The organism is Alteromonas sp. CI.11.F.A3 (genome assembly GCF_032925565.1).
In the GTDB taxonomy this organism is placed as follows: domain Bacteria; phylum Pseudomonadota; class Gammaproteobacteria; order Enterobacterales; family Alteromonadaceae; genus Alteromonas.
Window position 1 is genome coordinate 517773 of record NZ_CP136708.1, and the last position, 230686, is coordinate 748458.

The 230686-nt window shown below is 43.9% G+C and carries 207 protein-coding genes and 1 tRNA gene (2 of these 208 only partly in view); 135 read left to right on the forward strand and 73 right to left on the reverse strand.

The features are described 5' to 3' along the window. Nucleotides 1–645: the 3' portion of an efflux RND transporter periplasmic adaptor subunit gene (locus R1T43_RS02240; protein ID WP_317352455.1), read on the forward strand. Its footprint begins 432 nt before the window's first position; the window shows 645 of its 1077 coding nt (coding positions 433–1077); the start codon falls outside the window, past its left edge; it ends in the stop codon at nt 643–645. Here R1T43_RS02240 and R1T43_RS02245 read toward each other — a convergent pair. Next, nucleotides 642–1283: an MOSC domain-containing protein gene (locus tag R1T43_RS02245; RefSeq protein ID WP_317352458.1), complete on the reverse strand. Its 642-nt coding sequence runs from the start codon at nt 1281–1283 to the stop codon at nt 642–644. The genes R1T43_RS02240 and R1T43_RS02245 overlap by 4 nt on opposite strands. Before the next feature lie 130 nt (nt 1284–1413). Here R1T43_RS02245 and R1T43_RS02250 point away from each other — a divergent pair, with 130 nt between their 5' ends. The 5 genes from R1T43_RS02250 to dnaB all read left to right on the forward strand — a co-directional run bounded on the left by R1T43_RS02250 (nt 1414) and on the right by dnaB (nt 5781). Continuing rightward, nucleotides 1414–1989, forward strand: a complete 576-nt coding sequence (locus R1T43_RS02250; protein WP_057796542.1) for an RNA polymerase sigma factor — start codon at nt 1414–1416, stop codon at nt 1987–1989. Next, complete coding sequence (locus R1T43_RS02255) at nt 1982–2542, forward strand: hypothetical protein (RefSeq protein ID WP_317352463.1); 561 nt, start codon at nt 1982–1984, stop codon at nt 2540–2542. The genes R1T43_RS02250 and R1T43_RS02255 overlap by 8 nt, the downstream gene beginning before the upstream one ends. A gap of 11 nt (nt 2543–2553) precedes the next feature. Next, nucleotides 2554–3534, forward strand: a complete 981-nt coding sequence (locus R1T43_RS02260) for a hypothetical protein (protein ID WP_317352465.1) — start codon at nt 2554–2556, stop codon at nt 3532–3534. Between the two features lie 292 nt (nt 3535–3826). Beyond that, nucleotides 3827–4297: a hypothetical protein gene (locus tag R1T43_RS02265; protein ID WP_317352466.1), complete on the forward strand. Its 471-nt coding sequence runs from the start codon at nt 3827–3829 to the stop codon at nt 4295–4297. Nucleotides 4298–4395: 98 nt separating this feature from the next. Continuing rightward, nucleotides 4396–5781 carry a replicative DNA helicase gene (gene dnaB / locus R1T43_RS02270; protein WP_013786388.1) on the forward strand — a complete coding sequence of 462 codons (1386 nt, stop codon included), beginning with the start codon at nt 4396–4398 and terminating at the stop codon, nt 5779–5781. A gap of 114 nt (nt 5782–5895) precedes the next feature. Here the strand turns inward: dnaB and R1T43_RS02275 are convergent, their stop codons facing one another. From R1T43_RS02275 to rsd, 5 genes are all read right to left on the reverse strand, one after another. Continuing rightward, on the reverse strand, nt 5896–7077 hold the full coding sequence (locus tag R1T43_RS02275) for an OmpA family protein (RefSeq protein ID WP_211070094.1): 1182 nt from the start codon (nt 7075–7077) through the stop codon (nt 5896–5898). 90 nt (nt 7078–7167) lie between these two features. After that, entirely contained in the window at nt 7168–7614 is a 447-nt protein-coding gene (locus R1T43_RS02280) for a secondary thiamine-phosphate synthase enzyme YjbQ (RefSeq protein ID WP_211070093.1), read from the reverse strand. Then, nucleotides 7604–8068: a chemotaxis protein CheX gene (locus R1T43_RS02285; RefSeq protein ID WP_211070092.1), complete on the reverse strand. Its 465-nt coding sequence runs from the start codon at nt 8066–8068 to the stop codon at nt 7604–7606. Before R1T43_RS02285 ends, R1T43_RS02280 begins: the two co-directional genes overlap by 11 nt. Next, entirely contained in the window at nt 8058–8531 is a 474-nt protein-coding gene (locus R1T43_RS02290; protein ID WP_057795573.1) for a transcriptional repressor, read from the reverse strand. Before R1T43_RS02290 ends, R1T43_RS02285 begins: the two co-directional genes overlap by 11 nt. 74 nt (nt 8532–8605) lie before the next feature. Further along, the gene (rsd, locus tag R1T43_RS02295; RefSeq protein WP_057795575.1) at nt 8606–9052 is read right to left on the reverse strand and encodes a sigma D regulator; all 447 of its coding nucleotides are present in this window, start codon (nt 9050–9052) and stop codon (nt 8606–8608) included. Between the two features lie 171 nt (nt 9053–9223). Between rsd and nudC the strand changes: the two genes are divergently transcribed. The 3 genes from nudC to R1T43_RS02310 all read left to right on the forward strand — a co-directional run bounded on the left by nudC (nt 9224) and on the right by R1T43_RS02310 (nt 11979). Then, nucleotides 9224–10057 (forward strand): NAD(+) diphosphatase, encoded by an 834-nt coding sequence (gene nudC, locus R1T43_RS02300; protein WP_317352474.1) that lies wholly within the window; start codon nt 9224–9226, stop codon nt 10055–10057. Nucleotides 10058–10300: 243 nt separating this feature from the next. After that, nucleotides 10301–11392: a uroporphyrinogen decarboxylase gene (gene hemE / locus R1T43_RS02305; protein WP_013786381.1), complete on the forward strand. Its 1092-nt coding sequence runs from the start codon at nt 10301–10303 to the stop codon at nt 11390–11392. A gap of 56 nt (nt 11393–11448) precedes the next feature. After that, entirely contained in the window at nt 11449–11979 is a 531-nt protein-coding gene (locus tag R1T43_RS02310; RefSeq protein ID WP_211070090.1) for a hypothetical protein, read from the forward strand. Nucleotides 11980–12017: 38 nt separating this feature from the next. Here the strand turns inward: R1T43_RS02310 and queG are convergent, their stop codons facing one another. Further along, a complete protein-coding gene (gene queG, locus R1T43_RS02315) occupies nt 12018–13169 on the reverse strand; it encodes a tRNA epoxyqueuosine(34) reductase QueG (protein ID WP_317352476.1) in 1152 nt (383 codons plus the stop codon). 6 nt (nt 13170–13175) lie between these two features. Between queG and R1T43_RS02320 the strand changes: the two genes are divergently transcribed. The 14 genes from R1T43_RS02320 (at nt 13176) to R1T43_RS02385 (ending at nt 29985) form a co-directional block, all read left to right on the forward strand. Continuing rightward, on the forward strand, nt 13176–14675 hold the full coding sequence (locus R1T43_RS02320) for an NAD(P)H-hydrate dehydratase (protein ID WP_317352479.1): 1500 nt from the start codon (nt 13176–13178) through the stop codon (nt 14673–14675). 74 nt (nt 14676–14749) lie between these two features. Beyond that, nucleotides 14750–15232 (forward strand): tRNA (adenosine(37)-N6)-threonylcarbamoyltransferase complex ATPase subunit type 1 TsaE, encoded by a 483-nt coding sequence (gene tsaE / locus R1T43_RS02325; protein ID WP_317352482.1) that lies wholly within the window; start codon nt 14750–14752, stop codon nt 15230–15232. 81 nt (nt 15233–15313) lie between these two features. Beyond that, nucleotides 15314–16684, forward strand: a complete 1371-nt coding sequence (locus tag R1T43_RS02330; protein WP_317352484.1) for an N-acetylmuramoyl-L-alanine amidase — start codon at nt 15314–15316, stop codon at nt 16682–16684. 35 nt (nt 16685–16719) lie between these two features. After that, nucleotides 16720–18477 (forward strand): DNA mismatch repair endonuclease MutL, encoded by a 1758-nt coding sequence (gene mutL / locus R1T43_RS02335; protein WP_317352487.1) that lies wholly within the window; start codon nt 16720–16722, stop codon nt 18475–18477. 82 nt (nt 18478–18559) lie between these two features. Further along, nucleotides 18560–19453 carry a tRNA (adenosine(37)-N6)-dimethylallyltransferase MiaA gene (gene miaA, locus R1T43_RS02340; protein WP_247670651.1) on the forward strand — a complete coding sequence of 298 codons (894 nt, stop codon included), beginning with the start codon at nt 18560–18562 and terminating at the stop codon, nt 19451–19453. Between the two features lie 77 nt (nt 19454–19530). Beyond that, the gene (gene hfq / locus R1T43_RS02345; RefSeq protein ID WP_013786373.1) at nt 19531–19782 is read left to right on the forward strand and encodes an RNA chaperone Hfq; all 252 of its coding nucleotides are present in this window, start codon (nt 19531–19533) and stop codon (nt 19780–19782) included. 17 nt (nt 19783–19799) lie between these two features. Beyond that, nucleotides 19800–21089 (forward strand): ribosome rescue GTPase HflX, encoded by a 1290-nt coding sequence (gene hflX / locus R1T43_RS02350; protein ID WP_057795589.1) that lies wholly within the window; start codon nt 19800–19802, stop codon nt 21087–21089. Nucleotides 21090–21160: 71 nt separating this feature from the next. Then, entirely contained in the window at nt 21161–22312 is a 1152-nt protein-coding gene (hflK, locus tag R1T43_RS02355; protein ID WP_211070084.1) for an FtsH protease activity modulator HflK, read from the forward strand. Between the two features lie 5 nt (nt 22313–22317). Beyond that, nucleotides 22318–23199, forward strand: a complete 882-nt coding sequence (gene hflC / locus R1T43_RS02360; protein WP_211070373.1) for a protease modulator HflC — start codon at nt 22318–22320, stop codon at nt 23197–23199. Between the two features lie 286 nt (nt 23200–23485). Then, nucleotides 23486–25087, forward strand: coding sequence for an AbgT family transporter (locus R1T43_RS02365; RefSeq protein WP_247670631.1), 1602 nt, complete (start codon nt 23486–23488; stop codon nt 25085–25087). A gap of 157 nt (nt 25088–25244) precedes the next feature. Continuing rightward, complete coding sequence (hemH, locus tag R1T43_RS02370) at nt 25245–26324, forward strand: ferrochelatase (protein ID WP_317352494.1); 1080 nt, start codon at nt 25245–25247, stop codon at nt 26322–26324. Between the two features lie 36 nt (nt 26325–26360). Beyond that, entirely contained in the window at nt 26361–26774 is a 414-nt protein-coding gene (locus R1T43_RS02375; RefSeq protein ID WP_211070082.1) for a DUF4112 domain-containing protein, read from the forward strand. A gap of 130 nt (nt 26775–26904) precedes the next feature. Beyond that, nucleotides 26905–28545, forward strand: a complete 1641-nt coding sequence (locus R1T43_RS02380) for an acetolactate synthase large subunit (protein WP_317352497.1) — start codon at nt 26905–26907, stop codon at nt 28543–28545. A 9-nt stretch (nt 28546–28554) separates the two neighbouring features. Continuing rightward, a complete protein-coding gene (locus R1T43_RS02385) occupies nt 28555–29985 on the forward strand; it encodes an aldehyde dehydrogenase family protein (RefSeq protein ID WP_211070080.1) in 1431 nt (476 codons plus the stop codon). 116 nt (nt 29986–30101) lie between these two features. Here the strand turns inward: R1T43_RS02385 and R1T43_RS02390 are convergent, their stop codons facing one another. Then, nucleotides 30102–30461, reverse strand: coding sequence for a DUF2237 family protein (locus R1T43_RS02390; protein ID WP_062088469.1), 360 nt, complete (start codon nt 30459–30461; stop codon nt 30102–30104). A 168-nt stretch (nt 30462–30629) separates the two neighbouring features. On the opposite strand from R1T43_RS02390, the gene ubiG reads away from it, so the two are divergent. From ubiG to R1T43_RS02415, 5 genes are all read left to right on the forward strand, one after another. Beyond that, a complete protein-coding gene (gene ubiG / locus R1T43_RS02395) occupies nt 30630–31439 on the forward strand; it encodes a bifunctional 2-polyprenyl-6-hydroxyphenol methylase/3-demethylubiquinol 3-O-methyltransferase UbiG (RefSeq protein ID WP_317352502.1) in 810 nt (269 codons plus the stop codon). 346 nt (nt 31440–31785) lie between these two features. Continuing rightward, the gene (locus R1T43_RS02400; protein WP_317355625.1) at nt 31786–32697 is read left to right on the forward strand and encodes a triacylglycerol lipase; all 912 of its coding nucleotides are present in this window, start codon (nt 31786–31788) and stop codon (nt 32695–32697) included. Continuing rightward, nucleotides 32697–33701: a lipase secretion chaperone gene (locus R1T43_RS02405; protein WP_317352504.1), complete on the forward strand. Its 1005-nt coding sequence runs from the start codon at nt 32697–32699 to the stop codon at nt 33699–33701. The genes R1T43_RS02400 and R1T43_RS02405 overlap by 1 nt, the downstream gene beginning before the upstream one ends. 113 nt (nt 33702–33814) lie before the next feature. Then, nucleotides 33815–34432 carry a glutathione S-transferase family protein gene (locus tag R1T43_RS02410; protein ID WP_211070077.1) on the forward strand — a complete coding sequence of 206 codons (618 nt, stop codon included), beginning with the start codon at nt 33815–33817 and terminating at the stop codon, nt 34430–34432. After that, a complete protein-coding gene (locus R1T43_RS02415; protein ID WP_211070076.1) occupies nt 34432–35091 on the forward strand; it encodes a glutathione S-transferase family protein in 660 nt (219 codons plus the stop codon). Before R1T43_RS02410 ends, R1T43_RS02415 begins: the two co-directional genes overlap by 1 nt. Nucleotides 35092–35110: 19 nt before the next feature. Here the strand turns inward: R1T43_RS02415 and R1T43_RS02420 are convergent, their stop codons facing one another. Then, nucleotides 35111–36037, reverse strand: coding sequence for a homocysteine S-methyltransferase family protein (locus R1T43_RS02420; RefSeq protein WP_317352507.1), 927 nt, complete (start codon nt 36035–36037; stop codon nt 35111–35113). A gap of 32 nt (nt 36038–36069) precedes the next feature. Then, nucleotides 36070–37293, reverse strand: coding sequence for an ROK family transcriptional regulator (locus tag R1T43_RS02425; RefSeq protein WP_317352509.1), 1224 nt, complete (start codon nt 37291–37293; stop codon nt 36070–36072). Nucleotides 37294–37633: 340 nt separating this feature from the next. Between R1T43_RS02425 and R1T43_RS02430 the strand changes: the two genes are divergently transcribed. Further along, complete coding sequence (locus tag R1T43_RS02430) at nt 37634–38599, forward strand: carbohydrate kinase (protein ID WP_317352513.1); 966 nt, start codon at nt 37634–37636, stop codon at nt 38597–38599. Nucleotides 38600–38763: 164 nt separating this feature from the next. Here the strand turns inward: R1T43_RS02430 and R1T43_RS02435 are convergent, their stop codons facing one another. The 3 genes from R1T43_RS02435 to R1T43_RS02445 form a co-directional block, all read right to left on the reverse strand. Beyond that, the gene (locus R1T43_RS02435) at nt 38764–39549 is read right to left on the reverse strand and encodes a hypothetical protein (RefSeq protein WP_317352515.1); all 786 of its coding nucleotides are present in this window, start codon (nt 39547–39549) and stop codon (nt 38764–38766) included. A 155-nt stretch (nt 39550–39704) separates the two neighbouring features. Next, nucleotides 39705–41321, reverse strand: a complete 1617-nt coding sequence (locus R1T43_RS02440) for a cisplatin damage response ATP-dependent DNA ligase (RefSeq protein ID WP_317352517.1) — start codon at nt 41319–41321, stop codon at nt 39705–39707. 2 nt (nt 41322–41323) lie between these two features. Further along, nucleotides 41324–42406: a ligase-associated DNA damage response exonuclease gene (locus tag R1T43_RS02445; protein ID WP_247670629.1), complete on the reverse strand. Its 1083-nt coding sequence runs from the start codon at nt 42404–42406 to the stop codon at nt 41324–41326. Nucleotides 42407–42636: 230 nt separating this feature from the next. Between R1T43_RS02445 and R1T43_RS02450 the strand changes: the two genes are divergently transcribed. Together R1T43_RS02450 and R1T43_RS02455 are read left to right on the forward strand one after the other, a co-directional pair. Beyond that, nucleotides 42637–45120 (forward strand): ligase-associated DNA damage response DEXH box helicase, encoded by a 2484-nt coding sequence (locus tag R1T43_RS02450; protein ID WP_317352520.1) that lies wholly within the window; start codon nt 42637–42639, stop codon nt 45118–45120. 427 nt (nt 45121–45547) lie between these two features. Beyond that, the gene (locus R1T43_RS02455) at nt 45548–46339 is read left to right on the forward strand and encodes a ligase-associated DNA damage response endonuclease PdeM (RefSeq protein WP_317352521.1); all 792 of its coding nucleotides are present in this window, start codon (nt 45548–45550) and stop codon (nt 46337–46339) included. Nucleotides 46340–46424: 85 nt separating this feature from the next. Here R1T43_RS02455 and R1T43_RS02460 read toward each other — a convergent pair whose 3' ends face one another. After that, nucleotides 46425–47318 (reverse strand): carbon-nitrogen hydrolase, encoded by an 894-nt coding sequence (locus R1T43_RS02460; RefSeq protein ID WP_317352524.1) that lies wholly within the window; start codon nt 47316–47318, stop codon nt 46425–46427. Continuing rightward, nucleotides 47305–48369, reverse strand: a complete 1065-nt coding sequence (locus R1T43_RS02465; protein WP_317352527.1) for an agmatine deiminase family protein — start codon at nt 48367–48369, stop codon at nt 47305–47307. Before R1T43_RS02465 ends, R1T43_RS02460 begins: the two co-directional genes overlap by 14 nt. Nucleotides 48370–48735: 366 nt before the next feature. Here R1T43_RS02465 and R1T43_RS02470 point away from each other — a divergent pair, with 366 nt between their 5' ends. The 4 genes from R1T43_RS02470 (at nt 48736) to folE (ending at nt 51577) form a co-directional block, all read left to right on the forward strand. Then, on the forward strand, nt 48736–49416 hold the full coding sequence (locus R1T43_RS02470) for a CsgG/HfaB family protein (protein WP_317352530.1): 681 nt from the start codon (nt 48736–48738) through the stop codon (nt 49414–49416). A gap of 28 nt (nt 49417–49444) precedes the next feature. Beyond that, nucleotides 49445–49795 carry a DUF4810 domain-containing protein gene (locus R1T43_RS02475; protein ID WP_317352532.1) on the forward strand — a complete coding sequence of 117 codons (351 nt, stop codon included), beginning with the start codon at nt 49445–49447 and terminating at the stop codon, nt 49793–49795. Between the two features lie 4 nt (nt 49796–49799). Beyond that, a complete protein-coding gene (locus tag R1T43_RS02480) occupies nt 49800–50477 on the forward strand; it encodes a DUF799 domain-containing protein (RefSeq protein ID WP_317352534.1) in 678 nt (225 codons plus the stop codon). 416 nt (nt 50478–50893) lie between these two features. Beyond that, nucleotides 50894–51577, forward strand: coding sequence for a GTP cyclohydrolase I FolE (gene folE, locus R1T43_RS02485; protein ID WP_057795639.1), 684 nt, complete (start codon nt 50894–50896; stop codon nt 51575–51577). 60 nt (nt 51578–51637) lie between these two features. Here folE and R1T43_RS02490 read toward each other — a convergent pair whose 3' ends face one another. The 4 genes from R1T43_RS02490 to R1T43_RS02505 all read right to left on the reverse strand — a co-directional run bounded on the left by R1T43_RS02490 (nt 51638) and on the right by R1T43_RS02505 (nt 55779). Continuing rightward, entirely contained in the window at nt 51638–51847 is a 210-nt protein-coding gene (locus R1T43_RS02490; RefSeq protein WP_317352536.1) for a hypothetical protein, read from the reverse strand. 250 nt (nt 51848–52097) lie between these two features. Further along, entirely contained in the window at nt 52098–54047 is a 1950-nt protein-coding gene (locus R1T43_RS02495) for an amylosucrase (protein ID WP_317355627.1), read from the reverse strand. Between the two features lie 348 nt (nt 54048–54395). Next, nucleotides 54396–54779 (reverse strand): VOC family protein, encoded by a 384-nt coding sequence (locus R1T43_RS02500; RefSeq protein WP_317352538.1) that lies wholly within the window; start codon nt 54777–54779, stop codon nt 54396–54398. A gap of 49 nt (nt 54780–54828) precedes the next feature. Further along, nucleotides 54829–55779, reverse strand: coding sequence for an aldo/keto reductase (locus R1T43_RS02505; RefSeq protein WP_317352540.1), 951 nt, complete (start codon nt 55777–55779; stop codon nt 54829–54831). 179 nt (nt 55780–55958) lie between these two features. Between R1T43_RS02505 and R1T43_RS02510 the strand changes: the two genes are divergently transcribed. From R1T43_RS02510 to R1T43_RS02530, 5 genes are all read left to right on the forward strand, one after another. After that, the gene (locus R1T43_RS02510) at nt 55959–56456 is read left to right on the forward strand and encodes a lipocalin family protein (protein ID WP_211070365.1); all 498 of its coding nucleotides are present in this window, start codon (nt 55959–55961) and stop codon (nt 56454–56456) included. A gap of 84 nt (nt 56457–56540) precedes the next feature. Continuing rightward, nucleotides 56541–57098, forward strand: a complete 558-nt coding sequence (locus tag R1T43_RS02515) for a PhnA domain-containing protein (RefSeq protein ID WP_317352543.1) — start codon at nt 56541–56543, stop codon at nt 57096–57098. Nucleotides 57099–57126: 28 nt separating this feature from the next. After that, nucleotides 57127–58185: a dihydroorotase gene (gene pyrC, locus R1T43_RS02520; RefSeq protein WP_317352545.1), complete on the forward strand. Its 1059-nt coding sequence runs from the start codon at nt 57127–57129 to the stop codon at nt 58183–58185. 33 nt (nt 58186–58218) lie between these two features. Then, nucleotides 58219–59601, forward strand: coding sequence for an ATP-dependent RNA helicase DbpA (gene dbpA, locus R1T43_RS02525; RefSeq protein ID WP_317352547.1), 1383 nt, complete (start codon nt 58219–58221; stop codon nt 59599–59601). A 90-nt stretch (nt 59602–59691) separates the two neighbouring features. Next, on the forward strand, nt 59692–60090 hold the full coding sequence (locus R1T43_RS02530; RefSeq protein WP_317352550.1) for an ACT domain-containing protein: 399 nt from the start codon (nt 59692–59694) through the stop codon (nt 60088–60090). A gap of 182 nt (nt 60091–60272) precedes the next feature. Here R1T43_RS02530 and R1T43_RS02535 read toward each other — a convergent pair whose 3' ends face one another. Continuing rightward, nucleotides 60273–62333 carry a M13 family metallopeptidase gene (locus R1T43_RS02535; RefSeq protein ID WP_317352553.1) on the reverse strand — a complete coding sequence of 687 codons (2061 nt, stop codon included), beginning with the start codon at nt 62331–62333 and terminating at the stop codon, nt 60273–60275. 348 nt (nt 62334–62681) lie between these two features. On the opposite strand from R1T43_RS02535, the gene R1T43_RS02540 reads away from it, so the two are divergent. The 5 genes from R1T43_RS02540 to nusG all read left to right on the forward strand — a co-directional run bounded on the left by R1T43_RS02540 (nt 62682) and on the right by nusG (nt 66503). Beyond that, a complete protein-coding gene (locus tag R1T43_RS02540; RefSeq protein ID WP_317352555.1) occupies nt 62682–63296 on the forward strand; it encodes an RraA family protein in 615 nt (204 codons plus the stop codon). Between the two features lie 88 nt (nt 63297–63384). After that, nucleotides 63385–65226: an ABC transporter ATP-binding protein gene (locus R1T43_RS02545; protein ID WP_317352558.1), complete on the forward strand. Its 1842-nt coding sequence runs from the start codon at nt 63385–63387 to the stop codon at nt 65224–65226. 210 nt (nt 65227–65436) lie between these two features. Continuing rightward, nucleotides 65437–65513: transfer RNA gene (locus tag R1T43_RS02550), tRNA-Trp, on the forward strand. Between the two features lie 58 nt (nt 65514–65571). Then, nucleotides 65572–65943 carry a preprotein translocase subunit SecE gene (secE, locus tag R1T43_RS02555; protein ID WP_211070060.1) on the forward strand — a complete coding sequence of 124 codons (372 nt, stop codon included), beginning with the start codon at nt 65572–65574 and terminating at the stop codon, nt 65941–65943. Nucleotides 65944–65954: 11 nt separating this feature from the next. After that, entirely contained in the window at nt 65955–66503 is a 549-nt protein-coding gene (nusG, locus tag R1T43_RS02560) for a transcription termination/antitermination protein NusG (protein ID WP_013786334.1), read from the forward strand. A 350-nt stretch (nt 66504–66853) separates the two neighbouring features. Here nusG and R1T43_RS02565 read toward each other — a convergent pair whose 3' ends face one another. Beyond that, the gene (locus tag R1T43_RS02565; protein WP_317352563.1) at nt 66854–67156 is read right to left on the reverse strand and encodes a hypothetical protein; all 303 of its coding nucleotides are present in this window, start codon (nt 67154–67156) and stop codon (nt 66854–66856) included. Nucleotides 67157–67403: 247 nt separating this feature from the next. Here R1T43_RS02565 and rplK point away from each other — a divergent pair, with 247 nt between their 5' ends. From rplK to tuf, 10 genes are all read left to right on the forward strand, one after another. Next, complete coding sequence (gene rplK / locus R1T43_RS02570) at nt 67404–67832, forward strand: 50S ribosomal protein L11 (protein WP_013786332.1); 429 nt, start codon at nt 67404–67406, stop codon at nt 67830–67832. 4 nt (nt 67833–67836) lie between these two features. Beyond that, nucleotides 67837–68532, forward strand: coding sequence for a 50S ribosomal protein L1 (gene rplA / locus R1T43_RS02575; protein ID WP_317352568.1), 696 nt, complete (start codon nt 67837–67839; stop codon nt 68530–68532). 302 nt (nt 68533–68834) lie between these two features. Continuing rightward, entirely contained in the window at nt 68835–69353 is a 519-nt protein-coding gene (gene rplJ, locus R1T43_RS02580) for a 50S ribosomal protein L10 (RefSeq protein WP_013786330.1), read from the forward strand. Between the two features lie 59 nt (nt 69354–69412). Continuing rightward, a complete protein-coding gene (gene rplL, locus R1T43_RS02585) occupies nt 69413–69787 on the forward strand; it encodes a 50S ribosomal protein L7/L12 (RefSeq protein ID WP_013786329.1) in 375 nt (124 codons plus the stop codon). Between the two features lie 322 nt (nt 69788–70109). Beyond that, nucleotides 70110–74138: a DNA-directed RNA polymerase subunit beta gene (gene rpoB / locus R1T43_RS02590; protein WP_211070054.1), complete on the forward strand. Its 4029-nt coding sequence runs from the start codon at nt 70110–70112 to the stop codon at nt 74136–74138. An 81-nt stretch (nt 74139–74219) separates the two neighbouring features. After that, entirely contained in the window at nt 74220–78386 is a 4167-nt protein-coding gene (rpoC, locus tag R1T43_RS02595; RefSeq protein ID WP_013786327.1) for a DNA-directed RNA polymerase subunit beta', read from the forward strand. 307 nt (nt 78387–78693) lie between these two features. Then, entirely contained in the window at nt 78694–79068 is a 375-nt protein-coding gene (gene rpsL / locus R1T43_RS02600; RefSeq protein ID WP_013786326.1) for a 30S ribosomal protein S12, read from the forward strand. Between the two features lie 74 nt (nt 79069–79142). Then, entirely contained in the window at nt 79143–79613 is a 471-nt protein-coding gene (gene rpsG, locus R1T43_RS02605) for a 30S ribosomal protein S7 (RefSeq protein WP_013786325.1), read from the forward strand. A gap of 27 nt (nt 79614–79640) precedes the next feature. Further along, on the forward strand, nt 79641–81746 hold the full coding sequence (gene fusA / locus R1T43_RS02610; protein WP_317352575.1) for an elongation factor G: 2106 nt from the start codon (nt 79641–79643) through the stop codon (nt 81744–81746). A 63-nt stretch (nt 81747–81809) separates the two neighbouring features. Beyond that, nucleotides 81810–82991 (forward strand): elongation factor Tu, encoded by a 1182-nt coding sequence (tuf, locus tag R1T43_RS02615; RefSeq protein ID WP_013782545.1) that lies wholly within the window; start codon nt 81810–81812, stop codon nt 82989–82991. A 200-nt stretch (nt 82992–83191) separates the two neighbouring features. On the opposite strand, the gene R1T43_RS02620 is transcribed toward tuf, so the two are convergent. Beyond that, nucleotides 83192–83314: a hypothetical protein gene (locus R1T43_RS02620; RefSeq protein ID WP_317352579.1), complete on the reverse strand. Its 123-nt coding sequence runs from the start codon at nt 83312–83314 to the stop codon at nt 83192–83194. Nucleotides 83315–83472: 158 nt separating this feature from the next. Between R1T43_RS02620 and R1T43_RS02625 the strand changes: the two genes are divergently transcribed. From R1T43_RS02625 to R1T43_RS02650, 6 genes are all read left to right on the forward strand, one after another. Beyond that, nucleotides 83473–84072, forward strand: coding sequence for a PepSY-associated TM helix domain-containing protein (locus R1T43_RS02625; RefSeq protein WP_317352581.1), 600 nt, complete (start codon nt 83473–83475; stop codon nt 84070–84072). Between the two features lie 36 nt (nt 84073–84108). Beyond that, complete coding sequence (locus tag R1T43_RS02630) at nt 84109–84639, forward strand: DUF2271 domain-containing protein (protein ID WP_317352584.1); 531 nt, start codon at nt 84109–84111, stop codon at nt 84637–84639. 19 nt (nt 84640–84658) lie between these two features. Then, the gene (locus R1T43_RS02635; RefSeq protein WP_317352586.1) at nt 84659–85492 is read left to right on the forward strand and encodes a DUF4198 domain-containing protein; all 834 of its coding nucleotides are present in this window, start codon (nt 84659–84661) and stop codon (nt 85490–85492) included. A gap of 39 nt (nt 85493–85531) precedes the next feature. Next, a complete protein-coding gene (locus R1T43_RS02640; RefSeq protein WP_317352589.1) occupies nt 85532–87115 on the forward strand; it encodes an NADPH cytochrome P450 oxidoreductase family protein in 1584 nt (527 codons plus the stop codon). 303 nt (nt 87116–87418) lie between these two features. Continuing rightward, complete coding sequence (locus R1T43_RS02645) at nt 87419–88618, forward strand: hydroxymethylglutaryl-CoA reductase (protein ID WP_317352591.1); 1200 nt, start codon at nt 87419–87421, stop codon at nt 88616–88618. A gap of 160 nt (nt 88619–88778) precedes the next feature. Then, nucleotides 88779–89834 carry an alpha/beta hydrolase gene (locus tag R1T43_RS02650; RefSeq protein WP_317352593.1) on the forward strand — a complete coding sequence of 352 codons (1056 nt, stop codon included), beginning with the start codon at nt 88779–88781 and terminating at the stop codon, nt 89832–89834. Between the two features lie 28 nt (nt 89835–89862). On the opposite strand, the gene R1T43_RS02655 is transcribed toward R1T43_RS02650, so the two are convergent. Then, nucleotides 89863–91428, reverse strand: coding sequence for a sodium:solute symporter family transporter (locus tag R1T43_RS02655; protein ID WP_317352594.1), 1566 nt, complete (start codon nt 91426–91428; stop codon nt 89863–89865). Nucleotides 91429–91681: 253 nt separating this feature from the next. Beyond that, nucleotides 91682–92200: a hypothetical protein gene (locus R1T43_RS02660; protein WP_317352596.1), complete on the reverse strand. Its 519-nt coding sequence runs from the start codon at nt 92198–92200 to the stop codon at nt 91682–91684. A gap of 337 nt (nt 92201–92537) precedes the next feature. Between R1T43_RS02660 and R1T43_RS02665 the strand changes: the two genes are divergently transcribed. The 3 genes from R1T43_RS02665 to R1T43_RS02675 all read left to right on the forward strand — a co-directional run bounded on the left by R1T43_RS02665 (nt 92538) and on the right by R1T43_RS02675 (nt 96938). Continuing rightward, entirely contained in the window at nt 92538–94226 is a 1689-nt protein-coding gene (locus R1T43_RS02665) for a carbon starvation protein A (RefSeq protein WP_317352598.1), read from the forward strand. Between the two features lie 260 nt (nt 94227–94486). Continuing rightward, entirely contained in the window at nt 94487–95689 is a 1203-nt protein-coding gene (locus R1T43_RS02670) for an SO_0444 family Cu/Zn efflux transporter (RefSeq protein WP_317352600.1), read from the forward strand. A 157-nt stretch (nt 95690–95846) separates the two neighbouring features. After that, nucleotides 95847–96938, forward strand: a complete 1092-nt coding sequence (locus R1T43_RS02675) for a CNNM domain-containing protein (RefSeq protein ID WP_211072181.1) — start codon at nt 95847–95849, stop codon at nt 96936–96938. Nucleotides 96939–96944: 6 nt separating this feature from the next. Here R1T43_RS02675 and R1T43_RS02680 read toward each other — a convergent pair whose 3' ends face one another. The 6 genes from R1T43_RS02680 to pdsR form a co-directional block, all read right to left on the reverse strand. Next, nucleotides 96945–98165, reverse strand: coding sequence for a hypothetical protein (locus R1T43_RS02680; RefSeq protein WP_317352602.1), 1221 nt, complete (start codon nt 98163–98165; stop codon nt 96945–96947). Further along, complete coding sequence (locus R1T43_RS02685; RefSeq protein WP_317352605.1) at nt 98165–98899, reverse strand: methylamine utilization protein; 735 nt, start codon at nt 98897–98899, stop codon at nt 98165–98167. Before R1T43_RS02685 ends, R1T43_RS02680 begins: the two co-directional genes overlap by 1 nt. A 270-nt stretch (nt 98900–99169) precedes the next feature. Next, on the reverse strand, nt 99170–99850 hold the full coding sequence (locus R1T43_RS02690; RefSeq protein ID WP_317352608.1) for a Fe2+-dependent dioxygenase: 681 nt from the start codon (nt 99848–99850) through the stop codon (nt 99170–99172). A 26-nt stretch (nt 99851–99876) separates the two neighbouring features. Continuing rightward, the gene (locus R1T43_RS02695; protein WP_211072185.1) at nt 99877–102171 is read right to left on the reverse strand and encodes a TonB-dependent receptor; all 2295 of its coding nucleotides are present in this window, start codon (nt 102169–102171) and stop codon (nt 99877–99879) included. A 383-nt stretch (nt 102172–102554) separates the two neighbouring features. Further along, nucleotides 102555–104882: a proteobacterial dedicated sortase system histidine kinase gene (pdsS, locus tag R1T43_RS02700; RefSeq protein WP_317352612.1), complete on the reverse strand. Its 2328-nt coding sequence runs from the start codon at nt 104880–104882 to the stop codon at nt 102555–102557. 12 nt (nt 104883–104894) lie between these two features. Next, on the reverse strand, nt 104895–105584 hold the full coding sequence (pdsR, locus tag R1T43_RS02705; protein WP_211072187.1) for a proteobacterial dedicated sortase system response regulator: 690 nt from the start codon (nt 105582–105584) through the stop codon (nt 104895–104897). Nucleotides 105585–106400: 816 nt separating this feature from the next. On the opposite strand from pdsR, the gene R1T43_RS02710 reads away from it, so the two are divergent. Genes R1T43_RS02710 through trmB form a run of 3 tightly spaced genes read left to right on the forward strand, consistent with a single transcriptional unit; the run spans nt 106401 to nt 108816 of the window. After that, nucleotides 106401–107321 (forward strand): ABC transporter ATP-binding protein, encoded by a 921-nt coding sequence (locus tag R1T43_RS02710; protein ID WP_317355631.1) that lies wholly within the window; start codon nt 106401–106403, stop codon nt 107319–107321. Nucleotides 107322–107323: 2 nt separating this feature from the next. After that, nucleotides 107324–108136, forward strand: a complete 813-nt coding sequence (locus R1T43_RS02715) for an ABC transporter permease (protein WP_317352615.1) — start codon at nt 107324–107326, stop codon at nt 108134–108136. Next, a complete protein-coding gene (gene trmB, locus R1T43_RS02720) occupies nt 108136–108816 on the forward strand; it encodes a tRNA (guanine(46)-N(7))-methyltransferase TrmB (RefSeq protein WP_317352618.1) in 681 nt (226 codons plus the stop codon). Before R1T43_RS02715 ends, trmB begins: the two co-directional genes overlap by 1 nt. 27 nt (nt 108817–108843) lie before the next feature. On the opposite strand, the gene R1T43_RS02725 is transcribed toward trmB, so the two are convergent. Then, the gene (locus R1T43_RS02725) at nt 108844–109563 is read right to left on the reverse strand and encodes an EAL domain-containing protein (protein ID WP_317352620.1); all 720 of its coding nucleotides are present in this window, start codon (nt 109561–109563) and stop codon (nt 108844–108846) included. A gap of 276 nt (nt 109564–109839) precedes the next feature. On the opposite strand from R1T43_RS02725, the gene panP reads away from it, so the two are divergent. Beyond that, a complete protein-coding gene (panP, locus tag R1T43_RS02730) occupies nt 109840–111468 on the forward strand; it encodes a pyridoxal-dependent aspartate 1-decarboxylase PanP (protein WP_211072191.1) in 1629 nt (542 codons plus the stop codon). A gap of 93 nt (nt 111469–111561) precedes the next feature. Here the strand turns inward: panP and panC are convergent, their stop codons facing one another. From panC to sfsA, 7 genes are all read right to left on the reverse strand, one after another. Beyond that, nucleotides 111562–112410, reverse strand: a complete 849-nt coding sequence (panC, locus tag R1T43_RS02735; RefSeq protein ID WP_211072192.1) for a pantoate--beta-alanine ligase — start codon at nt 112408–112410, stop codon at nt 111562–111564. 12 nt (nt 112411–112422) lie between these two features. After that, nucleotides 112423–113217 carry a 3-methyl-2-oxobutanoate hydroxymethyltransferase gene (gene panB / locus R1T43_RS02740; protein ID WP_061997979.1) on the reverse strand — a complete coding sequence of 265 codons (795 nt, stop codon included), beginning with the start codon at nt 113215–113217 and terminating at the stop codon, nt 112423–112425. Nucleotides 113218–113267: 50 nt separating this feature from the next. After that, nucleotides 113268–113765, reverse strand: coding sequence for a 2-amino-4-hydroxy-6-hydroxymethyldihydropteridine diphosphokinase (gene folK / locus R1T43_RS02745; protein ID WP_211072193.1), 498 nt, complete (start codon nt 113763–113765; stop codon nt 113268–113270). After that, a complete protein-coding gene (gene pcnB, locus R1T43_RS02750; protein WP_317352626.1) occupies nt 113758–115074 on the reverse strand; it encodes a polynucleotide adenylyltransferase PcnB in 1317 nt (438 codons plus the stop codon). Before pcnB ends, folK begins: the two co-directional genes overlap by 8 nt. Before the next feature lie 98 nt (nt 115075–115172). Further along, nucleotides 115173–116264, reverse strand: a complete 1092-nt coding sequence (gene gluQRS / locus R1T43_RS02755) for a tRNA glutamyl-Q(34) synthetase GluQRS (protein ID WP_317352628.1) — start codon at nt 116262–116264, stop codon at nt 115173–115175. Between the two features lie 68 nt (nt 116265–116332). Next, nucleotides 116333–116782: an RNA polymerase-binding protein DksA gene (dksA, locus tag R1T43_RS02760; RefSeq protein ID WP_013786299.1), complete on the reverse strand. Its 450-nt coding sequence runs from the start codon at nt 116780–116782 to the stop codon at nt 116333–116335. Between the two features lie 217 nt (nt 116783–116999). Then, entirely contained in the window at nt 117000–117701 is a 702-nt protein-coding gene (gene sfsA, locus R1T43_RS02765) for a DNA/RNA nuclease SfsA (protein ID WP_317352631.1), read from the reverse strand. 102 nt (nt 117702–117803) lie between these two features. Here sfsA and pepB point away from each other — a divergent pair, with 102 nt between their 5' ends. After that, a complete protein-coding gene (gene pepB / locus R1T43_RS02770; RefSeq protein WP_317352633.1) occupies nt 117804–119096 on the forward strand; it encodes an aminopeptidase PepB in 1293 nt (430 codons plus the stop codon). Between the two features lie 80 nt (nt 119097–119176). Here pepB and R1T43_RS02775 read toward each other — a convergent pair whose 3' ends face one another. Continuing rightward, the gene (locus R1T43_RS02775) at nt 119177–119359 is read right to left on the reverse strand and encodes a MerR family transcriptional regulator (protein WP_013786295.1); all 183 of its coding nucleotides are present in this window, start codon (nt 119357–119359) and stop codon (nt 119177–119179) included. A 321-nt stretch (nt 119360–119680) separates the two neighbouring features. On the opposite strand from R1T43_RS02775, the gene R1T43_RS02780 reads away from it, so the two are divergent. After that, a complete protein-coding gene (locus tag R1T43_RS02780; protein WP_211071920.1) occupies nt 119681–120283 on the forward strand; it encodes a YhgN family NAAT transporter in 603 nt (200 codons plus the stop codon). Beyond that, nucleotides 120283–120864 carry a YjaG family protein gene (locus R1T43_RS02785; RefSeq protein ID WP_211071921.1) on the forward strand — a complete coding sequence of 194 codons (582 nt, stop codon included), beginning with the start codon at nt 120283–120285 and terminating at the stop codon, nt 120862–120864. Before R1T43_RS02780 ends, R1T43_RS02785 begins: the two co-directional genes overlap by 1 nt. Before the next feature lie 49 nt (nt 120865–120913). Here R1T43_RS02785 and rsmD read toward each other — a convergent pair whose 3' ends face one another. Beyond that, on the reverse strand, nt 120914–121570 hold the full coding sequence (gene rsmD / locus R1T43_RS02790; protein WP_211071922.1) for a 16S rRNA (guanine(966)-N(2))-methyltransferase RsmD: 657 nt from the start codon (nt 121568–121570) through the stop codon (nt 120914–120916). Between the two features lie 66 nt (nt 121571–121636). Here rsmD and ftsY point away from each other — a divergent pair, with 66 nt between their 5' ends. From ftsY to ftsX, 3 genes are read left to right on the forward strand one after another with little or no spacing between them, the layout of a single operon-like run. Next, complete coding sequence (gene ftsY, locus R1T43_RS02795; protein WP_317352639.1) at nt 121637–123313, forward strand: signal recognition particle-docking protein FtsY; 1677 nt, start codon at nt 121637–121639, stop codon at nt 123311–123313. Nucleotides 123314–123359: 46 nt separating this feature from the next. Then, nucleotides 123360–124049: a cell division ATP-binding protein FtsE gene (gene ftsE, locus R1T43_RS02800; RefSeq protein WP_013786290.1), complete on the forward strand. Its 690-nt coding sequence runs from the start codon at nt 123360–123362 to the stop codon at nt 124047–124049. Further along, on the forward strand, nt 124046–125026 hold the full coding sequence (ftsX, locus tag R1T43_RS02805; RefSeq protein WP_211071924.1) for a permease-like cell division protein FtsX: 981 nt from the start codon (nt 124046–124048) through the stop codon (nt 125024–125026). The genes ftsE and ftsX overlap by 4 nt, the downstream gene beginning before the upstream one ends. A gap of 30 nt (nt 125027–125056) precedes the next feature. Here the strand turns inward: ftsX and R1T43_RS02810 are convergent, their stop codons facing one another. Both R1T43_RS02810 and R1T43_RS02815 read right to left on the reverse strand, forming a co-directional pair. Next, a complete protein-coding gene (locus tag R1T43_RS02810) occupies nt 125057–126298 on the reverse strand; it encodes an EAL and HDOD domain-containing protein (RefSeq protein WP_211071925.1) in 1242 nt (413 codons plus the stop codon). A 139-nt stretch (nt 126299–126437) separates the two neighbouring features. Beyond that, nucleotides 126438–127667 carry an EAL and HDOD domain-containing protein gene (locus tag R1T43_RS02815; protein WP_317352646.1) on the reverse strand — a complete coding sequence of 410 codons (1230 nt, stop codon included), beginning with the start codon at nt 127665–127667 and terminating at the stop codon, nt 126438–126440. 599 nt (nt 127668–128266) lie between these two features. Between R1T43_RS02815 and rpoH the strand changes: the two genes are divergently transcribed. After that, nucleotides 128267–129121, forward strand: a complete 855-nt coding sequence (gene rpoH / locus R1T43_RS02820; protein WP_013786286.1) for an RNA polymerase sigma factor RpoH — start codon at nt 128267–128269, stop codon at nt 129119–129121. Nucleotides 129122–129236: 115 nt separating this feature from the next. Here rpoH and R1T43_RS02825 read toward each other — a convergent pair whose 3' ends face one another. From R1T43_RS02825 to pip, 3 genes are all read right to left on the reverse strand, one after another. Beyond that, entirely contained in the window at nt 129237–130145 is a 909-nt protein-coding gene (locus R1T43_RS02825) for a bifunctional GNAT family N-acetyltransferase/thioesterase (protein WP_317352649.1), read from the reverse strand. Nucleotides 130146–130228: 83 nt separating this feature from the next. Continuing rightward, nucleotides 130229–130666, reverse strand: coding sequence for a D-aminoacyl-tRNA deacylase (dtd, locus tag R1T43_RS02830; protein WP_317352651.1), 438 nt, complete (start codon nt 130664–130666; stop codon nt 130229–130231). Next, nucleotides 130666–131640 carry a prolyl aminopeptidase gene (pip, locus tag R1T43_RS02835; RefSeq protein ID WP_211071928.1) on the reverse strand — a complete coding sequence of 325 codons (975 nt, stop codon included), beginning with the start codon at nt 131638–131640 and terminating at the stop codon, nt 130666–130668. Before pip ends, dtd begins: the two co-directional genes overlap by 1 nt. Before the next feature lie 98 nt (nt 131641–131738). On the opposite strand from pip, the gene R1T43_RS02840 reads away from it, so the two are divergent. Continuing rightward, entirely contained in the window at nt 131739–131981 is a 243-nt protein-coding gene (locus R1T43_RS02840; RefSeq protein ID WP_317352654.1) for a hypothetical protein, read from the forward strand. Beyond that, nucleotides 131978–132616 (forward strand): DUF2959 domain-containing protein, encoded by a 639-nt coding sequence (locus R1T43_RS02845; RefSeq protein WP_317352657.1) that lies wholly within the window; start codon nt 131978–131980, stop codon nt 132614–132616. The genes R1T43_RS02840 and R1T43_RS02845 overlap by 4 nt, the downstream gene beginning before the upstream one ends. 81 nt (nt 132617–132697) lie before the next feature. Here R1T43_RS02845 and R1T43_RS02850 read toward each other — a convergent pair whose 3' ends face one another. Continuing rightward, the gene (locus tag R1T43_RS02850) at nt 132698–133582 is read right to left on the reverse strand and encodes a virulence factor BrkB family protein (RefSeq protein ID WP_317352660.1); all 885 of its coding nucleotides are present in this window, start codon (nt 133580–133582) and stop codon (nt 132698–132700) included. 159 nt (nt 133583–133741) lie between these two features. Then, nucleotides 133742–134626 (reverse strand): methylenetetrahydrofolate reductase, encoded by an 885-nt coding sequence (metF, locus tag R1T43_RS02855; protein ID WP_129740232.1) that lies wholly within the window; start codon nt 134624–134626, stop codon nt 133742–133744. 151 nt (nt 134627–134777) lie between these two features. On the opposite strand from metF, the gene metJ reads away from it, so the two are divergent. Further along, entirely contained in the window at nt 134778–135104 is a 327-nt protein-coding gene (metJ, locus tag R1T43_RS02860; RefSeq protein WP_013786278.1) for a met regulon transcriptional regulator MetJ, read from the forward strand. A gap of 79 nt (nt 135105–135183) precedes the next feature. Here metJ and R1T43_RS02865 read toward each other — a convergent pair whose 3' ends face one another. Beyond that, nucleotides 135184–136425, reverse strand: coding sequence for a malic enzyme-like NAD(P)-binding protein (locus R1T43_RS02865; protein ID WP_317352669.1), 1242 nt, complete (start codon nt 136423–136425; stop codon nt 135184–135186). Nucleotides 136426–136807: 382 nt separating this feature from the next. Between R1T43_RS02865 and R1T43_RS02870 the strand changes: the two genes are divergently transcribed. Further along, a complete protein-coding gene (locus tag R1T43_RS02870; protein ID WP_211071931.1) occupies nt 136808–137122 on the forward strand; it encodes a hypothetical protein in 315 nt (104 codons plus the stop codon). A 162-nt stretch (nt 137123–137284) separates the two neighbouring features. On the opposite strand, the gene rpmE is transcribed toward R1T43_RS02870, so the two are convergent. Then, entirely contained in the window at nt 137285–137497 is a 213-nt protein-coding gene (gene rpmE, locus R1T43_RS02875) for a 50S ribosomal protein L31 (protein ID WP_013786275.1), read from the reverse strand. Nucleotides 137498–137808: 311 nt separating this feature from the next. Between rpmE and priA the strand changes: the two genes are divergently transcribed. The 4 genes from priA (at nt 137809) to hslU (ending at nt 142899) form a co-directional block, all read left to right on the forward strand. Next, nucleotides 137809–140013, forward strand: coding sequence for a primosomal protein N' (gene priA, locus R1T43_RS02880; RefSeq protein ID WP_317355634.1), 2205 nt, complete (start codon nt 137809–137811; stop codon nt 140011–140013). Nucleotides 140014–140142: 129 nt separating this feature from the next. Further along, entirely contained in the window at nt 140143–140712 is a 570-nt protein-coding gene (locus tag R1T43_RS02885; RefSeq protein ID WP_211071932.1) for an SPOR domain-containing protein, read from the forward strand. 254 nt (nt 140713–140966) lie between these two features. Further along, on the forward strand, nt 140967–141491 hold the full coding sequence (gene hslV / locus R1T43_RS02890) for an ATP-dependent protease subunit HslV (RefSeq protein ID WP_013786271.1): 525 nt from the start codon (nt 140967–140969) through the stop codon (nt 141489–141491). Between the two features lie 79 nt (nt 141492–141570). Further along, nucleotides 141571–142899: an HslU--HslV peptidase ATPase subunit gene (gene hslU / locus R1T43_RS02895; protein WP_317352679.1), complete on the forward strand. Its 1329-nt coding sequence runs from the start codon at nt 141571–141573 to the stop codon at nt 142897–142899. A 55-nt stretch (nt 142900–142954) separates the two neighbouring features. On the opposite strand, the gene R1T43_RS02900 is transcribed toward hslU, so the two are convergent. From R1T43_RS02900 to R1T43_RS02920, 5 genes are read right to left on the reverse strand one after another with little or no spacing between them, the layout of a single operon-like run. Continuing rightward, entirely contained in the window at nt 142955–143872 is a 918-nt protein-coding gene (locus R1T43_RS02900) for a RimK family alpha-L-glutamate ligase (RefSeq protein WP_211071934.1), read from the reverse strand. Nucleotides 143873–143924: 52 nt separating this feature from the next. Next, nucleotides 143925–144149: a hypothetical protein gene (locus R1T43_RS02905; protein ID WP_317352683.1), complete on the reverse strand. Its 225-nt coding sequence runs from the start codon at nt 144147–144149 to the stop codon at nt 143925–143927. A 48-nt stretch (nt 144150–144197) separates the two neighbouring features. Continuing rightward, on the reverse strand, nt 144198–144509 hold the full coding sequence (locus tag R1T43_RS02910) for a helix-turn-helix domain-containing protein (protein ID WP_057795759.1): 312 nt from the start codon (nt 144507–144509) through the stop codon (nt 144198–144200). Continuing rightward, entirely contained in the window at nt 144509–146734 is a 2226-nt protein-coding gene (locus R1T43_RS02915; RefSeq protein WP_317352689.1) for a peptidase domain-containing ABC transporter, read from the reverse strand. The genes R1T43_RS02910 and R1T43_RS02915 overlap by 1 nt, the downstream gene beginning before the upstream one ends. 2 nt (nt 146735–146736) lie before the next feature. Beyond that, nucleotides 146737–147987, reverse strand: a complete 1251-nt coding sequence (locus R1T43_RS02920) for an HlyD family secretion protein (RefSeq protein ID WP_317352691.1) — start codon at nt 147985–147987, stop codon at nt 146737–146739. Nucleotides 147988–148369: 382 nt separating this feature from the next. Between R1T43_RS02920 and R1T43_RS02925 the strand changes: the two genes are divergently transcribed. Next, on the forward strand, nt 148370–149914 hold the full coding sequence (locus tag R1T43_RS02925; protein WP_317352694.1) for a hydroxymethylglutaryl-CoA reductase: 1545 nt from the start codon (nt 148370–148372) through the stop codon (nt 149912–149914). 681 nt (nt 149915–150595) lie between these two features. Here the strand turns inward: R1T43_RS02925 and R1T43_RS02930 are convergent. After that, nucleotides 150596–153931, reverse strand: a complete 3336-nt coding sequence (locus tag R1T43_RS02930) for an amidohydrolase family protein (RefSeq protein WP_317352697.1) — start codon at nt 153929–153931, stop codon at nt 150596–150598. Nucleotides 153932–154204: 273 nt separating this feature from the next. On the opposite strand from R1T43_RS02930, the gene R1T43_RS02935 reads away from it, so the two are divergent. Beyond that, the gene (locus tag R1T43_RS02935; RefSeq protein ID WP_317352701.1) at nt 154205–156445 is read left to right on the forward strand and encodes a molybdopterin oxidoreductase family protein; all 2241 of its coding nucleotides are present in this window, start codon (nt 154205–154207) and stop codon (nt 156443–156445) included. Nucleotides 156446–156546: 101 nt separating this feature from the next. On the opposite strand, the gene gorA is transcribed toward R1T43_RS02935, so the two are convergent. From gorA to R1T43_RS02960, 5 genes are all read right to left on the reverse strand, one after another. Then, nucleotides 156547–157896 carry a glutathione-disulfide reductase gene (gorA, locus tag R1T43_RS02940; RefSeq protein ID WP_317352703.1) on the reverse strand — a complete coding sequence of 450 codons (1350 nt, stop codon included), beginning with the start codon at nt 157894–157896 and terminating at the stop codon, nt 156547–156549. A 213-nt stretch (nt 157897–158109) separates the two neighbouring features. After that, nucleotides 158110–159438 carry a response regulator gene (locus R1T43_RS02945; protein ID WP_317352706.1) on the reverse strand — a complete coding sequence of 443 codons (1329 nt, stop codon included), beginning with the start codon at nt 159436–159438 and terminating at the stop codon, nt 158110–158112. Next, nucleotides 159435–161135: an ATP-binding protein gene (locus R1T43_RS02950; protein ID WP_317352709.1), complete on the reverse strand. Its 1701-nt coding sequence runs from the start codon at nt 161133–161135 to the stop codon at nt 159435–159437. The genes R1T43_RS02945 and R1T43_RS02950 overlap by 4 nt, the downstream gene beginning before the upstream one ends. Further along, nucleotides 161132–161971 carry a phosphate/phosphite/phosphonate ABC transporter substrate-binding protein gene (locus tag R1T43_RS02955; RefSeq protein ID WP_317352711.1) on the reverse strand — a complete coding sequence of 280 codons (840 nt, stop codon included), beginning with the start codon at nt 161969–161971 and terminating at the stop codon, nt 161132–161134. Before R1T43_RS02955 ends, R1T43_RS02950 begins: the two co-directional genes overlap by 4 nt. 95 nt (nt 161972–162066) lie before the next feature. Continuing rightward, complete coding sequence (locus R1T43_RS02960) at nt 162067–162627, reverse strand: response regulator (RefSeq protein ID WP_057795773.1); 561 nt, start codon at nt 162625–162627, stop codon at nt 162067–162069. A gap of 319 nt (nt 162628–162946) precedes the next feature. Here R1T43_RS02960 and prlC point away from each other — a divergent pair, with 319 nt between their 5' ends. The 7 genes from prlC (at nt 162947) to R1T43_RS02995 (ending at nt 170235) form a co-directional block, all read left to right on the forward strand. Then, nucleotides 162947–164983 (forward strand): oligopeptidase A, encoded by a 2037-nt coding sequence (gene prlC / locus R1T43_RS02965; RefSeq protein ID WP_317352716.1) that lies wholly within the window; start codon nt 162947–162949, stop codon nt 164981–164983. 31 nt (nt 164984–165014) lie between these two features. Next, nucleotides 165015–165707, forward strand: coding sequence for a DNA-3-methyladenine glycosylase I (locus R1T43_RS02970; protein ID WP_211071945.1), 693 nt, complete (start codon nt 165015–165017; stop codon nt 165705–165707). A gap of 74 nt (nt 165708–165781) precedes the next feature. After that, nucleotides 165782–166567, forward strand: a complete 786-nt coding sequence (gene ubiE, locus R1T43_RS02975; RefSeq protein ID WP_013786255.1) for a bifunctional demethylmenaquinone methyltransferase/2-methoxy-6-polyprenyl-1,4-benzoquinol methylase UbiE — start codon at nt 165782–165784, stop codon at nt 166565–166567. Then, nucleotides 166567–167202, forward strand: coding sequence for an SCP2 domain-containing protein (locus R1T43_RS02980; RefSeq protein ID WP_317352721.1), 636 nt, complete (start codon nt 166567–166569; stop codon nt 167200–167202). The genes ubiE and R1T43_RS02980 overlap by 1 nt, the downstream gene beginning before the upstream one ends. Before the next feature lie 9 nt (nt 167203–167211). After that, nucleotides 167212–168840: a ubiquinone biosynthesis regulatory protein kinase UbiB gene (gene ubiB / locus R1T43_RS02985; RefSeq protein ID WP_317352724.1), complete on the forward strand. Its 1629-nt coding sequence runs from the start codon at nt 167212–167214 to the stop codon at nt 168838–168840. A gap of 281 nt (nt 168841–169121) precedes the next feature. Further along, complete coding sequence (locus R1T43_RS02990) at nt 169122–169331, forward strand: cold-shock protein (protein WP_013786252.1); 210 nt, start codon at nt 169122–169124, stop codon at nt 169329–169331. A gap of 136 nt (nt 169332–169467) precedes the next feature. After that, nucleotides 169468–170235, forward strand: coding sequence for a hypothetical protein (locus R1T43_RS02995; protein WP_317352726.1), 768 nt, complete (start codon nt 169468–169470; stop codon nt 170233–170235). Between the two features lie 92 nt (nt 170236–170327). Here R1T43_RS02995 and cysK read toward each other — a convergent pair whose 3' ends face one another. Continuing rightward, nucleotides 170328–171284 (reverse strand): cysteine synthase A, encoded by a 957-nt coding sequence (gene cysK, locus R1T43_RS03000; protein WP_317352728.1) that lies wholly within the window; start codon nt 171282–171284, stop codon nt 170328–170330. Between the two features lie 108 nt (nt 171285–171392). Between cysK and R1T43_RS03005 the strand changes: the two genes are divergently transcribed. Then, the gene (locus R1T43_RS03005; protein WP_211071950.1) at nt 171393–171878 is read left to right on the forward strand and encodes an Lrp/AsnC family transcriptional regulator; all 486 of its coding nucleotides are present in this window, start codon (nt 171393–171395) and stop codon (nt 171876–171878) included. Between the two features lie 175 nt (nt 171879–172053). After that, on the forward strand, nt 172054–173649 hold the full coding sequence (locus R1T43_RS03010; protein WP_317352730.1) for a methyl-accepting chemotaxis protein: 1596 nt from the start codon (nt 172054–172056) through the stop codon (nt 173647–173649). 492 nt (nt 173650–174141) lie between these two features. On the opposite strand, the gene R1T43_RS03015 is transcribed toward R1T43_RS03010, so the two are convergent. Genes R1T43_RS03015 through R1T43_RS03025 form a run of 3 tightly spaced genes read right to left on the reverse strand, consistent with a single transcriptional unit; the run spans nt 174142 to nt 177092 of the window. Continuing rightward, complete coding sequence (locus R1T43_RS03015) at nt 174142–175152, reverse strand: cytochrome d ubiquinol oxidase subunit II (protein WP_057795788.1); 1011 nt, start codon at nt 175150–175152, stop codon at nt 174142–174144. A gap of 9 nt (nt 175153–175161) precedes the next feature. Beyond that, a complete protein-coding gene (locus tag R1T43_RS03020) occupies nt 175162–176523 on the reverse strand; it encodes a cytochrome ubiquinol oxidase subunit I (protein ID WP_317352736.1) in 1362 nt (453 codons plus the stop codon). Between the two features lie 11 nt (nt 176524–176534). Then, on the reverse strand, nt 176535–177092 hold the full coding sequence (locus R1T43_RS03025) for a GbsR/MarR family transcriptional regulator (protein WP_013786244.1): 558 nt from the start codon (nt 177090–177092) through the stop codon (nt 176535–176537). A 368-nt stretch (nt 177093–177460) separates the two neighbouring features. Between R1T43_RS03025 and R1T43_RS03030 the strand changes: the two genes are divergently transcribed. After that, complete coding sequence (locus R1T43_RS03030) at nt 177461–178489, forward strand: energy transducer TonB (RefSeq protein WP_317352740.1); 1029 nt, start codon at nt 177461–177463, stop codon at nt 178487–178489. Between the two features lie 161 nt (nt 178490–178650). On the opposite strand, the gene R1T43_RS03035 is transcribed toward R1T43_RS03030, so the two are convergent. The 5 genes from R1T43_RS03035 to ubiD all read right to left on the reverse strand — a co-directional run bounded on the left by R1T43_RS03035 (nt 178651) and on the right by ubiD (nt 185039). Continuing rightward, a complete protein-coding gene (locus tag R1T43_RS03035) occupies nt 178651–179625 on the reverse strand; it encodes a transporter substrate-binding domain-containing protein (RefSeq protein ID WP_317352742.1) in 975 nt (324 codons plus the stop codon). Nucleotides 179626–179692: 67 nt separating this feature from the next. Beyond that, on the reverse strand, nt 179693–181075 hold the full coding sequence (locus R1T43_RS03040) for a M28 family metallopeptidase (RefSeq protein ID WP_317352744.1): 1383 nt from the start codon (nt 181073–181075) through the stop codon (nt 179693–179695). Nucleotides 181076–181228: 153 nt separating this feature from the next. After that, the gene (locus R1T43_RS03045) at nt 181229–182587 is read right to left on the reverse strand and encodes a hypothetical protein (RefSeq protein WP_317352746.1); all 1359 of its coding nucleotides are present in this window, start codon (nt 182585–182587) and stop codon (nt 181229–181231) included. Nucleotides 182588–182832: 245 nt separating this feature from the next. Then, nucleotides 182833–183528: an NAD(P)H-flavin reductase gene (gene fre / locus R1T43_RS03050; RefSeq protein WP_317352748.1), complete on the reverse strand. Its 696-nt coding sequence runs from the start codon at nt 183526–183528 to the stop codon at nt 182833–182835. A 23-nt stretch (nt 183529–183551) separates the two neighbouring features. Then, nucleotides 183552–185039, reverse strand: coding sequence for a 4-hydroxy-3-polyprenylbenzoate decarboxylase (gene ubiD, locus R1T43_RS03055; protein ID WP_211071958.1), 1488 nt, complete (start codon nt 185037–185039; stop codon nt 183552–183554). A gap of 247 nt (nt 185040–185286) precedes the next feature. On the opposite strand from ubiD, the gene R1T43_RS03060 reads away from it, so the two are divergent. The 3 genes from R1T43_RS03060 to R1T43_RS03070 all read left to right on the forward strand — a co-directional run bounded on the left by R1T43_RS03060 (nt 185287) and on the right by R1T43_RS03070 (nt 189277). After that, entirely contained in the window at nt 185287–185538 is a 252-nt protein-coding gene (locus R1T43_RS03060; protein ID WP_126871752.1) for a TIGR02647 family protein, read from the forward strand. Between the two features lie 263 nt (nt 185539–185801). Continuing rightward, nucleotides 185802–186446, forward strand: a complete 645-nt coding sequence (locus R1T43_RS03065) for a tetratricopeptide repeat protein (RefSeq protein ID WP_317352754.1) — start codon at nt 185802–185804, stop codon at nt 186444–186446. 497 nt (nt 186447–186943) lie between these two features. Further along, nucleotides 186944–189277 carry a TonB-dependent receptor gene (locus R1T43_RS03070; protein ID WP_317352756.1) on the forward strand — a complete coding sequence of 778 codons (2334 nt, stop codon included), beginning with the start codon at nt 186944–186946 and terminating at the stop codon, nt 189275–189277. Nucleotides 189278–189289: 12 nt separating this feature from the next. Here the strand turns inward: R1T43_RS03070 and R1T43_RS03075 are convergent, their stop codons facing one another. Beyond that, on the reverse strand, nt 189290–189556 hold the full coding sequence (locus R1T43_RS03075) for a PhoD-like phosphatase N-terminal domain-containing protein (RefSeq protein ID WP_317352758.1): 267 nt from the start codon (nt 189554–189556) through the stop codon (nt 189290–189292). Between the two features lie 212 nt (nt 189557–189768). Between R1T43_RS03075 and rnr the strand changes: the two genes are divergently transcribed. From rnr to R1T43_RS03195, 24 genes are all read left to right on the forward strand, one after another. Next, entirely contained in the window at nt 189769–192081 is a 2313-nt protein-coding gene (gene rnr / locus R1T43_RS03080; protein ID WP_317355637.1) for a ribonuclease R, read from the forward strand. Next, nucleotides 192081–192818, forward strand: coding sequence for a 23S rRNA (guanosine(2251)-2'-O)-methyltransferase RlmB (gene rlmB / locus R1T43_RS03085; RefSeq protein ID WP_013786232.1), 738 nt, complete (start codon nt 192081–192083; stop codon nt 192816–192818). The genes rnr and rlmB overlap by 1 nt, the downstream gene beginning before the upstream one ends. A gap of 532 nt (nt 192819–193350) precedes the next feature. Next, nucleotides 193351–195039, forward strand: coding sequence for a S8 family serine peptidase (locus R1T43_RS03090; RefSeq protein ID WP_317355640.1), 1689 nt, complete (start codon nt 193351–193353; stop codon nt 195037–195039). A gap of 233 nt (nt 195040–195272) precedes the next feature. Next, nucleotides 195273–196649, forward strand: a complete 1377-nt coding sequence (locus tag R1T43_RS03095) for a DUF4397 domain-containing protein (protein WP_317352762.1) — start codon at nt 195273–195275, stop codon at nt 196647–196649. Between the two features lie 142 nt (nt 196650–196791). Beyond that, on the forward strand, nt 196792–198879 hold the full coding sequence (locus R1T43_RS03100) for an ATP-binding protein (RefSeq protein ID WP_317352765.1): 2088 nt from the start codon (nt 196792–196794) through the stop codon (nt 198877–198879). 346 nt (nt 198880–199225) lie between these two features. Further along, entirely contained in the window at nt 199226–199594 is a 369-nt protein-coding gene (gene rplN, locus R1T43_RS03105) for a 50S ribosomal protein L14 (protein WP_013786228.1), read from the forward strand. 12 nt (nt 199595–199606) lie between these two features. Beyond that, nucleotides 199607–199921 (forward strand): 50S ribosomal protein L24, encoded by a 315-nt coding sequence (gene rplX / locus R1T43_RS03110; RefSeq protein ID WP_013786227.1) that lies wholly within the window; start codon nt 199607–199609, stop codon nt 199919–199921. A 17-nt stretch (nt 199922–199938) separates the two neighbouring features. After that, nucleotides 199939–200478 (forward strand): 50S ribosomal protein L5, encoded by a 540-nt coding sequence (gene rplE, locus R1T43_RS03115; protein WP_013786226.1) that lies wholly within the window; start codon nt 199939–199941, stop codon nt 200476–200478. Nucleotides 200479–200489: 11 nt separating this feature from the next. Next, nucleotides 200490–200795 carry a 30S ribosomal protein S14 gene (rpsN, locus tag R1T43_RS03120; protein ID WP_013786225.1) on the forward strand — a complete coding sequence of 102 codons (306 nt, stop codon included), beginning with the start codon at nt 200490–200492 and terminating at the stop codon, nt 200793–200795. 13 nt (nt 200796–200808) lie between these two features. Beyond that, nucleotides 200809–201201 (forward strand): 30S ribosomal protein S8, encoded by a 393-nt coding sequence (rpsH, locus tag R1T43_RS03125; RefSeq protein ID WP_013786224.1) that lies wholly within the window; start codon nt 200809–200811, stop codon nt 201199–201201. A 13-nt stretch (nt 201202–201214) separates the two neighbouring features. Further along, nucleotides 201215–201748 (forward strand): 50S ribosomal protein L6, encoded by a 534-nt coding sequence (rplF, locus tag R1T43_RS03130; RefSeq protein ID WP_057795824.1) that lies wholly within the window; start codon nt 201215–201217, stop codon nt 201746–201748. A gap of 12 nt (nt 201749–201760) precedes the next feature. Beyond that, on the forward strand, nt 201761–202114 hold the full coding sequence (rplR, locus tag R1T43_RS03135; protein WP_041453128.1) for a 50S ribosomal protein L18: 354 nt from the start codon (nt 201761–201763) through the stop codon (nt 202112–202114). 9 nt (nt 202115–202123) lie between these two features. Next, nucleotides 202124–202624 (forward strand): 30S ribosomal protein S5, encoded by a 501-nt coding sequence (gene rpsE / locus R1T43_RS03140; RefSeq protein ID WP_013786221.1) that lies wholly within the window; start codon nt 202124–202126, stop codon nt 202622–202624. A 6-nt stretch (nt 202625–202630) separates the two neighbouring features. Then, the gene (gene rpmD / locus R1T43_RS03145; RefSeq protein ID WP_013786220.1) at nt 202631–202810 is read left to right on the forward strand and encodes a 50S ribosomal protein L30; all 180 of its coding nucleotides are present in this window, start codon (nt 202631–202633) and stop codon (nt 202808–202810) included. A gap of 3 nt (nt 202811–202813) precedes the next feature. Next, nucleotides 202814–203248, forward strand: coding sequence for a 50S ribosomal protein L15 (gene rplO / locus R1T43_RS03150; protein ID WP_013786219.1), 435 nt, complete (start codon nt 202814–202816; stop codon nt 203246–203248). A 5-nt stretch (nt 203249–203253) separates the two neighbouring features. Beyond that, complete coding sequence (gene secY / locus R1T43_RS03155; RefSeq protein ID WP_013786218.1) at nt 203254–204573, forward strand: preprotein translocase subunit SecY; 1320 nt, start codon at nt 203254–203256, stop codon at nt 204571–204573. Nucleotides 204574–204610: 37 nt separating this feature from the next. Then, nucleotides 204611–204724, forward strand: a complete 114-nt coding sequence (gene rpmJ, locus R1T43_RS03160) for a 50S ribosomal protein L36 (protein WP_013786217.1) — start codon at nt 204611–204613, stop codon at nt 204722–204724. Nucleotides 204725–204898: 174 nt separating this feature from the next. Then, nucleotides 204899–205255, forward strand: a complete 357-nt coding sequence (gene rpsM, locus R1T43_RS03165; protein WP_013786216.1) for a 30S ribosomal protein S13 — start codon at nt 204899–204901, stop codon at nt 205253–205255. A gap of 14 nt (nt 205256–205269) precedes the next feature. After that, complete coding sequence (rpsK, locus tag R1T43_RS03170; RefSeq protein WP_013786215.1) at nt 205270–205662, forward strand: 30S ribosomal protein S11; 393 nt, start codon at nt 205270–205272, stop codon at nt 205660–205662. A gap of 24 nt (nt 205663–205686) precedes the next feature. Continuing rightward, nucleotides 205687–206307, forward strand: a complete 621-nt coding sequence (rpsD, locus tag R1T43_RS03175; RefSeq protein ID WP_013786214.1) for a 30S ribosomal protein S4 — start codon at nt 205687–205689, stop codon at nt 206305–206307. A 19-nt stretch (nt 206308–206326) separates the two neighbouring features. Next, nucleotides 206327–207316 carry a DNA-directed RNA polymerase subunit alpha gene (locus tag R1T43_RS03180; RefSeq protein ID WP_041452624.1) on the forward strand — a complete coding sequence of 330 codons (990 nt, stop codon included), beginning with the start codon at nt 206327–206329 and terminating at the stop codon, nt 207314–207316. Nucleotides 207317–207357: 41 nt separating this feature from the next. Further along, nucleotides 207358–207759 carry a 50S ribosomal protein L17 gene (gene rplQ, locus R1T43_RS03185; protein ID WP_013786212.1) on the forward strand — a complete coding sequence of 134 codons (402 nt, stop codon included), beginning with the start codon at nt 207358–207360 and terminating at the stop codon, nt 207757–207759. Between the two features lie 215 nt (nt 207760–207974). Beyond that, a complete protein-coding gene (locus R1T43_RS03190; protein ID WP_317352790.1) occupies nt 207975–209381 on the forward strand; it encodes a mannose-1-phosphate guanylyltransferase/mannose-6-phosphate isomerase in 1407 nt (468 codons plus the stop codon). A 182-nt stretch (nt 209382–209563) separates the two neighbouring features. Further along, nucleotides 209564–211420, forward strand: coding sequence for a hypothetical protein (locus tag R1T43_RS03195; RefSeq protein ID WP_317352793.1), 1857 nt, complete (start codon nt 209564–209566; stop codon nt 211418–211420). 66 nt (nt 211421–211486) lie between these two features. Here R1T43_RS03195 and R1T43_RS03200 read toward each other — a convergent pair whose 3' ends face one another. The 3 genes from R1T43_RS03200 to R1T43_RS03210 all read right to left on the reverse strand — a co-directional run bounded on the left by R1T43_RS03200 (nt 211487) and on the right by R1T43_RS03210 (nt 213940). Beyond that, a complete protein-coding gene (locus R1T43_RS03200) occupies nt 211487–211984 on the reverse strand; it encodes a CatB-related O-acetyltransferase (RefSeq protein ID WP_269465666.1) in 498 nt (165 codons plus the stop codon). A gap of 280 nt (nt 211985–212264) precedes the next feature. Further along, complete coding sequence (locus tag R1T43_RS03205; RefSeq protein ID WP_317352796.1) at nt 212265–213617, reverse strand: hypothetical protein; 1353 nt, start codon at nt 213615–213617, stop codon at nt 212265–212267. 26 nt (nt 213618–213643) lie between these two features. Then, the gene (locus R1T43_RS03210) at nt 213644–213940 is read right to left on the reverse strand and encodes a hypothetical protein (RefSeq protein WP_197483386.1); all 297 of its coding nucleotides are present in this window, start codon (nt 213938–213940) and stop codon (nt 213644–213646) included. Nucleotides 213941–214487: 547 nt separating this feature from the next. Here R1T43_RS03210 and R1T43_RS03215 point away from each other — a divergent pair. From R1T43_RS03215 to R1T43_RS03275, 13 genes are all read left to right on the forward strand, one after another. Next, nucleotides 214488–217259, forward strand: a complete 2772-nt coding sequence (locus tag R1T43_RS03215) for a glycosyltransferase (protein ID WP_317352801.1) — start codon at nt 214488–214490, stop codon at nt 217257–217259. 102 nt (nt 217260–217361) lie between these two features. Then, on the forward strand, nt 217362–218816 hold the full coding sequence (locus R1T43_RS03220) for a hypothetical protein (protein WP_317352803.1): 1455 nt from the start codon (nt 217362–217364) through the stop codon (nt 218814–218816). 12 nt (nt 218817–218828) lie between these two features. Then, on the forward strand, nt 218829–220187 hold the full coding sequence (locus R1T43_RS03225; RefSeq protein ID WP_317352806.1) for a hypothetical protein: 1359 nt from the start codon (nt 218829–218831) through the stop codon (nt 220185–220187). 2 nt (nt 220188–220189) lie between these two features. After that, nucleotides 220190–221473 carry an FkbM family methyltransferase gene (locus R1T43_RS03230; RefSeq protein ID WP_317352808.1) on the forward strand — a complete coding sequence of 428 codons (1284 nt, stop codon included), beginning with the start codon at nt 220190–220192 and terminating at the stop codon, nt 221471–221473. Between the two features lie 11 nt (nt 221474–221484). Next, nucleotides 221485–223881 carry a galactosyltransferase-related protein gene (locus R1T43_RS03235; RefSeq protein ID WP_317352811.1) on the forward strand — a complete coding sequence of 799 codons (2397 nt, stop codon included), beginning with the start codon at nt 221485–221487 and terminating at the stop codon, nt 223879–223881. Further along, nucleotides 223882–224619, forward strand: coding sequence for a glycosyltransferase family 29 protein (locus R1T43_RS03240; RefSeq protein WP_317352814.1), 738 nt, complete (start codon nt 223882–223884; stop codon nt 224617–224619). Between the two features lie 5 nt (nt 224620–224624). Further along, nucleotides 224625–226223, forward strand: coding sequence for an aldolase catalytic domain-containing protein (locus R1T43_RS03245; RefSeq protein ID WP_063457848.1), 1599 nt, complete (start codon nt 224625–224627; stop codon nt 226221–226223). 2 nt (nt 226224–226225) lie between these two features. Continuing rightward, a complete protein-coding gene (locus tag R1T43_RS03250; protein WP_231882127.1) occupies nt 226226–226918 on the forward strand; it encodes a cytidylyltransferase domain-containing protein in 693 nt (230 codons plus the stop codon). Beyond that, complete coding sequence (locus tag R1T43_RS03255; RefSeq protein ID WP_063457847.1) at nt 226915–227571, forward strand: HAD family hydrolase; 657 nt, start codon at nt 226915–226917, stop codon at nt 227569–227571. The genes R1T43_RS03250 and R1T43_RS03255 overlap by 4 nt, the downstream gene beginning before the upstream one ends. A gap of 97 nt (nt 227572–227668) precedes the next feature. Further along, a complete protein-coding gene (gmd, locus tag R1T43_RS03260) occupies nt 227669–228790 on the forward strand; it encodes a GDP-mannose 4,6-dehydratase (RefSeq protein WP_197483385.1) in 1122 nt (373 codons plus the stop codon). A 48-nt stretch (nt 228791–228838) separates the two neighbouring features. Then, nucleotides 228839–229798, forward strand: coding sequence for a GDP-L-fucose synthase (locus R1T43_RS03265; RefSeq protein ID WP_317352823.1), 960 nt, complete (start codon nt 228839–228841; stop codon nt 229796–229798). A 16-nt stretch (nt 229799–229814) separates the two neighbouring features. Then, complete coding sequence (locus tag R1T43_RS03270) at nt 229815–230267, forward strand: GDP-mannose mannosyl hydrolase (protein ID WP_063457844.1); 453 nt, start codon at nt 229815–229817, stop codon at nt 230265–230267. A 16-nt stretch (nt 230268–230283) separates the two neighbouring features. Beyond that, on the forward strand, nt 230284–230686 hold the beginning of the coding sequence (locus tag R1T43_RS03275; RefSeq protein WP_317352827.1) for a hypothetical protein. It continues 494 nt past the right edge of the window; 403 of the gene's 897 nt are visible here — the first part of the coding sequence; its start codon is at nt 230284–230286; the stop codon falls past the right edge of the window.

The following is a 230686-nucleotide window of genomic DNA, read 5'->3' on the forward strand; positions in this document are numbered from 1 at the left end:
GCGCGTCAGGAGCTAGAGCAAGCCACGTTGGCAAAAAATTTAACCGAATATCACATTCGCCAAAGTAGTGTAAAAGCACCCTTTACCGCCTTAGTGGTCGACCGCATACAAGCTCCTGGAGAATACACCAGTATTGGTCAAACCCTGATTAGAGTAGTTAACCCTAATAATATAGAGGTGCAGGTGAAGGCGCCGCTTTCCGTATTGCCTTTCATTGAAAGTGGAATGCAAGTTAATGTGCTAAGTAAAACCCACGGGGTAATGGAGTCGGTGCGGGCTATTGTTCCTGTGGGTAATCAAAACTCTCGCATGATGGAAATGCGTATTGCCCTTAAACCCGGAGATTTCCCTATTGGAAGTGCAGTAAGGGTGGCTGTGCCTAGCAGTGAAGAGCATGGTGGTGTAACCATTCCTAGAGATGCGCTAGTTTTACGAAAATCCGGTACCTATATTTATCAACTCAATCAAGATAATGAGGCCCAGCAAGTTAAAGTAGAAACCGGGGTAGGTATGGGGAGTAGAATTGAAGTCTTTGGTGAAGTAGACCCCACGCAACTGGTTGTTATTCGTGGGGCCGAGCGTTTAAAACAAGGTCAAAAGGTGCGTCATGAGTGGGAAGGCGATAGCCTGACAGCGCGCAACTAGCCTTTTCGGCTTATGCGCGCGCACTTATCCCGCCATTCATCATCAATAATGGCTAAGTTTGCCAGTTTGGTCGCTAATTCGACATCGGTTTTAGTGTGTGCACAGCGCATAAGTGTTTGTACATTAACGGTGTCGCCTTCTCTGCTAACCAGGGTTACCGAGTCGCCTACGTTAATTACACCGGTCTTAATCACGCGATAGTACCAACCCGTTATCCCTCGCTCACCAACAAATCTGTCTAGGTTTTGAATATTGAAACGCTGGGATATTTTACTGCATGGTGCTCTAGGTGCACTGACTTGCAGTACAACCTCACCGAACTTCCATACGTCGCCGATATAAACCGTGGCATCGTCCATACCATCCACGCTGATATTTTCCCCAATACTACCAGGCTCGAACTCACCGTCTGGAAAATGCTTACGTAACGTGAAGTAATGAAGGGGGCTAAATTGATGCAAAACCTTTTCAGGTCCGCCATGAAGCTTCTTGTTTGATTGTTGATCTTCGTCGGTACAATCAAGATGGACGGTTAGCTGCGACACGGCACTTTTTACAATACTGCTTGGGGCACCTCGCGGGCCAAGTGGTTGAGGCTGACCGGCGAATAAAGCATCCACTTTCAAGGGTGAGGACATACAAACTCCAAAAATAAGTTTTGCTAATTTAAACCTTTATCGCATAGGGTACGACTAACCTTTTAAGAATAACAAGATGGTAAGCCAAAAATGTCGAAAAAATCGGTTTACGAAAAAAAATGAGATTGTCATGGAGCGCACTTTAGCAAAGGTTACCAACCTGACTAGTGACGATGAAAGCCAGCGCGAAGCCGCGGTTATTCTCGCGGCTAAACAGGGTGATAAAGTGGCCTACAAAACCTTGTACCATAATCATGTCGGGCGAGTGTACGCACTGTGTTTTCGTTTAACCGGCGACCGTGGTCTCGCCGAAGACGCCACACAAGAAGTGTTTATTCAGTTATGGTCAAAGTTAGACAGATTCGATGGACAAAGCCAGTTTTCAACTTGGCTACATAGTGTATCAGCCAATGTGACCGTGTCGTATTTACGTAAGCAGCGCAATTGGGTGCAACGTATGTTTAATATTGAAACCAGTCCAGCGATGGAAATGCCAGCAGAGGCAGACAGTAGCCAAGTCGATTTAGAAGCATTAGTGGTTAGATTGCCACAAAGAGCACGAATGGTATTCGTACTGCACGCCATTGAAGGCTATCGGCATGAAGATATTGCACAAATGTTAGATATGGCAGTTGGAACCAGCAAAGCCCAGTTTCATCGCGCTAAACAACTGCTAAAAACCTGGATGGGGTGTGAAGATGAATAAGTTTGATAAAGCCTTAGATGCTGAGATTCAACGCCTACCGAAAACCCGTGAGCCTGAAAGAGATTTATGGCGTGGTATTGAATTGTCACTACACAGCCAAGAAAGTAGCGGTGCCGATAATAATGAGCTACATAACGCGCCCCTGGGGCAAGAGAAGCCTAGTACCGTTACTCGCTTATCTACCAAACCATGGTTGGCTATGGCGGCAAGTGCCATGCTGGTCAGTGTTATTTGGTTTTTCTCACCTGCTTTTACTAGTGGTGAAACGAGCGATGAGCAACCTAAGCTTTCAGGTTATGCGTTAGTTGATGCACTAAGTGAGCAGCAGGATGATCAGATGAGCACATTGCTAGCAAGTTACGACAGTGCGCCAGAACTAAGTGAAAACTGGCAGGCGCAATTAAAAGAGTTAGACGATGCTGCTGGCGTGATAAAAGCAGCATTAAAAGATGATCCAAACAATCGAGCACTATTAAAGATGTTGAAACATGTATATCAACAGCAAATCACATTGATTGAGCGAGTGCACGCGCCCAAATGGCAACAAATTTAAGGAGTTTTATTATGACTATCATTCGCAAAACCTTAGCTAGTGTACTTTTTCATGGTGTGCTTTTAAGTAGCACAATGTTGGCGTTGACTGCGCATGCAGGTGAGAAAATAGACCGCGTACTTGATGCCCCCAATAATGTGAAAATCGATATAGAGCACGTTAACGGTGACGCTGAAATTAGAGGCTGGGATAAACCGCAAGTACACGTTACTGGGGAACTGGGTGACAACACAGATGAATTTATCTTTGAGCAACGTGGCAATGTTATTGTTATTCATGTTGAAGTGGAGCGTAGCGGCAAGCACTGGTGGAAAAACAAAGATGAAGGTGATGACCTCGTTATTTTTGTGCCTAAATCTAGCGACGTTAACTACACCGCGGTTAATGCCGATGTGCAAATAAACGACATAGTCCAAAGTGTTAATGTTGAAGTGGTAAACGGAGATGTTGAATTAACCGATATTGGAAAGCGCGTTAAAGTAGAATCGGTAAACGGTGACATTACGTTGAACAATGTTAAAGGAAAACTGGATATTGAAACGGTGAATGGCGATGTGGAAGCCGTTCATTCCGGCAAGGAAAATGTGACGTTTCTTGCCGTTAATGGTGACTTAAGGTTAAGTACCACCAGCCCTGACGTAGCCGTGGAAACCGTCAATGGAGGCATTGATTTAACCTTAGAGAAAATAGATTCTCTTAGTGTGACCACTGTGAATGGCACCACGAATGCGCGCTTGCACTTAAACGAAAATGGGCGACTGAAAGCCAGTTCGGTAGGCGGGGAATTACGTTTTAACCTTCAACCTGAAGTATCGGCACAATTTGATATTGAGACGCATGCAGGTGGCAAGATTATTAATAACGTAAGTAGTGATGCAGTTAAAAAACCAAAATACGGCCCTAGCAGTTGGCTACGATTTATTAATAATGGTGGTTCTGCAAACGTTGATATCTCAACAGTAAACGGGCGTATCACCTTGGATACGCAGTAGCGGCAAGGGTCGAGGTAATGAAAACATAGGCGTTTTTGCTTGAAAAAAGCACTAACGCCCCCATACATAGATTAAGTTAGGGCAGATTGCTATCAGGTTGCTATTCAGTTAGCGCTCGATTGCGACATGGTGCTACACCATATTTCGCATAATTCACACGCAATTAATCTGTCCGCCGCAGTTTTGTGTCTATTTACCCCACGCTAGTGAACGTAACCTTTCTCCCCACGTCAAAATAGCAAAGTCGATATCCGCAAATAGCGCTAAATAATCAATAATTAGGGAAAGAGCTTTGAATATTCTTAGCCATTTAAAACGCTTTTGGCGCTTTCACGGCCTTATAGCCGGCGCGATAAGCATCAGCGTATTAACATTAGGATGCGCAGTACAAGATCCTGCTTTTTTTGAAGGTACATGGGTGGTAACCCAAGCTTACCAGCCAGGTATCTCAGCACACAGCGCTACAGAAGCTAACGATGTGTTAGGCAGTTCGTTAGTTTACCATGCAGATGGCGCACAACTGAATCAGCAGGCATGTGAGTCTCCTACGTATACTGAGGAAAAAATTGATTCCGACCAAATAGCCACTAATTTTAAAATAGAGGGCAACGCGTTAGGTTTCGATGATGGTAAAATTACGCAGGTCGAGCTTTCGTGTGCTAATGGCCCACAGGCGTTAGGTTCAGTGCTGTTGTTTCAAGAGCACAATGTTGCTTATACCGTTTTTGATGGCACTTTTTTCCGCATTGAAAAAACGATCTAAATTAACCTTCATTTATGGTCCTCTTCTTTATTGTTCAACGATGCGCAAAAGCGCATAATAGTCGGCCGTGCTTCAAGTAAACAGAATAGGTAGTGTAAGTGGTATCCCCTCCAAAAGGCGATAATAATGTAGAGAAGTTGAAAGTTCCTCCTCATAGTATTGAGGCCGAACAGTCTGTTCTTGGCAGTATGCTTATAGATCCAGAAAGTTGGGACAAAGTAGCGGAACTCGTTACTGATACCGACTTTTATAACCGCTCGCATCAAACCATTTATAGCGCCATTACTCGTTTGTTAAATAGAAGCGCGCCAGTCGACCTTATTACCGTATCGGAAGAGCTTGAAAAGCACGATGAACTTGAAAATGCAGGTGGCTTTGCTTATCTCGGTGAACTCGCTAAAAATACACCAAGTTCTGCGAACGTGGTGTCATATGCACAAATTATCAGTGAACGTGCAATTACACGTGAGCTTATTGGTGTGGCTCATGAAATCGCGGAAGTCGGATATAACCCCGAAGGTCGAGACAGCGCTGACATTCTCGACTTAGCCGAAAGCAAAGTATTTGAAATTGCAGAGCGCCGCACCGGTGAAAATGAAGGTCCTCGCGATGTAGAAGCGGTACTGGGTAAAACCATCGACCGTCTTGAAGTGTTGGTTAAGACCAATAAAGAAGTGACGGGTGTCACTACCGGCTTCACCGACTTAGATAAAAAGACCAGTGGTTTGCAGCCTTCAGACTTAATTATTGTTGCTGCTCGTCCTTCAATGGGTAAAACCACCTTTGCGATGAACTTGGTTGAAAATGCCATGATGTCTGAGGAAAAGCCGGTATTAGTGTTTAGTTTAGAGATGCCTTCTGAACAAATCATGATGCGTATGCTGGCATCACTTAGCCGAGTGGATCAAACCAAAATTCGTACCGCTCAGTTGGATGACGAAGATTGGGCACGCATTTCTAACACCATGGCGATGTTGAAAGACAAAGACAGATTATTTGTTGATGATTCATCTGGCCTTACCCCCATGGATGTTAGAAGCCGAGCGCGTAAACTCGCTCGTGAACGTGGTGGAATAAGCTTGATCATGATTGATTACCTTCAACTTATGCGCGTACCTTCATTAAGTGATAACAGAACCTTAGAAATTGCTGAAATTTCCCGCTCACTTAAAGCATTAGCAAAAGAGTTGGAAGTGCCAGTGGTAGCCCTATCGCAGCTTAACCGAAGCCTAGAGCAACGGGCCGATAAACGGCCAGTAAACTCAGACTTGCGTGAATCGGGCTCTATCGAGCAGGATGCCGACCTTATTATGTTTATCTACCGTGATGAGGTTTATCACGAGAACAGTGAAGAGAAGGGCGTAGCAGAGATTATTATTGGTAAACAACGTAATGGTCCTATTGGAACCAGCCGTCTTACCTTCCAAGGCCAGTTCTCTCGTTTTGACAATTATGCTGGTCCAGCAATGCCTGACGAATATTAACCTAGTAGAAACGTTTGCTATCGATGCATAGCGATAAGGTTAATTGTTGGAATGAGCAGAAATGAGTAATAAAAAAGGCGCCAATTAGGCGCCTTTTTTGTGTCTGAGGGAAGCTTACTTCTCTTCAGGAACCTTAACAGTATCTTTAACAGTCACAGAGATGCGACGGTTAACACGATGTGCTTCGGCATTTTTAGCTGTATCTAGTAAACGAGTCTCACCGTAACCAACAGTTTCTAAACGGCTAGCGTCGATATCGTACATGTCTACCATTACTTCTTTGAAAGATGCAGCACGGTCTTCTGAAAGATCCATGTTGTATGCTTCAGAACCTGGTGCAGAAGTGTGACCTTCAATTACCGCAGTAGTGTTAGTGTACTGTTTCATGAACTCAGCAAATTCAGAGATTTCTGGGTCACGAGGTGCTTTAACAACAGAGCTTTCATTGTCGAAAAGAACGCGTAGTGTAATTTCTACTGTTTCTTCGTCAAATACTGTACAACCTTTAGCGTCAACTTTAACGCCAGCAGCTGTGTCTGGGCACATGTCTTTTGAATCTACAACGCCATCGTTGTCAGCATCTTTAAGTGCACAACCTTTAGCATCAACAACAGTACCTGCTGGAGTGTTAGGACACTGGTCTACACTGTTAAGCACGCCATCGTTGTCGTTATCAACGCTACAACCAGTTGCATCAACACGAACACCAGCTGGAGTCATAGGACACTGGTCACGGCTGTCGATTACGCCATCGTTGTCAGCATCTTTAGGCGCAGACGGAGTAGATTTACCGAAAGGAATCGCTAAACCAACTTTTACGCTGTAATCGTTATAGTCTTCACCAAAGTCATGGTAAGTAGCAATCTCTGTAACAATCTTAACAGACTCAGAGATATCCCAGTGTTTACCAATACCGATGTTACCTAGTGTGGTTGATTCGCCTACTGATTGACGTTTAACACCACCGAATAAGTACCATGCATCGTTAGGCATGAAGTAAAGTGCATCAACACCTACCATTTCGCCATCATCGCTAGAACCACCAACGTAGTCTAGTTCTAGAGCAGTAAATTCAACACGTGCTGCCCAGCTTTGAGTGAAGCGGAAACCGTACTCGAATGATACGCCTTGGCCGTCATCTAGTACTTCAGTAGTAGGACGTTCAACGTCAGTGTTGTAATAAAGGCCAGAAATACCAAACCAGTTTTTATACTCTGGCTCAGAAGAATCTTGTGCAAAGGTAGTTGATGAAAGTACGGCAAGCGAAAGTGCCGCTAATTTAAAGTGTTTTTTCATAGTCACATCCTGTTAAACGTTGAGTGATTATCGATTTATGATAATTCTAGCTTGTGCTTAGTTGTTCTAAGCAATTAATATGCCATTTTGTTATATAGGCGATGTCGCTAGCCCTTGTAATGTGGCAATAATCGTTCGTTGGCCGCCAATATCTCGGTGCTCGCCTAGCATGATGCCCTGCCAAGTACCAAGTTGTAGCCTCCCTTTCTCCACCGGTATTGAAACCTGACACCCCAGCAGACTTGATTTCAAGTGAGCCGGCATATCATCACTACCTTCGTAAGTATGCCGGAAAAAGGGCAAGTTTTCTTTTACACTATAGTTAAAGAAGGCCTCCATATCCGACCTAACCGTCGGATCTGCATTTTCATTTATTGTAAGGCTAGCACTGGTGTGTTGGAGCCATAAATGAAGAAGACCTACCTCAATATTTTGCAGCATGGGTAAAGCGCTAATTATATACTCTGTTACTATATGAAAGCCACGAGGAAATTCAGGTAGTGTAATTTTTTCAGAGTACCAGGAATTATTTGTCAAAGCAGATCTCTAAATGCGCCAATCCTTCATCACACATAAACGGAAGAATGATTTTCGCGCCGCTGACCTGATGGCTGATGGTATGCTGCTTACCAGACACAACAATAGGTGTCGCCATTCCAAATTCAAACCCACGCTCTGCAAGGTCGCGTTTTGCCGCTCCGCATATCATATTAGTGACTTCGCCAACCATATCCCCAACTTCCGCATCAAGTTTTTCAGGGCGCTCTCCAACCATGCGTTCCATAATGGTAAGGGCAAGTGATTCTTCAAAGGTAATCGACATAGAGCCGCGTACACTTGGGCCAACCATACCGATTAACCCAGACACATCGCCTTTAGCTACATCGCCTTGCTTGCGTTTGGGTTTACCCGGAGTAAGTTTGGTTTGCGCCATGGTCTCTAATACATTAAGTAAACCAGAGATAAACGGATTAACGAATTCAGCATTCATGGGAGTGCTCCTTTGCAACGGTATTTTCCGTTTGTTGACAATCAGCACAAAGACCATGCGCTTCTATTGTTTGTTTAGACACTTTGAAGCCGTTGGCCTCTGCCTGACTATCTAATGTTTCTTTCAAACCTTCAGACTGTATCTCTGCAACGTCACCACAACTGTCGCAAATAAGGAACTGAACAGGGTGGTTGCAACCAAAATGATAACAGGCTACGAATGCATTGGTCGACTCAAGACGATGAATAAAACCGAAATCGAGTAAAAAATCGAGGGCTCGGTAAACGGTGGCAGGTTTTGCACCGGACTCAGTCTCTTTTAGCGCATCTAGCAAATCGTAGGCCCCCATTGGACCGTGCTTTGCGACTAATATTTCGTACACTTTCTCTCTAAGAGGGGTAAATCTAGCGCCTCTTTGTTCGCAGTATGCGCGAGCCTTGTGGATAAGCGTGGCTTTATTCATTTATTGCTACCGTGGCTATTTTACTAATTATATTGGTAATGGCGTCATTAATGACAGATGTTTACCCGCTTTATTTACTCTACGCTGGCGTACATATGTGCAATTAATTGGTCCTCTAAAGCAAAGCGCTCTTCAAGAGTTTCACCAATATTCGCAAGTTCACTGTCAAAAACAGCCGCTTGTTCAATAGTAAGTGCCTCTGCGAATTTATCATTAAATTGTAGGGCTGAGTCAGTGGTTTGCGTAAGTTTTGGGTAAAGACGCTGTTTTAACGCTTTTCCTTCTGCTTCATCGTCAACCAACATATCAAAGACTTCAAAGTGCCCAGCGGAAAGGTAATCCATTAGGTTTTCACAAAAATTAGCGATGTCATTTGCTTCAGGCAATGACTCGCCTTGCTGGTCTAAACCGGCTAAATGGCAATAGGACACCAGCAGTGACTGTCTGGCTAACAGCCAATTATCGACAGTGTCACTTTTGCCGCCCCATTTTACTTTTACCTTCTCTAACTGCTGTAACATTTCATGATCCTTTCAATCAGCGCTTTTTATTAATTCAGCACCTGCTATTTACCAGCATTTTAACCTAGTATAACACTCAGCCTATACGACACAAATTGAACCCACTTCGTTGTCGCAATTAAATATATGTTATCTTACCTTGTATATCTTTAATGGTTGGATGACAGTTTTATGATGATAAAGCGCAGCGATAGTGAAATCGAGACTGAGATTGGGCAATGGATCATTTTTTCCAAGGGTCGCATTGTCATTCGTAAAGGCGAAATAAACGTTCCTTTAGCGCATATCAATGAATTTACCTTTCTTGAAAACTATCGCGAAGAGATTCATCAACTCCCTCCATTACATGAGTCAGCTCATAAAAATGAACCTGTCTTTGTTGTCGACCTTGGTGCTGAAACCATAGAAGACGAACAATGGGAGTCGGTGTCATTACGACAATTATTGTTTGAGCAACAAGATATCGGTTTTTCAGTCATAGGTCGGGCGTGGCAGTATGTCCATTTTTTAAGAACGCATCAGTTTTGTGGTCAATGTGGTTCACATACCGAAAGAGTGAATTGGGAAATGGCCGTGCATTGCCATCGCTGCCATCACAGAAGTTACCCTCGTGTATCACCATGCATCATTGTTTCAATACACAATAATGAAAAATTGCTATTGGCAAAAGGCGTTAGGCACAAAGAAGCGAATATGTATTCAACCCTTGCTGGTTTTGTAGAAAGCGGCGAAAGTTTAGAAGAAGCCGTTCACAGGGAAGTATTCGAAGAGGTGGGGGTAAAAGTTAAGAACTTACGCTACATCGATAGCCAGCCATGGCCATTCCCGCATTCTATAATGGTTGGATTTATTGCTGAGTATGAGAGTGGTGAAATTCGGTGTCAGGAAAATGAAATTGATGATGCACAGTGGTTTAGTGTTGATGCATTGCCAACCATTCCACCGCCATTCTCTATTGCAGGCCAACTCATTGCCAAAACACTGTCGCAATTAGAAGACAAATAAAAAACCCTGCCGAAGCAGGGTTTCAATGAGTTTAGCACGGTCCCTTTGCGGGCTTCTTTGTCGTTGCTGTATCTATTAGTAGCAAACACTTACTATTAGTGCAAGCCCCTTTTTCAAGTATTGTTCGTCGCATTATTATGGGCAAGTATCGCAAGTTGCCAAATTAAGACAGCTTTTTAGCACAAAATGAAATGAATGCTGGTATAATTTCGCCGTTTTGTTTTTCTAATTTCAGGTGAATATATGTCGCAAAAAGCTACCAGTGCTGCTAAACCCGCTTTAAAGAATGATCGTTACCTACGGGCTTTATCAAAGCAACCTGTCGATGTCACCCCTGTATGGATGATGCGACAAGCTGGCCGCTATTTACCTGAATATAAAGCAACGCGAGCAGTCGCCGGCGACTTTATGTCGTTATGCAAAAATGCGGAGCTTGCCTGTGAGGTGACTTTACAGCCTCTTCGTCGTTTTCCACTAGATGCCGCTATTTTATTTTCAGACATTCTAACGATTCCTGATGCGATGGGCTTAGAGCTTTATTTCGAAACTGGCGAAGGCCCGCGTTTTAAAAAGCCAATTACCTGTAAAGCCGATGTCGATAAAATTGGTTTGCCGGACCCAGAAGGTGAACTGCAGTATGTAATGAATGCAGTGCGCACCATCCGCCGTGAACTAAATGGCGACGTGCCTTTAATTGGTTTTTCTGGCAGTCCTTGGACGCTTGCTACTTATATGGTGGAAGGTGGCTCAAGTAAGGCCTTCACTAAAATCAAAAAAATGGCGTTTGCTGAACCGGCTATCTTACATGCCTTACTAGAGAAGCTGGCTGATTCCGTAACGGAATACCTCAATGCTCAAATTGCAGCAGGTGCACAATCAGTCATGATATTCGATACGTGGGGCGGTGTGTTGTCACCACGTGATTATAAAGACTTTTCATTGCAATATATGGCGCGTATTGTTGATGGACTTACCCGTGAAGCCGATGGAAGAAAAGTACCGGTTACTTTGTTTACCAAAAACGGCGGCATGTGGTTAGAGTCAATTGCTGCTACAGGTTGTGATGCGGTAGGCCTTGATTGGACGATTGATATTGCTGAAGCACGTGCACGTATTGGTGACAAGGTAGCACTACAAGGCAATATGGACCCTTCCATGCTTTATGCTTCGCCGGAAAGAATTCGTGAAGAAGTTGGCACTATTCTATCGGGTTATGGTGAAGGCTCTGGCCATGTATTCAATCTAGGTCACGGTATTCACTTAGATGTGCCACCAGAAAATGCAGGTGTGTTTGTGAATTCAGTTCACGAACTCAGCGCGCCTTATCATAAGTAGTTATATTCGTAGCTAAATGTTTAGCTACGACTCGCCAACAAGTTGGTAAGGAAATCATGAAACCCTGGGTTGTTATTGTACTCATTCTCTTTATTGCCGTGACAGGTTATCAGTTCGGCTTTTACCACGGTAAGTTGGCTAATTCCAACGTGGAAAAAGAGCGTTTGAATACTGTGCTGGAGCGTTCGCGCACCACCGCAAGTAGCAATCTTAGGGTGATTAAAGCTACCCCTCAAATGTCTGGCGAAGCATACGCCCAGCCCCCGACGAGCGCGCATATACTCGCTACCAATGAAGATCTTTCTGAATTTCAGGTTCAAAACGAAATAACGGAATTTTTAGCGTTTCACCCCAGTGGTCAAAAACTTACACTGAATACGTTTCAATGCACGCAATCAGAATGTGAGTTTACGGGGGAATACTCTGGCAGCCATGCAGGGTTCGAGCGCATGCTTGATGACTTGAAATCCCAGTCGTGGTGGCAATTCGGTGAAATGCTTGAAGTGAGCAATATTGAAGAGGGAAACCCCCGAATTGGTGTTAAGTTTTCATCAAAGCCCGTGCTTATCAGTGATGCAACTACTTAGTCAGGTGATAGGCTAACCAGCTTTGTGTACGCGTTTTATTACGCGTCTCTGGGCAAGCCTTTCTCAACTGCTCTGGTTAGTCTTTTTTGTTGTCTATTCGCCTTTTCTTCTAACGCTAATCCTGTTTTTTTATTTTCCTGTTGCGCTAATGCCCATAAAATGTGCCGGTCGACTTTATCACTCACCTTCCCAAGGTTTGCCTGAAGGGTGTTAACTGTCTGTTCGCTATATTTGGCATTTCCCAATGCGACGGCAATATTACGTTGCCATTTTTCAAACCCAATTCGGCGAATGGGCGAACCTTCGGTATTAACTAAAAAGGTAGCTTCATCCCATGAAAATAGGGTTGTCAGGCTTTGCCCGTGCAATACTTTTCTGGGGTGAAAGTCTTCTTCTTCAGTGATATCAGCATAACGATTCCACGGGCAGATAAGTTGACAGTCATCACAGCCATAAATTCGATTACCCATTAAAGGGCGAAGTTCCTCGGGAATGTCTTTGTCTGATTCAATAGTCAGGTAGGAAATACAACGCCTAGCGTCTACTTTATAAGGCGCTACTATTGCGTTAGTAGGGCAGATAGTTAGGCATGCCGTACACGTGCCACAGCCTTCTTCTATTGGTGAATCGATAGGTAAGGGCAAGTTAATAAAAAGCTCACCTAAAAAGAACCAAGAACCTGCTTCTTTATTAATGGTTAAGCTGTGTTTTCCCGTCCAGCCTATTCCCGCTTTTTCTGCAATAGCGTGTTCCAATACCGGCGCTGAATCTACAAACGGACGGTACTGGGTGTCACTCAGCGCGGTGGTAATTTTCTCACCCAGTTGCTTCAAACGCTTACGTAATACCTTGTGATAATCGCGGCCAAGTGCATAACGACTGATATACCCTGTATCTGGTTGGCTTAAATGTTTTGCGAACGAGGCATCGGGTGGAAGGTAGTTCATTCTCACACTAATAACCCGCAGCGTGCCTGGCACAAGTTCGTCGGGCCGGGCCCGCTTCATTCCATGGTTAGCCATAAAGGCCATGTCGCCGTGATAGCCGTTCTCTAACCACTTAGTTAAATGGGCTTCATGCTGATGTAAATCAATGTCGCTAATACCAACTTGCTGAAAGCCTAGCGCGCGGCCCCAAGCCTTGATATCTTGGGTCAATTGAATTAGGTCGATAGAATTTATAGTGGACATGTACTTATGCTAGATACTCAACTCACCTCAAGTTTATCATACAAACTGTTTCGGGCCGATCAGGTCAGAGAAAATGAAGCCGAAGCGGCTGCTCAGTCTGGCTGTGATATGTTCACGTTAATGCAACGCGCCGGCGGTGCTGTATTTGAACAGTGCCAAAGTTTATTTGCTAATTCTGATGTGTATTTAATTTTACTAGGCCAAGGTAACAATGCTGGCGATGGTTACATCACCGCAATAAATGCGAAAAAAGCGGGTAAAAAAGTGCATGTTTGCGCAATTGAACCTGACCGCGTGTTAGAAGGTGATGCCGGTACTGCACAAAAACAGTGGCTAGATGCTGGCGGCAGTATTAAACCTTTCGATGTTGGCCTGATTGAAAAAGCAGACGTAGTCATCGATGCATTATTAGGTACAGGAATTAACAGCTACATTCGCAATGAATTCGCCGATGTTATCGACGCTATCAACGATTCATCAACCCCAGTGGTCAGTATTGATGTACCTTCAGGATTAGATGCGAACACAGGCCAAAGTTTAGGGCGCTGCGTTCAAGCCGATGTCACCGTTACCTTTGTAGGCATCAAACCTGGGTTAGTCACAGGGGCAGGTAAGCAGTCTTGCGGAAAGCTGGTGTACGCTGATTTAGAAATAGGTAAAGCGTTTCAGACCTTAGCAAAAGACAGCGCCACCTTATTAAATATTGAGCACTTCAAAGGCATGGGGCCTCGGGATGTTCACAGCCACAAAGGCACCTATGGCAGGTTGCTGTGTGTGGGCGGAAATCGTGGAACGGCCGGCGCTATTAGGCTTGCTGGGGAAGCGGCCCTTCGAAGTGGTGCCGGTATGGTGCGGGTTTATACCCACGAGGCGTCTACTATTCAGGTTAGTGCAGGTCGACCTGAGCTGATGGTGACATCAAGCCACTTAGATGATGCCTTAGCATGGGCGTCATGCGTAGTCATTGGTCCAGGACTTGGTCAAGATGAATGGTCACAAAGTGTGTTCACTAGCGTACTCAAACACTGTCAAAGTGAGAATAAACCTATTGTCATCGATGCTGACGCGCTTAATCTTTTATGCAAACAGTCAACCGCATACACACTAGAACACTGCGTACTTACTCCTCATGCGGGAGAGGCTGGTCGACTGCTAGGAGTGTCGGTTGAAGATGTAGAAAGCGACCGATTCAATTACGCCAGACAATGTTCGCAGCGCTACCATGCAGTATGTGTTTTAAAAGGGGCCGGTACGCTTATCGATAACGAAAAGAAAACGTGGGTTTGTCGCCATGGTAACCCTGGTATGGCAACCGCGGGAAGCGGTGATGTACTAAGCGGTATATTAGGCGCGCTTATGGCGCAAGGGCTTAGCGTTGATATTGCCGCTAAGTACGGCGTGGTGTTGCATGCTAAAGCGGGCGATGATATTGCCCAGCTTTACGGACAACGTGGTATGATAGCCAGTGATCTATTTGATGCCGTACGTGCGTTAATTAATCAGTAAATCTATTGGCATGGGCTGTGTAGGCTTAATGCCAATATCAGCCTTTTAGTTTAGTCATGTGGAACGTTAAAAAGATGTCTTACCCGCACTCTTCATTTTTTGCTGCAACACCTGAAGATACGTCAGCAATGGCAAAGGATCTGGCTAATGCCGTAGCGGCGCAGCAGCCAATAGATGCCGTGATATTTTTAAACGGTGACTTGGGCGCAGGAAAGACCACCTTCAGCCGGTACTTCATTCAAGCATTAGGGCATGATGGGAATGTAAAAAGCCCGACCTATACCTTAGTGGAACCTTACGAGCTAGAAAATGTCTCAATTTATCATTTCGACTTGTATCGTTTAGCCGACCCAGAAGAACTTGAGTTCATGGGAATTCGAGATTATTTCGGTACCGGAAACATTGCCCTTATAGAATGGTCAGAAAATGGCGCTGAATACTTGGCATCACCAGACATAGTGATTAGTATAAATATTGTGCCAACTGGTCGTCAGTTCAATGTAGAAGCGACAAGCGTAAAAGGCGCAAAAATATTGCAAGGTTGTAAAACGCTATAAGTTGTAAAGCGCAAAACTAATGAGCTTTGATAAACAATAACGACTATAAGCTTGTGGCAACAAGCAAAATAAAGGCGAAGCATGGTACGTAAAATTTTATCGGTTATGTGCATTTGGGTTGTAGTGCAAACTGTCCATGCTGCACAAAATCAAATTGATGGGCTAAGAATTTGGCCCTCGCCAGATAATACGCGAATTGTGCTCGATATGTCGTCTGCGCCCGAATTCACCTACTTTCCCCTTAAAAATCCACATCGCTTGGTTATCGACTTATCGAATACGAGTGATAGCAAGGCATTATCTCTTCAATCTGAGTCAGGCGATTTAGTGCGAAAGGTACGCTATTCCACACCTAAAAATAAACAATCAGCCCGAGTGGTTATTGAGTTAAACCGTGCAGCTTCACCTTCTTTATTTGCAATGACGCCGACTAAACCCTATGGGCATCGGTTAGTAGTTGATTTAAAAGATAGCGCAGCCCCAGCTGCTGGTAGTAATAATTCAGCATCAAGTACTCCACCGTCAAATGCTTCATCGTCTTCAGTTGTAATGGATGGCTCGAGCAGCCACAGAAACCGAGATATTATTGTTGCCATAGATGCAGGTCACGGTGGCGAAGACCCTGGTTCCATTGGGCCAGCTGGTACGTATGAAAAGCACATTACATTAAGCATTGCCAAAAAACTTGAAGCCATGATTAATGGTGAACGTGGTATGCGGGCCATTATGACGCGCAGTGGTGATTACTATGTATCGCCAAACAAACGCCCAGAACTGGCTCGCAAGCAAAAAGCGGACTTATTAATATCGATTCACGCTGATGCGTTTAGCCAACCACAGCCCAAAGGGGGATCTGTGTGGGTACTGTCGATGCGCCGTGCCGATACAGAACTAGGTCGCTGGCTAGAAAAATCAGAACGGCACTCTGAATTACTTGGTGGTGCGGCAGAAGTGATCAGCGATAAATCGAGTGAGCGTTATTTAGCGGAAACCATTCTTGGTTTATCGATGGACCACAGTATGGCCACCAGTCATGACTTGGGCAACAAAGTGATTGAAGAAATGAAGCAAGTGACTTCCTTGCACAAACGCGCGCCTCAAGCAGCCAGCTTTGCTGTACTCACTGCGCCGGATATTCCATCCATTTTGGTTGAAGTAGGGTTCATTTCTAACCCGCAAGAAGAGAAAAACCTTAACTGGGGTAAACATAGAGAAAAACTGGCGAAAGCCATGTTTACCGCAGCAAAACGCTATTTTAAGCAAGTCCCCCCAGATGGTACATTATGGGCACTTGAACGTGCAGATAGTCGAACCCATACTGTAAGAAGTGGCGAGTCGCTATCGCTACTTGCGCAGCGCTACAATGTGAACGTCAGCCGCTTAAAAGCTGCCAATAACTTAAATAGTGATGTGGTGAGAATAGGGCAAGTACTTACTATTCCAAGAACCTAACATCACGTTAATCAATTTCTACCTACGAGTTTCTTTTGTCTATACAATTATTATCGCCACAATTGGCCAACCAGATTGCCGCAGGGGAAGTGGTTGAACGCCCTGCGTCTGTGGTTAAAGAGTTACTAGAAAATAGCCTAGATGCAGGCGCCGATAGAATAGAAATAGATATTGAGAAAGGCGGCCATAAACGCATTCGTTTAAAAGATAACGGCGCAGGCATTGCTAAAGATGAATTACAGCTTGCCCTGAGTCGTCACGCCACCAGTAAAATTTCAACATTAGATGATTTAGAGCGAATCTTATCGTTAGGCTTTCGTGGGGAAGCGCTCGCCAGTATCAGTTCGGTTAGCCGTTTAACGTTAACCTCTAAAACCGAAGCGCAAAGCGAAGCCTGGCAGGCCTACTGCGAAGGTCGGGAAATGGCAGTTAATATTCAGCCAGCTGCACACCCCAAAGGGACCACGATTGATGTGGCAGACCTTTTTTACAATACGCCGGCGAGGCGCAAGTTTCTGCGTGCCGAAAAAACAGAGTTTCAACACATTGAAGATGTGGTGAAACGCATTGCCCTTAGTTACCCCCATGCTAGTTTTATTCTGAAACATAACGGCAAGACGACAAAGCGCTATATTGCCGATAAACACGGATCACTTGCCCCTCGTATCGCCGCTGTAGTAGGGCAAAAGTTTATTGATAACGCTGTACATATCAATGTGGAATACGAAGGGATTACCATGAATGCATGGCTAGGTAGCGAAGTAATGCTGCGTAGCAGTAACGATTGCCAGTTTAGCTTTGTAAACGGGCGCGGCATGCGAGATAAGTTAATTATGCATGCTATCAGGCAAGCATACGAAAGTGTATGGGGTGTATTAGAACAGCCTTCATTTGTGGTTTACCTTACGTTAGACCCTAAAGATGTGGATGTGAACGTCCACCCGGCAAAGCATGAAGTTCGCTTTCAGCAAGGGCGCTTAGTACATGATTTTATTTGTAAGACAGTGTGTGATGCACTGCACTCAATTACCAATGAGAGTGAAACTCACCAACATGGCGAAGCTGAGAGCTATGATGAACCAGTGAGTTTTAATCCACCGCAGCAAAGTCATGATTATATACGTCCTTTAAGTCATTCTCCGGCTTCGTCATCTCAATCAGGTTTAGGCGGTTCAGGTGGCGCGTCTTTATCTGGGCATAGACAATCGAAAGCGCCAACCGCGGCTTACCAATCTAATTTTAATCGTTTAATGACGCCAAATAGCGACACGCCATCATCAGAGCGTGAGCAAAGTCAGCATGTTGCACTAAACTCATATTGTAGAATTTACGTACACAATGAAAATGTTTACCTACTGGATGTGAAATCTTTCGCAAATATGTACTTACAAGAGGTATTTGAGGCGGCCGAGCATTCACAACCTTTGTTGATGCCAGTGGCGCTTGAAGTTGCTCATGTTGAGCCTAATAAAATTGCGGCACTTAACGCGCTTAACTTTGAAATTAACCAAGTGGCGGGCAAGTATAGATTGCAGCAAGTACCCGCGGGCACAAGGCACTTCCCTTGGATACGTTGGTTTGAAAGGCTGTTAGAGAGCGACGTTGCAAATGATGATAAGCGCTTTCAAATAGTGTTCACTGACGACCAAGATTTAGATGAAATATTATGCGAACAATTGTGGCACTGGTTGGATGAGAAAAACGACGTGAAACAATGGGAATATATAGAGCGATTTGGTAAAGTGCGCTCGTTAGATGGCCTGCTTTCAACATGGGGAAATAACCATGGTTGATGGCATAAAATCTGCATTGAATACATCGAATACACCGAATACATCAGACAAGTATCAGTCTCAATTACCTGTTATTTCCATTATGGGCCCAACGGCATCAGGTAAGACAGGTTTGTCACTGTCGCTAGCTGAAACAATGGACTGTGAAATTATCAGCGTTGATTCAGCTTTGGTCTACACTAATATGGATATAGGTACGGCGAAACCTACGGCTGCTGAGAAATCGTTAGTTCCTCATCATCTTATTGATATTATTGACCCAGCAGAAAGTTACTCTGTTTCACAGTTTTGTAACGATGCAATTAGGCTTATAGAAGAGATTCATAGCCGAAATAGGGTACCAATATTGGCTGGGGGTACAATGATGTACTTTAATGCCTTGATAAATGGGATTTCGCCACTACCTAAGTCAGATGAAAAGATACGCAGCGAAATAGCCAGTGAAGCAGAAGCTTCCGGTTGGCAAAAATTGCACGACGAGCTTTGCCGAGTGGATCCTATTAGCGGTGACAGAATTCACCCTAACGACCCTCAAAGATTGACTAGAGCATTAGAAGTATTTCGTGGAACGGGCAAAACGCTAACAGACTGGCAAAACGAGAAAGGCAGTCCTTGCCCCTACGATATTAGCCAATTTGCTATTGCTCCAAAAGATAGAACCGTCTTACATGAGCGAATTGCCCAGCGATTCGACATGATGCTAGATGATGGATTTGAACAAGAAGTTAAGCGACTGTTTGAACGGGGCGATCTTCACGAAGATTTACCGTCAATTCGCTCGGTTGGCTATAGACAAATGTGGCAATACTTAGAAGGCCAATTGTCCTACGAGCAAATGCGCGAAAGGGGCATTATCGCAACTAGGCAACTCGCTAAGCGACAGCTTACGTGGCTTAGGGGTTGGGAAAACCTCACTTGGCTAGACACATTTTGTAAAGATAATTTGACTAAAATTACAGCGAAAGTCACACTCTAATAAGTTGAGTGTGGTATACATTAGACGTGCAGTGGCCGAGAGTAAGGGCTACGAATAATAAAAACTAAGGATATCAAATGGCTAAAGGGCAATCTTTACAAGACCCATTCTTAAATGCATTACGCAAGGAGCGTATTCCAGTATCTATTTATCTGGTAAACGGCATTAAATTACAGGGACAAGTTGAATCATTTGATCAGTTCGTGATTCTACTTAAAAATACAGTAAGCCAAATGGTGTATAAGCACGCTATTTCCACCGTTGTTCCAGCTCGCGCTATTACTATGCCGAGTGCTACAGGAGAATCTGAAAATACTAAAGCTGAATAAATTAAAAGGTAACGCGCTTGTTTGACCGTTATGAAGCCGGTGAACAGGCTGTACTAGTTCATGTTAATTTTACTGATGAAAACAGCAAAGAAGATTTAGCCGAGCTCGAATTGCTTGTGTCTTCTGCGGGTGTAAACGCGGTAGAAGTTATCACAACTTCGCGAAGTGCACCCCAAGCTAAATTCTTTGTGGGTTCGGGTAAAGCGGAAGAAATCGCAGCAGCAGTTAAAGCGCACGACGCTAATGTCGTTATCTTTAACCATAGTTTGTCGCCCTCTCAAGAGCGAAACTTAGAAGCGGTTTGTCAATGTAGAGTGCTAGATAGAACCGGGCTTATCCTCGATATATTTGCGCAAAGAGCAAGAACGCATGAAGGTAAGCTTCAGGTTGAACTCGCTCAATTGCGTCACATCTCTACGCGTCTTATTCGAGGTTGGACTCACTTAGAGCGCCAAAAAGGGGGTATAGGTTTGCGTGGGCCGGGTGAAACTCAGCTCGAAACTGACCGCCGATTACTTCGTGGGCGCATAAAAGCTATTCTTCGCCGTTTAGAAAAAGTACAAAAGCAGCGCGAGCAAGGACGTAGGTCTAGAAAACGTGCTGAAATTCCCACAGTATCCTTAGTGGGCTATACCAATGCTGGTAAGTCTACCCTTTTCAATACTATTACCGACGCGCACGTGTATGCGGCAGACCAATTGTTTGCTACGTTAGACCCTACGCTTAGAAAAATAGATTTGAAAGACGTAGGGCCTGCCATCTTAGCCGATACGGTAGGCTTTATAAGGCACCTACCACACGACCTAGTGGCGGCATTTAAAGCCACGCTTCAAGAAACCCAAGAAGCTGATCTCTTGCTTCATGTGGTGGATATTGCAGACGCGAAATATCGTGAAACTATTGATGAAGTGAACGCTGTGTTGGAAGAAATAGACGCCAGCGAGATTCAACAATTACTAATATGTAATAAGATTGATAAACTAGATGACATAAACCCTCGTATTGAAAGAAACGAGGAAGGTGTTCCAACCCGAGTTTGGCTATCAGCTCAAACCGGTGAAGGCACCGAACTGCTTGGGCAAGCGTTAACCGAGTGCTTAAGTAAAAGTATGGTTAACTACACGCTTAAAATACCCCCAGCGCAAAGTAGTCTTCGTGGTGTACTATTTGAATTGAATTGTATATCCAGTGAAGAATACGACAATCAAGGTGATTGGGTGGTAGATGTTCGAATGCCAATGGCAGATTGGAACAGACTTGAAAAGCGTTTAGAAAACGGAATATCAGAGTATGTTGTGCGACATTAACCGCTGCTAATTTTTAGCACGGCAATGCATGCGAATTTCAAAAATAAAACTGTAATCTATGGAGTATCAGCATGGCTTGGAATGAGCCGGGTGGCAATAATAACGACCCGTGGAAAAATCGCGGCGGACGTGATCAAGGTCCCCCCGATTTAGATGATGTATTCAAGAACTTATTCGGTAAGTTCGGAAAGTCTGGCGGCGGTAGCGGTGGCTCAGGTAAGAGCTTGGGCGGTATCGGTGCTGGTATTTTAATTGGCTTGGTTGTGATCATTTGGGCAGTAAGCGGTTTTTACACCATTCGTGAAGCTGAGCGAGGCGTAGTATTACGTTTCGGTGAGTATGCTAAGCAAGTTGAACCTGGATTACGTTGGGCACCAACGTTTATCGACAGAGTTATTCCTGTGGATGTGCAATCTATACGCGACCAATCTTCGTCAGGCTCTATGCTAACGGAAGACGAGAACGTGGTTAGCGTACAGATGGAAATGCAATTCCGTGTTGTAGACCCATATCGCTGGACGTTTGCTGTTGAAAGCCCAGAAACGAGCTTAAGCCAGTCTTTAGACAGTGCAATCCGCTATGTAGTAGGTCATTCAACCATGGATGATGTACTTACTGATGGGCGTGAAGTGGCTCGCCAACGCGTTTGGGAAGAGCTTCAAGCTATTATTGAACCGTACAACATGGGAGTGTCGATTATCGACATGAACTTCCGTGATGCACGCCCACCTGAGCAAGTGAAAGATGCATTTGATGATGCAATTTCAGCCCAGGAAGATGAACAGCGTTTTATTCGAGAAGCCGAAGCCTATGCACGTGAGATTGAACCTCGTGCCCGTGGTCAAGTTAATCGTATGAACGAAGAAGCACAGGCTTATAAAGAGCGTGTAACCCTTGAAGCGCAAGGTGAAGTTGCTCGCTTTGAAGAGTTGCTACCTCAATACGAGAGAGCACCTGTAGTAACACGCGAACGTATTTACATCGAAACAATGGAAGAGGTATTAGGCAATACCAGTAAAATCCTTGTGGACAGTAAAGGTGGAAATAACATGATGTATCTTCCTTTAGATAAAATCATGGAGCGCCAACAAGGCAGTTCAACACCTCGCTCACGCAGTACGTTAGAAGGGTTACAAATGCCAGTGGCTGACGAAGGCCAAAACAGCCGCAATTCATCATCCACCTCAGGTGTGCGTGGTGACAGCTACAGAGAGGGGAGATAATCATGATGAAGAATTTAGCTATTGCAGTATTAGTACTTCTTGCGGTTCTTGCCTCAGGCTCTCTATTTGTAGTGACTGAAGGCGAACGTGCCATCGTTATTCAATTTGGTAAGGTTCAACGAGATGATGCCACAGGCGATACAAAAGTATTCGAACCTGGTCTTCACTTCAAATTGCCGTTCATTGATTCCGTTCGTCACCTAGACGCACGTGTACAAACGTTGGATGATACACCTGACCGTTTCGTTACCAGTGAAAAGAAAGACTTAATTGTTGATTCATACGTAAAATGGCGCATTGACGACTTCGCTCGTTATTACCTTTCAACCGGTGGTAACAAGCTACAAGCCGAAGCGCTATTGAAGCAAAAAGTGAATAACGGATTACGTTCTGAATTTGGTACTCGTACTATTGCACAGATTGTATCTGGTGAGCGTTCAGCATTAATGAACCAAGCAATGGAGCAGGCTTCAACGTCTTCTGATGAGCTTGGTATCGAAATTGTTGATGTACGTGTTAAGCAAATCAACCTTCCTACGGAAGTGAGTAACTCAATCTTCCAACGTATGCGTGCTGAGCGTGCTGCAGTAGCAAGAGAACACCGTTCAGAAGGTCAAGAGCAGGCTGAGGTTATCCGCGCTGATATAGACGCAAAGGTAACGGTAATGCTCGCTGATGCTGAACGTAATGCTCGTCAGCTTAAAGGTGAAGGTGATGCCTTAGCAGCAGAAATCTATGCAGATGTTTATTCTAAAAATGCTGATTTTTATAGCTTCCTAAGAAGTATGGATGCGTATAAAGCTAGCTTCAATAATAAGCAAGATGTGATGGTGATTGCGCCAGATAGCGACTTTTTCCGCTACATGAACGCATCTAAAGGTAATTAATACCTAACATCGGTTCTTGTTAAAAAGCCAGTCTTTAGACTGGCTTTTTTGTGCCTGCTGTAAACCACCTAATTAGCTGAAAGTGAAAAGCTTTACTGAATATTTGCTGCGTTTTGCGAACACTTTAAATTGTCCAATTTGCCCACCTACTGCCCAAATTGCTCAAAATACGTTAAAATAGACGAGCATTTATTATTATAAAACGCAGCATTATTAAACTGCACGGCAGATATCCCTGCTACTTAGTTGGTAATGACTGGGTAATAAAAACGACAGAGGGAATGTTTTGATTCCGGAAAATACAAAAAATAAATCTGCCCAAAATCAGGGCGGACAGGGTGGTTTATTCTCCCGATTCCTCGCTACTGTGGAATTTCTTGGGAACTTACTGCCACACCCCGTTACTTTATTCGCCATGCTGGCCTGCTTTATTGTGGTGTTAAGCGGTATTCTTGGCTATTTCGATTTAGCCGTAGTCGACCCTCGTCCTGAAGGTGCGAAAGGTCGCGAAGCTGATGGCATGATAGAAGTCATTTCATTAATGAGTGCGGAAGGCTTACAGCGCATTGTTACTGGCCTGGTCACTAACTTTACCGGCTTTGCTCCTTTAGGTACTGTATTGGTTGCATTGCTTGGTGTATCAGTTGCTGAGCACTCTGGCTTGTTGTCGGCCACGATGCGCTCATTAGTGATGAATGCTTCAAAGCGTACGGTTACTTTTGCCGTCGTGTTTGCAGGTATTATCTCAAATACCGCCTCAGAGCTTGGCTATGTAGTGTTAATACCACTAGCCGCTATGATATTTCATTCGTTAGGTCGCCACCCTCTCGCGGGTCTCGCAGCCGCCTTTGCCGGTGTATCAGCAGGCTACAGTGCAAACTTGTTGCTTGGTACGGTAGACCCTTTGCTTTCAGGCATTACCGAAGCAGCGGCTCACATGATTGACCCTGATTATGTGGTAGGCCCAGAAGTTAACTGGTATTTCATGTTTATCAGTACCTTTGTAGTAGCCACTATGGGTGCCCTGGTGACTGAGAAGGTGGTAGAGCCTCGACTAGGCAAATTTGACGAATCAGAAGCTTCTGTAGATTTAAGTAAGCAATCAATGGATGCGCCTTCGGATATTGAAAAGAAAGGACTTCGTTGGGCTGGCATCGCTTTTGTCGTGGTATGCGGTATTTTAGCGCTCACCATTGTGCCTGAAAACGGTATTTTGCGTCACCCAGAGACCGGTGCGGTAGCGGGTTCGCCTTTCCTAAAAGGAATTGTTGCCTTTATCTTTGTTTCTTTTGCTGTACCTGGTTTTGTTTATGGCCGTATTACAGGGTCGATGAAAAATGACCGTGACGTGATTGATGCTATGGCAAAAAGCATGGGCGCAATGGGGCTTTATATTACATTGGTCTTCTTTGCTGCACAGTTTGTGGCTTTCTTTAAATGGACGAATTTAGGCACAGTATTAGCCGTTAAAGGCGCTGCGCTTTTACAAGCGGCTGGCCTAGATGGCCCGTCGGTGTTTATCTTATTCATCTTAATGTGTGGTGTGGTTAACTTATCGTTAGGCAGTGCCTCGGCGCAGTGGGCGGTAACCGCGCCTATTTTTGTGCCTATGCTAATGTTGATTGGTTATTCACCTGAGGTTATTCAGGCGGCATATCGTATTGGAGATTCAGTCACCAATGTTATTGCGCCCATGATGAGCTACTTCGGTCTTATTTTAGCGATGGCTGCACGGTACAAAAAAGATCTCGGTATGGGCACCTTGATTGCAATGATGCTGCCCTATTCCATGGTATTTATCGTGGGTTGGACCATACTGTTTTATCTCTGGGTCTTTGTATTAGGCATGCCTGTAGGGCCAGGTGCAGCAACCTACTATCAGCCTTAACTGGTTGAAAATATTAAGACTAAAAAGGTGGCTAAGGCCGCCTTTTTTAATCGCTAAATTTAATTGCATCAATCGTGGTAAATTTGTGGTCTATTCACCCAAAATTGCCGTAAATTCAGTATACTAGTTATATTGTTTTTTCAGTGCGGAATATTTGATGAAGTTCAAAAGCAATCAGGGTTTTACTCACAGTCAGTCAGACAAAATAGGCGTGTTGGTTACCAATTTAGGTACACCCGAAAGCCCAACCGCGGCGGCCCTACGCCCCTATCTAAAAGAGTTTCTTTCAGACCCGCGGGTAGTAGAAATACCTCGTGCGCTTTGGTGGTTCATTTTAAACCTCATTATATTAAATACTCGTCCTAAGCGTTCGGCTGAAGCATATAAAACCGTTTGGACAGAAGAAGGCTCACCGTTGCTTACTATTACCAAAGCCCAAGCAACAGCAATAGCGGCACGCTGTAAAGCAGAGTACGGCGACGATGTTGTGGTTGATTTTGCTATGCGTTACGGTAACCCTGCTATTAGCGACACTATTGAACGTATGTTGTCGCAAGGCGTAAGAAAGTTAGTGGTATTGCCTTTGTATCCGCAATATAGCGCCTCTACTACGGCGTCTACCTTTGATGCCATTGCGAAAGACTTTACCAAACGCCGCTGGTTACCGGAACTTCGCTTCGTGAACCATTACAACGACAGGGCTGATTACATTAAGGCGCTGGCGAATAAAGTACGGGCATACTGGGAAGAACACGGTAAAGCCGATAAGCTTATTCTTTCTTATCATGGTATTCCTAAGCGCTACTTATTAAATGGCGACCCGTATCACTGTGAATGTCATAAAACATCGCGTTTGTTGGCCGAAGAACTCGGGCTAACTCATGAGGAGTACATGACCACCTTCCAGTCTCGTTTTGGTAAAGCGGAGTGGTTAAAGCCTTACACCGACGCAACGATGAAATCGTTGCCGGGTCAAGGGGTGAAATCAATACAAGTTATGTGCCCCGGTTTTTCTGCCGACTGCCTAGAAACTATCGAAGAGATTGGCGAAGAAAACCGTGAATACTTCATGGAAGCGGGTGGTGAAAAGTACGAATACATTCCTGCATTAAACAGCGACGAAGAACACATTGATATGTTGTTTGATTTAGTTAAAGAGAATTTGCACGGTTGGACTGTGACTAAAGATACTGCACTACGAGCTGGCTTAGCTCGCGCGTTAGGCGCTGACAAATAGCCAGTAATTGTTTTTACGTTAATAAGGTAGCTAAACATGGATAGTAAAGCCCCAAAGGCACTGTTAAAAGCACAAAAGTTAGCAAATTTACTTGATACCGCTGTTAAGTTACCGATTATTCCCATTCGGATAGGTCTCGACTCAATTGTTGGCCTTATTCCGGGGGCGGGTGATGCGCTAATGCTGCTCGTTTCTCTACGTATCGTGTGGTTGGGGAAATCATTGGGAATGCCCAGTGCGTTGGTAGCTCAAATGGTAAAGAACTCCGCTATCGATTTTGGCTTAGGCTTTGTTCCCTTCATTGGCGACATCGTTGATGTATTTTATAAAGCGAACCAAAAGAACGTACGCTTAATGGAAAAGTGGTGGATCAGCGAAAATAAAGCCGATGTAGATGCCGAAACTCAGAAAAAGCTAGCAGAATGGGAAGAGAAACTAGAGCGCCAGTAAGCGTTCACATTTAGGTGTTTTGGATAGTTTCACAAAACCACATTAATCGTAATCTATACTCTTTGCGTAGCAACCTTTACTGATACGCGGTTGCCGCGTAAAAATTAATGGAAAATGGAGTGTAGGATTAATGAAAGCGTCTGACCTTTTCGTAAAAGCGTTGGAAGCTGAAGGTGTAGAATACATCTTTGGCATTCCTGGCGAAGAAAACCTCGACTTGCTTGAGTCGTTAAGAACCTCCTCAATTAAACTCGTACTTACCCGCCATGAACAAGGCGCGGGTTTCATGGCCGCGACTTACGGTAGATTAACCGGTAAAGTTGGCGTGTGCTTATCTACCCTCGGTCCAGGTGCGACCAATCTTGTTACCCCAGCGGCGTATGCGCAACTAGGTGCTATGCCCATGTTGATGATCACAGGGCAAAAGCCCATTAAAACCAGTAAACAAGGCCGGTTTCAGGTTATCGATATTGTCGATATGATGCGCCCCATTACTAAATTTACCACGCAAGTGGTGAGCGGCGATCGCATTCCCTCTGTCGTTCGCGAAGCATTTCGATTAGCCTCTGAAGAACGCCCCGGTGCTGTGCACATAGAGCTTCCTGAAGATATTGCCGATGAGCATACGTCTGTACCCTTATTAACCCCTAGTACGTCAAGGCGACCTATTGCTGAATACAAAGCTATATCAGCGGCTATTTCGATGATAGAAGAAGCTACCTCCCCATTATTGTTAATAGGAGCAGGTGCAAATCGTAAGCTAACCGCCAAAATGCTGCGGGAATTTGTGGATAAAACTTGTATACCCTTTGTGACCACACAAATGGGTAAAGGGGTGCTAAACGAAAGCGATCCGCGGTTTGCGGGCAATACTGCATTATCAGATAACGACTTTGTGCACAGGGCGATAGAAAGAGCCGATCTTATTATTAATGTTGGGCACGATGTCGTAGAGAAGCCGCCGTTCTTTATGCATAACGACGGTAAGAAAGTCATTCATATGAACTTTGAGTCAGCCGCTGTCGACCCAGTGTATTTTCCACAGCTTGAGGTGGTGGGGGACATTGCCAATAGTATCTGGCAAATAAAAGAAGGCATTACGCCGCAAGATGGTTGGAAACTCGATTTCTATAAAGACGTACACGATGCTTATGAAACACACAGAGCGGAAGCAGAAAACGATAATCGATTCCCCATTCTGCCTGAACGCTTTGTGCGTGACATCAGGAAGGTCATGCCAGATGATGGCATAGTGACCTTAGATAATGGTGTATACAAAATTTGGTTCGCTCGTAATTACCCCGCTTACCATCCTAATACCTTGTTGCTAGATAATGCGTTAGCATCAATGGGCGCAGGGTTACCCTCGGCGATAGCCGCAAAACTCGTGAAGCCAGATGTGCCGGTAATGAGCGTATGTGGCGATGGTGGCTTTATGATGAACAGCCAAGAAATTGAAACTGCGGTTCGTCTGAAACTCGACCTTATTGTGATCATACTGCGGGATGACGCGTACGGAATGATTAAGTGGAAACAAGCCAATATGCAGTTTGATGAGTTCGGTTTGGATTACGGTAATCCGGATTTTGTGAAATACGCAAAAAGCTACGGTGCCCATGGCTGGCGCGTAGACAGTACCGAGTTGCTAATTCCTATGGTGGAAAGCTGTTTAAACACACCGGGGGTGCATGTGATTGATTGCCCCGTTGACTACAGCATGAATGACAAAACACTGAACCATACGATTGCCGAATTAAGCGCGAAATTATAAGGAGTGATCATGTTAAAAGACAGCTATCCCTATTACCTTGCAAGCGAACCTTGTTTTGCTAATACCGATTTAGACGTTACCAATAAATACACAGGCGAAGTGGCAACAAAAGTGGCGCTAGCCGACGCTGAAGTGATTGATAAAGCCATAGCCGCTGCCGAAAAAGCACAGCCTGCGATGACTGCGCTGGCTCCGTACGAGCGCCAAGCAATTCTAGAGCATTGCGTTAAGCGCTTTACTGAACGCGAGGAAGAACTAGGTAAAGCCCTTTGTATTGAAGCGGGTAAGCCTATTAAAGATGCCAAAGGCGAAGTAGGCCGGTTAATCGACACCTTCAAAATTGCGGCTGAAGAATCGGTAAGAATTAATGGTGAAGTGGTTAATTTAGAAATCTCCGCCCGTGCCAAAGGTTATCAGGGCATGACGAAGAAAGTGCCTATCGGCCCTTGCTCGTTTATCTCTCCGTTCAACTTTCCGTTAAACCTAGCCGCGCACAAAGTTGCGCCAGCTATCGCGGCAGGATGTACTTTTGTGCTTAAGCCTGCTTCTCGTACACCTATTGGTGCGTTGATTATTGGCGAAGTGTTAGCGGAATGTGAGTTGATGCCCAAAGGCGCATTTTCAATTCTTCCTTGTAGTCGCGACGGCGCCGATTTATTTACCACCGACGAGCGATTAAAGCTACTTAGCTTTACCGGTTCACCTGATGTGGGCTGGGCGCTAAAAGCTAAAGCGGGTAAAAAGCCTGTGGTATTAGAGCTTGGCGGTAATGCCGCTTGTGTGGTGGATGAAGATGCCGATATTAGTGATGCCATCGACCGTATTATTGTCGGCGCGTATTATCAGTCGGGCCAAAGCTGTATTTCAGTGCAGCGCTTATTAGTGCACTCGTCAATTTATGATGATTTCAAATCTCGCTATGTAGAGCGGGTCGAAGCTTTGGTGTCTGGCGATCCTAGCGATGAAGATACTTTCATTGGCCCTATGATTTCTAAGGGCGAGGCTAAGCGTTTAGAAGGCTGGATTAAAAACGCTAAAGAAGCTGGCGCTAGCGTGCTATGCGGCGGTGAAAGAGATGGTGCCATGCTACAGGCTACCGTAATGGAAAACGTGCCGAAAGATTGTGACGCTAGCGCCGAAGAAGCTTTCGGGCCGTTATCTATATTGCAGCCGTTTGACGATTACGATAGTGCGTTAGATGAGGTAAACAACAGTCGCTATGGGCTACAGGCGGGTATCTTTACGCGTGATATCTACAAAGCACACAAAGCATGGAATGTGCTTGAGGTGGGCGGAGTAGTCATAGGTGATGTACCCAGCTGGCGTGTAGATAATATGCCTTATGGCGGTGTAAAAGACTCAGGACTTGGCCGCGAAGGTATTCGCTATGCCATAGAAGATATGACAGAAACACGGCTTATGGTTATTCGAACGCCCTAGGAAGTAGAGTAACTAAAACGCGTATAAGGTAACGAAGGTGAAAAAGCCTTAAAAGCCTAACGAACCAAAATCAACCGTAATAAAGCGGGTGCTTCTAACAGAAGTCACCCGCTTTTTTAATCTGCTGCAAAAGCTTCAAGGGTAGCCAAGGGAATAATATCAAGGGCTCGTTCATGAGTAGCTTCTAATCGCACTTTTGGCGCAACACCTGCTTCGTAAGCCTGTAACCATCTGGCGGCGCACAAGCACCATCTATCACCGGCAAGTAAACCAGCAAAGTCCATACTGGGCCAGGGCGTGATCAAGTCATTACCTTGGCGTAAGGAAAATTGTAGAAACTCATCGGAGACTACTGCACACACACTGTGGTTACCCACATCTGCATCGGGCACATAGCAAAAGCCTTCTCGGGTGTAGCCAGTGTTACCACAACACAGTTGAAGTGGTCTTCCATAGACATTTTTAGCATTAGCCAAAACGAATACCTCTTTTTGCGCGTATAAGCATTGATTGTATACCTATTTCTCATAAAACTCAGGCATCTGCTAGCCGTTGGCTACACAATATCCTAGGTGTTTTAATTACGGGGACCTAGCGTAGATAGATTTGAATAAATTACCTATTTTTTAAACTGGTGTTAGTGCATGTTAGATAAAAGCCGAAAATCAGCGCCCATTAATTTTTCTCAGCAGGAAATTGACCGCTTTGATGCGCTAGCAGAAAGCTGGTGGGATCCCAATGGCAATTATAAAACCGCGTTAGATTTTAATCGTGCACGGCTATCTGTGATTGAGTCTCAAATAACCAGTCACTTTTTGAAAAGTGAGCAAACCCAGGGCTTTCCTCAAAATGCGTCTACGGCAAATTCCCTAACGAATGCCACTGATAAAACCAAGCCTTTTACGGGGCTTTCAATTGTAGATATCGGTTGTGGTGGTGGGCTTATTAGTGAGCCGCTTGCGTTGAAGGGGGCGGATGTTACAGGTATAGATGCAAGTGCCATGAGTATTGAGGTGGCGAAGCGGCATGCGAATCAAAGCAATGTGAAGGTTAACTACATTCACGGCCTTTCATCTGACTTGGTAAGCCAAGGCCGTCAATTTGACATCGTCATTAATGCAGAAGTTGTTGAGCACGTACCTGATCAAGTGCAGTTAATAAAGGAGTGTGCAAGCTTAGTGAAGCCAGGTGGTTTATTGGTGCTAGCCACGCTAAATAGAACCATTAAAAGTTTTATTATTGCGATTGTAGGCGCTGAATATGTCATGCGATATTTACCCGTTGGTACTCACGATTGGCAAAAATTTGTTAAACCCACTGAGCTAAATCAATGGGTAGGTGAAGGGTTTACGCTTGATTATGAGACTGGCATGGCACTAAATCCATTCACTAAGGTATGGAAGCTTACACCCAGCTTAAGCGTAAATTACCTTCAGGTTTACCATCGTGCGTGATAAAGCCACATAGTCAGTGCATATTACTTTCGTTCGCTAACAGTAGTTAACATTTACCCGGGCTATAAACTCTCGCTATTTTCTTTATTCGCCTATTAAATAGTATGAGGGTTTATACCCAGTTTTTACGCTAGTCTTCTGAATATAAAGCATTTTACGTTTTCTTATCCTTCATAACCGTATTTTTAGCTATTACCTCTAGTCAATTTTATAAAAGACCACTCTCTTATTTATCTTGTTATTTACATCGAATTAACATAAAAGTAACTCAGGTCTGGCCTCAGACCACTAATGTTGATAATTCAAGGAACATGCAATGAAACTAAGAACGAAAATAACAACGCTCATGCTGTTTTTGCTTGTCGCAGTATTACCTTCTCAATCGTGGGCTGGTAACTACGCTAAAACACAATACCCAATTGTACTGGTTCACGGTCTCTTTGGTTTTGATGACATTTTGTTTGTAGATTACTTTTACAAAGTGCCTCAAAAACTATCTCGAAACGGCGCGGTGGTTTATATCGCAGAAGTGTCCCCTTCTAATTCTACCGAAGTGAGAGGAGAGCAGTTACTTAACTATATTGATGAGGTACTTGCACTTTCTGGCGCCGAAAAAGTTAATCTTATTGGCCATAGCCATGGCGGACCAACGGCAAGGTATGCCGCAAGTGTAGCGCCCAGTAAAGTGGCTTCGGTTACCTCCGTAGCCGGAGTTAACTGGGGGAGCGCTGTGGCAGATGTACTCAAAAGTGGTCTTACTGAAGGGTCTGTGCAAGAAGGTACGGTAGGTTTGATCACCGACGCTTTTGCTAATCTAATCGAACTAGCATCGGGTTCAGATCCCCGAGATAAACCCACAGATTCTGTGGCGGCACTAACCTCGCTATCCACCTCTGGTTCAGTGGCCTTCAACGCTCGTTACCCTGAAGGCATGCCCTCTGCCTACTGCCGCAATGACGGAAAACAGGTAGGCGAGAATGGCGTGTACTACTATTCCTGGAGTGGTGGCAGAACTTATACAAACGCGCTGGACGTGGTCGACCCTTTTCTTGCCATTACAGGCTTGGCATTTGGTGAAACCAATGATGGGTTAGTGTCTTCATGTAGTTCTCATTTAGGTAAAGTACTAAAAGATAACTATAAGATGAATCACCTTGATGAAGTCAACCAAAGCTTTGGTATCACCCATTGGTTTGAAACCAACCCAGTAGATGTCTTTGTCGACCAAGCAAACCGCTTAAAAAGCCTAGGTTTATAATGAGCCGGTGGGTATTAATAGGAGGGGGCGCTGCCCTCTTTTTTGTCGTTGTTATTTTAATTAGCAAGCGTCATCACATCGACGATGAAGAGGCACATAAAAATCGTCAAGCTACAACGGCAGTATTAACCCGTAAAGACTTAAAAGCAGCTGAACTTAAAAAAGCGATTCAGCCAGTAAAGCGGGTAAACCCTCACGGGTCAGACCTACCAATATTTACCTTATATTTTGGTATAAAGGACAATTTCGATCGCTTTATTTTTGCTAATGAAGGCGCTTCAGATAGCGAAGTGACGGCACTATTTAGTATGAATGCTAAAAGTATGTATGAGGCTAAGTCGGCCATGTACGCCGCTGATGTATTCACCCGATATGTTGAATATAAAGTGGCATTGGCAGATACCGATGCCGAAATCGACAAGGTGCTGACAGTATCTAGCGAGAGCACCATGACTGATGTTACCTATGCTGGCATTTCATTAAGTGACGTTGAACAAAAACTAGCAACGAGAGATACGCTGCGTCTTAACTACTTTTCCCAACAAGAATATGAGTACTTGTTTTCTGCTGATGCGGCCATTGACGCAAGAGCACTTGCTCGCCTTGCTATTGCTCAAGATCGCGACCTCTCAAGGGAGCAAAAACGCAATGAGATATTTGGTCAATTAAATGCACTAAATGAGCAGGAAAAAGCGGCGTTTCAACCTACCCTAAATATGGAAAAAATTAACCAAATTAAACAAAAATATGCAGATTTCGAGTCTCGATACCACGCTATTGCCGCTGAATTTGGCCATCAGGTAGCCGAGCGATTCTCTGCATTATGGGAGACGCAAGCACGATGGCAACAACGAGTTGATGCCTACCGAGACTATCAAGAATACGTGAGCGCTAGTGCAATGAAAGCGCAAGCACAGCAAGACGCCTTAACGACTTACAGGCAAACCCACTTTTCAAATACCGAACAAAAGCGCCTGAGAGTATTAGTAGATGTAAATCTGTGAACAGGTATAACCATTCAACCTTTTAATAGTTGTACCCCAACGGAATATGATTTGAACCCATGGGCAAGCAGCACTAGTCTGACTGTTAACATTCCAACGATACGATATTACCTATGAAAATTTACGAGACCAAAACAGCGCCTAATCCTCGCCGTGTTCGCATGTTCCTTGCTGAAAAGGGGATAGATAAATCACAAGTAGAGTATGTACAAGTAGACATTCAAAAGGGTGAAAATTTAAGCGCTGAAATGCGCGCTAAAAACCCGCTAGGTAAAATTCCTATTTTGGAGTTGGATGACGGTACCTGTATTGCTGAAACCGACGCTATTTGTACTTACTTTGAAGCCATTCATCCTGAGCCTTCATTGCTAGGCTCTACGCCTATTGAGAAAGCCACCATCGCTATGTGGCAGAGACAAGTAGAAATGGCGTTGATGTTACAAGTAGGCATGTGTTTCCAACACACCACCGGGTACTTTAAAGACAGAATGGTGCCTGTGCCGGAATACGGTAAAGAAGCCGGTATCAATGCATCAAAATATTTTAATATTCTCGAACGCCGACTTGAATTACATGAGTTTATAGCGGGAGATACCTTCTCTATTGCGGATATTACTGCTCTATGTGCCATTGATTTTGCACGGGTGGTGGATATTCGAATTAAAGACGAACAAACCAACCTTCAGCGTTGGTACGACAACGTTAGTAGCAGAGCGAGTGCAAAAGCCTAATGATAGATTTATACACCGCAGCAACACCCAATGGCTGGAAAGCGTCAGTCGCATTAGAAGAAATGGAACTCGACTATACCGTGCACGCGGTAAACTTAATGAAAGGAGAGCAAAAAACTGCTGAGTTCCTCGCCATGAACCCGAATGGCAGAATTCCCGTTATTGTGGACAAAAGCGAAGGCGACCATGTGGTTTTCGAATCTGGCGCCATCATGCTTTATTTAGCTGAAAAGACAGGTAAGTTTTTACCCACAGACGCCAAAGGCAGAAGCCAAGTGATGCAATGGGTTATGTTTCAAATGGGGGGTATTGGGCCAATGATGGGGCAGGCGAATGTGTTCCATCGCTATTTAGAAGAAAAAATCCCCATTGCTATCGACCGTTATCAAAATGAAGTACGCCGATTGTTTACGGTGCTAGATGGACGATTAGAAGACAACGAATACTTAGCTGGTGATTACAGTATTGCCGACATGGCAAACTGGTGCTGGGTGCGTACCTATGAATGGTCAGGTGTTAGCATTGAAGGGCTAGATAATTTAACTCGCTGGAAAAACAGTATCGAGGCACGCCCTGCGGCGCGCCGTGGTGTTGAAGTACCCAATAAAATCGATAAAGAAGCGTTAATAAAAGGCGCTAAAAACGTGGTTACTCGATAATACGTCACCCGATAACACGTTACTCTAATGCGTTAACGAATCCCTGCGCCAATGCTTTTATGTGCGCAGGGCCTATACCGCAACACCCGCCTACAATTGAAGCGCCAGCGTTCACCCACGTTTTCGCGTACGCTAAGTATTTTTCAGGGGTGACATCTTCACGCAACGTAGAGAGCATTTCATTAGCATCATGCTTTCTAACATGCTCTGAAAAACTATTCGCATAAACGCCAATAGGAATATGGGCATTGTGGCAGTGTGTAAACGCAATGGCTGATTCCATCTCTTCAGGCTGCGAGCAGTTAAACAACACGGCATCTAGGTTATCTAGCGTGGGCAATATTGCATTCAGTGGCTCACTAGAACGCAAGGTCACAGGGGTTGCAAAGTCATGACGATTACTGAGCGAGTAAGAAAGCCAAATTGGTTTAGATGAGTGCTGTTTTATTAAAGATGTTACTGCAATAGCTTCTTCTATCGAAGATACGGTTTCTACAAGCCAAAAGTCGATGTAGGGCGCTTGTGCTTCAATCAATGGCAGTAAAATTGAAGAGAGTTGCTCGGCACAAAATAGTTCAGGTTTGTAAGAGCCAAACGCCGGAGGAATGCAGCCTGCAACTGACACATCACTCTTTTTTGCCACAGTACTGGCAATACTGCCCGCGCGTTCGGCAAGCAAGAATGCTTGCTCATCAAACTGTTTTTGTCCTATATGAAAAGGCACCAATGCGTAGGTGTTTGTGGTAATGATTTTTGCACCTGCATCCACAAAGTTTTGGTGTACTTGAGCTACTAATTCAGGGGCTTCCATTAATGAAAGAGCAGACCATTCAGGTTGCCTAAAGGGAGCCCCGACGCTTTCTAATTCTCGGCCTAACCCCCCATCAAGAATTAGCACATTTGACGAAATGTTTGTGACCTTTTCTGTGCGTGAAGTTGTAACCACGTTACCCCTGTTTTTCGTTTAACGTATATAAGCTAATAGTAGTTCGCGATAAGCGACAAGTTTGCACTGCCAATAGACTGCGCTTTACTCCCTACGTTACCTGCACTAATACTACCTTGAGAAACGCCTCGAAGATCAGCATCTTTTAACGCGCTTTGCACGCAGGTAACCAATTCTTGTTTTATATTCTGTGGCATGGCCCCATCGATGATAATGCCATCGAGGTCGAGCATGCTAAATGCGCAGTGTGTGGCAAAGGCAATCCCCTGGGCTGCCTGTTCCATCCACACTTGAACGATGCGCATAAATTCTGGATTGGTTTTTAAGCCAGACCAATGTTCCGGTGCCTCATACAATTTATTGCCATCAAGCCCCGCTTCATTTAATTGTTTTTCTAACAAGTATAGCGATGATTGGGTGATGAGTTGTTGCTGTTGGCTTTGGGCGTTAGATAAAAAAGGTAAGGAGCCAATTGCGCCGGCGTTACCCGATTTTCCTGTAAATAACTGATTGTTAATAACCAAGCCACCGCCAAGAAAAGTGCCTACAAAAACATAGAGAAAATGGTTGAATCGATGGGGGTTACCGAAGGCCATTTCTGCACTACACGCCGCTGTTGCATCGTTACTCACGTAAATGGGTAAGTCTAGAAGTTCAAATAGCGCAGCCTGAATATCAAGGCTTTTCCATGCCTCTAACGCGTCACTAGGTGCGCCGGCTTCTTCTGCCCAGCTCCAAATTTCAAATGGCATAGCAATGCCTAATCCGCGAATGCGCGTTCGTTGTTCGTTACTGAGTTGTTGCGTTAGAACCGATACGCCGCGCTGGGTAAATGACAATAAATGGTCGACGGTGGGGTAGGCTATTTTTTCGTGAAGCGAAGCTTTCACATTGCCAGCCAAATCTAGCAAGGTCATATCAAAACTACGGCGACCAATTTTCAACCCCAACCCAAAGGCACCCTCTGCATTTAATCCAAAAGGTACTTTAGGTTGCCCCACCCCCCCGCGAACTGGTGGTAGCCGCTTAACAAGGGCGTCTGACTCTAGTTTTTTGATAATAACCGTTGCCGACTGAGCAGATAAGCCCGTGCGTTGAGCGATGTCTGCTTTTGGAATAGCCCCTTCATGACGAATGAGGGTGAGTATATCCCGTTCATTTTGAGTACGGTTGTCTAGTGGGTCAGTTGCACGGTGGTGCATATCTCTTTCTAATGCGCTTTCTGATGAACCCGTGTGCTCATGGGATTTTGTCATTTACAGTGTACCTGAATCATTATGAATTGAATGTTATAACAAACTGCATCAATAAGTCATGGATAGATATTAATTCAATATCGATAACATAATTCACCGAAGCGAGTTTTTCTCTACCAATCAAGCCGATAGATTACGCATTCATCACAGGTAATGTCAAAGTGATAAAATAATAAATCAACAAGGTTGATTTATATTTGAAGCTAGATAATACTATGCCCCAATTAATTAACTATAATTTAACGTGCCCGTTGGAATGCCCTTCGGCTACGCTTATTATCCATGACTACAGCGGTATAAAGGTTAACGTCATCGCTGTTAGCTTCAGCCAGAGGTGTTTATGAAAATTTTATGTTTAGGCGAAGTACTTATCGATATGTTAAGTGCGGGTGCAGCGGACCAAAGCGAAATGCCAGCAATGAATTCATTCCAGCCTTATGCTGGTGGCGCGCCCGCTAACGTCGCGGTAGCGGTTGCCAAGCTTGGTGGGCAAGGTGCTATGGTGTCTAAAGTGGGTGACGATACCTTTGGCCGCTTTCTTCAAGACATGCTTAGCTATCACAACGTAAACACTGATTATGTTTGGAGTACGAAAGAAGCGAATACAGCATTGGCTTTTGTTAATCTAGATAAAGACGGTGAACGTTCTTTCGATTTCTATGTAGATAATGCGGCACATAAGCACATTGGTGAAGACGACTTGGCCACGGTTGCATGCGACGATACTAGCGTGCTGCACTTTTGTTCTGGCTCAATTTCAGGCCCCGAATTGCTTCCCGGCACCGACTATATCCTAAACAAAGCTAAGCAAGAAAATATGCTGGTATGTTTAGATATTAACTATCGCCCAGCGTTTTGGGACGACACTGCTAATGCGCCAGGCCGAATTGATGAAGTAGCTAAGAAAGTAAGCATCTTGAAAGCAAGTCGCGAAGAGCTGGCTGAGCTTTACGGTGAAGAAAATGCGCAGACTCACGTGCAGCAGTGGCTAGATAGCGGCGTTAAAGTGGTATTAGTGACTGATGGCGGCGAACCTATTCAATATATCACCAAAGAATTTAGTGGCACCTTGGCCTCGCCCAAAATGGATGTAAAAGATACGACAGCTGCTGGCGATTCATTCATTGGTGGTTTCCTGTATTTCTTATCTACCAAAGTGGCTAATAGCGCAGAATTTGACGAGTGGGCAAGTAGCTTTGAAAACGTTAGCGAAGCCACAGAGTTTGCTATTCGCTGCGGTGCATACACGGTAACGCAATATGGTGCGTTTAGTGCTTTACCTACTATGGAAAATATTGCGAAATAAGCAATATATTGGTGCTCGACGTCTTTTGATATGAGCGTGGGTACATAATTTAAAAAGCAAGGCGATGCCTTGCTTTTTTATTGCCTGTTTAGCTGCTAGGTGCCAGCCTAGTGTGAAGCAGTATTTGCCGTGGACACAGAACTAAAAACGCTAGGCAAACATATCTATGCAAACATCATGCGACCACTTAAACGAGCTTCGCTTCGTTTAGATTTATATTTAACGGCAAAAACAATACAAATCGAAAGTAGCAAAACTCCTAATGAACTGGGCTCGGAAACAAAGTAGTTATCGACACCCCTGTCGGCAACTAGCGTTAAAGCAGCAACGCCCGAATTAACTTGTGCCCACTCTAAAAAAGCATCGAAGTGATCTATTTGAGGTGAGGTTAGATTCTGGCCCATTATACTATCAGCGCGAATAAGTTCAGTTACTGGGTCAAGAGCGCCGCCTGTATATTCATCGAATAGCCCTATCATGTGGCCAAATTCGTGAGCTGCTATTACCCCTTGACGACTATACGAATAGCCTGATGGCCTACCCGTATACCATCGAGTCAAATTCACATTCCCATTACCTTTAATCACAGTAACAGTATGGTCAGCGCCCACATTCGTGCTTAACCAATCTACATTAAACACAGTGTCGTAAAAATAAGTGCCGTCAGATAAGTCAAAGGCATTAGTCCAAATGGATTCAATACCATCTTCCCAAATGTCTCGAAGTGCACTGCCGGGTTCATAACCAGTTAGATAAACGTCAACATCAATCAGTAAATCTTGATTAACAAAGCCAATATCATAGCTAGCATTCCATCCGAAGATCCCTGTCGAAATAGGGTATGAAATGGTTTCGGACGCAATATTAGTAATTAGGCCAGCGTGACTCGCTGTGGAAAAAAGGAGAAAGAAACCAATAAGGCAATGTTTGAACGATCGCGAAAACAACATTTTTTTGTCCTTGGCGCTGCATTAATTCATGCAGGCGCACATAAAAATTTTTCTGTAATTTATTTTCTAACAGTAGGTTAGCTGGAACAGAAAAAGCTAATATACTTTAAGTGTAAGCTAAAATCAGGGTTTGTAAAAAAAATGTTTCATTAAGATTATGACTCGATAAGTGCTTTCACGTTGATAAGTGTATCTGCCTCGTTAGCAGGCTTATCCCAGCGGATACGGTGTATGCGAGGGAATCGTAGTGCCACGCCTGATTTATGCCGGTTGGAGGGATGAACCGCATCGAAAGCGACTTCCAGTACCAGCTCCTTTTTAACCTCTCGCACTGGCCCAAAACGGCCTATGGCGTTTCGTCGTACCCAGTTATCTAGTTTCTTAAGCTCTTCATCAGTAAATCCAGAGTAGGCTTTGCCGATAGGCAGCAATTGCTCATCTTGCCATGCGCCAAAGGTGTAATCGGAATAAAAGCTAGAGCGCTTACCGTGACCACGCTGGGCATACATCATCACCGCATCTACCACCAGCGGGTCGCGTTTCCACTTGTACCACTGGCCTTTAGGTCTGCCTGGTACATAGTGGCTACTTGAACGCTTTATCATAAGCCCTTCTACCGCGCGGTTTTCACATACCCTTTTATGTAGCGCTTGAAGATCTGTTGGTGAATCGGCAGATAAGCACTCAGATAAATGCAGTCGTGATTTATTGTCGTTTTCCTGAATCCCATTTTTGTAAAACCATGCTTCTAGTGCTTTGCGCCGGGTGATAAGAGGTGAGTCGGTTAATTGCTTACCGTCTAATACCAGTGCATCATAAACTATAAGCCCTGCGGGGTTGGTTTTCATTAACGCAGAGGTGGGCTTTTTCTTATTGAGCCGCTGCTGCAGAGCATTAAATGTATCGACTTCGTTGTTATGCATCACCAACAGTTCGCCATCTAGCACCATGTTATCTACAACCATGTTGCCACTAACACTATCGAGTAGGTCGGGGAATGCATGACTGATGTCATCACCGGTACGGGAAAATAGCGCCTTTTCTGGTTCTTCTTTGGTGGTATTACACACTAGCTGCACCCGAATGCCGTCAAACTTGTGTTCTATTTGCCACTGCTCGGGGATAAAGTCATCGATATCACTTTGCGCAATGGGGTGAGATAGCATGACAGGGTGAAACGTAACTGCGTTGCTAATATCCGGTTTAGGGCCGTTACCTTCAAGCCATGCGAGCAGGTCGGTATAAGGCGGTGTGACGCCATGCCACAGTTTTTCTATTTCAGTGATATCTTGATTGCCGTATTCCGCTAAAATTTGTTTGATAGAGCGAGCCGATACGCCAATTCTCAGCCCCCGTGTACCAAGCTTTAATAGTGCCCAGCGCTGTGATGGAGTCATTATGGTGAGATAATTCGCTAACGTTGAAGCGACTTTTTGTTTGCTGACATTCGCAAATGTATCTACCACTTCAGACAAACTAGGCAGCGCTTGATCTGGCGTTAGTTCGGGCCATAAATGGGCTACCGTTTCGCTAACTTCGCCCACATAATCGTAGCTCATAGCAAATAGCTCTGGGTCTACTCGCTCTGTAATCAGTTTTTTTACCGTGTTACGTTTGAAGAAATCAAATCGAAGCGTACCTGCCATCGCGGCAATAGCCCAGCCGCGATCGGGGTCTGGCGTAGTAGCAAGGTAATGCAGAATAAGCTGGGCTTTCGCTTTGGTTCCGGCGGTATAGTAAAGCTGTTCAAGTAAGTCGCTGAATGCTTGCATTGCTATTCTTCCTGCGCCGCTTCATCGTAACCTACCAGCGATAACGCTCGCGCTTTAAAGCCCATCTTCTGTGCCTGATACATTAGTGCGTCTTCTCGGCCGTGGGTCACCCATACCTCGCTAGGGTTCACTTCGGTGAGGGTTTGCAATAACTCGGGCCAATCGCAGTGATCTGAAATAATAAGTGGTAGCTCAGCGTTGCGCTGCTTAGCTCGCGCGCGAATTTGCATCCAACCAGACGCCAACACAGCGCGAACATGTGGCAAGCTTCTCGACCACCTGTCGGCTAATGCAGAAGGGGGAGCCAAAACGATTTCACCGGCGAGTAACGCTTTGTCTTCTACCTCGCTAACCGGAATAATATCGCCTAACGCAATGCCTTCTCGTTCATATAAATCACACAGCTTCAGTAATGCACCGTGCAAATAGATAGGCTTGGTGTAACCCGCTTCTCGAAGCGCCAAAATAACCCGCTGGCATTTGCCTAATGCGTAAGTTCCTACTAAATGACAACGTGTAGGAAACACATCAAGGGAATGAAGAAGCTTTTGGATTTCTTGTTCGATTGGCGGGTGGGCAAATACCGGTAAACCGAAAGTGGCTTCGGTAATAAGTACATCGCAAGGTACTACTTCAAACGGCGGACAAGTGGGATCGTGTCTACGTTTGTAATCGCCAGATATCACTAGCCGATAACCCGCATACTCAATAAGTAATTGTGACGAACCTAGTATATGGCCAGCAGGGTAAAAAGTGACTTTTATCTTGCGTCGCCCCTGTTCAGTTGAGGCACTGTGACTATCAGTAGTGATTACCTCATCAAACTCTACGCTCTCGCGATAGGGCACCGGTATTTGTACTTCAGCCATATCGTCACCATAGCGAGTGGTCATAATTGCCATGGTTTGTGGGTGGGCGAATACTCGCTTGTGGCCCGCTCTAGCATGGTCAGCATGACCGTGGGTAACAAGCGCAGTATCCACAGGCTGCATAGGGTCTATATAAAAATCACCTGGCACACAATACAAACCTGCATCGTCAGTTTTCATCCACTTCGAAGGGTGTATTGTATTTTCAGCCATCATATAAAAACCACATGCTCTTAGTTAGCGTTTCATATGACTACGGTGGTTTTGCGCAATTGGTTGAGCGTAGTGGAAAATTAAACCCTTCTGCCGCATTAACGTATATCTACTATTGCTTACCATCGAAACAGCAGAGTAACGAAAAATCATGATGCAGGAGAAGTTCGGGCAGGGGCCTAGGGTTGTATGTAGCTTTTATTTCAAAAGCTTCGAAAGATATGCCAGCAAATATGCCTAAAACCAAAGCACCACTTAAGAAACCAAACGAAACCGGCAGCGACATTTTGCCACCGGCGTTTAGCCAATGGTTCAAAAATAAAGGCTGGGCGCTTCGTGATTACCAACGGCAGATGTTGGCGCAAGACACCCACAACACTACGTTATTGATTGCCCCAACCGGGGCAGGAAAAACCCTATCAGGCTTTCTACCTAGCTTAGTCGAGTTAGCGCAATCGCCACAGCTAGGCTTACATACCTTATATATTTCCCCGCTTAAAGCGTTAACCCAAGATATTCATCGCAACTTATTACAACCTATTGAAGAGATGGAATTGCCAATAACGGCAGAAACTCGTACTGGCGATACACCTTCGCATAAACGGCAGCGCCAACGGAAAAAGCCGCCAAACCTGCTGCTTACTACCCCAGAATCTTTAATGTTGATGCTGAGCTATGCCGATGCTGACAAGCTATTTGGCAAACTAAAGCGAGTCATTATTGATGAAACCCATAGCTTGGTAGCAAACAAGCGAGGGGACTTTTTATCTTTAGCGCTAGCACGACTTTCAGTATTGTCACCTAAAATGAAGCGGGTAGGCCTATCGGCTACAGTGGCTTACCCTGAAACCTTAGGGGCGTGGCTAGCCGGTACAGAAGGTATTGCTAATATCATCAGCGTGAAAGCGGGTGAAAAACCAAAAGTAGATATGCTGCAATCTGAAAATCGCATGCCCTTCGGTGGCTTTATGGCGCGTTATGCCATAACCGATATCTACAAAGCCATTGAAGGGGCGAAAACGACCTTGGTGTTCGTTAATACCCGGGCGCAATCTGAACTGATTTTTCAAATGCTGTGGGAACACAACACCGCTGCGCTACCGATAGCCTTATACCACGGCAGTTTGAGTAAAGAACAACGGCGCAAAACAGAAGCGATGATGTCTAGCGGGTTATTGCGGGCAGTAGTGTGTACTTCGGCGCTAGAGCTAGGTATTGATTGGGGCGATGTCGATAAGGTCATTCAGGTAGGTGCCCCCAAAGGTGTTAGCCGGTTGCTGCAACGTATTGGGCGAGCAAACCATCGGTTAGATGAGCCCAGCGAAGCGTTACTTGTACCCGCTAACCGATTTGAAGCCCTTGAATGCCAAGCGGCTATTAATGCAATTAATAAAGGCGAACTAGATGGCGATGCGCCGCAGCCTGGGGCATTGGATATCATCCCCCAGTTTATCGTGAATTGCCTATGCAGCAATGCTGACAGCCCAGATACCCTTTACGAGCAAATCCTTATGGCATCGCCTTATCAAGGGCTTGATAAACAAGATTTTGAAAAATTATGGCAGTTTGCGTTAGATGGCGGTAGTGCGCTTAATGCATACGAGCGATATCAGCGCCTAACGCCAAATGACGATGGCACTTTTTCACCCGCTAACAGGCGGGTTATTCAGCGTCATCGTCAGAATATAGGTACTATTGTTGAGGCGGGTAGATTAAAAGTAAAACGCATTCGCCGTGGTAACCAGGGCAAAATTATTGGTGAGGTAGAAGAGTACTTTGCCCAGCAACTTACCCCAGGTGACACCTTCTATTTTGCCGGTGAAGTGCTTAAATACGAAGCCATTCGGGATATGCAATTGCATGCACGCCCTGCTAAAGCCAAAGAGCCTAAAATCCCCAGTTATTCCGGTGGCCAAATGCCACTGTCGACATACTTGGCTGATGGGGTTAGAGCCATACTCGCAAATCCCAAAAGTTGGCGCAATTTACCTGCACAAGTACAAGAGTGGTTAAAGTTGCAACAGCAGTTTTCACAACTTCTTGAACCTGAAAAGGTGTTGGTAGAGCAGTTTCCTTTTCGTAACGTGAACCATACGCTGTATTACACATTCGAAGGTAGGAAAGCGAACCAAACCTTGGGCATGCTGGTTACCCGTAGAATGGAAAAAATGGGGATTAAGCCGCTTAGCTTTAGTGTGACTGATTATGGGCTTTCGATAAGTGCAGTGAAACAGATTACCGACAATCAGCTGCAACAGTTGTTTCAGCCAGATATATTGGGCGACGAGCTAGAAGATTGGATGTTACAGGCCCCCATGTTAAAGCGCTCTTTCAGGCAGGTGGCGGTAGTAAGCGGCTTAACCGAACAGCGTTATCATGCTAGCCAAAAAACCATGAAACAAGTCACGTTTTCTACTGATTTAATTTACGACACGCTGCGTGAGCACGACCCTGATCATATTCTTTTAGCGGTTGCGCGGGCTGATGCTGAACGGGAGTTGTTAGATTTACAGCGTTTAGCCAATTTGCTTATTCGCTTTGTCGATAAAACCACGTTAGTTAATTTAGAAAAAGTATCGCCCATGGCCATACCGATTGTGCTGAATATGCGCAGTGAGCAAATAAAAGGGGCTGGTGCTCAGGCGATTATCGAGCAAGCTGATTTGTATGCAGAAGCGGAAAATATGTTAGACGAAGTACGGGCTTTATTGTCCTAAAAGCTAAAAGCGGTGTATTGGGGTTGGGTCTGGAACTCGCCGTGAATACATCCATGTAGGCTCTTATGCAGCATCCATGCTGCATAAGGTTCCATACCCAACCCCACTGCACCGCTATAGTTCGGGCGTGGATTTGTATTCAAGTTCGAATGTTGAGTGTTGTAGAGAGAAGCACGCCGTAAATAAATCTATGTAGGCTCTGCCGCAGCATCCATGCTGCGGAAAGTTTCTAGCGCTAATACTGCTCACCCAGTTTAATTTTATTGGTGTTAAAGTGAGTGAATATGAATTGGATACATCCATGTAGGCTCTGATGCAGCATCCATGCTGCATCAGGTTCCATACCCAACTCCACTCAATCACTATAGTTCGGACATGGGCTTAGAAGTGGTGGAAAAGTGTTAAACATTATAAAAGAGGGCAGTAAGTGGCAATAAATGAGCAGTGGCTATCGGCACAGGTGGCGTTGCGTAGTATTAGTATTGTGAAATTTGCAAAGATGCTTTGGTTGTTAGATGCCAGAGGTGTGGCGTATTTGCCTGCGCTTGATTGGCTGGTGGTATCCGATTTACACCTTGAAAAAGGCAGTTACTTGCGTAGTTATGGTAATCCGCTGCCAAGTGTCGATTCCGTCGCTACGCTTAAGCGTTTGCAACAGATTATTCGCGATTACAACCCTGCTAGGGTGATTAGCTTGGGTGACAGTTTCCATGATAAACACAGTATGTCTCGTATGACTGCTGAAGACAGAAACCTCTTATGCGATATCATAAATAGCGTTCCCAAATGGGATTGGGTAGAGGGAAATCATGACCCCGACTTACCTGAAGGTATTCCCGGCAACCCTTGCCATGAAATAGTGCATAGTAATGTGGTATTTCGCCATGAGCCAGAAATCTATGAGCCAGAGCCATGTGAAACAGAGCCGCATGAAAAAGAGTCACATGAGAAAGAACCAAGTACGAAGGATGGGGTTCAAGCTAAGCCCCAAGCTAAGCATCAAATTATTGGCCATTACCACCCTAAAATACGCAAGACTATTTCCCGTCGTCGATTTTCCGGTAAATGTTTCGTTGTCACAGAAGACCTATTTATCATGCCAGCTTTTGGGCAATTTACGGGAGGCTTAGATGTGGATGAAGAGGTAATGCTAGTGTTAGCATCTAAAAAATCCCGCGCCTGTTATATGTTGTATGACGGTACAATTTTCAAAGCTTAAGCGGCAAATTATTAACATGCTGCGCGCAATAAAAAACGGGTAACCAAGTTGCCCGTTTTATAAGAGAGTGCAGTATTAGACTAGTCTAATCGCGCCAGCGTTTGGTTAAGTCTTCGTAAGCATCAATGCGACGGTCACGGAAATAAGGCCAAATGCGTTTTACTTTTTCAGTGCGAGTTAAATCTAGTTCAACCGATAGTGTGGTTTCACCCTCGGCTTCGGCTTTCGCCAGAATTTCACCTTGTGGGCCAGTTATAAAGCTTTGTCCCCAAAACTGTATGCCGGGGTCGCCCGCCACTGGCGATGCTTCAAACCCTGTGCGGTTTGCTACAACAACCGGCACTGAGTTTGCGACTGCATGTGAGCGCTGAATAGTTTCCCACGCGCCATGTTGTCGACTACGTTCTTCTTCAGTATCAGTACTATCCCAACCAATTGCCGTTGGGTAAAATAATAAGTCAGCGCCAGCCATCGCCATTAAGCGTGCGGCTTCTGGATACCATTGATCCCAACAAACTAATACACCCAATTTACCCACGCTGGTGTCTATTGGCGTAAAGCCCATGTCTCCTGGTGTGAAGTAAAACTTCTCGTAAAAGCCTGGGTCGTCAGGAATATGCATTTTGCGGTATTTACCGGCAATCTCTTTGCTTCTATCAAATACCACAGCGGTATTGTGATACAAGCCAGAACCGCGTTTTTCAAATAAAGAGGTTACTAATACAATATTGTGTTTTTCAGCAAGCGCACCAAAGAAATCTGTTGCAGCACCTGGAATAGGTTCGGCTAAATCAAAGGCGTCTGTATCTTCCTGCTGGCAAAAGTAAAGGGTGCTATGAAGTTCTTGTAGCAAAATACACTCACAGCCTTCTGCGGCGAGCTTTGCAACTTGCTCAGCACTTTTGTTCCAGTTTGTCGCTTTGTCGTTATCAGCAACAGACTGTTGTACCAAGCCTATCTTTAGCTTAGTTCGTTGCATGTACAGACACTCCTTTTGAGAAGGTGGAAATAACAGATTCTTTCAACGTATTTGTGGGTACCTGCATGGAAATACAATGCAAACTACCAAATTGCTTTACCAACACCGAGCAATCTATAGGCTCGATAATATGGTCGGGATAAGCCAGTTGCATTTGGCTAATGGCCGCTTCATCTTCAGGTTGCCCGTAAATAGGTAAGAGCACCGCGCGATTACAGATCAAAAAATTGGCATACGATGCAGGTAAACGCTCGCCTTCGCTATTCACAATATGTGGCAGTGGCAATCGATATTGTTCATGCTCAGGCATTGCACTGGCGCACTCTTCACACAGCGCACTTAACCCTGCATAGTGACTGTCATCTTTTCGGTTATCAGCTGCTTGAATGACTAGGCCTTTATTGGGCGTGAAACGCACAAGCGTATCAATATGCCCGTCAGTGTCGTCACCTTCAAGGTGACCATGTTCTAACACCGTAAACGTGTTGCAACCTAACATGTCATTAAAGGTTTCAGCGTAATCTTCGATGGTCATATCACCATTGCGCTTCGGGTTTAATAAACACTGAGAAGTACTCAGCAAGTGGCCAAAATCGTCAATTTCTAACGCGCCGCCTTCAGCAACTACTGGGCTACTTCGTAGGGGTAATTTACATAATGAGGCAAGGTAGCGTTGGTTAGCCATATTGTCTTCGCTGGCATCAAACTTTTCGCCCCAACCATTGAAGCGAAACTCTACTGGCGCGCCAGAACCTTCGGTATCTCGACAGGTTAAAAAGCCGTAGTCACGTACCCAAGTGTCGTTATAAGACGCAGGCATGATGAGCACACGCGCATGATCGCCTAAGCGTGATTTCACATCATCAACATCGTCAGGGGCGCATAGCAATATCACACCTGCATGATAACGGTTGACCGCAGCAATGACGTTCAAGTATGTTTCACGGGCTTCTTCTAGCCATGGCGACCAGTCGGTTTCTGCATGCGGCCACGCCAGCATCACAGCATCAACGGTTTCCCATTCAGGAACCAGTTTACGACTACCTTGCATGTTTATTCTCGATAGAAATAAATAGAGCGGCGATTATAACTATCCTACTCTCGCCAACCAATAGCAAACTTGATGAAATTATTTGGCTGCCACGATTAGAACAACGACTTGTTCTAACGACACATTTTGTGACAATTCTTTTACTGCCCTTTTCTAGCTTAGCTTTCTGATATTTAAGAGGTGAGCTTCTTAGTATTCCTAGCCTGTATTTCGATGGTAAGGCTTTCGACTTTAAAGCGTGAAGAGTTCGGTCTTTTATTTTAATTGGCACCTTTATCAGAGGCTGATATAAATGCGCAATAATGCGTTTAGTCTTCAGGACATGTAAATTTCACCTGGGTGAATTTAATAATAAAAGGATGTGATATGCAATTTCAAAAAATAATAAGTATTAAGGCTCTTACCTTTGCCGTTGTCGCTGTTACCGCAGTTTCTGGTTGCGCTAGTACCTCTTCAAAAGTGGTTGAAACCCCAAAAGTGGAAAGCTTCAACTCTCAGTATACAGGAACAAAAAGTAAGCTAGTCGTGGGACAATTTGTAAACCGCTCTAGCTTTCAAAATGGCATTTTTTCAAATGGCCAAGACCGGTTAGGTAACCAAGCAAAAACTACCTTGATGGGACATTTACAGCAGACAAATCGCTTTAGTATTCTCGATCGCGACAACATGGATTTGCTTGCCACTGAAGCTTCTCGCTCAGGTACTACTCAAACGATAGCTGGCGCACGGTTTGTAGTAACCGGTGATGTTACCGAATTTGGACGTAAAGCCATCGGTGATAAGCAATTATTTGGTCTTCTAGGTAAAGGGAAATCTCAAATTGCTTATGCAAAAGTCACTCTTAATATAGTAGATGTCACTACATCTGAAGTGGTTTATTCAGTAGCAGGAGCTGGCGAATATAGTTTGTCTGAGCGTGAAGTTATTGGGTTTGGTAGTACCGCTAGCTACGACGCAACACTTAATGGAAAAGTGCTTGATTTAGCCATTCGTGAAGTAGTGAACAATTTAGTTGATGGCTTAGAGTCTGGTGCTTGGGCAATTTAAAACAATAAAAAAGTCGTGAGTAAAAATAATGAAAAAAATAATACTAACAACCTTGCTTGCTCTAGGGATCGTCGGTTGTAAAACCACCGAGCCGCTTTATTACTATGGCGAATATAATAGTGCAGTGTATAGCTACTTTAAATCTGAAGATGTTTCGTTAGAAGCGCAGATTACTGTTCTTCAACAAGCTATAGAACAGGCGGCTGCGCAAGATAAAGACATTGCTCCAGGTATTCATGCACACTTAGGCATGTTGTATTTCGAAAGCGGTAATGGTGATAGAGGAACACTGCATTTTGAACAAGAAAAGGCGTTATTTCCAGAGTCTGCGCAATATATCGACTTTTTATTAAACGCATCTAACGCTAAAGGAGTCTAGTAAAATGAATGTATTTAAATTAGCGGCTTCATTGATGGCGATTGGTTTATTAACAGCCTGTGTCAGTGCTCCACCCGTATACGATTACACGGCATTTAAAAATGCGTCGCCTGCGTCAGTGGTGGTATTGCCTCCAATTAATAACACGCCAGAAGTCATTGCGCCTTACAGTGTGATGTCTCAACTTGCTCGGCCCATTGCTGAATCAGGCTTTTATGTTTTTCCTGTGGCTGTAGTAGACCAGACGTTTAAAAACAATGGGCTTACGGTCGCAGAAGATATTCATGCAGTCCCGACAACGAAATTGCATGAAATATTTGGTGCTGATACAGCGCTTTACGTCACGATCACGGACTATGGCACAAGCTACGTGGTTATCTCGAGCGAAACGAGAGTGACAGTGTCTGCGTCGTTAATGGATTTGAAAGGTAATACAGTGCTGTGGGAAGGTATGGCAACTGCCTCATCAGCTGAAACACAGAACGCCAACTCAGGTGGCCTTGTGGGTATGTTAGTTCAAGCTGCAGTTAGTCAGATATTCGAGACTGTAACTGATAGAGGTTTTGATATTGCAGCATTAACGTCTAACCGTTTGCTGTCGGCAGAAAGTCACAACGGTTTATTGTACGGTCCCCGCTCACCGAAATATGGCCAACCTACTCCCAGTGAAAGCGCTAAATAAGTTTGCTTGAATTTCAATCTATTTTCATGGCGCTTCGTTTTCGCAAACCGAAGCGCTATTTGAGTGGGTGGTGTTGCTATAGTATTCCCCGATTCTTTTTAGTCGTTTATTTTTTGATCTCATTGCTCCTAATAGACGTTTTATCTCAATATCGATAAAACACGCCTCTAATAGCATTTTCAGATTAGGCTAATCTCAGCATTTGCTCGATCAATAGCCGCTAGAATGCTAAAATATGACCGTTAGAAGTCGCCAAACCTTTGCCAAAGCGTGGTTATATGCCTTGGCCGTAATCATGCTATTCAATAGTCTTGCGTTGGCTTTCAGGCGGTATTGTCATTTGCATCTTGGTATCAAGTTAGCCTTAATCGTGTTGATTACGTTTAAGGGTAAAGAAGTATTTACGGATAGGGTTAATGTTAGCAAAAGAAGCGGTAATTGTGCGTGATGCACTAGAGCCATCAATTTCTGAATCGGCACAACGTGTTAGAGCAGCGCTTGAAGAAAAAGGGCTGGAAACACCTATGGTGGCGAATGGTTTGTCTGACGAGCAAAAACGTCAGAAGATTGAAATCGCAATGCGTGACGTGATGAATACGCTTGGGCTCGATCTTACCGATGACAGTTTGCACGACACACCAACCCGTATTGCAAAGATGTACGTGAACGAAGTGTTCGGTGGTTTAGATTACCGAAACTTCCCTAAAATAACCCAAATTGAAAATAAGATGCGTCTTGATCAGCCTGTTCAAGTGTCTGATATAAGTTTAACGAGCACATGTGAACACCACTTTGTAACTATTGATGGGCTCGCTACCGTATCTTACATTCCCAAAGACACTATTATCGGGTTATCGAAATTAAATCGATTAGTCAGCTTCTTTGCACAGCGCCCTCAAGTGCAAGAGCGATTAACACAGCAAGTGCTTGTCGCCATCCAGACGCTAGCCTCTACTGATGACGTTGCAGTAAGCATTAATGCTACCCATTATTGTGTGAAGGCCAGAGGTATACGCGATACTAATTCGTATACCAAAACATCTGCGTTAGGGGGCAAATTTTTGTCCGATGTAGAATTACGAAGAGCATTTTTTAGCTAATTGCTTTTAAAATGTCTAGTGGCTTTGGCCAACACTGAAAACCGCTTTTAAAGCGGTTTTTTATTTTGAATGGAATTCGGTTTCTAACTCGCTGATGACAAGGTTAATACGACCTTCGACACCATTTGCTGCGGTAAGGCTTAAATTCTTTTTGCAACATCCGCAAGTTTCAACCTGCTCTTGATACATATCGCGAATGGTGTGTTCAGAAAATTCGTTGAAAGCGCCGCAATAGGGGCACATGTATTCTAAGGGTGTTTCGGTCTTCATGGATTGTCCTTTTAAGCTTCACCCATATCCATATGGTGACTGCATACTTTAAGCTTTGGTGTTGAATAACAGCGTCTATTCGCAGAGTAATACGAGGGACTTAACCAAATCGATTACTCTGACTGAAGTATAGTTGCAAATTAATAGATTGCCTGTGGAATACGCCAAATTCTCGCTAAGTTGCGGCGAAGTAACAGAAAATAGACTTTCCGTTACTGACTGCCAATAAGAATAGGGGCTGAAAGAGCGCTTATTGCTTTAGCCAAAGCTGTTGAAACGGGGCAAGCGAGATTATTGGCTCGTCGCCGTTAAGTGTATTGCCGGTCAGTAAGTCGGTAGAATTTGTGTTCCCAAGAATACCGATTAAGTCACTGCTTGTTTGCTGAGTTTCTTCGCTGAAATTGCAAATAGCCAACAGCTTTTCACCCGAATCGTTTTCTCTAACATAAGCGAAGCAATGTTGATTGTCGGTATCTAAAATGGTGGTACGTGATGCTCCAAAGATAGGGTTATTACGTCTTATCGCTAACATATTTTGCAAGCCTCGAAATACTTGCAGGCTAGCATCTTGTTCAGCCGTTAGCTGACTGCTTGGCTCAGAAAGCGCAAGTTCAGTATCTTCTTGGGTAACAGCAATCCTATTAACCCATCTGTCATCGTGGCGCTTGGATGGGTCATTCAAGTAATCATAGTCATTTAACTTGGCCAGCTCGTCACTCGAATACAGCAAAGGAATACCGCCAATACTAAAGGTAATACCGTACATAAGCAGCATGCGGTTAATAGCATCTTCAATGCCTTGTTGGTCATTGGTATCAAGTGCACCTTCTAAGCCGCAAAGTGAAGCCAGTGAGCCACATACACGGCAATCACCATTCGATGGGTTTTCAGCAAATGGCACACCGTTAGCAAAGCTACCTTCAAATCTGCCAGTAAAAAATTGATTTAAAAAGTAACGGTGGTCGTGGGGGTTTATCCCAAGCTCGTTCGCAACATTATCGTCAAACGTCCACCCAATATCGTCATGACAACGCACATAGTTAACCCAAGTGCACTCATCGCTAATTGAAAAGCTTTTTTGCATTGAGCGCGTTAACAGACGTGTTTTACGGGTAGCCAAACTGTTCCACAACAATGCCATTAATAACGGGTTATAGGAAAGCTGGCATTCGTTTTTACCAATGTATTTAACCACTTCATCGGGGTGCACAATAGCTTCAGACTTAAACACCACCGCTGGTGCAACAATTTGCAAACAAGTGTTAAAGGCTTGAATGAGCAGGTGGGCTTTCTCTTGGTTCTCACAGTCAGTTCCCATTTCTTTCCAAATGAAAGCAAGGGCATCAAGTCTCAGTGCCGCACAGCCAATATTAGCAAGAAACAGCATTTCACCGGTAATGGCATTAAATACCTCGGGATTACTGTAATTTAAATCCCATTGAAAGCTATTGAATGTTGTCCATACCCACTTTTGCATGTGTTCATTAAAAGTAAAGCTTCCGCGCCTAACCTGAGGAAATATTTCTCTAAGCGTATGCTCGAACTGATCTGGTACCGTGCGGTCATTGAATAAGTAGTAGTAATTTTGAAACTGTTTGTTTCCCGCTAATGCTTCTTTTGCCCACTGATGCTCGTCTGACGTATGGTTAAACACAAAATCGAGAACGAGATTTATGCCCTCTTTTTGTAGTGCGGTCGCTAACGATTCAAGCTCTGACATGGTACCAAGACTAGGGTTAACTTTATGATAATCAGAAACAGCATAACCGCCATCGCTGTCTCCTTTAGGAGAATCATAAAGCGGCATTAAGTGCAGATAGGTTATACCCAGCGCTTTGTAATAGGGAATACGCGTGTGCAAATCTTTGAGGGTAGGGCCAGCAAGGTCTACGTACAGCGCCATGCCTACTTGGCTTTCATCTTTATACCAGTTAGGAGATTGAAGGCGAAGGCTATCTAATTTTTTCAGCGCCGGTTTGCGGTTTTTAACACCGTCGCGCAGCACACTAATAAGCTGTTGAAGGTGGAAATAACAGTCGAACTGGTGGCCATAAATAGTGGTGTATTTATCGAATAAGTCGCCAAAATGTGCGTTAACTCGGCGAGTAAACAGAGCTGCATCTTTTTTAGTTAGCATAGATAAATCAGTGCTTGCCATAATACGATCTAGGCAAACGTTACTATCAGCGGCATAGTTCATAGCTTGTTCCATTTTATTACCTTTAGACTACCTTACAAAAAGCGCGGCAAAGTAAGCTCTGTTTAGTTTTTGTGTTTGACGAGTTTAGCGTAAATATTAACCTAAACTACAATACAGCTTAATCGATTAAGTTGTATTGTAGTTTAGGTTTGTAAATGAATCTACTTATCTGTTTAGTACCGCACCCTTCATTGCATAATGTGCAGCGAAAATCGTTAAATATTAGTGGCATAAAGTCGAAAAAAAAGCAGGCTAAGCCTGCTTTCTAAGTGGTGTAACGGTACTTTTTACGTAACTATTTTAATAAATGTGTTCATACGGGCAAATGATTCGCCCTGTTCATAAAAACTACATTTCATAGAGTTCAAGTGGTAAACCATCGGGGTCGGCGAAAAAAGTAAACCGTTTACCCGTGTATTCATCTACACGAATGGGTTCGCACTCCACCTTATTTGCAGTTAAATGCGCAATCACTTCATCAATATCGTCTACTCTAAATGCCAAATGACGCAACCCTTGAGCTTCTGGTCTTGAAGGTCTGACTGGTGCACTAGGAAACGAAAATAGCTCGAGTTGCCCGCCATCAGGTAATGCTAAATCGCACTTATACGATTTTCTCGCTTCGCGATAATTTTCTGCAATAACGCTAAGGCCAAGAATCTCAGTATAAAAGCGTTTAGACACAGGATAGTCGCTACAAATTAGTGCGACGTGGTGAATTCCTTTTAGCATAAATAAGCTCCGTTAGAACATGAACCGAGGGTGTTGCACACACCCTACTTTATGGCATTTCCTGGCCACGAGCAGTTTCTAATAATAAGTACCAATGTTCGCGAGTCAGTTGTACATCCATCGATTTATGGCAGGCTTTTATCCGCTCAATATTGGTTGTACCAAGTACTGGTTGGATATTGGCAGGGTGGCGCATTAACCACGCTAATACGATAGCTTCAGGGCTAGTTTCGTATTCAGCGGCTAGCGTGTTTACCAACGCAGCCGTGGCGGCATCAGTATTGTTCTGAGTACTCGCACCCGTGTATTTACCTTGGGCCAGGCTGCCCCACGCCTGAAGTTGTATCTTGTTCATCATACAATATTCAAGGGTGCCTGGCGCATAGCCAGAGTCACGGTTTGCTGGGCTATTAGTGGTAACGCCGTCTTCTAGCCAGTCTCGAAACGCTAAGCTCATTTCCAATTGGTTCGCCACAATTGGGCTTGAAAGCGCCGATTGTAAGTACGCCATTTGATGCCCATGCATGTTTGATACGCCAACGTGCTTTATCTTTCCTTGCTGCTGTAAGGAAGAGAGCGTGGTAGCAACTTCATCCAATTCCATCAATGGGTCGGGGCGATGAAGCAGTAAAATATCAAGTTGCTCTATGTTCAAACGCTGCAAAATTCCTTCTACCGAAGATTCAATCCATTTTGCTGAGAAATCGTAGCGCTTTGGTCCTAAATCATCTTCGAACCGTATCGCACATTTAGACTGCAGAATCATACGTTCTTTTAACGAAGGGTTTTCTTTTAGAACCTTACCGAACACAGTTTCAGCTTTGCCGAAGGTATAGATGTCTGCATGATCGAACACATTAATATTAAGAGCTAATGCTTGTTCTATTACTTGGTGAGCTTGTAACACATGTTCTTTTGTTGCTGGTTCGTTGTTCCAGCCACCACCAAGGCCCATGCAGCCATAAACAAGTCTGCTTGCGTCTGGGAAATAGTTTTGCATCTTATACTCCAAATAAATGTGCAATTGCGCTAGCAGCTACAATAACCTGCTATTTTGCTAAAGTAAGCCATATATAGATGAAGCTAGGGGATTAGTCGATGTTTAACACATTGAATACGTATGAAGGTATTTTTCGCCGATTGTTTAGCCAGCATAGTAAAAAATGGTTCAGTGTAACCATGTTATTTACCTTAGTGGGATGTACATCAGTGCCAGACGGCGTTGCGCCGGTGGATGGGTTTGAGCTAGATCGCTATTTAGGTCAGTGGTACGAAATTGCGCGCTACGATCACAGTTTTGAAGAGGGGCTATCCAATGTAACGGCAACCTACTCTACGCGTGATGATGGGGGCGTAAAGGTTATTAACCGAGGTTATTCGCAAGAAGAAGCAAAGTGGGATGAAGCCGAAGGGAAAGCCTATTTTGTATCGAGTGCCGATATTGCGCATTTGAAAGTATCATTCTTTGGGCCTTTCTATGCCAGTTATGTTGTGATGGCGTTAGACAAAGAAGACTATCAATATGCCATGATTACAGGGCCTGATAGAGAGTACCTGTGGATATTAGCCAGAGAAAAAACCTTACCGCAAGACACTATCGATGTCCTTTTGGCCCAAGCTACACAGAACGGCTACGATACTAGTAAATTGATTTGGGTCTCTCACGACACGCCTTAATAGTGATGAGAAGGCGTTTTAGCCAGCCCCTATTTTGCCGAATTGTGGTATACTTTGCGGCAAAATATTGTAGGGACATTTGCTGTGCTTCAAGAAGCTGTTTTCAATCGAGCGGATAACGCTTGCGAGATGTGTAAGAACACCGAAAATTTAGACGTTTACATGGTACCCGAATCGCCAGATGAAACTGCTGGCTGCGCGGTACTTACCTGCCAAACCTGCCGCATGCAACTTAATAGTGAAGCCGATATAGACACTAATCACTGGCGTTGCCTTAATGACGCCATGTGGTCACCTACGCCCGCTGTTCAAGTGGTTGCTTATCGTATGCTTAATAAAATAAGCGGCGAAAGCTGGGCTCAAGATTTGTTAGACATGGCTTATTTAGAAGACGATGTTAAACAATGGGCAGAAGCTGGACTTATCGAGCAAGAAGCGACGCTTGATTGCAACGGGACTGCGTTGCAAGCTGGCGATAATGTGCACCTTGTTAAAGACCTTACCGTTAAGGGAGCTAACTTTACGGCTAAACGCGGTACGCCGGTAAGAGGCATTAGCCTAAGCGATAATCCTTTGCATATTGAAGGTAAAGTTAACGGCACCCGCATTGTCATTATTGCGGCTTATACAAAAAAATCTTAATTGGTCTTAAAGAAGAGAGCTCTCGGTTATGCAAACGCTAACGATTAGAACCCCCGATGATTGGCACTTACATTTTCGTGACAACGAAATGCTAGCAGAAACGGTCCCCGCTACAGCTCGTTGTTTCCAGCGTGCCATCGTTATGCCTAACTTGGTTCCACCAGTGGTTAATGCAACTATGGCGGTTGCTTACAAACAACGTATAGAAGCGGCTCGCCCTACCGGCAGCAATTTTGAACCGTTAATGACTCTCTTTTTGACGAACACAACATCAGTACAAGATATCGCTGATGCGAAAGCCGCTGGCGTCACGGCGTGTAAGCTATACCCAGCTGGCGCCACCACCAACTCAGATGCTGCAGTAAAAGGCATAGAAGCGCTATATCCTGTTTTTGAAGCCATGGAGGCTCACGGGTTATTGCTACTTATTCATGGTGAAGTCACCGAAACGCACATTGATATCTTTGACCGTGAAAAAGTATTCATCGATACGCATTTAGCACCAATTGTGGCGGCTTTCCCGAACTTGAAAGTGGTGTTTGAACATATTACTACCGCAGACGCTGCGGCCTTTGTCGTTGATGCTAGTGCCAACGTAGGTGCCACAATTACGCCACAACATTTATTGTTAAATCGCAATGACCTGCTGGTTGGTGGTGTTCGTCCACACAACTACTGTTTGCCCGTTTTAAAACGAAATACCCATCAAAAAGCACTGCAAGATGTGGTAGCCAGCGGTAACAGCAAATTCTTCTTAGGGACTGATTCAGCCCCTCATGCAAAACATAAAAAAGAGAATGCGTGTGGTTGTGCAGGTTGCTACAGCGCATGGTCTGCCATCGAGCTTTATGCTGAAGTGTTCGAGCAGTTGGGCGCATTAGATAAGCTAGAAGGGTTCGCCAGTAACTACGGTGCTGACTTCTACGGATTACCTAGAAACAACACAACAATGACGTTAGTAAAAGAAGCGTGGACAGTACCTGAACAGGTCACGTTAGCTGATGGTACCGATATGGTCCCTTTCTATGCAGGGCAGACGCTTCAGTGGAAACTACAAGATACTTTCCAAACACGCTCGGCTGACTAACGCTACGTATATGCATCTTTGGAAAAAACAGAAATGACAATTGAAACTGTAAAGCAGTTGGAAATAAATCCAGCTATCACAAAAGCGTTAGATGCACAGGGTATTTTTGCCTTATCGCCCATTCAAGCACAGTCTTTACCTCATGCATTAGCAGGTAGCGACATTATTGGACAAGCGCAAACAGGCAGTGGTAAAACACTTTGCTTCGTAATACCGGCCCTTGAAAAGATTGACCCTACCTTATTTGCAACGCAAGTATTGGTATTGTGCCCAACGCGAGAGTTGGCAGACCAAGTCGCCGTACAATATAGAAATGCCGCAAAGCAAATTGGCAATATAAAGGTGATGACTATTTGTGGCGGCCAACCTATGGGCCCTCAAATTCAGTCGCTTAAGCACGGCGCTCATGTTGTAGTCGGCACGCCTGGTCGCGTGATGGAGCATGTAGAGAAACGCAGGTTAATGCTAAAAAATGTGCGTTTACGCGTGCTTGATGAAGCCGACCGCATGCTAGATATGGGCTTTGAAGATGACTTAAAAGTCATCTTTTCGCCAATGAAGAAAGGTGTGCAAACTTTACTGTTTTCTGCGACTTATACGGAAGAAATAGAACGTATTGCCGATCAGTATTTAACTGAGCCTGTAATTTGTAAGGTTGAAAGTGATGAGTCGAGCAAACCGTCGATTACTCAAATTGGCTACAACGTACTTCCTCACACTCGAATACAAACGCTCAAAGCCATTCTGACCGATTCCCAGCCTAAAACTGCTATCGTGTTTTGTAATCGTCGAGTACAAGTGACCGAAGTGGTCGCATCATTACTGGAAGATGGCTTCAGCGCAGCAGGTTTGCAAGGCGAAATGGAGCAGTATGAGCGTACCGCGGTACTTAATCAGTTTGCCAGTGATGCACTACAAGTGCTGGTTGCTACTGATGTAGCCGCACGTGGGCTTGATATTGATGATATTCCTTGTGTGATCAACTACACAGTAAGCGAAGAGCCTGAAACGCATATTCACCGTATTGGCCGTACCGCTCGTGCTGGCGCTGAAGGCACTGCAATAACGTTAGTGGGCGACGAGGAAGAGCATTTTTTGCGTAAAATTGAAGTGCTTCAAGGCACTGATATTCCTTTAAAAGGCGCACAAGGCTTACGTTTCCATAAAAACCGCATCATCGAACCTGAATTTAGCTGTATTTCATTAAGTGCTGGTAAAAAGCAAAAGCTTCGTCCTGGTGACTTAGTAGGTGCGCTTACTAAAGATGCAGGCATACCAGGTGATGATGTAGGCAAAATTGCAGTGCAAAATAGCCAAAGCTTTATTGCGGTTAAGTTGCGAAGCGTAAAGCGCGCTATGAATCACTTCCGCGAAGGTAAAATTAAAGGCAAGCGCATAAGAGCGCGTAAGCTGTAAGTGATTTAGCATCGAACAGCCTAAGCGTATGGAGCACGGCTTGGGCAAAATATATTCAATGAGTTGGACAGGCAAAACAGGGGCGGTGTGATGTCAGGCGAAACAGATTTAAATACATTGCTAAAAACACTTCAGCCGGTTCTAAGCGCTGAGGCGTTCGTATTTGTGAGTGTGCCTTACGCGGTTTCGCCAACTCAATTGGCCAATGCCTTAATGGTGTATAAAGAAGATGAAGGTACAACCCTTATTCTTGAATCATCTTTTGCAAGCAACGAAGGCTTTGCTGTGGATAGCACCTACAAGCGCATTACCTGTAATGTCCATTCAAGTTTAGACGCGGTGGGTATGACCGCAGCTATGTCGGCTGCGCTTACCCGGGCGGAAATTAGCGCTAATGTGGTAGCTGGCTATTATCACGACCATATTTTCGTTCCCGCTGGCCGAGCCGATGAAGCCATTGCAGTATTGCTTAATTTAGCCAATCCTTAATAAGCCATAAGCCATAAGCCATAAGCCTAGCCCATTTTTTCTAAGGAACATAACAGGGCAACGTGGCTAGCGAATTGTGGCTATTGTTCTTTTACGATTTAGCCACGATCCACAAATTTAATGCAGATATAAAAAAGGCGACAATGAATTGCCGCCTTGTTAATGATATTAATTAATGCCTATTACCAAATTTTTACGCGCTCTTCTGGCGGTAAATACAAATCATTTTCCTCGGTCACATCAAACGCCTCGTAAAATTCAGGCACGTTGCGCAACGCGCCGTTAGTACGGAATTTCGTTGGTGAGTGAGTGTCGGTTTGAATTTGGCTGCGTAGGGCTTCGTCACGGTACTTGCTTGCCCATACTTGACCATAACCAATAAATACGCGCTGGTCACCGGTATAACCGTCAATAACAGGGGCTTCTTCACCCTCTAAGGTTAAATGATAGGCTTTAAGCGCAATACTAATACCGCCCAAGTCGCCGATGTTTTCCCCAAGAGTGTATTCACCGTTGACGAATAGCTCCGGCAGGGCTTCGAATTCGTTGAATTGCTCGACAAGTTTAGCCGTTCTTGCTTCAAATTCTTGACGGTCAGTATCAGTCCACCAGTTTCGTAGAGCGCCATCGCCATCAAACGTTGAACCTGCATCATCAAAGCCGTGACCAATTTCATGCCCGATAACCGCTCCAATACCGCCGTAGTTTACCGCGTCTTCCGCATTCATATCGAAAAAGGGCGGTTGCAGTATGGCCGCTGGGAAAACAATTTCATTTGCCGTTGGGTTGTAGTAAGCATTAACGGTTTGAGGTGTCATGCCCCACTCATGCTTCCATACTGGGCCGCCTTGTTTCTTAAGCATTTCTTCGTAGGCAACATCGGACGAACGCTTTAAGTTGCCAAATAAATCGCTGCCTTTCACTACTAGCTGAGAATAGTCTTTCCACGTATCGGGGTAGCCAATTTTAACAGTAAATTTAGAGAGCTTATCTAACGCCTGCTCACGTGTTTCATCTGTCATCCAATCAAGCTTTTCAATACTGTCTTTGTAGGCTAATAATAGATTGCTCACCATTTCGGTCATGCGCTCTTTTGCTTCAGGTGGGAAGTATTGTTTCACGTATACTTTACCGATAACTTCGCCCACATGAGCATTAGAAAGGCTAACAGCTCTACGCCAGCGCGGCTCAGGCTCTTCAACCCCACGGAGAGTTTTGCTGTAAAAGTTGAAATTAGCGGTGTCGAAATCTTCACTTAAACGACTGGCTGAGGCATTAAGTAAGCCCCATTTTAAAAATACCTTCCAATCTTCCAGAGAGGTTTCAGTGATGAACGTATCCATTTGCTTCATGAAATCAGTTTGCAGGAATACAATGCTATCTAAATCGTCTAATTCCATTTCTTTAAGGAATAATTCCCACGGGAAGTTGGGCATATGCGTGCTTAGTTCTGATACCGGTACTTTGTTATAGTTAGCCGCCCAATTACGCAATTTTTCTTTCTTCATATGCATTTCTGCAATACGGCTTTCCATATCAAATAACATTTGAGCGCTATCTGACGGCGCGTCAAATTCCGCAAGCGTAAACATGGTTTCAATATGTTTAACATAAGCATCGCGAATTTCTTGTGATTTGGTGTCGTCTTTAAAGTAGTAATCGCGCTCAGGCAGACCAAGGCCAGACTGCCATGTATAAATCATATAAGAATCAGGTGATTTAAAATCTGCATTTTGACCAACGTTGAAGGGGCTTGCATAGCCGTAACGGGTGGCATAGGCAAAGTATGCAGCTAGTTCATCGTAATTGGTAATGCCTTCAATCTTTTCAATATCGGCATTAATTGGGCTTATACCCAATTCATTAAGTGTATCCGTATCCATGTAAGCACGGTAGAAGTCACCCACTTTTTGCTCGTCGGTGCCATCTGCAAAGTCGCCTTCGGCGGAACTTTTGATTATTTTCATTACATGGTCTTGAGATTCGTCACGCAAAATCGTGAAAGCGCCATAACTTGATTTGTCGGCTGGGATCTCAAGGTTATCAACCCACGTGCCATTCACGTATTGGAAGAAGTCGTTACCAGGATCGGCAGTTAAATCCATGTTTTCTTTATTCACGCCGGACTTTAATTCTTGCTGTTGCGTTACAGCGGTTGGCGCTTGGTTTTCTGGTTGTGTATTTTGCGGACTACATGCACTAAGTGCTAATGCAACGCTTAAGCTAATTACGCTTTTCAACATGGATTGTTATTCCTATTTTTATAAGCTTGTTTTTGAACCAAGTCGTTATTAATTTATGTCGTTAAGTTCATATCTCGTTGGCCGAATACTGACTCATCGCCTCTATCGCCGTTTTGTGATGCACTAGCGAGTGCAGGCGAGTGTAAGCTCTCTAAAACAAGGCCTTTAAAACAAAGCACGAAAGACAGTATTCTCTTACCGTAATATTTATCACGCTCCTTCCATTAGAAAAAGCACTTATAGTGAAAATACATAGCTTGTAACAACTTCTGTATATAATTTCGATATATTGGTCACATTGGGATAGCAACACGCCTTTGCACTTCATTTAACGCTGAAGGAATTAATATGAAGCAATACGATACAGTATCACCATGTGAATACGCCGATACACTGCCACGAGAGCAGTTTATGGATTATAGAATCAAGCCGTTGTGGCAACCTATACCACGTATTGCTGGGCCAGCCTTCACAGTGAAATGCGAGGCGGGCGATCACCTTATGCTTCACGCAGCGATTTATCGCGCAAAAGCAGGCGATATTATCGTGGTTGAGGCTGATGATAAATTCGCAGTGGCTGGTGGTAACGTGTGTGCAATTGCACAGTCTAGAGGCATCAAAGGGTTTGTTATCGACGGTGTCATTAGAGATTTGGCAGAAACCAGAGAAAATCAGTTCCCGGTCTTTGCCCTTGGTGTAGTGCCTAAGCCAGGTGCCAAAAAGTGTATATCGCCTCTTAATCAGCCTATTCAATGTGGCGGAGTGACGGTGAATGCGGGTGACATTATTGTGGCTGACGAAGAAGGTATTGCGGTAATACCGCAGGCGCAAGCACAAGAAGCCTTTGTTATAGCCTTCGCTCGCGGTGAAAAAGATGCAATGATGAATCTTCAGCAGTGGCAAGCGCAGCATAGCGAAAAGGTAGAGAGCATTTTGACAAACTTAGGCTATAAAGATGAGTAAGCTGATGTTTTAAACCCGAGTATTGAACATATCGTGTAGAATGACGTAATTAAACGAAGTTGATGTAGAACGACACGAGTTTTGTTGCATGTTTTCATTTTTTGAACGATTAACACAGCCTTTCCCTAAAGCCCCGCCAGGGCAGCCCCCAACAGGTATCGTTGCCTTTTGTAAGTACTACACGCAAGGTATGTGGGGCGTTATCGCGACCGTCTCTATTTTAAGTGCCATTGTGGCGGTGCTTGAAGTCGCGTTGTTCGGTTTCTTGGGGCAATTAGTAGATTGGTTTTCAGAACAAAATCGAGAGACCTTTCTAGCTGAACAAAAATGGACCTTAATTGGCATGGCGGTTACCGTACTGGTGCTGATTCCAGGCTTTATATTGTTGCGTTCATTATTTTCACGCCAGTCGCTGATGGGGAATTTCCCTATGCGTATTCGCTGGCAAGCCCACCGCTATTTATTAGGCCAAAGCTTAACCTTTTTTCACGATGAATTTGCGGGTCGCGTGGCCACAAAAGTAATGCAAACCGCGCTATCGGTACGTGAAACCGTAACAAAAGTGCTCGATTTACTGGTATACATCAGCGTCTACTTTATCTCAATGGTGGTACTGGTGTTCAGTACCGATTGGCGCTTAGCTGTGCCGCTTGTGGTGTGGTTCTTTGTGTACATGTTCATCTTGCGCATGCTGGTACCTAAACTTAAAGAGGTATCGCAAAAACAAGCTGACGCTAGGTCTATGATGACGGGGCGAATAGTTGATAGTTACACCAATATCACAACGGTAAAGTTATTTTCCCACAGCCGCCGAGAAGCTGACTACGCTAGAGAAAGCATGGATGGATTTTTAAAAACCGTTTATCCCCAAATGCGTTTAGTAACGGTATTAGAATTTTGCGTAGAGATGTCGAATGCCATTTTGGTCTTTACGATTGGCGCATTGTCTGTTTATTTATGGATGGAAAACTTAGCATCACCTGGCGATATTGCTATTGCGATTAGTTTATCTCTTCGCCTAAATGGGATGTCCCATTGGATCATGTGGGAAGTATCCGGCTTGTTTGAAAATCTAGGTACGGTGCAAGACGGCATGAATACCTTAGCGCAACCTATCGCAGTAAAAGATAAGCCTAAAGCGACAGCGCTTAGCGTACAGGGTGGCGGGATTAAATTTGATAACGTAGACTTTGCCTACGCAGGTGCCGATAACCAACCCATTGATGTATTTTCTAACCTAGAACTTGCTATTCACCCAGGGGAAAAAGTAGGTTTGGTAGGGCGCTCAGGTTCCGGCAAATCCACATTAGTTAATTTGCTGATGCGATTTTATGATACCCAATCGGGGCGCATTGTTATTGATGGGCAAGATATCACGCAAGTAGGCCAAGAAACCTTGCGGGCTAAAATTAGCATGGTGACCCAAGATACCTCGCTAATGCATAGGTCAGTGCGTGACAATATTCTTTATGGGCGTACCAACGCCAGCGAAGAAGAAATGATAAACGCAGCCAAGTTATCCGAAGCTCATGAATTTATACTTACCCTTACCGACAGCCAAGGTAGGACAGGCTATGACGCCCATGTGGGCGAACGTGGTGTGAAACTATCCGGTGGCCAACGTCAACGTATTGCTATCGCCCGTGTGCTATTGAAAGACGCACCTGTATTAATCTTAGATGAAGCCACTTCTGCGTTAGACTCAGAAGCTGAAGCCGCTATTCAAGCAAGCCTAGATAAGGTTATGGAAGGAAAAACTGTATTGGCCATTGCACATAGGCTCTCAACGATTGCGCAAATGGACCGATTGTTAGTGTTAGAAAAAGGACAGATAGTAGAGCAGGGGACACATGCCGAATTAATTGCACATAATGGTATCTACGCCAAGTTATGGGCACATCAAACAGGCGGCTTTATTGGCGTGGAATAGTTTTTCACTGAGATAACGAGTTAAACGGCACAGTAAGTTGCAGAACAACTTGCACTGAGGGTATTACCACCAACATGGTTAACAAAAACCTTGTGCCGTTTGTTATCTTGAGTATAATACGCGTCCCTCCCTTGCGATACCGCACTTTCCATTGAAATGACGCTGAATTCCCAAGGGTAGTGTAAGTAAAATTTGTGAGTTAAACACCACAGGGGTGTAGTTCGAATTGGTAGAACAGCGGTCTCCAAAACCGATGGTTGGGGGTTCGAGTCCCTCCACCCCTGCCAAATTACAAGTTCGCGTGTTAGCGCGAGCAAAACGACGCTGTAGTGCTAGGATCGTGACATGAGCGAAAAGACGGAAAATCAGTCCAATGCATTGGACATGTTTAAATGGGTAGTGGTATTTGCCCTACTTGCTGGATTGGTTACGGCCAACACAGTGTTCGGTGAAATTTCAGTATTATATCGTGCAGTTACTGCAGTAGTGGTAGTGGTTATTGCTGGCTTTATTGCAGCATCAACGGTTAAAGGCAGCACTTTCCTTAGCTTTGCTAAAGAGTCGCGTACTGAAGTTCGCAAAGTAGTATGGCCGACCCGTCAAGAAGCAAACCAAACTACTATCATCGTACTTGCGGCAACGTTGGTAATGGCATTAATCCTTTGGGGATTAGACGGCATTATCGTTCGTGTTGTAGGCTTTATCACTGGAATATAGGAGCATAACGTATGTCCGAAGAAGAAATTAAAAAAAGATGGTACGTAGTACAAGCATATTCTCAGTACGAAGGTCGCGTTCAAAAAACGTTACTTGAATATATTAAGATGCACGGCATGGAAGAGCACTTTGGTCAGATTTTAGTTCCGACTGAAGAAGTTGTTGAAATGCGCGCTGGCCAAAAGCGCAAATCTGAGCGTAAGTTTTACCCAGGTTACGTTTTGGTAGAAATGGCAATGAACGAAGAATCTTGGCACTTAGTGAAAAGCGTTCCTCGTGTACTTGGTTTCATCGGTGGTACTTCTGATCGCCCAATGCCAATTACCCAAAAAGAAGCAGACGCCATTCTTAACCGTCTTGAAGAGTCAGTTGATAAGCCTAAGCCGAAGACATTGTTCGAGCCAGGCGAAGTGGTTCGCGTTACAGATGGTCCATTTGCCGACTTCAATGGTGTGGTAGAAGAAGTAGACTACGAAAAGAGCCGCGTAAAAGTGTCGGTACTTATCTTCGGTCGTTCTACACCGGTAGATTTAGAATTCGGTCAGGTAGAGAAAGGCTAAGCCTTTTTATCTACTTATCTACAATTTTATGTGAAAAAGCCCCTTTATAGGGGCTTTTTTGTGCAAGAAGCTTTTATGGGAATCTGAGAATAGTGCGTGAAACATCATTACTTCTTTGTTTGAATTGTAAAAAATAGATTGTCAATTCACCCACACGAACACGCTTAAAAAAGCAAAAAATGAAAATAAAAATTGCAGTATTAAGCTCGTGTTTTTAGAAATTTTTTTGCTACTACTAAAAGAATCCCAAAACCCAATATTTAAAGCGCGCTTTAAAATGAAGTTGACTATGATGAGACAAATCATCCAGATTAGAAATTTAGTGAAATAGTCCATTTTTTACTTAGTTTTTATTCATCTGTTGATGTTGCATCTTCGGCGTCTGAAAGTACGTTGACAATTGCACCTGAAGCCACACCCCCACCTACAGATGTAGCAAGTGATCGAAAACCGGATACTGGACTGAATGCACCTACGCCCATTCCGGCAATTGTTCCTTTCGCAATGCTGCTAAAAGTAGCATTTCTACCACCACCAATAATGGACCCATAGAAACCTCCTATGCCACCGGCAATTGCTCCCAACGCATTTCCCCACAATGCTCCAGAAACCTGAGACACTTCTTCTTTGTTTAATTCGATTAGTTTTTTCATAGCATTAAATAATCCTTATTTGTTAAAATCAAGGCTTGGTGAAACTCACACAAAAGCCGAGTTAATTTTGACAAGCCTGAATATTTAATAAAACTGACCATGAGATCGTTTTCTAGTCACATTTATACTTGCATACCATTTGAACACCTTATATAATGCGCGCCCTTTTAAACGGAAACGGGAAGCCGATTGAGCAGGTAATCTCTGTACTTGCAAGGCGCTATACCCAAACAAGAGAGCATTTAAAATGGCTAAAAAAGTAAGCGGTATTATTAAGCTTCAGGTTGCAGCAGGCGCTGCTAACCCAAGTCCACCAGTTGGTCCTGCACTAGGTCAACACGGTGTGAACATCATGGAATTCTGTAAAGCGTTCAACGCAAAAACAGATAGCCTTGAGAAAGGTGCTCCGGTACCTGTAGAAATTACGGTTTATGAAGATCGTTCTTTCACATTCGAAACTAAGACTCCTCCTGCGTCTTACCTGCTTAAGAAAGCAGCGGGCATCAAGAGCGGTTCTGGCCGTCCTAACACTGAAAAAGTGGGTACTGTTACTCGCGCTCAGTTGGAAGAAATTGCCAAAACTAAAGAACCAGACTTAACTGCAGCTGACCTAGATGCAGCGGTTCGCACTATCGCGGGTTCTGCTCGCTCAATGGGCTTGAACGTAGAGGACTAATCGAATGGCTAAATTATCTAAACGCGCTCGCATTATCCGCGAAAAAACAGACGCGACTAAAGAATACGAAATCAACGAAGCAGTTGCTTTGCTTAAAGAATTAGCGACAGCTAAATTCGCTGAAAGCGTTGACGTTGCAGTAAACCTTGGTATTGACGCTAAGAAATCTGACCAAAACGTTCGTGGTGCAACTGTACTACCTAACGGAACTGGTAAAGACGTTCGCGTTGCAGTATTTACTCAAGGCGCAAACGCTGAAGCAGCTAAAGAAGCTGGTGCTGACATCGTTGGTATGGAAGACCTTGCTGAGCAAGTGAAGAAAGGCGAAATGAACTTTGACGTTGTTGTTGCCAGCCCAGATGCTATGCGTGTTGTTGGTCAACTAGGTCAAATCTTAGGTCCACGTGGCCTAATGCCTAACCCTAAAACGGGTACAGTAACGCCAGACGTTGCAACTGCTGTTAAGAACGCTAAAGCTGGTCAGGTTCGCTACCGTAATGATAAGAACGGTATCATCCATGCTAGCATTGGTAAGATTGCGTTCGAAACAAACCAAATTCAAGAGAACCTTGAAGCACTACTAGAAGCATTGAAGAAAGCTAAGCCTTCTTCTGCTAAAGGTACTTATATCCAGAAGATCAGCCTAAGCACCACTATGGGCGCTGGCGTATCTGTAGATAAAGCTTCAGTAGGTCTTTAATACCCTGCCGGGGCAACTCGGCTTCTCTGTAAAGGTAATGGGTTGGAGTCGTCAATACAGCAGTGCTGATTGGCAACTCCCGTCCAAGACCGCAGGTGCGATGTGGTGATAGAGGTAAGAGAACTATCACATTAAACATATCGCTTAATAAAACAACCTGCGCAGACGGTGGTTTGACTCAGACTCTCTGGGGTAACAAACACCGTAGAGCGGTATCATCAATTATGTTGATATCAATCTGTGAACCCTGATGGCGTAAACAGGTAACTGTATACAAAGTCAGATACAAAGAGGTGAACTCAGTGGCACTAGGTTTAGCAGCAAAAAAAGAGATCGTAGCAGAAGTTTCTGAAGTTGCGTCTCGCGCTCTATCCGTTGCCGTCGCTGAATACCGTGGGATGGAAGTTGCAGAACTGACTGACCTTCGCGTAAAAGCTCGTGAGCAAGGCGTATACCTTAAGGTTATACGTAACACTCTAGCTAAGCGTGCATTGGCAGACAGTAAATTTGCAGACTTAGATAGCGCCCTTACTGGTCCTCTTATCTACGGCTTCTCAGTTGAGGCACCTGGTGGTGCAGCACGTCTTTTCAAAGACTTTGCGAAGCAAAACGATAAGTTGAACGTAACAGCTCTGTCTATTGGTAGTGGTCTTCTTGGTCCAGATAAATTGGACGCAGTTGCTTCACTTCCTACTCGCGACGAAGCGCTTGCAAAACTTCTTGCAACCTTCAAAGCACCGGTTGGGAAATTCGTTCGAACTATCAACGAAGTACCTACCAAGTTTGTGCGCGTATTGGCGGCAATCAAAGACGAGAAGTAATTCCCGTTTTTGGCATATTGATTTTTTTAACATTTTAAAAACCCAGGAGTTTAGACCACATGGCTCTAACTAAAGAAGATATCTTAAACGCGATTGCTGAAATGCCAGTTATGGAATTGGTTGAGCTAATCGAAGCAGCTGAAGAAAAATTCGGTGTTGACGCATCTGCAGCAGTAGCTGTAGCTGGTCCAGCAGCGGGCGAAGCAGCAGCAGTTGAAGAAAAGACTGAGTTTGACGTTGTAATGACTTCATTCGGCGCAAACAAAGTTGCAGTAATCAAAGCAGTTCGCGCAGCGACTGGCCTAGGTCTTAAAGAAGCTAAAGAAGTAGTTGAATCTGCTCCTAAAGCTATCAAAGAAGGCGTAAGCAAAGAAGAAGCTGAAGAACTTAAAGCACAGCTAACTGAAGCTGGCGCTGAAGTTGAAGTTAAGTAATCTATTTGTTTAGATTATTTGCCTGAGACGGCAAGGCTGGTGGTTTTTTAAACCACCAGCCTTTTTGCGCTGTACAGTGTGTAGATTCTAACCCTTGACTACACTACTAAATGCGCACCTCGGAAATTTCACATAAAAGCATAAAACCAACAAGTTAACTAATAATTGGTTAAATTTTGTTGTATGCTGTGATATTGCCCCGAAAAAGGGTTGTGGAAGTTTGTTGCTTATGCGCAATTCAACACGAAGCTCATAGCTTGAAGCACTCGTCGCGATGCATAATGCAGCAGGTTGGGTCATAAATCAGCAGGCTGAGGAACCCATGGTTTACTCTTATAGCGAAAAGAAACGTATCCGTAAGGATTTTGGCAAACGCCCACAGGTATTGGAAATTCCATACCTTCTTTCAATTCAGCTTGATTCTTTCAAAAAGTTTATTGAGATCGACGCCGATGCTCAATACGGCTTGGAAGCAGCATTTCGTTCCGTTTTTCCGATAAAAAGCTACTCAGGTAACTCGGAGCTTCAATATGTTAGCTACCGTTTGGGAGAGCCAGTATTCGACGTTAAAGAATGTCAAATTCGTGGCGTCACATTCTCTGCTCCATTAAGAGTAAAACTACGGTTAGTATTGTTTGATAAAGACGCTGCGCCAGGTACCGTAAAAGACATTAAAGAACAAGAAGTGTACATGGGCGAAATCCCATTGATGACTCAGAACGGTACGTTCGTTATCAATGGTACAGAGCGTGTTATCGTGTCACAACTACACCGTTCACCTGGTGTGTTCTTCGATCACGATAAAGGCAAAACTCACTCGTCAGGAAAAGTGCTTTATAATGCACGTGTAATTCCTTACCGTGGTTCTTGGCTTGATTTCGAGTTCGATCCAAAAGATAACCTGTTTGTTCGTATTGACCGTCGTCGTAAGTTGCCAGCAACAATCATCTTACGCGCGCTTGAAATGACATCAGAAGAAATCTTGGATACGTTCTTCGAGAAAGTCAGTGTACGTATCGATAAAGACAAGTTAATGATGGAAGTGGTGCCAGATCGTCTTCGTGGCGAAACAGCGGCATTTGATATCATTGATGGTGAAGGTAATGTTGTTGTTGAAACCGGTCGTCGTGTATCTGCACGTCACACCCGTGCGCTTGAAAAAGCGGGTTTAACTGAACTTGAAGTTCCAGCAGATTATCTAATCGGTCGCGTATTCGCGGCAACGTACGTAAATGAAGATACTGGCGAAGTTATCGTTAGCGCTAACGAAGAGTTAACGCTTGAGAACTTAGCGGCACTTAGCCAAGCTGGTATTAAAGAGTTCGAAACACTGTACATTAATGAATTGGACCACGGTTCATACATTTCTGACACATTGCGTATCGACTCTTCAACAAACCGCCTAGAAGCGCTTGTTGAAATTTACCGCATGATGCGTCCTGGTGAGCCACCAACAAAAGACGCAGCAGAAACCTTATTCCAAAACCTTTTCTTCTCTGATGAGCGTTATGATCTATCTTCTGTAGGTCGTATGAAGTTCAACCGCCGTTTAGGCCGTGAAGAATTGATTGGTTCAGGCACCCTAGATAAAGACGATATTGTTTCAGTAATGAAGCAACTTATCGAGATTCGTGACGGTAAAGACGAAGTGGACGATATCGACCACTTGGGTAACCGCCGTATCCGTTCTGTGGGTGAAATGGCTGAAAACCAATTCCGTGTTGGTTTAGTACGTGTTGAGCGTGCTGTTAAAGAGCGTCTAAGCTTAGGCGACCTTGATAGCATTATGCCGCAAGACCTAATTAACGCTAAGCCTATCTCGGCTGCGGTTAAAGAGTTCTTCGGTTCATCACAGCTTTCTCAGTTCATGGACCAAAACAACCCGTTATCAGAAGTAACGCATAAGCGTCGTATTTCTGCATTAGGCCCGGGTGGTCTTACGCGTGAGCGTGCAGGCTTCGAAGTACGTGACGTACACCCTACGCACTACGGTCGTCTGTGTCCTATCGAGACTCCTGAAGGTCCAAACATCGGTTTGATCAACTCATTGGCGAGTTTCGCACGCACCAATGACTTTGGTTTCCTTGAAACGCCGTTCCGTCGCATTGTTGATGGTGTGGTAAGTGAAGAAATCGATTACTTGTCTGCGATTGAAGAAGGTCAATTCGCAATTGCACAGGCAAACATTGTTTTAACCGCAAACGGTGAGCTAGTAGACGACCTTATTCCATGTCGTCACCGTGGTGAAACCACCTTGATGCCGAAAGAAGACATCAAGTACATGGACGTTTCTCCACAGCAAATCGTTTCAATCGCTGCGAGTATCATTCCGTTCCTAGAACACGATGATGCTAACCGCGCATTGATGGGTGCGAACATGCAACGTCAGGCTGTACCTACATTACGTGCTGATAAGCCGCTTGTTGGTACCGGTATGGAAAGAACCATTGCTGTTGACTCAGGTGTTACTGTAGTTGCTAAGCGTGGTGGTAGAGTTGACTATGTTGACGCTAGCCGTATCGTTATTAAAGTAGAAGAAGATGAAATGCTTCCTGGTGAAGCAGGTATCGACATCTACAACTTGACTAAATACACACGTTCTAACCAGAACACCTGTATCAATCAGCGTCCTACTTGTAGCGTAGGCGACCCGATTGTTGCGGGCGATGTATTGGCTGACGGTCCATCTACTGACTTGGGCGACCTTGCTCTTGGTCAGAACATGCGTATCGCGTTCATGCCTTGGAACGGTTATAACTTCGAGGATTCAATCCTTATCTCTGAGCGTGTAGCTCAAGAAGACCGTTTCACCACTATCCACATTCAAGAACTAAGCTGTATTGCTCGTGATACTAAGCTTGGGCCAGAAGAGATTTCTTCTGATATTCCGAATGTTGGCGAATCTGCACTAAGCAAACTTGATGAATCAGGTGTTGTTTACATTGGTGCAGAAGTGAAAGGCGGCGACATTCTGGTAGGTAAAGTAACACCTAAAGGTGAAACTCAACTTACACCAGAAGAAAAACTATTAAGAGCAATCTTCGGTGAAAAAGCGTCTGACGTAAAAGATACGTCACTACGTGTGCCTAACTCTGTTCACGGTACGGTTATCGACGTTCAAGTCTTTACCCGTGACGGCGTAGAGAAAGACAAACGTGCACTTGAAATTGAAGACATGCAGCTTCGTCAGGTTAAGAAAGACCTTACTGACGAATTTGAAATTCTTGCAGACGGTATCTTTGCTCGTGCACAAAACGCATTACTACGCTCTGGTGTTGATCAAGCTAAGCTTGACAGCCTACCGCGTGAGAAGTGGTTTGAAATTGCATTAAACGACGAAGACGTTCAGCTTGAGATCGACCAAATTGCTGATCAGCACGCAGAAATCAAAGAAGACTTCGATAAGAAGTTTGAAACTAAGCGTCGCAAGATCACACAAGGCGATGACCTAGCACCTGGTGTCCTTAAAATTGTTAAGGTTTACCTAGCTGTTAAACGTCATATCCAGCCTGGTGATAAGATGGCTGGTCGTCACGGTAACAAAGGTGTAATTTCAACGATTCAGCCTGTGGAAGATATGCCATATGATGCTAACGGTACGCCGGTAGACATCGTATTGAACCCACTAGGTGTACCATCGCGGATGAACATCGGTCAGATCCTAGAAACGCATATGGGTATGGCTGCTCACGGTCTTGGTGTGAAAATCGACCGCATGCTCAAAGAGCATGAAGAGATGCAGAAGCTTCGTAACTTCTTAAAAGAAATTTATGAGCTTGGCGAAAATCACCAAGAAGTGGACATCGATAACTTCACCGACCACGAAATTACACGTCTTGCAAACAACCTACGTAAGGGTGTTCCAATTGCAACACCTGTATTCGACGGTGCACGTGAATCTGAAATTAAGGAAATGTTGAAGTTAGCTGACATTCCTGAAAGCGGTCAGATTTCGTTGTTCGACGGTCGTACTGGTCGCGAGTTTGAGCGTCCGGTTACGGTTGGTTACATGTACATGCTGAAACTAAACCACTTGGTTGACGACAAAATGCACGCTCGTTCAACTGGTTCGTACAGCCTTGTTACACAACAGCCGCTGGGTGGTAAAGCTCAGTTCGGTGGTCAGCGCTTCGGAGAGATGGAAGTGTGGGCCCTTGAAGCTTACGGTGCAGCATATACCCTTCAGGAAATGCTTACTGTTAAGTCGGATGATGTTAACGGCCGTACTAAGATGTACAAGAACATCGTCGATGGTGACCACAGAATGGAACCTGGCATGCCAGAATCATTCAACGTATTACTTAAAGAAATCCGCTCGTTGGGTATTAACATCGAGTTGGAAGAGAAGTAACACGGCAATCGCCACGTTATGACAAGAGATGGCCCGGCGCTTGCGCCGGGTTCTAGAGACTGACTCCGCTGGGAGAGTAATGTGAAAGACTTATTAAAGTTTCTAAAGCAACAAAATAAGACCGAAGAATTCGATAATATTCGAATCGGTCTTGCTTCACCTGACATGATTCGTTCATGGTCTTTTGGTGAAGTTAAGAAGCCAGAAACAATTAACTACCGTACGTTCAAACCAGAACGTGACGGCCTGTTTTGTGCGCGTATTTTCGGACCAGTTAAAGACTACGAATGTCTTTGTGGTAAGTATAAGCGTCTGAAGCACCGTGGTGTTATCTGTGAAAAATGTGGTGTTGAAGTAACCCTAACTAAAGTACGTCGTGAGCGTATGGGTCACATTGAACTGGCAAGCCCAGTTGCACACATCTGGTTCCTTAAATCACTTCCGTCTCGTATCGGCTTAATGCTTGATATGACACTTCGTGATATTGAACGTGTACTATATTTTGAATCTTACGTAGTAACCGAGCCGGGTATGACTACCCTTGAGCGCAGCCAACTTCTTAACGAAGAAGATTACTTGGATGCACTTGAAGAGCACGGTGACGAGTTTGACGCAAAAATGGGTGCTGAAGCCGTATTTGACCTTTTAAAAGTGTTAGATGTAGATGCTGACGTAGCTTCTATGCGTGAAGAGTTGCCTTCAATCAACTCTGAAACTAAGCGTAAGAAAATCACTAAGCGTCTTAAGTTGCTTGAATCATTCCAACAGTCTGGCAACAAGCCAGAGTGGATGATCTTGACTGTACTTCCAGTACTTCCGCCGGATCTTCGTCCGTTGGTACCACTGGACGGTGGTCGATTTGCAACATCTGACCTGAACGATTTATACCGTCGTGTTATCAACCGTAACAACCGTCTTAAGCGTCTTCTAGACCTTGCGGCGCCTGACATTATCGTACGTAACGAAAAGCGTATGCTTCAGGAAGCGGTAGATGCACTTCTAGATAACGGTCGTCGTGGCCGCGCTATCACAGGTTCTAACAAACGTCCTCTTAAATCACTTGCCGATATGATTAAAGGTAAGCAAGGTCGTTTCCGTCAGAACTTACTTGGTAAGCGTGTTGACTACTCTGGTCGTTCTGTAATTACCGTTGGTCCTACATTACGTCTTCATCAATGTGGTCTTCCTAAGAAAATGGCACTTGAGTTATTCAAGCCGTTTATCTACGGAAAACTTGAAGGTCGTGGTTTAGCAACAACTATCAAAGCAGCGAAGAAGCTGGTTGAACGTGAAGCTCCAGAGGTATGGGACGTACTAGATGACGTTATCCGTGAACACCCTGTTATGCTTAACCGTGCACCAACACTTCACCGTTTGGGTATCCAGGCATTTGAACCAACCCTAATCGAAGGTAAAGCGATTCAGCTTCACCCACTAGTATGTGCGGCTTACAACGCCGATTTCGATGGTGACCAAATGGCTGTACACGTGCCGCTGACTATTGAAGCTCAGCTTGAAGCACGTGCGTTGATGATGTCGACCAACAACATTCTGTCACCTGCAAATGGTGAGCCTATCATCGTTCCTTCACAGGACGTTGTATTGGGTCTTTATTACCTAACCCGTGACAAAGTGAACGGCTTAGGCGAGGCAATGGTATTTACCAGCCCGAATGAAGCAGAAAAAGCATACCGCACAGGTAACGCAGAACTTCACTCACGCGTTAAAGTACGTATCACCGAATACGACATTGACGAAGATGGTGTGAAGACTGAGAAAGTAACGCTAACAGATACTACTGTTGGTCGTGCGATTTTCTCACTTATGCTACCTAAAGGTTTGCCGTTTGAAATTATCAACCAGGCAATGGGCAAAAAGCAGATTTCACGTTTGCTAAACGCTTGTTACCGTACACTGGGTCTTAAAGACACAGTAATCGCTGCTGACCAAATCATGTATACCGGTTTCCACTACGCAATGATTGCGGGTGCATCTGTTGGTATCGATGACATGGTAATCCCAGCTGCGAAGAAAGATATTATCGACGCTGCAGAAGCGGAAGTTATCGAGATCCAGGAACAGTTCCAAAATGGTCTTGTAACAGCCGGTGAGCGCTACAACAAAGTTATCGATATCTGGTCAAATGCCAACGAAAAAGTTGCTAAGGCCATGATGGATAACCTTAAGACTGACATCGTAATTAACCGCGATGGCGAAGAAGAAGAGCAAACCTCATTTAACTCTGTTTATATGATGGCCGACTCGGGTGCTCGTGGTAGTGCCGCTCAGATTCGTCAGCTAGCTGGTATGCGTGGTCTGATGGCTAAGCCAGATGGCTCAATCATCGAAACGCCAATTACGGCGAACTTCCGTGAAGGTCTTAACGTACTTCAGTACTTCATCTCTACTCACGGTGCGCGTAAAGGTCTAGCCGATACAGCACTTAAGACTGCGAACTCGGGTTACCTAACTCGTCGTCTAGTAGATGTTGCACAAGATTTGGTTATTACTAACGACGACTGTGGCACCTTCGGTGGTGTTCAGATGACACCGCTAATTGAAGGTGGTGACGTTGTAGAACCTCTTCGTGAACGTGTACTAGGTCGTGTAGTTGCAGAAGATGTAGTTAAACCAGGTACGACAGAAGTATTGGTTGAGCGTAATGTGTTACTAGACGAAGCGCTAGTAGACATGCTTGAAGCAAACTCTGTTGACCAAATTCAAGTACGCTCGGTTATCACTTGTGATAACGATTTTGGTGTGTGTGCAAACTGTTATGGTCGTGACCTTGCTCGCGGACATATGGTTGGAAGCGGTGAGTCTGTGGGTGTTATTGCTGCACAGTCAATCGGTGAACCAGGTACACAGCTTACCATGCGTACGTTCCACATCGGTGGTGCGGCATCACGAGCTTCTGCTGAGAACAGCGTTCAGGTTAAAACTGCGGGTAGCCTTAAGCTACACAATGAAAAATCAGTACGTAACTCAGACGGCAAAGTGGTTATTGTTTCTCGTTCAACAGAACTTACTGTTATCGATGAACAAGGTCGTGAGAAAGAGCGCTATAAAGTACCTTACGGTGCTGTACTTAGCGTGGATGACGGTGCAACTATTGCAGCTGGCGACGTTGTTGCTAACTGGGATCCGCATAGTCACCCAATCGTTACTGAACGTGCAGCTAAGATTAGCTTCGCCGACATCGACGACTCTAACACTGAGATGCAACAAGACGAACTAACTGGTCTTACGCGTATCGTAGTTAAAGATCTTGCGAAGAGTAACTCTAAAGAACCTAAACTTATCCTAGAAAGTGATGAGTTCGGTCTTCAAGAGATTCGCCTACCAAGCTTTACCACTATCGAAGCGAAAGAAGGTAAGGTTGCTAACGAAGGTGACGTGTTAGCACGTATACCTCAAGAAAGCTCGAAGACACGTGATATCACGGGTGGTCTACCTCGCGTAGCCGACTTGTTTGAAGCACGTAAGCCTAAAGAGCCAGCTATCCTTGCTGAAGTTTCAGGTACTATTGGTTTCGGTAAAGAAACCAAAGGTAAGAAACGTTTGGTTATCACGCCGCCAGAGGGTGATGCATACGAAGAGATGATTCCAAAATGGCGTCAACTTAACGTGTTTGAAGGTGAGAAAGTAGAACGTGGTGAAGTTATCGCCGATGGCCCTGAGTCACCGCATGATATCTTGCGTCTACGTGGTATCTCTGCTGTAGCAAACTACATCGTGAACGAAGTTCAGGAAGTTTACCGTCTACAGGGTGTAAAAATTAACGATAAGCACATCGAAGTTGTTATTCGTCAGATGTTGCGTAAGTGCGTTATTACCCATTCTGGTGATACTCAGTTCCTTGAAGGCGAACAAGTTGAAGTGTCTAACGTGAAAGTGACCAACCGTGAAGTTGAAAAACACGGTAAGATCCCAGCGCAGTATGAAACACAGCTGCTTGGTATCACTAAGGCGTCGCTTTCTACTGAGTCATTCATCTCAGCTGCATCGTTCCAAGAAACAACACGAGTTCTTACCGAAGCTGCTGTTCAAGGTAAAGAAGATGACCTTCGCGGTCTGAAAGAAAACGTAATCGTGGGTCGATTGATTCCAGCGGGTACAGGTTTCGCTTACCATGAACGTCGTGCACAACGTCGTAAAGAAGAAATCGAAGAAATGTCAGTTTCTGCTGCTGATGCAGAACAGGCACTAACCGAAGCGCTTAACGCCGGTGACGACTCAGCCGAATAAGGCATGATCGTAGGAGTACGTTAACGTACTCCTAACAAATTGGCATGTTAAGCTGACAGATTGCAGTTAAATGGCTGCTTAACCTTTGTACAGCTTGACACGCCGAGCTATGATCATTAATATTCCGCGACCCGATTTTGGATGACCTCTAAAAGGCAGAAGAAAATGGGCGCGGTTTTTTGTATCAGAGCTCAGTTAATGCTGACAAGCACAGTGTTAACATTGAATGAGTGACGTTAGAAAAGTCGCTTTAATGGACCCAATCAGAGTGATTGGGTTTTTGTAGTTTTTAATCAGGAGCTAGTTAATGGCAACAGTTAACCAGTTAGTCCGCAAGCCGCGCAAAAAGCCCGTTGAAAAAAGCAACGTAGCTGCATTGCAAGCTTGTCCTCAAAGACGCGGTGTATGTACTCGTGTATATACTACTACGCCTAAGAAACCAAACTCTGCACTACGTAAAGTATGTCGTGTACGTCTAACTAACGGTTTTGAAGTTTCTTCATACATCGGTGGTGAAGGTCACAACCTACAAGAGCACAGTGTAGTACTTATCCGTGGTGGTCGTGTTAAAGATCTACCAGGTGTTCGTTATCACACAGTTCGCGGTACATTAGACTGCGCAGGTGTAAACGATCGTAAGCAAGCCCGTTCTAAGTACGGTGCGAAGAAGCCTAAGTCTTAACGGTTCTCCGTTAGTAAGGCCAAACTGAAGTTTAAGAGTTTTGGGTAATTCCTGAATTCATACGGAGAATAGAAATGCCAAGAAGAAGAGTCGTAGGTCAACGTAAAATCCTACCAGAGCCAAAATTTAGCTCACAACTGCTTGCAAAATTCATGAATGTCGTAATGCTTGACGGCAAGAAGTCAGTCGCTGAAAAAATCGTTTACGGTGCGCTCGATATTGTTGCTGAAAAAACCAGCAAAGCTCACCTAGATGTATTCGAAGAAGCACTTGATAACATCCGTCCTACTGTAGAGGTTAAATCTCGTCGTGTAGGTGGTTCAACTTATCAAGTACCAGTAGAAGTTCGTCCAGTTCGTCGTAATGCCCTAGGTATGCGTTGGTTGGTAGATGCTGCTCGTAAACGTGGCGAAAAGTCTATGGCTCAACGCCTAGCTGCTGAAATGATTGATGCATCAGAAAACAAAGGTTCTGCGGTTAAGAAACGTGAAGACGTTCACCGTATGGCCGAAGCAAACAAAGCGTTTGCTCATTACCGTTGGTAATAAACGTAATATAACTGAGAGAGATGTATGCCTCGTAAGACCTCGATTGAGCGTTACCGCAATATTGGTATTGTGGCTCATGTGGACGCGGGTAAAACCACGACCACAGAGAGAGTCCTGTTTTATACAGGGTTGTCTCATAAAATCGGTGAAGTGCATGATGGTGCCGCAACCATGGACTGGATGGAACAAGAGCAGGAGCGTGGTATTACTATCACGTCTGCTGCAACGACTTGTTTCTGGTCAGGCATGGAAAAGCAGTTTGATCAGCATCGTATAAACATTATAGACACGCCAGGACACGTGGACTTTACCATTGAGGTAGAACGTTCATTACGAGTTCTGGATGGGGCTGTAGTGGTGTTTTGCGGGTCTTCTGGGGTTGAACCTCAATCAGAGACAGTCTGGCGACAGGCTGACAAATATGAGGTGCCACGTCTCGTGTTCATCAATAAGATGGACCGAGCTGGCGCCGATTTTGAGCGTGTTGTGGGTCAAATCCGTAAACGCTTAGGCGCAAACTGTGTTCCTATTCAATTGAACATGGGCGCTGAAGAAGAATTCCATGGCGTTATCGATCTTATTAAGATGAAAGCCATAAACTGGAATGCCGAAGACATGGGTATGACTTTTGCCTATGAAGATATTCCAGCGCAATATTTAGACAACGCACAAAAGTATCGTACAGAGATGATTGAAGCAGCTGCTGAAGCCTCTGACGAACTAATGGATAAGTATTTAGAAGGCGAAGAGCTAACTGAAGCTGAAATCCGACTTGGTTTACGTACCCGTACACTGAACAACGAAATTGTTCTTGCCACCTGTGGCAGCGCCTTCAAAAACAAAGGTGTTCAGGCTGTACTAGACGCGGTAGTAGAATACTTACCGTCACCAAGTGAAGTGAAAGCTATTACGGGTGTTTTAGACGATAAAAATGAAACTGAAGCTGAGCGTCATGCAGACGACAGCGAGCCATTCTCGGCCCTGGCATTTAAAATCGCTACCGACCCATTCGTAGGAACGCTGACTTTCTTCCGTTGTTATTCTGGTGTTGTTAATACTGGTGATACGGTATACAACCCGGTGAAAGGTAAACGCGAGCGTTTTGGACGTATAGTTCAAATGCACGCCAAAGACCGTGAAGAAATTAAAGAAGTTCGTGCAGGCGATATCGCCGCAGCCATTGGTCTTAAAGATGTGACCACAGGTGATACGCTTTGCGATCCGAATAATGTCATTACACTAGAGCGTATGGAATTCCCTGACCCGGTAATTTCTATCGCTGTAGAGCCTCGCTCTCAGGCTGACCAAGAAAAGATGGGACTCGCGTTAGGTAAGCTAGCCGCTGAAGATCCGTCATTTAAGGTTAAGACTGATGAAGAGTCTGGCCAAACGATTATCTCTGGTATGGGTGAGCTTCACCTTGATATCATTGTTGATCGTATGAAACGCGAATTTAAGGTTGAATGTAACGTAGGTAAACCTCAGGTTGCTTATCGTGAGACCATTCGTAAGAAAGTAGAAGTTGAAGGTAAATTCGTACGTCAGTCTGGCGGCCGTGGCCAATTTGGTCATGTATGGCTTCGTATTGAGCCACAAGCTGAAGAAGGCGCAGGCTACGAATTTGTTAATGACATCACCGGTGGTGTGGTACCAAAAGAGTTTATACCAGCGGTTGATAAAGGAATTCAGGAGCAGTTGCAAAGTGGTGTTGTAGCAGGGTATCCGGTACTTGATGTAAAGGTAACTTTGTTCGACGGTTCGTACCATGATGTTGACTCTTCTGAAATGGCGTTTAAGATCGCCGGCTCTATGGGTTTCAAAAAAGGCGCCGCAGAAGCAAATCCGGTGTTGCTTGAACCCATGATGAAAGTTGAAGTAACTACTCCAGAAGACTGGATGGGTGATGTGGTTGGTGACCTAAATCGTCGTCGCGGCATGATCGAAGGTATGGAAGAAGGCGTAGCAGGTATTAAAATAGTACGTGCTAAGGTGCCGCTTTCAGAAATGTTCGGGTATGCTACTGACTTGCGTTCACAAACGCAGGGTCGCGCATCATACTCTATGGAGTTCTTCAATTATTCTGAGGCGCCTAAAAATGTGGCGCAGGCTATTATTGAATCTAGAATTTAATCTAAATGAAGGTTCGGTCCGGTCCCGTATTGGGTCGGACTTTTAACTTAGGAAACGAGAAAAATGGCAAAAGAAAAGTTTGAACGTACGAAACCCCATGTAAACGTGGGTACAATCGGCCACGTTGACCACGGAAAAACTACCCTTACTGCAGCTATCACTACTGTTCTTTCAAAGACATACGGTGGTTCAGCTCAGGCTTTCGATCAAATCGATAACGCGCCTGAAGAAAAAGCTCGTGGTATCACCATCTCTACTTCACACGTAGAGTATGACACTCCTACTCGTCACTACGCTCACGTAGATTGCCCAGGACACGCTGATTACGTTAAAAACATGATCACCGGTGCTGCTCAAATGGACGGCGCGATCCTAGTAGTAGCTGCGACTGATGGCCCTATGCCTCAGACTCGTGAGCACATCCTACTTGGTCGTCAGGTTGGCGTTCCTTACATCATCGTATTCATGAACAAATGTGACATGGTTGATGATGAAGAGCTTCTAGAGCTAGTAGAAATGGAAGTTCGTGAACTTCTTAGCGAATATGAATTCCCAGGCGATGACCTTCCAGTTATCCAAGGTTCTGCACTTAAAGCCCTTGAAGGCGATGCAGAATGGGAAAAGAAAATCATCGAACTTGGTGAAGCTCTTGATTCATATATCCCAGAGCCAGAGCGTGCTATCGATAAGCCGTTCATTCTTCCAATCGAAGACGTATTCTCAATCTCAGGCCGTGGTACTGTTGTAACTGGTCGTGTAGAGCAAGGTATTGTTAAAGTTGGTGAAGAAGTAGAAATCGTTGGTATCAAAGATACGACTAAGACGACTTGTACTGGTGTTGAAATGTTCCGTAAACTTCTTGACGAAGGTCGCGCTGGTGAGAACGTTGGTGTTCTTCTACGTGGTACTAAGCGTGAAGACGTTGAACGTGGTCAAGTACTAGCTAAGCCTGGTTCAATCAACCCGCACACTAAATTCGAAGCTGAAGTATACGTACTAAGCAAAGATGAAGGTGGTCGTCATACTCCATTCTTCAAAGGCTATCGTCCACAGTTCTACTTCCGTACAACTGACGTAACTGGTGCTGTAGAGCTTCCAGAAGGCGTAGAGATGGTAATGCCTGGTGACAACCTTAAGTTCGTAGTAGAACTTATTGCACCAATCGCGATGGACGAAGGTTTACGCTTCGCTATCCGTGAAGGTGGCCGTACTGTAGGTGCTGGTGTTGTAGCTAAGATTCTTTAATCTAAGCAAACCAAAAGCATTAAAGAAAGGCGCTCATTAGAGCGCCTTTTTTGTGCGCGGAATTTTGCGGCGTAGGGAAGGGCTTTGTGCGCCTCTGAAACCCGGCGTAAACCCATCCATGGGGCCTTCGCTACAGCATCCATGCTGTAGAGAGTTTCCGAGGCGCACAAAGCCCTTCCTTCTGAACAGCCGAATAAGGCTTACCGTTGAATATTAATAATAGTTGCGAGTAGAAGCCCATGTGAAACGCGGAGTGTATCCATCCATGGGGCTTTCGCTACAGCATCCATGCTACTGATGGCTACACTTGAATCCTTCGCCATAGCATCTATACCTTTATACCCTTGTTAAATGACTATGATCGCGAAGTAACGATAAATGCGAGAATAAATCTCATTTGCATTGAGTCACTGTGTAAAATCTGTATTATCTATCACCTCGAACGTTGAAATAGCCTTGAATAAGGAATAGCAAAATATCTATGCGCTTCTCATTAGGCAGCATTAGGCAATGGCATTGGATAAGCGGGGCGTGGTGTCTTGTCGGCATATTACTGTTTTCCTTAACGGGTATAACGCTTAATCACGCTGCTGATATTCCAGCCAACAAAAAAATAACTGAAATAGATGCATCGTTGCCTGCATCTGTAATAGATGAATTTGTGGCTTTGCCAGAAGGTGAAGCTGTTATTCCTGATGTCTTAGTGGATTTCGTATCTGATAAATATGATGTTGCTATCCCCGCTTCGGTGGTGGGTGAATGGGACGGTATCGAATTTTATGCCGCGTGGCCTGGGCCGGGCACTGATAGTTGGGTCGCTGTAGACAGCGAACTTGAAATGGTTACCTATGAAAGCGTGGATAGAGGGTGGATTTCGTATTTCAACGATCTTCATAAAGGTAGGAATACCGGAGCAGTGTGGCCGTGGTTTATTGATGTGTTTGCTGTTGCCTGCATTATTTTTAGTGTCACAGGTTTGCAGTTACTTATGCGTCATGCATCAAGTAGAGCATCCACCTGGCCTGTAACTGTTCTGGGCGTATTAATCCCATTTGTCATTTTGCTGTTATTTGTGCATTAGCGGTTTGGGGATGTGAACTTGAAAAGGAGTGAAACAATGAAAGTGCGAAATAGACTTGCGATAGCGTCTGGAGCGCTAGGGCTAATGTTAGCCTCATCGGTCTCTATGGCTGCGCAGTCAGTAACGCTTGATATAGCTTTGCCTCAGCTAGATGTTGCTGAGTATCACAAACCGTATGTGGCTGTGTGGATAGAAAACAGCAAGCGTAAATCTACTCAGGTCGCGGTGTGGTATGACGTTGATATGCGTGAACACGAAGGTAAAGAATGGCTTAAGGATCTTAGGCAGTGGTGGCGTCGTGGTGGTAGAAGTTTAGATTTACCTTACGACGGTTTAACCAGTGCAACAAAAGGCCCGGGTGCGCACGTTATCGATACTCAACTTAATAGCGCGCTTTCGAAGTTAAGTGACGGCGATTATACCCTTCGTGTAGAAGCGTCTCGTGAAGTGGGGGGCAGAGAGGTGTTATCAATTCCATTTAGTCTCCCGTTATCAGCTCAAGCACTTCCAGTCACATTGGAAGGCAAATCAGAAATTGGGCGCGTTTCATTGCGTCTGGAAGATTAATAAACTCTCAGAGGACATTATGAAAAAATTATCGGCAACTACATCACTGGTTGCGTTAGCTGCAACATTAGCAGTTTCATTTTCTGCCAGCGCTCACCGAGCATGGCTATTGCCAAGCTCAACAGTTCTGTCGGGTGAAGAAACATACGTAACGTTTGATGCCGCTATATCAAACACTATTTTTCACCCTGATCATTTTGCAATGAATACTGACAATTTAGTGGTGACTGCGCCTAGTGGTGAAACCATAGAAACTGAAAATAGTGCACGTGGAAAGTATCGCACTACTTTCGATGTGAAATTAGAAGAGGAAGGCACCTTTAAAATCACGTCTTTCAGTTCTGGTATACGCGCTTTTTGGAAAGATGAAGAGGGTAACCGTAAAATGTGGCCTGGTCGCGGTAAGCCTTATGTCGCAGAAGAGTTCGCTACATCAGTACCTAAAGAAGCGACCGATTTAAGTGTGACTCAAGGTTCACGCCGTGTTGAAACCTTCGTTACCCTTGGTGCGCCTTCAGAAAAGGTATTTACACCAACTAACGAAGGCTTAGAGCTTATCCCAGTAACTCACCCTAATGATTTGTTTGCTACCGAAACCGCTACCTTTACTTTACTTATTGATGGTGAGCCAGCAGAAGGCGCAGAAGTTGAAGTGGTGCGTGGCGGTATGCGTTATAGAAACAACCAAGAAATGATTTCGGTAACATCAAATAACGAAGGACAAATTGACATTACCTGGCCACAAGCAGGTATGTATTTTGTAGAAATTAGTTACAAAGATGATAAAGCTGAAAAGCCAGCAACGGTAAGAACCGGAAGTTACTCAGGTACCTTTGAAGTGCTACCACTGTAAGCTCAGCTTAAGCATTTACTGAGATATTTTAAAAGTACCATGACTGAAACTCACCGTTTACTCATTGCACTATCTAGCATCACGCTTTATGTGTTGTGGGTAGCGGTGATTTTTTATAAAAGTAACAAGAAGCGCTGTGCGACAAATGTCGCTACAGACAAAAAAAATAGTACGAACGTTGATAGTAGCGATAGTAAAAACCAAACCTTGATTGTTTATGCTAGCCAAACTGGCACCGCCGAAAAGATTGCGCGGGCTAAAGCAGCTGCACTGGCCGAAAGCGAAGCGATTTCCCTGGTTTCCATGGCTTCTTTAAATATTGCAATGCTTGGTAATGTATCAAAGGCACTGTTTGTGGTTAGCACTTATGGTGAAGGTGAGCCGCCAGATGCAGGTACTCGCTTTTATCATGCTTTGCAGCGAGCAAAAAAGAGTGGTGCTACGCCGCTATCAAACTTGTCATTCGAAGTTATCGGGTTGGGAAGTCGAGAATACAAACAGTTTTGCCGTTTTGCAGTCTCTCTTTATGAGAACATGCGCTTACTTGGCGGCACGCCATTAACCTCGCTCACTACATTAGATAGTGGAAAGGGTGAACATTTAGCTCACCTTGAATCATTGGTAAATGAACCATCTAAACAAATTCAACCTTGGGTATTAGCACACCGCAAACAACTTAATCAAGACGATACCCGAGGCTTGTATGCAATTACCTTAAAGCAGCCTCAATCAGCCCATGAGAATGGCGCAGCGCCAATAACGTGGGAAGCGGGAGATATCATTGATATTTACCCTGATATGGCGCACGAGAAGGAGCCCTCAAGCGAGTTCCTGACTAAGCCCTCAAGCGAGTTCTGGACTAAGCACTCAAGCGAGTCCTTGACAAAGCCTTTAACAAAGCCCTTAAGAAAACTAGTCGGACGTTCGTATACCATAGCGTCAGCGCCCGAAGAAGGTGATTTAAAATTGGTAGTAAGAGAGGTACGAAAAGCGAAAGGAGAGCTTGGCTATGGCTCGGGCTTTTTAACGCACAAGCTACTTCAGAAACAAACTGCCTATGCACAAATACGCAAAAATACTAATGCGGTCATTACCGATACCCAATGCCCCTTAGTGCTTATAGCAGCGGGAAGCGGAATCGCCGGTGTAAGGGCTCAACTTGCTAAACGAGCCATGCTTAAAGAAAGTGGTCCAGTATGGATTTTTTATGGTGAACGAGACTCAGAACTCGATAACGTTTTAAGTGAGGCGCTATCACCCTTTCACAATGCGCCGTGCATTTATAAAACCTCTACTATTTTTTCGAAGTCTTCTTTAGGTTCTGCCACTGAGTCTAAAAAGTATGTTCAGCATATGATAGTAGAACAGGCCGAGGCCTTAAAAGCGTTCCTAGGTTCTAGTTCTGGTAAAACCATTAGCTCTAACTCCGGTAAAGCCCCTAATTCCAGTAAAAGCACTAACAGCGATGCTAGTCCTTACACTGGCCGTGATGGACAAATTTATGTATGCGGTAATTTTGATGGGATGGGTAAAGGCGTCGATGCTGCCCTACGAGATGTGTTGGGTGAAGCGCAGTACTCCACGTTTATCGAAAAAAGACGGTATCATAGAGATCTCTATTAAAATCTAAATGCTATTTACACCTTATACTCTTCACCACTATTTATACGCCTGCCTATTAATAAGCGCCCGCAACTAAAGTGACCTATTAACAATATCCATATCAATAACCGTATCAATCCCAGTGCCTATTTGTTGCAGACTAAGGTTAAGAACTCGCGCTAAGAGCTAGTGCTACGAGCTATTGCCACGAACCACGACCACGAACTATTGCGGCTAACTATGACGAGTAATACATAGGGTTGATTTGTGTGGGAGCACTAGGCATAACATAATGAGTTAACATTAATTTAACAAGTAAGTGTTATGGCTAAGATCCCACGCGGCAGTTCCAATGACAAAAGCTTAAGAGATAGTTCCCCCAACGACTACAGCGCAGAAATGGCGGAAACAAGACGTCAGTTTGTGAAAGATAAAACTGGCGCTGAAATGAGTCATGTAGGTACGTTTTCAATTGAGCCAGATACCTTGCCAGGTAACATTGAACACTTTACCGGTGTTGCCCAAGTGCCTATCGGGTTGGCTGGGCCGCTTGTTATCGACGGTGTAGCCGCACAAGGCGAATTCTATGTACCAATGGCAACTACAGAAGGTACGTTAGTTGCCAGCTATAACCGCGGCATGCGCTTAACCGCAGAATCGGGTGGGGTTAAAACTACTGTCATTGATGATGCCATGCAGCGGGCACCGGTATTTGTGTTTGAAGACGCTCGCGCGGCACTAGCATTCGGGAAGTGGGTCACTGACAACTTTGAGTTGATCAAAGCCAAAACAGAAGAAACGACGTCGGTAGGCAAGCTTCGTGATATTGAGCAGTATGCCGTATCTAAAATGCGATGGTTACGCTTTAACTTTACCTGCGGCGATGCGGCAGGGCAGAACATGGTTAGCAAGGCCACGCGACATGCCTGTCAATGGATACAAGCGCAGCATATTGAAGGGCTTGAACACTTTGCTCTATCGGGTAATTTAGATACCGACAAAAAACATTCTTTTGTAAATTCACTGCATACCCGAGGTAAGCGAGTGGTAGCCGAAGCCACTATCCCTGCTGATTTGATGAAATCGTTAATGCATTGCTCACCTGAAGCATTATTCAAGCAACGCCAGTTGTCTAACATGGGGGCATTTGTTGCTGGCAGTGTGAGCAATGGAGCCCACTTTGCCAATGGTATTACCGCTTTGTTTATCGCTTGTGGTCAAGATGTCGCAAATGTAGCCGAATCATCAGCAGGGTATACCTACAGCGAAATCACCCCGAACGGTGATTATTATTTCTCTATTACTATTCCCTCACTCGTAGTGGCATCGTATGGTGGTGGTACTGGGTTAGCTACCCAGCGAGAGTGTTTAGAAACGCTAGGATGTTATGGTAAAGGCGGCGTTAATAAGTTAGCCGAAATTATTGCTGCAACCGTGTTGTGCGGCGAGCTATCTTTAGGTGCAGCGGTTGTAGCTGATGAATGGGTTTCGAGCCATGATCAGTTTGGTCGTAATCGGCCATAAGTTTTCTATGAAAGTAATTAGCGTCGCTAAGTTGAATGACGATTACTGTTGAAAAGTAACGGGATACAGGTAAGTTTATGGGTTATAACAACGTCAATAATATAAAAGCGTTTTGCGCATGAATCTACTTACCTTTTACTTTTTCATTTTGGTGGTATCAATGACATTTTCGTCTTCTAAATCAGAAGCTTCTGCCCACAACACTGATACAGCCAGAACGACTACTGATTCTTTGTTAACTGTGCCGCCTAAAATGGTACCGCTACCAAATGCTGCAAGCAATGAACTAAAAAGCGCTATCTCTCAATACCCCATGCCGTCAATGGATGAAGTCATTAACAACACGCCTCAATCTATAGAGCAGTGGCGTGAACTGATTCAAATAAGAAACGGAGATCAGAAAAAGAAAATCAAAAAAATGCGCAAGCAGTTTGATGTTGATGTGTCTTTGGAAAAAATTAATGGGGTAACGGTTAGGCGACTTACCCCTAAGACAATTGCACCTGAATTTAAAAACAAAGTGTTTATTGATGTACACGGGGGAGCCTACGTGTTTTTTGCTGGGCTTCCGAGCATAGAAGAAAGCTTATTAATCGCGCATAGAGTTGGTATTACAGTAATTAGTATCGACTATAGAATGCCACCTCATGCGCCATTTCCAGCTGCACTTAACGATGTAGTGTCGGTGTATAGCAGCTTGGCTGCAGAATATGGCGCACAGCACCTTTTTATAGGTGGCACATCTGCAGGAGCAGGCTTAGTGCTTTCTGCCGTGCAAAGGCTTATTGAAACAAAGCAACCGTTGCCGTTGGCGGTGTATGCAGGCACCCCTTGGGCTGATTTGACGAAAACTGGCGATACCCTTTATACCAACGAAGGTATTGATCGCATATTGGTGTCATACCAAGGCTTTTTAGAAGCAGCGGCTAATCTATACGCTGGTAGCGAAAACTTAACTCACCCTTCTATTTCCCCTCTTAATGGCAATTTTAATGGCTTTCCGCCTACGCTGCTCGTATCAGGCACGCGGGATATGTTTCTAAGTGATACGGTGCGAGTGAATCGTAAGTTGCGTAATGCGAACGTACGTACCCAATTAGAAGTTTTCGAAGGGTTATCCCATGCCGACTACGTTGTTGCTTATGAAACCCCAGAGTCTCACGCTGTATACCAAGAGCTTAAGCAGTTTCTACTAACCGCCAATAATGACGGTTAGCAACCTAAATGTACGACATGGCCGGTTATTAAATAAGTATTATAGGTAAGGCAATACAAACACCAATAAGTACAATGCACCAGGTAAGTAGGGCGGCCATATTGATCTTAGTGAGTATACCGTGGTCGGTGTTTATGAAAGGTTGTTTAAACTTCTTGTGACCAAGCCAATATACTCCAAGAGAAACACCAAATGCGGTTAAAAAGCCACTCACGTTCCACCAAAACCAAAATACATCCGGCTGGTTTAGCCACAAATATATATTGACCAATACACCAGCAATAAGCCCAGTATTTACTTGCTTTGCCGAAAGTTGTTTTGTGCACACGCCTAAGAAAAATGTAGCCAAAATTGGACCAAAGCAAACCGAGCCAATCTTGTTAATGGCCTCAATAATGGTGGGGGCGATGTCATCTACCACAAATGACAAACCCAATGTGAGTAAGCCCCAAAACATGCCAGTGTACTTAGCCACTTGAAGGGTACTTTCTGGCGACAGTGTTTTACCCACTACTCGACAATAATCTTCAACTGATACCGCAGCCAAGCTATTAATTGCAGAACTTAAAGACGACATGGCCGCAGCTAAAATGGCCACTAATAACAAACCTAAAATACCGTTTGGAAGGTAGTTGACTATAAAGATAGGCATCAGCCAATCGGGTTGGTCGTCAGGAATTTGAGCAAGGAATTCTGGGGTGGTCAGTGCTAGCGTTCCTATGACCAACCCTGCAAAGCAGTAAATTAGGGTTATAGGGAAACGTAAGAAGCTGGCAGTCATAATGATTTTCTTTAAATCACCTAGGCTCTTGGCCGACAACGAACGCTGCGCTTCTGATTGGTCGCACCCATAGTAAGAGGCGTATAACACGATGCCACCAAAAATCATGGGCAGCAGGCCGAAGCCTTCACCATCAAACCCATAAGATGATGTGTTTAGTGTAGTGAGTCGTTCAGGTTGTACTTGCTCAAGAAAGCTTGTCCACCCGCCTATATGGTATAGCCCAAAACCTAAACACACCAAGGCGCCTGCAACTATCAATATCATTTGCACAGCATCACCGTACACAACGGCTTTCATACCACCTTGCAAAGAGTAAATAAGGGTAATAACACCAATCAGTAACACGCTTTGCCAAAACGCTAAGCCCATGGTGCTTTGCAATATAATAGAAATGGCGTAAATCATAATGGCGGTGGCAAATGAACGGCTTATTTGAAACACCACGCTAATGAGTACTCGTGATGAGCGGCCAAAACGTTGTTCTAAAAAGTCATAAACACTGACGACGCCAGAGCGGTACAAGGTGGGTAAAATAAAATAGAGCAAGGCCAGCATAGCAAGAGGGAGGGCGAGCTCATATGATAACCAAATAAGGCCACCACCTTCTCTTAGCCCAACAAAAGCAGGGGCGGAAATAAAGCTGACTGCAGATAACTGCGTGGCCATGATGGAAAGGGAAAGCGGTTTCCAGCCCAACTGTCGATTAGCAAGAAAGTAATCTTTTTTACTCACTTGTTTTCGAAACACAAACCCCATGACTAACAAACCCACAAGGTATATAGCCACTACCGTGAAATCGACAAAATTCATAGACACTCACCATGCATAAGCGCTGCTGTACCGGTGTTGCTATTAAGTTTGAATGAAGCTGATATGTGTGCGTTGATAGCAGAGGTATTTATAGTAAAAGGACTTACAGCGAAAAAGAGGTTGTACTGGCGCGGCATAAATCTTCCCTGATAGTGAGCGTACGAATTCATTACTATTCAGATACGTTACCACAGGGTTCAAGCATGTGCTAAAAAGTGTTCGAACCACATCAAGGTGGTTCGAACATGTGAAGTTATGAGCCGAACATCACAACAAGTATAGCCACTACTGCACCAAATCCCGCTATTTTAAGCCCATTTTTATACATAGGCAGCTTCGGCATAAACATCAAAAATGCAGATATGACGAAAAACAAAAGGGCAACGCCAAAGCTAATGTTCAACCAAAATAAGGGGCTGTTATTAGTTGCTTTGTGAAGCTTCACCATTTTCGCCAGAACAAGGGGGTAGTCTTTACGGGTAATAGTAGCGACACCATCTACCTTGTCGTAAGTTCCCATATTTAACACAACTTGGTTGTCATTCTCTTCAACCACCTTCAAACCTTTCACCTTAATTTTCGATGCTACCTGTTTGCCGTTCAAGTCTTGAGACAACTGACGGACTTCAGTTTGATCGAATTTCAGGAAATCGGTGGGGCGAAAAATGAGTAACACGCCACTGACAGCATAAATTGCCATTATGCCTGCTAAGAAAAAGCCTAACCATCGGTGATATTTACGGACGGCCATATGAAATTTAGGTGATGCCATAACTACTTATTAATAGATTTATTTATAGATGAGCCTTTATAAACGAGACTGAGATGTATTTGAAGGGTGAAGGTAAGATTAAAACTATATTTACCTGCTATTTTCGTTTTGCCTGCTATTTTTGTTGTAAATGATTGGTAAAAATTATGAAGCTCGTATGGTACGAGCAGTGTAAAAAAGCTGCTACCACAATAGACTTTGGTCTAATATGGCGACGTGAAAAAGTAAATAATGTTTTAATGTTTAAATAAGCGTTTTTCAACGACAGAAAAGCGTTGTATATGTGTTCAAAAACAAAATTGAATGATGCAGTGCAACATCGACACAGGACAATAATATGCAGTCAATAGCTATAGTATTACTCGGGATCGTGGGCATGCTCCTCGGGTGGTTCGTATATTCTAAATTTATTGCCACGAAAATATTTAAATTAGACGATAGCTTCACCACGCCAGCGCACGAACTACAAGATGGTAAAGACTTTGTACCTACCAATAAAGTCGTGCTCTGGGGGCATCACTTTACTTCAGTGGCCGGTGCCGCACCAATTGTTGGGCCTGCGATCGCGGTATACTGGGGCTGGGTGCCTGCTGTACTCTGGGTGATTTTCGGTACTATTTTGTTTGCTGGTGTGCACGACATGGGCGCCTTGTGGGCCAGTGCGCGTCACAAAGGTAAATCGATGGGTGCCTTGTCGGAAAGTGTTATCGGCAAGCGTTCTCGCTCATTGTTTATGATTGTTATCTTTCTAGTACTGTTAATGGTTAACGCCGTTTTTGGTGTGGTGATAGCAAACTCCTTTGTCTCTCAGCCGAATGCGGTATTCCCTGCTTGGACAGCCATTGCCGTTGCATTGGTTATTGGACAGTTATTAAAACGTAACTTTGGTTTAATCCCTCTTTGTCTTGTAGGTATCGTGGTGCTTTATGCCTCGGTTTATGCGGGTAGCTACATTCCTATCAGTTTGCCTGAAACCATGTTTGGTTTAGCTGACAAAGCGAACTGGATTATTATCTTATTTATTTACGCTGCTATTGCTTCGTTGTTGCCGGTGTGGATGTTACTTCAGCCCCGCGATTTTATTAACGGTATGCAGTTATTGGTTGGGCTATTCCTATTGTATGGTGCGGTCTTCTTTGCTATGCCAGATATTACCGCGCCAGCCTTCAATACACAGACGGCCATGGACTCCCCCAGCTTAATTCCCTTGTTGTTCGTGACTATTGCCTGCGGTGCAGTGTCAGGCTTCCACGGTATTGTGGCCTCAGGCACCAGCTCTAAGCAGTTAGATAAGGAAACTGATGTTCGCTTTGTGGGTTATTTAGGGGCGATTGGTGAAGGTTCCTTAGCGCTGATTACTATTGTTGCGGTGAGTGGTGTGGCGTTTGCAGCCTCTCCAGAAGAGTGGCATGAAGTCTACAGTCACTTAGGTGCAGGCAGCGTAGGTGCGTTTATTAGTGGCGGTGCGGCGCTAATTCATCAAGGCTGGGGACTACCCGAAGCCTTCTCATCAACAATATTAGCGGTAATGGTAGTGCTGTTCGCAGGCACAACCATGGACTCTGGTGTTCGTCTTCAGCGTTACATTATTCAAGAGTGGGGCGATATCTATAAATTGTCAGCACTTAAAAATGGTGTAGTGGCGACCTTCTTAGCGGTTGCTTGTTGTTTGCTACTTGCCTTTGGGGCAGGTGGCTCCTCAGGCGGTGGCGGTATGATCATTTGGCCGCTGTTCGGCTCTACAAACCAAATACTGGCGAGTCTTACCTTGTTAGTTATTTCCGTTATGCTAATCAAAATGGGAAGACCAGCCCGCTACACATTAATACCCATGGTATTCGTTTTGGTAATGGCTTTCTTTGCTGGGCTAATAAAGCTGAAAGAGTACTATCTTGCTGAAAACTACTTATTGGTGTTCTTAGATGCCGTGGTGCTGGTGGTGTCTGTGTTAGTGATGCTTGAAGCCTGGTCTGTTGTGGCTAAACTTCGCAGCGGACATCAAGACGAAGTGGGCGAAAAGGATTAGCCATAAAGGTAGTGACTGCAAAAAGGGGTAATCACTACTTCACTAAGCAATCGTTTTTACTAAGCCAACGCTGAGAGTTATTCTCGACGTTGGCTTTTTTTGTAGCCAATCGGGTTATTCGATGAGGTGGATTACTTCTAGTTCATTCACGGTAATAGCGTATTTTTGCTATCATACACATTCATCTTATTGGGTTGATTTGTCGTGCAATGATGCGGCAAGTATAAACAATATTTTCAACGCGGTTCGTTTGGAGTGGTATGACTGACCTAATGCTCTTAGTGCAAAATTTTATCAGCCTATTTATGGAGTCTGCACCTTGGCTGTTACTTGGTCTGCTGGTGGCGGGTATTATGCACGAGCTAGTGCCGGTTAGCTTTTTAGAGCGCCACATGGGAAGCAGCTCGACAGCCTCAATTACGAAAGCCGCGGTAATAGGGGCTCCATTGCCTTTGTGTTCTTGTGGTGTTATTCCAGCGGCCTTAGGGCTGCGTAGAAGCGGCGCCTCCAAACCATCGACGATTTCATTTTTAGTTTCTACCCCTGAAACAGGCGTAGACAGTGTTTCTGTTTCTTACGCGTTACTAGGTCCTTTGTTCGCCATCGTTAGGCCCATAGCCGCTATTGTTAGTGCAATCTATGCTGGTCTTATGGTGAGATGGTTTGATGGCGATATCGCAAATACGCATAAGCACCCACATAGCCACGCACCTGAGAACGCTGATAAAGCATCTTGTTGTGCAAGCGAAACGCCAGTAGCCGCAGCCGTATCGCCTCAAACGCCAAAATCAAGTAGTTGTTGCGCTAGTGAAAAGCCAGTCACTGCTTGCTGTGACGATACAGCTGCTACCCAAGCTAGTTCGGTAAAACCAACTAACAAATTCACCGAAGTGTTCCGTTACGCCTCAGGCAAGTTGCTTGAAGATATTGTGGTCTGGCTACTGGTTGGCCTAGCGTTAGCCGCCGCCATAAAAACGTGGGTGCCAACGGACTTTCTCACTCAATGGGGTGATGGGGTTATCGCTATGTTGGTCATGGCCGTCATTGGCATTCCTATGTATATTTGCGCTACGGCATCTACACCACTTGCAGTGGGGTTTTTAGCCGCTGGGTTATCACCTGGTGCGGTGCTGGTATTTCTCATGGCAGGGCCGGCTACTAATGTGTCTACCATGGGCATGATCAAACAAGAAATGGGTTTTAGAACCCTGTGTTTGTATTTGTTTAGTGTAACTACTGCCAGTATTGGGTTTGGCTATTTGCTTAATTACGCGGTGTCAGCATTGTCATTAGAAGGCTTAATTCACATGGAAAGCCAACTACATAGTCATGGTGCTAATATTCAAACCCTCTATGCAGCGTGCGCTATTCTTCTTGCTGCTTTAATGGCTCGATTGGGCATTAAAAAAGTTAGTGCTCGATTGGCACAGCGTGAAGAAAGCCATCAAGACTGTTGCGGTTAACGCAAAGGTAAAAATGAATAGGAATACAGTATATGTATTCCTATATTTATGAGTAAATTACTCGGTATTTGTATTTAATTCATCTGCGCTCTTGTAAGTCCGGTTAAGGCTTGCATAATGGTCGTTTGCTTCATACTCCGATTATCGGAAAGGACTCATGTTTTTACTCATCGTTTATGTATTGATTGCCTTGGGCTTCTCTTTTTTATGCTCAATTGCTGAGGCAGTCATTTTAAGTGTGTCCTCAGCCTACATTTCTGTTTTAGAAAAAGAGAATCGGCCTAGCGGTATCTTGCTAAGAAAGCAGACCGATAATATCAACACGCCGCTATCGGCAATTTTAACGTTAAATACTATTGCTCACACAATGGGTGCTGCTGGTGCGGGTGCGCAGGCTGCTAGTGTATTTGGCGAAGCATACTTGGGCGTGATTTCAGCGGTATTAACGCTACTTATCTTGGTTTTTTCTGAAATTATTCCTAAAACCGTAGGCGCAACCTATTGGCGTGGATTGGCGCCAGTGACAGCCTACTTCCTAAAGTATCTGATTATTATTCTTAAACCCTTTGTGGTGATGTCTGAATTGCTCACGCGAGGCTTTAAAGATGACAGCCCACTTCGTGGGTTAAGCCGCGGCGAGCTACACGCCATGGCCGAACTATCAGGGCAAGAAGGACAGCTAGCTAACCACGAAGCGGTATTCTTACAAAGCTTGCTGAGCTTGCACGAATTAAAGGTAAAAGATGCCATAACCCACCGAACTGTGTTGTTTTCGGTGGCAGAATCGATGACCGTAGAAGTGTTTTTCCATAAGCATGCGCATATTGAGTATTCCCGAATTCCTGTTTATGAAGACAAAGACTCGGAAAACATCACCGGCTATGTCATGCGTTCAGATTTATTGGTAGCACAAGCTCGCGGGAATACCGATAAACCGTTATCTGAGTACGCCAAAAACATGGTGACCATACTTGGCTCTATGCCACTGTCGATAACATTCGACCATTTTATCGATAAACATGTTCATATGCTTTTAGTGGTAGATGAGTATGGCGGCTTGGAAGGGGTGATCACCCTTGAAGATTTGCTAGAGCGTTTGCTAGGCGTAGATATTATTGATGAGAAAGACACAACGGTAAGTATGCGTAGATTGGCAAAAATGATGACGCGCCGCAAAGAGCGAATGATGGTTAAAAATGTACCTGATGTGTCACTCGATAAGTCTAAATCTAATGGTAATACTGATTAGTTTTGTTCAGTCGATTCGATAGGTAATCGCTAGCTGAAGTAGGTTTTCGTGAAAATTTTCACTAGGTACCGATGACGCATTTAAAAATCGTAGATTTTCTTGGCGGCCTCGATTCACTTGCCACTCTGCAGATAATGCTATTTGCGAGCTCATTGCATAGGTGTAATTAACGGTAATGGCTTCCCCTCTGCTGTTATTCGGATCGTGTGTGGTGTTGTCATTATCTATCACTTGATACCAGTCTAAACGGGTCGAAAATTGATGTGCTTCATGGGTATACGATGCAGCAATGTAGGTCGCGTAAAAGTCGTTATTTACAATATTTTCCCCCATCAAGGTGTCACCTATCAGTGCTTGTCCGAATAGGGTTACATTGCGGTTACGCATATGGCGAAGGGTTAACGCGTGAAATCGGGTGCGCCATGCGTATATTCTGTCAGGGTCGAAAATGAGTGGATTGGCACGGTTGTCGTAATAATAGTAACGTAGCTCTGAACGGCGCTTATGGGCTAAATGCAGCCCCCCGTAATAACCTGTTTTCGTATCTATTTCTCGAAAGGGGTCGGTATATGCTGGGGCGCCTATTCCTTCTTCAGATACCACGCCAGGAATGGGAGTGAATTTCACTCTATCATCATTCAGCGATTGCCTGTCATGTAGCGAAAAACCACGCCAAGATAGCAAGGTGCCAGTGGTGTCGTTTCCCTTAAATAAGCTTCCTACCACTTTCCATGACCAGTCGCTTCTCACTTGTCTGCCGCTTTGCCTTAAGCTTGCTTCTATACCAAATGTTCTAAGTTCTTCACCAATCCAACTGTTAATGGCTGAGTTAGATAAAAAATGTGGTGACAGCCAGCCCATGTCGGTGTTTTCGGCAGACATTGCCGGGTAGAAAAAGCCGAGTTTAACTTCTGGTTTAATGGTGGATGCAGTAAGGGGACGGTATTGAGTATAGAGTTGGCTAATCCCGAGCTTTTGTTCTCCATCACTATACCCGTTGGCGACAACATGGAACTGCCAATCATCGCTGAGCACTTTATCGTACGCTAGTACCGCTTGAGATAACGCAACTGCATTATTTTCAAAGCGCTGGTGGGAAACGTCATTCGTTTGAAATGTGTCAGCGTTATCTGCTGAAATAACACTACCTCTAAGCAACAACCTTGTATCTGAAAAAGCGTGAAAACTGATGAAGCAAAAAATAACGACAATACAACGGCTCAGCATTAATAATCACCAAAACCGTCATCAAAATCATCATCGCTAGCTATCACTTTCGATAAGGTTAGCGTGAAGTTTTTATCGCGGGTTAACTTAACTTCAGTTTCTATAAAGGGTTGTTCGTTTGGCGCGTTCGGATGCCAAAACTCAACACTGTATTTACCTGCGGGTAGTGAGATGCTAGCGTTACCGTCATTTGCGGTTTTTACAAAATAAGGACTATCGGCAATAACGATGTAACCTAGCATCCAATCGTGAATATTACAGCCAATATCCACAATGCCAGCTTGCTCAAAGAACAATGGCTCTGCGGTAAACTCTTTATAGAGCTTTAGCTCAAACTGCTTGGTGGGTGAAAACGAATAAACATGATGGAACACATTATCTGCATTAGGGAATGTGACTTCTGTGTTCTCTTGTACCACCAGAACATGGGGAGCAAACTGCTTATTGATTTGATTCATAATCGCAGTTTTAGGCGTTGATTCTGCTTCTGAATTTTTGAGTTCTGTGCTGGACAAATCAAACAAGGGAGTGAAGATAACCACACCGTCTTTAACCGGAGATTGTTCAGCATCTAGTAATGTGATGGAGGCGGTAACAGTATCTGCAAACGCATTGTGTGAGGCCAGTAAGGCGATGGCTCCTATCACATAAAGCTTATCAAAGCGTCGCTTTACCGTGTTAAGCCAGCAAGCCCCTAAGTTAAAAAAGCATAATCCGTACAATAATTTATTCATCTCGGAGTAACCTTATTCCTTCACTAAAAACCCAATTTTTCAATCATATAGAGAGACCGGAGGTAAACCTGATTTATTTCAAAGGACAGGTTCAACACCTGTGTTTTGAGAAGCATAGGCTCATATTGGCTATATTAGGCCAGCCACTTAAAAAAAACACTTAGCAAATAGACATAGAAAAATGTTTATCAATACACTGTAGACAAACATAAGCCCGCTAGAACATATCACTAAGAATAACCTTGCGTGACGGGTAAGCTTTTGTCCAGTTTAAACGATGGAAAATTTTCTAATAAGGTTGTGGTATACGTGATGAAGTTTATCTAACTCGTCTCGGTCGGCCTTGCCGCCTTGCACTAAAGACTGAATGCTTTGGTCTAGCTCGTATAAGGTTTCACGAATAGCTTGATCGCCAATCATGCTTTGCATCCATGTAATCGCTGCTATTCTTTCGCCGCGTGTTACCGGAGTAACCTTATGTAAACTTGAAGAAGGGTAGAGTACAGCGCTGCCTAAGTTACCTTTAACTTTTTGCTCGCCGAACCCAGTCTGAATAACTAGCTCTCCGCCTTCATAATCGCTTGGACTAGACAGAAACACCGTCATCGACATATCGCTACGCAAAACGTCAGGGGTATTGGGAATACGCATAATGGCGGCATCAACATGATAGCCGTATGTCTGCGATTCACTGTAACGGTTGAAGCAAGGGGGGAATATGCGCTGAGGTAGCGCAGCAGAGACTACTTGTGGGTGGTTACCCAGACTTGCCAATAAATTATTGGCAAGCGCTTGAACCGTAGCGTGCTGCGCGTCAGCTTGACCATTATTTTTAACCCCTGCTGCCATGCCCATGGCGGTCGCTTTTCCATCGTTAAATGGTACATCGGCTAATGCAGCCCGAAATTGCTTCACTTGGTCGGCGTCTAGTAGGTTATCAATAATGATCATTTTTTAGCGTTTCTCTTAAAACTAACTTAGAACTCGTAGTTTACCGTACCGGTCACATTACGGCCGTCACCGATGTACATGAAGGCACCAGAGCGATAAGCTGCAGTCCAGTATTCTTCATCAAACAAGTTACCGATGTTAACACGGAACGTTAGTTTTTCAGATGCGTAGTAGTTAGCAAACAAGTTGAATACTTGATAATCAGGAACAACAATTGAGTATTCGCCAGTATTTGCGCTATAACCTGCTGCGGTGTCAGGCTGACCACCAAACATTTCAGACTTGTACGTGTAGTCACCACCAAACGCGAACTTCTCATTTGGTTGATAACGCAGTTGCAAGTAGAAGCTTTCGTCAGCAAAGTTACTTAACGCAAGGCCAATGTTAGATTCTGTGAAAGAGTCTAGTACTTCTGAGTCCATAAAGGCGGCAGATGCTTGAACACTGAACTTCTCAGTAATATCACCGCTAACACCAAATTCAACACCTTCAACACGGTTTTCACCCGTATTCAATGTACCAATAGTTGAGTAGTCATCTTCACCGATACTTTCATGAACATCGCTTTTCGTAATACGGAAGATTGACGCATTTGCCATCAACTTCTCATCAAATAACATCCATTTTGTACCGATTTCGATATTTTCAACATGCTCTGGATCGGCTTGTGCAGCTTGTTCAGGTGTACCACATAGGCCACCGTAACCACAGTTTGCACCAAGGTCAGACTCGCCGCCATTGATGTTCGTTGCTGTGCTGTAAGACGCGTATACATTACCGTGTTCAGTAATGTCATACACTAAACCTAAATGACCGTTAAACAATTCATCAGAGAACTCATAAAGGTCGCTACTTGTTTGGTTACTGTAATCGTAGCTGTCCATACGTAGGCCGAAGAACACGTCTAACTTATCAGTTAACGCAAAGGTATCCATGGCGTAAATTGCATAGGTTTCAATATCGAAAAGGGCATCTTCATCACCACGTTCAATGGTTCTGTCCATCAATGAACCGATGTTATCGATAAGGTTTCCATCACCGTCAACAATACAGTAGCTTTGTGATACGCCACGACGACCACCAAGTGCACAGTTAGTGTTTAGGTTTTCAATATTGAAAACACCGTTATCCACCGACTCATCGCTGTACTCAAAACCAAATACTAAACGGTGATCTAAGCCTGCAAATGACGTGTCCCAGAAAAGGTTAAATTGAGTCGTGAAGTAATCTACTTCTTGCCAGCCTTGGTGCGTGCTAAGTCGAAGCGTATCTGCACCTGGTGCTGTTTCATCAGAATCATCACGGGTTGTCGCACTCATACCGGTTGTTACGTATTCGTTTTCAGTGTTACCTGCACGAGTCGCGTTGTAGAAACGAACATTGTCGCTAATTTCGTATTCGGTACGGAAGGTAAAGGTAGTGACTTCTGAGTTTTGGAAGTCATCATCTTGTGCATAAACAGGAATATCTTCTAACGGATAACCCGCATCACGGTCGTAGTAGCTACCCAAGTCAGGCTTATCTTCTGCATTAAGGTAATAAACATCACCAATGAAAGACAGTCTGTCGTTAGGGTTTAATACGTAAGAAAGCTGAACACCATCACGGCCACGTTCAATGCCTTCACGACCCGGCTTGTCTTCTTGAGACGTTAGTGCGTTAACACGAATTGCACTGTTTTCCGTTAGCGTTTTGTTCAAATCTACAGTTAAGCGGGTGTGCTCGTCAGTACCAATGGCAGCATCAACACGACCAAAGTTATAACTAGTAGAGGCTTTTTTCGTAATGCTGTTTACTGCACCACCTGAAGAACCACGGCCTGCAAATGTTGAACTAGGGCCTTTAGTAATTTCAACGCGCTCGGTGGCGAAACTTTCACGGGTAGTCATACCTGGGTCACGCAAGCCATCAACAAACACGTCGCTGCGTGCTTCGTGGCCACGTATTACATAGCGGTCACCAAAAGCATTACCATTCTCACCTGTACCAAGAGTTACACCAGCTTGAGCAGCAAGAATATCTTTAAGGTCAGTTTTACCACTTTCTTGAATTTGGTCTTGCGTAAGAACACTAATGGTTTGTGGTGTATCAACAAGGTCAGCTAAACGACGAGGATCGCCAGATTTGTCGTAGCGATAGATAGACTGTTGAACACCGTGAATACGGATAAGTTCAATTTCGTCTTGCTGCGCTTTACATTCAGCTTCTGTTTTATCTTTGCAGATTTCAGTTTCTTGGGTTTGTGCAAGTGCAGCACCGTGTCCGAAAGCTAAGGCCGCAGCAATGGTTTGTGCGCCCATCGTTAACGTTTTATTTTTCATAGTGTGGTTTCCCTGTGTGTGTAGGCGCCGAAGTGTATGCAAACTGTAAACGAATGTAAATACTAATGAGAACAATTCTCAATAAATAAGTAGTAATGAATATGATGTAAATATGTAGAAAGGCAGCTAGGTAGACCGCCAGGTAATGGGTAGCTACCAAGTTAGCTATATAGGCAGGTAAACAGTTAGGTAAATAAGCAGGTAGGCAGGTAGCAATGCGATGAATGTTTACTGCTCAATGAATTATTCAACGCCTAGATATACGCTTAAGAAGAAAAACTGGCGTGTGCCGCAAGGCGCAGCTACATCAAAAGTGGGCGCCTTGCGCTTCTGCGGCAAAAGTGATGAAAGCTTAGAAGTTATGGTCGGTAATTGTGCTAATGCTAGGCTATGGGGAAAGTGGCAGTCACTAGCACACCACTTCCATCCTCTTTATTTGAAAGGGACAGTGAACCCTTGTGAAACGCGATAATTATATCAGCGATATATAATCCCAATCCTAAGTGTGGAGAGCTTTCAGATTGCTGAGCTTCCCCTTCAGGGCGAACTGATACCATCGATTGTACGAGTTGTTGTTTCATTCCTTCGGGCAATAGGGGGCCGGGGTTGCTTACGGTGAGAATAACTCTTTTATCTTTGGCATAAACGGCGACGTCTATGATGTTGTCGGGTTGACTAAAATCTACTGCGTTAGAAATGATTTTATCGAACATTTGCGCAATAAGATCGGGCGCACCCTTTAGCATCGCAGCGTCTGGAGCACAAGATAGCGCAAACTGTCTGTCGGTATAAGCATGTTGATACCCACCCACGCAGCCTTTAATCACGTCAATCATGTTGAAGGTGGTCACATCTTCTTGCGCAATGGCTTGCTCTAAGCGGGTAGCTTCACTCATGGCATTTAAAATAGAACTTAGCCGGCTGATACCAGACTGAGCACGTTGAACGAAAATATCTTGCTGAGCACTGTTTTGCACCACAGCGTTGGCTTGCGATTCTTGACTAGCGCTGTTAGAGGCACTGGCTTGAGCACTCACTTGAGACAGGGCATCAAGAGACGACTTTACTACGGCGATAGGGGTTCTAAGTTCATGGGAAAGTCGAGAAGCCATATTTTCCAGATAGGAGTTATATTGCTGCAATCGCAATAAAACATCTGAAAACGCCCGCGACAAATCGCCAATTTCATCACCCTCTTTGGCAATAGGTAATTTACCGACAATCTTCCCATTGGCATCAATAATGGCTTCGGTGTTATCTCGAAGTCGCCTGATACGGTTGGATATCCTGCTGGCAAAAAGCAATAAGCCTAGGGTACCTAGTATCATTACGGCCAAAATAACGTGAAAAAGCTGCTCTAAAGCGCGGTTTCTTAATGTGCGTATACCGTTTGTGGTTTGCTCTACCACCACGGCACCCATCACCGCGCCCTCAATAAAAATAGGGTAAGCGGCAGACACAACCACGGCTTTGTTATCTGGGGTTAATCGCCATAATGAATCCGGTTGACCGTTAAGGGCTAAGCCGATATCCCGGCCCGCCAACGCATAGGCATCCTCTAGTTCATCCACAAAATCAGCGGGTGGCTTAGTGAGAATGTGGTAATACAAGGGCAGCAACCAATGAGTTTCCACCCAGCGCCATATTCGGTTTTCACTTGCTTCTCGCTTTGTAGTATTTAGGCCGGAAGCCGTTTGTATATCGCCTGCTCGCGCCAGTACCCGCTTATGATTGTCTATCACCCATACGCGGGAGTCGGCATATTTTAGCCCTGCTAATATGCGCTCAATTTCGGGTGACGGTGTTACTACCGTGCCTAGTTCATCAATGTTATTGGTGTTGGCGGTACCAATCGCGTAGCGCTTCTGCCTTGTTACCGGGTCGTCTACATCAACAATGGCAAAGGCGAGTGCGCCAGACGTCATGGAAAGGGGGAAACGAAGTTCAATATTGTAGCCAGCAGCGGTTTTTTGCCAGCGCCCTTGAATACTTAACGCATTTTCCACCGCGCGATTCGTTGCGCCAGACTCTGCTAATTTAAATGCATTTACCCAGCCACTTTCATAGGGGGCTACCACATATCGAGCTAGGTCACCTGCTGGGGTTTGCATACCAATAAGTAAATGGTCTCCCCGTTCTACACTTAAACTATTTGCCTGTCGCCACAGCAAGGTATCGTCGGTGACGTTGAACATGGCATACAGGAACTGATCATACCGGCCCACCATATGCTCGAATGAAAGGCTTGTTTCATTGCCCTCGCTAGCGGTGCCTTTACTCTCGCTAGCGGCGCCCTTATTCTCGCTAGCGGCGCCCTTATTCTCGCTAGCGGCGCTTTGGGTTCCGTCGCTAGTTTGCAAGCTAGTAAAGCGCTCAACAATTTCGCTTGCGCCATAGTGGGTAAGCAAGTCGTCCACTTGTTGCCAGTCGTTTAATTCTCCATCAAGCTGAATAGGGTAGGGAATGGGTGGCGCGTATAAATCGGTGCCCGGACGTACGTCTTTTAAATAAGCCGATTCACTGTCGAATAATGCAGGGCGCTCATGAAGGGCGGTGGCAACAGCCCGTGCCGTACCAATCATGGTTTGCTCTTGACCAGTGCGAAGGTATTGCTCTAGCTCCCATACGTAATTATACCCAAGATAGGGAATGGCAAAAAAGAACAGCGACAGAACAAGCAGCTGTAAGCGTATGGAGAACCTTAATCGCATGTTAGCAATACCTTACAACTGCCATCGATACCCCATACCGTAAACGGTATCTATGTGGTCAAATTGGGGGTCTAACTGAATGAATTTTTTGCGCATGCGTTTTATATGAGAAGTAATGGTGGTGTCGTCTACCACCATGCGCGACTCATCCATTAGTTGTTGTCGGCTTTTTACGTGGCCAGGATGTTTAATTAGCGCGTGCAACATCCAAAACTCGGTTACGGTTAAGGCAACGGGTTCTGTACCCCAGCTTACTGTCATGCGCGAGGCATCTACTTTTAATTCACCTATACGAAGCTCGTCTTTTTGTTCAACAGGGGCCGACATTAAATCGCTTCGTCTGAAAAGCGCGGCGATACGGGCTAGTAAGTGTGCCATACTGATATCTTTAGTTAAGTAGTCGTCAGCACCCATGCGAAGCCCACTGATGGTGTCTACATCATTATCTCTGGCGGTAAAGAATATAATAGGTAAGGTAGGCGACAACCCTCGCAATTGCTGGCATAGCAAAAAACCGCCCTCCATTTCTTCTTTTAAACCAATATCAATAATGGCTAAATCTGGCAGTGCTTCGTTAAACGCCTGAGTGGCCGAGGGGCGATCTTCAAATGCATTCACTTTGTAGCCTTGTGCCCTTAAGGCAACAAGGTAGTTTTCTCTTATAGCGGCATCATCTTCTACTAGTGCAATGGTTTTAGGCATGAATTCTACTCTTAATCATTCTTTACACTACTATACCTTGGCAAAAGCGCCTGTGCCTGAGTTCGGCGCAAATTCCATAAAGTCGCCCGCTTTTCGCCATATTTGCCATTAAACAAAATAGCTTTTCCATTATTGTGCCCTGATATTGCCTTGTCTGCTTGGTTAACTATATCTGTGCTTGGGAAGACAGATTGACTCAAGTATGACTCACTTTGGTACGCCAACCCCTTGCACTGTGCCTAGCCCCCAATTAGGTGCAGTGCTTTTTTACACATCTATTTTCAGTTAAGCCTCTTTTATCTAAGTCATCCGGCCCTCGTTCTGGTCACGTTTCTCTTGCGATAAATAGTCTGTAGTCAGCTAATTATCAGGCACAAAACGAGCTGTGCCCCGCAGTATGCAAAAGTCCTGTATTAAGACTTCGATAAACAAATCGATAAGAGCAGCAAAATAATCGGTAAGTACAGGGGAGTGGCAGGCAGAGAGGGCAATAAATGTGGCATAATTGTCTCCTTTTTTATGAAGTCTTTAAATTAGTGATAGCATTGGCGGAATAGGCACTAAATGCCCCTGTTGCGGCAAGGGTTGAATTAATCGCATTTGCCAGCACTATGCTTTAAACATTCTGGCGGTAGGTATGCCGTCATATTATCACTGTTGTCGGTGTATCATGACTGATTGGTAATCACCTCAACTGAATTTAAAGCGCATTTGATTTACAGCAGGCTCTCGATTTATAGAGCTTTCGATTGACAGGGGCTCCATTCATGGAGGCCTTAAATGACGAGCAACTTACGAGCAACATACGGGCAGCACATGAAAGCGTTGGATATATCAGGCTTAACCAAAACCTATAAAGGTGGCGTACAGGCGCTTAAAGGCGTCGATCTCACTGTTGATAAAGGGGATTTTTTCGCCCTGCTTGGCCCCAATGGTGCGGGTAAATCTACCACCATCGGTATTATTAGCTCTTTAGTTAATCAAACCGATGGCAAGGTATCGATTTTTGGTTACGACCTTCATACTCAAAAAGAGCAAGCCAAAGCGTGTATTGGCCTAGTGCCACAGGAATTCAACTTCAATCAGTTCGAAACCGTGATGCAAATTGTGCTCAACCAAGCCGGTTATTACGGTGTGCCACGAAGCATAGCGAAAGAACGTGCACAGAAGTATTTAGCCCAGCTCGATTTGTGGGAAAAACGTGATGCTCGAGCTCGTGAACTATCAGGCGGTATGAAGCGCAGACTAATGATTGCTCGTGCCCTTATGCACGAGCCTCGTCTATTGATACTTGATGAGCCTACCGCTGGCGTAGATATAGAAATTCGCCGTTCAATGTGGGGCTTCTTAGAAGAGATTAACCGCCAAGGTATTACCATTATTTTAACGACGCATTATCTGGAAGAGGCCGAAATGCTGTGCCGCAATATTGCCATTATTAACAAAGGCACCATTGTGGAAAACACCAGTATGAAGGCGCTATTGTCGAAATTGAATACAGAAACGTTTGTGTTGGATATCAACCTTGGGCAGCAAAAGCCGCTTTTAAGCGGTTACGAAAGTCGTTTACTTGACGACCATACGTTGGAAGTTGATGTGGAAAAGGCAGAAGGCTTAAACCCGGTTTTTGCTCAATTAACCGAGCAAGGCATTCAAGTTCTGAGTATGCGTAATAAATCAAACCGATTAGAAGAGCTGTTTGTACGTTTGGTTGAAACGGCAAAGGCAGAGGGTTAAACATGAATTCACAGACAAACACACAGTCTGACGAAAAGATTGGCTGGTTCAAACAAAACTATGTGGCGCTAACCACCATTTGGATAAAAGAGTGCACTCGCTTTTTACGCATTTGGATCCAAACCTTAGTGCCACCCGCTATTACCATGAGCTTGTATTTCGTGATATTTGGCAGCCTTATCGGTAACCGAATAGGCGAAATGGGCGGGTTTTCTTACATGGAGTTTATCGTTCCAGGTTTGATCATGATGTCGGTCATTACCAACTCATACGCAAATGTATCCTCGTCTTTTTTCAGTGCTAAGTTTCAGCGCAATATTGAAGAGTTACTGGTTTCTCCGGTGCCCACATCGGTGATCATTTTAGGTTTTGTTGGGGGCGGTGTAGCAAGAGCAGTGCTAATTGGCATTATTGTTACCTTGGTATCGCTGTTCTTTGTTGATGTGCAAATACACCACATTGGTATCATTATTCTTACGGTACTACTTACCTCATCACTGTTTTCTACCGCAGGGTTAATTAACGCTATTTTTGCTAAAACTTTCGATGACATTAGTGTTGTACCCACTTTCGTTTTAACACCGTTAACCTACCTTGGTGGCGTATTCTACTCACTCAGCTTACTACCAGAGTTTTGGCAGTGGGTGAGCAAGGCCAACCCTGTTGTGTATATGGTGAATGGTTTCCGCTACGGATTCTTAGGTGTTTCAGATGTTGACGTTACCTTATCGTTAACATTATTGGTGGGCTTCAATATTGTGCTGTTTGCTGTTGCTTATTACCTGCTTAAAACGGGCAAAGGAATACGTAGTTAATGGCAAGTGGGAATTCTAGAAGCATCACTACGAATCAAGAAGGTGTGCACGAAAAACTCGATGACTTAGTAAAGCGTTATAAGTCATCAGAAAACCAGCGTCCTATTGGCGAGCACACGCTGCTCGCCTTTAACGAAGCAACCGAATGGCTTGATGGGTTTACTGGCGATATTATATTGGACTCTTGCTGCGGCGTGGGTGAAAGCACAGCAAATATTGCTAAGGCGAACCCTGAGTGCCGTGTTATTGGATTAGATAAATCGGCGCAGCGGGTGGATAAGCATCAGCATTATTGTGCTGGGCAAGATAATTATCGGGTTATCCGCGCTGATGTGAATGACTTTTGGCGATTGGTTCACAGGGCCAATTGGAAGGTGATCCAGCATTGCTTGTTCTATCCAAACCCGTATCCGAAGAAAGCCCAGGTGCAAAAACGCTGGCACGGTAGTGCAGCCATGGCAGACTTAATGGCCATTACCCCCAATATTGAAGTGCGTAGTAATTGGTTAGTTTACTTAATGGAATTTTCTCAAGCCGCTACGCATTATGGTTTGATGTCTGATTTGACTGAAATCACGTCTGATAACGCCATGACCCCTTTTGAACGCAAATATCGCGCTAGCGGGCAACACTGCTGGTCGCTTAAGTGCTATTCAGAAGAGGCCGAAGGGGGCGCGTAGATTGAGGCCGAGAATAGCTACCGGCGCCTAGTGATGTGGGGTATTCGGTTGTGGAGGGCTAAAGACATAGCCTTGTGCATACTGAATGGGCAGCTTATTCACGCTTTCAAGCAATAAATCCGTTTCAATATGTTCTGCTACCACGCTAATTGCGCGCGTTTGGCATAGTGCGAGCAAATTATCGACGTAATCTTGCACTGCATCATCTTGTTCATAGTGGCTTATCAAACCACCGGCTAATTTGATGCCCTTAATCGGCATATTCAATATTGCATTAATATTGCCTGGGTTTTCACCCACGTTATCTAAGAAAACCCCAAGTCCTGCCTCGGCGCTTCTTTCAACAAACGCTTGCATTAGCTCTGGGTGGGTTAATGCACTGGCGGCACTTATCTCAATGCTGACCCTTTCTGGGTTTGGGTAGTCTATTAAATGGGAAAGAAGCGTGTTGGTCAGGTTTTCGTTAAGTAAATCTCGCGCGCTAATATTAATGCTCCACGGCACTTGTACATGGCGAAAGTAACGAGCACTTTGGCAGAACATAGCTTCGGTAAGTGCTTTAACGTGTTGCTCGCGTTCAATTAAGTAGAGAAATTCACTGGGTAAGAAGGTTTTGTCTTCAGCGGTAATTAAACGAGCCAAGCACTCGTAACGCCATACACGTTTAGACCTTAAATCCATGATAGGTTGGAAGTAGGGAACGATATTATTGATAGAAACGGTTTCACTTACGGCTCTTATTGGCACATTGCTGCCTTTATTTTTATTCGTATGTATAGGCAAAATATAGCACTACCCTTCATCATTTGAGAAGTTTAGGTTACTTCACTGTATTGATAGTGAATTATCACCACAAAATATCTTGTGCTGATAGAGGGTCAAATCATCGGGATACGCTTGGCGTAGTGGGCAATCTGAGGTAAAGTTCGTGACCCTGAAAGTATTATGATCGCTTTCAGCGTAGGCAACGAAGTTGGGTTGTGTTTTCTTGAAAAAGAGTCATTTTAAAGTGAGGTCGGTTGAGTGGGTGAAGCGCAAGTTAGTCTAGAGCACTTGTTTAGGGTCTTTACCAAGCCTGAACACAAAGACTCAAAGATGGCTCAAATTGAACAGCATTTATCTGACAATATCTTAGATTTTTTGTCGCAGCACGTTGTTACCAAAAAAACTTCGCTAGAAGAAATTGAGAAAGATTTTAGTGATTCAAAAGTTCCTGAATCGCCAGAGTTTGTGTCAACCCATGCTGAAAGCTTGCTAGATAAACTGGTTGCCCATTCGGTAAATACCTATTCGCCTACGTTTATCGGTCATATGACCTCTGCACTACCGTATTTTCATTTACCCCTGTCTAAGTTGATGGTGGGGCTTAATCAGAACCTGGTGAAAATTGAAACCTCTAAGGCCTTCACGCCTCTTGAGCGTCAAGTGCTAGGTATGATGCATAACCTTGTTTATGACGAATCGAAAGACTTCTACGACAATCACTTACACAGTGCTAAGCGTTCTTTAGGCGCCTTTTGTTCCGGTGGTACTATTGCCAATATTACCGCCTTGTGGGTAGCGAGAAATAAAATTTTGGGTCCGCAAGAGGGGTTTGCTGGTGTAGCAAAAGCAGGGCTGGCTGCGGCTTATCGTTTCCACGATATTAATCATCTTGGTGTTATGTGCAGTAAGCGTGGGCATTACTCCTTATCAAAAGCGGTTGATGCCTTAGGCTTAGGCCGCGATCAATTATTATCATTACCTGCACCGAATCAAACCCTCGACCCTGAAAAAGCGCTCGCCGCAGGTAAACGCTATCAGGAAGAAGGTAACAAGTTATTGGCCATTGTTGGCGTTGGTGGTACTACTGAAACTGGGCATGTCGACCCGCTTCATGAATTGGCTGACGTAGCTAAAGAGCTAGGTTGCTGGTTCCATGTGGATGCTGCATGGGGCGGGGCAACCTTGTTTTCATCGCAATATAAACATCGCTTAAAAGGCATAGAGCGTGCCGACTCGGTCACAATTGATGCCCATAAACAAATGTACGTGCCAATGGGTGCAGGTATGGCGTTATTCAAAAACCCTGAAGATGCCAATGCAGTGCGCCATCATGCACAATACATATTGCGTGCGGGCTCTAAAGATTTAGGTGCGACTACCCTTGAAGGCTCGCGTAACGGTATGGCCATGATGGTGTATTCTGCCATGCATATCTTTGGGCGCAGAGGCTATGAGCTGTTAATCGACAGAAGCATCGAAAAAGCGGGCACCTTTGCCGATATGATTGCGAAGCACCCAGACTTTGAACTGACCACATCGCCTACACTATCATTGCTGACTTATCGCGTTTGTCCAGCTGGCCTGCAAGAAAAGCTTAAACATGCAGATGAAGCCACTAAAGATAAGATTAACGAGAAGCTTGATAGGCTGACTGTAATTGTACAGAAGCAGCAACGGGAGGCGGGGAAGTCTTTTGTCTCTCGTACACGCTTGGAGGCGCCAGAATACCCCACCAACTGTATTACTGTGTTCAGAGTGGTGTTAGCAAATCCTCTTACCAGCACCCAAGACTTGCGTAATATTCTTGAAGAGCAACATACTATTGCTACGAAAACGAAGTTGTATAAAGAATTGGTGAAGATGATAGAGACAATACCTGCGGCGTAAACATTCCCGCAAAGCTTTTATATTGAAAGCCCCCGCATGAATGCGAGGGCTTTTTATTGGATGTGCGTTAGAGCCTGTTAGCTATAACTGACGCTATAATTTAATTTGGAGGTTATCGATAAGACGGGTATTACCCAGAAAAGCGGCCACCAAAATAACCAAGTGTTTGTCGGTTTGTTTCGCAGGTTTTAGACTTTCGGCGTTAACTATATGTACATAGTCATTGTTAAAGCCTGAGTCGGTTAGGATATCTGCAAGGTCCGCCGCTAACGCTACATAATTTCTTTCACCCGCTTCTATGCGTGCTTTTAGTGATTTCATTTCACTGTAAATAGTTGCTGCAGTATGACGTTGCTCATCAGTCAAGTAACCGTTACGAGAGCTCAAGGCTAAGCCAGATACATCACGCTCTGTAGGAATGCCATGAATGTTCACGCCCATAGAAAGGTCGCGCACCATGGTGCGAATTACCTGTAACTGCTGAAAGTCTTTTTCACCGAAAAAAGCATCGTGAGGGTGAACCATGTTAAACAGTTTGCTCACTACCGTCGCTACACCGCGAAAATGCCCTGGACGACTTGCACCACATAGAATATCCGAAATATCGGGTACTTCTACTACTGTTTGATGCTCAACACCGCCGGGATACATATCGCTAACGCTGGGTAAAAATACGGCATCAACACCTGCTTCAATAAGCTTGGCTTTATCTTCTTTAATCGTGCGCGGGTATGCGTCTAAATCTTCGTTGACACCAAATTGCATAGGGTTAACAAAAATACTCACCACGACACGGGAGTTGTTTGCCTTGGCGCGTTTAACGAGTTTTAAGTGCCCATTGTGCAGGTTTCCCATTGTAGGAACAAACCCAACGGTGCTGCCACTGAATTTCCATTCAGTAGTTAGTTTTCGTAATGACGCAATGTCGTCAACAACCTTCATATTTAAACCTCGTTACTCAAAGCTGTGCTCGGGGGACGGGAATGCACCACTTTGTACTTCTGCAATATACTGCTGAACTGCCTTGCGCATATCGCCCGTCTCGGCAAGGTAGTTTTTTGAAAACTTCGGCATGTAATTGGCGCTAATACCAAACATGTCATGCATCACCAGTATCTGGCCATCTGTATCGTTTCCTGCGCCAATACCAATTACTGGTATGGTTAGCGCTTCGCTTACGGCCTTACCTAATGAAGACGGTACGCACTCTAGCACAAGTAGCTGAATACCTGCCGCTTCAAGCGCTTTAGCTTCTGCTAGCAGTTTTTCTGCTTTGTCTGCCTCGCGGCCCTGTATTTTAAATCCACCAAACACATGTACCGATTGAGGCGTGAGCCCTAAATGACCACATACAGGCACGCCGCGCAAATTCAAACCCTGAATGGTCTCGCATAACCAGCTTCCACCTTCCATTTTAATCATGCTTGCACCAGCAGCCATAAGTTTGCCCGCGTTCGCATACGTTTGTTCTGGGGTGGCGTAGGACATAAACGGCATATCAGCTAATACGAAGGCACGTTCTGTACCTCGTCTTACGCTACGGGTATGATATTCAATGTCTTCAATCGTTACCGGTAAGGTGTCGCTTTCTCCCTGAAGCACCATGCCGAGCGAATCGCCAATCAGCAGTGCATCAATACCTTGCTCATCAAACATTTTTGCAAAGCTGGCATCGTAAGCTGTTAGTGAGGTAATTTTTTCGCCAGCTTGCTTCTTTTTAAGCAAGCCAGAAACGGTAATTTTCTTCATAGCAACCTTCCAGGGAAAGAATAATGGGGCGAACTATACGGATTTTGAAGCTAAATGGAAGCGCGCAGGCGTTTAAGACCATCAAGCGAGCACTTAGCAACCCAGTGTGAAATAGGTTTTCCGTCGGGCATAACCATAGATTGGGCTATTTCAAACAGAGGAACTAACACAAATTCCCGTTCAGACATGCCAATATGTGGCACGGTAAGATCAGGCGCAGAAATAGTTTGGCTGCCGTAAAGTAATATGTCCAAATCTAGGGTTCTCGCGCCCCAGCGTTGTCCTTTACGTTCTCGGCCAAAGTCATGCTCAGTTCGCTGTAACTCACCAAGTAGCTTATGAGGCTCTAGGGTCGTTTCAATCAAGCATACTGCGTTAATATAATCGGGTTGGTCTTGCGGCCCCATGGGCTTACTGGAATACAGCGACGAACAGGTAAGTACGCGAGTGCCTTCAAGTAAACCTAATGCGATAAAAGCATCTTCAACGTGTTGTACAGGGTCGCCCAAATTACTACCAATACCAATATAGACGTGCTCTTTATGCATCGGTATTTCTCGATGCTGGGCGGCGTTTACGCTTTCTTGGTTTGGGGCCATCACCCTCTTGGCGACGTAGGTCGTTTAACATTTTCTTTTGCTTGCCAGGTTCGCCATGCTGAAAATGTGTCCACCACTGGGCTAGTTCCAATAGGGCTCCGCCTTCAACTTGCCCGCGAACAAGCAGGAAATCGTAACCGGCACGAAATTTAGGATGGGTTAACAGCTGAAAGGCACGACGGCCAAAACGCTTAGGAAGGCGTTGCTGTAAAATCCAAATGTCGCGAATAACCGTGGAGAAACGCTTAGGGATCATAATGCGTTGCGTCTGTTTCGCAATCACTTCAGTTGACGCAAGGTTGAATGCATCATGCGCGCTTAATCCAGACTCTGCCTGCATAATTTGTGCGCGCTCTTCTAGCGGATACCAGAGCAATGCAGCATATAAAAATGCAGGTGTAACGCGTTGCTCGTTGTTGATTCTTTCATCGGTATTTTGCAGTACTTTTCGTACAAACTGCATTTCACGACTATTTTTATCTTCGATAAACGGTGCAAGTTGCGGAAACAACGGTGCAATCAAGCCGTACTCACGAAGCATCATAAAGGTTTTCTCACCTTGACCAGATAAGAACAGCTTTAAGGTTTCTTCGAAGAGTCGAGCGGCTGGAATATTATTTAGCAAGCTCGCTAGCTGCTTAATAGGTGCTGCGGTGTCATCGCTTATACGCATTGAAAGCTTAGTCGCGAAACGCACAGCACGAAGCATGCGAACCGGATCTTCACGATAACGCACTTCAGGATCGCCAATTAAACGTACTTCACGCTTTTCAATCGCTTCTAGGCCATTCGCAAAATCTTTTACGGTGAAATCAGCCACACTGTAGTACATGGCATTGAATGTGAAATCGCGGCGTTCGGCATCTTCTTCAATGCTGCCAAAAACATTATCTCTAACCAGTTGTCCGTGGGCATCTCGTTTTGACACTGCTTTGTTCTTCGGTACTTCTTTCGCTTCAGGCTCTTCGGTGTGATGGCCACGGAAGGTTGCTACTTCTATCACTTCACGACCAAAAACAATGTGGGCTAGTCTGAAACGACGGCCAATCAAACGGCAATTTCTAAACAGCCCTTTAATTTGTTCCGGTGTGGCATTGGTGGCCACATCAAAGTCCTTGGGCTTATGCCCCATCAAAATATCGCGAACACAACCTCCGACCAAATAAGACTCGAAGCCTGCTCCGTTAAGGCGATACATGACTTTCAACGCATTAGGGCTCACGTCTTCGCGAGAGATGCCGTGCTCCCCACGAGTCATAACACGAGGCTCTAGTACATTGTCAGCGGTATGTTCCTTAGTAAAGGCTCGCTTAACAGAATTGAAAACACGATGAATGATGGTGAAGTCTCCGAAGGTTATAAAGGATGGCTATAATAAGTGGATTCGCGCTTGCCCACAATAATTTCGGCTATTTTAGGTACTAATTTCCTATCCCAGCGTGATATTGCCATAGTAAGCAGTTGTGCGGCATTTTCAAATTCGTTAGCGTGATAGTTACCTTGGCCTAAAAAAGACAGGCCATTAACGATATTTTCAAGCACATTTTTGTTGTTAATGGGCGCAGCATGGTTTTGTTTACTCAGCTTTCGCCCTGGTGACACTGCAGCAACCGGAATATGCCCATATTGTGGCACATTGCAGCCCAATGAATGATAAACAGCGCGTTGCAGCGGGGTGACATCTAAAAGGTCGCTGCCTCGAATAATGTCTGTTACACCCTGATATTCATCGTCTAACGCTACGACAAAATTATAGGCGAAAAGGCCATCGCTGCGCTTAATCACTACATCTTCTGGTGCTTTGCTTAACGGGTTTACTTCGCTTGCGCCTATCGAATTATCGTTGCTGTTACTATTGAAACTGCGTTTGACTCTGTGTTGTTTTGCTTCGACTAAGCCAGATGGTGTTGAATGGGCTACAGAATTGACTACTGATAGCGCCCCTGTTTTATCAACACTGCCCATAATACCGTCATCGAAGGCATCTAAGTGGCAATCAAGCTTTAATCGTATTGCTAAGCTACGGGTATCCGATGCTAATTCAGGCACTGCCTGAGCGGTTAGGCCTAGGTCTCGACAATAGTGGTTATCGTGCCCGCCGTTTGCTTTTATTTGTTTGCGAGTACAGGCACAAAAATAGGCTGATTTGTCTGCTAGTAGGCTATCAAGTTTTGCCTGATACCTTGCATGCTGCTGTTGTTGATATAAAACGGTACCATCCCAGTGAAGGCCATGGCATTCAAGGGTACTCAAAATGTCGCTGTCGACACCAGGTAAACATCGGGGTGCGTCAATGTCTTCCATTCGAACTAACCATTGCCCATTGCGATGACGTGCATCTAGGTAGCTAGCGAGCGCGGTAACTAAAGAGCCGAAATGAAGTTGACCGGACGGCGAAGGCGCGAAGCGGCCGACATATTGAAGTGAGGAGTCGATTTTAGATGGCATGAATAGAAATACTGTTACACACCTCTATAGTAAATACTATGAGGCGTGTAACTTACTACGTAGGTTTATTAACCCTGTAGTTGCTTTTCTTTGATTTCTGCCATGGTCTTACAGTCGATACACAGATCGGCAGTAGGACGAGCCTCTAAGCGACGAATACCGATTTCAATGCCACATTGGTCACAAAAACCAAAGTCATCTTCTTCAATACGCTTAAGCGTCTTCTCAATCTTCTTGATCAATTTACGTTCGCGGTCGCGAGTACGTAATTCAAGGCTGAACTCTTCTTCTTGCGCAGCGCGGTCTACCGGGTCTGGAAAGTTTGCTGCTTCGTCTTTCATGTGCGTAACGGTGCGGTCAACTTCTTCACGAAGTTGGTTGCGCCATGCTTTAAGCAGTAAACGGAAGTGCTCCATTTGCGGCTCGCCCATGTACTCTTCGTCAGCGGTAGCCTGGTACGGCTGTAATCCTGCTAGTGCTAATAGCCCTAGGGATTTTGTTTCTTTACCTGTTGGCATCTGCCACATCTCCTACACTACGACATCCATCTTGTCCTGAATGAATCGATTAACTAAATCAAAGCCGTTCATTACAAGCAATTGCTCGTGTCTATGTAATTATTATGCTGAGGATATTGATTATAAGTCAGCACTGTTACTAGTTTACGTATTTCACGTACTTCCAGTAAAACAAGGCGCAAATATGAAGGCGAAATGAAAAAAATCAACCTATTTTTCACACGTTTACTGGTAGTGTTTGATTTATAACTATTTTTTGTTCATCAATTGAACAGCTTGCTGCGAGAAACTTGACTCCTGATGCGACCGCGGTGTTTACGGCGTCGGCGTAAACAGGATCAATATCTCGCGCTACTTGTACAGAATGCACGCCCGTATGCTGAACACAAAATAATAAGCAGGTACTTATACCTTGTTGAGAGAGTTCTGCAAGTTCTAAACAATGTTTTGCACCTCTAGCGGTGACTGCATCGGGAAAATAGCCTTGGTTTCCCCGCGCCAGAGTGACAGATTTCACCTCAATATACTCAAGGGTGTCACCTTGACCGCAGGCAAAGTCGAAACGACTATTACCACCAGGCGGTGTTACTTCAGCTTTCCAATGATTAATATCAGAAAATGCAGACAAGACCTTGTTATTTAGTGCCTCTGCCACCAATTTATTAGCATTGTGAGTGTTAATGCCAATGAAATCGCCTTCAAAGGTTTGGGCAAGCTCCCAGGTATATTTTAACTTTCGCTTAGGATTGTCAGATTCGCTCAAATAGACGGTGTAGCCAGGTTCGGCGCACCCTGTCATCGCCCCCGTATTAGGGCAATGTGCAGTGACTATTGAGCCGTCTTCAAGTTCTACGTCGGCAAGAAACCGTTTATAGCGTTTAATTAAGGTGCCACGTAGTAGTGATGGCGAAAAAAACATAACAATAGGCCTATAACGACATAAATTTACATGCATTGCGTTGCTAGAACTAAACATCTACCCCAGCAATGAAACGCAAAAATATATAAGGATTAAAACGTAATGGCAGAATTTACCGTAAGCTTATCCTCAGATAAAGCCAATAGTGCGTGGGGAGAAAATACTAAGCTCTCTTTTAGTGAAAACGGCGCAGTCATCCACTTGCCAAATGGCGATAGTGGCGCGCTTGAGCGCACAATTCAACAAGTCGCGCGTAAGCTTGATGGATTAAATATTCCCGAAGTAGCCTTAACGGGCAAGTGGACCAAAGAACAACAATGGGCTTTCGCGTTAAGTTTCACCCGAGCTCGCAACCCTTCAACTATCAAGTGGGCAGATAACGACGATAAGCCGTGGCTAGAGCAGAACTATGCAGCCTTGCTATTTACCCGTCAGTTAGTGAACGACACACCAGAAGATTTAAGCCCTGAAACCTTAGCGCAGCGTGCAGCAGTTTGGTTGTCTGATTTAGGTAAAGAGCATGTGTCTTATACCATGACCGTAGGTGAAGAATTAAAAGACGCGGGTTGGACAGGTATTTATAACGTAGGCAGAGGCAGTGAACGCCCACCTGTGATGTTAGAGCTTGATTACAACCCAACCGGTGATCCTGATGCGCCTGTTGAAGCGGTTCTAGTAGGGAAGGGGATAACTTTCGACAGTGGTGGTTACAGCATTAAATCAAGTGAAGGTATGCTTGATATGAAATGTGATATGGGCGGCGCAGCTACCGTAACCGGCGCACTAGGCCTTGCCATTAGCCAAGGTATTACTAAGCGTTTAAAGCTCATTTTATGCTGTGCAGAAAACTTAATTAGTGGCCATGCTTATAAATTGGGTGATGTACTTACCTATAAAAACGGCGTGACTGTAGAAGTCGTCAATACCGATGCGGAAGGACGTTTGGTATTGGCTGATGGCTTAATGGCGGCAACAGAAACTGGCGCGCCATTAATTATAGATGCGGCCACTTTGACGGGGGCAGCAATGGTGGCGCTAGGTTCTGACTATCACGCCGTATTTTCAATGGATGACAGTGCACGTTCACAAATGCTTGCGGCTGCAAGCGCTGAAAATGAGCGTTTTTGGCCATTGCCTATCGAACCTTTTCATGCCGACCGTTGTCCATCTGCCTTTGCAGATACCGCTAACAGCCGACCTATGAAAGGCGGCGGTGGTGGCGGTGCATCTAATGCGGCAGGCTTCTTATCACGCTTTGTAAACCCTGAAGGAAAAGGATGGGTGCACTTAGATTTAGCGGCGGCTTATCATGGCGGCGCAACGGCAGAAATGCCAGTAGGTGCAACAGCCAAGGGAATCCGAAGCATTGCAAGAATGCTTCAAGACTTTAAATAAGTCGTAAACGGATGTCGCCACCCTAAGGTGGCGACATCACTTAATTCAGTTTATCTGTACAGATAAATGTTTGCGGGTAATTAAATACCGCCTAAGCGCTCAGCAAGCACTTTGTAACGCTCTACATCTGCGCTATCAAACAAGGCATTACCGTCAGTGTCTTTTTCTTTTGCCACCAATAAACTTTCTCTTTCCAAGCGTTCTACTCTCACTTCCTGAACACCTAAATAGGCCGCTACTTCTTTTACAGTCATCAAACTCATTCTGCTGGTTCCCAACGTTATTTTGTTTTTAAATTTACTCTCGTTGTAAGCGCAGCTACCGCTGTAATAGCTCGGTGCGCTCAATTATTGAGGTACATATTATTGATAAAATGACTCAATACAGAAATATGAGAATAGCTTAATTTTACAGCTTTGCACTAGATGTATTTTTGTCCGTAACAGTTTCAAAGCGTTATAGTTAATATTTAAGCCTAAAATTGACAAATTACGAATGCTTTTTTGTACAATGCAGAAAATGGTATTATAAAAAATATTCTTGCTGTCGGTTATCACCAGCAAGCTATTGGAGAATAGGAAAAAATGGATACTTGGTCAGCAGCCGTCATGTTATTCTTGATCATGGATCCTCTTGGCAATTTGCCTGTGTTCATGTCGGTTTTAAAGTCGATAGAACCCCGAAGACGGCAAATGATTCTTATCAGAGAGTTGCTGTTTGCATTAGGAATTTTGTTTTTATTCCTATTTAGTGGTCAGTCGGTGTTAAATTTCCTCAATGTTGAACAAGAAACGGTCAGCATTGCTGGGGGTATTATCTTATTTTTGATTGCGCTTAAAATGATTTTTCCGTCAGCAGGTAACCCTAGTGGGCTTGCCGTTGGCGAAGAGCCATTTTTGGTGCCGCTGGCTATACCAATGATTGCAGGGCCCTCAACATTAGCGGCGCTCATTCTTCTGGCAAACCAAAACCCAGATCGTATGTCTGACTGGGCACTCGCGCTTGGCGCCTCATGGTTGATAAGTGCAGTAATTTTGATGTTTTCAAATGTGTTTCATAAGCTATTAGGTGAACGTGGCCTTATTGCTATGGAACGACTTATGGGGATGATCCTCGTCATGATAGCCATTCAAATGCTTCTTGATGGTGCTACTCAATACTTTATGCATGCCACCGGAGCTAATTAATGGCAAAGCAAAAACTTAATACATTTGGGCGTGTGCGCGCGCTTGAAGGATTCAAAGCGGTTGCCTTTAGTGCAGCTTTGCTTGAGAGAATGATCCCTAATTACGAGCTGTTCTGTGAAGTTACCGAATTCGGTGACAAAGAAGGTATTCGTAACTGTCTCAATCTTGTATGGGAGTCGGTAAAAGCACCTAAAAGTAAGTTCAATCTTGCAGTACAGCTTGAAAAAGTGGAAGTGGCGACGCCCGATACTAGCGACTTTGATACCTACGGTGTGTATCCTGCTATTGATGCCGCAATTGGGTTGGCCGCTGTGCTTAATCTTATTGCAGGCGACGACCCACAAGGCGCGGTGGTTGTTAGCAAGCTTTCTCAAGGTAGCGTAGAAGCTTACTTGTTAGAAAGTGGCGAAGCCGATGATGAAACCGTAAAAGAGCACCCACTAATGGTGTTTGAAGTAGCAGTGCAAGAAGCGTTGCTTGACTGTGTGGAAGCTGGAAAGTCTCCTGCTAGCACGGCTGATGCGCTAAAAGCGATTGCGCTAGAAGAAGGTATTTCGAATATCGGTCTCGATTTGGCTTAATGTTCTCGTAGTGAGGGCTTAACGCATTTTTCGAGTGACACGGGGTTTACTACACAGCCTTTATCAAATAATAGCAAAGCGCCGATGTGCGCTTTTCTTTTATAATTTGCCAGTGCTCCGGCAGGGAAATAGGCGCTAGGTTCGCTTCGTGCTCTACGTATAACACCCCGTCATTTGACAATAAGTTATTAGTGGCAATAGCCGATAACGTTGGTGCTACTAACCCTTTGTTAAAAGGCGGATCGACAAACATAATATCGAAGCTTTTACCTGAAAAGGTAGGGAGTATTGCTAAGGCATCGCCCTGATGGACGCTAGCAGTTTGTGCATTATTAGCCGTCAACAACGCCAAATTCTTTTTCAACTGTGCACTTGCCGATTTATCTAATTCAATAAAATCACAAGAAAGGGCATAGCGTGACAGCGCTTCTAGTCCCAAGCCCCCAGAGCCTGCAAATACATCTAAGCACTTTGCTTCATTCAAATAAGGCATAAGCCAATTGAATAAGGTTTCTTTATTTCGGTCGGTGGTGGGCCGTAAACCTTCTGCGTCGAGAACCGGTAACTTTCTTCCCCGCCATTGACCGCTGATAATGCGAATATGTCCGCCTTTCGCTTTTGCGTGGGTAGAATGAGATTTTTTTGCAGTTGAAGATGCCCTGAGTGGGCGAGAAACTCGCTTCATAGTCGCTGACAATGGTATCATGGGGTTATTCAATATTCGGCAAGTGTAGCCGAAATTGCCCAGTATTTATAAGGATTTGTCTTAACAATGTCGAAACTTTTTGGCTGGTTCGGTAAGAACAAAAAAGCAAATAAGCAAAAAGCACAGGAAAACCAAGATCAAAAGTCAGTTGATCAAAGCGCAGTTTTACCTGATGAATCACAAACTTCAGACGCCGAGCAGCCACATAGCACTGCCGAGCCAGTGGTCAATGACACTGCCGGTAGCGAGTTATCGGGAACTGCCCAGAGCGAGCAAGCTGAAACTGCCCAGAGCGAGCAAGCTGAAACTGTCCAGAGCGAGCAAGCAGAAACTGCCAATAGCGTGCTACCCGAAACAGCCCAGAGCGTTTCAACAGACACATCTGAGAGCGATTCAGCAGAAAGCGCATCACCAGTGGCAGACGAGCCGGTGCCAGTATCTGTCGAGAAAGCAGACGCTACGCCAGTAAGTGTGGTACCAGACAAGTTAGATACAGTTGAAATAGCCGATGAAACAAATTCGCCAGCGTCAGTAACTGACAATGAAAATGCCGAAGAGTCACTTGAAGCGCCAGTTCAAGATCTTGAATCAAAAAAAGAAAGTGAAGCGCCTACTGTTGAACTTCCTACTCAAGCGGCTAGCGTTTTAGAAGCAGAAGCAGAAGCAGAAGCAGAAGCAGAAGCAGAAGCAGAAGCAGAAGCAGAAGCAGAAGCAGAAGCAGAAGCAGAAGCAGAAGCAGAAGCAGCCGAAGTCGTCAGCGAGCCTGAAGTTGAGACAACGCCAGCCCCGAAAGAGAAAAAATCACTATTCTCGCGCCTTAAAGAAAGCTTGTCTCGCACTAAAGCAAACTTAGGTAGCGGCCTAGTTAGCCTTTTCAAAGGCAAGGCAATTGATGATGAATTATACGAAGATTTAGAAACCCAATTATTGGTTGCTGATGTGGGAATGGATACCACGCAAAAAATCATTACCCACTTAACGGATAGTGCAAGCCGTAAAGATCTTAAAGACGCAGAGGCCTTGCTAGATATTTTGAAACAGCAAATGGCGGGCATGCTCTCAAAGGTTAATGAACCACTGAGCGATGCCATTAACGCTCACAATAGCGAAGAAGGTCCCTTCGTTATTCTCATGGTTGGCGTAAATGGGGTAGGTAAAACTACCACCATCGGTAAATTGGCTAAACAGTTTCAACAGCAAGGCAAAAAAGTGATGCTGGCAGCGGGTGATACCTTTAGGGCTGCTGCTGTAGAGCAATTGCAGGTATGGGGTGAGCGAAACAGCATTCCGGTTATTGCACAGCATACGGGTGCGGACAGTGCGTCAGTACTTTACGATGCGCTAGAAGCAGCAAAATCCCGTAAAACAGATATTCTTATCGCGGATACCGCAGGTCGTTTGCAGAATAAAGACAACTTGATGGAAGAGCTTAAGAAAGTGGTTCGCGTGATGAAAAAGCTGAACCCTAACGCCCCTCACGAAGTCATGCTTACCCTCGATGCGGGTACAGGGCAAAATGCTATTAGCCAAGCGAAGTTATTCAATCAGGCGGTTGGCTTAACCGGTATTACCCTTACTAAACTAGACGGTACCGCAAAAGGTGGTGTTATCTTCTCAATTGCCGATAAATTTGGTATACCTATCAGATATATAGGCGTTGGTGAAGGCATTGATGACTTACGCCAGTTCGACGGCCAAGAATTTATTGATGCGCTATTCAGTGAAATTGATAGCGGCGAGTAGACAGCATTAATAGCTAATGACGAGAATAGGGTAGTAGGGAACATGCATGATAAAGTTTGAGCAAGTAAGCAAAACCTACCCCGGCGGACAACGGGCGCTGAGTAAAGTCGACTTTCACATTGCCCCTGGAGAAATGGCTTTTCTTACTGGCCACTCTGGCGCTGGTAAAAGTACGCTGCTTAAACTTATCAGTATTATGGAACGCCCCACGGTAGGTCGTGTATTGATTAACGGTCATGATCTAAATGCTATTAGCCGAAGAGATATTGCCTACATCCGTCGCGATATAGGCATGATTTTTCAAAGTCATCAATTGTTGATGGACAAGTCGGTTTTCGACAACGTGGCGTTACCACTTGTGATAGAAGGGTACACTCACAAGGAAATTGGCAAACGTGTCGATGCTGCACTGGAAATGGTAGGGCTACGAGATAAAAGCCGTAATTTACCCATTATGTTATCAGGCGGCGAACAACAGCGGGTTGGTATAGCCCGCGCTGTAGTGAATAAGCCTCCCTTACTTCTTGCCGATGAGCCTACCGGAAACCTCGACCCTAAGCTTTCTATGGAAATTATTCGCTTGTTTGAAGATTTCAACCAAGCCGGTGTATCTGTGTTCATCGCTACCCATGATTTAGGGCTAATTGCTCGAATGAAATATCGCACACTGACGTTGAAAGACGGCCAGATGATTACCGACGGGCTAACCGATGACTTAAATGGGAACTGGCAATGAGTATTCTATTTAAAGGTAGAAGCCAAGGCGCGTCGTCTAGGAAAGTAGGGTTTGTGCAATCTATTGTGATGTTCTTCGTAAGCCATGTTAGGCAAGCCCTTTCAAGCTTAGGTGAATTATGGCGCCAGCCTGCTGCTTCACTGATGACCATTGGCGTGTTGGGCTTAAGTATTACCCTTCCTAGCACGCTTTATATTATGGTTAAAAATACCGAGAAAATTACCGCTGGGTGGGAACAAGCCTCAGAGATATCCCTGTTTCTGAAACCGAATATTTCAGCCGCTAATTCGCAGCAATTGGTTGCTAGGTTAAATACATGGGAAGAAATTGATTCTGTGGTGTTTATACCTGCAGATGATGCGTTAAAAGAGTTTCAGCATTTATCAGGGTTAGGCGATGCGATTGCGTATTTGCAAAGTAACCCGCTACCCGATGTTGTGTTAGTGACACCCATAGATAAGCATGCCACGCCGAATGCCGCTAAAACGCTACTTGATAAGCTAAAGCAGCAGCGTGAGGTTGATATAGGTAAGTTAGATATAGAATGGTTAGAGCGCTTGTATGCAGTTATTGATATTGCCAGCGACCTTGTCACCTTTATTGGTATTCTATTGTTCTTCGCTGTGGTGCTGATTATTGGCAACACTATTCGACTGAACATTCTTAATAAGCACGATGAAATAGTCGTAATGAAGCTAGTAGGGGCAACCGATGCCTTTATTCACCGTCCATTTCTATATACCGGTTTTTGGTACGGCTTACTAGGCGGGCTAATGGCATGGTTTGCCGTCATCATTATTCTATGGTGGATGGATAGCAGTATTGAGACCTTTGCCGCCATGTATCAAAAAGACTTTAATATCACAGGCCTGACAGGTACAGCGTTATTAACGATGCTGGGGCTATCTATTACATTAGGGTTGCTGGGCTCGCTTATTTCAGTGCAACGCCATGTAAGACAAATTGAACCAAAATAAGCGTTATCTTACTGACTAGCTTTGATAGGCCTAGCTTTGAACGGGAGCGCGTGGGAAGTGCGTAGAAATAGCGCTTCTCACACCGTTACCCCACACAATCGCTTGGTTATAAAGGATATGAAGCTGCTTTTGGTCAATATCTAATACTTTTGCCTGTTTAATCACGTTCATCCACAGCGCACCTTCAAAAGCGCGAACTAGGCTCATGTAACTGTTGAATTCAGGCGTCTTGCCTAAGATAGCGTCATTTAAGTCTTCTGATAGCGGGAGTTGTTTAAGCACATCTTCTATGGACTGATCTAATAACGCATCTAATAACGAAAACAACCCTACTAAAAAGCCGATAGGTGGGTTCGCTTTTAAGCCACGCTTGGCCGACAACAAATCGAAAAACTTGGCCCTAACCAAAGACATATGAATAATCTCTAACGGCTTATCATCACCTAAATTAGTAAGGCTAAGTAGCGCGATAAATTTCTTTACCTCTACTTCACCCATATAATTAAGGGCGTGTTTCAGTGAGGTTATTTTGTGGCGCTTATTAATCAATGGGTTATTGATAAATTTAAGCAATAGGTAGCTTAGTGCGGCATCACGCTCAACAATTTGGCTAACTCTATCAATATCAAAACTATCGTTTGAACACTCGCCAATAAGGTCGACAATATTCATTTTCGACGCAGGTAATTGACGCAGTATGCGTGCTTCTGGCTGGGCAAAGAAATAGCCTTGGAACAAATCAAACCCAAGGTCCACACTGGTCGCAAATTGATCTTGTGTATCTACTTGTTCGGCTACGAGTTTAACGTTGGCATCTAGGTATCTTGGAATATTCTTCTCTATGTTTTCGAAACGAATTTGCGAGAGATCTACTTTTACGATATCAACAAGGGGCAGAATTTCATGCTTAGCACTAAGCATCATAGGATCGTCAATAGCAATACGAAAGCCAAGGCGCTTTATGTGCTGGCAAGCTTCTAACAAGCCCGTTTGAGCAAAAGGGTTATCAGCCAATTCAACCACAACCGACTCTGGGTTCAGTGTGGTAGGGAAGCGAGAAATAATGGTTTCAGATGAAAAGTTAATAAAAGAGGTCTTTTCACCGCTAATATCATCTAGCCCTAGTGGATGAAAGTGTTCAGAAATATATTGCGCTTTTTCAGGAGAATGCTCGGGGTACGCGCCAGCCTTGCCATCTCGAAACAAAAGTTCGTAAGCAAATACATCCTTTGTTTTATCCAAAATCGGTTGGCGAGCGATAAACGCGAACATACAAGTTCCCTACTAGCACGTTGAACAATCATCAACGAATATTACTGTAATTTACACCACCATAACATGCATTTACGAAAATCGCGTTAATTTGCGCATTACATTTTGCAAGTCGTATTAATGAACGTACATTCTTGAATTACTTTTTCTCTACCTGCGCTGAAACATGTACGTGGTGGGCCCATTTCATCGCTTCATTATAGTAACCATGAAGCAGAGTTTGCTGAATTTTGTATTTACCGGAAAATTTCTTAATACCTGCCCAGTTCGCCCTTTCAAAATACTTCGCCAAGGTAAGACAGTCTTTCAATACGCCAGGCTCACCACAAAGCGCATCTTTTACATTATCGCTAATAGGTACCTTGCTAACCAATTCGTCGATATGTTGTTCCATCATGGCATCAAGCATAGACAAAAGACCGGTTAAAAAGCCGGTAAGTGGATTTTCTCGTTCTTTAAAAGAGATAAACACAAGCTCACAAAATTTTGCCCGCACAAGAGCCATCTGCATCAATTCTTGAGGCTGGCCGTCATTCAGATTAGCCAATGCAAGCAACGCGATAAACTTCTTAACTTCAACTTCGCCCATAAAGTTAAGCGCATGCTTGAGGGATGTAATTTTATTTCGCTTATTAATAAGCGGATTATTGATGAAGCGTAATAGCAAATAGGTGAGGGAAGGATCGCGCTCAATAATGCGATTCACTTCATCAAAATTTAGCTTGGGTTGGCTACTTAATGTAAGTAGCTCCATCATGGTAAGCGCGCTAGGGCCTAATTTACGATGACGAACAATTTCTGGTTTAGCTAGGAAGTAACCTTGAAAATAGTCGAAGCCCATTTCCTTAAACTTGTGAAACTCTTCGTAGGTTTCAATTTTTTCGGCCACAAGATCGATGTTGTGCGATTTGAAGCGTTTAATTAATGAAGGAATAGTGTCGTGAGCAATTTCAGTAATGTCTATTTTAACGATACTGGTAAAAGGAACGAAAGCGTCCCACTTCTCTTCCATATCATAATCATCAAGTGCAATGGGGTAACCTAACCCTCGAATATGTTTGCACGCGGCAATAAGTGCATCATCTACCTCAACGGTTTCAACAATTTCAATAACCACTTTGCTAGCATCTAACGAGGTAGGGAATCGGTACATCAAGGTATCGCGGTGGAAATTAATGAATGCTTTTTTATCACCTGTTATTTCTTCAATACCTAAGCTTAAATGCGTAGACGTTAAAATTTTTGAGGTGGCCTCATCGGGCGGAATATCTGGAAAGCAATTGTCTTCCCCTATTCGAAAAAGTAATTCGTAAGCGTAAACGTTCCTATTTACGTCGAATATGGGTTGTCTTGCTACGTATGCGAACATCGAGTGCCTCTTTGCTCTCGCCGCGTAAAAACGCGATTGAAGTCGTTAAAATGAAAATTTTATTATTATTTTATTATTTAATTTTTTTATTATAGTGCCGAGCGCTTTTAAGGCATAAATTTTATATCTTATTGTAAGTAAAAAAGCGATGCTAGCAATCGAAAAATTGTAAGAGTCTGCGTATTAAAGAGCGGCTAAAATAGTTTTGTTGATACATGACAAGAATACGACCGAATTTAAGTTTGATATAACTTTTTGAAAGATGAATGGCATGTTTTATATACATTTTGAATGTATAATAGGCATATATCGTGAATATCTGCTTCGATAAGCTGTTTCCTCTGGAGTAGCACTTATTTTTCTTCGAAGCTTTCGGTGATATTTATTGAGCGTTGTAGCGTAATCATAACTTCGTTTTACAATGCTTAAGTGATTTGGAAAGAGATAGACACTAATTGAACTGTTTTTTGCAATTGTGGTCTTGATCTTTAGAAGATGGATACTACATACCAATAACTGGTTTAGTTTCTCATCGCAATTAAGTCTCGCGCGGCTGATGTTACTTTGCTAATATCAAGTTGCAAAGAATGAGGTGAATAATGAGCAATAAATTGCAATCCCTAGCACTATCAGTTCCTCACAGCGGTAGCATTGAAGGCTACGTACAAGCTGTAAGTCGTATTGATATGCTAACTGCAGAAGAAGAGCGCGCATTAGCGGTGCGTCTTCGTGAAGATGAAGATTTAGAAGCAGCACGTAAGCTGGTTATGTCTCATCTACGCTTTGTTGTGCATATTGCAAAATCTTATTCTGGATATGGTTTGCCACAAGCTGATCTTATCCAAGAAGGTAATATTGGTTTAATGAAAGCGGTTAAGCGTTTCGACCCAACAGTGGGCGTTCGTTTGGTTTCTTTTGCCGTACATTGGATCAAAGCTGAAATTCATGAGTTCGTACTTAAGAACTGGCGTATTGTTAAAGTTGCTACTACAAAAGCGCAACGTAAATTGTTCTTCAACTTACGTAAAGCGAAAAAGCGTCTTGGTTGGTTTACCCACGAAGAAGTGCAAACGGTAGCCAGCGAGCTGGGTGTGAGTACGAAAGAAGTGCTTCAAATGGAAGCGCGAATGAGCAGCCAAGATCAAGCATTCGATCTTTCTGCTGACGAAGACGAAACGGGCAACTTTGCACCGGTTCAATTTCTTGAAGATAAATCAACTGATGTTGAAATGGACGTTATTAATAACGATTGGGATACTAATGCGAGCAAGCGTTTGTACTCAGCCATTAAGACACTAGATGATAGAAGCCAAGATATTATCGAAACTCGTTGGTTGGCTGACAGCAAAATTACACTTCAAGATCTTGCTGATAAGTACGAAGTATCTGCTGAACGTGTTCGTCAAATTGAAAAGAACGCGATGAAAAAGCTTCAAGCTGCCATGGTCGCGTAAGTGAGCGCCTAAGCTAAGCAAACATAATTAAAAAAAGCGCCTATTGGCGCTTTTTTTGTATTTTTTATATTTCATTTACGAAAGTAAAAAACAGCGAATAATATACCTTTGCTCGTTAGGCCTCAGTTTGCTCTGGAAGCACCCAAAACACCCCTTCAAACTCTGCCACGGCATTATCGCCATCCAAGATATCTACGTTCAAAGCAAATCGCGCTTTCTCACCTTTTTCTAAAGGCTTAAATTTGCCCGATAAGGTTTCTATATTACAGATTGCACGAGGCTTCATAGTAATGGGCTTATGATAGTGAATATCGCCGTCGCCCAATACAATATCGCCTGTTAGTCCACGCTCTTTGAGTTGTAAGTAAATCATTCCCCAGCCAGTTAATGTGGCTAACGAAAAAATACTGCCGGCAAACATAGTGCCGTGAACATTAATATTCTTATTAAGTGACGCTCGGGTTTCTAATGTTCTGCCTGTGTATTGGTATAATTTAATACCCATATGTTCAGTAATGGGAATGGTATCAGTCCAGGTTTGCTGTAACGATTTACACCATTTGGGATGCAGCACTAAGGTGTTATTTTCAGTGAGCTTTTTCACCATTTGCTGGCGTCTTAGCATGCCTAATTCGTTAGGCGCTTCACGTTCAACAACGAAGCCGCATGAACTGAAAAAGTCGATAGAAACTTCTCGGCTGTTGGTCACCGCGCGTATAGCTCCCAATTCTTTCGCCACGTTCTCTAAAGCGTCCATTATCATCTGCCCAAGCCCTTTACGCAGATAATCAGGGTGTACGGCAATATGACGAATTTGTGCTTCTTCAGCAGTATTTAAATGCACGCGGCCACAGGCAACAATTTCGCCTTTACCGTTCACTATGGTGCGATGCTCTGCCACTTGTTCATACTCATCTTTCTCTGAACCAGGAGGAAAGTTCCATGGCTGGCGAAGGTGAGCCCAGCGAAAATGAAAATAGGCTTCGAATTCAGTATCGCTTTTAGGGGTTACAACCTTATACACAATAGAGAGGCCTCGTATGAAAGAATGAAAATCTATTTAACCTTACGCTTTTTAACTGCACAAGATTAATTCTAGTATGTTCATTATACCTGAAACTGGAAGGTGGCGGGTCCGTCATTCACTAAAGCGACTTTCATTTCAGCACCAAATTGCCCCGTTTCCACTACAATGCCCTTTTGTTTAAGGGATTCTATGAATTGCAGATAAATAGCATTGCCATGTTCAGGTGTTGCCCCTCTAGAAAAGCCTGGACGATTGCCTTTTTGCGTATCGGCCACTAGGGTGAATTGAGACACTACTAATATTTTCCCCCCAATTTGCTCAACATTTAGGTTCATTTTTCCATCGCTGTCGGAAAAAATACGGTAGCGGCATAATTTGTTAGCAAGCTTTTCGATTTGTTCTAGGCCATCGTCTTTTTCAACGCCAAGCAGCACTAGCATACCTTGCTCAATTTCGCCGATGATTTCATTGTTCACTGACACGCTAGCTTCAGACACTCGTTGAACCAACCCAATCATTACTTTTGCTCCTTTAAAAATCTTGCCATATCTCTGGTTGCGCGGCACAACGCATAAGCAATGCCGGGTTCAGACGTACTGTGGCCAGCATCAGGAATGATTTGAAGTTGGCTTCCCGGCCACGACTTATGTAATGATTCTGCCGCTTCAGTTTTGCATATCATGTCATATCGACCATGAATGATAGTGCCAGGAATATCGCGTATTTTATCTATATTATCAAGTATGTAGCCTTCATCAATAAAGCATTTGTTGGTTAGGAAATGGCATTCAAGAGTGGCTAAGCTGGTGACAAGCGATAGGGGATATTGACTGGTGGAATCGCCAGTACCAGGTGGTAAAGACACGCGAGAAAGTCGCTCCTCCCATTGATACCAGCGCTTTAGCGCCGCATGTCGTTGTACTTCGTTATCGGCTTTCAATGTATTGAGATAATGCGCACAAATAGCCGAAGTACTTAGCGGGGCGTCTATCCCTTTAACGAACTGGCGATAATATTCTGGAAAAAGCTGAGCGGCACCACCTTGTGGTGACAAAAACCAGTCTCTGTCTTGCTGGCGCGCTAAAAATACGCCGCGAAGAATAAGCCCACTAACATGATCAGCATACCTAAAGGCATAAAGGAGCGCTAAGGTTGAACCCCATGAGCCTCCAAACACTAACCAACTCGATACGTTGAGCTGCCGCCTGAGTATTTCAATATCTTCTACATTTAGCCATGTATCGTTGTCTTTGGTGCTGGCTAATGGGGTTGAACGTCCGCATCCTCTTTGCTCGAATCCGATGATACGGTATCGGTTACTGTCGAAGAAGCATTTATAATTCGGCGGTAAACCAGCACCTGGGCCGCCATGAATAAAGAGTACTGGAATACCCTCAGGGTTGCCGCTCTGCTCATAATAGAGAGAGTGCCCACATCCCACCTCGATAAATCCATTTTGGTAACAGGTAACATCTGGGTAAAGTCGTTTCATTTTATTTCCGCGCGTTGTGCGGGTGCCTGTTTTAGTTTAGTTTATTCTTATGAAATACTACATAATCATATTCTGATAACAATTGCGAGGAAGTTTATATGTCAGGGCAAGGATCTGGCGGCAATGTGATTGCTGCAATTTGTAATTTTTTTATTCCAGGGTTAGGGCATTTAGTACAAGGGCGAATACTTGGCGCACTATTTTATTTTATTGTGGTTGGTGTGAGCTATATGCTTGCCGCAACCGTAATACTAGCAATTGTATTTTGGCCATTAGGCGTTATTTTGCACATTATTTGTATTATTAGCGCGGCCCGCTATCGAGGGAGAGAGATGTTATGAGGCTAATAGCAACTGCTATTATTGCTATGTTGGTATTAACTGGCTGCCAATCTGCGTATTACGCAGCGTGGGAGAAAGTAGGCGTTGAAAAACGCGATATCCTTGTTGACCGTGTTGAAAACGCAAAAGAGTCGCAAGAAGACGCACAGGAAGAGTTTAGCTCTGCATTGGAAGCTTTCAGTGCGGTAGTGGCTTTTGAAGGTGGTGAGCTAGAAGATGTTTATAACAAGCTTAATAGCGAATATGAAAACAGTCTTTCTGCCGCCAATGAGGTTTCCTCTCGCATTGATAAAGTTGAAGGTGTTGCCGAAGCACTTTTTGACGAATGGGAAGATGAGTTAGAAAAGTATCAAAATGCGTCGTTAAAACGCGAAAGCTCTGAAAAGTTACGTGATACCGAGCGCAGATATAGTGCGCTTATCAAAACCATGCGTAAAGCAGAGAGTAGAATGGCGCCAGTACTAAGCGCTTTTCAAGACAACGTTTTGTACTTGAAGCATAACTTGAACGCTAGCGCGATTGGTGCGTTACAAGGTGAGCTTACTAATATTCAAAATGATGTGGACCAGCTCATTCAGCAAATGAATTCAGCCATCGCTGAATCTGATGCGTTTATTGCTGCTATGTCTAACTAGTGAGTGCTTAACGTATTGTCATTGGATTAATAAAACCAATACGAGACTAAAAAGGCGTTGTAGTTTCCTACAACGCCTTTTTTATTCTTCGGGTATTTGCCTTGGCTCGTCTTCCGCTTTTCGATTTTCAAACGCTTGGCCTAAGCTGCATGTGAATTCTGCGCCTAATAGCACCAATACCCATGAAATATAAACCCACAAAAATAGGATAGGCACGACTGCTAACGCACCGTATATCAACTCATAAGAAGGGAAATTAGTAATGTAAAGGGCAAAGCCAGACTTCGTTAACTCAAACGCAACCGTTGCCAAAATGGCACCTGAGATAGCGTGACGGGCGAAAACACGTCGGTTAGGTACTATCATGTACAAAATAAAGAAAGCCAGCATGGCCGCGAAGCTAGGCACGAGGGTGAGTAAAAAAGTACCCAACCCTGGCGTATATTCTTCCGCAAAAGCAGCAAGCCCGGCTAAATAAGAACTAATTATCACGCTTGAGCCAATAAGCATAGGCCCTAGGGTAATTACCATCCAATAGATAGCAAACGTATAAACAATAGGACGATCGCTTTGTGTACGCCAAATCCGGTTAAGGGTTTTATCGACATTGGAAATCAACATGAGTGCCACTACAAGCAACGATAAAATACCGATAGCGCCCATTTCAGAAGCGTTGCCCACAAAGTCAGACATATACTCATGAACCGTATCGCTGGCGGTAGGCACAAAATTATTAAAGATAAAGTATTCTAATTTGCCTCGAACGGACGCAAAAGCAGGAAACGCCGACATGATGGTGAAAGTCACCATAATAAAAGGAACAAGAGACAGCAACGTAACGTAGGCTAGGTGGCCTGCGGAAATAGTAATATTGTCTTCACGGCAACGCTTGATGAAGATAGTGAAAAGATCGACAACTTGTGGTGCGAGCTTATGATAGATGGCTTTTACCCGATCCCAATTCACACTTTACTCCTAGTTATTACTCGCCTTGGCCATTCGCCGTTTTACCTTGGCCTTTTACAGCGAAGTAAGGTTGCAACGAGGCAAACGAGTCGTTCAAATACCTGATAATAGGCAAATGGTATACTGGTCTGCCCTATAGGAGCAAAGGTTTAATCGAAATTAACCTGCTCGCACACCTAGCATGTGGCAAATAGCGTAGCTCAACTCACTACGGTTAAGGGTGTAAAAATGAAAATGCTTCACGCCTTCTTTGGCAAGTACCTTAACCTGATCCATCGCGATGTTAGCACCAATGAGGTTCCGAGTAGCTTGATCGTCATCGTCAAGTCCATCGAACATTTTGTGTAAGAACCCAGGCACATGTACATTCGTGAACCCAGCGAACTTTACCAAAGTCTGGTAATTGGTTACTGGCAGTATGCCAGGCACTAGGTCTAGGTCGATACCTGCAGCTGCTGCACGGTCACGAAAACGCAAAAATACACTGGTGTCGAAGAAAAACTGAGAAATAGCTTCGCTCGCACCGGCTTCTGCTTTGCGTTTAAGGTTTAATAAATCGAATTGGGCATTCGGTGCTTCAGGGTGTTTTTCAGGGTAGGCGGCCACTGAGATATCGAAATCGGCTACATCTTTTAGTAGCGCCACTAAATCAGAGGCATACATTTCGGTATCTTTCACACCTGGCGGTAAATCACCACGAAGAGCAACAATACGACGAATGCCTGAATCCCAGTAGTCTTGCGCAATTTGTTTAAGTTCATCACGGCTTGCATCAACACATGTGAGGTGAGGGACGGCCGCAACCCCAGTTTGTTGTTGAATTCGTTTTACCACGTCATGGGTGCGATCACGCTCACCGCTGTTTGCTCCATAGGTCACCGACATGTAACTCGGTTTTAATGGTGCTAAACGTTCAACCGACTTCCACAAGGTTTGTTCCATTTTCTCAGATTTTGGTGGAAAAAACTCAAATGACACATCAATGTCACGCAGTTCCGAGAGGGACTGATTCAGTGCATCGACACCTTGTGCGTAAGAAACCATGGTAAAATTACTCTTTTATGGACGTTTAGACGGCTAAATTAAAGAATTTACGTCTAGACGTCAAGAGGTTTACACTGCTCAATTGACCTTTTCGTCAACTTGTTTAGAATTTCTCTTCATAACATAAATAAGATCAGACAGAGTTAGCATCATGGCAGAGTGGAACGGTAAGTATATTCATCCCTACGCAGAGCACGGTAAAAAGAGTGAACAGGTAAAGAAAGTCACCGTTTCTATTCCTATTAATGTGCTAAAAGCATTAACCGATGAACGTACGCGTAGACAAATAAACAATTTACGTCATGCGACGAATTCAGAATTGTTATGTGAAGCGTTTCTTCACGCATTTACAGGTCAGCCATTACCGGATGACGAAGATTTGAGAAAAGATAACCCTAATCGTGTACCTGCTGAGGCAAGACGCATAATGGAAGATATGGGTATAGACGTTTCTATTGAAAACGAACAAGAAGATTAAAAAAACGGCAATGAAAATTGCCGTTTTTTATAATAATCGAATACAAGGCTGCGCGCCCAGTTATTCGATTATACTGCCTTTACTCTGCGCGGTTCGGTACTTCTGGAAGCCTTGCAACACCAGATTCAATCGCCGCTTTCGACACTGCAGAGGCTATGCGTTCACAAAGGCGAGGATCCATTGGTTTAGGAATAATATATTCTTTGCCAAAGGTTAAGCTTTTGCTATTGCTAGCCGCTAACACAGATTCTGGTACGGGCTCTTTGGTAATCGCGCGGAGTGCTTCTACCGCTGCCACTTTCATTTCGTCGTTAATGGCCGTTGCGCGAACATCCAATGCGCCACGGAAAATGAACGGAAAGCAAAGAACATTGTTAACCTGATTAGGGTAATCAGAACGCCCCGTTGCAATAATTAAATCATTTCGAACTTCGTGAGCCAATTCAGGCTTAATTTCAGGGTCGGGGTTAGAGCATGCAAAAACAATCGGGTTAGGCCCCATTAATGCCAAGGTTTCTGGCGGCAATACATCTGGGCCAGATACGCCTACAAAAATATCAGCGCCTTCCATCACATCTTCTAACGTACGTTTATCGGTATTATTGGCAAACAAACGTTTGTGTTCCGTAAGGTCTTCACGGCGGGTATGAATAACCCCTTTTCTGTCTAACATGTAAATGCGCTCTCGTTGCGCGCCACATTTAATAAGCAATTCCATACAGGCTACCGCTGCTGCACCCGCACCCATACAAACTATTTTGGCGCTTTCGATATTTTTGCCCTGAATTTCAATGGCGTTCAACATGCCGGCTGCCGTTACAATGGCAGTACCATGTTGATCATCATGGAATACCGGAATATTACAGCGCTTAATGAGTTCTTGTTCTATTTCAAAGCACTCTGGGGCTTTAATATCTTCTAGGTTAATTCCGCCAAACGTATCTGCAATATTGGCAACGGTATTAATGAATTCTTCCGTGGTGCGATGCTTTACTTCAATATCGATAGCATCAAGCCCAGCAAAGCGTTTAAACAGCAGTGCTTTACCTTCCATCACCGGCTTAGAAGCTAACGGCCCCAAATTACCTAAACCTAGAATAGCAGTACCATTACTGATGACCGCTACCATGTTGCCTTTCGCTGTATATTTGTAAGCATTATCAGGATCTTCAGCAATTTCTCGTACTGGCTCAGCTACCCCTGGACTGTAAGCCAGAGCAAGATCATCCACACTATCGGCTGGTTTTGATAGCTCCACGCTAATTTTACCTGGCGTGGGTTTGGCATGATAATCTAGCGCACGTTGTCTGAAATCTGACATTAGTAAACATATCCTTCGATGTAGGGGTTAGGCAATCTTCGTTACCGTAAGGGCAATCTGCGTTGCCGCAGTAGAATGTCTTCGACTCTATCACAGGGATATTTAAGTACATATCTGATCTGCCCTTTATACCTTTAATCTAGGACAGACTTGCTTGTATGACCAGTGACATCGTCGAATATCTGCCATTCACCATATTAATGATACTTTGAAAATTAATACATTATTTCTATTTTATAGAAGTAGGTATAGATGTTGGTATAGACGTAGGCATAAGTGAGCATCGAATAGCGTTGTAAAAAAGGCATTAAATCGGCCAGTTAAGGCGCTGGTTATCGGAATAGGTATAATGGAAACATGATAAAGGAAAGCGTAACTTAAGATGTCGGAAAAGAAACTGATTGAAGCGTTAACGGCGGTGTGTGAGTGGGCAAAATCTGAGTCGGTTGGCTTTGAATGGCTTACTCATATGGGGCACTGGCGCAGGCCGGAAATTATTGCAGTGTTTGAAACCGAGAAACAGAAAAGCGAAGCGCTAGCAGCAAATTGGAACCAAGCATTTGAAGATGAGCTCGATAATGTGTGTCACACGTTGAAGGCACAGATTAAAGGTGTTCGCTACGACAGCGAGCAAGCGTGCACTTCGCAAAGTAACGGCAATTGGGAACGGCATTTAAAACGCAGAGCTTTTCACTGAGAGCATTGCATTAGGCGATTTCTTCATTCGCCGAGCTCTCCACTCGCTGTGCCTTCCACTCGCCGAGCACTGTATTGGAAGCGCTTTCTATGGAGCGCAGACACAAAAAAAGCGCCGATAGGCGCTTTTTTTAAAGAAACATAGTGTTTCTGAGTACTGAGCTTATTTAGCGCCCAAAGCACCGAAACGTTTCTTGAAGCGGTCAACACGACCACCGGTGTCAACGTTACGTTGCTTACCAGTGTAGAATGGGTGACATGCAGAACATACGTCTAAGTTAATATCTTTACCTAGAGTAGAACGGATTTTCATTACGTTGCCGCAAGAACATGTTGCTGTCATTTCAGCGTATTCTGGGTGGATACCATCTTTCATTTTGGATTACCTTCAATATGAGGCCGTATCGCTATCTGGCCCGAAGCCAAACACCATACGCAACTTTAAATTCAATGACCGACCGCAGATATTGCAGTCAGCCGCAAAAGAGCGGCGCATAATAAAGGAAGCGTCGTAAGTGATCAAGCACTTTTTGTATGCGAAGTAAACAGGGGCGGTGTTGATTCCGCACAGGGGCAAAAATAAATTCCCTTCCCTTATTTGACATTATGTTTAAATGCCAGATCATTAGCGGTTCTGAATTTACGTCTACTCACTTTACGTTTATCAATATTGGGGCATCAATTTTAATGGTATTCATTCAGGTGGCTGTACCTGTGCCGCTTCGCCAACTATTTACCTATTCTCATACCGATACCTTACAACCTGGTGTGCGGGTAAAAGTGCCTTTCGGCCCACGTCAATTGGTAGGCATTGTAGTTGAATCCGGTGTAGACATAGATGATACCAGTAAAATAAAAGCCATCATTGAGGTAGTAGATAGCGAGCCGGTTATCGACGAGTCGCTAAGAAAAATGGCGCATTGGTTATGGCAGTATTACCACCATGCGCCCGGGGAAGTGATACATGCCATGCTTCCCGTGCCCCTTCGAAAAGGTGAGCCTGCCACGCCATCACCCGCGCAATATATTCAAGTCACACCAGAAGGTGCTGATACCGATGTTAATAGTTTAAGCCGAGCACCCAAGCAGATGGCTTGTTTAGAAGCCGTTCAAACCACATCACTTATTGCTAGCGAAGCGCGCAAAACCTTTTCACCGGCAGTAGTGAAAGCGCTATTAGATAAAGCACTTATTGAGTTAGTGGAAATTACACCTGAACTCACTGCGCAAGCTTGGTTAGATACCTTCGACATTGGCGAAAAGCCCGTACCTGATAAAGAACAAGGGGTAGCGATAGCGGCGTTAAACCAGCAGCATGGTACTTTTGCAATCAGCTTGCTTGAGGGGGTTACAGGTAGCGGTAAAACCGAAGTGTATCTGCAATCTATAGAACCTTTGCTTAAAGCCGGCAAACAAGTGCTTATTTTAGTGCCTGAAATTGGTTTAACGCCGCAAACCGTTTCGCGGTTCGAAAAACGTTTTAATATTCCTGTTGGGGTATTGCACTCTCAATTGACAGACGCGGCGCGATTATCGGTATGGCAGCGGGCAAGGGCAGGCGAACTAGGTATTATTATTGGTACGCGTTCAGCTATTTTTACGCCGCTTAAAAACCCCGGCATGATCATCGTAGATGAAGAGCATGATGAATCATTCAAACAACAAGATGGGCTTAGGTATCACGCACGAGATTTAGCAGCCATGCGAGCTAAAGAGCATAGCATTCCTTTGTTACTTGGTAGTGCCACGCCAGCGCTGGAAACGCTCAATAATGCTTTAAACGGTCGCTTCGCGCATTTACAACTAACCCGCCGCGCCGCAGGGGCGCAAAGCACTAAGCAGTATTTATTAGATGCCCGAGACCAGCCTATTCATTACGGTATTTCAGAAGGCTTGCTGACAATTATGCGCCAGCATGTGAATGCTGGGAATCAGATTCTGGTTTTTGTAAATAGACGGGGTTATGCCCCAGCCCTTTTATGTCATCACTGCGGCACTACGGCAATGTGTAAACGTTGCGATAGACCTTATACTGTGCATAAAGGGCAAAACAGGCTGCAATGCCACCATTGCGGTGCTACCCGTTCAATGCCCAAAGAGTGTGAAGCTTGCCACAGTCATGAAATGGTAACAGCGGGGACGGGCACCGAGCAGGTAGAAGAGGGCTTAATGAAGCTCTTCCCCGATGCCAAGCACGTGCGAATAGACAGTGATTCGGTTCGGGGAAAAGATAAGCTGCATCAAACCTTAGATGCGATCAACCGCCAAGAGCACCAAATATTGGTGGGCACGCAAATTCTGTCAAAGGGACACCATTTTCCTCACGTTACACTGGTGGTTGTTTTAGATTGTGATGGGGCGTTATTTAGTGCTGATTTTCGGGCGCCAGAAAAGCTAGCGCAGCTAGTAACACAGCTAGCAGGTAGAGCCGGGCGGGCAAGTAAACCCGGAGAAATGTGGTTGCAAACCCACAACCCTCACCATCCTTTATTACAAGATTTAGTGAACAACGGTTATGCCCACTTTGCGCGCCATGCGTTAATGGAGCGAAAAGCGTCTGCCTTGCCTCCATATATTAGCCAATTTGTGATTAGAGCCGAGGCAACCGAGAGCTCATCGGCCTATGCTTTCCTGCAACAGGCTAGAGGTGTACTTTTAAACTCAAATACTGCAAACGCAAATTCTACGGGGTTAGTACCGCAAATGACGGGGCCGTTTCCTTGCTTAATTGAAAAGCGCCAAGGGCGTTTTCGCTTTATGTTGGTGTGCAGTCATGAAAAACGTGCGCCGTTACATAACGCGTTGCGCTTAGCATTGCCTTATTTACAAGGGCTGCCACAGGCTGCAAAGGTACGTTGGTCGGTAGATATCGACCCCACCGATTTCAGTTAGCACACTGATGGGGAATACGGTAAAATCTTAACACTGATGTATACAAGTGTTTCAGGGTTGTGCACTATGTCCTCGTCTAATGGCACCACCCGTCTAAAATAACGATAAGTAGTAGGAAAACTGCCGAATATGGCTCAACGCGATTATGTATCTCGTGGTAAAGCACCACAAAAAAAGAAGCCGGATAATAAAAAACGCGGTAAATCACAGGTGAAGGGTACACCCACGGCCGCATTCCCTATTGTTCGTTTGGCCATCGTGGTGATATTACTTATCGGCTTTGCGGTTTTCTTATGGTCTATTAAAGACAACGCCAGCTCTGAGGTAGATACCGAAGTTGTACGCCCTGTTGCGCCTACCCAAGAAGCCTTGCCTGAATTACCGAAAGAAGAGTGGGAATATATTCGTACTCTGCCTGGGTATGAAGTAGAAGTAGACGTGGCTGAACAGGAAAAGTCGGACAAACGATACCTTATGCAGTGTGCGTCGTTCAGAACCCGTGCCCAAGCAGAAGAGATGAAAGCCAAAATCGCCTTCCAAGGTTTAGAAGCTCTTATTCGCCAGAGCTCTGGCAGTAACGGCGAGTGGTTCAGGGTTATTCTAGGACCATTTGAATCGAAACGTGATGCCGAGAAAGCCAAGCACAGCCTTCGTAAAGTGAATATCGCGACCTGCCAAATTTGGTACTGGAACTTATAAATCGTATAAGATCATTGAGGTAGAAAGCCAGCGACAAGTAAAGATAGCCTTTAAATCTTTAATGTCGTTTAGCTGATAATACTTCCACCATTATTTGTGGTGGAAGTTAACCTCCGGCAATTAACACGCTAATCGATATACCCTTTAATCTTTCCCCCCTTGAAAACGAAAACCCTTCCCCCATTTCATAACAAAGTCTTTTTTCAGTTATCGCCCGAGTCTGCGATAACGCCCACCTTAAACGGGGATTAAACGTGACAACGATTGTATCTGTAAGACGTGGAAATCAAGTTGTGATGGCTGGCGATGGTCAGGTGTCACTCGGTAATACCGTAATGAAAGGTAATGCACGTAAAGTGCGCCGCTTGTACCACGATAAAGTATTAGCTGGCTTTGCAGGCGGCACCGCCGATGCCTTCACTCTATTTGAACGCTTTGAAGCAAAACTCGAAGCCCACCAAGGTCATTTGACCAAGGCGGCAGTTGAACTTGCCAAAGATTGGCGAACCGATCGCATGCTGCGCAAGCTAGAAGCCCTATTAGCCGTAGCCGATGAAACTGCGTCTTTCATCATTACCGGCAACGGCGATGTAGTTCAGCCGGAAAATGATTTGATTGCTATTGGTTCAGGTGGCAACTATGCCCAAGCTTCTGCTATAGCCTTGCTTGAAAATACCGAACTTACCGCAAAAGAAATTGCGGAGAAAAGTTTGACCATAGCCGGTGATATCTGCGTATTCACTAACCATAGTCAAACGGTAGACGTACTCGATTACTAAGTGGCTGTTTAATCAAAAATAAACAGCGACTTGTGCCTGCTATCGATGCAGTAGCACCAAAACAGAAAAGGGTTTATGCATGTCTGAAATGACACCTAGAGAAATTGTTCATGAGCTAGACCGACACATTATTGGTCAGCAAGATGCTAAACGTGCGGTATCGATTGCACTTCGAAACCGCTGGCGCCGTATGCAGCTTGAGCCTGATTTGCGCCAAGAAGTAACGCCTAAAAATATTCTTATGATTGGCCCAACAGGTGTGGGTAAAACTGAAATTGCGCGTCGCTTGGCAAAATTAGCCCATGCGCCTTTCATTAAAGTTGAAGCCACTAAGTTCACTGAAGTGGGCTATGTAGGTAAGGAAGTAGAAACCATCATTCGCGACCTTGCAGACATTGCCGTGAAGATGACCAAAGAAACAGAAATGAAAAAGGTGAAATTCCGCGCTGAAGAAGCGGCGGAAGAGCGCATTCTTGACGTACTTATTCCACCTCCTGAAGATGCATGGGGTAAGAAAGAAGATGTTGAAGATAGAGGCACACGCCAAGCATTTCGTAAAAAGCTTCGTCAAGGCGACTTAGACGATAAAGAAATTGAAATTGACGTAGCACTTCCACAAGTCGGCGTAGAAATTATGGCGCCTCCTGGAATGGAAGAAATGACTAATCAGCTTCAAGGCATGTTTCAAAACTTGTCAGGTTCGCAAAAGAAAAAGAAGAAGCTAAAAATTAAAGATGCACTGAAAATGCTGGTGGAAGAAGAAGCCGCACGTTTGGTGAATCAAGAAGACTTAAAAGAAAAAGCGATTGAGTCGGTTGAGCAACACGGCATTGTGTTCGTGGATGAAATTGACAAAATCTGTAAGCGTGAAGGCAATACGTCAGGCGATGTATCGCGTGAAGGTGTGCAGCGTGACTTGCTACCCTTGGTAGAAGGTTCAACGGTATCGACTAAACACGGTATGGTAAAAACAGACCATATTTTGTTTATCGCCTCTGGTGCGTTCCAAATGAGCAAGCCGTCAGACCTTATTCCTGAGCTTCAAGGCCGTTTGCCAATTCGCGTTGAGTTGTCAGCATTAGAAGTGGGTGATTTCAAGCGTATTCTTACCGAGCCTAACGCATCGCTTACCGCACAGTACAAAGCGCTAATGCTTACTGAGGGTGTGAACATCGATTTCGTGGAATCGGGCATTCAGCGTATTGCTGAAGCGGCATGGCGTGTGAACGAACGTACTGAGAACATTGGTGCACGCCGTTTACACACTGTGCTTGAGCGTTTAATGGAAGATATTTCATTTGATGCGTCTGAAAAAAGCGGTGAGTCTTTTGTGATTGACGAAGACTACGTAAACAGCCACTTAGAGTCGCTAGTAGAAAACGAAGATCTGTCTCGCTTCATTCTATAAAGCCCTAAGGCTAGTAACACACAAAAGAGCGCATTTATTTAAATGCGCTCTTTTTTTATGTGGTTAATAATTTCACTAAACGCCCAGTAATATCAACGCCAGTCTCGTTTTCAACAAACAAGAAGAAAGGGCAAGGGTTGGCTTCCAAGAAGTAATACTCACCCTTGGTATTTTTACGCCAATCGATAGCGCACCAATGCATTCCTAAGCCGGAACATATCTTTCGTGATAAATCCTGCATTGGTTTCGGAAGGGGCGTCAGCAAAGGGCGTGCGTTAGCATCGTCTCTGAAATCGAGGTCGTGAGAGTCTATTTGTACACTGACGACTTCATCACCCAGTACGTAACTGCGAATGTTTGTCCCTTCAATATATGCCTGAAACGTAACAGGGCGCTCTTTTAACAAAGCCTGTACTAAACCGCGAGTATCATAGCCCTGTTGTACGAATTTTGCTGTTTCGCCGCCTTTCACGGGCTTATAAACCACCTCGTCTATATTCGCACAAAACTGTAAAGCAACATTACTAGCGTTGCCTATATAGGTATATGGCACCTTAGCCCCTAGCTTTTTTGCCATTCGCAGCTGAATCGGTTTGCAGTGATGAGCGCGAATAGCGTCAATACCATTAACCCACTTAGTTTCACTGAATAAAAACCAACATAACAAGGTGCTGGCATATTCCTGATCTAACCACTGCGAAGACGCATTGTCAGAAGCGTTCACCGAGGGAGGAATATACTGGTGCCAATAGGCAGATGTGATGTCTGATAGCGGAATTCGAAACAGCCCGTTGCGCGTAGGCTGGTCAAAATGCAAAAGACCATCATTAAAATCCGGGTCGTAACTGAGCTGCCAGTGTTTACCAAAGTAGTTGGTATTGATAATACAGGGCTCATTTTTATCGGCTATTAAGGCCTCAGCCACATGAAGAATTTGTGGGTCATTCTCGCTCCCTATTAATGCAATCTGCATTGAAATATCCTTTTAAATGGTAAAAGGAGGACTGCTTAACCTCCTTAATCTGCTATGACAATAAATCGGGCAATTGTCCGCCGTCCTCACCAATCGCGAGGGTGATATAGACAGGTGGTTTAATAAGGCGAATTGGCGTTTTATCTTCAACTGTTGATACGCCAGACTTGCCGCCAGTCACTTGCAGTAACTCTTGGGTTTCAAGATGAAGGGCGGTAGCGGTTTGTACCTCTGTTTGTGTATTTTTGTGTGTATGGTTTTGCGTGTTATGTTGCATTTTTCGCTCCTTATAAAAGCGTTTTAGTGTGATTTAAAAGGCTAGCGGTTAAGCCAACCTTAAGGGGTGGTAAATCGATCGGAAGCAACTTGCAATAAGCGCGGTGCGGCTGCTTATTTTTAATTTTTTGTAGATGTTGGCGCAGTGGAACTTAACCGTTCGCTCGCTAATAAATAGCTCTGTTGCTATCGCTTTATTCGACAGCCCTTCCATGATCTTTCGCGCTACCTGAAGCTCGCGTTTAGACAAGGTGTCGATGGGAAGGGCAGTACTATTTAAGTTCTCTACATGCTCAACGATTTGTTGACGCTCAATATCGGTGAGTAAGGGTGTAGATTCTCTAACTTCGGGCGTTATCATTATGAATCTCCTAGTGGGGTATTATCATTTTCTTCTACTATTTCAGAAGCTGGGTATCGCTGCAGAGTACCGTCTACTAACTGATAGACAGTATCCGCAAGGGCAATTGTTTGAGGCCGATGGGCAACCATAATGCGGGTAATATTCAGTGCCTTTAGATGAGTATTGATGATGTGCTCATTTTGAATGTCTAAATGGCTACTGGCCTCATCAAGAAAAAGAATATCGGGAGAGCGGTAGAGTGCTCTAGCTAATAAAAGCCGTTGCTTCTGACCACCACTTAAACTGCTTCCCATATCACCGACTAACGAGTGGTATTGCATCGGCATGGCAAAAATTTCGTCATGGATACAGGCTAACTGAGCGGCCCGTACGATCTTTTCTTGATTAGGTATTTCATCAAAACAACTAATATTTTCAGCCATAGAGCCGGATAAGCACATGTCTTCTTGCAGCACAGAAGCAATGGTTGGCGCCTGATTTGATGATGAAATCATATTGTGGCTAACCGTTCCTTCAGAGGGAGCATACAGCCCCATCAGGCATTTAAGTAAGGTGCTTTTTCCACTTCCGCTTGCTCCAACGATGGCAATGATTTCTCCTGCTTTAACCGATAAATTAAGGTTTTCAAAAATACGGTTACACCCCTCCCCATAGCGATAACTAAGATTGTGGGCTTTTAGATGAATAGCAGGAGTACTAGAGGCAATAGCATGAGAAGAGGCCGCTGCAGGTACTGAGGTTGCGTTTGAATTTGCATGTGAATAAGTGCTAGGTTGCTGTGACAACAAGGTGGTTTCAGCAGGCTCTGTTAGTACAATATCGCTCAAGCGAGAAAAGTGTACGGCCAGCATTCGCAATTCGATAAATTTGGACATTAGCCCATCTACCGCAGTAGTAAATTTGGTTTTGTAAGCAATGAAGGCAAGCATCATTCCTACGGTCAGCATATTGTCCATCACCAAAGAGGCCGCTATAAAGATCACAACGATGTTCTCAAGACCAAATAACACTTGGTTTACCGCGTCGCTGCCAATATTGAGTTTTCCTAAACTAATATCTTTATTCAAAGTGGCGACTAACTTGTTTTGCCACTGGCTATGGCGCTGGGATTCTTGGCGGTATACACGAATAGGCAGCATACCCCGAACGCTTTCCATAAAGTGGCTTTGCTCGGTGGCGCCTAACGCAATTTTTTCTGTTGTGAGCCGCTTAGTGATAGGTATTAATGCAATGCGGAAAAGTAGGTATATCGCCACTACTAGCACCACACATAGCGTGAGCTTTACAGAGTAAAGTGCCATCACGACGAGAGTGATAATAGCCATGACACCGTCAAGCAAGGCTGTGACAAGGCCAGTGGTGAGAAACTCACGAATATGCGCAAGGGAGCCAAAGCGAGACACTACATCGCCCACGTGTCTTTTCGCAAAAAAATCCAGCGGGAGGGAAAGCAAATGTTGAAAAACCGAGGCAGACATTTGCAGCTGAAGCCGGCTTGATACAGCAAGGATCAAAAAGCGTCGCAACACTCTGGTGAAGATACTTATCAGTAGTAAAAAAGTAAACCCAATGGCAAGTGCGGTTAGCAGCGCTTGGTTACCTTGCAACAACACATCATCAACCACGGTTTGTACGTAATAGGGAGATGCCAATGCAAAAAGTTGCAGCAAGGCAGACAGCGCCAGTAAGGTCGCTAAGTTACGTTTGAACCCTATCGTGCGGGTAAAAAAGCTTCTTAGTTTGAGTAACGGCTTTACCGGTGGCGGCGAAAAATTGTCTTTAGGCGTAATTTCTAACGCTATTCCTGTTAGGTGTTTACTTGCCTCGTCGAAGGTGAATGTGCGCTTGCCAATACTGGGGTCGTGTATGGTAAATCGCTCACGCCCTACGTGAGTCAAAACAACGAAATGACGCATGTCCCAATGGAGTATTGCTGGCAGGGTGAGTTGAGATAAATCCTGTGGCTCAATTTTTAGTGCACGACATTGAAATGCCATTTGCTGCGCGATATCCATAATATCTTTAAGTGTAATACCACGAAGTGAAACACTAATGTGCTGACGAAGGTGGGTCATATCCCGTTTGTCACCATAATATTGTGCCACCATGCTGACACAGGCTAATCCACATTCAGCGGCTTCAGTTTGAAGCACAACCGGTACTTTATTTTTAGGTGATAAAGCGCTGAGTACAGGTGAAGCAAAACCGTGAGTCATATTCATAATTACAACCTTTTAGTGACGCTTAAAAGCGGCTCTAAGATCCATTCCAGTAAGCTTCGCTGGCTAAGCGCAACGTCTGCTGAAAATGTCATTCCCGCCTTAAGCATTACCGGATTTCCATAGGCAATAATGGCGTCGCTACTTAATTTAGCGGTAACCAAATAAGCGGGTTCGCTTACGGTTAAGGGCGTGTTAGCCCATTCTCCTGGCAGTAAAATAGTTTCAGATATGCTAGTTATCTGTCCCTCTTGTAACCCAAATTTCTGATAGGGAAAGGCATCGTAACGAATCGCGAGCTGTTGCCCATTAGCGATAAACCCGGCGGCGCGCACGGGCACTAACAATCGTGCTTCTATTGGGGAGTTTTCTGGAAGTAAGCTAAGTAGCGGTCTGTTTTGGTCGACCATTAATCCAGCACTCGCTTGCAGACTCGAAACCACACCATTTTGTGTTGCATATAGAATGCGCTGCCGATCGCGATTTAACGTCAGTAATTGTTGGTTGATATCACTTAGTTGGTTTTCGTGTGCGGTGCGCTCATTGGCTTGTATCTCGGGTAAGCCGTCAATTTCATGTGTCAGTCGGCTTACTTCAGCTTCGCTTTTTAAGTTATTCCGCTCAGATTGTTTCCATTGTTGCTGGCTACTTAAAAGCTCCAGCTTATAACTATCGAAATCTGCGTTACTTACATGACCTGCATTACGTAGCACTTCAAGTGAGGTAAATTGATTGTGTGCTAACTGCCACTGTTGATAAGAGATCGCTAAAATATGGCGTATTGAATCGGCGTCTGTTTGTGCGTGCTCAAGTTGCTTTACTAGCTGCGCGTGGTTGTTTTTATGAATAGTAATAGTACGGGCCAATGAGTCGGTTATGCGCTGCTTTTTAGCGATAAGCTCCTGTTGCAGTTTTAGCTCTACGGTTTCTCCTTGTGGCTGCTGAACCCCGTATTCAATCGACAATAATGGTTCGCCTTTCAAAACTTTTTGCCCCTCGCTGACATACACTTGAGAAATGCGGCCTTTACGGGAGTCGGCGTACAACCTTAGTACGCCATGAGAGGGCTCTAACCATCCTTCAACGGTGGCTTTTCGGGCATAGCTACCCGTAGTGAGGTAAACCCCCACACCCACTATCCATAAAAGTAGTATTGCAGTTATTCCCATATGGGACGGTCGAGGCGTCATCAATAATTCACCTTGAAATGGTGAAGTAGGCTGCATTGCTTGACGACGGAATAGTCCTTTTCTCATAACAGTTCATCCCATGAAATTAAAAAATGGTATTCAGTTGCCATTTCCCTGTGGACATAGCGCTTAATCAGTAATCGATACTTTTTAAGCAGCGAAAACCTGAATACCGACAAGTGGTCTTGGGTAAAGCCTTGACGCTGTTAACGTTAGATGAAGGGGGCTGGGAATATCGAATAAAAAGAAGTCAGGGCATTCGCCGCCCTTTATTCATAGGGTGTTGGCGCAAAACTTGATGAATTTTTAATGAAATGGCTCAAATTTAAATGTGGTTAAAAATTGATGGAAATGCAAAAGGTTAGTGATACTGTACAAAGGTTGTACTATAAAAAAGTAGTGTACTTAATTCACGCAGTGGCTTAACCAAAACGGAATAGGAACTCACATGTTTGTACCAAGTATTTTACTCAAGCAGCTATACACTCACGGAAGCCTAACCAAAACTGATAACGGCGTTTCCTTCGCACTTAAAAACCGTTTAAAAGATGCCACACTAAAAGAGCTTAAATGGATTTCATTTGATGGCGAGAAAGTTCCAAGCCACAAAATCTCTATTCAAAGCAGCAACGACAGTGACATTAGTTTCGATGCCCTTAATGACACCGGTGGTATGCCGTTTTCGTTACGGCAAGTTATTACGGTACACCTAGAACTTAACGAAGAGGTAAGCCCTGAAAAGCGCAAAATAGGTATTTGTTTTTCAGCGTCGCCTTTTGGAAAGCTTAAGTTCGAAGTAGAAGATAATGTGACTTCACCCACCAATCGCAAGTTACATATACCCCGAGACGATCATGATGATTATGGCGATGACATTATCAAAAAGCGTCAGTCGTATTTTGAAAGTTTCACCGGCGCCAAACTCGACCATGTAGGTAAGTACTCAGTAGACCCAGATAAATTGAAAGGCAATATTGAGCATTTTATTGGGGTAGCTCAAGTGCCCATTGGCATTGCAGGTCCATTAACTATCAATGGCGAACATGCAAAGGGCGAGTTTGTTGTGCCTATGGCCACAACAGAAGGCACCTTAGTGGCGTCGTATAATCGGGGTATGAAGCTGCTTAATATGAGCGGTGGAGTAAAGGCCACCGTTGTCGATGATGCTATGCAGCGTGCGCCTGTTTTTATATTTAGTGATGCTCGTGGCGCAAGAGACTTTGTGACGTGGGTAAACCAAAACATTAGCAAAATTCGCGAAGAGGCTGAAGCAACGTCGAGCATTGCCAAACTCACTTATATCGACCACTTCTTATCGAACAAATTTGCCTTTCTACGCTTTAATTATTTAACCGGCGATGCGGCTGGGCAGAACATGGTGGGGCGGGCTACTTTCGCTGCCTGCGGGTGGATTTTAGATAACTATGAAGGGGTAGAGAACTTCTACTTAGAATCTAACTTTGCAACCGATAAGAAAGCCTCACAAATAAACATTATGCGTACGCGTGGTAAGCGAGTAACCGCAGAGGCCACGATTAAGCGTGAGCATTTACTGCAAATCATGCGTGTAGAGCCTAAGCAAATTGATTATCACGGCAGGGTTGCGGGTGTCGGGTCATTCCTATCTGGGGTGAACAATACGGGTTTACATTCCCCGAATGGTATTACTGCCATGTTCATTGCCACAGGGCAAGATGTGGCAAACGTAGCGGAATCATCGGCAGCTATTATGTATTCAGAGCTTACCGATGAAGGCGACTTGTATGTGTCTATTACTATTCCTTCGTTAATCGTAGCGACCTATGGTGGTGGCACAGGAATGGGTACTCAACGCGAGTGTTTGGAGCTCATCGATTGCTATGGCAAAAACAAAGTGTACAAATTTGCCGAAATTGTTGCAGCGGTGGCCTTAGCGGGAGAAATCTCGTTAGCCTCAGCCATTAGCTCATCTGATTGGGTGTCGTCTCACGAACAATATGGACGCAACCGCTGAGGATGTTTTTCGCTCAAAGGGCAGAAAGCACCATGATAGACTCGCCGTAAACCCATCCATGGGGGCTCTGCCACCGCATCCATGCGGTGGAAGGTCTATCATGGTGCTTCCTACCCTATGTGCTAAATTCGTGGTTGGCTTGGGGGGAGGGCCTGCTTATTGTGTGCCCCACACTTCTGATAACCCTAGCTCCCAATAAACCCATCCATGGGGCTTTGCCACCGCATCCATGCGGTGGAAGGTCTATCATGGTGCTTCCTACCCTATGTGCTAAATCCGTGGTTGGCTTGGGGGGAGGGCCTGCTTATTGTGTGCCCCACACTTCTAATACAACCCTAATTCCCAATAAACCCATCCATGGGGCTTTGCCACCGCATCCATGCGGTGGAAGGTCTATCATGGTGCTTCCTACCCTCTGTGCTAAATCCGTGGTTGGCTTGGGGGGAGGGGCTGCTTATTGTGTGCCCCACACTTCTAATACAACCCTAATTCCCAATAAACCCATCCATGGGGCTTTGCCACCGCATCCATGCGGTGGAAGGTCTATCATGGTGCTTTCTACACTCTAAGCTAAATCTGCTGTTGGCTTAAGGGGAATATTGGAAATATGGGGGGAGCAGTCGGTATAAAAAAGCCGGCGATTTTCGCCGGCTTGATAAGTACTAATAGCTTAATAAGTCACTAGTGTTTCCAATGGAAGTGATGGGCTTTAGCATCAATGGCTTCAGCGGTAGTTCTTGGCATAAAGGTGGCGTTGTTTTCTTCGAAGAAGAAAGGGGAACGCTTGGTTTTACTGCCCACTTCGTTCATGGTGGCGGCTTCGTATACGCGGCCGTTAAGTACGGTGAATTCCACATATTCGCTGCGGCGTAGGTCTGCTAATACGTCGCCGTCAATAACGACTAAGTCGGCCAGTTTACCTTTTTCAATACTGCCGATGTCTTTACCCATACCTAGGTGTTTTGCGCCATCGATAGTCCCGCCGCGTAATGCTTCCCACGCGGTGAAACCGCCTTGTTGCATTATCCACAGCTCCCAGTGCGCGGCTAAGCCTTCACGTTGGCCATGAGCACCAATATGTACACTGACCCCATTATCTCGAAGCTCTTTGGCGTAGCTGGCAACGTTTTGGTGGTTGTACTGGTTGTCGGGCGCGGTGGGGCGTCTAATAGAACGGCCATGTAACATGGTGGCTGGGGTGTAGCGAAGTAAGCGTGGGTTTTTCCATACCTCTGTACGGTCGTACCAATACTCTTCGCCCATCATACCGCCGTAAGAAACCACAAATGTGGGTGTGTAACCGAACTCGGTGGCTTTCCACAGCTGGGTGACATCGCTATAACCGCGCTCGATAGGTAAGCTGTGTTCTAACCCTGTATGGCCATCTACTAACATGGTCAGATTTTGTTGAAGCTTACCGCCGCCTTCTGGTACTACCATCATGTCTTGATTTTTCGACGCCCATAACACTTGTTGGCGTTGATCGCGACGTGGCTGGTTGTAGCTTTTCACCGAAATAGCGCCACTTTCTTTCAAACGTTCTACGTGAAAGTACGCATCTTCGTAGTTATTGATAATGGCTTTATAGCCTAGGCCTTCTGCGCCATACAAAATAGTACCGGTAGAGTAAATACGCGGTGCAACTATGTCGCCTTTACGCTGAAGTTCAGAGGCGGCAAATATTTCAGTAGTATCATTTGATGGGTCATGAATGGTGGTAACCCCAAAGGCGACATTCGAGTATTGGCTCCAGTTTTTATCTGGAATAATCTCGTTTCTGCCTTGTGCGCCATGAGCATGGGTATCAACTAATCCTGGAATAATGGTTTTGCCACTGGCGTCTATTTGCATAGCGCCTTCAGGAATAGCAATATCACCGCGCTTACCTACTGCTTCAATGCGGTTATCTTTAATGATAATAACGCCGTCTTCAATCACCTCTTGGGTGTTATCGGCATCACGCATGGTCACGACTTTCCCGCCAATTAACGCTTTGTAACCACTTGGTTTATCGGCTTCGGTAGTGAACGATAAATTAATACCGTCGGCCACAGGGTCGGGCAGGGTTTCTGGCGAACCGTCTACAAACGCAAAGGCTTCTTTAAGCGAGCGGCTGTAGAAAGTTGGGCCATTAAACCAGCTTACCGTTGTGTTATCCGGCGACCATGTTAGGTACTCACCGGCTTTAGATGAAAGCTGAGTAACCGGCAATGAAGTCATGTTGGGGCCAATAGTTACTTTCTTGCCATTTTCAACAAAAGGGGTAACAAAGGTTTTGAATTGATAAACAAATGCCACCCATTTTTTATCATGTGAAAGTTTGTACTCACTTACATCATCAGCGCCATACAGATGAGTTCGCTTATCGTTTCCTTGCAAGTTTACGCTTGAAAGTTGTGTCTCTCTATACGGTGTGCCGCCTACCGACTCGGTGAAAAATACCCGTGAATTGTCACCAGCAAAGTGTGGGTTAATGCCCCCATCCGATACTTTCTTTTCGGTTTTTCTATCAAGGTCTGTTACATAAATACCAGGGTCTACCGAGTATTTAGGGTCGAGTAAATAGCCGCCGGTAAACTTGCGATACACTACCTTTTCCCGATCACTTGAGAACGATGGTTCAATGTAATGGCCAGGTTGCTTAGTAATAACTTTGCCTTTACCGCCACGGGCAGAAACAATGCGTACTGACCCTAATTCATCATCATTCCATGTGGTGTAAACAATGGCTTTGCCGTCGTTAGAAAAACGTGGGTAATATTCACCATGTTCATTTTGCTTTGTCAGGCGTTTCATCTTGCCAGACTTTACGTCTTTGACGTAAAGCTTGCCTAATGCTTGAAACAAGAGTGTTTTGCCGTCAGGCGACATTTGCGACCAGCGAATCATATTTACATCAAATTCATCCGGTGCCACATCCACATCAAAACGCAGCGCATCAGCATAGTGAAGGGTAGCTTCTACGCTAATGTTAATATCTGAAATGGTTTTATCGTCAATATTGATGCTATGGAAAGTACCACCTGTCCAATACACAATGGCAGAGGAGTCGGGCATCCAATCAAAATAAGCAAAGTAACCTTCAGAGCCAAAACCTTCTTGCATGTCACGTTCAAGTTCTGTGATGAGCGGTGTTTCAACACCGGTTTTAATATCTTTCAAAAACAGCGCTGTTTTTTCTTTTACGCGACGAACAAACGCAACGTATTTACCATCGGGTGATGGTGTGGGTACCACTGCACCGCCAGTGCCACTAATATAACGGCTTTCATCGCCGTTTTCGCGGTCGAAGCGGGTAATGGCGAATATGCCACCTAATGGATCGCGGTTATAATCGAAACGACTCCCAGGCACAGTGTTCTCCGTGAAGTAAATATATTTACCGTCGTGAGAAAAAACGGGGTCGGCTATATTTTGTTGATCTTTCTTACCATGATTACGGGCTTTAATTTGCAAGCCGTCACCGCCGGTATTGTGATACATCCAAATTTCGCCCGCTGGAATACTGCGGCTAGACATAATACCTTTCGATACCAACAAGTATTCACCATCTGGGCTCCACTTAGGAGAGTGAATAAGGTTATTCTTTTCTTTGGTCACTTGGCGCAGGTTTTCACCATTGCTGTCCATTATCCAAAGATTATTAATGCCATCGCGGTCAGAAATAAACGCAATCTTTGAACCATCCGGTGAAATACTTGGGTGTATGTTCCATGCGAAATCTTGCGTGAGAGGTGAGGCATTGCCGCCATCAATATTTACTTTGTAAATATCACCTAACATATCGAATACCATGTACTTGCCATTCGGGGCGATATCTAAGCTCGACCACGTAGTTTCGGTGGTATTAATAGTGACTTCATTAAGTGCAAAGGGTGGGTTAGTCACATCCCATTTTTCTTCATTGATGCTTGTTTCTTTTTTAATGTCGTCGGCGGCATATGTAGAGTGAGCCGTACTAAAGCCTAGCGCGCTCACTAATGTGACGGCTAACACGCTTTTTGTTGTTTTTATCATAATGTGTTTCCAAATACTTGAAATGCGTTTTCTGTCTATTGATGAGTAAGGCCGTGAGCGTCTCATCTAATTGTAAATTTATCGTTAACTTTAACCTAAACCGGTGGGACAACACCTTACTTATGAGATTTCACGTATAAATCTAACGACCAACTTACAGTTTTACCACCCACCCGTCTATTTATCCATCACTCACGATGATGCTTGTCTATTAGATGGATAAACGCTAATTTTGCAACAAGCTGTTAACAAAATTTGATGTAGGTGCTGTACATGGTTAATTCAGAGCAAAACGTGGTGAAATCAGAGCAAAGCGGGGTTAGCCCAGAACAAAAACTCCATTACTCAACCTGTACGCTGTGCGAAGCCATGTGCGGTATTGAAGTGGCAACACAGGGCAATCGCATACTCTCCATCAAGGGAGACAAAAATAACCCGTTTAGTGAAGGCCACGTATGCCCCAAAGCCAGTGCATTGAAAGATTTGTATGACGACCCTGATAGATTAAAACGGCCAGTAAAAAAGGTGGGTGATGAGTGGCAAGAAATACCGTGGAGCGAGGCTTTCGACTATGTTGCTGAAAAACTCCACCATACCCAGTCTATACATGGTAAAGATGCGGTTGGCGTGTATTTAGGTAATCCGAATGCCCACAACATGGGGGCTATCTTGTTCGGCCCTTATTTTTATCGCGCTCTTGAGTCACACAATAGATATTCTGCCACTTCGGTAGATCAACTCCCTCATCATATCGTGAGTCGCAGGCTGTTCGGTCATATGTCGCAAATTCCTATTCCAGATATCGACCATACCCAACACTTTGTGATTATTGGTGGAAACCCGCTGGCTTCCAATGGCAGCATCATGACAGTACCCAACGTTAAAAAGCGCTTAAAAGGCGTGCAAAAACGCGGTGGTAAAGTCGTGGTTATCGACCCTAAACGGACAGACACTGCTGATTTAAGCTGCGAGCATTACTTTATTCGCCCTGGCAGCGACGTATTGCTATTACTTGCTATGTTACATGTGGTATTTGAAAAGCAATTGCATAATGCAGAAGCGCTTTTACCATACGCCGAAGATTTATATGACGTTAAAGGCTATGTAAAAGACTTCTCTCCCGAAACCGTTAGCAAGCTCACCGGCATAGAAGCTTCGCAGATAACTCAATTGGTTATAGATTTTTGCAGTGCTGATTCAGCAGTATGCTACGGTCGTATGGGCGCGAGTGTGCAAGCATTTGGTACATTTACTCAATATCTTATTATGTTGTTCAATATGCTGACCGGAAACCTAGACAGGCGAGGGGGAATGATGTTTACCCAGCCTGCCGCTAATCTTTTACCAGTTTCAAGTAAGGGAAGCATGGGAGGTTATCGTTCACGGGTGAGGGGACTACCCGCTTTTGCTGGTGAGTACCCAGTGGCGTGTTTAGCAGAAGAAATATTAACCCCTGGTGAAGGCCAAATTAAAGCCATGGTTATTGGCGCTGGCAACCCATTAGTCACTACGCCAAATACCGAACAGCTTGAACGCGCATTCTCACAGCTCGATTTTGTCGTGTCTGTAGACTTCTACATTACTGAAACATCAAGGCATGCAGATATTATATTACCGCCGGTTACCCCGTTAGAGCGTGACCACTATGATGTGGTTTTTCACAACTTTGCAGTAAGAAATTACGCCACCTATTCTGAGGCAGTGGTAAACATAGATGACAATCAATTAAACGATTGGCAGATATACTTATCATTGGCAGAGCGTTTAGATAATTTAAATGGCAAGCGCACCGCGCACTATGAAGCTTTATGGCAAAAACAGCCTAAAGGTGTGATAGATGATTTATTAAAAAGTGGGCAATACGGGGGACATGCTAGCATTAACCATAGTGTTAGTGAAAACACTATCACGGATGGAGAAACTAGCAGTAACGGTAACTGCGGCGATAACTTGTCACTAGATAAGCTAAAAGCGTATCCACACGGCATAGACCTTGGTCCATTACAGCCTGCCCTGCCTGATGCTGTTTTTCACGAGGATAAAAAAATCAAATTAGATTTTGATTACTTTATGCCGGATATTGCCCGAGTAAAGACGCACTTTTTCGAGCCGATGCGTAACCAAAATCAGATGGTATTAATTGGTAGGCGTCATATTAAAACGAACAACTCGTGGTTACATAATAGCCCCAGAATGGTAAAGGGAAATAATCGCTGTACGTTGCAATTACACCCTGCAGATGCCGACAACTATGCTGTGAATGAAGGCGATATGGTTAAAGTCACTTCAAGAGTGGGTCATGTTCTAGTGGAAGCTGAAATCACCGATTCTATTATGCCTGGCGTGGTTTCTATTCCGCACGGCTGGGGCCACAACAAGAAGGGAATTAAATTGGGGGTCGCCAGTCAATATCCGGGTGTTAATACCAATATTCTGACGGACGAAATGCAGGTAGATACTTTGTCGGGAAATAGTGTATTAAATGGGGTGCCCGTATCGCTTGAGAGGGTATAAAAAAGAAAGGCGATAATCACAGTATCGATTATCGCCTTACATATTATATAAATACGCTAGTTTTTAACTATGTTTAGCTAGCCTGAGCTGAGCTAGACACGCTAGGTCATCGTCACGTATTCTTCTGCACTAGTTGGGTGAATGGCCACGCAGGCATCAAAATCGGCTTTGGTTGCGCCCATTTTAATCGCCACTGCAAAGCCTTGTAGAATTTCATCCATACCGTGGCCAATACCATGTAAGCCAACCACTTTTTCATCTTCCCCTGCACACACCAATTTCATTTTGGTCATTTGGCGGTGACGGGTAACTGCTGTGTACATAGATGCAAAGCTGGAAGAGTACACCTTAATATTGTCTTCACCGTATTGTTCAACCGCCTCTGGTTCGGTTAAACCCATGGTGCCAATAGGCGGGTGGCTAAACACCACGGTGGGGATCATGGTGTAATCCATATGGGCGTCTTTCTGGCCGTTGAATAAACGTTCGCTTAGTAAGCGACCTGCTTTTACTGCTACAGGCGTTAATTCAGCTTCACCAGTGATATCACCCACGGCATAGATGTTCTTAGCGGTAGTATTTTGATACTTGTCCACTTTCACTGTGCCGTTTTCGGCAAGTTCTACATCCGTATTTTCAATGGCGATAACATCGGTTGAAGGTTCGCGGCCAATAGCCCAAATAAGGCAGTCTGCTTCTAGTACTTCACCGTTAGTAAGGTGAATTGAAAGGTTCTTACCTTCACCGCGCTCCACTTTTTCAACGCTAGCGTGGTTGTGTAATGTGCAGCCTTCGGCATGAATCATATCCACCAAGGTTTCGTGAACAATAGGGTCGAAGTTACGTAGCGGAGCATGTTTACGCACGACTAAGTGGGTTTCTGTGCCCAAGCTATGCAGTACGCCCGCAAGCTCAACACCAATGTAACCTGCACCTACTACTACAGCCTTTTTAGGTTGCTCTTTAAGTGCAAAAAAGCCGTCTGAGTTAATACCGTGTTGAGCACCTGGAATATCGGGTATAACAGGACGTCCACCGGTTGCAATTGTTATGTGGTCGGCTGTATAGGTTTCGCCATCTACTTCAATGGTGTTGTTATCTATAAATTTCGCGAAACCACGAATAAGAGTCACGTCGTTAGCCGTTAGAGCACGGTCATATGATGCATGAATACGTTCAATATAGGCTTGGCGGCTGGCTATTAGGCTATCCCAACTGAAGTGATTTACGGTTATATCAAAACCATATTCTGGTGCATAGCGATGGATAGCTTCGGCTACTTGTGCGCCGTACCACATGGCTTTTTTGGGTACACACCCTACGTTAACGCATGTGCCGCCAATATCTTTAGCTTCAATAATGGCTGCTTTTTTGCCATGTTTGGCGGCGCGATTTGCAGACGCAATGCCGCCGCTACCGCCGCCTATGCAGATATAATCAAAATGTTTCATGTTAACCGCCTTATTATCCGTTAGGCCTAGAGTTGTCATTTATTGTGACACGAAATTAAAGGAATACACACTGTATACGTGTCTAAGAGACCGAGGTGCAAGGTAGAAGATTTCATTATCGTAGGCATCACTTCCAAAAAAACAAAGCAGCACCAATTATCTTAATGCTTCTTTATTCCAGTTTTATGGGTACTACCATAGATGCACTAAAGATCATGCATCTTGAGGTGTAGCAGCTTCCTCGCCTTCATCTAACGGTGTCTCGGGCTCAATCAAAATACTGAATTCGCGGCGACGCTCTTGTTCAAATTGAGTGAGCTTTTGGATAGTGGCATCAGTGAAAACATGCCCTTCGGGCAGTATAAGAATATGGCTGTCATTGTATAAATTTTTGGCTAACACCATGCCCGCTTTTAGCTGAGAGGCTTTCATAGTGTTGTAAATGTATTTTGACGTGCTCACATCGTCATCTGCAAGTAAGAAGGATAAAATTTCACCGTCGTACCGTGTGTTGGTATGCTTTTTCATTTCGGCTTTTGCATCCCGCGGTGTCATTTCTTCACCGCTCATTCGGCCGGTGACTAAACGCCAGTAATCTCTTGCGATTGACACGATGCGAGCACCAATTGGAATTTCTTTTGCCACCACATTACGTGGTCCCGCACCATTGTAATGCTCGAATTGGAATTCAATCATGTCTGATACTGGCTGTAGCTCTGTTGCAGGTGCCAGCATGAGCGCCGCTTGTTTGGTTTGATCTAAGTAGTTCTGTTGTTGCTGGTACTTTAGCTTCGAAAACGGGGCTAGAAAATCGTCTGTATTTAGCCCTAGTAAACCAAGTTCACAAATAAGCCCAGCATAGCGCACCCGTTTAACGTCTTCAGGGTTCAGTTGAAGGTATTTTGCTAACTTAGTGGCAAGCTCGCTCACTTCAATGGCAAACTTGCCGTCTATATTGGGGTTAATACTAATAACGTTAAACAGTACTTGTTCCATTGCAAGATTATGCTTTTCAATCTTGTTCAACGCGGCTTTAATTTGGCGAGTACGCTTATGCACCATTTGTTCAAGTGACGTATTCACTTCTTTTAACTTGCGATTTTGTAGTCGAGTTAATTTCTGCAGGCGGGCATTTTCGTTTTTTAACTTTACTCGTTCTAGCCCATCTTCAATGGCAGATATAAGCTCTTTGTTGTCCCACGGTTTTTGCAGATAACGATGAATCTTTCCTTCGTTAACCGCTTTGATAGTCGATTCTATATCGGCATAACCGGTTAGCACTAGCCGATAACTTTCAGGGTACAATTCTGCGACTTGTTGAAGTAATTCAGCACCAGACATTTGTGGCATTTTCATATCGGAAATGATCACGTGAACTTCATTTTCCTTCATGATCTCTAACGCTTTTGCGCCACTATCAGCCAGCAATAAATTAACTTTTAAGGAAAAGAGCGCGCGCTTAATGGCACGAAGAATATTAGGTTCATCGTCGACAAATAAAACAGTGTACACGTCTGCGTTTTGGTCAGTGGTATCATTCATAGTGAATCGTCCTGAAAAGAATCTTCGGCGTTGTCGTCTAACGGATTATGTATTGGTAGGCTTAGCGTAAAACAGCTTCCTTCCCCATCATTACTTGAGGCATGAAGGGTGCCGCCGTGTTCTTGAGCAATGCCAAAAGAAATAGAAAGCCCAAGTCCGGTACCTTGCCCTTCTGGTTTGGTAGTGAAGAAGGGGTTAAATAATTTATCTAGGTGACTCGATTTAATACCGCAGCCAGTGTCTTGCACCGTAAGTTCAATGTTGCCATCTATTTCCCGCGTTGTAATGGTAATGGTGCCATGTATACCAGTACTTTCGATGGCTTGCCCTGCATTAATAAGAAGGTTAGTTACAACTTGTGAAATTTTCCCCATGTTCATCATGATATGGGGAATCGACCCTAAATGCGTTTCTACGCTACATATGTACTTTAGCTGGTTGTTCACCATCGCTAGGGTGGTGCGAACACAGTCATTTAAGTTGTAAGACTGCATTTCATCACTGTCTACACGAGAGAAAAGCTTTAGCCCTTTGACTATTTCGGCCACCCGAATCAGGCCGTCTTTCGAATCGGTGATGAGTTCAGAGATATCGCTGTTGATAAATTCCATATCTTGCTGCTGAATAATGTTACGCAACTGTTTTATCGCTTCATCTTGTTGGGTGGCGGTATCTTTTGAAAGCACATCGTTCAGCTGTTGGAATATCATTTGGTAGGTCGATACGTATTCGCTGAGAGTATGCATATTGCTATTCACAAATCCAATCGGGTTATTGATTTCGTGCGCTACCCCCGCGGCCAATTGGCCAACTGATGCCATTTTCTCTGCTTGTAACAATTGAACCTGTGCTTCTTTTAAATCTTTATTTGCTTCTTCAAGCTGAAAGTTTTTCTGATTTAGCAACGAGGTGCGTTCTCTTACTTTCACTTCCAATAAGCTGTTGAGCTCTTTGAGTTCATCTTCAACACGCTCACGATGAATATTCTCGTCTTTCAAAAGTTCAACTAATTGGTTAAACGCATCAGCCAACTCACTGAGTTCATCTTTACCCCGCACTTTGACAGAGATATTTTGGTAATTTTTATCTTTAACCGCCGCGCCTAAATGCCTAGCGCCCGCTCTTAGTTGCTTTAGCTGCGACATTAAGTATGACCCAAGCAAGAATGAACACAATGCGATAAGGGCGAGCTCTATGGATGCAAGAGTGAGTGTCCATGTTCGAACTCGCTTTACTGACTTGTTAATAGAATCAACTTCCAGCCCTATCTCTACACGCCCATAGAGTGTCTCGCCAACCTTAATGTCAGCGGAGGTATCGTATATACCGTCTACCGCACTCATTACATCTCTATCTTGCTTAAAAGGACGGTTAAGTACGCTATGTTCACCTTTTTCGACATACACATTGTTGTTGTTATCGAGAACCCGAACATAGCTGATATTGGGGTTTGAAAGCATTTCTGATGCATCTGCCTCTAGCGAAGCGAGGTCGTAGCTTAAAAAGGCATTTTTCGCGGTAGAGACAAACAAGGTTGTGGTGGTTTGGGCCGAGGTTTCAACACTGGTGTCAACTAAGTCATTTAATAATTTAAATACGGTGGTGATAAGAATTAAAAACAGAATGGCAGCAATAAGTGCTACCCCAACAATAGTTTTGGTTCTTAGCGATAGTGTGAGCGACGCGTCTCTTTTCACAATTGCGGCCTTGCTAATGAGGTGATGCCTAGGGCTCGTACGTCGTCCCAATCTTCATCTACTGATGATATAAAACCTTTAAAGCCGATGTTCTTCAATAGTTGTTTATTGTCTTCGTCCTTCGACAGGGTAAGCAACGCTTTCAATAGGGCTTCTCTTTGCGCATCGGTAATTCGAGGGTGGGTGGCTATTGCATGGGGGGTATACCCATCACTTTCCCATAAAATACGAAGGGCACTTCGTATATTGTCATCAACACCATTGAAGGTTCTTATTATGCCGCCGCCAGCGTTAAAAAAACCTCGTTGTACATTCAGGTACACCGAATCATGAGAATGCACATAGCGTGGCGTAAAAAGAATGCCCTGCTGTTTCAAATATGCACTGGGGATAATAGTGGCAGCAAATGCGGCAGGAGAAGGAAAGGCGATTTCTTTGCCATTAAGATCGTCAAGCGACACAATATCGCTGTTCGCATCCACAACAATTATGCCTTTAATGCGCTTGTCTATTTGGCGAGCCAGTGCGCGATAGCCAACTGAGTCATGAAATACCACAAAGTGGTAAGGGTTCATGTAGGCAATGTCGTATTCTCCCTCGGCCAGTCGTTGTTCGAAGGTAGGAATATCTTTCGCCGTTTTAAATACAACATCAATGTTGGCATGTTCCGAAATATAGTTGATAAGCGGTTGCCAAGTTTCGGCAAGCTTTTTCGCTGACTGTTGTGGCACTATCCCAAGCGTCAACGTATTGCATGCACCATAAGTGGCGAACAACGTGAGTGCTAAAAAAGCAAAAATACGATGTGCAGCTTGAAACATTGATTTTTTGACCATGATTCACCCCAAACTCACTTGTTTAAAAGACGCATTTCAAACGACCCAATTAAAAAGGCCATAGCAAAAACTGGCCAAGTTTACTTACTATGAACTTACTCAAGCATGAACTTCTCGATGGTTTCGATAAGTTCGCCATTGGCAAATGGTTTTGAAAGTGCTGCATTTGCGCCGAGTTCGATAGCTCGGTCAAGACTGATATCGTCAAGTGCGGAAATGACTAAAATTTTTAAATTTTTATACTTAGGCTGTTCTCTAACAAACTGGATAACGCTGTAACCATCCATGCCAGGCATACTTAAATCGAGGGTCATTAACTTGGAGTTATACTGGCTCAACATAATGCCGGCTTGAAACCCACCCGTAGCAATATAACTTTCATAACCACCACGGCGTGCCACTCGTTGAATTGATTTCGCCACCGGCATCTCATCATCAACGATAAGAATGGAAGGTGATATCTCACTTTGGAGGTCGTCGGGAATAGGGATGTTGTGATGTTCAAGAAAAGAAACAAAGTCCGAGACTAACACGCGATTATTGCCACGACCTGGCAGCTTAAACCCTTTAAGTTTGCCGCTTTCTATCCACCGGATCACGGTACGAAGGTTTACATCGCAGTAAGTTGCGATTTCACCTGATGTTAATGTCTTCATTGCTCAATTCCTAATGCCAACTTATAACGTTATAGCACTGAATAGGGTTGTTCACAATTTAGACAAAAGTAGTGAATGTGACATTTGTGACACTCTTCTTTAGGGTTTTTAGCTGCTGAATGAGTGAGTTACTTAACTATTAACGAAGCGCTTAAAAAGAAAGAATTATTCAAAATTTGATCTGCACGCTTACCGTTTACAGTAATCCTAGTATAGAACCCAAAAATATCACTGTTGCCTTGCGCAATTACAGCGCTTGTTTTTATTGCAAACAACCCCAACATAACTTGCTATACGAACTGAAAAGAGTAGACGGATTATGACGACCCCAGCAATTGAATTGGTAGATGGTTTGCCTTTATTTTCATCTATTAAGCCCGCGCAGATAAAGCCAGCCATCGAGAAAGCGATAGCAAAATGTAAGCTTGAAATTGATGAAGTGGTTGCATCTAAAGATTACTCTTATGCGAATTTAGTATTGCGCTTAGAAGAAGTAGACGACAACTTAAGTAAGATGTGGTCACCGGTTTCTCACATGAATTCAGTGGTGAGTAGCGACGAGTTGCGAGAAGCCCATGATGCCTGCCTACCTTTGCTATCAGAATATGGTACCTGGGTAGGTCAGCACGAAGGATTGTATAATGCTTACGTGGCGATAAAAGACTCAAACGAATACGCTGACCTTGATGAACAGCGTCAAAAAGTGATTGATAATGCTATTCGCGATTTCACCTTAAGTGGGGTGGCACTGCCTAGCGAGGAAAAGAAACGCTATGCAGATATTCAAGCGAAGTTAAGCGAACTGTCATCCACATTTTCAAATAATGTCATGGACGCCACCATGGGGTGGAGCAAGCATGTCACTGACGAAGCTACCTTATCTGGCATGCCTGAATCAGCCCGCGATGCAGCAGCACAAGCCGCGCATCAAAAAGACTTACAAGGTTGGTTGTTTACATTAGATATTCCTTCTTACCTACCCGTTATGCTTTATGCAGACAATGCGGAGTTACGTGAAGAAATGTATCGCGCTTATGCGACTAAGGCGTCAGATCAAGGCCCTAATGCGGGTAAATGGGATAACACTGAAATCATCCAACAAACACTGGCCCTTCGCAGTGAAATTGCGCAATTGCTCGGTTTTGGTAGCTATTCTGAACGCTCTCTTGCTACCAAGATGGCAGAATCGACAGATCAAGTTACCGGTTTTTTGCGTGACTTAGCCGCTAAATCGAAGCCACAGGCTGAAAAAGAGCTAGAAGAAGTGCGCGCGTATGCGAAAGACACCCACGGGGTAACAGAACTTAACGCGTGGGACTTACCTTATTACAGCGAGAAGCTGAAACAAGAAAAGTACACCATTTCAGATGAAATGCTGCGTCCGTACTTCCCAGAAGACAAAGTGTTGTCGGGCTTGTTCGAAGTAGTACATAGATTATACGGCCTTAAAATTATCGAGCAGCCAGGCATTGATACATGGCATAAAGATGTGCGCTATTTCACTATTACTGATAGTGCAGATGCCCTTCGTGGCAGCTTTTACTTAGACTTGTATGCCCGCGCTAAAAAACGAGGTGGGGCGTGGATGGATGAGTGCCGTGTTCGTCGCGAGAAATTAGACGGTGAATTGCAGCTGCCTGTCGCGTATCTAACTTGTAATTTTAATGCCCCAGTAGGAGATAAGCCTGCCTTATTCACGCACGATGAAGTGGTTACCCTTTTCCATGAATTCGGACACGGTATACACCACATGCTAACCAAAATGTCGGTGGCGGGTGTATCTGGAATTAATGGTGTGCCATGGGATGCCGTAGAACTGCCAAGTCAGTTTTTAGAAAACTGGTGCTGGGAAGAAGACGCGCTTAACTTTATTTCGGGTCACTTTGAGACGGGTGAGCCCTTACCGGCAGATTTACTCGATAGAATGTTAGCTGCCAGAGATTACCAAGCTGCTATGCAAATGGTGCGTCAGTTGGAATTCAGCTTGTTTGATTTCTTACTGCATAGTGAGTCTGGCGACAATGTGGATGTGCAAGCTATTCTTAACAGCGTGCGCGCTGAAGTAGCGGTTAATACACCTCCAGCATTCAACCGTTTTCAGCATAGCTTTGGGCATATATTTGCTGGTGGTTACGCAGCAGGGTATTACAGCTATAAATGGGCGGAAGTGTTATCTGCTGATGCTTACAGTAAATTTGAAGAAGACGGTATTTTTAACCAAGAGACGGGTAAAGCGTTTTTGGAAAATATACTTGAGATGGGTGGAAGCCGTGCGCCTATGGATTTATTCGTTGCCTTTAGAGGCAGGGAGCCAAATGTAGATGCCTTACTACGCCATAGCGGCATTCGTGGCTAATTAGTATTAGGTAGTATTAGGATAGATAACCATGGGAATAGAATCTTTCTCCACTATTTATCAGCGGGCATGTAAGCGAAAAGGTGGTGAAAAGGCGCTTGAAAGCATGCTTTCGGCGCCACTTTCCTCCGAACACGTTGCCAAAATACCTGATGATCGGTTTTTGGCAGCCATGACGAAACAAGTATTTCAGTCTGGCTTTGTGTGGCGGGTTATTGAAAAAAAATGGCCCGAATTCGAAACCGTGTTTTTTGAATTTAAAATCGAAAAAGTGCTGCTCATGCCTGATGAAATGCTAGAGCAAAAAGCCTCGGATAAACGAATCGTGCGTAATTACAAAAAAGTAATGACCGTTCGCGACAATGCTATGTTCATTAAAGATATTGCCCGTGAACACGGCAGCTTCGGTCAGTTTGTGGCTAAATTCGACGCCAGTAATATTACCGATTTATGGACTACCATGAAAAAACGCGGCGCTCGCCTTGGGGGTAACACGGGCCCTTACATGCTGCGGGCGTTAGGCGTAGATACCTTCTTGTTTTCACGAGATGTTGAGGACTACCTGAGAAAGAACGATATTATCGATGGTGGCCTGACTAGCAAGAAAAGCTTAACCGCTGCGAATGCGGCGTTTGCCCAGTGGCATCAAGAAAGTGGCCGCTCGTTACAAGAAATAAGCGTTATTATTGCGTTCAGTTGGGGCACAAACCAGTATTTTGCGTAAGGTAAATACTGTTGCTGGGCGCGACAATCCGATACACTTCAGCCTTTACTATGAATCACTAATGCAGGAATGCCATGAGCGACAACCATAACAACACATCGCCCACTGAGGCATCGGATGCACCTACTACTCATTTTGGCTTTAAGCAGGTAGAAAAAAACCAAAAAGCGTCGTTAGTAGCCAATGTATTCGATTCTGTTGCCGCTAAATACGATGTCATGAACGATTTAATGTCGATGGGTGTGCACCGTTTATGGAAGCGCTTTGCCATTGATTGTTCAGGGGTGCGTGCAGGGCAAAAAGTGCTTGATATCGCTGGTGGTACTGGCGATTTAACCGCAAAATTTTCTCGTCTTGTTGGCCCCACGGGCAACGTAACCTTGGCCGATATTAATTTGTCGATGCTAAAAGTTGGCCGCGATAAACTAAGAGATCGCGGATTAGTCAGCAACATCGATTACGTTCAAGCAGATGCCGAGGCGTTACCTTTCCCTGATAACCACTTCGACGTAGTGACCATGGCTTTTGGCCTTAGAAACGTAACCGAAAAGCAAAATGCACTTAATTCAATTTACCGTGTATTAAAACCAGGCGGTCGACTGTTGGTGTTGGAATTCTCGAAGCCCACGTCAGAGCAATTAAGCAAACTTTACGATACGTATTCGTTCCATATATTGCCAAAAATGGGGCAGCTAGTGGCCAACGATGCTGAGAGCTACCAATATTTGGCAGAAAGTATTCGTATGCACCCTGACCAAGAAACCTTGAAAGGTATGTTTGAGACCGCAGGTTTTGACCAGTGTGACTACCAAAATTTAACCGGTGGAATAGTCGCTTTGCACCGAGGCTATAAATTTTAATGCCAGCATCAGCCTTGGTTAGTGCTGTTATTGAAACGGCAGCCAATAAAATTTTAGCGTTAGATTCAGACAGTGAAGCCAGAATGGCTTCGCTTAAAGGCGCTCGACTTATCGCTTATGTCGACCCCTTGCCCTTTGCTATTGTGCTTGTTTTTTCTGAGCAAGTAGATGTACTGACGTTACATGAACCATTCCAAGACACAGTTGCAACGCTAAATCATAAAGATTGCTGTATTAAAACATCGTTAGATACCCTGCCTGAACTAAAACACACCAATCAGCTAACGCGCCTTATTCAACAAAATAAATTACAGGTTGAAGGCGAGCTAGCTGTGGCGCAGCAGGTTAGCGGTCTATTTCAGCAGTTGGATATTGATGTAGAAGAATTACTGGCGGGTAAAACCAATGATGTTGTTGCCCACCAAGCTATGCAATGGCTCAGTGCTTTTAAGCGCAAGGCCACGGGTGCCCTGTCGGAGTTTAATAAAGTCGCTAGCAATGCTTTGATCGAAGAAAAGCAAATAGCAGCGCCCAAATTAGCGGTATTACATTTTAGTGATGAAGTGAACGCACTACGTGATGATGTAGCGCGATTAGATGCCCGCTTACTTCAGCTAGAACAAAAATCAATTTAAGAGACAAGCATGCGCATTGTTAGGTTGTACAAGATAAATAAGGTGTTGTTAGAGCATGGGTTAGACGATCTTATCCCTGCTAAATGGCTACCATGGTACGCACGCCTTATGCGCCACAGTATCTTTTGGATTCGAAACAAACATAAAGACAAACTTGCCGGTGAGCGTATTACGCTTGCACTGCAAAGCCTTGGGCCTGTTTTTATCAAATTTGGGCAAATGCTCTCGACACGCCGCGACTTGCTTCATCCTGCTATTGCGAATGAACTAGCCCGGTTACAAGATAAAGTGCCCCCGTTTTCGTCAGATGCCGCACAAGAGATTATTAAAACCTCTCTTGGTTTAACGCATTTGTCAGAATTGTTTAGCGAGTTTGATGAAGCACCATTGGCATCTGCTTCTATTGCTCAAGTGCATGCGGCAAAATTAAAAGCGAATAATGAAGATGTAGTGGTTAAAGTGCTGCGCCCCGATATTCGTGAAACTATCGTAGCTGACATGGAGCTGCTATTTAGTTTGGCCTCGGTACTGCAAAAATGGCTTCCAGATGGTAAACGCCTTCGCCCCGTTGAAGTGGTGGTGGAGTACCGCAAAACCATTGTAGATGAATTAGATCTTCTGCGTGAATCGGCAAGTGGTATTCAGCTAGGTCGAAACTTCGAAGGCTCAGACTCCCTATACATTCCCAAAATATACAGTGATTACTGCCACAGCAATGTGATGGTGATGGAGCGCATATATGGGCTACCTATTTCAAATATAGATGCCTTACTTGCACAAAATACCAATATGAAGAAGCTGGCTGAGCGTGGGGTAGAGGTGTTCTTTACCCAAGTGTTCCGCGATAGCTTCTTTCATGCTGATATGCACCCAGGTAATATCTTTGTATCTACCGAACACCCTGAGAACCCTAAGTACATCGCGATTGATTTTGGCATTGTGGGCACCTTGAACCGAGAAGATAAACGTTATTTAGCCGAAAACTTTATTGCGTTTTTCAACCGAGATTATCGCAAGGTAGCACAGCTTCATGCTGACTCTGGCTGGGTGCCAAACGACACCAATATTGATGAGTTTGAAATGGCGATACGCACGGTTTGTGAGCCCATTTTTCAAAAGCCTCTTGCTGAAATCTCGTTCGGTAATGTGCTACTACAGTTATTTAATACTGCCCGCCGGTTTAATATGGTGGTGCAGCCACAATTAGTTCTGCTTCAAAAAACGCTGCTTTATGTTGAAGGGTTGGGTCGTCAACTTTATCCCCAATTAGATTTGTGGAAAACCGCAAAGCCCTTTTTAGAAAATTGGATGCGCGAGCAAATTGGCGTAAAAGCTATGCTAGGAAAGGTAAAAGCAAACCTGCCGTTTTGGTCTGAAAAGCTACCTGAAATGCCAGATTTACTTTACGACAGCTTACAGCAAGTTAAGCGGCTTCCTTTGCAACAACAACGCGCACAAGTTGCTTTATTAGAGCAGCAGAAAAAGAGTGCACAATCCATTCAATGGGGTGTAACGGGCGCTACCTTTATTTTATTGTCTGCTATTTTGCCTATGTACGATTTAAATTGGTGCTTTCCAGCGCTTTCAGCTGGTGCAGGATTGCTCTGTTGGGTATTGGCATGGCGTAAGAACCGTTAGGTACTGTTACGTTGGGGTGAAATTTTTATGAAATGCATTATTTAGTGAATAAATTGTATATTAATCAGTTCGAAGAGTGTTATAGTTGCTTTGGCTTTAAGCCAAATGTCTTTGAATAGACGAGATATGAAATTATTTGCTATATGTAAAACCGCTCAAGTTACCTTGTGATTTGTAGTAAGTTGTTGCCCATTCGTAAGTAAGACCAACTCCGCCTATTAAAGACACTCGCTATACGCGCTTATTGCGCAATTTAATATGATATTTGAGGTCTATACGACATGTCTAAAGTTACAGGCACCGTTAAGTGGTTTAACGCTGATAAAGGTTATGGTTTTCTAACTCAAGATAACGGCGGTAAGGACGTATTCGTTCATTTCCGTGCTATCGTTTCTGACGGTTACAAAACTCTTCCAGAAGGTCAGCGCGTGGAATTTGAAGTAGAAGAAGGTCAAAAAGGTCTTCAAGCTGCTAACGTGCACGCCATCTAAGAAATTCAAAAACGGCGGTCTGAAAAGACCGCCGTTTTTCTTTCTTTTATAAACACTACATTCGTTAATATAGTTGGTTTTCCCGCTATTAAGTGCTTTACTGTTTTAGTATTAAACTTAATGAAAGGATTTGCTAATGTTAAGGATGAATAGTGTTTTTTTCGCTTTTGTTCTACTTTCCACTTTTATATCTTCTTCATCGTTCGCGCAATCATCCAGTAAAATACAAAATACTTCCCAAGACACCCCAAGTGCCAGCAGCGCCGTTAGCAAACAAGCCATTAGTAACCAAAGCAATGCTATTGCCATGCTTTTCGGTGAACCAATTACCCTAGCTGACATTACTCCCGACCAAGACACAATGTCGAAAATTCGAAAGCAAGCGCCCGATAACGTCACGCAGCTTATTACTCAGATGCGAGCTATCAATCTGGCGAACCAAATTATAGAAGCAGTGCTTAGCGACTATGCGAGTACACACGATATCGAGGTGGACTTGGCCCTAGTGGAAGCTTTTAAGCAAAAATTTGGATCAGAATATGAAAAGAACAACCAGAAAGTAGCCGCTAAGAACGATGCTCTGCAAAACGATAATGAGTTGGAGGAAAGTGCTAGTAATGAAGATATTACGAGTATTGACGAGATTGCATCAACGCAAGTAGAGCGTTGGCAAATAGAAAAACACCTGTATAAAACCTATGGTGGGGCAGTGATTTTCGAGCAGTCGAACCCTTCAATGCCGGTAGAAGCCTACTTAGCTCTGATGAAAGAATACGCGAACGAAGGTAAGTTCAAGGTGTTAGATGAAGCCTTAGCTGAACGCTTTTGGGAGGCTTTCGAACCACCATACGAATTCGTAATCGCGCCTGAAGACGTGAACTTTAACCAACCTTGGTGGCGTTAATGCATAAGTGGCAACCTTTGTAGGTTGCCAATAGCCACATCGTTATTCGCCTCTCTCTAACGTTAGTCGACACTATTTGACGTTAGACGGCATTAATCGGCAAATAGCGGGGTAGAAAAGTAACGCTCGGCGCCATCGGCAAGAATGACAACGATGTTCTTGCCCTCATTAGAAGGTTGTTGGGCTAATTGAGCGGCAGCAAAGAGTGCGGCTCCCGAAGAAATTCCTACCGCTAAGCCTTCTACTCTCGCAACCTGCTGGGCGTAAGCTATGGCTTCGTTGTCTTCTACCGTAATTATCTGATTGATTTGGCTAACATCAAGCACGTCAGGAACATGGCCTGAACTCAATCCCTGAATATTGTGCACGCCACCATGCCCTTTGCTTAACACCGGACAACTAGCTGGTTCAACGGCCACTACTTCTAAATGAGGAATGTGGGCTCGCATGCTTGTGGCTAAGCCAGTAAGCGTGCCGCCAGTGCCTACACCGGCAACCACGATATCGACATTACCATTAGTATCGCGCAGTATTTCTTGGGCGGTAGATTTAGCATGCGCATCAGGGTTAGCTTGGTTTGAAAATTGAGACAGGCCCACCGCGGCTGGGTTTTGCTCAATAAGTGCTGTTGCTTTATCTATGGCGCCTTTGGTGCCAAGATGCTTTGGTGTAGTGACCACATGCGCCCCATAATGACGTATCAGCTTTTGGCGCTCTACTGACATATGTTCTGGTATGCACACTGTCAGTTTAATACCGTAAATAGCGCAGAGCCAAGCACAGGCCACACCGTTGTTTCCTGACGACGCTTCAATTATTTCAGTTTTCTCATTAAAAGCAGAGCTCGCCATTAGCGCGTTGAGCATGGCTATTGCCGGTCTGTCTTTTATTGAACCTGCAGGATTGAAAAATTCCACCTTGGCTAACAGTGTCGCCTCCACATGTTGGCTTGCCGCAAATTTACTTAAGCGTATTAGTGGTGTGTTTCCTATGGTTTGCGTTATATCGTCAACGACCCCAGGCATGGTATTTATCGCGTAATCAAGCATTTCAAAAATCTCTACAAGTCAGTCTTATTCAATAGTGACAGCTAGAAAAAGAGAAATTTACTCATTACTCCCTATTTGATAGGTTAGATGTAGTTAATAATTCTATTTATGTGGTTTAAAGTGAAAAATATTGCTCTTGATGGTGTCGATAAGGCTATATTGTTGCTTCTTCAGCAAGACGCCAATGTGCCGGTTGCAGATATAGCGGAGAAAGTGGGCCTAACGGCTACGCCGTGTTGGCGACGTATACAGCGCCTAGAAGCGCAAGGCGTCATTTCCCGTCGCGTAGCATTATTGCAGGCGCATAAATTAGGCTTGGCAATGACGGTGTTTGTGCAAATCAAAGCCGCTCGTCACGATGGGAAGTGGTTAACAGACTTTGCTAAGCACGCGTCATCGTTTGAAGAAGTGGTTGAATTTTATCGTATGTCTGGAGAATACGATTACTTGCTTAAAGTTGTGGTAACCGATATGGCTGCTTTCGACCATTTCTATAAAAGACTCGTAAATGGCATTGATCTAAACGATGTCACCTCTAGTTTTGCCATGGAACAACTGAAATACACAACGGCGCTTCCACTTACTCATCTTTAACAAAAACCAAATAGATCGCTAATTATTTAAGGCGTGCGAAAGTAAAAAGGACGAACTCGGGTCTAGGTTACTTATGGGTTACTAAAAACACTAATATAAGTATTTTATTGGATTATGCTTCAAAGTGTCTACAGTAATACTTTACGTTAACTTTTTCTCCCGAAGGCAGTAAGCAATGTTAAACACTATAAAAGTAAGAATTTTAACGGGTTATGCAGGAATATTACTCGCAACCTTGATTGCTGCCGTGGTACTAACATTGAACAACAAACAGGTGACGCACCAGGTCGACACCTTCGTGAGTGAAACCTTACCCGCCTTAAGTACCCTTGATAGTGTGCAAAGTAATAGTAAGCAACTTGTTTTAATTGGCTACTCACTTTATGGCACAACGTTATCGGGTAATGCTTTTGAAGAACAAAAACAAGTATTGGTGCAAAACGTAGATGCTGGATTTAACGCACTAGGCTACATGGCTGGTGATACCCTTAAATCCCAGTTCAATTCGCTGGTCTCAAGTATGGATTCACTTCAAGCTACTATGTCTGCATCGCGGGTAGATTGGGATCGTGCCCGTGATGATTTGCAGTTATTGAATGAACTAGCCTCCGTTTTTGATAACGCGTTAATTGAAGTAAGAAATCAGGTGGCAAGCAAAGCGGGTGAGCGTTCGCAGGCGATAGGAAGTCAGTTACAAACCAGCCAATTCACTATTTATCTGCTAGTGGTCATTCTAGCTGCTGTTGCCATGGCAGGTTTCTATAGTGCTAAAAAACAAATTGCGCAGCCTATAGAAGGCATGGCTGAGAAGCTAGATAGTTTAGCGAAAAGCAGAAATTTAGTGGTGCGTCTTCCAGAACAACGCACCCATGAGCTTTGCAGAATGACCAACAGTATTCATGGTTTGGTATCTGTGTTCCAGGCTGGCATGAAAGAAGTAAAAGGAGCGGTATCTGGGATAGAAGGAGCGGTGAACTCTTTATCTACATCTACAGAACAGTCAAGCTCGTCAGTTGATAGTTTACTTACCGATATTACTGACCTAGTGAATATTATGGACTCGTTAGAGTCTGATATGGTTGAAAGCCTTCAGCGTTCACAAACAGCGGCAAACGCTGCGCAAGATAGCGCAAAACAGGTAGACGCAGGGCGTGTGCAAGTGAAGGAGACCGCAGTAGCTATTTCTGACTTAGCCAATGATATTGAACAAACGGCAAGTATGTTAGAAACCCTTCAGGTCGAAGGAAATAATGTTTCAAGTGCAGTTAAAACTATTGCAGAAATTGCCGATCAGACAAACTTATTGGCATTGAACGCAGCGATTGAAGCGGCGAGAGCTGGCGATTCTGGGAGAGGTTTCGCGGTAGTCGCTGACGAGGTAAGAACGCTAGCAGTAAGAACACAACAGTCCACCGTTGAAATTAATACTATGCTAGAAAATATTGTAGCGTCAATTACGTCTGCAGTATCCACCATGAGCTCAAATCAAAATAAAGCACATGACTCTGTTGGTTTAGCTAATGATTTGGTATCAACGCTTGAAGCAGGAACGCAAAGTATTTTGGCGTTAGTGAGCGTTAGTGAAGAAGCAGCCGTATTGGCGAAACATTCACAGTCGCAGGCGATTGAGGCTAAAAATGGCGTTAATCAATTTAAAGGGTTGGGAGATAGGTTGTCTCAAAACAATAGGCAAGTTAACGATGCCGCTGAAGATTTGTCTGCACTTGCGAATGGATTAAGTGCTAATGTAAACCAATTTAAAATCAGCTAATGCAAGAAGGGCCCTGTTAGGGGCCCTTCGTTACTAATGCTGTTGTTCTTCAGTTTGCTTGCTAGCAAAAATCTTGGATTTCTTTTGGATCTTACATCCTAAAATATTTTGAGCATTTTTCCGACCTATATAGTAAGCCACTGTATAGGGGTGAGCACGCCTGAAGAACCTTGAAAATGATTTAACTACATTGTTCATAATGGTACTCCTTTTAATTCTGCCCAAAATAAGCATACGTATATTTAATAATTATGTCAACACTGTCACAAAAGAAACTTAGAAGAAATTATCTTCATTTTTAGTGTAATTATTTGTTTACGGTTGCGTATGATCTAATTTAAAAGTAAGTGATCTAATGAATGAGTAATGAAATTGCTATGAAGTGAATTTGAGCGGGGCGAAAAAAAGGCTCCGTAACCAAGTGGTTAGGAGCCCATCATCTTTCTCAATGGTGAACCGGTGCTAGAAAGTGCTAAAAGATGCTATAAGAAGCTAATAGTAGCTAAGCTTTTCCGACTTACCTGAAAATATTTTGTATACCATCGCGGTGTAAGCAAGAATACAAGGCACTACAATAACCACACCCACTAATAAGAAGCGCAGTGAGTTGGCGTCGCTTAGTGCATCTTGCACCGTAAGGTGCCCTGGGATGACAAACGGATAGTAACTTACCCCGAAAGCCGTAAAGCAAAGTACAAATACGGTTAATGCTATAGCAAAAGGCATCCATTCACCTTTACCGCCCGCATCAGGTAGTTTTTTCAATAACACACCACACAAGCTGAGCAATAAAAAGCAGGCAACGGGAATAGCCATCAATACATAGCCAATCGTGGATGATAACCACAAATCACGCACATCATCATGTAAGGTCAAGTTTGCGAGGCTTACCGCCACTATACCTATTGAAAGGGCAAACAACCCTCTGCGCGCCCAGTAATAGGCTTTGGCTTGTAAATCGTTTTCAGCCTTTAATATTAGCCAGCACGAGCCAATAAAAGCATAAGCAGCCGTTACCCCAATCGCCGACAGTAAGGCAAACCCTTGTGCCCATAAGTCGGTACGTAGGCCGGTAACATAGATACCTAGCATGTAACCTTGTGCAAGCGTGGTAAGTAATGAACCGTACTTAAAGGTAAGATCCCACTTACGTTTATGTACTTGAACCACCTTTGCCCTAAAATCAAAAGAGACGCCACGCAAAATGAGCCCCAATAGCATGATGGTGGCTGGAATATATAGGCTTTGAAGTACCTCACTGTGTGCCTCGGGAAAGGCAATCAGCAAAAGTCCCACGGCCAATACTAACCAGGTTTCATTGGCATCCCAATAGGGCCCAATAGACGCAATCATATCATCACGAAACTTCTCTTCTCGGGGCGGTATTAAAACACCCACCCCTAAGTCGTAACCATCTAAAATAGCGTAGAGCAATACTGCCAGCCCAAGCAAGCCAACGTAGATATTCCCTAAGGTTTCTGCTGATACATTTTCAAATAACATAACTGCTCCTTACGTGTTGGCCGGCGACATTTTGCTGGCTTTGGCCATTTCACGCTCTTCTGTAGAAATCTCTTCAATTTCAACAGCGCGGCGACACATCAGCATTAGCGTTCCCATATAAGCGAACAGCAAAATAGTATAAATCGTGGCGTACATAGTGAACGAGAAAGCGATATTAGCAGGAGGTAGTGTTGTTACCGCTTCTTGTGTACGTAAAACACCACTAACAAGATAAGGCTGCCTGCCAATTTCAGTTACATACCAACCGGCTAAGGTTGCAATCCAGCCGCTGAATGCCATGCCAGCGAATACACGCTTAAGCCAAATTGGGAATGACTTTCCTCGTAATAGATAACTACTACCAAGCCATGAAACCGCCAACATTAAAAAGCCCATGCCTACCATCACCCGGAATCCGAAGAACACAGGTGCTACTGGGGGATGCTCGCCTTTAAAGTCGTTCAGGCCTTGAATTTTGCCATCCATTTTATGAGTTAAAATGAGACTGGCGCCGTTGGGTACCGGTATTTCAAAGTGATTTTCTCTGCTTTCTTCATCTGGAATGGCAAAAAGCAGTAAGGGCGCGCCCTCGGTGGTATCCCACAAGCCTTCCATTGCGGCAACTTTCTGCGGTTGATGCTCAAGGGTATTTAATCCATGCATATCGCCTGCAAAAATCTGCAAAGGAATAAGTACTGCCGCGGTATAGGTGGCAGTTTTAAGGGCAAGCTTTGGCGCCAGTTTGTCATCGCCTTTCAGCATACGGTAGGCCGATAAGCCGGCTATTAAAAAGCTGGCCGTCAGGCCCGAGGCTAACATCATGTGTACAAAGCGATAAGGAAACGAAGGATTAAAAATAATTTCGCTCCAATCTACGGCATATACAACGCCGTCGATAATTTCATGCCCTTGAGGCGTTTGCATCCAACTGTTGAGCGCTAGAATCCAAAAGGCTGACATGGTAGTGCCCACCGCCACAATTAATGTTGAAAGGGTGTGCAACCAGTTAGGTACCCGACGAATACCAAACAACATAATACCTAGGAACGTGGCTTCTAAGAAAAACGCAGTAAGGACTTCGTAACCTAGTAGTGGGCCCGCTACATTACCCACTCGCTCCATAAAGCCGGGCCAGTTAGTACCAAATTGGAAAGACATGGTCACGCCACTTACTACACCAAGTGCAAAGCTAAGTGCGAATACGCGCACCCAAAAGCGGTACATACGCATCCATACTGGATGACCGGTTACATTTGAGCGAAACTTGAAGTAAAAAAGGAACCATCCCATTGCCATGGTGATAGTTGGAAACAGGATATGAAAGCTAATATTTAATGCAAATTGTAAACGAGACAGCAAAAACGCATCCACAGATAGTCTCCTTAGTTAACGGAATTTTTTCCCGGTAGAATTTTGTCTTTCAGTTCTAACATACGGCCAACACCCGAGCCGAGTTTCATCAAGGTGTTAAGTTTATCTGGCCCCAAATTCTGAAGCTCCTGTGACCACGCAGTAACCGACTCTAATAAGTCGTGAATTTCATTCAGCTTATCTTGAGCGTTTGCTTCAGTTTTGTTGGCGGGAGTGTCTAGTAATAAATCCCGCAATAAACTCATGGTAGGATCTATTTCGCGCTTGCGGCGCTCTTCAAATACGCGGTTGGCAAGCGTCCAAATATCTCCGCCAGCTATAAAGAACTCTTTTCGTTCACCAGGAACAAGGTGTTGTTTTACCAAGCGCCACGACTGTAGCTCCTTCAACCCCATGCTGGTGTTGCCGCGAGATATATTGAGCGCGTCGGCAATTTCTTGTGCTGAAATGGGCTCATCAGCAAGTACAATAAGCGCCAAAATTTGGCCCACAGTGCGATTAAAGCCCCAACGACTGCCCATTTCACCGAAGTGCATAACCGCAGAAGTAATAAGTGGTGTCATTTTCATATCTATACCTGCTGAACTTTCAGAAATTACTGAAAGTTTATGCCGAAGTTTGATTGAGATCAACAAGTATCAGATGAAAATTATGTTAGGAGGAGTAAGAAAACACTTAAATGAGCAGTTGGATCTTATTTACATAATATGAAGCTCATTGGTCTTTATCGGATTAATGACTTACCGCGAAAGATGCAACGCAAACTAACTGCAACACTATCCTAGCAATCGTAAAATTAAGAAGGAATTCAGTCTCAACTTTACGTTTCGATAGGTTGTTAAGTGTAAAATATAGATGCTATAAATAACCTAGAGTTAAATAGGAAATGCGATGTTGAGGCTTATGGCTCTTCCTCGCTAAAAATTAGGGATAAATTTTGAAGGTATTTTCTGCGTTATTATGCGTGTCATTGATAATGGTAAGCGCTTCCTCTTTTGGCAGCAGCAAAAAAGTTAAAGCCGCCAAATTAATAAAAAATGCTAATACAGTGGAGGATGCCTTCACTTCTCGCGGTGGTATGGAAGGTTGGACAAGAGTTTCATTCATAATAGATACAGACGGAACAACGAAAGATATCGTTGTTTTTGATTATTCAGGTAAAGACCGGTATGTGAAAAAAAGCACTAAACTAGTTCAAAACCTACAGTATTCCCCCGCATCAATTAATGAAAAACCGGTAACCAGTGCTCAAATCTTGTTTGTTAAACACACTTACTCAGAAGCTGGTCATAGCGAAGGTAGTGTCACGCCTGCCTTTGCAAAAGAATACCAAGCTATAATAGACGCACTTACTAGCCCTTCCGCGAATATGTCTAGCATAAAAGTATCCATAGACGAGTTGGTAGAAGATCATACTAAGAATTTAAATGAGCATGCTTTAGCTGCGTGGTTAAAATCTATCTATTATTATAAGAATGAAGATTTTTTAGAATATATGCGCCAATCTCAAATTACGGTAGATTTATACGAATACCTACCTGTCGCAATATTGGCTAAATCTACGGTGAACCTTTTTCAGTCACAGCTTTACTACGGTAATTTCAATGGTGCCTCTGAAACCCTTGCGCGTATGGGAAGTGTTGATGGCCTCAATTTATCTCAACAAACCCATCAACAATTTGCCGACGCGCTTAAGGCTTCTAAGGCGACTGAATCATCAAATGTTACTAAAGGTCAGCTCAGTAGTTTAGGCGCGTGGTCTCAAGCTTATGAGTTCTCAACATTCAAAGTTGACGTTTCTCAAGGGAGTGTTGATTCAGTGGAACTTAGATGTAACGACTATCAACAAAAATATGTAGAAGGTTGGGAGAACCAAATAGATTTTCCGGCGCAAGCTTCTAATTGTATTTTGTTAATCAGAGGGGATGCGGGCGCAACATTTGATATTCTTGAAATTACGAGTTGAATAATCACGAAAGCGAGCGCTGATACGCACATCGATTGATTACAATGCCGCTCTTCTCAAGTGCGAGTTCAAGGTGCTGTCAAAGCGGCCACTGAGAGCGGCTAAAGAAAGCGCCCAATGAGAGCGGCTAAAGAGAGCAGCTAAATAGAGCAGCGAAGGAGCTACCAACGTCTAATCATGGTTTTATAAACATCAGGGTCGAGTAGGCTTTCTCGCTTGCTTTTTACGCCATCAAGCATAGCCATTGCATCAGCTTTAGACTCATACGTGATGCCATCAATGACGTAAACACTGTTATCGCCAGGTAATGCTTTATCTAATGGGTAGGCAATAGGTGTATCCAATGCCACAAGGCTCACGCTAGTTTCACCAATATAGTCAGCGATACCATCGTTATTTATATCTTTGGAAAGCCACGGTAGCCCTAGAATTTTATTATAACTGCCGTCCTGCTGCATAACTTGAATCGTTTGTTCAAACGCGTCAATAGTGGCCTTAGCATTCGGTGTATTGTCGCCAAGCGCCAATGAAAAACCTGCGTTCATTAATGCTGCTGAAGACACGTGTAAAAGTTCTTCGCCGTCTTTTTCAAGCAGCAAATTGAATTCTTCAATAAGCAATCGTGTAGTAATTAAATACGGGGCTCTATCGTCGGCTAGCTGCTTAAAAGCGTCGAATGTACTGGGATTACGCGACCATTTCACTTCTTTGAGCAAACGAAACTTCGGCGTATTAGCAAAACGGTTTTCTATTGCCACACGACTGTCTTTTAGATGCGGTATTAGCATTATTTCTTCAACATCGTATTTTTTGCCAGTGGCATATAAATAGATGGGCAAGTAGGGGGCGGATAGGGTAATGGCGTCTTTTCTTTCGCCTAAGTCTATATACGCGAACTCGCCATCCACCTTACCCGAGCGTACCGCGCTACCTAAGAAGGCGTCGCGCATAACTTGAAGCTCTAGGTCGGTTCGCATTCGCGAGAACGCCGTTTCGACGATAGACGTGAGTCTTGAAGGTTCGCCCTCATCGCTTACGTAAGTTTCAAATGGTGCTGCGGCAAGTGTGACACTATTTGCCTTTAACGGCGCCACAACTATGATAAAACTTAATAAAGCGATGACTCTCACCAACACGGGCGACATCTCCTAAACAACGTTATTATTATCTATTGGCGCTATTACTCTTTAACAAGTATAGCCGTTACTGGCCAAAACTGCCTGCAGCGCCTGGGAATACAACGGGGCTTTCAATACCATCGTTGTTCACGCTGGCCACCCCGAAAAAGTAGTTATCAATCACTACGTTTTCTAGTGTAGCTTCGTTCACCTTACCAACAAACTTACTGAATTCCCATTGCGGTGCATCGGTATGACGCCAGTAAACTTTGTAGCCTGCCAGCTGAGGGTTTTGCGCTGCATCTGCCGCTTCCCACATTAGTGTAGTAGAGGGCTGAACGGCGCCTTTAATGGTGACCTTGGCAGGCGGGTTCGGTGCCCAAGCCATAGCCGCTAGCGATACGGCGTTTAAGCCAGTAAGCTTGGCTGCGTAGTCAAAATTCACACCATCTAAGGTATCGCCGTATTTGATACCGTCTTCTTCTCTAAGGTCTTGATGCTGGCGAGTGTAGTTTTCATTGGTTTCCATAATACGAATACCGGGAAAACCTAAATCGTTGAAAGGGCGATGATGTCCACCACGACCAAAGCGATCTAGTCGATAAATAACCATGGTGTCTAGATTCTCGATGTATTGGTCGGCAATGTTATCGATGTATCTTGCTAAGTTTCTGCTTGGTGAATCTACTTCGCCACCGGTGAAGCGGCGGGTGCGTGCTTCATCTGGGGTTTCGGTTACTCGCGTGCCTTCTGCAAATATACGCGCGGTGGTGTTGTTGATAACGCCGTTAACGCCTTCAATGTTGCCAATCATGTCATTGTTCAATACGGCTTTTAATCGCCAGCCGTCTTTTTGTGCTTGGTTTGCCATAATACGCCCACCAAACAAGCCTTGTTCTTCCCCTGCTAGCGCGGCGTACACAATGCTGCCGTTAAATGTATATTTCGATAATATGCGTGCGGCTTCCAGTGTGCCAGCTACCCCAGACGCATTGTCGTTTGCGCCAGGTGAATCTGATGTGAAATCCATCACATCAGATACGCGAGAATCGATATCACCCGACATCATGACGTAGCGTTCTGGATCGGTACTGCCGCGTTGAATAGCAATAACACTTACCACGTCGACAGGGTCAGGAATGCGCTTCTCACCGCTAATGGTTTCAGACTGAAAGTATACTTCTAAGCAACCGCCACACTCAGCTGATATTTTTTCAAACTCAGCCTTAATCCACCGCCTTGCTGCCCCAATGCCGCGGGAGTCTGATTCAGTTTCAGATAAGGTGTGTCGCGTACCAAAATTCACCAGTGTGGTGATATCGCTTTCAATGCGCTTAGGGGAAATGTCTTCGGCAATGTTATACAAGGATTGCTGCTGCGCACTTTGCGCCTGCGCGTTAAATGCAAAAGTAAGAGGGAGTGCAGCTAACGCTGAAATTTTTACGAATGTAGGAATGCTTTTTATCATTGTTTTCTCCATATTTTTTACCACCATACTGGATACGAGAGAAAGCAACAAATGGGGTTAACGTGTGGAGAAGTTAATGGTCGAATTAAAAGGTGTATTAAGAATAGCCTCTTTAAAAAGAGGCTATTCGCAAAGGTGAAAGTAAGTAGCTAACTATCTGGCTATATAAAGTGCACCAAATGAAGAATTACTCCAATCAGATAAAGACTCAAGATAATCTGTTGTATCTAGTACGTCCTCTGCTCGCAAATACAGGAAGCCAGACTCTATTTCCTGTGTTACGTCTAAATCTAGTTCGAAAGGTAAAACAACATCATCAAAATTTAGCGTTTCAAGAATGCTCATTGAGCCTTGAGCGGGAGTGGTTAAACTGAAAGTGAACTCTTCATATGAGGCGAAATAAAAGTAAATATTGTCGGCTCCGGTATTTGAGAAATCATAATCGTCGCCTGAAAGCATATCTTGAGCGGCTTCAAGGAATGGGGTTGGTTCCATCACGGTAAAATCGACGACGCCTGCATAATCTGAATCGACCGAAACACCAGACACCATGTCCATCCAAACGTAACCTTCTATGCCATCAAAAAGCATCTCATCATCGGTTGTTTCTACAAATGTAAGATAAGTTTCTAAGTTTTCGCTTTCACTGTAAATGGGTAGACCCGGCGGTAAAAAGGCGAGTGAGTCAGCGCCTGTGTAAAAATCGTAAGAGTATAAATCTTCAATTTGGCTAGAACTTGATACACGGTAATCGCTTTCAGTAAATACAGGTGTATTGGTGACTAGGTAGGGAACGTTGGTATTAAGGTGTGCATCTGATAGTGAAATATCATTGGTAGTATCAAAGTCATAATCGGATATCTGAGCACTATACACCTCTATTTCTTGGTACGGCTGGCCGTTGGAGGCAGTTGAAATAACTAATGCTAAACTAGGCCATTCGCCATCAACAGCTCTACATACTTCGGCTTCAGCTACTTCGTCAATGCCATAAGAATACGTTTGCTCATTGCTATTAGCCGCAGACGCACGCACACTTACATTACCTGATACCGTAAATTCACCGATATCAAAAGTGACATTTTCGCATTCACATTCAGTCACATTATCTTCGGCACCTGGAAAGGAGGTCATATTAAGAATTTTATCGGCGGTAACCGACACGTAGGTTTTTACTTCAGGAAAGCGGCCACTGTCGCCGATTGAGAAAGTAATTGAGCTGAAAGTGGCTACATCACCATAGTCTATCGCAATATCGCCATTTTCATCGGCTTCATAGACTTCTACAGCGTCGCCTGATGCATCGTGTCGTACGATAACAGCTTCAGGTTGAGGGGTAATAGTGCCGCACTTCGATGTGTAAGATGCGTTAACAATATATTCAAATGATGAGTTTCCGCCACCAGAGCCGCCAGATGGAGGCGTTTGAGTGTCAGGGGTGCTATCGCTGCCACCGCATCCAATTAAGCTCAAGGCTATTGAAGTAGCAAGAACATTTTTGGTGTTAAGCATGGTTTACTCCTACATACGTCAAGAAAGGCGCAAGCAAAAGCAAAGACAAATAACGCAAGTAACTCAAATAACTAAAGCGCCAATGCTTCCTGCTAGGCCAAAAGGGCTATCCCGCCCTTAAGATTACCAATAATAACAAAGCAGCCATTGGGGAGGCTCTCAACACTTTGTTATTTGAAGAATTAACACTCTAGCTATTTAGAAGTAGAATCACCATTTTCAAATGTAACAACATGTACGTTTATTTAAATAAACGCGAAGGCATCGCCAAATAGGTTTTCTACCTTTAAGCCGCGAACGGTAAAGTCTTCACGCACAGTCTTGGCCATTTCAAAACGCCCAGCGACATACACTTGCATGTGTTCGAAATCCGTATGGTCGGCCAATACAGCATGGTGAACCCATCCTGTTCTACCTTTCCAGTCATCTTCGGCAAATTCAACCACAGGAACAAAAGTAAAATGCTCGTGCTCTGCGGCTAGTGCATTTAGCGCTTCTGATAAATATAAATCACCGGCATGACGGCCACCCCAATAAAGAGTAATAGGCGTTTTATCGCCACTGTGCAGGTGCTGCTGTAATATAGAATAGGTGTAGGAAAAGCCTGTGCCTCCAGCGATTAATACCATCGGCAAGCCATTTGATTGCAAAAAGGCTTGACCGTTATTTACGCTAAGGCTAATTTCGCCTTCTTCTTTCATACGACTCAATACTTCACCGGCAAAGGTGTTGCCAGGCTCTGCGCCAATGTGAAGTTCAATGCGTGAACTATCAAAAGCGGCATTGGCGATAGAAAAGGGCCGTTTATCTTTTTCGCCCATATCAATAAGCGCATACTGACCAGCTTGGAAGGCAACTGGCGCAGGCGGAGTCAATTCAACTTTGTATACTACGTCGGTTAACGGCGTGATGCTGGCAACCTTACATTTAATCTGTGACATGTAATCTCTTCTTACGTTTGCTGTTAGCGTTTCGCCGTTGGTAAGTCCATGATACCAAGTTCATCCCAGATATCATCCACCCGTTTTTTCACGTCTTCGTCCATCACAATGGGCTCGCCCCATTCACGGTCTGTTTCGCCGGGCATTTTATTGGTGGCATCCATCCCCATCTTCGATCCAAGGCCAGATACTGGCGAAGCAAAATCTAAATAGTCGATAGGGGTATTTTCAATCATAACCGTATCGCGAGCTGGATCCATACGTGTGGTGATAGCCCAAATTACGTCGTTCCAGTCACGGGCGTTTACGTCGTCATCGCACACTATCACAAACTTGGTGTACATGAACTGTCTTAAAAACGACCATACACCCATCATCACGCGTTTGGCATGCCCTGGATATTGCTTTTTCATCGTAACTACAGCCATGCGGTAAGAACACCCTTCTGGCGGTAGGTAAAAGTCTACAATTTCTGGAAACTGCTTTTGCAAAATAGGCACGAAAACTTCGTTTAATGCTACCCCTAAAATAGCCGGCTCATCAGGCGGGCGACCGGTATAAGTAGAATGATAAATGGGATCTTTACGGTGAGTAATATGGGTTACCGTAAACACTGGGAAGTCATCTACTTCATTGTAGTAACCGGTATGGTCGCCATAAGGCCCTTCAGGTGCAACTTCGTCTTGCGCAATATAGCCTTCCAGTACAATTTCAGCACTCGCGGGCACTTGTAGATCGTTACTTATCGATTTAACCACTTCGGTTTTATCGCCTCGTAACAACCCTGCAAAGGCATATTCGGAAAGGGTATCTGGAACAGGCGTAACGGCACCTAAAATGGTTGCCGGGTCGGCACCTAGCGCAACGCTTACCGGGTACGGTTTACCTGGGTGAGTTTGGCACCACTCACGAAAATCGAGAGCGCCCCCACGGTGAGATAACCAGCGCATAATAAGTTTATTTTTGCCGATAACCTGCTGGCGATAAATACCTAGGTTCTGGCGGTTTTTGTGCGGGCCTTTGGTAACGCTTAATCCCCACGTAATAAGTGGCGCAGCATCACCTGGCCAACAACGCTGAATAGGCAGTTTACCTAAATCGACATCATCACCGGTTAGCACGATTTCTTGGCAAGGCGCTTTTTTAACGACCTTGGCTGGCATATTCAGTACCTGTTTAAAAACAGGCAATTTCTGCCACAAATCCTTTAGCCCTTTTGGCGGTTCAGGTTCTTTTAAATAGGCCAGCAATTCGCCCACTTCTCGAAGTGCCGCAACCGACTCTTGCCCCATTCCCATCGCCACACGTTCTGGTGTGCCAAACAAGTTAGCTAATACCGGCATGCTATGGTTTTTAGGGTTTTCAAATAATAGCGCAGGGCCACCGGCACGTAATGTACGGTCGGCTATTTCTGTCATTTCTAAATCGGTATCGATTGGCTGGCTTATGCGAACCAATTCACCTTTGGCTTCCAACTGGTGAATAAAGTCACGTAAATCTTTGTACTTCATTTGAACAGGGGGTATCCGCAGACTAAAGTTAGGAACAAGAATATACTATTTCGACACAAAGTCCGATCAGTTCAGTGGGCTAAAAGGGTGGCTTATCAGGTTTTAGCGGCGTATGTTGATAAAATAATCTGGACACCCTACGTAAATGGTAGTCTGATAGCGTTAGTGCGGTTGAACTTCAAGTAGTTGAACTGTCTATACAAAAGAGTGAATAACAATAATACCCTTTTTTGCCTAAGGTGAGTGTATGACAATATTTGACCAGGACATGCTCGACGAACTTAACTTATTAGTTAAGTTTCCTACAGACAGTTTATTACAAGGCCTAAAGATACATCACGATGCCAGCCAATCAATGGTGAATGCCGCATCAAGACTTTATACAAAAGGTCTGATTACTCAGCCCGATGGCGGTTACCTTACCGATTTAGGAATCGATTTGGCCGATCATTCCCGTCATCTACAATCAGCGCTGTGTAATCGGAAAAGTAGTCACTAACGAATACGCGCCTGCAGCGGGGCTGTTATTGAGCCTAGTTAAATAAGCCCCGCTAAATTCCCATTAAGTATTCGTGATAATGGCCGATAATTAAATATAGCCAAAAAGGCTTAGAGGCAAATATCGTTATATAGATACCTTTTATTTGTTATCCTGCCTTTATACCTAAACGCTTTAGAAACACGATTTTTATATATTAATTTTAGACATTAACTTAAAGCATAACTTTCAGACATTAACGTCTAAATAAAGAAGCCATTGATATGAAACTGTATTCACTGCCCACAATTTGTTTATTGCTTTCTACACTTTTCAGCGCCGCGGTGTTGGCTGAAGGGGAAACCATTGATGAAATTCGTGCGGTACAGTTGTACGATCAAAATGCGCTTATCGATATGATCAACGCCAATACCCATTTAGATAAAGTGGTCGCCGACCGTTGTCAGCTGGTACAAGACATAGAAGCTCGTGCCGATATATTGAAAGTGCCTGCCTACCAGTTTTTATGGGGCGACATGTTAGCGTGGGGGGTATGCGTGGATGCTGAACCTGCGAGAGGCATGACCCATATTGAAGATGCGGCGAACCAAGGTTTTCCAGCTGCGTTGGAACAGTTGGGCCGTTACTATGCTAACGGTACATTAGTGCAAGAGAACAAAGAAAGGGCGGTGGTGTATTTACGAGAAGCCGCGGCGCTTAAAAGTTTAAAGGCGCAATTGCAGTTAGTTAAGCTGTTTCTCGATGGGTACGGTAGCCCTTACGACTATCAAGATGCCTACCATTGGTTACATAACTCAGTCACTAACGACAAAGCGCAACATCAAAAAATAGCCAGTTACTTAACCAAGCTTGAAAAGCTAATGCACCCTAAAGCAGTACGCGCAGCGAAACGCCCATTAGACAGCTAGTTTCATACATTAGACAGGCTAGCTCCGTAAGTTAGCTCCATAGCTTAGCGATTACTGCTACTTCGTTCGCTCAACCTTACAGCGTGCTTGCAAAACTTTCCCCACCGCAACACACCTCGATTAAACTACGACAGCAATAAACTAGTACCTCAGTATACTAACGCCTCAGTAAGCTAGCTCCTCAGCAAATAATGACTGCCATAGATAACGACTTCAAAAACACCCGCCAGCAGGTGATGAATAGCACCTTACTGCAACTCAATACGTTAATTGTGTATTTCTGTACATGTATGATAATTATTGGTTTTTGAAACATGTTGTCATAAAACTGCCTCTTATCTGTCACCCATGCTTCATCATTTCGTCTTATTTCAGGGCTAGATTCTTCTGCTTTGCAGCGCGCTGACGATTACTGCAACTCAATATGAAAAAAGCATATGAACACGTACACAACACACTAACAAAACGCTAATTGAAGTAAATTAAGGGACAGACACATGTTTTCAAAAACGCTACTAGCCACCGCTATTTTCAGCGCATTGGCCGCTCCAACGTTTGCTAACACAGACTCACCAGCAGATGAAAAAGATTACATTGAAGAAATTACCGTTACTGCGCAAATGCGTGAGCAGTCAATTATGGATGTTCCAGTCACCATGGATGTTATTTCAGGCGACTTTTTAGAGCGCACTAACATTATGGAACTTGATGAGCTTTCCCGCGTTTTGCCAAACGTTCAAATTCAGGAACAAGCAGTAAGCTTGCCTTCATTTAATATTCGTGGTGTTACCGACGATGGCTCTTCGGTTTCAGCCACGCCACGTATCTCTGTCTATCAGGATGGCTTCGATATTAGTAAGAAAACCGTATCAAGTGTGGCGCTTTACGATATTAGCCGTGTTGAAGTACTAAAAGGCCCTCAGCCCACACTATTTGGTGTTGCCGCGGCTAACGGTGCTATCAGTATTCACTCTCACTTGCCTACCAATGAAAAAGAGGCGACGGTTCAGCTAGGTTACGACACTGAGTCGGGCAAAGAAGCTGAGTTCATGTTCAATACACCTATTAATGACAATCATAGCGTGCGTATTGCCGGTCTATACCGCGAGATGGACGGTATTATAGAAAACAATGCCTGTTCTGAAGACAGTTACTATGGCAATGCCGACATGATTGATCATTTAGGCAATGCAGTGCCCTGTAATAGCGAAGACTTACAAGGCATTTCAGTGCAAGCACTGCGTGGTACATGGAAAGCCAGTTACGACAACTTTGAAGTAATCGCTCGTGCTTCCATGGAATACAACGATCAACCAGGTATTGCGTTTAAGTCAGGCTCGATTGCGCCTAATGGCGGCGACACTAGCCCTTTTACGGCTGCTGAGTTCAGTATGGGTAGCGAGTTAGGTATTGAGCGTACGCTGCAGGCCTACGATATTTCACTTGATTACGATATCAGCAACAGCCTAATGTTCCATGGTGATGCGTATTATAAAGACGTAGAAGTGAGTGAAGGGTTTGATGCCGATGGTACCGCGCTTAGAATTCAAGATGCTTACTTCGATAACGATGCAACACTAAGCGGTGGCTCAATGCGCTTAGTGTATGACGCGGGTGATAAATTGGTTGCTTTCGTAGGCGCCTCAGTTAGCCAAGATGATTCCATACTTCCATATTACGTCATGGTAGACCCGTTCATACGTGGTACGTTCGATGCGGTAAAAGCGCAATTAGAAGCCTCTTCTAATATTCCGCTAAATCAAAATATTGCTACTGACGCCTCTTTAGAAGAAATTGAAGCTCTGCGAGCCATGCTAGTGTCTTCGTTATTTAACGCCGACGGCACACCCATTTCTAACGCGGACTTTCCTTCGTCATTAATTCAGGGCCCGTACATCTTCGAAGCAGAGTTAGACATTACTTCTTACGTGGCAGAGGTTTCTTACTTTGTAACAGATAATATTAACGTCACCGCTGGTGTGCGTTATATTGATGAATCACGTTTTACAAAAAATACTTATACGCTGCCAGATGGCACATTTACTTTTGAAGCAGAAGGCGACTTTGACGATACGCTACCTCGTTTTGCCGTTAGCTACGACATGAACGATAGTTGGAATTTTTACGCAAACTACGCCCGCGGCCGTCGCTCACCTGTGGTTAATGCTGATTTCTCTGGTGTATCTACCACTAAAGCTGAAATTGTCGATAGCTACGATTTAGGTGTTAAATATCAAAGCAACAACTTCACCTTCTCGGGTGCGGTGTTTACGTATGAATATAGCGATTACCAACAGTCTTATACTGACCCTGAAACCCTTCAATCCATTACCGTAACCGTTGGTGATTCAACTATGTCGGGCATTGAAGGCATGGGTACCTATCACTACAGCGATACTTTATCGATAACCGGTAGTATTGGTTTCTTAGACGCAGAGTTTGCTGATGAAACAGCCGATGGAAGCCCATTCCAGTATGCTGGCAATAAATTCCGCTTAGCCCCAGAGGTGAGCGGTGCGATAAACATCAACAAGGAATTTGAAGTTCAGAACTGGTTAGTAAATGTGAATTGGCTAACGAGCTTCCAGTCTGAAGTATTCTTTGAGAGCAGCAACTACCCTGGTTTGTCGCAAGATACTCATTCATTGACAGATATTTCTGTACAACTTTCGCAAGAAGCGAGCAGCTTTGCGTATGAAGTGTATTTAGAAAATGCCTTTGATAAAGAGTATGTAATTGATGCTGGTAATACGGGTGGTGGTTTAGGTATTCCTACCTATGTTCGCGGTATGCCGCGCATTGCAGGCGTGCGCTTCTACTACAGCTACTAATATCTTTTAGTGCTAAAAAAATCCCGTTTCGCTTTGAGCGATAACGGGATTTTTTGTTATTACTTCCCATAAAATATAAGCACTTGGGATACGCGTTTCGGGCAAAGCACGGGTCCAAAGAATTACGCTATTATGTAGAGGATCGCCGCTAGCAACACCATGAGTAAAGCTAGCATTATCTTGTGGTTTTTTAGTGGAAACACAGCCTGCTAAACCTGTTGCAATGGCAACACTGGCACCGGCGATTGAACCTAATTTAATAAAAGAACGTCTGTCCATAAAGCATGTCAGTAAGAGATATTTTTTTAGTGATTGAGAACTAAAGATATATCTAAAGTGTATGACAGTGGCATGGCAGTTTTATAACGTAATGTTTTGTGCAGATTGCTGTTATACTGTGCGTAAATCGAACGCTTTAAAATTGCTATGCGTAGAACATAGGCAACAGTGTTTGAAAAATGAATAAACTAACGAGGCGACAGAACAACTCTATGAGTGATGATCCGCATTATCAGCGCGAGAAAGAAAAGTACGAAAACCCGGTAGCAAGCCGGGAGTTTTTGATGAGTCTATTGAAAGAAGAAGACAAGCCACTGTCTTTTCTTGAAATATGTACGGCAGTCAATGCCGAAGAAGAAGATGCCCGTATAGGCATTCAGCGCCGCCTTCGCGCCATGGAGCGAGAAGGGCAAGTGCAGTTCACCCGTCAAAAGAAGTACATTCTTCAAGATCAAGATGAGTTGTTCCGCGGTAAAGTGATTGGCCACCGAGATGGCTTCGGCTTTTTACGCCCCGAAGATAAAAGCGGTGACCTTTTCATTAGCGCAGGCCAAATGAAACTGTTTTTGCATGACGATATTGTAGAAGCGCGCGTAAGCGGTACTGACCGCCGTGGTCGTAAAGAAGCCTTTATTACGCAAGTGGTAGAACCTCGTTCAGAGCCAATTGTTGGCCGCTACTTTGTAGAGCAAGGATTTGGCATGGTTGTGCCGGACGACAGTCGCCTACAGTATGAAATTGTTATTCCGCCAGAACATGTGCACGGCGCCCGCATGGGGCAAATAGTAGTGGTTGAGCTTACACAGCGCCCACGCCGTAAAATGAGCCCAGTGGGTAAAATTGTTGAAGTACTAGGTGAACATATGGCACCTGGTATGGAAATAGAAATGGCGCTTCGCACCTTTGATATTCCGCATCAATGGCCTAAAGGCGTTACTAAGCAAGTTAAAAGCCTTACCGAACAAGTGCCCGATGAAGCAAAAGAAGGGCGAATCGATTTACGTCAGCTTCCTCTTGTAACCATTGATGGTGAAGATGCGCGTGATTTTGATGATGCCGTATATTGTGAACCGCTAGACGATGGTGGTTGGCAACTTTGGGTAGCCATTGCCGATGTCAGTTACTACGTACGAAATGGCACAGCACTAGATGATGAAGCCCAACAGCGAGGCAACTCGGTGTATTTCCCCGAGCAAGTTATACCTATGCTGCCGGAAGTGCTTTCTAACGGCTTGTGTTCACTGAACCCAGAAGTTGATCGCTTGTGTATGGTGTGCGAGATGACCATTACTGCGCAAGGTAAGTTAGATACTTACCAATTCTATGAAGCCGTAATGAATTCACACGCTCGCCTAACGTACACTAAGGTATGGCAAATATTGCAAGGCGACAAAGACTTGCATCAACGATATGAAGCACAGGTGCCGCATTTGCGACATCTTCACGATTTATATCGTTCATTGAAAAAAGCCCGTCAGCACCGCGGTGCTATCGAGTTTGAAACCCAAGAAAGTAAGTTTGTATTTAACGCACAGCGTAAAATTGAAAACATCGTGCCGCTTATCCGTAACGATGCTCACAAACTTATTGAAGAGTGCATGATTTTAGCGAACGTGAGTGCTGCACTTACATTGTCGGAAAATGAAGCACCTACATTATATCGAGTACACGACAAACCAGACGCCGATAGGCTTACAGCCTTCACCAGCTACTTAGCTGAAATAGGTGTGCCGCACAAGATCACCGATGAAGCCTTACCGGCAGATTTCACCGACGTGGTATTAAAAACCCGTGGTCGCCCTGACGAAGAGCTTATTCAAACCATGTTGCTTCGTTCAATGAAGCAGGCTATTTATGATGGTGACAACCTAGGCCACTTTGGGCTAGCGCTTGAAGCTTACGCGCACTTTACGTCGCCTATTCGTCGTTACCCTGATTTGGTAGTTCACCGCGCATTAAAAGGGATTATTGCCAAGCAAAAGGGCAAAAATACGGTTTCAGGTGCAAAGAATTACACGGTTGAAGAAATTGAACAGCTAGGCGAACAATGCTCTATGACCGAACGTCGTGCCGACGATGCTACCCGTGATGTTGCAGACTGGCTTAAGTGTGAATTCATGCTTGACCACGTGGGTGACACTTTTGAAGGCGTAGTGAGTTCAGTAACCAACTTTGGTTTGTTTGTTCGCTTAACTGAATATCACATTGACGGCCTAGTACATATTACTTCACTTGATGACGATTTCTATCACTACGACCAAGTTAAACAAATACTGGCGGGTGAGTCGGGACATCGTCAATTTAGACTAGGCGATACAGTAGAAGTGAAAGTGGCTGCGGTTAACCTAGATGAAAGAAAGATTGATTTATTACTGGATAAGTCTATGCTGCGCGGCCCCGGCGGCAAGAAGGTTAAAGTAGCCAGTGCGAAAAAGCCGCCTAGAAATGCCAAGCGAGGCCCTAAAAAAGCTGCGCCTAAAGGCAAGGGGGCACCATCGCGTTCGAAGAAAGGGGGTAAGCGTTAATGGCACAGCAAGAATGGTTATATGGTTTACATGCAATGCAGTCGGTTCTAGAACAAGAACCAGAGCGTGTAATGGAAGTGATGGTATTAAAAGGCCGTAATGATGAGCGTTTAACTAATATTGTTAATCAAGCACGTCGTTTTGGTATATCAGTACAGTTTTGTCAGCGTAAAGCACTAGACGACAAAGTTAACGGCGAACAGCATCAAGGCGTCGTAGCCAGAGCGAAGCCCGCTCGTGTTATGGATGAAGCTGACCTAGATAGAATTCTAGATAAAGAAAGTAAGCCTTTATTGTTAGTACTTGACGGTATAACCGACCCGCATAACCTAGGCGCCTGTTTGCGTACTGCTGATGGTGCTGGTGTGCATGCGGTGGTAGTACCAAAAGATAAATCGGCTAGCCTTAATGGCACCGTGCGCAAAGTTGCATGTGGAGCCGCGGAAGTTATTCCACTTATTCAAGTCACTAACTTGGCCCGCACGTTAAAGCACCTACAAGACAAAGGTTTATGGATTGTGGGTACGGCGGGTGAAACCGACAAAACCCTTTACGATATAAAACTAGATGGCCCAACTGCATTAGTGATGGGCGCTGAAGGTAAAGGCATGCGCAGGTTAACGAAAGAAACCTGCGATGAATTAGTGAAGTTGCCTATGGCAGGTAGTGTAAGTAGCCTGAATGTATCGGTAGCCACTGGTGTTTGCTTGTACGAGATAGTGCGACAACGTGGCTAACGAGCCTTAATTTAGTAGGTATACAACTCGTCGCTATATAAGTATTCGCTACAGACTTATTCGCAAAACACAGAAGCCGTTAACGTATTCGTTAGCGGCTTTTTCGTTTCTGAAAAACACTAAGTAGAAAGTAAAATTAGTTAGTTAATATTTAAGCTTTATTAATTACTTAATTCATATTTACTTACAAATTGAGGCTTTACGCCCGAACCACACGCCACGCCTGCATTTACTAAAATTCCAACATTACTTAAGCACAATCCATTCTGCAACTTACGTATATATTTTGAACGTGAGGAACATTTCGTAATACTTAACTCATTGATTCTATGTTTAATAGTTAAACGGTGCGCATTTGATGTTTTACTGAATGCCACAACAAAAGGCATGTGGGCCGTTTGCGAATTTGAGCATGGAGTGCTTTCGTAGGAAGTAGCGTTTGCCCTGAATGTCTATTAATAACAACGAAGTTTCAAAAACGCTGTAAAGCGTTGAAACACGACAAGACAGATAACAGGAAATAATAGTGAATATGAAACACACAAGTATATCAGCCATCGCCCTTGCAGTATCTGTAGGGTTGGTAAGTCACGCTGCAACAGCAGCAATAACGAAAAATACGACAGCGACAAACACAACCAATGCACCAGTAAAAGTTGAAGAGAAAAAGGCGTCGCTTCAATCTTTACTTGGTAAACGACTTGTTCTAAAGGGCGAGTCTGCACAAGAAAAACAGCGCTATATTATTAAATTCAAAGAAACATTAACGACAGATGTTATTAGCAATGCCAGTAGCAGTAAATCTGGCTCATCTGAGCTAGTTCAAGCCACTAAGTCTACCGTAAAGCGACCTTTTGAAGTGCAATCTGCCCGCAGTGAAATACAAAAGGTGGGAGGAGATGTTCGTAAAGAGCTTGGAAAGCATCGCATGATGGCGGCGTCTTTAAGCCGCAGTGCCCTTAATAAATTGCGTAACAATGCAAATGTAGAAAGTATTGAAGTAGATGTAAAACGTACAACTATGGCGCAAACTACTCCTTATGGTTACACCATGGTTCAAGCCAATCAGCTTTCGCAAGCAGATACTACCGCTCGCCGTGTATGTGTTATCGACACAGGGTACAACCTAGGGCATCCGGATTTACCTGGCACCAATGATGGTGTTACCGGTCAGGCGAATAATAGTGCTGTTGGGAATTGGTATAACGATGGCAACGGTCATGGTACCCATGTTGCTGGCACTATTGCCGCCTATGACAATAGTGAAGGAGTTATTGGTGTTTACCCTGGCGTGAATCTGCATATTGTTAAAATATTCAATGACAATGGCGATTGGACCTACGCCTCTGATCTTATTGATGCCATTTCACAGTGTCAAAGTGCGGGGGCTAACGTGGTAAACATGAGCTTAGGTGGCGGCAGCGCTTCTACAACCGAGCAAAACGCAATGCAAAGCTTTACCGATGATGGCTTGTTACTCGTCGCTGCGGCAGGTAACGCAGGTACGAGTGCGAAATCATATCCTGCCTCTTATGACGCAGTAATGTCGGTTGCCGCTGTAGATTCAAATGAAAATAGAGCAAGCTACAGTCAGTACAATGATCAGGTTGAAATAGCCGCACCCGGTAGTGCCGTTTATTCAACATACCCCACAGACACCTATGCTTCTTTAAGTGGAACGTCAATGGCTACCCCTCACGTTGCAGGTGGCGCGGCCTTGGTGTGGAGTTACTTCCCACAGTGCTCAAATACGCAGATACGTAATGCATTAACATCGGCGGCCGAAGATAAGGGCGCAAATGGACGTGATAACTTGTACGGTTTTGGGCTTATGCAACTTGAGGATGCCTACAGCTACCTGAACACTAATGGGTGCGGCGGCGGTGGCGGTTCAGATCCAGGTACCGACCCAACCGTTGAGCCTGTATCAGGTCAGCTTACCGGACTATCTGCATCACAAAGCAATTGGAATCGCTATACATGGACCATTCCTGAAGGCGTGACTACCATGACAGTGCAAACATCTGGCGGTAGCGGTGATGCAGACTTGTACATGAAGTTTGGTTCTCAGCCAGAAACCAATGACTTTGACTGCCGTCCTTACGAGAATGGTAATAATGAAGTGTGTACGTTCCAAGCACCTGCTGCAGGCACGTGGCATATCGGAATTCGTGCTTACACGACATACAGTGGCGTAACGTTATCGTATTCGTATGAATAGATAGTTAGCCCACAAATACAATGCTCGCCCCTATTACCTGATGAGCAGGTAATAGGGGCTTTTCTGTATAGAAAGACAAAATACTTTTGTCGTGAATTGTCAGCTTTGTAAAGGCAGCGTAAAGGTGTGAACTATAACAAGCTTTGTAGTGCCATACGGCAGTATAGTTCACGCCTTTCTGGGCAGTGTAACTCCCTTCAAACAATCACGAATTTAGTAAGGACGTTCAGTATATGCAATTTCAATTTCCGGCTTGGTTACGAAACGTAGCTATCGGTCTGGTGGCAATTTCAGGGCTAGCTGCTTGTGGCGGCTCTGACAGCAGCTCCGATTACTCGTATGCTTATATACAATTCTATAATGCTTCACCAAATGGTGCGAATGTAGAAATGCGAGAAGTCGATGGAGATAGCTTTGGCTCTGCGCAATTCGGTGATACTACCGCGATGTACTCAATGGACAACGGTGAAATTGAACTCGAGTTCATTCGTACCGACTCCGATGACCAAGAAGTGCTTATCGATACTTACACCGTTAATCTAAAAAATGGTGACAAGCGTCTTATCGTAATGAGTGGCGATTTTGCATCACCTATTATTAGCGATTACAGCTATACCCGTGAAACGCTAGAAGACCATTTCAGGTTATTCGCATTGTCTGTAACTATTGATGAAGGTTCTTACGACTTTTATTTAGCTGAATCAGGCGACCCATTTGAAGCTGCAAACTTCTTAGGCACAGTAACTGCGTCTGAAATGATTGAGTTTGATTACTGGGATCCAGATGATGACAGCGATTACTTCGACGAAGATGAGTACACTATTTACTTAACAGAGCCGGGTAGCACTGAAGTTATATTTGAATCTCAGACACTAGACTTTGCTTACGAGACTGAATACCTTCTCACTATGCGTGATGTAAGTGGTGCAATCCAATCAGGTTTGGTTGTAGATACTATCTTGAACTCATCTTCAGTGACGGCGTTAACCGACGTTGAAGCAGATTCACAGTACCGTATTTATAACTCAACCAATATTACTACAGCACTTGATGTGACCTTTGGTGGTAACACAGATGAAGAAGATGTTGCTTTTTCTCTTGATGCGGGTGAGTTATCTGAATTCACTGAAATTGGATACGGTGATTACCGCGTAACGGTAACCGATACATCTGGTGAAGCTACTACGCTTAGCAATAAGCTTATCACCTTAAACCAAGGTGAAAGTAAAGCGATTCTAATCTATGAAAAAGCTGGCGCACTTGGCGCGGTTACATTCGTAGAAAGTGGTCTGCCTCAAGCGTACGATAAAACTGTGAACTTCATTAACTTGGTTGAAGACTTTGATGATGTGGATTTTTATCTTGTGCGTAACGATGAAACTATCGATACCGCAGAATACGATCTTCAAAACCTTGAATTTGGCGAAACAGACAGTGAAGTATTACCGTCTGATTACTACGAAATCATTGCTGTTTACGAAGATGATAACGAAGAGCAGATTCTATTAGATAGAACAGCATTGTTCGGATTTAACGAAGAAGAAAACTATATTGTTACAGTAGAGCCAGCAGATACAGCAACAGGCTATGAAATTAACATTTTGTATTAATCACTTATGTGAAAACTATACTAATTGCTAATGCTGGTATGCTTTCAATACCGAGAGTTTAAGTTACCTTTAAAAAGACTATTACTTTTCCGTAATGGTCTTTTTTGCCTTTAGGGCTTTTAAAAGGAGGGCTTAAATCCTCATGAGTGTAATTAAAGATCTTCACCAAATTACCACAGATGGCGCATTGTCCTTCAGTGAAAAAGTGGCCCGTTTACTCGAAATTGGCACAGAAGTATTAGGCCTTGAAACCGGTATTGTTAGCTATGTGCATAATGGCACCTACACGGTGGTGCAGGCCATTTCTCCGTTGAATGAAATTGTCAGTGGCGCTGAATTTTCCCTCTCTGACACGTATTGCGCTGATACCGTCAATGCAAATGGCATTGTGGCTTACAACGACGTAGACTTTTTGCCAGGCAATAGCCACCCTTGCTATGCGCTTTACACATTAAAAAGCTATTTAGCGACCCCTATACATGTGAATGCGGCCTTATATGGCACACTAAACTTCTCTTCTACTACGTCGAAGGGCGACGGATTCACAGCCTTAGATTATGACTATTTACTGCTACTTGCCGATTGGATAGGAGCGGAAGTGGCTCGTGAACAAGCGTTAAGCGAAATCATTTCTCAGAAAAATGCTTTAGAAGAACAAAACGCGCTGTTAAACCAGATTACCGAATTGGCGGGCGTAGGCACGTGGGAACTCGATTTAGAGATGAGTTCGCTTACGTGGTCTGCGTCTTTGAAACGCATGTTACAAATAAACGAAAAGCAAGAGATCACCCCGTCCCATGCACTTAAGTTTATGGCTAACAAAAAAGTGCGAAGTGTATACGAATCTAAAATGGAAGAAATTGCCATAACCGGTAGTGATTGGGCTTATGAGTTCGAGGTAATTACCGATGGGGGAGAAAAACGGTGGTTAGAAAGCCGTGCACATCCCATTATGAAGAATGGAACATGCCAAAAAATCATCGGTGCAACACGGGATATAACCGAGCGATTCAACACCACACAATCGTTGAAGCAAAAAACCGCGATTGCAGAGCAAGCCCTTAAAGCACGTAGTGAGTTCCTTGCGAACATGAGCCATGAAATACGAACCCCCATTCATGGTGTACAAGGCATGCTCGAAACCCTTTGTGGTACATCGCTTAACGAAAAGCAGAAAGAGTATACCCATGTTGCTATGCGCAGCTCAGAATCGTTGCTCAACATAGTGAATGATATTTTAGATTTCTCAAAAATCGATTCAGGGCATATGACCTACGATGTAGAGCCGATAAATTTGAAAGAATTAATTGAGCAACAAGTGCCTATGTTTAGGCGTTTGGCCGATAAAAAGGGAATTGAATTTATCACAGAAACGGCGGCAGTTTCAGATACGTTATTCCTTGCTGATTCGTTAAGGTTAAGCCAGATTCTAGTGAACCTTATCAATAACGCGGTGAAGTTTACCGAAGAAGGTTCCATTAAAATTAGTACGCGATGTACGAAATATGGTGCGGGTCGCTATAGGGTTAAGTTGATAATAACGGATACGGGTATTGGGATTAGTGAAGAGCAGCAAAAAGTCATTTTTTCGCCATTCCTTCAGGCTGAAGAGTCAACACAACGACGTTTTGGCGGCACAGGTTTAGGGTTAGCCATAGTAAACAATATTGTTGAGCATTATGAAGGCAGTGTTGAAGTATCAAGCGCGATTGGGGAAGGCGCGCGATTTATCGTTACCATGACCCTAGACTGTGCAAATGCCGGATCGTTGAAAGAAAAAACTGTCGCAGCCAATAAGACCACGGCACTTTGTAAAAGAGTGTTGTCGGAATCTCGGGTATTAGTGGTTGAAGATAACGAAATAAATCAGATAGTCATTAAAGAGCAACTAAAAGAAATTGGCGTGTCGGTAGAGCTAGCTAACAACGGTGCATTAGGTCTCGCAAAGGTGAAAAGTGCTATTGCAAGGAAAAAGCCATACGATCTTATCTTTATGGATTGCCACATGCCGGTGATGGATGGGTTAGCTGCCACGAAAGAAATTAGAGCGCTAGGTGAAACAATACCTATCATTGCACTCACTGCAAACGCGCTGAGTGGAGAAAAGGAAAAGTGTTTACGAGCAGGAATGGATGACTTTATATCAAAACCTGTAGGCGTTTCGCGGTTAGGTGACTGTATTAACTATCACTTGTCTTATAAACAGGAGAGGTTTAAAGATCCTGCTTGATAACCAAAATTTGGTTATCTGCCCCGGCTATGCTGGGGCTTTTTTATTGGTGTGTTATGGATGTACATTAAATCACAAGACAAATTATAAATTCTTGCGTATGATTCACATCAGTTTCTGACACTATTCATGTCATGTGTCATGCGACCCCCCCGCATTTCAGAAACGATTTACTTAATTTCCCTATCGATTAAAAATAATCCAATTTAACGCTATCTCTATCCCAAAATTTCTGTTATAGTTTCGCGCCCTTTTTATGGGGGTATGTATATAAATTCAACAATGTTTGTTGGGTTTAGCAGCAATAACGACTCGGCAGAGTCTCATAATAGAGCGGAGCACTAACATGATCCAAATGCAAACTAACCTGGACGTTGCAGACAACAGCGGCGCTCGCAGGGTTCAGTGTATTAAGGTTCTTGGTGGCTCGCATCGCCGTTATGCAGGTATCGGTGACATCATCAAAGTTACTGTGAAGGAAGCAATTCCTCGCGGTAAAGTTAAAAAAGGTGACGTACTGAATGCAGTGGTGGTGCGTACTAGAAAAGGCGTTCGTCGCGCAGATGGTTCATCCATTCGTTTTGACGGCAACGCAGCTGTTTTGCTTAACGCAAACAAGCAACCAATTGGTACGCGTATCTTTGGACCGGTAACCCGTGAGTTGAGAAGTGAAAACTTCATGAAAATCATCTCATTGGCCCCAGAGGTACTATAAGGAGTCACGATAATGGCTAATAAAATTCGTCGTGATGATGAAGTAGTCGTATTAGCGGGTAAAGACAAAGGCAAACAAGGCAAAGTCCTTAAAGTGCTTATTGCTGATAACCGTGTAATTATAGAAGGTGTTAATCTTATCAAGAAGCACACTAAGCCAAACCCTCAATTGGGTGTAGCTGGTGGGATTGTTGAGAAAGAAGCTTCTATTCACGTTTCTAATGTTGCGATTGTTAACCCGGCAACGGGCAAAGCAGATCGCGTTGGTTTCCGTTTCGAAGATGAGAAGAAAGTTCGTTTCTTCAAATCTAACGGCGAACTTGTTTAATTATATTGGAGAGTACGATGGCGAAACTGCATGATTTCTATAAAGAAACAGTAGTAGCTGAACTTGCTAAGCAGTTCGGGTACAAAAGCGTCATGCAAGTCCCTCGGATTGAAAAAATCACTCTAAACATGGGTTTAGGTGAAGCAATTGCTGACAAGAAGGTGCTTGAGAATGCTCAAGCTGACATGGCGGCTATCGCCGGTCAGAAGCCGATTGTTACAGTTGCTAGAAGATCAGTAGCGGGCTTTAAAATCCGTGAAGGTTATCCGATTGGCTGTAAAGTAACCTTACGCGGCGAGCGTATGTGGGAATTCCTTGAGCGTTTGATTTCAATCGCTATCCCACGAGTTCGCGACTTCCGTGGTTTGAACCCTAAGTCATTCGACGGTCGTGGTAACTACAGCATGGGCGTGCGTGAGCAAATCATTTTCCCTGAAATCGATTTCGATAAAGTGGATAAAGTTCGTGGTATGGATATTACTATCACTACCAGTGCGGACTCAAATGAAGAAGCACGTGCTCTGCTGGACGCGTTCAACTTCCCATTTAAAAAGTAGGGTGTAGGGTTATGGCAAAAGAATCAATGAAGGCCCGTGAAGTAAAGCGCGCTAAGCTAGTAGCTAAGTACGCAGAAAAACGTGCCGCACTTAAAGCGACTATCAGCGATGTTAACGTATCTGAAGAAGAGCGTTGGGACGCTGTTCTTAAGCTACAACAACTGCCACGTGACTCAAGTTCTTCACGTCAGCGTAACCGCTGCCGCGTAACTGGTCGTCCACATGGTTACCTTCGCAAATTCGGTCTTAGCCGTATCAAACTGCGTGAAGCAGCGATGCGCGGCGAAGTCCCTGGCCTTAAAAAAGCCAGCTGGTAAGGAGTAGCTGATAATGAGCATGCAAGATCCTATCGCGGATATGTTTACCCGCATCCGTAACGGCCAAATGGCAGAGAAAGTTTCTGTAGTTATGCCTTCTTCTAAACTTCGCGTAGCAATTTGTGAAGTATTAAAGTCTGAAGGTTATATTACTGACTTCGCTGCATCTGGTGACGTTAAGCCTGTTTTAGAAGTTACGCTTAAGTACTTCGAAGGCAAGCAAGTAATTGACACTATTGAGCGTGTAAGCCGCCCAGGTCTGCGCATCTATAAGAAAAAAGATGAGCTTCCTAAAGTAATGGGTGGATTGGGTGTCGCGATCGTGTCGACTTCTAAAGGTGTGATGACTGACCGTGCAGCGCGTAACGCTGGCATGGGCGGTGAGATCATCGGTTATGTAGCATAACGGAGGAGTTGAAATGTCACGAGTAGCAAAAGCCCCAGTAGACTTGGTTTCAGGTGTAGATATTTCTATCGCTGGCCAAGAAATTACCGCAAAAGGTAGTAAAGGCACTTTGACCCGCGTTTTTAACGACGCTGTAGAAGTTGTACAAGAAGAAAACCAACTGAAAGCACTTCCTCGTGAAGGTTTCGCTGACAGCTGGGCGCAAGCAGGTACTGCTCGCTCTCTTCTTAATGCAATGGTTCAAGGTGTTTCACAAGGTTTTGAGAAAAAGCTTCAGTTAAATGGTGTTGGTTACCGTGCGCAAGCACAAGGTAGCAAACTAAACCTGACGCTTGGTTTCTCTCACCCAGTAGTATACGAGATGCCTGAAGGCATTACCGTTGAAACGCCTACGCAAACTGAAATCGTCGTGAAAGGCGCCGATAAGCAGGTTGTAGGACAGGTTGCGGCGAACATTCGCGCTTACCGTCCACCAGAGCCTTACAAAGGTAAAGGTGTACGTTACGCTGACGAACATGTACGTCGTAAAGAAGCTAAGAAAAAGTAGGTGGGTGATACGATGGATAAGAAAACAGCTCGCATTCGTCGCGCTACACGCGCACGAGCAAAAATTCGTGAACTGGCCGCGCATCGCTTGGTAATTAACCGTACACCTCGCCACATCTATGCTCAGTTAATCGCTCCTAGCGGTTCTGAAGTATTAGCAGCGGCTTCTACTGTAGATAAAGAACTTGCAAAAGATCTTAAGTCAACAGGTAACGCTGAAGCAGCGGCGATAGTCGGTAAAGCAATTGCAGAACGCGCTAAAGAGAAAGGCATTGAAAAAGTGGCTTTCGATCGTAGTGGTTTTAAATACCACGGTCGCGTTAAGGCATTAGCTGATGCAGCTCGCGAAGCTGGCCTTCAGTTCTAGGAGTTTATAATGGCTAAACAAGAAGTTCAGAACGGTGAACTATTAGAGAAATTGATTGCTGTAAACCGCGTATCTAAAGTGGTTAAAGGTGGTCGTATCTTTAGTTTCACTGCATTGACAGTAGTGGGTGACGGTAATGGTCGCGTAGGTTTCGGTTACGGTAAAGCACGTGAAGTGCCTGCTGCAATCCAGAAAGCTATGGAAAAGGCACGTCGCAACATGGTTGACGTTGACCTTAACGGCCACACGTTACAGCACCCAATTAAAGGTCGTCACTCTGGCTCTAAAGTCTACATGCAGCCTGCATCAGAAGGTACCGGTATTATTGCCGGCGGTGCAATGCGTGCAGTACTTGAAGTAGCTGGTGTACAGAACGTACTTTCAAAATGTTACGGTTCTACGAACCCAATCAACGTTGTTCGTGCAACAATCAACGCGCTGACAGAGATGAATTCTCCAGCGAAAGTTGCTGCGAAGCGTGGATTGTCTGTATCAGAAATTTTGGGGTAATCAGACATGGCAACGATTAAAGTAAAGCAAACTAAAAGTGCGATTGGCCGTTTGCCAAAGCACAGAGCTACGCTTAAAGGTTTAGGCCTTCGTAAAATCAACCATGTTCGTGAACTGGAAGATACGCCAAGTGTACGCGGCATGATTCACCGTGTTAATTACATGGTCGAAATAGTCGAGGAGTAAGTTATGCGTTTAAATACTATTGCTCCTGCTCCAGGAGCTAAACATTCTGGTAAGCGTACTGGTCGTGGTATCGGTTCAGGTCTAGGTAAAACAGGTGGCGCAGGTCACAAAGGTCAAAAAAGCCGTTCAGGTGGCCGTGTTAAGCCAGGATTTGAAGGTGGTCAGATGCCACTTCAGCGTCGTCTTCCTAAATTCGGTTTCACTTCACGCAAGAGCTTCGTTACTGATGAAGTAACGCTTGCAGAAATCGCAAAGGTTGATGGTGATACAGCATCTCTAGAAACTTTAAAAGCAGCTGGTCTTGTGAAAAAAGAGATCCAGTTCGTTAAAGTTATCAAGAGCGGCGAAGTATCACGCGCTGTTACAGTAAGCGGTTTAAAGGTTACTAAAGGCGCTAAAGAAGCGATTGAAGCTGCTGGCGGTAAAGTAGAGGAATAAGCTAGATGGCTAAACCAGGATTGGATTCAGGCGCGAAAAGCGGCTTGAGTGAGCTTAAAGCAAGATTGTTGTTCGTACTCGGTGCGATTGTTGTGTTCAGATTAGGTTCTTACGTTCCTATTCCGGGCATCGATCCAGCTGTACTTGCTGACTTGTTCGAGCAACAGAAAGGTACCATTGTAGAAATGTTTAACATGTTCTCCGGTGGTGCGCTTGAGCGTGCATCCGTTCTGGCTTTGGGCATCATGCCATACATTACTGCATCAATTATTATGCAGTTGCTCTCGGTGGTTCATCCTCCGATGATAGAGCTTAAAAAAGAAGGCGAAGCAGGTCGTCGTAAAATTAGCCAGTACACACGTTATTTAACGTTGGTGTTGGCTATCTTCCAATCAATTGGAATTTCGACGGGTCTGCCTAACCTAATTAATGGACTGGTATTGAACCCTGGCTTCGGATTCTACTTTACGGCAGTAGTGAGCTTGGTCACAGGAACTATGTTCCTAATGTGGTTAGGTGAGCAAATTACTGAACGAGGTATCGGTAACGGTATTTCTATATTGATATTTGCTGGTATTGTTGCCGGTCTACCAACAGCGATAGGTCAGACGGCAGAACAAGCAAGACAAGGCGACATTAACTTGTTGTTCTTGTTGTTGATGGCTGTGATTGTTATTGCGCTTACATACCTAGTGGTATTTGTAGAGCGCGGACAGCGCAGAATTGTGGTAAACTATGCAAAGCGTCAGCAAGGCCGTCAGGTTTTTGCCGCGCAAAGCACGCATTTACCACTGAAAGTCAACATGGCTGGTGTTATTCCACCCATCTTTGCTTCCAGCATCATTTTGTTTCCGGGTACTATCGCAGGATGGTTCGGACAGAATGAATCTACAGCGTGGTTGCAGGACGTAGCACTTATGCTATCTCCAGGTCAGCCTCTGTATGTGATGTTATATGCAACAGCGATAATCTTCTTCTGCTTCTTCTACACGGCGTTGGTTTTCAACCCGCGTGAAACTGCGGATAACTTGAAGAAGTCTGGTGCGTTTGTACCAGGTATTCGTCCTGGTGAGCAAACATCACGTTATATCGATAAGGTAATGACTCGTCTGACTCTGGCAGGCGCACTATACATAACCTTTATTTGTTTGGTGCCTGAATTCATGCTGATTGCCTGGAATGTGCCGTTCTACTTCGGTGGTACGTCGCTTCTAATTATCGTGGTGGTTATCATGGACTTTATGGCACAGGTGCAGACGCATTTGATGAGTAGTCAATATGAGTCTGTTCTGAAGAAAGCTAATCTTAAAGGCTACGGCCGTTAAGTTAGCCCCTTAATATATAAGATAGGGGAGTGATGTAATGAAAGTTCGTGCATCAGTTAAAAAGATTTGCCGTAACTGTAAAGTTATCAAACGCAACGGTGTTGTGCGCGTAATTTGTACAGAGCCGAAGCATAAGCAAAGGCAAGGTTAATCTACGCGGTACTGAATACTCGCAAAGCCAATAAGCAGGGCCTGACTTATACTTATCAGGTTCTGCTGGTTTTGTTTAAAGTATTCAGAACCTAAATATTTGCAATTTAGTTGACGGGTAAGTATCCTATCGGGCTTTTTAGGTCGTCAACAATAAATTAGAGGAGTGCTGTTAATGGCCCGTATCGCTGGCATTAACATTCCTGAGCACAAGCATGCTGTAATCGCTATCCAAGCGATCTATGGCGTTGGTCCTACACGTGCTAAAAGCATTTGTGTAGGTGCTGGTGTTGCAGAAGATACAAAGATCAAAGAGCTAGACGAAGCGACTATTGATAAGCTTCGTGACGAAGTGGCTAAATTTACCGTTGAAGGTGATTTACGCCGTGAAGTCTCTATGAGCATCAAACGTTTGATGGACCTGGGTTGCTTCCGTGGTATTCGCCACCGTCGTAGCTTGCCTCTACGTGGTCAGCGCACTAAAACTAATGCGCGTACCCGTAAAGGTCCTCGTAAGCCAATTAAGAAGTAAACGGGGAATAAGTTATGGCTAAAGCACCAGCTCGTAGTACGCGTAAGCGCGCTAAACGTCAGGTTGCAGACGGTATGGCTCATATCCATGCGTCTTTCAACAACACAATTGTGACTATTACAGACCGTCAAGGCAATGCATTAGCATGGGCGACATCTGGTGGTTCAGGTTTCCGTGGTTCACGTAAATCTACCCCATTTGCTGCACAGGTTGCTGCAGAGCGTGCAGGTGTTGCTGCACAAGAATACGGTCTTAAAAACCTAGAAGTGTTTGTAAAAGGTCCAGGTCCAGGCCGTGAGTCTGCGATCCGTGCTCTTAACGCTACTGGTTATAAGATCACAAATATTACCGATGTGACACCAATTCCTCACAACGGTTGTCGTCCACCGAAAAAACGTCGCGTTTAATCGACGGACAGTTGGAGAAAGATCATGGCAAGATATTTGGGTCCAAAACTCAAACTTAGCCGTCGCGAAGGAACTGATTTGTTCCTTAAAAGCGGCGTTCGCGCAATCGATTCTAAATGTAAAATCGATACAGCGCCTGGTCAGCATGGAGCCCGTCGTGGCCGTTTGTCTGACTACGGTGTTCAGCTGCGTGAAAAACAAAAAGTTCGTCGTATGTATGGCGTTCTTGAAAAGCAATTCCGCAACTACTATAAAGAAGCTGCACGTCTAAAAGGGAACACAGGTGAAAACTTGTTACAACTTTTAGAAAAGCGTCTTGATAACGTAGTTTACCGTATGGGATTTGCTAGCACACGTGCTGAAGCACGTCAGCTAGTTAGCCACAAGGCGATCATGGTAAATGGTCAAGTTGTGAACATTCCATCATTCAACGTTTCTGCCGAAGACGTGGTTTCTGTTCGTGAAAAAGCTAAGAAGCAAGCTCGTATCGTAGCTGCTTTGGAACTGGCTGACCAACGCGAGAAGCCAACTTGGATTGAAGTAGACAGCACGAAAATGGAAGGTACTTTTAAGCGCCTACCAGAAAGAACTGATTTGTCTGCGGAAATTAACGAACAGTTGATCGTTGAACTTTACTCTAAGTAAAGCTAACTAAAGAGGAAGCATTGTGGGTTCTGTGACTGAATTCCTTAAACCGAGACTAGTTGAGATCGAAAACGTTTCTCCTACTCGTGCCAAAGTAACTTTGGAACCACTAGAGCGCGGCTTTGGCCACACTCTAGGTAACGCCCTACGTCGTATCTTGTTGTCATCCATGCCAGGATGCGCAGTTACTGAAGTAGAAATTGATGGCGTTCTTCACGAGTACAGCACCAAAGAAGGTGTGCAAGAAGACGTAATTGAAATCTTGCTAAATCTTAAAGGTTTAGCGGTTCGCCTTGAAGGTAAAACTGAGGCAACCCTAACTCTAGTGAAATCTGGCGCTGGCCCTGTTGTTGCTGGTGACATTCAGCATGATGGCGACGTAGAAATTGTTAACCCTGACCACTTAGTTTGTACTTTAACTGGCGAAGCTGAAATCAGCATGCGTATTAAAGTAGAAATGGGTCGCGGTTATGTACCAGCTTCTACCCGTCGCTCCTCTGAAGAAGATGATCGTCCAATTGGTCGTTTGTTAGTTGATGCTTCATACAGCCCAGTAGAGCGTATAGCTTACAGTGTAGAGTCTGCCCGTGTTGAACAACGCACAGACCTAGACAAATTGATTATCGATATGGAAACGAACGGTACTTTAGATCCTGAAGAAGCGATCCGCCGTTCTGCGACTATCCTAGCTGAACAGCTTGATGCATTCGTAGATTTACGTGATGTATCTGAGCCAGAAGCGAAAGAAGAGAAGCCGGAATTTGATCCGATTCTACTTCGCCCAGTTGATGACCTAGAGCTAACTGTACGTTCTGCTAACTGTTTAAAAGCAGAAGCTATCCAGTACATTGGTGACCTGGTTCAGCGTACTGAGGTTGAGCTACTTAAAACGCCAAACCTTGGTAAAAAATCGCTAACTGAAATCAAAGATGTTCTAGCATCTCGTGGACTTTCTCTAGGTATGCGCCTAGAAAACTGGCCGCCTGAGAGCATCGCTGAAAAAGATTAATCAGGTTTTTAATAAACTGATTTGTAGAGAAGGATAAAACTATGCGCCATCGTAAGAGTGGTCGTCAGTTGAATCGCAACAGCAGCCATCGTCAAGCTATGTTTAAGAACATGGCCGGCTCTTTGGTCAAGCACGAAGTGATCAAAACGACGTTACCAAAAGCGAAAGAATTACGTCGCGTTATTGAGCCTCTTATCACTATGGCTAAGCAAGACAGCGTTGCAAACCGCCGTTTAGCTTTCGCCCGCACTGGTGATAAAGAAGTTGTTGGTAAACTATTCAACGAGCTTGGTCCTCGTTACGAAGCTCGCCCAGGCGGATACACTCGCATTCTTAAATGCGGACTCCGTGCTGGCGACAATGCCCCTATGGCATACGTTGAACTAGTAGACCGTCCAGTTGTTGAAGCTGAAGAAGAAGCAGTAGAAGCAACTGAAGAGTAATTAATACTCTCAATTCTGAGTTATCAGAATTATTAAAAAACCCGGCTTAGGCCGGGTTTTTTGTTTTTTGAAATTTAATATTTGTGCTAACTGATAATTAATCAAGTTAATTGCTGGAAGCGCCGTTTCATACAACAAAGATTCTTTGTATACTTTAATAAATAATAGAAGTATCAGGATGTGAGAGTTCTCTCACCTCATTAAGGAATAGAAGCATGAAACCAGTAGTACTTGCAGGCGGCACCGGAAGCCGCTTATGGCCAAAATCACGAGCGGCGTTACCTAAACAGTTTTTGTCGCTCACATCCGATAACACCATGTTGCAAGACACTATTGTTCGTTTGAATGGTACTAAAGCCCAAAGCCCCATTTTCATATGTAATGATGCACACCGATTTCTAGTTGCAGAGCAACTACGTCAAAAAGACATTCAGCATGGCGGTATTTTACTGGAGCCAGTTGGCCGAAATACTGCACCAGCTATTGCACTAGCAGCGTTGCATGCAACGATGAATGGTGAAGATCCTGTTTTACTCGTACTAGCAGCCGACCATTTAATCAAAGACGAACCCGCATTTCATTCTGCAATTGAAAAAGCAGAAAAATTAGCAGGGCAAGGTAAGTTGGTGACGTTTGGTATAGTGCCAGATCAACCACACACAGGCTATGGCTACATTAAAGCAGGAAGTGGATTGGCAGACGGGTTTGAAGTTGCTGAGTTTGTTGAGAAACCTGCGCTTGAAACTGCAAAAGGGTATGTCGATTCTGGTGACTATTACTGGAATAGTGGCATGTTTATGTTTAAAGCTAGCAGATATTTACAAGAGCTTGAGAAATACAGCCCTGAAATGCTAGATGTCTGTAAACGCGCCATTGACACTGAAATCCCAGACCTAGATTTTATTCGCGTCGATCATGATATTTTTGCTACCTGCCCAGATGACTCTATCGATTATGCTGTAATGGAAAAAACTGATAGTGCTGCCATGGTTCCACTTGATGCCCAGTGGAGTGATGTAGGTAGCTGGACTTCGTTGTGGGAAACAGCGGAAAAAGACGAAAATGGCAACGTTTCTGTTGGTGATACTATTTTAGAAAATACTAAAAATAGCTATGTGAACGCAGAGCAACGTCTTGTATCTGTCATTGGTCTGGAAGACGTTATTGTGGTTGAAACCAAAGATGCGGTGATGGTCGCTCATAAAGACGATGCTCAGAGTATCAAGAACGTGGTAAACAAACTAAAAGCTGAAAAACGCCCTGAATTTCAGTTCCATCGTGAAGTATTTCGCCCTTGGGGCAGTTACGATTCAATTGATAATGGGGCTCGTTTCCAAGTTAAGCGAATTACTGTTAAGCCTGGCGAAAAACTGTCGGTTCAAATGCACCATCACCGCGCTGAACACTGGATCGTGGTATCGGGCAGTGCCAATGTAACCATAGATGACAAAACTACATTAGTCACCGAGAACCAATCGGTTTACATTCCTATAGGGGCTGTTCACGCTCTAGAAAATCCGGGTAAAATCCAACTGGAGCTTATTGAAGTGCAGTCAGGCGCCTATTTAGGCGAAGATGACATAGTACGCTTTTCTGATAGATATGGGCGTGTTGCTAAATAATTGTTAAGCAAATTAGTTGCCGGGTAAGTGAAATAAGAGTAATTTGTTTAAAACTGATAAAAAATAAAAATCATCCAAACAGTTTTTACCCACTATGCAATATCTTTCGACCGGCCTTTGCCGGTCTTTTATTTACTAGAGTATGTATGGATTAGTTCTTTCTGTTCAAAAGGATTTGATTTATGAAAAATAGATTGTTCTTGTTCTCCATTGTTATCAGCATTTTACAATTAACTGCTTGCAGCAGTGAAGATAAAACATATGACTTAGACTTAAGCATATCGGGGTTAGACTCTGGCTCACTTACTGTCGAATCTAGTTTAGGCGAACGAGTAAGTATAAACTCTAGCGGAGTGTATAGATTTAAAAATGGTTTTAAATCACTGGACGAAGCAAATGTAAGTATAATCTCACAACCAGTTGGTTTGTTATGTGAAAATACACAAAACTCAACCCAAGATAATATTAAATTAGTAAATATCGAGTGTCATGGCGCACCAGCCCCATCAATATTATCTATAAACTATGATGTCAAAAAAATTAATCTAGAATGGGTTAACAATTCGTCAAAAAATATGTCCCACTCTATTCTTCTTCGCCAACGTGAAAGCGATACGTTTGTCCCAATCAAACGCGGGATTTCAAGTACCTCTTTTGAACTCATTGTGAATAGCTATGAGTACGCGAGTGCGGAAATCATCATTGAAACTTGTAATTCGCTGGGATGCGCACAGTCAGAAGTTTCGAGCGTTAGCGAAAATTTAATAGAAATAATAGGGTTTACTGAGTTAGACAGTGTGGATGAGAACTTCTATTACGGTCGTGAAGTGTCGGTTTCCAGTGAAGCTAATTTGTTATTAGTAAGTGCAAGTAAGAAGTCTTCAGAAGTGGAAAGTGGACTTGAATACCGTTTTGGCTCTGTCTACCTATACTCCTTAACCACTGGATCGCCCGCAGAAGTTGAAAAGTTTGAGCTACCGAACGCTGAGCTTGATTTTGGAGAAGGAGTCGGGGTTTCTGATAACGGTCATGTTTTAGTTATTCTAGGAGAGGTTGTTTCACAAACAGATTCATCGGAAAAGCTAAATGGAATTTATATCTATGAGAAAGAATCAGGAGGTTCATGGCTCTTAAGTCAAACAATCGCTCTAGATGGCTTAAACGATTGGCATTTTGGCAATGCTATTGATTTAACGTATTCGGGGAATTTGATTGTACTTACAAACTTTAAATATGGAGACTCTCTAGGGCGAACGGTTGTTTTAGAAAGAGGCCAAGATGACAGTTACCATTTTTCTGTTATCGAAGACCCAACTTCTGGCCATATGTCAACAGGTTACGGTAGTTCCATATCAGTATCTAGAGACGGTAGCTTCTTTATTGTAGGTTCTCCGCGAGAAGATGAAAAAGTTATAGAAATCGATGATGACGAATTTCCTACGTTTACTTATACCGAAGGAGCAGCTTTTGTGTATGAGAAATTAGATGGCGAATGGTCAGTTACTTCTAAACTGAAATCGAGCTCTCCAAGAATTGACGAAGCATTTGGCACTGGATTAAATATATCAGATGACGGCCAATTAATTGCGGTAGGTTCTCCGGGGGGAGAGGGCTCTTCAGGTAAAGTAGAAATTTTTGTTATAAAAGACGGATTGTGGAGCCAAGCTCATTTATTAAACTCACCTTCTCCTTCACCCTATTTAGAAGACCGTTTCGGTTACTCCTTGTCATTCAATCATGGTGCCGATGGTTTATTCATTGGCGCACCGGGCGAAAAAAGCGACTTAGTTGGTATAACAAAGGTATCTTCTCAGAACGTAGGCTCGAATGATTCAGGAGCTATATATCACTACAGTATTAACTCCACCGAACATTGGGAAAATAAAACTCTTATTAAATCTAAAGTTAATTTCAGATATGAAGGATTTGGTAAAGAGGTTCTTTTAACAGAATCTGGCACTTTAATTGCCGCGGGATTTAACTACCCAGCGATAGTAGGTGAAAGGAAAGAGTCACCTGGCGGCTTCTATATTTACTAGTAAGCCTATAGCTCGCTTGTTGAAATGAGTAGTTTTGCGCAAGCGAGCAATCAGTTAAAGCTCTACTCAATCAAACACTTCATGAAACTTAACCATTGAAGGCTCATAGCGCTCTATGCTACCAGATTCTATTTTTTCTCTTAATTTATCACATAATTCTTTAGGCTCAGCATCAGCTTTAATTTCCTTAAAATCCGTGTAGGCATAGTTCCACCATTGAATTTCCGTCAAATTTTCTATTTCTGTTTCTGAAAACCGATACTTAACAACTTTAGCCGGAACACCAGCGACAACAGCGTAAGGAGGAACGTCTTTTGTAACTACGGCTCTCGTGGCGATTACTGCGCCATTGCCGATAGATATTCCGGTAGCTAAAGTTACGTTATTACCTATCCAAACATCGTGGCCAATAGTAATGGAGAGGTCTTGCTTCTGATGTGGATTAGCAATTTGATAAGGTCTATCTAGTTCAGCATCTTGCGCTGACGATGTAGATAGTATAAATGTTGGATTGTAGGTAACTGCAGAGCTGGAAAAGCGTTCTATAGGATGCTTTTCTCCCATCACACTAGCACCGCTAGCTATGGAGCAGTATCTTCCAACAACAGTATGCTCTGGTAGCTCGCTCCATGAATACGAGAAAGAGCCCATAGTATGCAACTTATTACCTTCAAAAAGCCAGTATAGGGCTCTGCAAATGAACTAGAAAAGAAGCTAACTCGTTCATTCTCTCTAAACCTTCCACGTCCCTTTTGCGTGAAAAACATTCGCTTTTTCTGAAAAAAAGAATTTAGCGATGCATTAAAAAACCTTTTATGAATCATGTGATGAACTTTTTATTGTTTTAAATTTTATCTAATGAATTTTGGTCATTTTGAGTTACGAACTTGATAATACCCGTTAATTTATCATTTTGCGATGTTGTGAAAAGCTCTTGGTTTAATAAGGGGGAGGAGGGAAATGCTGAGTCTAGCTTTTCTTCTATATAGGTAAAGTAGTTTTCATCTACACTTGGTGGCCTAATGATAAAGCGCGCATTGCTTTGGGTTAGAACGTGATCTGGAGAAATTGCTTTAACAAAACTTATATCTATGTTGCCGGCGCAATGGACAAAAACAACAATCTTATAGACTCTACATAGGTAGTTGAACAAGGTATAGCTAGAAGACGAACCAAGGATTAGAAGTACTTCATCATAAATTGCATTATCATAATAAATAACACGCATTCGCCCGAAGTTTGGAAGTTTATTGTCAAAAACGACATATCTTTGATGATTAAATGAAGCTAGAAATTCCTCGTCGTGTTTTTTATTAGGGTAGATTTTGTTGCCTAAGTCGCCTGTTACATATTTGGTCTTGTAATGGTCATTTTTAAATAACTCTACAAGCTCACTAATATCAGTTTTTTGGCGCGATGCTACTTCAATGCTCGCCTTCATTGAACCATAGTGACTCCAATGTGTATCACACATTCGATAGCTTCGCTTTTCTGATTCCTGAAGTACCCTAACCGGAAATATTACATCCAATTTTTCCGGTACTAGGTTTAGAACCTGATCAATAGCGGTATTCTTCCCTCTTTCAAATGGATAGTACTGTGGAAAAACCATCTCTTTTGAAGGGGCTATGAGCATACATACATGGAAACCACAAGTCTCTTGCAAATCTAATAGAGTTCTAAAGTAATTTTTCCACTCAGCTCTATCTGGCCTAGAAAGTTTTAACTTTCCGGTAAATTGCTCAACACTATTGTTGGTGTCGTTATCCAAGAATAGCCAATTACCTTGTCCTTCTATGATTTCAAGTGCGCCTTTCAGTTCAAATTCAATCAGAGTGTTAAAATGACCTTTTCTAATATAGCCAATTTGAAAAAACTGGGATGAAACATCTAAGATCGTTTTGAATCCACACATTAATAAAGGGTGGCTAGTAGAGCACTCATTGAGTACTACTTCGATTACATCGTGCCTCTCAATGTTCAACTCTATTGGTGTGACTCGACTACCTTCGAGTGCAACCAACTGAATATCTTTGCCTATTTCAGAAAGAAACCAACCGCTTAGCTCAATCCCATTACTTTCGATATTATCACTATCTATTGGTTCGTCATTTTTGGGAGAATCAACACACCACTTAATAACTCCATCGATTGTCGGCGGGGCAATTATTTTGTTCTTTATTGTAAACGCTGACAATTTTCTCTCCTTTGAAACCTTCAGGACTATATATAACGCTCTACGATATCGTACTCATCCCTCAAATAACGTTTGAGGGTTTCATAATTTGGAACGTTTTGACTGACGTTACGAATGTTTTTGTGGCTTTCAGATAAAGGAACTCCCATATCTTTTCCTAATCTTTCTAAGTCTTTTTGGTATCTGTGGACGGAGCCAATAAATTCAATGTTATCTATACTTACACGCTCAAAAAATCGGACGTAAGCTTTAGTAAATTGAGGTAATGTGTTGTTAGTTATCATATCAAAAACAATATCCTCAATTTTTGAGACTCCATTCATAAGGTATATTTTTTTTAGTTGTAGGTATTGTGGGTGCTCTCCGCCTGTTTGTAATAGGTGTCTCACTAAGCTGTAAACTCGAGCGACAGGATTCTCTTACCCAAACCATCCTCTTTGAATTAGGGAAAACTTCAAGGTGACTCTCGTGAGGCTTGAAGTGGCCATGGATGATTCTACAATGTTTAGGAAGCCACAGAGGCTCCCCCCTAGAAATTTCTTTTGCTCCGGTAGATGCATATGCACCGAAAACCTGAGATGGATAATTCTGCTCAAGACTTGCTCTCAAAGAGCTTCCAGCTGTTTTAGGTATGTGATAAGAAACCCATCTAATGTTGGTGTGAGGGTGACCCTTCGAGTACTTAGAAGGATTGACGAGCTTTTCTAAAGCCCATGCTATTTTTCTATATTTCATTGAGTCTTTAATCGGATAAAACTGAAAAAGAATGTGCGGTAAAGGATTTTCTTTAAACAAGGAAAATGAATTACCCTAGACGATTGCGTAAATCATCAATACCATTGCCCACAATGTTATTTTCAGGATATTACCATGCCTAAGACGCCGTCCCAATTAGTAATCAATCATTTTGATGCAACTTGGTATCTTAAAGCCTACCTTGACGTAGCAAATGCTAGCATTGCACCTGAAAAGCACTTTGTTATGTTTGGTTGGAAAGAGGGACGATGGCCTTGCGACTTTAACGCTGTTCGCGCAGACCAGGACTTGTGGGACGATACGAAAAGTGGCAGCGCGCTAAGCCAACTCAAGAGCTTGTTTAAGGCTGATTGCCGTGCCGAAAAAAGTTTAGCAGCGTGGTTTTTGGGGCGTTGGTATGCAAGTTTTAATGAATGGCAAGAAGCACACTATTATTCTAGGCATTTTGCAGAAGATGACTTCATACTGGAGTTAATACCTCATGACGGTCCTGTAACTTTGTTTGCAATGTCTTGCTTGAAAGTGGGGGAGTTGGAGAAGGCTAAATCTATAATTTCGACATCAGCTTGGAAAAGCCTCAGTGAGCGAACAATTGTTTCGAGTTTAGCAGCATTAGGTCGAGAGAAAATCGCGATACTCAACAAAATATATACCGAAAACAACCTACTCCAGCTAGCGGAAAAAGGTGTTGGTTTAGATGGTCTTAATTGTACACCAGGTACTAGTCACAAAAGCTCATGGCTAAAGCCCTTAGTAACAATCATCATCCCTTGTTTCAATGCTGAGAGCGCTATTCAAACGGCTCTTAAAAGTCTACTTGCCCAAACTTATAACAAAATTGAGATTATTGTCGTTAATGATGCTTCTACTGATAATACAGAGAAGGCTATCAAAGAAATTGCATCAACAGACAAGCGTGTTCGTTATATAAAGTTAGAAAAAAACGGTGGTGCATATAATGCTAGAAATATAGGGCTCAAAGCGGCGAGAGGGAAATTTATAACAACACATGACTCTGACGACTGGTCACACCCCCAAAAGATTGAAATACAGGTAAATGCTATCAAAGCAAACAAGAATGCTAAAGCGAGTGTAAGTTCATGGGTGAGAACCGATAACAATCTGCTATTTCAGCGTTGGAGAATTGATGATGGCTTAATACACAGAAATGTATCTAGCTTAATGTTCAAGAGAAATGTTTTGCGGAAGCTGGGATATTGGGATGCAGTTTCAATAAATGCTGATACCGAATTTTACTATCGAATTCTCGCCAAATACGGGCAATCTTCAATAGTCGAGGCTTATCCTTGGGTTCCGCTCGCTTTTGGTAGAGTTGAATCATCATCTCTGACCAATAGCGGGCCAACACACATTCGAACGCAATTTTCTGGTATCAGAAAGGAATATTTGGATAAAGCGCTCAACTGGCATAAAACTGCAAAAAGTTTATATATGCCATTAAGAGGTAAAAGAAAGTTTGTCGCTCCGCCCTTCATATGCAGAGGAACAGAGATAAGTAATAAGGATAACCTTAAGAATTACATAACTGATACGGAAGCGTTTGATGAGTGTTGGTATTTAGCCAAATACAAAGATATTGCTAGCGCAAACATAGAGCCCATTGACCACTATGTAAAATATGGGATTCACGAGGGGAGAGAACCCAATCCTATTTTTAGCCCTTCAGCATACGCTTGGGTTAATAACGTACCTCTACCCGAAGCATTCACTTTATGGCTATCGGACAGAAGAAACCTTTCAAATGTACTATATCTTGATGGAAAGCCTAAAAAGCATACTGCAAAAAGCGTGATGATGTTTGCACATCTCGCAGGCCCAGAACTGTTCGGTGCTGAGAAAAGCTTTTTAGATTGTGTGCAAATGTTAGCTGAAAATGATGTGAATATTTATGTTGTCTTACCAAGCGCACTCAACGAAGAGTATGTTAATGAGGTCTTAAAATACGCTATAAAGGTATTCTTTCTCCCCATATGTTGGTGGAACGGCAAAAGAGAGATTATAAATACACTAGTAGCGGTTATTGAGAAACTAATAACATCTCAGAACATTGATATTGTATACGTAAATACGATTACAGTATGGGAGCCGCTAGTCGCGTGTCGCAACTTAGGCGTTCAATCAATAATGCATATCAGGGAGCTTCCTGAAAATGATAAATCGCTATGCGAAGCCCTTACAGCCTCCCCTGAAATGATAAGAAAACATGTAGCCAAAGTAGCAGATCTATATATTGCGAATTCAAAATTCACACAAAGCTACTATGATTTGGGAAAGGTATGTGAAGTCGTTCCCAATGCAGTCAGTATCAACAACGCTTTAAATACTGCAAATAAAGAAAGCTCCCCTTTCGTAGTAGCTATGATGAGCAGCAATATTGAGAAGAAAGGCATTAGAGATTTCTTTGAGATAGCTTTTAATTGCAGTGCAAGAAAGTTACCAGTGTTGTTTGAAGTACACGGCCCTCGTACTGATATATTAACTTTTTTACTCAACAATTATTCTGAAGAAAATGTTGTTTTTAAAGGCTACTCTAAAGATACCGCCAATACCCTAAAGACTGTCAATGTAATTCTTAACCTCTCAAATTTCGATGAATCTTTTGGTCGAACTGTAATAGAAGGGATGGCATGTGGATGTGTGCCTATTGCCTACAACAAAGGGGCACTAACTGAAGTTGTATCTGAAGATTGCGGCTTTTTAGTTCCATTTAAGATGCCTAGTGAAATTGTTTCGCAAATAGAAAAACTTTCGCAAAATCATGAGGAGTTTGAAAAATTGTCAAAACAGGCGCTTAAGGCAGTTGAAAATAGTTACTCAAAACAGAAAGTGAAAGTTAAGTTTTCCGAGGCAATACTGACTCGGTAACATTTCTCTCAAGTTGGTGTTAGAATTATCTCCGCTGAACATGTAGTACCAAGATGGTGCTTTTTTGGCTCGCACATTAAATTGGCTGTATAAGAATAGTTTATGGAAAACAACGTTAGTATCCTGTCCTCCTCCTGGTGTATTCAGTACGACAAAACCTTGCAAACAATGCAAAGTAGAGGTGAGATCTGCTCGTTTGGCAATTTCGACGAATTAGATGAATTTGTAGATAAAAAAGGCAAATTGGTTTTAATTTATACGCCTTTTTATGGCTTCGTTGAAAATTTAACCGCGAGAGAAACATCATTCACTAAATTTTTGGAAAATTGGGTGGTCCACTTTACACAATTAGTCAACTTTGCTCGCACAAATAGAAGCAAAATTATACTTGTTAGTTCAAGGGATACTGCGACCAATAGAACATTTTTCGAGAGTATGTCTGGCGCCAATTTGAGCAAGTTTGAAGTGCCAAACCTCTCGTCCCGCACTAAGCTTCTTGCAAATTACTCTTCACTGGTCAATTCAGATGTAAAAAAACTCCTAGATTTGTTAGAAGCGTTAACAACTCCTCTAAATGAGAATGTTTTGCTTAGCGAAACTTCAACATATGATGTCGATGTATTTTTAAAAGAGCAAGAAAAACAGTCTGCAGAACTTTTTTCCAAAATAATTGAGCTAACTGAAGCGTTAACTTCCACTCGTGAAGCATTAGTTGCTGAGAAGCAAGCAGCTAAAAAGTTGGAAACTATGATGCTTGATTTAAATAACAACCTGTTAGAAGAGGAAAGTTGCAATAAGTACACGCTTAGTCTTTTATCCGAATTTGACTCGAAAATAGCGATGCTTAAAAATGCACTGGAGGAGTCTGAGTTCGACAAAAGGCGTTATAGAAGACAAAGAGACCGAGTAGAAAAGAAAAAACAGAAAATTGAAGATGAGTTGTCATTTCTTAAGGTAATCCTATCTACTAAAGAAAATGAGTTAAAACGTCATTCTGAATTATTAGGTGAGTATGAAGCAAACACCTTAGTCGCTAAAAAATCAGCGATAGCTTCGACCAAAATAAACGAGCGACAAAAAAAGTCGTTAGAAGCAAAGGTAAATGAGCTTCAAAAAAGTAATAATAAATTATTCGCTGAGTTAACATTAATAAGAAAAGAAAATGACAATATTAAGCGCAGCAAACTCTATTCTGCAGGTCAGGTTATCAAAAGAGCAAAAAACAAGCTTAACCGTGGAGATGAACTCAGATTAGATGACCAAGAGATTTCATTAGTTGCTACCAGTGAATACTTTAACATTAAATGGTATTTAGAAACTTACCCTGATGTGGCCGAAGCGGGAATTCACCCTGTTGAGCATTACCTGTTGTACGGTGCTGCCGAAGGTCGCCTGCCGAGCCCAAACTTTGATGGTAAATGGTATTTGGCTCGTTACCCCGATGTTGAAAGTGCAGGGTTAAACCCACTGGTGCACTTTGAAACTTATGGTCGAGGCGAAGGGCGTGTCGTTTCCCCGAAGATGCTCGAATCTGAATCATCGTCAAAGAAAAAGTAGTGGCACCACGACATGAGTGATAAGGAATATATGAGTTCAATAGCTAAAAGAAACTTAGTTTGGTTGGGTGCTGGGAATGTCGAAGGAATTGATGTTGACTTGCAAGGATTTTCCAATTGTTACTTAGTTGAAGCCAATCAAGATGTTTGCCAAGTACTTCAGCAACGCTATTCAAATGTTAGTAACATTCATGTTTTAAATAGTTTGATTGATGATTCTTCAGAATTGGTCCCTTTTAACATCGCTAATCTAAACGCACTTTCCTCGAGTTCAAAGTGTAAAGACGTGAAAAGGCATTATCCTGGCTATAGGGTAGTAAATGCAGAAAACTTGAAACCGTCGACCCTCAGTGACTTGCTTACTTCCGTAATGCTAGAACAAGACAATAACATGCTGATTATAGATCTCTACGCAGGAGTTGGAGGAATACTTAAGCAACTGTTTAGCTCTGACTTCGCTAAAACTTTCGGTAACGTTGCAATTTTGGGGGCTGAAGTTCGTTATTTTGAGGATAGTTTACTTCCTGATGAAATCACGCGTTTAATGCAGGCGAATAGTTATATTCCAACGCAGCAAACTGCTACGGCAGAAGGTGTGCAATACCAGCATTACTTATTAAACCCCTTGGTAAAAGAGTTGGAATGTACAAAGAACACAGCTTCGGTTTTAGAGAGTGAGCTTTCATCTGCGCGGCAAAAGCTTTTATTAGAGGAGCAACAATCTACTCGCTTCGCTGCAGAAATAGAAGCATATTCGAACCTAGCAGAATCACTAGAAAATCAAGTTAACCATGCCGAGCAGAGAAACCAAGAATTACTAAAGGAACTAGACCGAATCAATCAAGACAATGAATCAATCTTATTGGAGTTAGCGCAAACTCGTAGCGAGTACGAAGAAACGAAAGCTAGTTCGGCATCGCAGTTGAAAGAGATTGAAGAACTTCGTGAGTCTATTGATTCGAAAAAATTGACGTTGGACTCTTTAGAGGCAAAGTCGGCGAGTGATGACAAAGCGTTATCGGAATTAACTACACGTTTGGCTAATGTTGAAGGCGAATTGGATGAAAATAAGCAGAAGAACGCATCATTACTGGATGAAAAGCTTAAAATAGAAGAAGCTTTTAAGGAAAAAGAGAAGTGGTTATCAGAGCACGAGAAATGGAATGCTTCACTGCAACACGAGTTGGAAAAATTAAAAGCTGATTTAATAACAGCTAACGAAGATGTAGATATTCAAAAGCAGAAAGTTGAAGTGTTACTTACAAAAGAGCAAGCGTTACAAGAACAAACGTTCAGAAATGACAAACTAACACTCGAACTTGAAAAGTTTGATGCTCAGCTTCAAATGCTAGCTAGATTTGTCAAGGTTTAGCTATGTCTTTAGAGCACTCGAACTTTTTGATGTCCCAGTTAGACGCAAACAATTTGTCTTCATCACAACTTATGCATGTAACGGAGCTACATGATGCATGGGCCGAATACTCCCTAGAGCTTGAAACCGACAAGTTAGAAAAAACGATACGCTCTGAAGAGCAGTTAAGCTGTTTACTTGTATTCCTAGGTGTAATTTTAATTCATCAAGGAAAACTGTCTGAAGGCGAGCGTTTGCTTCAAGAAATTGCTGAACTCAACTACAACAATCCGCTTTGCCGAGCAGTATTAATGTCGAGTGCATTAAGGACGTTAGCGAATGGGCAATTATTAAACAAAAGTGAAATTAAGGCGAAGCAACTATTTCGCCAAGCCAATGCTTGTTTAAAAATTGCGGGAAGCGACATTCTTGGGAAAAATATAATAAATGCTAAAATTCGTTTGGGGTTGCTTGATGACGCATGCGTAGACATTGAAAAAGCTTTTTTAAACACGCTTAATGGCGCTGGTGTTAGTGAAGACATCGAGGATAAGTTAACAATACTGCATAGTGAAGTTGAGCTCATTCGTCATGAAATGACAATAGCACAGCAAAAGCAGCAGTTATACATGCTCTCAGGCAATGAAGATAGTTCATTGGATTTAGCAGATACAGAAGCGTTTAAGAAAGCATTAGTAGCACAGTCCCCTTCTCAACTCGGCCAAGATATTTGGGCGCTGGAGCAGCATAGTTATAAAAGAAACGGCTTTTTTGTCGAATTCGGAGCGACAGATGGGGTATTATTAAGTAATACTTATTTATTAGAAAAGCTTTTCGGATGGAAGGGCCTATGTGCGGAACCAAACCCGAAATACTTCGAGAAGTTGCAAACAAATAGACAGTGTGTCGTTTCTAACAGTTGTATTTCTGCAACAACGGGGGAGGAAGTGGAGTTTATCTTCGCAGATGAATATGGTGGGATTGCTAGTTACGCCACAGCAGACTCCCACGCGAATAAACGAAATGCTTATGCAAATGAATTTGGTAAAGCCACCCTACAAACAATAAGTCTTCATGATTTTTTAGTTAAGCAAAATGCACCGCGAAAAATAGACTTTGTAAGCATTGATACCGAGGGGAGCGAGTTTGATATTTTAAACACATTTCCTTTCGACCAATGGGATATCAAGTGTATTACGGTAGAACATAATTATTCTGAAGCCAGAGAAAAAATATACAAATTGCTTGCAAGCAATGGTTATGAACGAAAAACAGTTCAATTTGATGATTGGTATTATAGGGATTAATAGGGAAGAAAATGCAGTTTTGGCAATCAATTGATGAGGCAAGAGCGCTAGTTAAAGATGGTGACATCGAAGCAGCAAAGCAAACAGTTCTAAAGGCCTCAGAACTCGCAGAAGCTTGCACAATAAACAAAGCAAAAAAGCTAGCGTTTCTAGAGCATTTTCGTTTTTTGTATGATTTAAAAACAGAAATCGCTTTAGAGGAATACAGAGAGAGCAAAGTTAAAGCTGAAGCGGGCATCGACCTCGACCAATACGTTACGCAAGTAGGGGGGGGAACCTCTCTTGTTACATGTTGCATGAATAGAAATGAGAATCTTGTAAAAGCGTTGCCTTCTTGGATTGCTTGTACCGATATAAACGAAATAATTATTGTTGACTGGTCTAGTGATGAACCAGTATTTGATTATCTGAAATCTCACGGAATTGAAGATAGCAGAATTAAAGTTATTCGCGTAAACAATCAACCTCGTTGGATATTATCTTACGCTTTCAATATTGGTTTTAGGGCTGCGTCGTACAACAAGATATTAAAAACTGACGCTGATATTGTTGTTTACCCAGAATTTTTTGCAAACAATGTATTGAGCGAAAATACCTTCACCGCGGGAGATTGGCGTATTGCTGAACCTGGACAAGAGCACATAAATGGTTTTTTCTACGTTCATCGCGATGACCTGATGAAAATTAAGGGGTTCAACGAATACATTACAACATATGGCTGGGATGATGATGACATCTATCACCGCTTATCGGAATCAGGAACACGCAGAAAAGCCGTAGACGTAAAAACGATATACCATATTCCCCACGATGACAGTTTGAGAGTTGGCGGCAGTGGACCAACGGAAAATCGAGACTTCTTGGCGGAACTTCATTCAACACCGCGTTTTAAAATTCACACAAACAGGCACATCGCTAACATAATGCCGGTGTGGAACAAAGACCGGATTTTCTTGCCCTTTAAAATTCAATATATTGAAAATGGCCTTATGACGCTTCAGCAGACGGGCGAAAGCATTCACTATGTCCCTGCCCATATTCGCAATCAAGCTGAGTATTTAGCCGAATTGGAGTTAACCTCGTGGGTAGCAGGCTTACGTACTTTTGACTTAACACCACAAAAACTGAGTAAGGTACTTAAGAGCAAACCACAACACCTTGTTAACATATTAGATGTTGAAATTGCTTTATACAATGATGAAAACGTATACGAATACATGAGCAATTATGTAGCGTTATACATTCATCCAGATAGGGTAAAGAAAGAGCCAAAAAATATAAGAGTATTTTTAAAAGCACTGGCTGATAAGCTGCAAGCACTTAACTGTGGCTTTGTTGTGCAATCTGATGCACCTAGAGATGTGTCTTCAGCTCTTCCAAAAACGAGTAACACGTATTTTGTGCCTGGGTGGCGAAATATAGGACAGAAAGTAGAGATCTCCTTTGCTGATTTATCTATAGAGACGGTACTTGAACACAAAGGTTGTATTGCTATTCAACCTAGCAGTATTGATTTTTCTGATTTATCAAGCCAGATATTTGGCGCTAAGGGGTTACACCCTGATTGCAATAAGTTTTTTGTAGACGCACAGCACGGATTAGGAAATAGACTGCGCGCTATTGGTAGTGCCGCAGCCATAGCAAAAGCGACAGGAAAAGAGCTTGTGATAGTTTGGGAGCCAGACCATCACTGCGAATGTAGATTTTCTGATTTGTTCGATTATGAGGGCGAAGTAATTGAAAAGTCGTTTTTAGAACAAGCTAAGAAAGATGGTGTTGTTTTCAACTATATGGAAATTGAAGAAGGCGCAGAAAAAGATAAGCCTATAGTTGTTAAGCCAACCAAGTACGTTTACGCCCGTGCTGCTTATACATTTGTACACGAAGCCAGCCATTGGGAAGCTGAAAACGAGTTTATAAAGGCATTGAAACCGTCTAAACAGGTGTTAGATTTAATCGCACCTTTCAACGTAGACGGCCATATAGCAGCGCACATTAGGATGGAAGCGGGGGCAGGCCTTGACCACAATACTTACGATTCTGTAGAGAACTGGACACAGGAAGGCCACGACCAATTGCATTTTTGGCGCGAAAAAAGCCACTATTCGGCTTTTATAAAACGAATAGACAAATTAATTGAAGAAGATAGCAGTTTGAAGCTATTTGTAGCGACCGATCTACAAGAAACCTACGATATTTTTGAGCAATATTATGGTGACCGATTGGTTTATTTAAAGAGAAATGTATTTGATCGCTCAAAAGAGCAAATAATTTATGCGCTTGCCGACGTGCTGTTACTTAGCAAATGTAAAAAGTTGCTAGGCAGTACGTGGAGTTCCTTCAGTGAAGCGGCAATGCGGTTGTCAAATACATATTCAGAAATAGAAATGAGTGGAAGGGATTTTTAAATGTCACTTGAATTTAAAGCTATCACACCTGTAATAAGTCTTTCAGGAAGTGTCGCCGTAGTGGGCAACTCTCCTAAAATTCTTGGAAAAGGTCTTGGGCAAGAAATAGATACGCATGATGATGTAATCCGATTTAATGGTGCTGTTATTTCCAATTATGTAAATGATGTCGGCTCAAAAACGACTATCGTTTTTGTTGGAATAGATCTCGCCTATTTATTTACTGACCCTTACAAACGACCGAAACAATCTGATGAGGAAAATCAGGAGATAAGAGTTTTTAATGCACGAAAAGTTGTTGAACTTTTTCCAAGTGTAAAGTTTGTAAGCTTTGATCCTAGTAACGAAGAAAGAAATAATGCAAATAAGCAATATTTGTCAGCAATGCATCTCAAAAATGGTGGAGCTAAATACATACACTATTTTGCAGAAGAAGGCCCCGCGTCTGCGATGTATTATCATACTGCAAATAAAGATCTTGAGGGATTAGGGTTAGAGTCGCGCCTTAGCTTTGGTGGACCGAGAACTGGATTTAAAACAATTTTACGTCTTGTCTTGAGTGGGGTTAAGCCTAAGTTGTATGGTTTTGATATAGATACATCATTGGAGTTCGCTAACCACTATTATGATGATGTCACTAATGAGAAAATTAGCGAGTATAAGCCGCATGATATTCAGGGAGAGATGAGAGCTCTTGTTGAAATGCATTCAAAATCATTAATTAATATAGTGTGTTAAGTGTTATGAAAATTTTAGATTGTACATTAAGAGACGGCGGTTATTACAACAGCTGGGATTTTGCAACCGACAAGGTCAATGAATACCTTGTAGCGATGGATGCTGCTGGTGTTGATATTGTAGAGCTGGGGTTACGGTCAACAATTAATAAGGGCTTCAAAGGCGCAGCAGCGTACAGCACAGATACATATATAAATTCTCTAGAAATTCCCGATAGTCTTGCAGTTGGTGTAATGATAAATGCGGCCGAACTAGTTACAGAAAATGGTATTGATACGGTGTTAGCTGAATTATTTCCGCTAAGTAAAGAAAAGTCCCGTGTAGATGTTGTTAGAATTGCCTGCCATACACATGAGTTTGTAAAAGCTCTCCCTGCGGCAAAATGGCTTAAATCTAAGGGCTATGTTGTGGGCTTTAATTTGATGCAGATAGCAGACCGCTCTCGCGAAGAGGTAGAAGCGCTTGCCGCAGAAGCAAGTAAATACGATATTGATGCTTTGTACTTCGCTGACTCGATGGGAAGTATGGATCCCGCACATTGCATGAAAATTATTGAGTGGTTAAGAAGCAGTTGGAAAGGTGAACTAGGGATTCATACTCATGACAACATGGGTAAGGCTCTTCAAAATACATTATCGGCTTTGGATAATGGAGTTACATGGTTGGACGCAACCGTTACAGGAATGGGCCGTGGGCCCGGAAACGCAAGGACTGAAGAGTTGGTCATAGAGGTTGCTGCACGTCGGAACTCTGCCATTAACATGGTTCCGCTTATGAGCATAATTCGTAGCTACTTTCAGCCATTAAAGAACTTGTGTGGTTGGGGATCGAATCCTTATTACTACTTATCGGGTAAATATGGTATCCATCCTACATACGTACAGGAGATGATGAGCGATAACAGGTTTAGTGAAGAAGATATTCTCTCTGTGATTGCATTGCTAAAAGAACAAGGCGGTAAAAAATTTAATGCAGATACATTGCTTATGGCAAGGGATTCTGTAAAGGGCGCAATGACGGGCGATTGGAATCCGACCACATTGTTCGAAGGTAAAGACGTTTTATTATTAGGCACTGGGAGTGGGGTTGGAGAGCACAAGGAAGCTATAGAAACATTTATTAGAGAAAAAAAACCTGTTGTTGCAGCGCTTAATACGCAGTCTGCGATTGATAGTGATTTAATCGATGTTAGGTTCGCGTGTCACCCAGTTAGAATGCTCGCGGATTCTTCTCGCCATGCAAAACTTCCTCAGCCTTTAATAGCGCCTACCGCGAGCCTATCACCAGCTATTTTAGAAACACTTTCGCATAAAGCTATACATAATTTTGGTTTGGAAATTGATAAAAACGGTTTCGAGTTTGGCGAGTATGGATGTAAATCACCGACCTCTCTTGTTATGGCTTATGCTTTTGCTGCTTTAGCAAGTGGTCGAGCAAACCGCATTCTTTTAGCAGGATTTGACGGTTACGAAAGTGGTGACCCGCGAAATGAAGAGATGAACAATGTTGTTAAGACATTCCAAAGTGCAAACGGAGCGGTTGACCTAATAGCCGTTACACCAACACGCTATGATGTTGAAAAATTAAGCATATACGGAATGTAATAATGATGAATAAGGTTACGTGTTTTCTGCCCTGTCGACGCGGAAGTCAGCGGGTAGCAAAAAAGAACATCAAACCATTCGCGGGGTTTAATTTCGGGCTAATAGAAGTAAAGCTCAAACAACTTTTAGAAACGCCCAATATTGATGAGGTAGTGCTCTCTACAAATGATGCTGAAATTTTAGCTTATGTAGAAAGGTTTAATACTAAAAATCTTCGCATTCATTGCCGCGCGGATGAACTTTCAAGTAGTGATACGAGCACTGATGAACTAGTTGCTCATGCTCTGGATCTTATTCCAGATGGCCACATTTTATGGACCCATGTCACTTCTCCATTTATTAATTCTGAGATTTATAGTGACATCATTGAAAAATATAAAATGGTATTAGAGTCAGGTAATGACTCCCTCATGACTACAACAAAAATCCACGGATTTTTATGGAAAAATGGTGAGCCCTTAAATTACTGTCGTGAGACAGAAAAGTGGCCGAGGACGCAAACAATAGACCCTGTTGATGAAGTGAATAGCGGCGCTTTTCTTGCCTCTAGTAGAATCTATAAAGAACTTGGAGATCGTATAGGTAATAAGCCCTATCTCTACAATCTAGACCGGTTGACTTCTCATGATATAGATTGGCCAGAAGACTTTGTCATTGCAGAGTGTATGGTTAAAGAGGGAATACTCCCACTATGAAAAATCGGCTGAGCGAATATAAAACACTAATCTTTGATTGTGATGGGGTTATCCTTAATTCTAATAGGGTTAAAACACAAGCATTTTTTGCAGCGTCAAAAAAATATGGCGATAAACCAGCTCAGGCCTTGGTTGACTATCACATAGAGAATGGTGGTATCTCACGATTCAAGAAGTTCGAATATCTTTTTACCAATATTTTAGAGCGGACTTTTACGGAGTTTGAACTTAATAGTGTTTTAACGGACTATGCTGAAAGAGTTAAAAATGCACTTTTAGAATGCGAAATAGCACAAGGTCTCAAGCAATTAAGGCAACTGACTCATTCAAGCAAATGGTTAATTGCATCTGGTGGCGCGCAAGCTGAGTTGAGAGAAGTTTTCCAAAAACGTAATATTGACGGTTATTTTGATGCGGGCATTTTTGGAAGCCCAACAGCTAAGGACGACATAGTTCAAGAACAACTAGCTAATAACAATATCGAAGCGCCAGTGTTATTTTTGGGCGATAGCAAATATGATCACGTTGTTGCTGACAAATTTAACTTTGACTTTGTTTTTATTACGAAGTGGAGTGAATTTGCAGATTTAAATAGTTATGCAGATGAGCATGGTCTAGAAAAAGTCGAAACTTTGGGAGACTTGGCAATCTGATGAGCACCAAGTCTAGATAAGCATCATTTGATTAATCGTCATGATTTAAAGTGAATTCTCTGGTGGATTCGCATTAATATTGTACTAAATTATAGGAATGCTAGTGAAAAAAGCACTTATTACCGGGGTCACCGGCCAGGATGGCTCTTATTTAGCCGAGTTTTTGTTAGAAAAGGGATACGAAGTTCACGGTATCAAGCGTCGTGCTTCACTGTTTAACACAGAGCGTGTTGATCACATTTATGAAGATCCACACGTAGAAAACGCTAACTTTATCCTTCACTATGGCGACTTAACAGATTCTTCGAACTTAATTCGCATTATGCAAGAAGTGCAGCCAGACGAGGTATATAATCTAGGCGCACAATCGCACGTAGCGGTATCTTTCGAAGCACCCGAATATACAGCCGATGTAGATGCAATGGGCACGCTACGTTTGTTGGAAGCTATTCGTTTCCTAGGCCTTGAAAAGAAAACGAAATTCTATCAAGCATCAACGTCTGAACTTTACGGTGAAGTGCAGGAAATTCCGCAAAAAGAAACCACGCCATTTCACCCTCGCTCGCCATATGCAGTAGCTAAAATGTACGCTTACTGGATTGCGGTTAATTACCGCGAGTCCTACGGTATTTATGCATGTAACGGTATTTTGTTTAACCATGAATCGCCGCGACGTGGCGAAACCTTTGTTACGCGTAAAATAACGCGAGGCATTGCCAATATTGCTCAGGGTTTAGAGTCTAAACTTTACTTAGGCAACATGGATGCACTTCGTGACTGGGGTCACGCTAAGGACTATGTGCGAATGCAGTGGATGATGCTTCAACAAGATAAGCCCGAAGACTTTGTTATTGCTACGGGCAAGCAAATTTCGGTTCGCGAATTTGTGAGCATGTCGGCTAAAGAAGCCGGTATCACTGTTGAGTTTAGCGGTGAAGGCGTGAAAGAAGTCGCTACTGTGACCGCGGTAGATAATGAAATTGCACCAGGTGTAAAAGTGGGCGATGTTATTGTAGAAGTAGACCCACGTTATTTCCGCCCAGCAGAAGTAGAAACGCTACTAGGCGACCCGACAAAGGCAAAAGAAAAGCTGGGTTGGGTACCAGAAATTACTGTCGAAGAAATGTGTGCAGAAATGGTTGCACACGATCTTGGTAAAGCTAAACAACACGCCTTGTTAAAGCAGCACGGGTTTTCTGTTGCTGTGGCAAAAGAATAGAAAAAACGATAGGCCTCTTTATTTAGGGGCCTTCAAGGATATTTACCAATGAAGACAGTATTTGTTGCTGGCCATCGCGGTATGGTTGGCGCAGCCTTAGTAAGACAATTAGAAAAACGTTCTGATGTTCAGTTAATAACACGAGCAAGAAGCGAACTAGACCTTATCAATCAGTCAGACGTATCAGCTTTTTTTGCTGAAAACAAAATTGATGAAGTTTATTTAGCAGCAGCTAAAGTGGGCGGTATACACGCCAATAACACTTATCCAGCTGAATTCATTTATGAAAATCTAATGATAGAAGCGAACATCATCAATAGTGCGCATGCCCAAGGTGTTCAAAAGCTTTTATTTTTAGGCTCAAGTTGTATTTACCCTAAATTAGCTCAGCAGCCGATGACTGAAAATGCTTTGCTTACTGGAACACTTGAAGAAACAAATGAACCTTACGCCATAGCTAAAATTGCGGGCATTAAGTTATGCGAAAGTTACAATCGACAATACGGTAGAGATTATCGTTCTGTCATGCCAACAAACCTATATGGCCCGAACGATAATTTCCACCCAGAAAACTCGCACGTTATTCCAGCACTTTTACGACGTTTCCACGAAGCTGCTCAGCGTGGCGACAAAGAAGTGGTTGCATGGGGAAGTGGTAAACCAATGCGCGAATTTTTGCATGTAGATGATATGGCTGCAGCAAGTATTCATGTAATGGAGTTAGGCACTCAAACGTACGAAGCAAATACACAGCCTATGTTGAGCCACATTAATGTGGGAACGGGTGTTGATTGTACAATTAAAGAGTTGGTTGAAACTGTTGCCAAAGTCACTGGGTATACTGGGACTATTGTTTGGGATACATCTAAGCCTGATGGTGCGCCGCGTAAGCTAATGGATGTAAGTCGACTCCACGCACTTGGCTGGAAACACACTTATAATTTAGAAAGTGGTTTAAAGCATGCTTTTGACTGGTTTATCGATAATCAAGATAGCTTTCGTGGCTAAGGTTTAGAGCGCTTTTATGTTTCTAGACCGCGAAACTTTTTCTACAGTATTAAGTAGTACGCCGCTAGTATCTATCGATCTCGTGGTTCGAAACCGTGATGGTGAAATACTACTAGGGCAGCGTGTGAATAGGCCTGCTAAAGGTTATTGGTTTGTACCGGGCGGACGCATTTTAAAAAATGAAACTTTAGCGCAGGCGTTCGAGAGGCTAACGAAAGAAGAACTTGGCCGTAGTTACTCTATTTCCGACGCTTCGCTTTTGGGGCCGTATGACCATTTGTATGAAGACTGTGTATTTGGTGAAGATATTTCAACGCATTACGTGGCCATAGCATATTCGATTGATGTTGCTAATTTGAAAGCGTTGCCTGACAAGCAGCACAACAGTTACCAATGGTTAAGCTCTGATAAAATTTTACAGTTAAATAACGTTCACGAAAATACTAAAGCGTATTTTCGTGAACGTTAAAAATTGAAAAATCTCAATGGTAGTTAACCACTCACGTTTTCCTTGTTGTTACGGTGTCGAACGCAGAACTCAACAGCTTTTGGCACCTTACCGACACATATTCTCAAAAGCTTATTATTTAGCAATACAGTGGGAATTTTGGTGTTACGCGCATTCGTCTGGCGCGGCTGAAAGTCGCTTCGAAAGCCGAATATGCTATTCTAAATTCTTGATTTCAGTTTGCAGTTCTCCCTCAGTTGTTAATTTTCCCTCTGAAATAGCTAAATTAGGTGTTACCCATCTTTATGTCACCTTTTTCGTCGATGAAGCTACAACCCTAAAATTCTCAGCTAAAAACATAGCGCTTATTTTTATACCTGAACTGAGTTTTCAACATACAATTAAACTAGAAAAAAGTAAGGTTCTGTATTTGCGACCTA

Excerpts from the sequence above, each read along its gene's own strand:
- R1T43_RS02245 (WP_317352458.1), bottom strand. The coding sequence starts at position 1,283 with ATGTCCTCACCCTTGAAAGTGGATGCTTTATTCGCCGGTCAGCCTCAA.
- R1T43_RS02250 (WP_057796542.1), top strand. The coding sequence starts at position 1,414 with ATGGAGCGCACTTTAGCAAAGGTTACCAACCTGACTAGTGACGATGAA.
- R1T43_RS02255 (WP_317352463.1), top strand. The coding sequence starts at position 1,982 with ATGAATAAGTTTGATAAAGCCTTAGATGCTGAGATTCAACGCCTACCG.
- R1T43_RS02260 (WP_317352465.1), top strand. The coding sequence starts at position 2,554 with ATGACTATCATTCGCAAAACCTTAGCTAGTGTACTTTTTCATGGTGTG.
- R1T43_RS02275 (WP_211070094.1), bottom strand. The coding sequence starts at position 7,077 with ATGAAAAAACACTTTAAATTAGCGGCACTTTCGCTTGCCGTACTTTCA.
- R1T43_RS02285 (WP_211070092.1), bottom strand. The coding sequence starts at position 8,068 with ATGAATGCTGAATTCGTTAATCCGTTTATCTCTGGTTTACTTAATGTA.
- R1T43_RS02290 (WP_057795573.1), bottom strand. The coding sequence starts at position 8,531 with ATGAATAAAGCCACGCTTATCCACAAGGCTCGCGCATACTGCGAACAA.
- rsd (WP_057795575.1), bottom strand. The coding sequence starts at position 9,052 with ATGTTACAGCAGTTAGAGAAGGTAAAAGTAAAATGGGGCGGCAAAAGT.
- nudC (WP_317352474.1), top strand. The coding sequence starts at position 9,224 with ATGATGATAAAGCGCAGCGATAGTGAAATCGAGACTGAGATTGGGCAA.
- hemE (WP_013786381.1), top strand. The coding sequence starts at position 10,301 with ATGTCGCAAAAAGCTACCAGTGCTGCTAAACCCGCTTTAAAGAATGAT.
- R1T43_RS02310 (WP_211070090.1), top strand. The coding sequence starts at position 11,449 with ATGAAACCCTGGGTTGTTATTGTACTCATTCTCTTTATTGCCGTGACA.
- queG (WP_317352476.1), bottom strand. The coding sequence starts at position 13,169 with ATGTCCACTATAAATTCTATCGACCTAATTCAATTGACCCAAGATATC.
- R1T43_RS02320 (WP_317352479.1), top strand. The coding sequence starts at position 13,176 with ATGCTAGATACTCAACTCACCTCAAGTTTATCATACAAACTGTTTCGG.
- tsaE (WP_317352482.1), top strand. The coding sequence starts at position 14,750 with ATGTCTTACCCGCACTCTTCATTTTTTGCTGCAACACCTGAAGATACG.
- R1T43_RS02330 (WP_317352484.1), top strand. The coding sequence starts at position 15,314 with ATGGTACGTAAAATTTTATCGGTTATGTGCATTTGGGTTGTAGTGCAA.
- miaA (WP_247670651.1), top strand. The coding sequence starts at position 18,560 with ATGGGCCCAACGGCATCAGGTAAGACAGGTTTGTCACTGTCGCTAGCT.
- hfq (WP_013786373.1), top strand. The coding sequence starts at position 19,531 with ATGGCTAAAGGGCAATCTTTACAAGACCCATTCTTAAATGCATTACGC.
- hflK (WP_211070084.1), top strand. The coding sequence starts at position 21,161 with ATGGCTTGGAATGAGCCGGGTGGCAATAATAACGACCCGTGGAAAAAT.
- hflC (WP_211070373.1), top strand. The coding sequence starts at position 22,318 with ATGAAGAATTTAGCTATTGCAGTATTAGTACTTCTTGCGGTTCTTGCC.
- hemH (WP_317352494.1), top strand. The coding sequence starts at position 25,245 with ATGAAGTTCAAAAGCAATCAGGGTTTTACTCACAGTCAGTCAGACAAA.
- R1T43_RS02375 (WP_211070082.1), top strand. The coding sequence starts at position 26,361 with ATGGATAGTAAAGCCCCAAAGGCACTGTTAAAAGCACAAAAGTTAGCA.
- R1T43_RS02380 (WP_317352497.1), top strand. The coding sequence starts at position 26,905 with ATGAAAGCGTCTGACCTTTTCGTAAAAGCGTTGGAAGCTGAAGGTGTA.
- R1T43_RS02385 (WP_211070080.1), top strand. The coding sequence starts at position 28,555 with ATGTTAAAAGACAGCTATCCCTATTACCTTGCAAGCGAACCTTGTTTT.
- ubiG (WP_317352502.1), top strand. The coding sequence starts at position 30,630 with ATGTTAGATAAAAGCCGAAAATCAGCGCCCATTAATTTTTCTCAGCAG.
- R1T43_RS02400 (WP_317355625.1), top strand. The coding sequence starts at position 31,786 with ATGCTGTTTTTGCTTGTCGCAGTATTACCTTCTCAATCGTGGGCTGGT.
- R1T43_RS02405 (WP_317352504.1), top strand. The coding sequence starts at position 32,697 with ATGAGCCGGTGGGTATTAATAGGAGGGGGCGCTGCCCTCTTTTTTGTC.
- R1T43_RS02410 (WP_211070077.1), top strand. The coding sequence starts at position 33,815 with ATGAAAATTTACGAGACCAAAACAGCGCCTAATCCTCGCCGTGTTCGC.
- R1T43_RS02415 (WP_211070076.1), top strand. The coding sequence starts at position 34,432 with ATGATAGATTTATACACCGCAGCAACACCCAATGGCTGGAAAGCGTCA.
- R1T43_RS02425 (WP_317352509.1), bottom strand. The coding sequence starts at position 37,293 with ATGACAAAATCCCATGAGCACACGGGTTCATCAGAAAGCGCATTAGAA.
- R1T43_RS02430 (WP_317352513.1), top strand. The coding sequence starts at position 37,634 with ATGAAAATTTTATGTTTAGGCGAAGTACTTATCGATATGTTAAGTGCG.
- R1T43_RS02435 (WP_317352515.1), bottom strand. The coding sequence starts at position 39,549 with ATGTTGTTTTCGCGATCGTTCAAACATTGCCTTATTGGTTTCTTTCTC.
- R1T43_RS02440 (WP_317352517.1), bottom strand. The coding sequence starts at position 41,321 with ATGCAAGCATTCAGCGACTTACTTGAACAGCTTTACTATACCGCCGGA.
- R1T43_RS02445 (WP_247670629.1), bottom strand. The coding sequence starts at position 42,406 with ATGATGGCTGAAAATACAATACACCCTTCGAAGTGGATGAAAACTGAC.
- R1T43_RS02450 (WP_317352520.1), top strand. The coding sequence starts at position 42,637 with ATGCCTAAAACCAAAGCACCACTTAAGAAACCAAACGAAACCGGCAGC.
- R1T43_RS02460 (WP_317352524.1), bottom strand. The coding sequence starts at position 47,318 with ATGCAACGAACTAAGCTAAAGATAGGCTTGGTACAACAGTCTGTTGCT.
- R1T43_RS02465 (WP_317352527.1), bottom strand. The coding sequence starts at position 48,369 with ATGCAAGGTAGTCGTAAACTGGTTCCTGAATGGGAAACCGTTGATGCT.
- R1T43_RS02470 (WP_317352530.1), top strand. The coding sequence starts at position 48,736 with ATGCAATTTCAAAAAATAATAAGTATTAAGGCTCTTACCTTTGCCGTT.
- R1T43_RS02475 (WP_317352532.1), top strand. The coding sequence starts at position 49,445 with ATGAAAAAAATAATACTAACAACCTTGCTTGCTCTAGGGATCGTCGGT.
- R1T43_RS02480 (WP_317352534.1), top strand. The coding sequence starts at position 49,800 with ATGAATGTATTTAAATTAGCGGCTTCATTGATGGCGATTGGTTTATTA.
- folE (WP_057795639.1), top strand. The coding sequence starts at position 50,894 with ATGTTAGCAAAAGAAGCGGTAATTGTGCGTGATGCACTAGAGCCATCA.
- R1T43_RS02490 (WP_317352536.1), bottom strand. The coding sequence starts at position 51,847 with ATGAAGACCGAAACACCCTTAGAATACATGTGCCCCTATTGCGGCGCT.
- R1T43_RS02495 (WP_317355627.1), bottom strand. The coding sequence starts at position 54,047 with ATGAACTATGCCGCTGATAGTAACGTTTGCCTAGATCGTATTATGGCA.
- R1T43_RS02500 (WP_317352538.1), bottom strand. The coding sequence starts at position 54,779 with ATGCTAAAAGGAATTCACCACGTCGCACTAATTTGTAGCGACTATCCT.
- R1T43_RS02505 (WP_317352540.1), bottom strand. The coding sequence starts at position 55,779 with ATGCAAAACTATTTCCCAGACGCAAGCAGACTTGTTTATGGCTGCATG.
- R1T43_RS02510 (WP_211070365.1), top strand. The coding sequence starts at position 55,959 with ATGTTATTTACCTTAGTGGGATGTACATCAGTGCCAGACGGCGTTGCG.
- pyrC (WP_317352545.1), top strand. The coding sequence starts at position 57,127 with ATGCAAACGCTAACGATTAGAACCCCCGATGATTGGCACTTACATTTT.
- dbpA (WP_317352547.1), top strand. The coding sequence starts at position 58,219 with ATGACAATTGAAACTGTAAAGCAGTTGGAAATAAATCCAGCTATCACA.
- R1T43_RS02530 (WP_317352550.1), top strand. The coding sequence starts at position 59,692 with ATGTCAGGCGAAACAGATTTAAATACATTGCTAAAAACACTTCAGCCG.
- R1T43_RS02535 (WP_317352553.1), bottom strand. The coding sequence starts at position 62,333 with ATGTTGAAAAGCGTAATTAGCTTAAGCGTTGCATTAGCACTTAGTGCA.
- R1T43_RS02540 (WP_317352555.1), top strand. The coding sequence starts at position 62,682 with ATGAAGCAATACGATACAGTATCACCATGTGAATACGCCGATACACTG.
- R1T43_RS02545 (WP_317352558.1), top strand. The coding sequence starts at position 63,385 with ATGTTTTCATTTTTTGAACGATTAACACAGCCTTTCCCTAAAGCCCCG.
- secE (WP_211070060.1), top strand. The coding sequence starts at position 65,572 with ATGAGCGAAAAGACGGAAAATCAGTCCAATGCATTGGACATGTTTAAA.
- nusG (WP_013786334.1), top strand. The coding sequence starts at position 65,955 with ATGTCCGAAGAAGAAATTAAAAAAAGATGGTACGTAGTACAAGCATAT.
- R1T43_RS02565 (WP_317352563.1), bottom strand. The coding sequence starts at position 67,156 with ATGAAAAAACTAATCGAATTAAACAAAGAAGAAGTGTCTCAGGTTTCT.
- rplK (WP_013786332.1), top strand. The coding sequence starts at position 67,404 with ATGGCTAAAAAAGTAAGCGGTATTATTAAGCTTCAGGTTGCAGCAGGC.
- rplA (WP_317352568.1), top strand. The coding sequence starts at position 67,837 with ATGGCTAAATTATCTAAACGCGCTCGCATTATCCGCGAAAAAACAGAC.
- rplL (WP_013786329.1), top strand. The coding sequence starts at position 69,413 with ATGGCTCTAACTAAAGAAGATATCTTAAACGCGATTGCTGAAATGCCA.
- rpoB (WP_211070054.1), top strand. The coding sequence starts at position 70,110 with ATGGTTTACTCTTATAGCGAAAAGAAACGTATCCGTAAGGATTTTGGC.
- rpsL (WP_013786326.1), top strand. The coding sequence starts at position 78,694 with ATGGCAACAGTTAACCAGTTAGTCCGCAAGCCGCGCAAAAAGCCCGTT.
- rpsG (WP_013786325.1), top strand. The coding sequence starts at position 79,143 with ATGCCAAGAAGAAGAGTCGTAGGTCAACGTAAAATCCTACCAGAGCCA.
- fusA (WP_317352575.1), top strand. The coding sequence starts at position 79,641 with ATGCCTCGTAAGACCTCGATTGAGCGTTACCGCAATATTGGTATTGTG.
- tuf (WP_013782545.1), top strand. The coding sequence starts at position 81,810 with ATGGCAAAAGAAAAGTTTGAACGTACGAAACCCCATGTAAACGTGGGT.
- R1T43_RS02620 (WP_317352579.1), bottom strand. The coding sequence starts at position 83,314 with ATGGCGAAGGATTCAAGTGTAGCCATCAGTAGCATGGATGCTGTAGCG.
- R1T43_RS02625 (WP_317352581.1), top strand. The coding sequence starts at position 83,473 with ATGCGCTTCTCATTAGGCAGCATTAGGCAATGGCATTGGATAAGCGGG.
- R1T43_RS02630 (WP_317352584.1), top strand. The coding sequence starts at position 84,109 with ATGAAAGTGCGAAATAGACTTGCGATAGCGTCTGGAGCGCTAGGGCTA.
- R1T43_RS02635 (WP_317352586.1), top strand. The coding sequence starts at position 84,659 with ATGAAAAAATTATCGGCAACTACATCACTGGTTGCGTTAGCTGCAACA.
- R1T43_RS02640 (WP_317352589.1), top strand. The coding sequence starts at position 85,532 with ATGACTGAAACTCACCGTTTACTCATTGCACTATCTAGCATCACGCTT.
- R1T43_RS02645 (WP_317352591.1), top strand. The coding sequence starts at position 87,419 with ATGGCTAAGATCCCACGCGGCAGTTCCAATGACAAAAGCTTAAGAGAT.
- R1T43_RS02650 (WP_317352593.1), top strand. The coding sequence starts at position 88,779 with ATGACATTTTCGTCTTCTAAATCAGAAGCTTCTGCCCACAACACTGAT.
- R1T43_RS02655 (WP_317352594.1), bottom strand. The coding sequence starts at position 91,428 with ATGAATTTTGTCGATTTCACGGTAGTGGCTATATACCTTGTGGGTTTG.
- R1T43_RS02660 (WP_317352596.1), bottom strand. The coding sequence starts at position 92,200 with ATGGCATCACCTAAATTTCATATGGCCGTCCGTAAATATCACCGATGG.
- R1T43_RS02665 (WP_317352598.1), top strand. The coding sequence starts at position 92,538 with ATGCAGTCAATAGCTATAGTATTACTCGGGATCGTGGGCATGCTCCTC.
- R1T43_RS02670 (WP_317352600.1), top strand. The coding sequence starts at position 94,487 with ATGACTGACCTAATGCTCTTAGTGCAAAATTTTATCAGCCTATTTATG.
- R1T43_RS02675 (WP_211072181.1), top strand. The coding sequence starts at position 95,847 with ATGTTTTTACTCATCGTTTATGTATTGATTGCCTTGGGCTTCTCTTTT.
- R1T43_RS02680 (WP_317352602.1), bottom strand. The coding sequence starts at position 98,165 with ATGCTGAGCCGTTGTATTGTCGTTATTTTTTGCTTCATCAGTTTTCAC.
- R1T43_RS02685 (WP_317352605.1), bottom strand. The coding sequence starts at position 98,899 with ATGAATAAATTATTGTACGGATTATGCTTTTTTAACTTAGGGGCTTGC.
- R1T43_RS02690 (WP_317352608.1), bottom strand. The coding sequence starts at position 99,850 with ATGATCATTATTGATAACCTACTAGACGCCGACCAAGTGAAGCAATTT.
- R1T43_RS02695 (WP_211072185.1), bottom strand. The coding sequence starts at position 102,171 with ATGAAAAATAAAACGTTAACGATGGGCGCACAAACCATTGCTGCGGCC.
- pdsS (WP_317352612.1), bottom strand. The coding sequence starts at position 104,882 with ATGCGATTAAGGTTCTCCATACGCTTACAGCTGCTTGTTCTGTCGCTG.
- pdsR (WP_211072187.1), bottom strand. The coding sequence starts at position 105,584 with ATGCCTAAAACCATTGCACTAGTAGAAGATGATGCCGCTATAAGAGAA.
- R1T43_RS02710 (WP_317355631.1), top strand. The coding sequence starts at position 106,401 with ATGAAAGCGTTGGATATATCAGGCTTAACCAAAACCTATAAAGGTGGC.
- R1T43_RS02715 (WP_317352615.1), top strand. The coding sequence starts at position 107,324 with ATGAATTCACAGACAAACACACAGTCTGACGAAAAGATTGGCTGGTTC.
- trmB (WP_317352618.1), top strand. The coding sequence starts at position 108,136 with ATGGCAAGTGGGAATTCTAGAAGCATCACTACGAATCAAGAAGGTGTG.
- panC (WP_211072192.1), bottom strand. The coding sequence starts at position 112,410 with ATGAAGGTTGTTGACGACATTGCGTCATTACGAAAACTAACTACTGAA.
- panB (WP_061997979.1), bottom strand. The coding sequence starts at position 113,217 with ATGAAGAAAATTACCGTTTCTGGCTTGCTTAAAAAGAAGCAAGCTGGC.
- folK (WP_211072193.1), bottom strand. The coding sequence starts at position 113,765 with ATGCATAAAGAGCACGTCTATATTGGTATTGGTAGTAATTTGGGCGAC.
- pcnB (WP_317352626.1), bottom strand. The coding sequence starts at position 115,074 with ATGACTCGTGGGGAGCACGGCATCTCTCGCGAAGACGTGAGCCCTAAT.
- gluQRS (WP_317352628.1), bottom strand. The coding sequence starts at position 116,264 with ATGCCATCTAAAATCGACTCCTCACTTCAATATGTCGGCCGCTTCGCG.
- dksA (WP_013786299.1), bottom strand. The coding sequence starts at position 116,782 with ATGCCAACAGGTAAAGAAACAAAATCCCTAGGGCTATTAGCACTAGCA.
- sfsA (WP_317352631.1), bottom strand. The coding sequence starts at position 117,701 with ATGTTTTTTTCGCCATCACTACTACGTGGCACCTTAATTAAACGCTAT.
- pepB (WP_317352633.1), top strand. The coding sequence starts at position 117,804 with ATGGCAGAATTTACCGTAAGCTTATCCTCAGATAAAGCCAATAGTGCG.
- R1T43_RS02775 (WP_013786295.1), bottom strand. The coding sequence starts at position 119,359 with ATGAGTTTGATGACTGTAAAAGAAGTAGCGGCCTATTTAGGTGTTCAG.
- R1T43_RS02780 (WP_211071920.1), top strand. The coding sequence starts at position 119,681 with ATGGATACTTGGTCAGCAGCCGTCATGTTATTCTTGATCATGGATCCT.
- R1T43_RS02785 (WP_211071921.1), top strand. The coding sequence starts at position 120,283 with ATGGCAAAGCAAAAACTTAATACATTTGGGCGTGTGCGCGCGCTTGAA.
- rsmD (WP_211071922.1), bottom strand. The coding sequence starts at position 121,570 with ATGATACCATTGTCAGCGACTATGAAGCGAGTTTCTCGCCCACTCAGG.
- ftsY (WP_317352639.1), top strand. The coding sequence starts at position 121,637 with ATGTCGAAACTTTTTGGCTGGTTCGGTAAGAACAAAAAAGCAAATAAG.
- ftsE (WP_013786290.1), top strand. The coding sequence starts at position 123,360 with ATGATAAAGTTTGAGCAAGTAAGCAAAACCTACCCCGGCGGACAACGG.
- ftsX (WP_211071924.1), top strand. The coding sequence starts at position 124,046 with ATGAGTATTCTATTTAAAGGTAGAAGCCAAGGCGCGTCGTCTAGGAAA.
- R1T43_RS02810 (WP_211071925.1), bottom strand. The coding sequence starts at position 126,298 with ATGTTCGCGTTTATCGCTCGCCAACCGATTTTGGATAAAACAAAGGAT.
- R1T43_RS02815 (WP_317352646.1), bottom strand. The coding sequence starts at position 127,667 with ATGTTCGCATACGTAGCAAGACAACCCATATTCGACGTAAATAGGAAC.
- rpoH (WP_013786286.1), top strand. The coding sequence starts at position 128,267 with ATGAGCAATAAATTGCAATCCCTAGCACTATCAGTTCCTCACAGCGGT.
- dtd (WP_317352651.1), bottom strand. The coding sequence starts at position 130,666 with ATGATTGGGTTGGTTCAACGAGTGTCTGAAGCTAGCGTGTCAGTGAAC.
- pip (WP_211071928.1), bottom strand. The coding sequence starts at position 131,640 with ATGAAACGACTTTACCCAGATGTTACCTGTTACCAAAATGGATTTATC.
- R1T43_RS02840 (WP_317352654.1), top strand. The coding sequence starts at position 131,739 with ATGTCAGGGCAAGGATCTGGCGGCAATGTGATTGCTGCAATTTGTAAT.
- R1T43_RS02845 (WP_317352657.1), top strand. The coding sequence starts at position 131,978 with ATGAGGCTAATAGCAACTGCTATTATTGCTATGTTGGTATTAACTGGC.
- metF (WP_129740232.1), bottom strand. The coding sequence starts at position 134,626 with ATGGTTTCTTACGCACAAGGTGTCGATGCACTGAATCAGTCCCTCTCG.
- metJ (WP_013786278.1), top strand. The coding sequence starts at position 134,778 with ATGGCAGAGTGGAACGGTAAGTATATTCATCCCTACGCAGAGCACGGT.
- R1T43_RS02865 (WP_317352669.1), bottom strand. The coding sequence starts at position 136,425 with ATGTCAGATTTCAGACAACGTGCGCTAGATTATCATGCCAAACCCACG.
- R1T43_RS02870 (WP_211071931.1), top strand. The coding sequence starts at position 136,808 with ATGTCGGAAAAGAAACTGATTGAAGCGTTAACGGCGGTGTGTGAGTGG.
- rpmE (WP_013786275.1), bottom strand. The coding sequence starts at position 137,497 with ATGAAAGATGGTATCCACCCAGAATACGCTGAAATGACAGCAACATGT.
- priA (WP_317355634.1), top strand. The coding sequence starts at position 137,809 with ATGGTATTCATTCAGGTGGCTGTACCTGTGCCGCTTCGCCAACTATTT.
- R1T43_RS02885 (WP_211071932.1), top strand. The coding sequence starts at position 140,143 with ATGGCTCAACGCGATTATGTATCTCGTGGTAAAGCACCACAAAAAAAG.
- hslU (WP_317352679.1), top strand. The coding sequence starts at position 141,571 with ATGTCTGAAATGACACCTAGAGAAATTGTTCATGAGCTAGACCGACAC.
- R1T43_RS02900 (WP_211071934.1), bottom strand. The coding sequence starts at position 143,872 with ATGCAGATTGCATTAATAGGGAGCGAGAATGACCCACAAATTCTTCAT.
- R1T43_RS02905 (WP_317352683.1), bottom strand. The coding sequence starts at position 144,149 with ATGCAACATAACACGCAAAACCATACACACAAAAATACACAAACAGAG.
- R1T43_RS02910 (WP_057795759.1), bottom strand. The coding sequence starts at position 144,509 with ATGATAACGCCCGAAGTTAGAGAATCTACACCCTTACTCACCGATATT.
- R1T43_RS02915 (WP_317352689.1), bottom strand. The coding sequence starts at position 146,734 with ATGAATATGACTCACGGTTTTGCTTCACCTGTACTCAGCGCTTTATCA.
- R1T43_RS02920 (WP_317352691.1), bottom strand. The coding sequence starts at position 147,987 with ATGAGAAAAGGACTATTCCGTCGTCAAGCAATGCAGCCTACTTCACCA.
- R1T43_RS02925 (WP_317352694.1), top strand. The coding sequence starts at position 148,370 with ATGTTTGTACCAAGTATTTTACTCAAGCAGCTATACACTCACGGAAGC.
- R1T43_RS02930 (WP_317352697.1), bottom strand. The coding sequence starts at position 153,931 with ATGATAAAAACAACAAAAAGCGTGTTAGCCGTCACATTAGTGAGCGCG.
- R1T43_RS02935 (WP_317352701.1), top strand. The coding sequence starts at position 154,205 with ATGGTTAATTCAGAGCAAAACGTGGTGAAATCAGAGCAAAGCGGGGTT.
- gorA (WP_317352703.1), bottom strand. The coding sequence starts at position 157,896 with ATGAAACATTTTGATTATATCTGCATAGGCGGCGGTAGCGGCGGCATT.
- R1T43_RS02945 (WP_317352706.1), bottom strand. The coding sequence starts at position 159,438 with ATGAATGATACCACTGACCAAAACGCAGACGTGTACACTGTTTTATTT.
- R1T43_RS02955 (WP_317352711.1), bottom strand. The coding sequence starts at position 161,971 with ATGGTCAAAAAATCAATGTTTCAAGCTGCACATCGTATTTTTGCTTTT.
- R1T43_RS02960 (WP_057795773.1), bottom strand. The coding sequence starts at position 162,627 with ATGAAGACATTAACATCAGGTGAAATCGCAACTTACTGCGATGTAAAC.
- prlC (WP_317352716.1), top strand. The coding sequence starts at position 162,947 with ATGACGACCCCAGCAATTGAATTGGTAGATGGTTTGCCTTTATTTTCA.
- R1T43_RS02970 (WP_211071945.1), top strand. The coding sequence starts at position 165,015 with ATGGGAATAGAATCTTTCTCCACTATTTATCAGCGGGCATGTAAGCGA.
- ubiE (WP_013786255.1), top strand. The coding sequence starts at position 165,782 with ATGAGCGACAACCATAACAACACATCGCCCACTGAGGCATCGGATGCA.
- R1T43_RS02980 (WP_317352721.1), top strand. The coding sequence starts at position 166,567 with ATGCCAGCATCAGCCTTGGTTAGTGCTGTTATTGAAACGGCAGCCAAT.
- ubiB (WP_317352724.1), top strand. The coding sequence starts at position 167,212 with ATGCGCATTGTTAGGTTGTACAAGATAAATAAGGTGTTGTTAGAGCAT.
- R1T43_RS02990 (WP_013786252.1), top strand. The coding sequence starts at position 169,122 with ATGTCTAAAGTTACAGGCACCGTTAAGTGGTTTAACGCTGATAAAGGT.
- R1T43_RS02995 (WP_317352726.1), top strand. The coding sequence starts at position 169,468 with ATGTTAAGGATGAATAGTGTTTTTTTCGCTTTTGTTCTACTTTCCACT.
- cysK (WP_317352728.1), bottom strand. The coding sequence starts at position 171,284 with ATGCTTGATTACGCGATAAATACCATGCCTGGGGTCGTTGACGATATA.
- R1T43_RS03005 (WP_211071950.1), top strand. The coding sequence starts at position 171,393 with ATGTGGTTTAAAGTGAAAAATATTGCTCTTGATGGTGTCGATAAGGCT.
- R1T43_RS03010 (WP_317352730.1), top strand. The coding sequence starts at position 172,054 with ATGTTAAACACTATAAAAGTAAGAATTTTAACGGGTTATGCAGGAATA.
- R1T43_RS03015 (WP_057795788.1), bottom strand. The coding sequence starts at position 175,152 with ATGTTATTTGAAAATGTATCAGCAGAAACCTTAGGGAATATCTACGTT.
- R1T43_RS03025 (WP_013786244.1), bottom strand. The coding sequence starts at position 177,092 with ATGAAAATGACACCACTTATTACTTCTGCGGTTATGCACTTCGGTGAA.
- R1T43_RS03040 (WP_317352744.1), bottom strand. The coding sequence starts at position 181,075 with ATGATAAAAAGCATTCCTACATTCGTAAAAATTTCAGCGTTAGCTGCA.
- R1T43_RS03045 (WP_317352746.1), bottom strand. The coding sequence starts at position 182,587 with ATGCTTAACACCAAAAATGTTCTTGCTACTTCAATAGCCTTGAGCTTA.
- fre (WP_317352748.1), bottom strand. The coding sequence starts at position 183,528 with ATGTCACAGATTAAATGTAAGGTTGCCAGCATCACGCCGTTAACCGAC.
- ubiD (WP_211071958.1), bottom strand. The coding sequence starts at position 185,039 with ATGAAGTACAAAGATTTACGTGACTTTATTCACCAGTTGGAAGCCAAA.
- R1T43_RS03060 (WP_126871752.1), top strand. The coding sequence starts at position 185,287 with ATGACAATATTTGACCAGGACATGCTCGACGAACTTAACTTATTAGTT.
- R1T43_RS03065 (WP_317352754.1), top strand. The coding sequence starts at position 185,802 with ATGAAACTGTATTCACTGCCCACAATTTGTTTATTGCTTTCTACACTT.
- R1T43_RS03070 (WP_317352756.1), top strand. The coding sequence starts at position 186,944 with ATGTTTTCAAAAACGCTACTAGCCACCGCTATTTTCAGCGCATTGGCC.
- R1T43_RS03075 (WP_317352758.1), bottom strand. The coding sequence starts at position 189,556 with ATGGACAGACGTTCTTTTATTAAATTAGGTTCAATCGCCGGTGCCAGT.
- rnr (WP_317355637.1), top strand. The coding sequence starts at position 189,769 with ATGAGTGATGATCCGCATTATCAGCGCGAGAAAGAAAAGTACGAAAAC.
- rlmB (WP_013786232.1), top strand. The coding sequence starts at position 192,081 with ATGGCACAGCAAGAATGGTTATATGGTTTACATGCAATGCAGTCGGTT.
- R1T43_RS03090 (WP_317355640.1), top strand. The coding sequence starts at position 193,351 with ATGAAACACACAAGTATATCAGCCATCGCCCTTGCAGTATCTGTAGGG.
- R1T43_RS03095 (WP_317352762.1), top strand. The coding sequence starts at position 195,273 with ATGCAATTTCAATTTCCGGCTTGGTTACGAAACGTAGCTATCGGTCTG.
- R1T43_RS03100 (WP_317352765.1), top strand. The coding sequence starts at position 196,792 with ATGAGTGTAATTAAAGATCTTCACCAAATTACCACAGATGGCGCATTG.
- rplN (WP_013786228.1), top strand. The coding sequence starts at position 199,226 with ATGATCCAAATGCAAACTAACCTGGACGTTGCAGACAACAGCGGCGCT.
- rplX (WP_013786227.1), top strand. The coding sequence starts at position 199,607 with ATGGCTAATAAAATTCGTCGTGATGATGAAGTAGTCGTATTAGCGGGT.
- rplE (WP_013786226.1), top strand. The coding sequence starts at position 199,939 with ATGGCGAAACTGCATGATTTCTATAAAGAAACAGTAGTAGCTGAACTT.
- rpsN (WP_013786225.1), top strand. The coding sequence starts at position 200,490 with ATGGCAAAAGAATCAATGAAGGCCCGTGAAGTAAAGCGCGCTAAGCTA.
- rpsH (WP_013786224.1), top strand. The coding sequence starts at position 200,809 with ATGAGCATGCAAGATCCTATCGCGGATATGTTTACCCGCATCCGTAAC.
- rplF (WP_057795824.1), top strand. The coding sequence starts at position 201,215 with ATGTCACGAGTAGCAAAAGCCCCAGTAGACTTGGTTTCAGGTGTAGAT.
- rplR (WP_041453128.1), top strand. The coding sequence starts at position 201,761 with ATGGATAAGAAAACAGCTCGCATTCGTCGCGCTACACGCGCACGAGCA.
- rpsE (WP_013786221.1), top strand. The coding sequence starts at position 202,124 with ATGGCTAAACAAGAAGTTCAGAACGGTGAACTATTAGAGAAATTGATT.
- rpmD (WP_013786220.1), top strand. The coding sequence starts at position 202,631 with ATGGCAACGATTAAAGTAAAGCAAACTAAAAGTGCGATTGGCCGTTTG.
- rplO (WP_013786219.1), top strand. The coding sequence starts at position 202,814 with ATGCGTTTAAATACTATTGCTCCTGCTCCAGGAGCTAAACATTCTGGT.
- secY (WP_013786218.1), top strand. The coding sequence starts at position 203,254 with ATGGCTAAACCAGGATTGGATTCAGGCGCGAAAAGCGGCTTGAGTGAG.
- rpmJ (WP_013786217.1), top strand. The coding sequence starts at position 204,611 with ATGAAAGTTCGTGCATCAGTTAAAAAGATTTGCCGTAACTGTAAAGTT.
- rpsM (WP_013786216.1), top strand. The coding sequence starts at position 204,899 with ATGGCCCGTATCGCTGGCATTAACATTCCTGAGCACAAGCATGCTGTA.
- rpsK (WP_013786215.1), top strand. The coding sequence starts at position 205,270 with ATGGCTAAAGCACCAGCTCGTAGTACGCGTAAGCGCGCTAAACGTCAG.
- rpsD (WP_013786214.1), top strand. The coding sequence starts at position 205,687 with ATGGCAAGATATTTGGGTCCAAAACTCAAACTTAGCCGTCGCGAAGGA.
- rplQ (WP_013786212.1), top strand. The coding sequence starts at position 207,358 with ATGCGCCATCGTAAGAGTGGTCGTCAGTTGAATCGCAACAGCAGCCAT.
- R1T43_RS03190 (WP_317352790.1), top strand. The coding sequence starts at position 207,975 with ATGAAACCAGTAGTACTTGCAGGCGGCACCGGAAGCCGCTTATGGCCA.
- R1T43_RS03195 (WP_317352793.1), top strand. The coding sequence starts at position 209,564 with ATGAAAAATAGATTGTTCTTGTTCTCCATTGTTATCAGCATTTTACAA.
- R1T43_RS03200 (WP_269465666.1), bottom strand. The coding sequence starts at position 211,984 with ATGGGAGAAAAGCATCCTATAGAACGCTTTTCCAGCTCTGCAGTTACC.
- R1T43_RS03210 (WP_197483386.1), bottom strand. The coding sequence starts at position 213,940 with ATGAATGGAGTCTCAAAAATTGAGGATATTGTTTTTGATATGATAACT.
- R1T43_RS03215 (WP_317352801.1), top strand. The coding sequence starts at position 214,488 with ATGCCTAAGACGCCGTCCCAATTAGTAATCAATCATTTTGATGCAACT.
- R1T43_RS03220 (WP_317352803.1), top strand. The coding sequence starts at position 217,362 with ATGGAAAACAACGTTAGTATCCTGTCCTCCTCCTGGTGTATTCAGTAC.
- R1T43_RS03225 (WP_317352806.1), top strand. The coding sequence starts at position 218,829 with ATGAGTGATAAGGAATATATGAGTTCAATAGCTAAAAGAAACTTAGTT.
- R1T43_RS03230 (WP_317352808.1), top strand. The coding sequence starts at position 220,190 with ATGTCTTTAGAGCACTCGAACTTTTTGATGTCCCAGTTAGACGCAAAC.
- R1T43_RS03235 (WP_317352811.1), top strand. The coding sequence starts at position 221,485 with ATGCAGTTTTGGCAATCAATTGATGAGGCAAGAGCGCTAGTTAAAGAT.
- R1T43_RS03240 (WP_317352814.1), top strand. The coding sequence starts at position 223,882 with ATGTCACTTGAATTTAAAGCTATCACACCTGTAATAAGTCTTTCAGGA.
- R1T43_RS03245 (WP_063457848.1), top strand. The coding sequence starts at position 224,625 with ATGAAAATTTTAGATTGTACATTAAGAGACGGCGGTTATTACAACAGC.
- R1T43_RS03250 (WP_231882127.1), top strand. The coding sequence starts at position 226,226 with ATGATGAATAAGGTTACGTGTTTTCTGCCCTGTCGACGCGGAAGTCAG.
- R1T43_RS03255 (WP_063457847.1), top strand. The coding sequence starts at position 226,915 with ATGAAAAATCGGCTGAGCGAATATAAAACACTAATCTTTGATTGTGAT.
- gmd (WP_197483385.1), top strand. The coding sequence starts at position 227,669 with ATGCTAGTGAAAAAAGCACTTATTACCGGGGTCACCGGCCAGGATGGC.
- R1T43_RS03265 (WP_317352823.1), top strand. The coding sequence starts at position 228,839 with ATGAAGACAGTATTTGTTGCTGGCCATCGCGGTATGGTTGGCGCAGCC.
- R1T43_RS03270 (WP_063457844.1), top strand. The coding sequence starts at position 229,815 with ATGTTTCTAGACCGCGAAACTTTTTCTACAGTATTAAGTAGTACGCCG.